Origin of the sequence: Nonlabens arenilitoris (assembly GCF_002954765.1) — a bacterium.
GTDB lineage: Bacteria > Bacteroidota > Bacteroidia > Flavobacteriales > Flavobacteriaceae > Nonlabens > Nonlabens arenilitoris.
Map to the genome: position 1 here is coordinate 2,602,987 of NZ_MTPW01000001.1, position 230,686 is coordinate 2,833,672.

A 230,686-nucleotide genomic window follows, 5' to 3' on the forward strand; every position below is an offset into this window, starting at 1 on the left:
ACCGTGATTAAAAAAAGATTTAAAAACGCCTATATCTAATCTATCAATAGTTTTTATGAGTTCTTCATAAATGCCAGTAATGAACGCTATGGTACCACCAGATACACCAGGTACGACATCTGCCGCGCCCATCAGTATTCCTTTAATTGCTGTTGCTATGTATTTTTTCAAAGGTTAAATCTTTAATGGTATCAAAAAAAAGCCTCAAAGAGGCTTTTTAAAATTTATCTATGGATAGTTTGCGTTCTATCTGGACCTACACTAACTACTTTGATAGGGATTTCTAACTCTTTTTCAAGGAAGTCAATATAATTGTTCAATTCTGCTGGGAATTGTGAAGGATCACTCATTTTAGTTAAATCTTCTTTCCAGCAAGGGAATTCAGTATAAATAGGTGTTACATTTTCTGCCTCAATGTTATATGGTAAATGGTGTATGGTTTCACCTTTATATTTATAACCTGTACAAACTTGTAGACTATCAAAACCTGAAAGCACATCTCCTTTCATCATCATCAATTGTGTAACACCATTGATTTGACAAGTATATTTAAGAGCTACAAGATCTAACCATCCACAACGACGTGGTCTACCAGTAACTGCACCAAATTCGTGGCCTACTTTAGCCATTTCAGCACCTACCTCATCAAATAATTCTGTAGGGAATGGACCACTACCTACACGAGTTGTGTAAGCTTTAAAGATTCCATATACTTCACCTATCTGATTAGGAGCAACACCTAATCCAGTACAGGCACCAGCGGCTGTAGTATTTGAAGAGGTGACAAATGGATAAGTACCAAAGTCTATGTCTAGCAAAGAACCTTGCGCACCTTCAGCAAGAATTGTTTTTCCATTGCGTTGAGCGTTTTGGAAATATTCTTCAGAATCTATAAAGGTTAATTCTTTTAAACGCTCTACTGCGGTAAAGAATTCCTTCTCTAACTCGGCAAGGTCATATTGAATTTGAACATCATGAAAACCGATTAAGGCTTCATGCTTATTTGCTAGATTGCGGTATTTTTCTTTCCAGTTATCTTGTTCTAGATCACCTATACGTAAACCATTACGGCCTGTCTTATCCATATAAGTAGGACCTATTCCTTTAAGAGTAGAGCCTATTTTTGCTTTACCTTTTGAAGTTTCAGATGCGGCATCTAGTAAACGATGTGTAGGTAAAATGATGTGAGCTTTTCTTGAAATGATCAATTTACTCTTGTAATCAATTTTAAACTGCTCTAAACCATCTAATTCTTGTACAAAAACTACAGGATCTATAACAACTCCATTTCCTATAACGTTGATAGCTTTTTCATGAAATATACCTGATGGAATCGTTCTTAAAACGTGTTTAATACCATCAAATTCTAGAGTGTGTCCTGCGTTAGGTCCACCTTGAAACCTCGCGATGATATCATAGTCTGCAGTTAATACATCTACTATTTTTCCTTTTCCCTCATCGCCCCATTGAAGGCCGAGCAATAAATCTACTGCCATTAGTCTTGTTTTTCAGTTGTGTTTTTAAGGCCGTAAAAATATAAAGAATGATTGGTAATTGTGACATTAAAAATCTCTTCAATGGTCTTTTTTATTGACTCTATTCTCGGGTCACAAAATTCGATAACTTCTCCGGTATCTGTAAGGATTACATGATCGTGTTGTTTATCAAAAAATGACTTCTCATAATGCGATTGATTTTGACCAAATTGATGCCTTCTTACCAAACCACTAGCTAGTAATAATTCTATAGTATTATAAAGTGTGGCGCGGCTTACACGGTAATTTTGGTTCTTCATTTTTATGTATAATGACTCCACATCAAAGTGGTCTTCACTAGCATAAATTTCATTCAAAATGGCATAACGTTCAGGTGTCTTACGATGCTTATTATCGGTAAGAAATTGAGTGAATACATTCTTCACTATTTCCTGTTCGTTTTCTAAACTGTTAATAATTTTACTCATATTTTTTATACTCTCGTGACTTTATCAATCCCGTTAAGCTTATTTAAATTTTCCATTAACTTCACGAGCATATTTTTATGGGGTACCACTACAGTGATTTCTCCTTTAAAAATTCCATCATTACTTGTAAAACTAATATTTCTAATGTTTACATGCATGTTTTCAGATATGACTCTAGTCACTTCTTGAACTAATCCCATGCGATCAATACCGGTAAGTATCACGTCTGCACGATACTCTTGCTGACTAGAATCGATCCATTTTGCACTCATGATACGATATGCAAATTTACTTTGCATACTAATAGCATTAGGACAATTATTTTTATGAACTTTAATACCTTCTGTAACAGTAACAAATCCAAAAACAGAATCGCCTGGTAAAGGGCTACAACACTTTGAAAAAGAATAATCTAGTTTTTGTTGATCTTTCCCAAAAACCAACTGATCATAATTCTCAGTTACCTCTTCTTTGTGAATATCAGGATTTTCTTTAGGCTTCCTGATTTTGTTTTTAATAAAAGAATACAAGGCGTTACTACGACTATTTGCGTATTCTTTGATCATTTTATTATCTATAGTTCCTAGACCTACTCGATAAAATAAATCGTGACTGGTTTTTAACTTAAAGAAGTTAACCATTTGATTTATGGACTTTTCATCCAGTGGTATTTTTAAAGAACGTAGTTTTCTATTCAATACAGCTTTACCTTCTAGAGCCAGATCTTTCTGATCATCTTTTAAAGCAGACTTAATTTTTTGCCTTGCTCTAGCGGTAGTTGCATAATCCAGCCAGTTCTTAGTAGGCTTTTGATTTTCTGAAGTGATAATATCTACCTGATCACCACTACTTAATTCATGTGATAAAGGTACTAGTTTACCATTAACACGGGCACCTCGAGTTTTAAGTCCTACTTCAGTATGGATACTAAAAGCAAAATCTAAAGGTGTTGCTCCTTTAGGTAAAGACTTTAATTCACCTTTAGGTGTGAATACAAATATCTCTTTGCTGTATAAATTGAGTTTAAACTCTTCAACAAAGTCTATGGCGCTAGAGTCAGCATTTTCTAGAGCATCTTGCAATCTATTTAACCATACATCTAATCCATCTTCTTGATCACCTTGTTTATATTTATAGTGTGCGGCATAACCTTTTTCAGCAATTTCATGCATACGTTCGCTGCGTATTTGTACTTCTACCCAGCGACCATCTGGTCCCATTACAGTGATGTGTAAAGCTTCATATCCAGTAGACTTAGGACTACTTATCCAGTCACGCAATCGTACAGGATTAGGTCTGAAGTGGTCAGTTACGATAGAATAAATCTTCCAAGCAAGGAACTTCTCATTTGCTCGATCACTACGGAAAACAATACGTACTGCAAACTTATCATAAACCTCATCAAAGGTGACATTTTGCTTTAACATCTTGCGACGTATTGAGAATACAGATTTGGGTCTACCTTTTATGGTGTATTCTAGTCCTTCTTTTTTTAAGGAATCATCAATAATAGAAGCAAAATCAGCAATAAATTGATCTTGTTCCTCTTTAGATTCTTTTATAGATTGTTGTATGTCATTAAAAACATCAGGTTCTGTATACTTTAGTCCTAGATCTTCAAGTTCAGTTTTAATATTATACAGTCCTAATCTATGAGCGATAGGCGCATAAATATATAAAGTCTCACTAGCTATTTTAACCTGTTTATAATCAGGCATACTGTCCATGGTTTGCATGTTATGCAAGCGGTCAGCTATTTTTATGATGATTACTCTTATATCTTCATTAAGCGTGAGTAACATCTTACGGAAGTTCTCTGCCTGTTGAGAGATATCGGCATCTTTTTTAAGATGAGCTATTTTAGTAAGTCCATCAACTATTTTTGCGATCGTAGTGCCAAATAGTCTCTCAATATCATCTAGTGTATATTCTGTATCCTCAACAACGTCATGTAATAATGCAGCGGCTATGGCACTAGCGTCTAGACCTATCTGTTTTGCAACAATTTTTGCTACCGCTATTGGATGAAAGATATAGGCCTCTCCAGATTTACGACGTTGCGGCGCATGTGCTTCTACGGCAATATCAAAAGCCTTGCGTATCAGTTTTTTATCTTCGTCAGTAAGTGTTTGATAACTTATCTTTAGTAGATCTTTATAACCTTGTGCAATGCGTTTATTCTCTTCTAGAATTTCTAGTTCTGTCATATAGTAAAGTTACACTTCTCTTTTTAAAAAGGCAATGATTTTAAAGGGAGATTGTTAGGTTTTTTAGTCGCTTCCGCGAAAGCGTAAAAGATATAATTAAGGCATCTTAAATTTCTTAATTACTTATACCTATCATTACACCAAATCTACCGTCCATTTGTTCAACACCATTTTCTGGATCAAAAATACGGGATACAAATCCATCGAGATAAAGAGCGTTCTTACAGCCTTGTTTTTTAAAAAATAGAGCTAAATCATAAAAATTGATTTTTTCTCTAGATTGGACTAATAAAATACGCCCATCAGGTAAAATACCTACCGCATTACGGATATGTAAATTCTTGGAATCTTGATTAAATGCGGGATGCAGTTTCCCATCTATAACTAACATAGGTCCAGATTGTGTCGCATAGGTCATTTCACTTAAATCGGTAAGTTTACTGGTTGCGGCCACTTGTGCGCGTCCATTTCTTGTAAGATAAAAAACACCATTAGGTTGTAAATAAAAATTACCATAAGCTACAGTTGTAGTGTCTAGCTTTTTAAGAATGATTTTGTTTTCTATATAAAGGCCTTGAGGTGAATGGTCTTTAAGATACATGCCTGCATTCATGGCATAGAGTAGGCTGTCGCCACGCTGGTCGAGGTGATTTTTGAGTTGGGTAAAAGTTTTTAAAGGTTTACCATAATTATCCAGCCAGTATAACTGCAGTTTTTGCTCTTTTAGATCGACTACTTTTATATGAAAACGCTCATCTTTTATAACGTCCTCTTGCGCTTTATGACAAGAGCAAATCAGTAATGTAGGGATTAAAACTAGAAGTAAAAGCCTGTAATTCATTAATGAGGTATTAGATTTTTAAAGATATGGGATTGTTATAACACAAACTTTAAAATGTTAAGAATTGTTAACGTTTTCATAGCATTTATGATTAGAAGAGTGAGATGGCATATTTTGTAAGCCTAAAATATTTTACTACATCTTAATCTTATGAAGAAATCAGGCTTATTCATTGCGATGTTGCTGCTGTTTGCGTTTTCGACATCTTGTAAAACAGCACAAAAAGCTGTCGCCGCAAAAACAGAATCAGAAAAAACAAGTAAGAAAAAATCAAAATTTAAACCCTACTCTAAGGTGGTTACAAGTGATGCTGTAACAGATGATGGGCTTTTTAAAACGCATCAAGTTGAAGACGATTTTTTCTATGAGATCCCTAATGATATGCTCGAGAAAGACATGCTATGGGTAACACGTATTGCACAAATCCCATCTAATCTAGGTGGTGGTTATATGAATGCTGGTAGTAAAACAAACCAGCAAGTAGTGGCTTGGGAACGATTTCAAAATAAAATTTTATTAAAAGTAAAGTCTTTTTCTGAGGTGGCTTTAGATTCTACCGCAGCCATAAGCAACTCTGTAAAAGTTAATAATTATGAACCTATCATGTATGCTTTTGATATTGTAGCCTTCAGTGCAGACTCTACCGCTGTAGTTATCAATGTAACTAAGTTTTTAAGTACCGATGTACCATCCATAAGTGGACTGAGTTCAAGATTAAGAAAACAGTATAAGGTTAGAAGTCTGGATAAAGAGCGCAGTTTTATAAATTCTGTGAAGTCATTTCCAGAAAATATAGAGGTTAAACAAGATTTTACATATACCGCTGCAGAACCACCTTCTAACAGCTCTGTAGGGTCGATAAGCATGCAGGTTAATCAATCTATGATCTTACTGCCAGAAGTACCTATGCAGCCTAGATTATTTGATCCTAGAGTAGGCTTTTTTACAGTAGATCAGATAGATTATTCTAGTAAAGCATTAAAGGCTGATGAGAAAACCTATATACGTCGATGGAGATTAGAACCTAAGGATCCAGAAGCTTATGCTCGTGGTGAATTAGTAGAGCCTATTAAGCCTATTGTTTACTATCTAGATCCTGGTACACCAGAGAATTTAAAAGAATATATTAAACAAGGAATAGAGGACTGGCAAAAACCATTTGAGACTGCAGGATTTAAAAATGCAATCATTGCCAGGGATGCACCTACACCAGAGGAAGATCCAGAGTTTAGCCCAGAAGATATTAGATACTCTGTGGTAAGATATGTGGCTAGTACAACACGTAATGCCGTAGGACCATCTGTAAGTGATCCACGTAGTGGAGAAATTATAGAAAGCGATATCATCTGGTATCACAATCACTTAAGATCATATAGAAACAGATACTTATTAGAAACTGGTGCAGCTAATCCTAGTGCACGTACTTTAGATACTGATACTAAAGAAATGGGTGAGATGATGCGCCAGGTAATCGCACATGAGATAGGACATGCATTAGGTTTTCCTCACAATATGGCAGCTAGTTATGCTTATGATGTTGAAGATTATAGAAATGGAGCCTTTACACAAGAAAATGGTATCGCTGCTAGTTTAATGGACTATGCACGTTACAATTATATTGCACAACCAGGTGATGAGAATATCAGGTTTGTACGTCAAATGGGACCATACGATCACTATGCCACTAATTGGGGTTATCGTGTGATTCCAGAGGCTACATCTCCAGAAGATGAAGTGGCTACTTTAAATAGTTGGATTATGGAAAAAGCTGGTGATCCTGTTTATAAATTTGGTCGTCAGAGTAGTCGTTTTGATCCACAATCTCAAACCGAAGCAATAGGTAATAATCCTATAAAAGCGAGTACTTATGGAATGAAAAACTTGAAATACGTTGCTCAAAATTTATCTCAATGGACATCTAGTCAAACAGATAATTATGACGATTTACAAGAATTGTACGGCGAGCTATTAGGCGTGTATTCAAGATATGCTGGTCATGTAGTGACTAATGTAGGTGGCGTTAATGAAGATCTTAAAAAACCATCTCAATCGGGAACAGTGTACAGTACGGTAGATAAAAAGACTCAACAAGAATCTGTACAGTGGATTATTAAAAACGTTTTTGAAACACCTAGCTGGTTAGTTGATAAAAATATCGTTCAAAATATAGGGCCTGAAGGTTACTTTGACAGGTTAAGATCAATACAGGCACGTCAATTAAATAGTTTACTAAGCTTTGACCGTATCGGTAGATTGATTAATTCTGAAACGGTAGATGCAAATTATTATACGGCATTAGAGATGTTACAAGATGTTAGAAAGGGAATATTTTCAAAATCTACTACAGATATTTATAGGAGAAATCTACAAAGAGTTTATATCGATAGACTTTCTTATTTAATGACTGAAGATTCTTCTCGCAGTTCTTATAATATCGCACAAAGTGATGTTAGAGCATTAGTTAGAGGTGAGTTAAACACTTTACAATCAACCTTACGCAGTAAGAGAAACTCAGCATCTAATCAGGTTAATAAATACCACTATGAAGATTTACTGGCTCGAGTTGATTTAATACTGAATCCTCGATAAAGAAACTTGATTTCATTTTTTTAAAAAGCAGTCTAATAAGGCTGCTTTTTTTGTTGACGCTTTCGCGAAAGCGGGAACATTACAACTCTTGTGGTAATTCTCTAGTGTTTATACGATGAAAGAAATATGCGGCTATTAATCCTACTATTGCAAATATGGCCAGCATCAAAAACACTTTTTGAAAACCTAGTGAGCCAGGAGAATTGTCTAATAGTATTCCCATGGCAGGACCCATAAATATATCTGGTGTATAGCCTACTAAAGATATGAGCCCTACGGCAGTACCGGTAACGGCCATGGGTATCTTTCCTTCTTGTATGGCTGCAAAGTATAAGGTTCTAAAGGCATATACTCCAGTAGCGACGGTTATGATTGTAAAGCCAAAAAGTAGAGTAGTATCAGGCTGTATTAGACCAGATACAAATATGAATGCTCCTATAATAGTAATTGTAAAACTGATGATCATCATTAATGAAGATCGCGTTTTATCTGCCAGCAGTCCTATGATGATACCTATGATGATACGTATACCCAGTAAATTACTGCCTATAGCGGCAGCATCTGTTTCATTATATCCCATGACTTCATTAGCATATTGAGAATAAATATCTGTGATTTTATAACCAGTATAAGCACATAATATAATAATCATCAATAACCATACTGATGGTAACTTAATGACATTAAGGTAGTTGTTGAATACCTGACGGGTAGATAGTATTCTAGGACTAGTTTGCTGATGAGGATGATCTTTTAATACCATGATCAATAAAACTCCTATCAAAGCAATAATGATAGAACAAATGAGAACGATGTATCGATAGGCTTCTTTACGCTCTAGTAAGCTTGAATCTTCAATCTTATTGACTAATAGTATGGAAAAAATAAGAATACCCAACCATCCAAAGGCAAACGAAATTAATCCACGGCCACCATCTAGTAAACCAAAGGCGATTCCTTGCCGGTGTTGTCCACCCCAAATTCTGGTAGCTTTAATCATTGCTGCCCAAAACAGAAAAATAGTGGTAAAGCCCCAATAACCATACAGAAGACTTAATCCCATATATGAAGGATAAGTAGACATGTACATTCCGCCTAAAGCGGTAAGGAATAAAGAAAAGGCCATTAAATAACGCGGCTGAAACTTATCTGCTAGGCTGCCACCTAATAGGTATGAGATAAAAGCAACAATACCATATATAGAAAAACAGGCTCCTAATTGTAGGTTACTAAGTTCAAATAAATCTAATACGGTAGGTCTAAAGATGCGAGCTAGTACAAAGGGTAAAATAAAATTAGCTTCTCCTGCTAGAATGAGGAGAATGATGTTGAATAATTTTTGTCTTTTACTTAAAATGCTGCTAGGATTTAAAGTAAATGTAATAAATAGATATCACAGAAAATAGGGTATAAAAAAAGGCTGCTTTATTTAAGCAGCCTTTTAGAAAATTCAGGGAGAATTTAAATCGTGATAGACTTGTAGAAAGTCTTCCCAGCAGATTTCATGACAATGAAGTATTCACCTTTCTTATCAGATGATAGTTGATAGATTCTACTTAACACTGCAGCGTCTGAAATCTCATCTTCGTGGATCAAATTGTCATTATAGTATATCTGTACATCTAATACCTCATCACTAGATACTAGCTGTGATATAAGGATTTGATTATTTTTCTGTACCGCAACTGGTTTATAAAAAACATTCTCTGTTGAAAAGGATACAATACCGTTATTGACATTAAATTGTTGAATTAAGACCTGGCTGTCTTTATTTAATTCAATACGGTAAGTCCCATTTTCTAAAGTGGTTAAATCAAACTGCTGTTTGTAATTACCGTTTAATTGTATCGTCTCGCTATAAAGAGTAACCTCTGTAGCATCCTTAATGGTCAATAATTGACCTTTCTTCACATTGTTAAACTTTACTGTAGTTACATTTTTTGCAGGAACAGTGTTTGTCAATTTTGCCGCATAGCCTGTTAACGTGGTCAACATAAGTGCTATAATTATTAAATTTTTCATTGTTTTCATCTTTTTATAGTTTGTTGATGATTTACATGACAAATTTAAAGTGCTATGCAAGCATACAAAACAACAGATTTGACCATGTTATATGCTATATTAACCTTGTATGTGAAACTATAACGTTATCGTATTAAAATAACATATAATTAAGAAATTTAGGCCGACCTTTGTAATCAATTAATAGATGTCGTATGTTACTTAAAAAGCCCACTTTAAAGAAAATTAATCCAGATTTTGGGAATTCTATTTTTGTTCAAAAAAGTACTACAGAACGTAGTGAACTTAAACCTTTCTGGCATTTTCATCCCGAGATTGAACTAGTATATGTTAATGAAGGTAAAGGGAAACGCCACATAGGTAATCATATGTCCTATTATAATGATAGTCAATTATTATTAATAGGCTCTATGCTACCACATATAGGATATACAGATAGGCCTAATCATGGATCTGAACTACTGGTGCAATTCTTACCTAATTTTTTAGGTGATAGCTTTTTTAATGTGCCCGAGATGGAACCTATTAAACATCTATTTGAAAGAGCAAAGAACGGTTTGCTCTTTAAACAACAAACTCAGGATCTACTGGGAGAAAAAATTCATAAACTTCATGAGTTAAAAGGATTTTCAAGGACCTTGTTACTATTAGATATTTTAAATGAACTTGCCATAACAGATGATTATGAAATCTTAAATGCAGAGAGTTTTACCTTTGAGACTGAAGTGCAAGACAATTCTAAAACCGAAATTATCTACAAATACATCAATCAAAATTTTCAAAACCATATACCGTTAGAAGAAATAGCAAATCAGGTAAGTATGACCGTTCCTGCTTTTTGTCGTTATTTTAAAAAGACCTCTGGTAAAACATTTACTAAGATTGTAAATGAGTATAGAGTAGTGCATGCTACAAAGCTATTATCAGAAACACAACTTAGTATAACAGATATCTGTTTTGATTGTGGATTTAATAATTTCTCACACTTCAATAAAATATTTAAAGAGTTCACCGGTAAGAGCGCCAGTAAATATAGACAAGAGCTTAAGCAGATTCTTCAATAAGACTTCACATCGTTTTTAGTAATTATGTAAATAATTGATTTTAATTTTAACGATTAGCAGTGTTAGATGTTAACATACCTATAATAGCTCGTTAATTTATAGCGTTTATAAAGACTATTCTTATTTATTTAACGGGATAGTGTATTGTACAGCTCTATATTTAAATAAAAAAAATTATGAGCGATAAAGTCACAACCATAAACCCAGCAACCGGTAAAGAGATTAAATCATATGATTTAATGACAGAAGAGCAAACGCTACAAGCAGTAGAAAATTGTCATAAAGCATTTGAAAATTGGAAAGCTACTCCTATTGAAGAAAGAGGAAAAATTATCAAAAAAATAGGAGAGAAGTTTAAAGAACATCAAGAAGAGTTTGCCCAATTAATGACTGAAGAGATGGGGAAACTATTTAAACATGGTAAACAAGAACTAGACCTGTGCGCAGGTATTTGTGAATATACCGCAGCTACCGGACCTCAAGAATTAGCAAATGAAGAAATCGATTTGCAAAATGGAGGTAAAGGTATCGTGACTTATTCGCCACTAGGTGTTATTTATGGAATACAACCATGGAACTTCCCAGCCTATCAGGTGGTACGTTATTCTATCGTTAACTTAATGGCGGGTAATGGAATATTGCTTAAACATGCCGCAAATGTTACTGGTAGTGCATTAAAACTAAAAGAGATATATGAAGAAGCTGGATTACCTAAAGATTTATTTACTGTATTAATCATTGATCACGACATCAGTGAAAAAATCATCGAACATGATCTAGTGCGCGGTGTTACCTTTACAGGTAGTGCAGGCGCTGGTAGTAAAATAGGAGAGCAAGCAGGTAAAAATATTAAAAAGACTGTCCTTGAACTAGGTAGTAATGATGCTTATATCGTCCTTGAAGATGCAGATGTTGAACTAGCCGTAAAAACCTGTACACGTGGACGTATCTACAACAACGGAGAAACCTGTGTCGCGGCAAAGAGATTTATCGTGGTGGATGCGGTCTATGAAGAATTTAAGAAAGGCTTTGTAGAGCGCATGAGTAATATCAAACATGGAGATCCTATGGATGAAAATTCACAATTAGGACCTATGGCTAGAAAAGACCTCAGAGAGAAAATCCATGACCAAGTTCAAGAAAGTATTGAAAATGGAGCTGAGGTGTTATGTGGTGGAGAGTTGCCAGATGGCGATGGTTATTATTATCCATCTACCGTATTAGGAAACGTGACACCTGGGCAACCAGCTTATGATGATGAGCTTTTTGGACCAGTAGCATCACTAATTAAAGCAAAAGATCAAGATGATGCCATGCGCATTGCAAACGATAGTCGTTTTGGATTAGGTGGCGGAATCTTCTCTAAAGATGAAGATAAAGCAATAGAATTAGCACAAAATCATTTTGATACAGGAATGGTCTTTATCAACTCCTTTGGACTAGCTCAGGTAGATATGCCATTTGGTGGAGTGAAAGATTCTGGTTTTGGTAGAGAGCATGGAGGATTTGGTATCAAAGAATTTGTAAATGCTAAAGCAATAAATATTTTGAAATAACCATATATCATATTTCAATAAAAAACCACTACGAGAGTAGTGGTTTTTTGTTTTGAAATGACTTTGAAATTTGATAAGCCACCTATTTTTATTGTCAATTTCTCAATCTCAAAGTGATGGTTGTTAAAATTCATACTGCTGCATGACGGTATCGACTAATGAGATTAATGTTATTATTAATATCTTCTTTTTATACCATACATGATAAGAAAATTACATTGCATGTTGGCTTTTAGTGAGTCTTGAAATAGTTATGCAACGTTCACGAGCGAGATGCTCTTTTCAACTTAGAAACTTGTCACGCTGAATTTATTTCAGCGTCTCCAATTACAGCGCTATGAGTTATTTGCTAGTACAAGCTTTAAATCTCTACTAATAGCAGATTCTGAGTCAAGCTCAGAATGACAGATAAGATTTGACACGCCAACTATCAGCATTGACATGGTCAAAATATGGTCGAGATGATGTAGTTTTTAATAGATTTTTTTGAACTTGACTAAACATGCGAAGAAGAAACTTAGCATGTTAGATTCAATTTAAGTATCCGCATTACAAATGCTCAGTTTAAAATGCACGCGTTGCAAACGCGCGCGACGTGGATAAGATTGTTACAATAAATGAATCAGTAGTGTTGCTTTTAACTACGTATAATATTAAGATAGTATTTGAAATAACTTATTTATATAACCTTCTCAAATTCCAATTTTAAATCCGTCGGATGAGGATAAACTATGTATACGGATGCATTTGGATATTTTGATTCTTGAATTTCTAAAAGCATTTTATAAAGTCCCAATTTGCTGTCTATTACTTTATGTCCTATATAAATACCTTTTACGTTTGAATTGCAGTATTTCATTTCACGGTTATCATTCCTAAGGTCTGTTATTATCCTCCATTCCTTTTCATATTCCCAATGACTTAATTTTGTTGTAAATAAGTATTGATGAGCATATGGTTTTTTAACATCAACCTTTTTTGGCTTATTAGGATATATTACTGGTCTAAGACCAAATGCCCTATATTCTTCAAGATTTGTTTCAATTTCCATTTCATCAAACTGAAGAGCAAAACCGTTGTAATTGTTTGTGTAATGCGCCCATAATAAATGATTATCTATTGTTTCAGATAAGCAGCAAACACCGGAAGATGAATAGTTATTGTGTTGAACTGTTGTTAAATTTTCAACACCTTTTATTGGAGTAACTAAATTTACATTACAATCAAAAGGATCATTAAAAGAACTTGGGTTAGCCAGATAAAAATAACCTCTAAATAGACTATCCAAGCTAAAAATATCAAGAGAATGAAACTTATATAAAGATTTTGGATTTTCAATTATATTTTCATTTTTATAAACATCCCAAATATTTCCCTCGGATATTCTTTCTACAAATTTATACTTGTCGTCAATAATAAATTCTTTCATTCGTTCATCCTATTAGTGAAAACTACTAGTATTTCATAATATAAAATTTTAACTGGATATCAGCTTAGTCCATAATACATTTATCATTTCGACTCAATCAAACTCGAGAATTCACAGACGTTGATAATCAAGGCAATACTTACTAATTGTTATTATGAATAAATTATTAGCTTAATTCCCTGATAATTCCTTAACCACTTTAATTAATTCTTTTTGCACTAGGTTTAACGACTCAACTCTATCTATAAGTGATTCACAAACCTTTGTAAGAACCTCTATTTTATCTTCTGGAGCTATACTATCTTCTCTTGTAAAGTTTAGATAATTTACTAAAGAACTTTTCCATTCATCAAAATCTGACATATATAATTTATTTAATATTATTTACCACTCAACCAAACACGAGCATTTACAAATGCTTCCAGCCATGGTGTTACTTCGTCATTCTTGCGGTCTGTAGGGTAGTGCGCCCAGTTCCATGAGAATGTAGATCGTTCTAGGTGTGGCATCATTACTAGGTGACGTCCATCTTCACTGTTTAACATCGCTGCGTTATAGTCAGATCCATTAGGGTTTGCTGGATAGCTATCATAACCATAAGTTGCTGGGATTTGATAAGCACTGCGGTCTTTAGGTAAATGGAATTTCCCTTCTCCGTGTGCCGCCCAAATTCCTAGTTTGCTGCCGGCAAGTGACTCCAGCATAATAGAATTGTTTTTGGCAATTTCTACACTGGTAAAATTACATTCAAACTTACCACTAGCGTTGTGCAACATCTTAGGCTTCTCATCATGGTCTGGATTAATTAATCCTAGCTCTACAAAGAGTTGGCAACCGTTACAAACACCTATACTCATGGTGTCTGGTCTGGCGAAAAAGTTTTTCAATGCGGTATTTGCTTTCTCATTATAAAGGAAAGCACCAGCCCAACCTTTGGCACTTCCCAATACATCACTGTTTGAGAATCCACCTACTGCGGCTATAAACTGTACATCCTCTAATGTCTCACGTCCAGCAATTAAGTCGGTCATGTGCACATCGATTACTTCAAATCCTGCGAGGTACATGGCGCGTGCCATTTCTCTTTCAGAATTACTTCCTTTTTCACGTATTACCGCTGCTTTGATGCGTTTTTGCGGCAATTCAGGCAGTTTTCCTGTAAAATGCGCTGGAAAGTTGAATTCTAGTGGTTGCTCTACATAATTCACCGCACGCTCATCGGCCATGCCGTTAAACGATTGTTGTTGATCTAGTAGTCGTGAGGTTTCATACCACACATCACGCATGTCATCTACATCAATGATATGATCGTTAATGTCTAGTACAGCCTCATCGATCGCGTGACCTATTTTATAGAAAGGTACTTCGGCTTTTAAGAGCTCACTTTCCACACTTTCATCGGTTACTTGTAATACGATCCCTGCGTTTTCTGCAAAAAGGACTTTTACCATATCATGGCCTACACCGCTCAGGTCTAGATCCATTCCTACACCTAGTGATGGGAAACACATCTCTAGTAATGTGGTGATCAATCCACCACTAGCAACATCGTGTCCTGCGAGTACTTTGCCTTGTTTTATTAAATTTTGTATTGCGGTAAACGCTTTCGCGAAAGCGTCACTATTCACAATCGTAGGGCATTCATCACCTATCCTGTTGCGCGTTTGTGCAAAACTAGATCCACCCAATTTATGGTCATCACCACTCATGTTGATGTAGTAAATAGGTGCGTTATCATCTCGCTGTAGTACAGGCTCAACAACTTTAGAAATATCATCACAAGACCCAACGGTACTGATAATCACCGTTCCTGGAGCAAGCACATCCATATCTGGATATTTTTGCTTCATAGAAAGGCTGTCTTTACCAGTAGGAATGTTGATTCCTAATTCAATGGCAAAATCACTAACGGCTTTTACAGCGCTGTATAATCGGGCATCTTCACCAGGATTGTTACAAGGCCACATCCAGTTAGCACTTAGACTCACGCCTTTAAGGCCTTTTTCTAATGGTGCAAATACCAGATTAGTAAGCGACTCTGCAATAGCATTGCGAGAACCAGCAGCTGGATCGATTAATGCGGCAACTGGTGCGTGACCTATCGTCGTCGCCACTCCATTTTTACCATTATAATCCATCGCCATCACACCGACGTTATTTAATGGTAGTTGTAGTTCTCCACAAGTTTGTTGTTTGGCCACACGACCAGTTACACAGCGATCTACTTTATTAGTCAACCAGTCTTTACAGGCAACCGCTTCTAGTTGTAATACCTGATAGAGGTAAAGGTTAAAATCTTTTCCATCATATGTTACTGGTGCATAGGTACGATGAATGGTTTTATCATCCATAATGGTTTTAGGACTAGAGCCAAACATGTCTTCTAGTGCCAGATCCATAGGACTGCGACCATCTTTTTCACTAAAGGTGAATTTATTATCTCCCGTAACTTTACCTACTTTATATAATGGTGCACGCTCACGAGCAGCAATTTCTTCTAGTATAGGCGTGTCTTTTGTATCCATCACTAATCCCATACGTTCTTGAGACTCGTTACCGATTAACTCTTTGCGAGAAAGTGTAGGATCACCGACCGGTAAGGCATCTACATCGATCACACCACCAGTTTCTTCTACCAGTTCTGACAGACAGTTTAAGTGTCCACCAGCTCCATGATCGTGAATCGATTTAATAGGATTGTTATCACTTTCTACCAGTCCACGTATGGCATTTGCAGCACGTTTTTGCATCTCTGGATTAGAGCGTTGTACGGCGTTTAATTCTAGACCAGAATCTAGCGCGCCAGTATCTGCACTACTTACGGCAGCGCCACCCATTCCTATTCTATAATTATCTCCACCCATAACGATGATATCATCGCCTGCGTCTGGAGTTTTCTTTAAGGCTTGAACTTTCTTTCCATAACCTATTCCGCCAGCTTGCATGATGACTTTATCAAAGCCTAAATAACGAGGAGTTTGAGATTTTTTCTTTTGTTTTTTATCTTCAGATGTCACAGTGAGCTTGTCGAACTGGTTGTCGGCTTCGACAGGCTCAGTCTGACAATCTGTATGTTCATTATGCTCAAAAGTTAATACAGAACCTGTGATTAACGGTTGACCAAATTTGTTACCAAAATCACTCGCACCGTTTGATGCTTTAATTAAGATATCCATAGGTGTTTGATACAACCACTTACGTGCTTCAAAACCGTTTTCCCATGGTCGTTCTTCATTTAATCTCGAGTAGCTGGTCATGTAAACCGCTGTTCCTGCAAGCGGTAAAGAACCTTGTCCACCAGCAAGTCTATCGCGTATTTCTCCACCAGAACCGGTAGCAGCACCATTAAATGGCTCTACTGTAGTTGGGAAGTTGTGCGTTTCTGCTTTTAATGATATTACCGAATCAAAAAGACTGGTTTGATAAACGTCTGGCTTGTTTGCTGTTTTAGGCGCAAACTGCTCGGCTTGTGGACCTTCTACAAAAGCTACATTATCGCTGTAAGCACTTACGATACCATTAGGCCAGCGTTTTGAGGTTTCTTTAATCAATTTGAATAGGGAAGTAGGCATCTCTTCACCATCGATAATAAAAGTACCGTTGAATATTTTATGACGACAGTGTTCACTATTTACTTGTGAAAAGCCGAAAACCTCACTGTCGGTAAGTTTGCGGTCTAGTTTTTCTGAAAGAGTGATTAAATAATCAATTTCATCATCGCTTAAAGAAAGACCTTCTTGCATGTTATATGCAGCGATATCGTCTATTTCTAAAACACCAGCTGCAGTTACATTGATATCAAATTGTGACTGATCAAGACCGTCAAATTTTTGCAACAGCATTTTATCATAGTGTGAATTCTCTTCACATGCGTGGAATTCTTCTATTCTTTGAATTCCTTTAATTTCCATGTTTTGGGTGATTTCTACAGCATTTGTAGACCATGGAGTAATAGTCGTTGCACGTGGTCCCGTAAAGAATCCCGATAAAGCATCGGCTTCTAGTTTTGGAGCATCGGCAAAAAGCCATTGTAGTTTTTGATCATCCTCTGCAGAGATCGGTGCTTGGGTTTGTACTGCGTAAACTGACTTGGACGGATTTCCGTAAAAATGAATCATTGTGAGCGCTTTTATGGGCTATTGCAAAGATACTTTTTTAGGACTTTATTTTTAGGGTTTCCGCTTTCGCGAAAGCGGAATTATTAACGACTTGTTTACAATGCTATGATCTGTTTTATTTAAATATCTTTGACCGCTATGAGGCTACTGAAACTGTACAATGTTTTCTGTTTATTATTGACCATTTCCCTATTAACCAGTTGTGGTTATAGCACTACAGAAGATGATAAATATCCCGATATGGCAGAGTTTCCTGAGCTGGATAGCACAGGAATTGAATTAGAGAAATATCATATTGATTTTAATGAAGTATACATCATCGGTGATGAACTATTGGGAATTTCATTTAATGAAAAAGAGATTTATGCCGTACGAATGGATCAGTCATTTGACAAACTGGATTCTGTAAAAATCAGCGAGTATTACTATGTGTCACCAGATGGGTTTGTTTATTTTAAAAAACAGGATGATAGAATTGCTAAAGTGCACTATCTAGAAAAAAGGTATCAAGATCTAGAAGTACATCCTTTTTTTAATGAAAGGTTTTATGAGTCAAAGCTTGCAGAACTAGCGCCTCAATACGATTTTGATGTGATTGAAAGAGCTACTGAAAAAGGTAAAGATTCTATTAGAGATATCGCTGCCCAGCACCATTATGACCAGATTAAAAATCGAGTGATTCCAGATATTACTAGCTATCACACATTGGATAATGATGCTTACTTAAGTAACGGCTATGTAAAACTAGGAGGCTTAATTATTCAAACGCAGGACGGTGATTTTTATATTCCTAAAGATATCAAAGCGCATCGCTGGCATCAAGAGTTTAGATCAAGAATAGACTGGTTTAGATTACTTGAAGATATTGATCAATTACCAACGGTTGAAAAATTCAGCACTTTTAACCACACATCTGAAGATTATTTAACGCTGTTTGATCAAGCGGTGATAGAAAATAGAGGTTCTGGTAATCACTATGTTTTTGGGTTTTATCCGGTGACCTATGATTATTATACTCTTGAGTTCAACGGCAAAACGGCAAAGTTTAAATCCTATGATAGTGTGATGAGTGCATTACATAGTCCAGATGGTCGCACGGTGATAATATATGATAAACAAAAAGGCTGGTATCGTGTAAGATCGTAATATCCATGATGATTTAAGACGTGTACATCGATTAGTTTTTCCATAAAAAAAGAGCTTCAATATTATTGAAGCTCTTTTTTATTAAGTATATAAAGTGGTATTACCTTACGATAACTTTAAAGGTTTTGCTTTGTCCTTGAGAGATCACGTTCACAAAATAGATACCTGTATGATTGATAATTAAACCATCATTATCGGAATAGTTGCTTTTAATTCTTCTTCCTGAAACGTCATAAACGGTTACATCTTCTATCAACTCATCATTATTAAAATGAAAGACACCAGAAGATGGATTAGGATAGATGCTTAAATTAATGAATGCATTGTCCACTATACTAGCGGTACTTCCATAGGTGTGAGTACCTAAATCGCTAGAAGTATCTTGTGTGAAAACATCCCATTCGCCTACTTTATCAAAAATAGTATTAGGACCAGTCACACTAGCTTTGCGCACTAGAGTTTGATCTTTTTCAGAGTCGGCACTGCTATTAGGATCGCCTACTACATCTAGTAATGCACCAGCTCTAAATAATCCAACAGCATCGTTACCATTGAAGTTCATGGGAGCGTTACTTGTATTATCATCTGCTTGAACTACAGGTACACTCAACATTGCTCCACTGTTTATAATCAAATAAACATCCTGATCAGCCAGTGTACCGATCAACGTTCTAGGACTAGCCCAGCTACCACTACCATTAGTGCTTATTTGCAAGGTGTAATTAGATAAATCTACAGGTGCACCGGTAAAGTTTGCAATTTCAATAGCTTTATTGTTACCACTACCTTCTATATATTCTGATATAAATAAATCACCAGCAACACCAGAACCACCATTAGGGTAAGTCACGATGGTGAAATCATCTGGTAGATTATCACCATCAGAATCGTTATTAGTAAAGTTATTAGGATCATCACTAGCTACATTTAAGGAACCGTTAGTTCCTGCGGCATTAAAATCTGCAGCAAGCAATAATTGATTAGTGATGCAACCACAGCTATTGGTAGCATCTGCAGCAGTTAATACATAAGTAAAAGTACCGAAAGGATCATTTAAAGTCTGTCCAGCAGCAAGACTAGCCACTTGATTACCAGGATTAAATGTTCCTAGTGGCGAGGTAGCTCTTAAATTATAAAGTGTGGTGGTTCCTATGTTTGCTATAGTATAGGAATAGTGTATTTCATCACCAGCGTCTGCAATAGAGTTTGTATTGACATCTACATAAGTACCCGTTAGTGTAGGGAATAAAGTCCCGTTTCCAGTACTGCTACCGTTACTCCATATCATCGCAACATATTGTGGATTATCTATATATGGATTTCTATTACCTTGAAAGTTATAAATCTCATTATTGCGTTCTATCTCACGTGGACTAACAGGATCTTGTGCGTGCCAGATTAACATTTGATCAATGAACCATTGCTCATACCAGCGATTTTGAGATCCATCTCTAGGATCATAATTAGACGCATTAGGATTATCCCAAGAAGAATCATTATAATGATCTTCATAACGAGTGGCAAAGTATAACATCATGCGAGCCACATCACCTTTAAATTCATCAATAGGTTCAAAAACTCGATCTGTATATCCAGGAGATATTGAATTTCCCCATTTACTACCATTTGCATAAGTAGCTTGAGCAGTTCCTACTTCTCCAAACGGATAATTAGAACGCCCATTATTTACAAATCCATCTGTAGGAATCACATGATGCGCATCGTGACGTGGAGTAGGATTTGCAGAGCTATTAAAAAATCCTTGCGGGAAAATATGCTCTCTATTGTAACAAAGTCCTTCTTGTGTAATGCTAACGCCGCTACAGTCCTGAGTTAATCCAAAGTTATATGAGTCTGCACCAGTAGGGTTTCTGAATAAATATCAAGTATCGTATTGGTTTGCGTACCATTATCATAATAATCATCGTTATCTGATGTTGCATATAGAGTATATAGTGCATCATAACTTTGCGGATTATGGCCTGCAGTAATAATATTTTTTAATTCTGTCTTAAGAGGATATCCTGTTAAACCGTTAGCTGTGTTGTAGTATCCAGCAGGGATTTGTCCTGTCGCACTAAGGCATATTAAAAAAAATAAAAGAAATAGATTCTTCATAGTTTGTTTTATTTCACTTTTAAAAAAGCGTGATGTGTATTATAGTCGTAAAAACTATTTTTTCTTCATTAAAGCCATGTAAAAACCATCAAAACCATCTCTATGAGCTAGTAATGACTGCTCTTCAACAAGCTCAAAAGTAGCACCAGCCTCAGATTTTAAAAATTCTTGTACTTGATTTTCATTTTCTGATGCAAGAATAGAACAAGTAGCATATACCATCATACCATCGGGTTTAACTACTGTACTGTAACGTTGCAAGATGTCTTGTTGCGTGGCTCTTATCTCATCTATAAACTCTGGTTGAAGTTTCCATTTTGCATCCGGATTGCGACGTAAAACACCGAGACCACTACATGGTGCGTCTATAAGCAAACGATCCATTTTACCGGCTAATTTCTTAATGACTTTAGTAGAATCTATTAAACGTGTTTCTATATTATGAGCGCCTGCACGGCGAGCACGGCGTTTTAATTCGTTTAATTTACTTTGGTAAATATCGGTCGCTATAATCTGACCTTTATTTTCCATTAATGCCGCTAGCTGTAAAGCTTTACCACCAGCACCAGCACAAGCATCCATGACACGCATTCCAGGTTCTACTTGTACAAATGGAGCGATAAGTTGTGAACCAGCATCCTGTACTTCAAAGAGTCCATCTTTAAAGGCCTGCGTCATAAAAACATTTGCTCTTTCTTTAAGAATCAACGCATCTGGAAACCGTTCATGTTGACTTACCGCGATTTCTTCAGACTGCAGTTTTTCCTTAAGTTCTGCAGGTGTAGTCTTTAAACTATTAGCTCTCAAAACAACATCAGCCTGTTTATTTAATGCACTAGCTTCTTTTTCCCAGATACCACCCAATTCTTTAAGAGCTAGTTGATCCATCCAGTCTGGTAAGGACTCTCTGTAAACACGATTTTTACTTAATTCATCAAAACGACCTTTGATACGTCGCTCTGGTGTGTTATAATACTCTTCCCATGCAGGTACAGCGTGTCCTTTAAGAACAATCCATACCGCAGTCATGCGCCATAGGTCTGCCGGTTTAAAAGGTTCGTGTACATTGGCAATCTCTGCATATAACCTTTTATATCTTACGATATCATAGGTGGTTTCTGCAATAAAACCTCTGTCACGAGAACCCCAACGAGTATCTCGTTTTAATATTTTTTGAATTGCTTGATCTGCATATTTACCATCATTAAAGATGTTATGCAATGCGTCTACGGTAGCCTGAACTAAATTATGATGAAATCTCATTTTGCAAAAATACGTTTATTGCAGCTCATCTGTAAAAAATGAAGCGTCCTTTTTTATTTGAAAACATTGTTGTGAATTACGCTTTCGCGAAAGCGTAACATTTATATCTAAAACATTAAAAAGGTCATTATTTTTGTAACATGAAAAAACTAATTTATATTCTTGCTGCTATAGCAGTGTTGTCGTGTAAAGAGTCTGAAAATAAGACTCTTGAAAAAGAGATTGATACATCAATAGCTACTGATGCTACCATTGAGATCACTCCAGTTTTAACCGATTCTATAAGTGTGAGAGCGCTAGATTATGGTAATGGAAGTTACTGGTATGCAGGAAGTAAAGGTAGTTATGGAAGTATAGATGCTGCCACTGGATCGCCTACACGTGGAGTCATTAAACTTAATGAAGATGATGATGTTGAGTTTAGATCTATCGCTACTACCGCTAACTACACTTATATTTTAACGGCAGGTAATCCTGCTTTAATTTATAAAATTGCTCATAAGGATGGTGCTGTAGAACACGTATATACTGAGGTAGAAGAACGAGTGTTTTACGATTCTATGAAGTTTTGGAATGATGATGAAGGAATTGCTATGGGAGATCCTATGGGTGGATGTTTTTCTATCATTAAGACTTATGATGGTGGTAAAACATGGGGAAAACTACAATGTACTGAATTACCTGATTTTGTACCTGGTGAGGCTGCGTTTGCAGCAAGTAATTCAAATATTAAAATATTAGGTGATCAAGTATGGTTAGTTACAGGTGGTGCAATGGCACGCGTTATTTATAGTAATAATAGAGGATCTAACTGGCAAATTTATAATACACCTATCATTGCTGGTGGTGAAATGACTGGAATATATGCTGTAGATTTTTATGATAAAGATTTAGGTGTGATCATAGGTGGAGACTGGAATAAAAAAGAAGGTCAAAAATATAATAAGGCAATAACACATAATGGTGGTAAATCATGGAATTTACTAGCTAATGGAACTGGTCCAGGATATAGTAGCGATATCATCTTTATACCAGATACTAATGGACAGGAGTTACTAGCGGTAGGTTCACCAGGTATATGGTGGAGTGGTAATCAAGGTAAGGACTGGAAACAACTATCTGATAAAGGATTTTATACGGTAAAAATGATAGATTCGATAAACGGCTATCTAGCCGGTAATAATCGTGTCTCTAGCTTTAAAATAAGCAGAAATTAAGGATTAAAAGTCGTTAATCTATGTTAAAGTGTAAAATCATTATCGACGAAATGCATATTTATAATTTTATCAATAATTTGTTAATCAGTAGGTTAGCTTTTTATCGATATTTAATTCGTTAAAAAACACTGATAAAATGCTTTAAACTTAAACACTGCTGTATATTTGACACGGTTTAAGTAAATAAGCAAAGTCTTTGAAATACAAACGTTGTTTATTAAAATAAAGCGGTGGAGATCGCTTAGAAAGAGAGGAGAAGTCCTCTCTTTTTTTTTGCTCTAAATTCTAGGATGTGTTCGTTCCCAGTTTCTGGCTACTTGAGATTCTCTCTTTAGATATTTAATATATTGCGCTACAATAATACCTGAAATCTTTTTTGGGTCGTGAAAATTGCGTTCATTAAAGTAGGTTTTTAGTCTAGACCCATCAATAATACCCCAGTTAGTTCTTATCCATATACCTAGTCCACCTGCGTCAGAGTTGTATTTATCTGGTTGATTTTCTAAGGATACCAGAATTTTACGTTCTTTTTCTGGCATAATCTTATCTAATTGGACAAAAGATTCTTCAAGCGATCTAGGGATATAAAATCCATTGATAGTATCTAGTCGTTCTCTTCTGAGTTGTTCTTCTTTAACAGCTTTATTAAATGCTATTTTTTCATCTCTCGCAACGTTGTCATTAGGATTGCGATAAGACATAGCATAGTAGTTGAAATATTGCTTAGGTAATTCATGATCTATAGTTGCTGGATCAAATCTCAAGTCGTCTATATACTTGATAAGATCTTCCTTATCAAATCTAGGATCTACATCTAAAGAAGTCAATTCTAAGAACCCAAAACGTGTCATATAGCCAGTCATAGAAATATGATATAATTGAAACTCGCTAGCAGCTTTTTTATCATTCCTAGAGACCGACTTTAAATTATATCGTTTCTCTAAAAGACGATTTAATGTCTCACCTGATTTTTTTTCAATAAATTGATCGATGGTCATTCTGGTCTTAGGAACATTAAGAATCGTAGTCTTGGGACTAGGGAAGTCCTTGATAAATGGATAAAGCTTCTCAAAATCGACATTCTTTTCTAAAACTAAATCATCGGTATGAAATACACTTATCTTTTTCTGACCGCTTACTGTATAAATTATATTATCCTTTACGACAAGCATTTTATGATGCAACCATTCTTCATCTTCATCCATACTGCGCAGCACCTTTTCATAGTCTGCTTTTCCATAGTCACTTCTCTTATAGTCAATCACAGCATCATAGTTATTATATAATACAGTACAATTATTTTCCTTACTACTACAATCAGCATATTGATCTGTGGTAAAGCTGCCAAAGAGTAGTCCTTCTTTATAAACCACTACATTATCATATTCCTTTTCTGGTCTATATTTTTTGTTTTGATAATAAACAACTATTCTACCATCATTTGAAAGTACAACGCGAGTACTGTTATCTAATAACATGTCAAAAGATCGTGGTATCTGATACATCAATTGATCGCCATCATAGACATATGATACACCATCTAGGTTTCCTGGTGTGTTATTAAATGCAATAGATTTTATTTTAAAAGATCCGTTTTCTGAAAAAGTTTCAGAAACAGGTATGCTATTGAGTCCGTCTTGTGCGGCAGCTATTGATATCCCTAATATCAACAGCATAAGTACGATGTACTTCATATAATATGCTCTTTTCATAGCTACAAAGTAAGCATAAAACTACTTTGATGTCAATATTTTATAGGGGCAAAACTTTTAAGTGAGTGTTTTATAAGATTAAAAACCCATGAGCCTTAAGTTCTTCCATAGGTTCTGAAAACCAGAAAGCATCAAATTGTTCCCATTGCGATTCATAACTTTTCTTCATGGCACCATAGGTCATTATGGGGCTAACTGTAGGTACAGACTGTTCTAATTGATCTATCAACCAGTCTGCTTTTGATTCTTCCAGCTCTATTTCAAACCAATCAGTGGCTTGGTGAAATTGAAGTTTTAAAGTGTTGATTTCTTTGCTTTTTTTTAATATCGTAGACGCACCTATTAATGGTGAATTCCCTAACCATACCAATTTGTGATTAGACTTAGGTGCTCGATAAGCATTGTGATTTAAACAATCCTCGATATAATGTGGATTAATTTGACTTTGAGGAATGTCAAATTCAAACCATTCTTGTAAATCAAGTTCAAATCCTATACCGTGCATGTAGTTGAACAATGATTTTTTTAAACCATAACTAAACTTTGCGTGATTAACTCCAGTAGAATCTTCAAATTGCACATCATTATTAGCAAATGATATAGGTTTCAATTTTGGTGTAATACTATATCGCTCAGGATTCATACCTACTGGGCTATGTGCTGTAAGTGCAAACTGATGCCAAAATCCTGACTGTATGATACCTAATTCAAATAGCTGTCGTACCATTTCTAGACTGTCTACTGTCTCTTGCATTGTTTGTGTAGGATATCCATACATTAAGTAAGCATGTACCATGATACCAGATTCTGTTAAGTTTCTAGTCACTTGTGCTACTTGAGCAACGGTTACACCTTTGTCTATCAATTTTAATAAGCGGTCAGACGCTACTTCTAATCCACCAGAAACGGCTATACAACCACTAGCTTTTAGTAAATGACATAGATCTTGAGTGAAGTTCTTTTCAAACCTGATATTTGTCCACCAGGTAACTGATAGTTTTCTCTTAATAATCTCTAGTGCTAATGCTCGCATTAATGCTGGCGGTGCTGCTTCATCAACAAAGTGAAAACCACTTTCACCAGTTTGAGTTATCAATTGCTCCATGCGATCTACTAATATGCCAGCAGCAACGGGCTCATAAAGTTTAATATAATCTAGGGAAACATCACAAAATGTACATTTTCCCCAGTAACAACCATGTGCCATGGTCAGTTTATTCCAGCGACCATCACTCCATAAACTGTGCATAGGATTTGCAATTTCTATGACTGATATATACTCATCCAGTAGTAAATCACTATAATCAGGTGTTCCTACTTGACTTTGTTTATAATCACTTTGGGTACTATTGATTTTATATACAACCTCATTATTTTCTAAAATAAAAGTGCGTTTAAAAACGTGTTGTTGATGCTGATCTAAAACATCTTTTACAATCAATTCTAGCGGTAACTCACCATCATCTAATGAGATATAATCAATAAATTCAAACACGCGTACATCAGTCACAGAGCGTAATTCAGTATTAGCAAATCCACCACCGAAAGCGATTTTAATATGAGGATAATGCTTCTTAATATACTGACCACATCTCAAAGAACTATATAAATTTCCAGGAAATGGAACAGACAGACAAACCAGTTGAGGTTGCACTTCTTTAATTCTTTTCTCTAAAATGTTCAGTGTGATATCATCAATAGCAGTGAGGTCACTTTCTAAATGGTCATAGATTTCATCAAAGCTGTTAGCACTCATTCCTAAACGCTCTGCATAACGACTGAACCCAAAGTTTTCATCGACACATTCCTTAATAAAGTCTGATAAATCTTCTAAATACAATGTAGCCAGATGTTTTGCTTTATCCTGCATTCCCATATTACCAAAAGCCCATTCCATATCATCTAACTGCTCAAATCTAGACGCTCTAGGTAAATAATTATGAGTACAAATTTGTCTAGCCAGTGTATCGTTATGGCCTTGTAAAAAGGAAATTACAGGTTCCAGTACTTGTAAATATTGATCTTGTAAGGCGTAAATGCGCTGGCTATTTTGAGATGTAATACTTTGATTATCAAAAGCCAGATCGAACATTGATTCCATTCCATCTTTTGAAAATAAAGCAAGAATCACTTCTATTCCTAAATCCATCTGGAATGAACTCACATCTTTGGTATTCAAGAAACCTTTGATGTAAGCTGTCGCCGGATACGGTGTGTTCAGTTGGGTGAACGGTGGCGTAATTAGTAATAAATCTCTTTGTTCCATAAAGTAAGTGACAAAGGTAAGTGATTGACACTATAGAAATTTTCTGTTTTAGTAGATGCTACTTTAACCAAGTATGCATTTTATTTCATTTTTAAGTTCCGGAAGAACTAATCTTTTGAACCACTCATTTTTAGCTTGCCAAATATTATTTCTGGGTGATGGATGTGGTAATACAAAATATTTAGGTAAATATTCTTGATAGTTCTTAACCGTTTCAGTTAAAGTCTTTCTGCTAGATTCTTTGAGGTAATAATCTTGTGCATATTTACCTATAAGTAGAATGAGTTCCACTTCTGTTAAATGACTTAATAACTGATTGTGCCACAAAGGAGCACACTCTTTTCTAGGTGGTAAATCACCTGTTTTACCTTTTCCTGGATAGCAGAATCCCATAGGAATAATAGCAAATTTTTCCACATCATAGAAGTCCTCTCGTGATATGTTAAGCCATTGTCTTAAATTCTCACCACTTTTATCATTCCACGGTATACCCGTTTTGTGTACCACAGTTCCTGGTGCTTGTCCTATTATGACTATTTTACTTTTTTTGTGTGCTGTAACGATGGGTCTAGGACCTAACGATAAATGTTCTTTGCAAACCGTACATTGTGATATGGTCTTAATTAATTCTTTCATTAATTGATAACCGTCTTCAAATTATCATTAACAGCCTGCTTATAAGCTCGTGGATTATTTGCTTTTTTAATCGCTTTAAAAGCCTTTTGCGGATTAGGAAACGTTTGTGACCAGTATTCCCAAAAACCTTGCATTTTCATCTTGATAGGCGTTGGTCCTTGTAGAAAATCATCATACTCTTGATAAATCGTATCGTGAAATTCACGGAAAATTTCCCAGCGATTTTCTGGATAAACTTCGGTATCTGACTTGATCATGCTCGGTAGAAAAGGATCTGCGATAAGTCCACGACCGATCATCCAGTGGTCGATGGTTGGGAATTGTTCCTGCATTTTTCTAAAACCAGCAACTGTAGTTATGTCACCATTATAATAAAGTTTAGTTTTAGTAGTATCTAGACAGCGCTGGAATGATGCTAGATCCACGCCACCTTTGTATAGTTGCTTGCCTATACGTGCGTGAATGGCTATATTTTTAATAGGATATTTTTCTAGAATAGGAAAGGTGTCCAGTATCTCTGTAGGTTCTAGATATCCCATTCTCATTTTCATAGAAACAATCACATCGGTCTCTGTATGAACGCGATCCAGTATGGCATCTATTTTAGAAGGATCACAAATCAAACCACTTCCCATACCTTTTTTAGTCACCATAGGGTAAGGACATCCTAGGTTCCAATTCAATTCTTTATAACCTAAAGACCTGATGTATTTTACAGCTGTGATGAACTCATCGGCACTGTTAGTCATTACCTGCGGAATCAAATCAGGTACATGATTATTTTCTAGTTGTAAATCGCGCTGGTATTTTGCACTGATTTCTGGCTTATTATTAAACCTGATATAAGGTGCATAAAAGGTGTCTATACCACCAAAGTACTTATGTAGCGCATTCCTAAAACGGAACTCTGTAAAACCTTGTAATGGTGATGATAGAAGAGTAAATGACATATTTAAAAAGGTACAGGTGCTTTAAAGGAAACTGATTTACCAGTCACAGGATGAATAAATTTTATAAACTCAGCATGTAAATGTAAACGATTTGTTGCTGTACCATATAGATCATCTCCTACAATCGGTGCATTCAATCCACTGGCATGTGCTGCGTGAACTCTTAACTGATGTGTGCGACCGGTAATAGGATAGAAGTGAACTAAGGTGTGTGCATCACGACGCTCAATCACTTGATATTTAGTGCGCGCTTCTTTACCGTAGTCATAGCATACTAATTGTGTAGGTCTGTTATCTAAATCAACACGCAATGGAAGTTCAATCATACCATTTTCGTTCTCTAAAACACCATCGAGCAATGCTACATAACGTTTAGTGATAGTACGACTCACAAATTGCTCTTGAATAAAATGATAATATTCTAAGTTTTTTGTGGCTACTAAAATCCCAGATGTTGACATATCTAATCTGTGTACTAAAATAGGTCCCGTAGCTTCTGGATATAACTCTTTCAGTCTACTATATACACTGTCTTTTATAGTTTTACCAGGCACAGATAAAAACTCCTCGGGTTTATTTACAATAATAATGGCCTCATCTTCATAGATCACATCCATCGTTTTTCCTACGGCAGGATTTACGAGCAGTGGATTGTCTTCAACGTCTAATCCTTGCAGCATATGGCCTAATATAGGTTCACACTTACTGCGACAAGCTGGATAAAATTGCTTGTGTTTTCTGATTTGTGATTTAGACGATTTTCCCCACCAAAATTCTGCAAGGGCTATGGGTTTTAACGCTTTCGCGAAAGCGTATTGCAACAATTTAGGTGCGGCACAATCTCCTGTAGATGCTGGTGGAGCGCCTAATTGAAGTTCATTAAAGATTTCTAATACATTTTTGCGTTCACCACGAGCATTGAGTAATGCATACTGCTTAAAAATCCAATCCTGTAATTCTAATGATTGCTGTCTACGTTGCTGGGTTAGCATTTCCATTTGCTGTTGATATTGATCAACGATAACTTGAAATGGTTGCTGCTTTTCTAATAGGTAAATCTCATATTCTCGATAGAGAAACTTCTGATTGAGATGTTGTTGGTGTTGTAAAGCTTTAAGCTTTTGAAATTCTTGCTCGTCTAGAGTTTTAGAGCTTTGTCTAAGTTGTGCTTTAAGTTCTCGAGACTGAAGTTTATGTTTTTTGCGCTGTGCCTCAAGTAAAAGGGATGCCTTTTCTTTTAAATAGTTAAGATTATTTAAAGCGGTAGTGTACTCCTTAGTTTGTTCTAACGCTGCTACCTGATTACTTAACTTTGTAAATTCTTTAAACTGCCCATCACAATAACTTTTATCAAAATCCTCAACATAAGCAGCTGGTACAAAGGGATCAATATCCATAGTTCCATCTATCTGGCCGCTAAAAGCAGATAGATATCCTAGTTCTCCTTCTTCTTTTTGTACGACCAGTACACCAAACATTTTTCCTGCGGCTTCTCCAGCACCTGTCTTTTCATTCCAAAAGTTGTGTTGCCAGTCTTGTGGTTGTTCTAAATATTCTTGTAATTCACGAGTCGCTATTAAGGACAACTCATGTGGCTCATAGAAAATAGGAAACGTAAACTTCTTAGGAATAGAGATTCCTGTTATGTCCGTTTTAAAAAGAGTAAAGCAATTTTCTAATGAAGGCATTAAAGCTAGTTATTATTTAAAAACCTCACTGGTTTTCCATACCGGTGAGGTCATATTTTTATTATTTAATATTAATATTCTAAAATGTTACAAACTCTGCATTCCTACCAGACCATTATATAAGCCTTTCATTTCAATCAACTCGGCATGCGTTCCTTGTTCTGCAATTTCACCTTTATTCATGACGACTATGTTGTCCGCATTTTGAATGGTAGAAAGTCGGTGAGCAATAACTATAGACGTTCTATTTTTCATCACTTTCTCAAGTGCATCTTGAACCAGTCTTTCACTTTCTGTATCCAGTGCACTGGTTGCTTCATCGAGAACTAGTATAGGAGCGTTTTTAAGAACCGCACGTGCAATAGAAAGACGCTGTTTTTGTCCACCACTTAGTTTTCCACCACTATCACCTATGTTGGTATGAATTCCTTCAGGAAGATCTTTTACAAATTCCCACGCGTTTGCAATTTTAAGAGCGTTGATAACCTCTTCATCACTCGCATTTTTATTTGCTAAAGCAACGTTGACAGCAATCGTATCATTAAATAAGATTGAGTCTTGAGTTACTAGTGCCATTTGGTCTCGTAAACTTTTAAGGGTCACATCTTTAATATCATGTCCATCAATGGAAATAGTTCCTTCTTGAACATCATAGAATCGAGTAAGTAGATTTGCAATAGTACTTTTACCAGAACCACTTTGACCTACTAAGGCGACACTTTTTCCTTTAGGAATATGAAGAGAGAAATTTTTAAGTACTGGTTCGTCCTCATAGGCAAATGTGACATTATTAATGTCTATACCTTGTTTAAACCCATCAATATGAACTGCACGAGGCTGATCGACTATAGAGTTCTCGGTATGTAATATTTGAAGTACACGCTCAGCAGCGGCATTTCCTTTTTTAACACCATAACTAGCTTTAGAAAGTGCCTTTGCAGGTGTGAGAATGGCATAAGCTAATCCCATAAAGGTAATAAAGGTAGAACCGGCAATGGTGCCATCTACTAAAACCATGCGTCCACCAAACCATAGTAGAACTCCTATCACTGCAATACCTAAAACTTCACTTACTGGGCTGGCAAAACTTTTACGTTTATCAAGACTGTTTGTAAATCTACGGAATCTGCTAGTGGTTTTCTCAAAGCTATCCTGCATGCGTTCTTCTGCGTTAAAACCTTTAATGACTTTAAGTCCACCTAGTGTTTCTTCTAGTTGAGAAAGAACAGCGCCTTGTTCTTTTTGTACCCGTTCTGATTTACTTTTTAAACGTTTACCTATAAGCGATATGATGTAACCACTAATTGGTATAAATACTAAAACAAACAAGGTTAGTTTAACGCTAAACATTAACATCGCGGCCAGCGCAAATATGATATTGAGAGGTTCTTTTACAATCAATTCTAGTATGGATAAAAAACTACTTTGAATTTCTATCACGTCTGTCGTGGCACGAGAAATGACATCTCCTTTACGTTTCTCAGAAAAATAAGAAACAGGAAGATTCACAATTTTCTTGTACAAATCATCGCGTAGATCTTTCATAATTCCAGTCCTGAAAAAGGTCAAGAAATACATTCCTAAATATCCAAATACATTCTTTAGAAAGAAAAGACTTATCACTAGAACGATCATTAAAATTAACGCTTGTTCTTGGTCGTTTTTTGCAACTTCAGATACGTAGTAATTCACATATCCTTCCACAAACTCTTTTGTTTTAGTAAAATCAGTCCAGATAGGTTTTTTATAAACGACCTCAGTTTCTTGAAATAATACCTGTAGTACAGGCATTAAAGAAACAAATGATAACGTACTAAAAAATGCAAAGAGTACATTACTTATTATATTGAGTACAGCCCATTTTCTGTATGGTTTTGCATACCCAAGAATCTCTTTGAAATAATTCATTAATTAAATATCAAAATCGGCTAGAATGCCGTTAATTTTATTATTAAGTTGGTCTTGTACCGCTGGATAATTAGATACCTTATCTAGTGGTGCTTTAACACTAATGTAGAACTTTATTTTAGGTTCAGTTCCGCTAGGTCTTGCTGCAATCTTTGAGCCATCTGCTAGATAGAATATTAAAACGTTAGATTTTGGAACTTCTAGCGTTTCAATTTTATTTAATTGCTTGTTTTCTCTAGTGCTGGCGGCATAGTCTTCTACAATAATGACATCTTGTCCTGCTATTTGTTTTGGTGTGTTTTCACGCAGGTCGATCATCATTTGTTTGATTTCTTGAGCACCAGAGATTCCTTTTTTGACTAGGGACACGAGTCTTTCTTGATAACAGCCGTGTTTTAAGTACAGTTTTAATAATTCTTGATAGGTTGTGGATGAGTTCGCTTTCGCGTAAGCGTACATCTCACAGGCTAACAATGCTGCAGTAACCGCATCCTTATCACGTACAAAGTCACCAACCATGTAGCCAAAGCTTTCCTCGCCACCACCGATAAAGTCCTGTTGTGGATGGTCTTTAATCATCTTTGCGATCCACTTAAATCCGGTCAATCCTTCTTTGCATTCCACCTGATAATCCATCGCTAGATCATGCATCATAGGTGTGGACACAATAGTAGACCCTATGAATGGTTGCGTCGCGTTTTTTAAATCTGATTGTTGTAAAAGAAAGTCTGTCATGGCTATCATGGTTTGATTACCATTAAGCAATACCATTTTACCATCATTATCACGTACAGCTACACCTAGTCGATCACTGTCTGGATCTGTTCCTATAACGATGTCAGCATGAATCTTATTGGCCAGATCAACGGCCATTTTAAGAGCCTCAGGTTCTTCTGGGTTAGGAGAGTCTACGGTAGGGAAATCGCCATCTGGAATCGCTTGTTCTTTAACAACGTGTAGATCTGTAAAACCAGCTCTTTTTAAGGTCTCTGGAATTAAAGTGATACTGGTACCATGTAAACTCGTAAAAACAATTTTTAATCGAGAACGGTCTATATCACCAGCAATTTTACCAGCTTTTATACTGTCCACAATAAAAGCATTATCATCTGCTGGAGTAAGTAATTCAATTAATTCTGGATTGCCATTAAAATTAATGTCCTTAAAGTTTAAAGAAGCAATAAGGTCTAATATTTCTTTATCTTGAGGTGGTACTAACTGTCCACCATCTTGCCAGTACACTTTATAACCATTATACTCTGGCGGATTGTGACTTGCGGTAAGGACAATACCGGCATGGCAACCTTTTGCTTTTACTGTATAAGATAATAATGGAGTAGGGCGCAAGTCTTCAAATAGATATACATGTATACCGTTTGCACTAAAAACGTTTGCCACTACTTGTGCTAGTTCTTTAGAATTATGACGACAATCAAATGCGATGGCTACTTTTATTTGCTCATCTTTAAAGGTCTCTTTTAAATATTGTGAAAGACCTTGAGTGTTTTTACCTAGTGTATATTTATTAATACGGTTAGTACCTACACCCATAATACCACGCATACCACCAGTGCCAAATTCTAAATCCTTATAGAAAGATTCTTGAAAATCTGCATTATTTGCGCTTATTAAAGCTAGTGTTTTTGTAATTGTATCAGTATCAAATGGCGCTTGCGTCCATGATTGAGCATTTTTAAGAATAGCTTCTTTATCCATTATTATGACGTATGAATGAAATACAAAGATAACAGAAAATAGTAGGTAGCAGGCTGTTAGATTTATGTCGCTAGCACTGGTGCATATCGATGTAAGTCTGGTAATGACAACAGCTATTTATATACTATAGCTGCTTTAACTTATTTATACTTCCTTTTCAATACAGTAGCGATTCACTTGATTACCATTTCTAAGGATTAATTCTCCTAGAAAACCAGCAATAAAGAACAAAACACCCAGCAGCATGGTGGTGAGTGCAATAAAAAACCATGGATTATCAGTTACAAGACCATAAGGAATATTATTTGCCATTTTATAAAGTTTTGAAAACCCTACATAACCAGCGGTAATAAAACCTAGCATAAACATAATGACACCTAGCGCGCCGAAAAGGTGCATAGGTCGTTTACCATATTTTGATATAAAGGCAATGGTAATTAAGTCTAAAAAGCCGTTTATAAAACGTTCATAACCAAATTTAGTCGTTCCATATTTTCTAGCTTGGTGGATGACCTCTTTTTGAGCGATATTACTAAAACCAGCGTTTTTGGCCAGTACAGGTATATAGCGGTGCATCTCGCCATGGACATCTATATTTTTAATAACAGCAGCTTTGTATGCCTTGAGTCCACAATTAAAATCATTTAATTGAACACCGCTTGTTTTACGTGCGGCCCAATTAAAAAGTTTACTAGGTAAGTTTTTTGCAATAACACTATCATATCTTTTTTTCTTCCAGCCGCTTACCAGATCGTGGTCTTGCACAGTGATCATGCGATATAATTCTGGAATCTCATCTGGACTATCTTGCAAGTCTGCATCCATCGTAATTACGACCTCACCTTGTGCTTTATGAAAACCGGCATGTAGCGCTTGTGATTTTCCATAATTACTTAAAAACTTTATGGTATGTGTGCTGTCATGCTTACGCGAAAGCGTCTCCAAAACATCCCAACTGCCATCTGTACTACCATCGTCTATAAAAATGATCTCATAGCTGATTTCCATGGTTTGCATGACGCGTAAGATCCAAGCGTGTAATTCTGGAAGAGATTCTTCCTCATTTAACAACGGTATGACTATGGATAAATTCATGCAAGAGATTCTGTTATGGGATATGATAATTAAGCCTGTTGTGGCGTTTCTTTTCTAAAGATCAAAGATGATAAGATTCCAAAAATGGTATAAAACAATAATTTAGATATAAAACCGGTGAAGTAGCTGCCTAAACTATATACAGGTTTCTTAAATACATCTTGGTTTGCAAGAGCATTTTCATTTTTTTGAGCAAACTCTTCAGTTGCTTTTTCGGCTATGGCTTGTGCACCTGGATCTATTTGTACATAAATAAGGTAGTTTGCAATAAAATCTACTAGAAAAATTACGAGCATACATAAGAAAAAAGCGAGGACACCTTGTTTTAATGATAGATAACCATTGAGACTAGACTTGCTCCACCATTGTGCTGCAATTCCAAAAGGAATAGGTAATATCATCATTGCAATACCTAAGCCGACACTGCTAAATGCTTGAATTTGCCATATATAGATGACTAAAGCTAGATTTGCCACCGCACCGATAAGGCCTATTATGAAAGCGTTTTTTTTTACTATTTGATCCAAAGCGTTCTTTTTTTTAAGAAATACAAATATAATGGTTTGCATTACGCCCGAAAGCTATAAATTGCACAGATATATTTAAGCAATCTATTTGTAGATTTAATAATAATGATTAAATTTGCAGCCGCAAAAGAATAAGATTAAGATCATGCAAAAAGGAATTCACCCAGAAGATTATAGACTAGTAGCTTTTAAAGACATGTCTAATGACCAAATATTTTTAACTAAATCGACTGCTCCTACTAAGGAAACGATTGAGTTTGAAGGTAACGAGTATCCACTTATTAAATTAGAGATCTCTCGTACTTCTCATCCTTTTTATACTGGTGAGACTAAACTTTTAGATACGGCTGGTCGTATTGATAAGTTCAAAACTAAATATGCAAAATTCAAGAAGTAATCTTCTTAGAATTTTAATGATATTAAAAAGCTTCGCCTTGTGCGAGGCTTTTTTTGTTTTTTAAAAAGTACCTTTACTTTATAATTATTTATTCATTGTTACTATCTCTGTACCATGCCATTTACGGTCACGATAGTCAAATGAACTCTAGCAAACACTTAATGCCTGATTGCTGGTAAGTAACTATACTTACAGTGTTATATAATCACGCGCTTTGCTCTTCTCATTAATTTGCAACTCGTTTCTTCACAACGCAAATTGATGAATACAGCAATTAATGCCCATAAGCCTGCACCATTTGTAACAGGTAAACGACTAGAGGTTTTTAACCTTTCTACAGAAATTAAGAAAACCATTCAAGCGCTAGAAGCTGGTAAGCCAGTTCTTATTGCAGATTTTTATAGCAATGGAGTTTTACTACTTAAAGAACTACAGCAGTATCTTAAAGGTAAGATGCCTCATCAAACTTTTCAAGAGCAACGCGAGTATCGAGCTGCTTATCATAAGCTTTCTAATCTCATACTTCTAGAAATCATCAATTATAAAATCGATGTAAAAAAAGCACCTGCTATAGGCTGGCTTGAAAAACTGTATACTGGTAATACTAACTTTTTACTCACTTTTCCACAAGTGCAAGGATTAAATAGTTCCTGGCAGTGGTATCAAAATGGTATATCAGTTCCTACTTTAAGAAATAAAATACATCCTTATTATGGGGTTTATTTCCCAACTAGATTTGACCATTTAACCGTTTTTGACAACTGGTTAAAGCGCTATAAAGGTCCTAAGAAAACAGCTGTTGATGTAGGTGTAGGTAGTGGTGCGCTTTCTTTTCAATTAGTAGGTCACGGTTTTCAAAAAGTATATGGGACAGATATCAATCCTAATGCTATCATAGGTCTAACAGAGTTTATGGGCGATACAAAGCTATCTAGAAAGATAGAGCTGGATCATGCTCCATTATTTGGTAAATGGGATAAACAAACAGAATTAATTGTATTTAATCCACCGTGGTTGCCCATTTCTTCAGAAAACGATAGGACTGATAAGGCGATGTATTATCCAGAAGAGTTATTCTCAGATTTTTTTGCTGCTGCAAAGGAAAGACTGACTGTAGATGGAAAACTACTAATCTTATTTTCTAACCTTGCACAAATAACTGATGTCACTAATGATCATCCTATTGAAAATGAGATTGCACATCACGATAGATTTCAATTAGAACGATGTTATAAAAAAAGAGTCAAGTCTGCTTCAGATAAAACTACTAGAGATCAAAACTGGCGTTCTAGTGAGGAAATAGAATTATGGGTTTTAGTTCATAAAAACCGTGATTAATATTTATAGAAAACCTACCTATTGAGTAACTCTATTTATGTTTTTGCTGTCTAAAATGTGACAAGTTAGCAATGGTGTTTTTTAATGACGCTTTCGCGAAAGCGTAATATTTATCATCATATAGAACACCATACACTATTGTGATGACCACCCAAAGGCCTCATTAATCTCTTTATATACAACCTTACCAGAAATAATATTTAGTCCTTTTTCTAGGCTTGGATTCTGGCTGCAAGCCTTTTCCCAACCATGACGAGCTAGTTGAAGCGCATATGGTAAGGTCACATTAGTAAGTGCCACGGTAGAGGTATAGGGAACCGCACCAGGCATATTTGCAACGGTATAATGCACAACGTCGTCGATGATGTAAATAGGATCTTCATGTGTGGTAGGTCTCGTGGTTTCTACACAACCACCTTGATCAACGGCAACATCTACTATAACGGTACCTGGACGCATTTCTTTAAGCATATCGCGTGTGATTAGGTTAGGAGCTTTGGCACCTTTTAAAAGTACGCCACCTATAATCAGGTCGTGCGTCTTGATGTGTTTCCTGATGTTGAATTCGTTAGAGAATTCTGTCACGACGTGCGGTGGCATCACATCATTTACATAGCGCAATCGTTTCATATTAATATCCATGATGGTAACGTGTGCACCAAGACCTGCGGCCATTTTTGCGGCCTGAATTCCTACCACGCCAGCACCTAGAACTAAAACCTTACCAGGTGCAACACCAGGAACACCGCCTAAAAGAACGCCTCTTCCTTTTACAGGTTTTTCTAAGTATTTTGCACCTTGTTGTATGGCTAGTCTACCTGCAACCTCAGACATAGGTGTCAGTAATGGTAAGGTGCCATCTTGATCTTCTACGGTTTCATAGGCGATGCATATGGCTTTGGCTTTAATCATTGCGTTAGTTAGAGGTTTGCTAGAAGCAAAGTGGAAATAGGTAAACAGTACCTGTCCTTCTCTCACTAGGTCATATTCTAGCTCGATAGGTTCTTTTACTTTTACGATTAATTCTGCGATAGCATAAACTTCTTCAATGGTGTTGACTATGATGGCACCGGCTTTTTTATAGTCGTTGTCAAAAAAGCCACTTCCTTCACCAGCAGTAGATTGTACATAGACGGTATGGTTGTTTTTTATCATTTCATAAACTCCAGCAGGTGTCATACTTACTCTACTTTCGTTATTCTTAATCTCTTTTGGAATCCCTACAATCATTTTTAAGCCATTTATATTAAAAACCGAAGTTGTTACTTTTTATTGGTTTATAAAAGTATTAGCTATTAATATTACAGGGTGCTTTTCTTTAAAAGTATGTTTTAAATGGTTTAAACCCTAATTTTTATAGGGTGTGTAGATTTTGATAAAAATTAAGTTTAAAGTGAATTATTCGTTTTTAGTTAGTTTCTGATATCATGTATTGCTAATGCAAAACTGGATAGCTCATATGACGAAACACAGGTTTTCATCTGGCCTCGATGAATTATAAAAAAGTGCATAAAAAAAGGCTCTAGAATCAATTGATTGATTCTATGAGCCCAGAATAATAGTGTCTCAAATTAACGAAGAAAAGTGTTTTTTTGTACTCAGTTCTTTGTTTTAAAGCAGTGTTTTACTGACTTACGGCTTATGGATGAGAAAATTTTTTATATTTTATGTTATTCACCTTTTATAATAGGTTGGTATTTATTCCAATTGGTAACAATTACCCAGATATTAATTGCGAATAGTATTAGTGCGATTCCAATTCCTGATAAGTCGTGTACCAAATGATGAACAAATATACCTACCATAACTGGAAGAATTACTAATGCTCCCAATGCTCTTGTTTTAGGGATAGCTATTAAAGCGCCTCCAATAATTTCAATAATTGCTACAAGCGGAAAAATCCATTTAATTGCTATAAATCCACCCATTATTTGCATCATTTCTTCAGACATCTCGGGCATAGGTATATAGTTGAAGAATTTGTTAAGACCTGAATTAATCATCATTAATCCGAATAGGATACATAAAACTGTAAAAATTATTTTTTTCATTTTTCAATTGTTGTTGTTAATAGTAGGGCAAATTTAACTATTATTGATTACTATTTGTAATCAGCTACCTATAGGTAATCAGTTACTTTAAGGTAATCAATAAATTTGTAGATATGAGGAAAAAGGAACATAAAGAGTGCACGTCTGCTTTATTACCTGTAAGGGACACTTTAGATATTATAGGTGGAAAATGGAAACTTTTAATTTTAATTTCAATTTGGGAAGGAAATAAGCACTTTAGGGAAATTGAGCGTAGTATTCCGAAGTTAAGCACCAAAGTTTTGTCAAAGGAATTAAAAGATTTAGAAGAGAATCAATTGATTACAAGAACTGTTATAAATGGTTTTCCTGTTAGAACAAAATATATGCCCACAGAGCATTCCAAAACGTTGGAAAAAGTCATTTTTGAACTGCATAATTGGGGTGTTCACCACAGGAAAAAAATATTTGGTAATAAGTCCTCAAATAGTTCAGTAAGTGTATAGTGTAATTTAAATTACATATTTGTAAATAGCATAGGTATAAGGCGAGTGAGGCGTTTTAGCCAGTACGCGTTGACTTTTTGGTTGTTGGTTATTAAATTACAGTTTATTAAGTAACTAGAAGTAGTGATTAATTTCAGACTAGTGAAGATTGATAATAAAACAGGCTCTAGAATCAAACAAATGACTCTATGATCTTGTAATAATAAGATTTTAAGTTAATAAAGATATGTGTTGTTTTTTACTTCCGTTCTTTGATAGTCTTTCGTTATTAATTTCTTATAATTAGTTTAAAGTTTATTTAAGTGAACTCTTGTTCCGTATTTAAAAATAACTAAAGAAGTAATTTCATTCAAGCTATCTCTTACAAACTCTCCTTTGAAGTAAATGTCAGTTTGGCCAAATATCTTATCAGCAGTTTCAAAATAGAATAAATCTATATCTTCAAGATCTCCATTCATAACGCCTATTAAGTTATCGTCTTTTATTTGAATATTATAGTTCATATCAGGAAATTGACCATCAAAACCTTCTACCTCTACAATCTTATAAGTACCCACATATTCTTTTAGTTGTGCCGTTGTTAAATGAACTAAATTATGTGGTATAAAATCGGGCAGCGGTTCATTACTTTCAATAAGTGTGTTAATTTGTTTGTATGTATTAATTGCGTTTTCTCTAAATTGCATAACATGATAACTTGCCAAATTTTCACAGCCAGCGTTTTGGTATAGATTTACAACATTTTTATAATAAGGGTCATTAAGGAAAAAATCAATCATTTCATCTTCTAATTGAGGTCGTTCTAATCTATAATACCAATCTTTACTTTTGGCTAAATCGTCAATCACTCTATCTGTAATAACATCCAAGCGATTATCGAATTTGTCTATTTCGTATTTATTATAAATATAGATTTCGTTTAATGGCTCAATAACTGCTTTTAGCTTTTCTGAAACATTATCAACATTTTCTGTGAGGTTTGTATATCCATTTTTATGAATCTTCATATGAAAAGCGTTCATAATAGCGTATCTTAAAATATGTCTATTATCATTTTTATAATCATCATAGGTTAGTTGATTAGATTGTACTAAGTTGAAGATGGAATCTTTTGTTTTGTAATAGGCAATTAGCTCGTCCGACTTTTGAATATCTAGTCCTAAATCATGTTGTACTTCTTTTAAAATAGAAACAATCTTATTTTCGGTTTTTCGCTGTTCATTTTTATTATTTATTTGAAGCGCGATGAGAATACCAATAATTACAAGTACAATCTCTCCTAAAGCGTAAAGTATGTATTTGCTAAATTTATTTTCTGAGAGTAGGTTTTTGCGAATTTTCCGAAAGAATTTTATCATTGGTTAGCGATTTCTGTTACATAAGCACAATGGCAATAGTATTAGGCGAGTAAAGCGTTTTGCCGGTATGTCTGTATCATTTGATGTTGATTAGTGGTTGTTAAGTTACAGTTTCTTAAGTAAATAGAGGTAGTTTTTAATCTAAGACTAGTGAAGATAGAAAATAAAAAAGACTCCAGAATCAACTGTTCGATTCTATGAGCCCAGATTAATAATGTCTCAAATTAACAAAGTAATGTGTTGTTTTTCACCTCAGTTCTTTGTGGTAAGTAATACTTTGCACAAAGCTATTCAGTTGTATATAATTTCACTACTTTCTTTAAGTTGATGGCATCGTTTATTATATAGAAATATTCTAATTGCCATTTTTGAGTTCTTTCCGCCTGTTTATTCTTTGCAATGTCCCAATTTGGATAAACCCGAAACGCTCTTTTTCCTTCTTTTTTGGTTGTGGATATGATCCCTTTTTTAATCAACACGGATTTAGGAAAAACAAATTGACCAAAGTCATTTTCGGTTCGCACGTTTACAGTATAAAAATCAATTGGATCGTTTTCTTCAAAAGGTTCTATGGGGCCTTTTTCGTTCCGCTTCCAAAATGTAACAAACTGTCCAACTTTTTTAGGCGTTATTTTTGAATTTCGGCTTATTATTTTCTGTCCATTCAAGTCAAATCGGCACGCATTATATTCCTTACTTTCGTGCTCAATTTGAAAGTCGGAAATTTTTAGTCCGCATTTTGTATACACTTCGTTATTTATTTTATTTAAATTATCATCCATTTTTTTATTCAGCATGAATTTAAATTTAGAACAAAATTTTGTTCAATGTTACTTATAACGATCTAAATTACAAGTATTTGTGTGGTTGAGTTTTTAAATTTGTAAATACACATTAAACTGAAAATACGCGAGGATATACAGAAGTAGGTGAGTACAAGCAATTACTAATAACTATAGTTGTGCTCTGGTTTTAATTACTTGTATATTTATTTTCTTCTTCACTTGCCCAAATTTGTTGATATACGGCACTACGAAAAGAATCGTTTAACTCATATCCTGGTTTGCGAACTGCGTTATTCTGGGACATAATGATACCTACAAAATTTCTTTTTGGATCTGCCCAGAAATAGGTGCATTCATATCCACCACCTATCCAAAGTCCTGCTTCTCCTTGTTTTTTGGTCTCCATAGACTCACCGCTGATCCACAAATTATAACCATTATAACCATAAGGGCTGTCTTTTTGAGTATGTGGGGCATAAATATCTTCTACGGTTTCCTTATCTAGAAATCTATAATTATTTAATTCGCCTCTTTTTAAAAGCATTCGAACAAAATCGGCATATCCATCTGCCGTAGCGACCATTCCTTCTCCACCTAAATATAAGGGATGATTAACATCATAGTCAGGTACATCAGGACCAAGAATATCTAGCTCACCTTTACGAGCAACTCTTAATACAGAATCTCTTCCTGTAAAACGAGGAAGCAAATCAATGTTTTCAGGTAATCTATACCGTAAACCTTCAATATGCATAGGGTCGGTGATGCGTTCTTTTACCAGTTCATTTAAATTTTTACCGGTTGCTCTTTCAGCGACAAGTCCTAATACTGTGGTGTTTGTACCATAAAAATAATCTGTACCCGAATGTTGAATTAATGGTAACTCGGACATCTTTTTAATTAATTCATCAGAGTTCTTAGCCTTGGGTAAGTTTTGTTTTGCGATAAGAGAATCAATACAAGAAAAACCAGTTGTGGCATAATAAAAACCAGCCTGATGATTTATTAAATGACGCACAGTCATTACAGAGTCATTAGAAACCAACTTTATAGGACATGCGTTTTCTTTATTCTGCCATTCAGAGTCTAACAGACTCGATCCATTATCGGAAACAGCAACTTTGAGATTTTTAAATTCTGGGATATAATTAGTTACTGGATCATCTAGTTGTAAGGCACCATCTTCAATTAAATCTAATACGGTAGAAATAGTTACAATTTTACTCATGGACCATATACGTACCCAAGTATCGCCATTCACTTCAGTATTAGGAAGCAGTGTTTTGTTTACAGCACTATGTTCGTAAATCATATTACCATCGAGATCTTCTATTCTCGCATATACAAAAGGATAAAAATCTTCATCTACATAATGATCTATTACATCATCAATTTTTGTTGTATCGGCAAATTTTAATTGATTCTTGTTCTCTTGTGTACAAGACTGAAGCGCAAATAAGGTAATAAGTGTAATTAGTGTGAAAGGTGTAAGTTTTTGCATTGCTGTAGTGACGAATAAATATTTTAGAAAGTGATTATGAATTGAATCATGAAACACCATTTTAGAGCCTCTAAATTAAGCAATAAAAGAAGTAGTGATTATATTTTTTACTATAACGATATAGTTCAGCAGTAATAACAACTCAACTGAACGAAGAAGAGTGTTGGTTTTTACGTTAGTTCTTTGTTGTAACACGTTTTTTATTCATTTAGATTATCAATTATGTGTTCAGTCAGATAATCATTTTTTTTATCCAGAAATATGATTGTCGGTCCGTATACATTGTTAATTGCAAGAAGTCCATATTTCTCACTAAATAAAATCGGTCCAGTTGCGTCATCTGCATAATCTAATGTATCATAATAGTCAAACTCCAACCCTTGAAGTTCATCATTTGTGAAAGGCTTTTTGCTAGTTTTCACAAACTTGTCAAATCCGAATAGAAGAGAGTCAGATTGAATAATCTTTTTAATAAAAATAGTTTTTGATGTGTCTATTTGATTGACATATTTATAATTCAGAGAATTTTTCGTTTTGTTGAAAGTCAAATTGAACTTTTCATTTTTCGATTCTGAACCAAAGAATATCGTTGCATTCATTTCAGATTTCCATTCCGTATTTTTTTCAGAACATCCGAAACAAAAAGTAAATATCAATATGTATTTTAATAGGTTAGAACAAACCATTAATTTTATACGGTGCTGTGCGTTCGTTTTTTAATTCAATTCATATTCAGTTAATTCCTCTTTTAGCTCTTTCGATGTCAAAAGAGGTTTCCTTTCCAAGTGAGCAAATCCATATCCATTTCCTTGAACAAAAGCAGGTAAATAATTTTTTCCAATTTCTAAAATTATTCCAACATCTATTAAGTTTGAAAATTCTCCGTTTACTTTTTTAGCTTCATCTGAATTCGGCTTGCATAATATTTGGTCGTGATAACTACTTGTAGTTCCATCGAGTAATTTTTCGATTTCACTTTTTCTTATTCTAGCTATTTTACTTAAAATTCTGTTCCATTTAGAGTCGATTTTTTCGACTTTAGCTGGTTCTGTTATAGAATCAGTAAAATACAGAAAAGTCCGTACTCTTTTTATATCCTTTATTTGTTCGTTTTTAGTGATTATTTTTGCATTTTCAGTAGGATTGTATTTATTTTCAATTTCGAGAATTTTGACCGTCATCGCTTCATCACCTTTATTTTGCGAACTAGCAATTTCAGGCACACATTCTAGTTCAATATAATAATTATCAAACTCAAATATGACTTTTACGAATTCAGTCCATATTCGTTTTGGTTCAGATTTTTTTAGTTTCTGAATTATCTTTTTTTCTATGATGTTAAATGTATATTCCACTTTTTCTTAAATGACGCACAACGGCAATGGACTAGAACGTGTTTGTGTATCGTTAGTAGCGTGGTTAAGCATCTAAATTAGCAAATAAAAACTGAATAGAAAATCCGCGAGGATTTTCGTAAGCAGGCTAGAACCTAGCAATAAATTATATACATTGTTAGGCGTTGTTATTTATTTTTCCAATGACTTTATCAATTGTGTCATTAGCTATTTTCATATCCAATCTAAAAAATTCTCGCCTTGGGTCAACTCTATAGGAATCTAAAATTTCGTGAATTTCTTTTTCCGCTATCTTACAATCTTTAACTGCCCATTCTCGCATGACCGCAAATTTATCGGGAACACTTGTTTTTGATAGTTGTTTAGCTCTTTCTTCTGTTTTTTTTGTGGTTAAGCCTATTTTATATATATCTTTTTCGAATGTTGCATTTCTCATCACATAAATAAATCCAGCATTCTCTCCTTGAAACTCTTGTTGTTCTTGGTTATTAGAAATTATTAAATCGTTTGTATTTGCTTGAAAAAAACTTTCTGTTTTATTTACCCAAGTTTTTCCTGTCACTTGTCTTCCTTTTTTGTCTGTACCGAATTCTTCTGGAGAAAGATTTTTCCAATATCCACCATTTTCAATCTTAAAGTTTTCGTCTCTCAGAACGATTCTGTCTGCAGAAAATCTGTTTTCTCTATTTAACATCCATAAAGAACGATTTCTAATCTTATATTTTGATTCTACAGTTTTATATTTTCTTTTTTTAATAGGACTGTTGATTATTTTTTTAATAATGTTTCATGTTCTTCTTCCTCAATATCATCTTCGAAAGTGTTAAAATAATATGGCAGATATAAAACTGCTTTTGCAAGTTCAAAAATTGAACTATAACCTTCAACTTCCGAAAGCATATTTTGAAAGGCTTCTTGAAAATCCTTTGATGTCCATTCTCCGTTTTTTACAAAACCAGTTATGTCATCGGTCAAAATTGAAAAAGAATTCCCTTCATCTTTTGCTACATATCTTGCGTCTAAAGTTTCAGTTTCTAAGTCAAGCCTACAAGCTATTAATACTTTCCATAAATTTTGATTGTCATTTAATCGAACAGCCTCTCTTTTTCTCTCTTCTGCTGGCTTTATGTTTTCTTTTCCAGGTATTCTACTTTTAGGTAATGGAACTAATTCTTTGGTTTTTTGTTCAGTATCAATTATTTCTCCTGTTAAAAAAAGCATTGTTACTTCATCTCCTCTCCTAAGTATTGAAACTCCTGCGATTACAAATTCACTACCTTCTTCTGTCTTAAATGTGATTTCGTTAATTTCTGAACCTACATTGTAATTATAAATCAGGTCCTCTTCAAAATTTCCTTTAATAAAATTAATGTTGAACTCAAAATCTCTTGAAGTATAGAAGTCTAAAAAATCATAAAAAGAAATTAAGTAATCTTCTTCTTCAAGTAATTTCCATGAATTTACAGTTTTATCGAGGTCAAAAAATGCTTCCATTACATTGAACATAATTGGCATTTTTCGATGTCCATATGTCCAAGACCGATGATTAAATTCTTTTAGAAAATGTCTTATTTCAAAATCCATATTCAGACCAACTCCATTTGAATCTTGAAGTTCTAGTGTATTGACTGCCTTTTTTAAATTATCACGCAATTTTTTTTTGAGAGCTGGATTTTCTCTCATATGTTGTTCGTGACGAGCTTTGACTTTTTTGAATTCTTCAGTCGATTCGTCCGGAACAGCATCTTTTGAATATTCTATTCTTCTTTTTATGTGCTCTTTCATATGAGTGCTCTAATAACGCCTAATGGCAAAGGTATAAGGCGAGTGAGGCGTTTTAGCCGGTACGCGTTGACCTTTTGGTTGTTGATTAGTGGTTGTGAAGTTACAGATTTTTGGAATAATCACAGCCTCGCTATAAGCCTTTAAAACGTCTCAATCGCCATTATACAACGTTCTTGTTTGTTTCCTAGCGGCTGACGTGAATTGGGTAAGTACAAGCTGACTATTGCTCAAGAGGTTTTACAGCTTTGCCATTATTGTCTCCGACGAGCACAGCGAGAGGAAGACAGTTGAGTAGGTTGGGAGACTTGTGATTTATAATTACTATGGCAGGTTGATCTTTTGCAGCGTTATTGCAGTTCTATAGTTTCTAATCCCAAGTGAGTAATTATAAATTACAAAAGCGAAAACCTACGGCCGCAGGCAATGGACTAGAACGGTTTTGTATAAGATTAGTTGCGTTGTTTAAGCAACTAATTTAGCAAATACAAGCCGAATAGAAAATCCGCGAGGATTTTCGTAAGTAGGCTTGCACTAGCAATTAATTTTATACGGTGTTGTGTACCGTTTTTATTCTTCTTTTATATTCCAATTTTCGTTTAACTGATGCAAATAATAAAATTCCGTTGCATATAAAAAATGCCAGAATTATTATGTGAAATCCACTATTCCAGATAGTATTAATTATTAAAAATATTAAAAGTGAAGAAAGTAAATAAACATTGAAATTCACATTCGAAAGATTGGATTTTGCTTGTTCTAAATCAACCTCTTTCTTTTTGTTCTGATTTAACTTTAATTCAGAAGTCAGTTTTTCAAAGTTCTCAAATTCCAAATCGGTAATTTCCATCGTTCCACTAAAGTCTGTAATCTTAATCTTTCTGTATACAGTTCCTTTAAAGGCAAAGAAGTTTTCTAATTTCAGTTTTTTAATTTTAGCCAAGTCGATTTTTTCTTTTTTTAATAAAAACGGATAGATGGAAACGATACTATTATTGTCAATAACTAATATTCTAAATTTATATAGAGTATAAAAAAAGAATCCGATAAAAAGTAAAATCATAAATCCCATTATGATTTTTCCAACTATAAATAAGTCGCCAGCAAATACATTTTTATTTAATGATAAGAATGTCAAAGTTCCACTACATAGAAGCATTATGAAAAACCAAAATGATGTAAATATGTTATTAATTCCGATTTTCATTTAGTTTCGAGGTTTTTCTCAAATTGCGTACAATGGCAAAGGTATAAGGCGAGTGAGGCGTTTTAGCCGGTACGCGTAGACCTTTTGGTTGTTGGTTAATGGTTGTGAAGTTACAGAATTTTGGAATAATCACAGCCTCGCTATAAGCCTTTAAAACGTCTCAATCGCCATTATACAACGTTTTTGTTTGTTTCCTAGCGGCTGGCGTGAATTGGGTAAGTACAAGCTGACTATTGCTCAAGAGGTTTTACAGCTTTGCCATTATTGTCTCCGACGAGCACAGCGAGAGGAAGACAGTTGAGTAGGTTGGGAGACTTGTGATTTATAATTACTAAAGCTGGTTGATCTTTTGCAGAGTTATTACAGTGCTATAGTTTCTAATCCCAAGAGCGTAATTATAAATTACAAAAGCGAAAACCTACGGCCGCAGGCAATGGACTAGAACGGTCTCGGCTATGAGTAGTTGCGTGGTTTAGCACTTAGCTTTGCAAGTACACACCAAACTGAAAATCCGCGAGGATTTTCAGAAGTAGGCGAGAACAAGCAATTACTTATAGCCATTGTTGTGCTTAGTGATTTATTTTTTTCTTTCAACTTCTTTTTTTATTCCATCTAAGTCTGGTTGAATTGTCATCCAGTTAATGTTTAATATTTCAAGTCTTTTTAAAACTTGCCAAGCAACTCTATGTGATAGAGTAAATAAACTTGGTTTTCCAATTTTTTCATTTATTAATCGCTCGTTATCAGCACTCTTTTTACAATCAAATAAATAATTATCTAATGATTTTATTTTACCTTCTTTGTTAAAAAGATTTTCGTCAATTGAACGACCTTTAAAATAATTAATAAACAGTCCTTGTTGTGCTACCATATTATTATTCTGAAATCCTTCAACGAATATTCTTTTTAAATAAAAGTCTTCTTGACATATTTCAATTAATCTTTCTGGAATTGCCCAAATTCCAATTTTAGAATTATCCTCTTTTTTTGGATGTTTTATATTCTCAGTAGCAAAAAATATTGCCTTGTTTGGATTAAAAGTAAAATCTAATAATCTCGTATGAACACCATAATGTTGAGCTAAAGCTAATTCTTTTAATTGTTCTGGTTTTGGAAAATCTTCTATTAAGTCAAATGCTTTAAACTTATCATCAATTAAAGTTGAGTTAATTAGTTTAAAGGAATCATCTTCAATTTTATATCCTAAACTATTTAAACCTCTAATGAAATTTATAAAATCCGTTAATTCAGGCAAAAAATGACCATTTCCTGATTTTAGCACATTTAAACTATTGTTTTCTTTGTTGGAATTTAAATCTCGAAATGCAGTTGGGATTAATTTCCAGTTAAAGTCTCGATGTCCTCTAAATATGTATTTTGCACCAATATTGGCATAGCTTGTCTCATAAAATTCAGAGAAAGGGTCGTTAAAACATTCAAAAAAACCATCACAATTTTCTTCGAAGTCATAAACCCAATGAGTAATTTCATCAATCGGTTTTACACCTCGAATTATTTTTCCAAAGGGATTTATTTCAGGTTCGTGTTGAAGCCTTAATTCTATGGGTAATTCTTTTAATTGATTCATTTTTTCCTCATTAAGCACAATGGCAAAGGTATAAGGCGAGTGAGGCGTTTTAGCCGGTACGCGTAGACCTTTTGGTTGTTGGTTAATGGATGTGAAGTTACAGAATTTTGGAACAATCACAGCCTCGCTATAAGCCTTTAAAACGTCTCAATCGCCATTATACAACGTTCTTGTTTGTTTCCTAGCGGCTGGCGTGAATTGGGTAAGTACAAGAATACATTTGGTCAAGAGGTTTTACAGCTTTGCCATTCTAGTCCATTGAGTAGGTTGGGAGACTTGTGATTTATAATTACTAAAGCTGGTTGATCTTTTGCAGCGTTATTGCAGTGCTATAGTTTCTAATCCCAAGAGTGTAATTATAAATTACAAAAGCGAAAACCTACGGCCGCAGGCAATGGACTAGAACGGGTTTGTGTATGGTTTTGTTGCGTGTTTAGGTACTAAAGTTAGCAAATGAATCACAAATAGAAAGTCCGCAAGGACTTTCGTAAGTAGGCTATAACTAGCAATGAATTATACACGGTGTTACCCAACGTTTTTATTCCGCAAATCTTATTAATTTATTTCTTTCAAGCCATAAATATGGTTTAGAAATGTTTTTAATTTCTTTTCCTTTATTGTTGATTATAAATGACATTCCATCTTTTTTTACAATTGCTTTTTTTTCTTTAAATGGTAATGCACTATCGTATATAATTGGAATTATGATTTCATTTTTATTATTGATGTAGCCATATTTATTGTTTTTTCGAACACAAGCTAAACCATTATTGAAGTCTCCCAAAAAATTGAATTTATATTGAGGTTCAATTATTATTTCGTTTTCTTTATTAATATATCCTGCTTTTCCATCTAATATAACCAAAGCTAGACCTTCATTAAAATAACGGATTTTATTATACTCAAATGGAATAACGACTTGCTCCTTAATATCAATCATTCCCCATTTATTAGATTTTTTTGCTAAAAACAATCCGTCTTTTAAATCACTAATATCATCGTATTCAATTGGAATTATAATTTTCCCTTGCTCATCAATTACACCTGTTTTTCCATTATTTCTTACTCTCATAAATCCATTTTGAAAGTAACCTGAAATTTCATCATAAATAGGATTTATAATAACATTTCCATTAATATTAATTAAGCCTTCTTTAAGTTGAATATGACCTGTTTTATTTAAAAACTCTACAAAAGTTCTACTACCATTTTCAGTAATCATTGATTTGTTCTTTTCAACAGCTTTACTTTCTATCATAAAAATGGCATTATTATCAATTATTGGTCTATAACTAAAAGTTAGACTATCTGGAAATATTTTCTTTCCATTTTTATCGACATAATTCCATTTGTCGTTTGTTTTTACAGAGGCATATCCTTCATAAAATGGAAACGCATCTTCATAATTTAAAGCAATAATAATTTTACCATTTTCATCAATGAAACCATATTTTTTGTCTTTTATAGCAATCCCTAAATTATCTTTATACCAATATGTTGCACTATATTCGGGAAATATTTTTTCATTACCATTTTCAAGTATAATTCCCGGTATTGAATCTTTTATAATATTTGATTTTCCATTAAAAAAGTCAGATGCATAAGTGTATTTAGAATTTATAACTTCTTTACCTTTTGAGTTTATAAATCCATAGTTTAATGAATCTTTTTTTGAAAACATTGACCTTTCTACTATATCAGAATAATAATCATTCGAACTTCCTTCAAGATTTACCATTATTCTTAAAAACTCCATTTTAAAAATATCGTTTCCGACTTTTTTTTGTCCGAAAACATTAGTGGATATTATTAAAATCAAAAAGAGTGTTTTTTTCATAAGTAGCTTTTTTTCAAATGTTGGGTAACGTCTCCGTATATGAAACGTAGCGTGTAAAAAGACGCTATAGTTTCGGATTATACACTAGCCGAATTTTTTAATTTCTTTTTAACTTATTTTTTCAAAAAGCCAAATTAAAAAATTTGGCGGTCTTCGCAAATAAATACCAACCTCTCGAAAATCCTGTAATAGCTATGTTTTATATACATTGTTGGCGGTAGTTTTTATTGTTCGTCAGTTTCTTTATTGTTCCTAATCATACTAATTATTATAAGTATCGCGAATGGGAAAATGGTATAAAATAAGAATTCCGTAATATCGTATTGAGCAATTTCATCAAATTCGGCATATTTCCCAAATGGCCAAAAGTCCTTTGAGCCATCCATATTTTTTCCATCAAAAGGTCCATCCGAAAGCGCAAGTAAAAAGAATAGATGAAGCATTATCCAAGCGAGATACCAACCCATTGCTTTTTTTAAAAATTGGTAGTCAAGACTTTGTTTATGTTCTTTTACAACTTGTCTCACTATTTCGTTTTCAATAATTTTTTCCGCAACTTGTTCTTTAATAGATGGTTCAACTTCGCTTTGAGATTTGCCACAATGCGAGCAAAACTTTGAATTTTCTGGAATTTGTGCTCCACACTCAATACAATACATATTTATTACTTTATTAGCTCAGAAGCATCACTTTTATACTTTTCTAATGTATTTTTTAATGTTTCTGAAATTTGTTTTAATTCTTCTTTATGGTTGTTGTTTTGTAATTGGATTTCTCGAAATAGAACAGATGTATCTCTGAATTTTGGTAAATGACTAAGAACTGTTTGATTACTTGTATATTTTATTAGTACATTTTCAAGAACTTTTCTGATATATTCATAGAAGTAATTCAAATCCGATTCGTCTTTCATATTTTCATAGAACTCCTTTATATAAGAGTTTAGTTGGTCAATATCACTATCACTCAATAACTCTGGTTGTTTAGTAAACCAAGCAGTTAAATTCATTAATTCACTTACCTGTTCTTTGAATCTCTTTTTTCTTTCGTAGTCAAAATTTTGAGATTTTTCAACCATTGTCCAAAGTTGGTCTATCTGCATATTAAAATAATCTACTTCTGATGAAAGGTTATTAAAAGTTTTAATTTTACTTTCTCCGAAATTATTTACATAGGAAAGGAAATAGTTTTCATTTTTTAATAGCTTTTCTAAACGATTAAAACTTTTGTTTGGCGAAAATCTCAATAATTGAAAATCAAGATTATTTTTTTCATATTCTGAAACCATTTTATCTAAATTCGATGCGACTGTTTCCACGTGACCAATAGATGATTTGACTAAATTAGAGAAGTGTCTAACTCGATTATTGTCATCATCTTTACTCTTCTTTTTTTCCTTTTTTCTGTCCCAAAGTATTGTAAGATAGAATACCAAAAGCGCAGTTCCTGTTCCAATTAATGCACTAATTATATCTTTCAAAAAATCTTGGTCAAAAAATTCTTTTGCTGTTTCTATTTCTGACATTTTATTGTGTTCAATGTTGTTTGTCTTAAATTACCGCCAATGGCAAAGGTATAAGGCGAGTGAGGCGTTTTAGCCGGTACGCGTAGACCTTTTGGTTGTTGGTTAATGGATGTGAAGTTACAGAATTTTGGAACAATCACAGCCTCGCTATAAGCCTTTAAAACGTCTCAATCGCCATTATACAACGTTCTTGTTTGTTTCCTAGCGGCTGGCGTGAATTGAGTAAGTACAAGAATACATTTGCTCAAGAGGTTTTACAGCTTTGCCATTCTAGTCCATTGAGTAGGTTGGGAGACTTGTGATTTATAATTACTATAGCTGGTTGGTCTTTTGCAGCGTTATTGCAGTGCTATAGTTTCTAATCCCAATAGAGTAATTATAAATTACAAAAGCGAAGACCTACGGCCGCAGGCAATGGACTAGAACGTTATTGTATATGGTTTGTTGCGTGGTTTAAGCACTAAATTTAGTAAATAAAAACCGAATAGAAAATCCGCGAGGATTTTCGTAAGTAGACTAGAACTAGCAATAAATTATATACGGTGTTGCCCACAGTTATTTCTTGTTTTTCTTTATTATTCTTAAAAGAGCGTGAATTGTCGCTAAATAATGATAAAACATCCAACTGTGCCAAATAGCAACATCGTATTTGCTTTTCTGCTTTTCATTATGATGCCTTATTCCGTAATTATTTGCGATATTAAATAAATCCGATTCGTCTTTTGATTCTAAAAATTCTTTTGCTTTTGGTCTTAAATATTCTAGAACATCAACTAATTCTCGTATTGAATCTTGTCTCTCGTCCATTGTTGACTTATATCTCCGAAATTTTAAAACTGCATTATTTATTTTAGTTTCAATATTTTCTTTGTCTGAAGTAGGAACATCGGCATCAAAGAGATGTGATAATCCTGAATCTGCTAATTGCAGAATTTCTCCATTTTTGGAAAGTTCAAAACCATTTGCGTAATCTTTTAAAATCGGATTAATTTGTTCTCTAAAATACAGTTGACCTTCTTTATCATTAAATTCCTCCCAATGATAACCGCAACCATTATGTTGATGATAAAAACCATCTATTCCTTTAGAGCAGTAATCGTGTAGAAATTCTAAAACGTCAAATAAATCGTCTTCTGAGTAATTTTCTATTTGACTTGTTATTGGGAAAAGATTTTCCTTTTTTAAATGGATAAACATTACATCATCCAAGTCGTATCCTAATTCTCCCGCAACTTCTTCTTGGTCTTCGCAATAAAAACCGAAATATTTTTGAAAATATCCATCAGTTTCAATTTTCTTGTAAATTATTAGGAATAATTTTTTCAGCACTTTTAAGTCAATTACTTTATTCGGTATAATTTTACCTGTTCGTACCGAAAAATAATCTCTCTTATTCATACTGTTTTTTTAATTGTGGGCAACGTTGTTGTATAAGATTAGTTGCGTGTTTTAAGCACTAAAGTTAGCAAATAAATCACAGATAGAAAGTCCGCGAGGACTTTCGTAAGTAGGCTAGAACTAGCAATGAATTATACACATTGTTACCACACGTTTTTATTCCGTTGTTGTTTTAATTCAGTTTTTTATTTTCTAAAATGTCAAATCCAAAAAGTCCATTCCGAGTTTCCAATTCAACGGTTTTATATTGATTCATTTTTTCAAAGTATTGGTGATTAAAAACCAACTCTTTCTTAATTCCTTTGTAATTTACTGTAAATACAGGTTGTTGTTCTCCAATTCTGTATTTTGTTCCGCCACCTATAAAAGTCCGTTCAACAATTTTATAGGATTCCTTTTTGCTTTTTTTGTCAGCAAAGTGATAATTCATAAACATAAAAACAGAACACGCTATAAATCCAAATCCGATGAAATAGTTTATTAAAGCATATAGTTTTATGGTTTTGTAATGAAAGTATGTGTTTTTAAAATTCCGAAAATCAATTCCGTATGCTATGATTCCGAATACAATGATTATTAACGCTGGAATAAACCAATTAATGATTGTATTCCGAAAAATCTGTATTTGAAAGTACATTGAAAATATTCCAATAAAGAAAATTGTAGGATAGAATATTTGTCTTTGTTTTTGCGTCATTCTCAAATGTGTGGTAACGGTCTAGTGTATGATTTCGTTGCGTGTTTAAGCACTAAAGTTAGCAAATAAATCACAGATAGAAAGTCCGAGAGGACTTTCGTAAGTAAGCTATAACTAGCAATGAATTATACACATTGTTGCCATTAGTTTTTTATTCGTAATCATCATTATACCAACCTTTCCATTCTCCAGTTTCAGGATAAGTCAATTCGTAAATTCTCTTTTCAGAAGGACTTAAACTGTCCAAATATTTACTCAATTCCATTATATGAGTTTCTCCATAACCCATTCTCCAACCAATACTATATTTGTCAATTTCTGGATAAGCTAACCAAGGTGGTAAAATCGGATTTTTGAGAGTTTTAAATTCTCCAACTTCATTTAGAATGTCTCTTGTTTCCATTAAAGCGTATCCGAGTAAATTCAGTCCATTCCAAAAGTATGGATTTTTAGCGTCTTCATTATTTTGAGCGAGTCCAATTCCCCAAATATTGTCGACTGGACTTGCCTCAACTAAAATTCTGTCATTCGTATTTCTTAAAAATTCCGATAGCTTTGGGTTTTGACTAAACTTGTGAAAATTACCTCTTACAACTATTTCAAATCTATTTTCTTCCCAAATTCGTTGGTTAAAGTTCTTTACTTGTCTGCCAAGTTCTTTTACTTTTCCAGCTTTTGAGCTTTTGATTATTTGTTCATAAATGTCTTTGTCATTAAACAACAAAGCTTTTTCAGCCATCATATAATGTTCGGCTGTCAAGAATTTAATTCCGTTAACTTCAAATTCAGATTCATACCATTGACTGAAACAAGATTTCGTAATTCGGTCAGACTTTTGATGTCCCCAAAATAGAAGGTATTTCAGGTTTTCACCTGATTCAATTCGTTCAATTATTTTCTCGTTCGCGTAGTTCATTCAAATTAATGGCAACGTGTACGTATATGATTTGTGGCGTTTTGGCGGCTAGCAATGGGGAGCGAATTGGCAGCAGCTTGCAAAGCTGCGTGAGAATCAGAAGCCGCGGTGAGCCGCACGACGTATTTTTCCGTCAAGCCAAGTTAATCTTTTTTGTAACAATTGCAATTGACTTAACCAACTGAGCCATGAATTATATACGTTGTTGGGTGTAGTGCCCGCTCTAATCGTAGATTTTTTTTCTTCCGCTAATTTTTGGAACTCTTCCTCCAGAAAATAGAATCCTCTTTCCGATGTCGATCCACTTATTATCATAATATTCACATTTGAAACTTGTGGCGAACCATTTTTTTCTTTGGGTAATTCTTATTGGCCTCTTGATAAAAATATCAAGCGCTCTAATTATTTCTAGTTTTGTTTCATCTATCCATTCATCATCAACATCATTTGAAGAAGGATTAAACATAATTTCATCATACCAAAAATAGGAGTCAGGTTCAGAATCCAATATTGCCAATAAGTTAGTAGTTGTCCAAAGCGATTCTACCCAAATTCTAAACTTAAATGATTTACAGTATAATGTTCGAAATTCTAAACATATCTCGTCGTTAGACTCAATCTCCTTAAATTCAATTTCGGGAAACTTTAGTTTTATCAGTCTAATGAATTCAATATTCTTCAAGTAATAAATTTTGTTTCAGGCATTACACCCAACGTGTTTGTGTATGATTAGTTGCGTGTTTTAAGCACTAAAGTTAGCAAATAAATCACAGATAAAAAGTCCGCGAGGACTTTCGTAAGTAGGCGAGAACCAAGCAATTAATTATACACGGTGTTGTAACCAGTTTATTTTATAAAGTTCAAATTCAAAGCTAAAGAAAAATAAGAATTTTTCAAACTGTTGACTATTTCTTTATTTATGGCGTTAGTTATTCCAAAATTTCTGTACAACCTAACAGAAAACGTTTGATTAAAATTATATCCAAGACCAATTATTACTCCAAAATCAAATTTTTTTACATTTCCAAGTAGCTCCTTTATAGTATTATCTTCATAAGCCCAATCATAACCAACAACATTTAATCTGTAATTTAAATCTAAACCAGTTTTTAAATAAAACTTTTTTGTCAAATAATAATTAATTTTTAAAGGAATATTAATTACTTGAGATTCAAAATCAAATCCATCTATTATATTATTATTTTTATCTCTAAACTTATTAAAATCTTTATTCCTCCAAGCATAGGTTTGTTTTATAAGAAAAAATATTTCTGGAGATATTGATAGTTTATCATTAATTTTTATTTCTGATGTTATTCCAAAAGAAACTCCTCCTTGATACTTGTCAAAATCATTCGCTGTTCCTTTTACTCCTAATCCAAAGTTTGATTGAGAAAAGACAGATAAACTTGATAATGTTAATATTAAAAATATTTGCTTCATTAAATTTTCATTTTTTAATTGGTTACAACGCCACCTGTGTATGTCGTGTGAGGTTCATTTGCAAGTAAATAGCAACTATTCGGTATTTCCGAACAGTTCAAAGTAAACAACTAATTGAGGATTAAGCCACCTCACAGGTAGACATAAATGAGCCTTATACGATATACATCGTGTTATGGATAGTTTAACTGCTCATCAACTGAAAAAACAAACACACAACGCCCACTGAATAGGCTTATTTACAGGTGGCGTTACAGGATAATTTAAGACTATGGGAGTCTTTAAAAACAATTACTAAATTATGAGAAGTCAACAAGAAGTATTAGATGAAATAAGATGGCGTAAAACTGAGAAAAAAGGACTAGAGAAGTCTTTACAAAACCCAAGTGAGAATATAGATATAGACTATGTCAAAGGTCGCTTGCTTAATCTCAGTTTTGCTATAGCATGGTGTGAATGGTTTTTAAAAGCGGAATAGTCTGTGCCGCAGGTAAATTATCCTGTAATGGCAAAGGTATAAGGCGAGTGAGGCGTTTTAGCCGGTACGCGTAGACCTTTTGGTTGTTGGTTAATGGATGTGAAGTTACAGAATTTTGGAACAATCACAGCCTCGCTATAAGCCTTTAAAACGTCTCAATCGCCATTATACAACGTTCTTGTTTGTTTCCTAGCGGCTGGCGTGAATTGGGTAAGTACAAGAATACATTTGGTCAAGAGGTTTTACAGCTTTGCCATTCTAGTCCATTGAGTAGGTTGGGAGACTTGTGATTTATAATTACTAAAGCTGGTTGATCTTTTGCAGCGTTATTGCAGTGCTATAGTTTCTAATCCCAAGAGTGTAATTATAAATTACAAAAGCGAAAACCTACGGCCGCAGGCAATGGACTAGAACGTTGTTGTGTATGATTGGTTGCGTGTTTCAAGCACTAAAATTAGCAAATAAATACTTAATAGAAAGTCCGCGAGGACTTTCGTAAATTGGCTAAAACCAAGCAATTAATTATACACGGTGTTGTAAGCAGTATTTATTTCATTTCAAATGTTTTCCAAGTATCAATTATGTTATCTGTATTTTCAGATGTTATTTCTCTCATTCGGAATTTATTTCTCTCAATTTTTTCAATTCTCTGTTCTTTTTCAGGTTCTTCGTAGAAAACATCAAAAGTTACTCGACCTTTAATTTTCCATTTTTCTTGACTTAAACTAATTAATTCTAAACTTTTGAAACGACTTGAACAAGACGTATAATATTTTCCTAATTCAGTATTTCCATCATTATTAATGTCATCTACAGGGAAAAAATAATCAGTTTCCAAACAAGGTACATCAACTCTTATACGAGGAATTTTTTTATCAGTAAATATTGCAGAAGAACCATTTTCATAACTATTCTCTTTAGTGATAAATAGTTCTGGGATTATTATAATTGAATCATTTATTCCGTCTTTATTTATGTCTCCTAACGATTTGATAATAGAATATCTTTCTAGGTTTTCTATTAATGTTGATGTTAAAACAACAATTGTGGTATCATTTAAAGATTCTTTAATTCGTTCGTGAATTTTCGAATTAGAAAGTAATTGTGTTTTTTGTTTTGGATTTTCCCAATGGTCTCTCCAACTATTAAATTCAGGAAATTCTGTTTTGGTTATACTTTCACTATCCAACTTGTTCTTACACGATAATATAATCATCAGAAGAAGTAAGATTGAGATAGAGAATGTTTTTTTCATATTGCTTACAACGGTCTCGGCTATGAGTAGTTGCGTGGATTAGTACTTAACTTTACAAGTACACACCAAGTTGGAAATTCCGCAGGAATTTCCAAAGTAGGCGAGGACAAGCAATTACTTATAGCCAATGTTGGGCATAGTTATTTTTTTCGGCTCAATTTCTTTGCATATATATCCTTGGTTTTCGACAAAACTTTCGGGTAAATTCATTAAATAATTCCCTCTCAATTGCCATAAAATCAAAGTTCCATCTTTTAGGAAAATCCACCTTGAAAAGCTCCTTTTAGAATTTCGATACTCTGTCAATTCGTAGAATATTGCATCTCCATACTTTCCTTTGTATTTATTTTTGTCAATTCCATTATCAGCTAAATCCTCCTTAAAACTCTTTTCCGCTTCTTTACTCAAAGATTGAGATTTAACCCAATGTATTTCTCCCAAGCAACTTTCACAACTCAAAGTGTATTTGTAGACAGGATTTTCTTCTAATAATTCTATTAATTTATCTTTTTTGTAAATGATGTTTTTAGGCGAGTTCAAAAGTTTGTTTGTTCCGAAAATTGTATAAAACTCTATGTTCTTTGAAATAGTAGAGTCCTTTAAAGACATTTCAAGACAAGGTCTGCCCCAATTTCCTCCCCATTCAATTGAGGACATATCAGTAATCTCTGCTTTTTTAATTTCAAATTCCTTCTCTAATAATTTAAATGTACTTGAGTATTTATTTCTGGTTTCTATGTAGTTCTCTTTATCCTCAATATATGCTCTGTAAATTTTCTTTATAAAATGATGATTAAAGTTATTTCCACTTAATCTTTGTTTATTGCTTTGTACTATGTCAGGTAGTAAATCGGAAATTATTTCTGATACTCTATGATTATAGACTTTCTGCCCTTTAAAATTCCAAGGAAGCATATAAGGATATTGTCCATTTGTTGATAATGATAATGTATCATTTTCTTTGATTAAATGAACATAAACTACGGGATAGTCATCAGTCCAATGTGAACCTTGAATTGTCCAAGCTACTCGATTAGCTTTTTTAATATCTTTAATTGTATTTATTGCGATTGAATATATCTCTTTTGTAGCCTTTCTATCATTTTTATATTCAATCCAAAGTTGTTCTGCATTTTGGTTAAGCCACAATGAATCCTTGCCAAAGAAACTCAAAGGATTATCTCTTGAATCTGAAGGATTGTTTAGTAAATTGATAAGTTCAGAGATTAATTTAGAATCAACTTTTTTAAATATCGAATCAGGTTTATTAATAGCTGTGAGCAATAAATCATCTTTTTTGACTTGATATTTATTGTCAAAATGTGACCATCCACCATATGCATCTCCTATCACTATTTTGTCCCAATCATTAATTTCATTCTTTTCCTGTCCAATTGCCATTTGGATTCCAAAAAGAAAGGTTAATATGATTGAAATTGGTTTGTTCATAATTATGCCCAACGGTTTTGTGTATGATTAGTGGCGTGTTTAAGCACCTAATTTAGCAAATACAAACCGAATAGAAAATCCGCGAGGATTTTCGTAAGTAGGAGATTACTAGCCATTAATTATACACGTTGTTGCCACACGTTTTTATTTATTTCGTAACAAATACATTTTTCGTATTCGGGATATTCTTTCAATTTCGGATGTTTAAATTCTCCGATTTTTTCCATTCCGATTTTTTTCATCACGTTTTCCGATTTAGAATTTTTCTCTGTACACGTGGAAATGATTTTATCTAAATTCAGTTCATTAAATGCAAATTCAAGACATTTTTTTGCGCCTTCGGTTGCATATCCTTTTCCCCAAGCACTTTTTTTTAATCGCCAACCAATGTCAACAGCAGGTGTAAAGTCAGTTTTATATTCTTGAAATGCCAAACCAATAAATCCGATTAATTCTCCACTTTCTAAAATTTCCGTTGCGAAGTAATTGAATCCATTTTTTGTATAGTGATTTTTAAGTCGGTCGATAAATTCCGCTGTTTCCTTTTCTGTTAATGGTTTTGGGAAATGTTCCATCACTTCCAAATCCGCATTTATTATCGCAAATTCGGTCAAATCAGTTTCGTCCCAATTGCGAAATCCAAGTCTTTCAGATTTAAAAATGTATTCTTTTTTCAATTTCAGCGTAATTTTCTCAAATGTGTGGCAACGTTAGTAAATACAAACCTAAGCAAAATCTTACAACATTACGTTACTGTATGTGACTTAAAGCAAACCTTTTAGCAGTATCGATCATAACTCAAAAAAGGTAGTATATGCAAACCTTTTCGTTTTAAACGTTTCATGTCGGCTTTATCAGCATCTTTAAGTTAGACCATTCGTTTTGGTATAAAGTCATAAGTTTATTAGTGCAATAGGATGATGCTTGTTACACTTTCGCGCAAGCGGTATTAAAAAAAGGATAGTATAATGAGATGCTGCTGTGTGTGCATAGATTGAGTTTCTATAGCTCAATTTCATCGCATAAAAAAAGCCCAACCTTGCGGTTGGACTTCTTTATGATGTAACTGCTATGGCAGTATTCCCGATTTTAAACCAGTTCTTCTAGTGCTAGCTCTACAGGTACTTGATGTTTTAAAATATCCTCCATGGTCTCGCGTTCTCTTATTAAATGCGCCTCGCCGTTGTACCACAGCACCTCTGCCGGACGGTATCTAGAGTTATAGTTACTAGTCATAGAGTAGCAGTAGGCACCAGCGTTTGCAAATGCGAGAATGTCACCTTCTGTGATCTCGCTGATCTGGCGGTTTTGTGCAAAGGTGTCGGTCTCACAGATGTAACCTACCACGCTGTAAAAACGATTGCGGCCATTCTCGTTAGAGATATTTTTAATACCGTGGTACGATCCATATAACATAGGACGTATCAGGTGATTAAATCCACTATCGATACCTGCAAAAACGGTAGACGTGGTTTGTTTTACGACATTCACTTTGGCAAGAAAATATCCTGCCTCGCTTACTAGAAACTTTCCAGGTTCAAAGGCTAGTGTGATATCGCGTCCATAATCTTTACAAAATTTATTGAAACGCTCGCTTAATTGCTCACCTAGATCTTCAATATCTGTTGCGACGTCGCCTTCTTTATAAGGTACTTTAAATCCACTACCAAAATCGATAAACTCCAGGTCCTTAAACTTTGCTGCGGTCTCAAACAATATTTCTGTCGCATATAAAAACACGCCTATGTCTAGAATGTCACTACCAGTATGCATGTGCACACCGTTAACGGTCATTTTAGTATTTTCTACAATGCGCAGTAAATGCGGTATCTGGTGAATAGAGATCCCAAATTTTGAATCTATGTGTCCTACAGATATGTTTGCATTACCACCAGCCATAACGTGTGGATTGATACGTACACATACCGGTATGGTAGGATGCTTAGAGCCAAATTGTTCAAGGATCGATAAATTATCAATATTGATTTGCACGCCCATGGCAGCGACTTGTTCAATCTCTTCTAGCGACACACCATTAGGCGTGTAAATGATCTTGTGTGGCTCTACACCAGCAGCTAGACCCAACTGTACTTCTTGTAGACTCACGGTATCGAGTCCAGCGCCTAACTGTTTAAACAGCTTCAAGATAGATAAGTTTGATAATGCTTTAACGGCATAATGTATTCTCAGTGATTTCGCTTGCGCGAAAGCCGAGGTCAAACGTTCATACTGCGACACGATACGATGCGCGTCGTACACATAGACAGGACTACCGTGTTCCTGTGCAATGTTCAATAAATCTTGTGATTGCATGCTTAAAAAATTAAGCCTACAAAATTACTAGGTTAGGACTAATAATTATTAATAAAATGATAAATCTTTCTTATGAGCTGGTATAATGATGGCGCCATCGGTTTATGGATAGCTTCCAATTATAGAAATAGGGATATAAATTACCTTTATGTATCATAGATAAGGCATGCCTGTGGTGCAGCGTTAATTATCTGGCTATGGCTTTTAAACACAACGGTTGTTATAGAATGATGTTCATAAAATCAATTCTGATTCTGTATAAGTGGGAACTATAATTTCATCACTTAAAGTCTAATTTTTTGGCTTACTCATAACCTGTTCTTAAAAAATATATTTTTATTTCAAATTCAAGGTTCACTTTCTTATTTTTGCTGTACTTAAAATTGAACCTTAAAGAACATTTATGAATCTTCACGAATATCAAGGAAAAGAAATATTAGCTAGTTATGGTGTAACTATACAGCGAGGTAAAGTAGCAACTACTGCTGCAGAAGCTGTAGCGGCTGCAAAAGAATTAACTGAAGAAACTGGTACTGGATGGCACGTTATAAAAGCCCAAGTACACGCCGGTGGACGTGGTAAAGGTGGTGGAGTAAAACTTGCCAAAAATCTTGAACAAGTTGAAGAAATAGCTGGACAGATCATAGGTATGGACCTAGTAACACCACAGACTAGTGCTGAGGGAAAACGTGTTCACCAAGTTCTAGTGGCTGAAGATGTATATGAGCCAGGTGAAGTAGAGGTAGAAGAATTCTACATGTCTGTACTTCTAGACCGTGCACAAGGAAAAAACATGATCATGTATTCTACAGAAGGTGGAATGGATATCGAGACTGTTGCCGAGGAGACGCCGCATTTAATCTTTACAGAGACGATAGACGCATCACATGGTTTACAAGGTTTTCAAGCAAGACGTATTGCGTTTAACTTAGGTTTAAGCGGTAAGGCATTTAAAGAAATGACAAAGTTTGTTGCTGCTTTATACAATGCATATGTAGGATCAGATTCTGCTTTATTTGAAATCAATCCAGTATTAAAAGCGAGTGATAACCGTATTATCGCAGTAGATTGTAAAATCACACTAGATGAAAACGCATTATTCCGTCACAAAGATCTTGCAGCAATGAGAGATACACGTGAGGAAAACCCAACTGAGGTTGAAGCAAAAGCGGTAGGATTAAACTATGTAGATCTAGATGGTAATGTAGGTTGTATGGTAAACGGTGCAGGACTTGCTATGGCAACAATGGACCTTATCAAACAAGCTGGTGGAGAACCTGCAAACTTCCTAGATGTAGGTGGTACTGCAGATGCAAAGCGTGTTGAAGAAGCTTTCCGTATTATTCTTAAAGATGATAAGGTAGAGGCTATTCTTGTAAATATCTTTGGTGGTATTGTAAGATGTGACCGTGTGGCACAAGGTATTGTAGATGCATACAAAAACATGGGTGACGCTATCAATGTGCCTATCATTGTAAGACTACAAGGTACTAATGCAGAAATCGCAAAAGAATTGATCGACAACTCTGGTCTTGATGTACAAAGTGCTGTTGAATTCCAGGAAGCTGCAGATAAAGTACAAGCGGTAATCGCTTAATACTGATCTAGAGAATAAATTCTCGATTAAATATATAAAACCACGTTGAAGTTTATCAACGTGGTTTTTTTATGTGATAAAGGTTTGTAAATCAAATCTGTTCTTTAAATTTGAGTATAAACCAGCACATTATGAAACACTTATACTCTTTTTTAATTTTAGCCTTTTATACAATAACAGCCCAAGCTCAATATATCGAGTTTGATTTTGATAACGCGACCATTAATGGGAATACGGTAACACAAGACGTAACTGTTAATGGTATAGGGTACCGTTTAACAGCGGTACATGGTTCTAATAGTACGGCAGCATTATTTGATGATGGAACAGGAGACCTATCTTTAAGAGGTACTGGTGGCTCTAGACCAGAACAAAATTGGACGATATCGTTAATTAAAGCAGGATCTGCAGAGAATTTTGATTTTGTAAGTGTCGACTATTTTAATAATAGTGGTTCAACACATACCTTTATAGTAGGTGATAGTAATAATAATGCCATATCTGCACAGACTAACATACCGCCCAGCGATGCAGGAACGATACTAGTAGCAACACCTGCAAATGCGACTAACTTACCATCGTGTTTGATATTTGGTTTGACGTTTTTTGCAACTACAGATACTTATTTTGATAACTTACGCATCAAACCGGTATCGTTATTATCTAATGAAGATCAAACACTAGAAAGTGTACAGTACTTTCAAAATAGTAATCACAACTTAGTTTTATCGCATTATAAGTTAGAAGGCGCGACTATAGAAGTTTTAAATTTAAATGGACAGCTATTATCTACAACAACAGCAAATGCGATTGATTATGAAGTTGATGTGACCAACTTATCGAGTGGATTGTATATCGCAAGGGTTACTTTAGATAATCAGGTAGAAACGATTAAGTTTATAAGATAGCCCTTAATCATAATTATAATAAAAAAGCCTCTTTTCATAAGAGGCTTTTTTATTAGTTAAAAGGTCTAATCTTCTTTAGTTTCATCAGACTCTTCATCTTTAGGTTGTTCTAGATCCATGTCTGGTAATACATCTGGATCATTCATATCCTTATCATCATAATCATCTTCATCAAATGCTTCCATTTGCATGGATAATCGCTTAGATATCTTAACCAGGTACTTTGTATCCTCAGTTTTAACCTCTACAGCTTCAATTAATTCGTTTTTATGGTTTTTAAATGATATGATATCATCATCGCCATAACCGTCTGGATATCGTTCTACAAGAAGCGATAATACATCTGGTGTTAGTTTCTTATAGTCTACAATTACATTTTTCATAATAACATTTAGAGAGAAACTAAAGTATATAAAAATCTTAAATCACCCAATCTCTTTAGGTAAACTATTAATTATTTTTTTAATTCATTAAATGCTTGTAAAATATCCTCAGTTGCAACAACTTGATTAGTGACAAAGGACCCTATACTTTCTAGCAGTACAAATTTAATCTCGCCATTAGTATTCTTTTTATCATATTTCATAAGTTCAATCATCTCCTGTACTTCTTGATCAGTAAATGAGAATGAAAAATTTAAAGAAGTATACCAGTCTTTAATTTCTTGATAAGCATCCATCGATAAGCTAGCATATTGAACACTTAAAAAAGATTCAACCACTATCCCAGCAGCAATAGCCTCACCGTGTAGAACAGCTTCTCGTTCCTCATGTTCCATTAAAAACGATTCTATTGCGTGTCCTGCGGTATGACCATAGTTAAGGGCTTTACGTGGTCCTTTTTCAAATGGATCCATGGCAACAATATCACTTTTAATGATAGCGCTTTGATAGATTAGGGAATTAAAGGTCTCATTTAAATAATCAGTTACATTGAGCATGTCTTTCCAGTACACGCGATCACTGATTAAACCGTGTTTAAACATTTCAATACTACCATTAACTAAATGTTGCTGTGGTAATGTATTTAAAAATGCAGGATCAATAATGGTCATGATAGGTGGATTGATCACACCTATTTGATTTTTAAGATGGCCTAAGTCTACACCATTTTTACCACCTATGGAAGCATCTACCATACCCAATAAACTAGTAGGGATGTGTATAAATGGGATACCTCTTTTAATAGTGGACGCTATAAAACCTCCTAGGTCAGTAATCACGCCGCCACCTAGATTAATCATTAAGCTGTTGCGGTCGCAACCTAGCTCAACTAGTGCACTCCATACACCAGCACAGGTGTCAATATTTTTGAATTCCTCGCCATGATCGATTTCTATCACCTCAATAATTGCCGTCGTTTCAATCTTAGGCATTAAGTAAGGATAGCAGTTTTCCATCGTCTTATCGTCAACAAGAATAAAAATAGTAGATGGTTGGTTTTCTCTGATCCATTGATTGATTGCCTCAAATCCTTGGTTTTCAAAGTAAATGGTGAAGTCTTTTATAGTAATAGGGTTCATGTTTTGTATGCTTTCGCGAAAGCGTTAAAAGTACAATCTATGTAGCTATTATTTAACTCCTTTGCTACTATATTTGTCACATGAATATGGAAAATCCTTTTAACAACACAGAGATTGCTTTTTCATTAAAAAGTAATCGCGAGCTGCGCAAAGCTCATTTTCTATTTAAGATGATGGGTTATCCATCGTTAGTCAACTTTGGTTCTGCTGTGATGATGAAATCGCTACAGTGGAAGCTGCCCGTAAAAGGCCTTATTAAACATACGGTATTTGAACATTTTTGTGGTGGTACTACTGAAGAAGAATGTGAACCAGTGGTAGAAAAAATGTTTGTTAAAGGTGTGAGTAGTATCTTAGATTATAGTGTTGAAGGAAAGGAAGATGAGGCCGATTTTAATGCTGTCGTTGATAAGAAATTGAAACTTATTAAACATGCTGCAAAATCTGATGCCTTACCATTTGAAGTAGTGAAACCTACTGGTATAGGTAGATTTTACATCTGGCAAAAGGTCACTGAGAAAAAAGAACTCACTACTGCAGAGCAGGCAGAGTGGCAACGTATTAAAGATCGAGTATTATTACTATCGCAAACGGCATATGATAATGATATCGCTTTACTTTTTGATGGTGAAGAAAGCTGGATGCAAGATGCTGCAGATGAGTTGATACGTGACATGATGTTACAGTTCAACAAAGAAAAAGCTATTATTTACAACACGCTACAATGCTATAGACATGATCGCTTAGATTATATAAAGTCACTGTATGAAGATGCCAAAGAAAACAACTTTATAGTAGGTGTTAAAATAGTGCGAGGTGCTTATATGGAAAAAGAGCGAGCACGTGCTCAAGAAATGGGATATGAATCACCCATCTGTGCTAATAAAATGGCGACAGATGAGATGTTTAACAGTGCTATGTTTTTTATCCTTGATCATCTAGACGTTATTAAGTTGTGTATAGGAACGCACAATGAATCTAGTACCATGCAGGCTTTAGAGATTCTTGCAAAGAAAGGTGTTGCGCCACAGGATCATGACGTATGGTTTGGACAACTGTATGGTATGAGTGATAATCTGACTTTTAACCTTGCGCAAATGAATTATAATACGTTCAAAATATTACCTTTCGGTCCTATACAAGATGTGATGCCATATTTAATACGTAGAGCGCAAGAGAACACATCAGTCGCTGGACAAACCGGTAGAGAGTTGATATTAATTAAGCAAGAAATGAAAAGACGTGGTCTTTAATCATTATCGTTGTAGATAATTTTTTCAACGGTGGCATATCGCTCACAATTCTTTACCCAAAGTGTGGTGTTAGAAAGTTCTTCTCGACCTGAAATATGGTAAAATTTACACGGACTAGCATCTGTATCTGATTTTGAAAAATTGACATCACCATACTTAAGTATCAGTTGTATACTTAAAGTATCGATATCCTTTTGTACAAGGTTTTCTCTTAGTTCTGGTGATAGCCTTATAGATTTTTTCCCTATATCTGCAAGGACTCTAGATTCTGGAAACCAGGTACATTGTGTTCTTTTTCCGGTAAGGAAAAAAACTAAGAATATTAAACCTATGGAAACGCCACCTAGGTAAAAACTTAAACGTTGTATAAACTTCATTGCAACTCTTTAAAAGATGAGCAAATTTACGTCGCTATACGGTAAGTTATACCATGATCCTACAGATTTGTTTGTGTTGATGCCGTGGTACATATAGATACCACATTTAAGGCCTTTATCCATTCTTATAGCATGTTCAATCCCACCATCTTCGGCGATATTAAGCAAGTAAGGTGTGAAAATATTACTTAATGAAATAGATGCGGTTTTTGAGTATCGTGAAGGTATATTAGGTACACAATAGTGTGTGACACCATATTTTTCAAATGTAGGTTTATCGTGTGTAGTGACTTCACTAGTTTCAAAACAACCACCCATGTCTATACTTATATCCATGATCACAGATCCTTGCTTCATGTTTTCTACCATAGTCTTAGTCACGACTACAGGAGCTCTATTGCTACCAGATAAAGCACCTACCACGACATCACATCTTCTCAAAGCCTTTAGTAGATATTTAGGTTGTAGGGTAGAGGTGTATAGCTGTTGACTTACTTTATCTTGAAGGTTACGCAACTTAGTAATAGAGTTATCAAATACTTTAACATTTGCACCTAGTCCCAATGCGGTGCGTGCCGCAAACTCTCCTACAACACCAGCACCCATAATGACCACGTCTACAGGTGGAACACCAGTAATATTACCAAAAAGCTGTCCTGTACGGTTTGCACCACTACTTAATAATTCACTAGCGATAAGTATGGAAGCTATTCCAGATATTTCACTTAAAGCACTTACCGCAGGATAATTACCACTGTCATCTTGAATAAATTCAAAAGCTAGTGCGGTAACTTTTTTAGCAGCTAATTTTTCAAAATAGGTTTTGTTCCTAGTTTTAATCTGTAGAGCAGATATTAAAACGCTTTGTGGTTTTATGAGTTCAATTTCTTCTAAGGAAGGTGGAGCGACTTTTAATATGGTAGGGCAAGAAAAGACTTTATTCCTATCAGAAGTAAGTTCTGCGCCAGCTTCATTATATTGTGAGTCTGTAAAATTAGATCCATTTCCTGCACCTTTTTCCATTAAAATGCGATGACCATGAGCCGTGAGCGCTGCTACTGCATCTGGTGTAAGAACAATACGTTTTTCTTGATGTTGTGTTTCTTTAGGGATTCCTATAAGTAGTTCTTGCTTAGATCGTTGTATCTCTAGGCGTTCCTCTTGTGGTAAGAGTTGATCTTTAGTAAATGGAGATAGGTGTTGACTCATAAGAACAATTATATTCCCTAAAATTAGTCAATTTAACTGAAGAATCGATCACTAGGTTTTTTAATGCCATCCTCAATTTCAGAGATGTCTATTCCGTGAATTTTATCAAATACTTTAATACGAGCGAGATAGCTAGCAGAAAGCGACCCGATAACTACTGGAATAATAAAGTATATTTCATTATGATCTATGTATTCAACATCAGGTAGAAAAACTGATACCAGTTGAAAAAAGTACATGGAGAACGGTATGATGATAACATGATACCACCAATGTTTACATGTTAAAAACCATAAAAAGAATAAAAGAGCTGGAAGTAGTTTTATCATTATTAACCAAGTAGTTACATAAGGATCTCCACCAAAACTTTCATTAACAGATTTCAAAGCTTCTAGTTCCCATAGGCTTTCAGGAACAGCCTCATAACTATAAAATAAATAAGGTATAACAGCTAGGATGACAGCAACTACGGTACCGTATATCAGTGAACTTGAACTATTATTTGGCATTTATTTATTTAATCTAGTATGTAACAAAAAAAATCTTCGTTTTCACGAAGATTTTTAAAGATAATAAAAACAATGGATTAACCTAATAGTCCGTTTGCTTTTGCAACTGCTAATTTCTTAGCTAGTGTTTTTTTCTCAATTTTCTTCGATGTTGGCGCTTGTGGCGCAAATTGTACTGCAGCTCCTGCTATCGATACACTGAATATCGCTAACAAAGCCATTGCTTTGAGGGACTTGTTGTTCATAATAAATTTGGTTTAAGTAAATAAGTGATACTAATGTATAGTGTTTATTACTGTAAACCAATAAAAAAATAAAGAAAAAGATTAACTAAATCGATAATCGGGCAAAACGTCGGTTATGTTAAAATAGAAATATATATTGTTAACCAGTGTTAAAAATTAATGGATTTGTCAATTATGATAGTACGACTTTTCTTTGATTAGGACTTAGAATTTCTATATTTATTATCGTAAAGCTCTCTAAATAAGGTTCTAAGAGATCTGGCCATTCTACAAAAAGGTATGCATCAGAATCGATATAATCTTCGACACCTATGTTCAATAACTCTTCAGTGTGCTCTAATCGGTATAAATCAAAGTGATAAACGGTAATTTTATCGGTTTTATACTCGTTCACTATAGAAAAAGTAGGAGAAGAGGTTACCTCATTTATTCCCAATTGTTTACACATTGCGTTTATAAGGGTTGTTTTGCCTGCTCCCATAGGTGCATTGAACAATATTGCCTTATTTGTGGTATGAGCTAGAATTTGTCTTGCTACCTGGTCTATATCGTCTATATGATACGTGATATTCATCTATCTAGGATTAAAAACAGCAAATGGTATTAACATCTCTTCTAAAGAAACGCCACCATGTTGATAGGTGTTTCTATAATAACTAACGTAGTGGTTGTAGTTGTTAGGATAAGCAAAAAACAAATCTCCTTTTGCAAATATGTAACTACTACTCATATTTATTTTAGGAAGTTTAATAGTACTAGGATCTTTTGCTGCTAGAACATCTTTATCTTCATAACTCAAGCTACGACCCGTTTTATATCTTAAATTAAGGCTAGTGTCTCTATCACCTATAACTTTACTAGGGTTAGTGACATTTATTGTTCCGTGATCTGTAGTAAGAATTAATTTAAAACCTAAATCTTGTGCTCTTTGAATAATCTCTAATAATGGAGAGTTCTTAAACCAGCTTAATGTTAAGGATCTATATGATTTATCATTACTCGCCAGGTCTTTGATTACTTTCATTTCAGTTTTAGCATGAGAAAGCATATCTACAAAATTATAGACCACTACCGTTAAATCATTATCTTTTTGAGATTTAAAATTCTCAGCTAATTTTCTACCTTGTTGCTCACTAGTTATTTTGTGATACTGGTGTGAAAGTCCTAAACCTAATCTTTTTAATTGTGCAGTTAAGAATTCATCTTCATACATGTTTTTTCCACCTTCTTCGGTATCATTTAACCATAGGTCTGGATGTCTTTTTGCCATATCCTCAGGCATCAGTCCAGAGAATAGTGCGTTTCTAGCATACTGTGTTGCTGTAGGTAGTATAGAACAGTATGTTTCTTCAGTCTCTTTTTTGTAATGACCATTTATAATGGTTTCAAATACCTTAAACTGGTCATATCTTAAATTATCTACTACTACTAGCAGGACAGGTTTATCTTTCTTTAAATGTGGAGCAATTCTTTTCTTAAATAAACTATGAGACATGACAGGCGCTTCATCATTATCTTCAAACCATTCTGGATAATGACGATCTATAAACTTGCAAAATTGATTATTAGCTTCATTTTTTTGCGTCGTAAGAATTTCTAACATCCCAGTATCATCTATGTCCTCTAGTTCTAATTCCCAATAAATTAACTTTTGATATAGCTGCACCCATTCTTCATAAGAATTAATCATAGAAAGATCCATAGAGATTTTTCTAAATTCTCTCTGGTAGTCAGAGGTTGTTTTATTAGATACCAATCTAGAGTGGTCTAAATTCTTCTTTAAAGAAAGTAATATTTGGTTAGGATTCACCGGTTTAATTAAATAATCAGCTATTTTAGAACCTATAGCTTCTTCCATGATATACTCTTCTTCACTCTTAGTGATCATAATCACAGGTAATTGTGCCTGTTTTTCTTTAATTTCATGAAGAGTTTCAAGACCGGTAAGGCCAGGCATGTTTTCATCTAATAATACAATATCATAGTTTACCTCTTCAATGGCTTCTAGTGCTTCTGTACCACTTACTCGAGTATCGATACTGTACCCTTTATTCTCTAAAAATATAATGTGTGGTTTTAATAAATCCACTTCATCATCTACCCAAAGGATTTTTATGTCTGTCATATCAGTATCTTTGTAATTAAATCGCTGTTCCTTTTGAATCAACAGAACAAACTTAAAATATTAAACGATCCCATTTATGGTTTTATTACCATTCCTAATGAGGACTTATTTACAATTATAGAACATCCTTTCTTTCAAAGGTTGCGTCGCATTACTCAAATGGGATTGAGTTATCTGGTCTATCCAGGTGCTCATCACACTCGATTCCATCACGCATTAGGTTGCTTGCATTTAATGCAAAAAGCAGTGCAAGTGCTTCGTTCTAAAGGTGTTAAAATATCTAATAAAGAAGAAGATGCACTCTATAAAGCCATTTTATTACATGACATAGGGCATGGTCCATTCTCACATGCTATGGAACATAGCTTTGTAAATAACGTCAGTCACGAAGATATTTCTATCCTTTTTATGGAGGCTCTTAATAAAGAGTTTAACGGCAGTTTAACGCTTGCCATTAAAATATTTAAAGGAGAATACCATCGTCCATTTATGATGCAGCTTATTTCTAGCCAGCTAGATATGGACAGGCTTGATTATTTAAAACGAGATAGCTTTTACACAGGTGTTGCTGAAGGTAATATAAATAGTCAGCGTTTAATCGCTATGCTTAATGTAAAAGAGGATGAACTAGTCGTTGAGCAAAAGGGTATATACTCTGTAGAACATTTTTTAAGCAGTCGTAGACTGATGTACTGGCAGGTTTATCTTCACAAAACAGGCATAGGAGCTGAGCATTTATTACAATCAGTTTTTGTGCGTATAAAAGAATTGATTCAGTCAGGAGAAAAAATGGAAATCCCAGTAGATCTTAATTTCTTTCTGCAAAACGAGGTTTCTTTAAAAGATTTTGATCTAGAAACCTTGAATAGATTCTCTAGATTAGATGATACAGACTTGATTACCACTTTAAAATTTGGTGCACAACATAAAGATTTTGTCCTTAAAGAATTATGTCAAATGATTCTTAACAGGCAATTACTTAAAATTAAGTTTACAAAGCAGCCAGTGAAAGACTCAAAACTGGATAAGAAAATTAAAACTTTGAAGACCGTTTATGACCTTTCTGACCATGAGGCACGTTATTTTGTTTTCTCAGGTGCTGTTCATAATCTCGCTTACGCGAAAGCGAAACCCATCAAAATTCTTTTCAAAAACGGGAAGTTAGTAGAGCTCATAAAGGCTGGGGAGGAAGCAAGTTTTAAAGCACTCACAAAACAAGTGACAAAATATTACTATTGCTATCCTAAGATTCAGGATTAACTAAAATTACTATTTTTGCGATAATGAAATTTACCGTACAACAGATTGCAGATATACTAGAAGGAACTATTGTAGGTGACTCTGAAATGCAAGTTTCTAAGCTATCTAAAATAGAAGAAGGCGAGGCTGGTAGTATCAGTTTTTTATCTAATGCTAAGTATACACCTTATATATATACAACAAACGCTAGTGCGGTTATTGTAAATGAAGACTTTGTTCCAGATCAGGACCTATCTACAACATTAATAAAGGTAGAAGATTCATATAGCGCGTTCACTAAATTACTTGAGTATTATCAATTAATCAAATTCAACAAAAGTGGTGTTGAGCAACCTAGTTTCTTGCATGAATCAGTTATCCATGGTGATGGATTATATCTAGCGGCGTTTGCCTACGTTTCTCAAAATGTCAAACTAGGTGAAAATGTAAAGATCTTTTCACAAGTACACATATCAGATAATGTAACTATAGGAGATAACTGTATCATCCACGCAGGTGCAAAAATTATGTCTGATACTATAATAGGTAATAACGTTACCATACATGCAGGCGCTGTTGTAGGAGCTGATGGTTTTGGTTTCTCACCTAACGCAGACGGTACTTATAATAAAATACCTCAAACAGGTATTGTCATTATAGAAGATAATGTTGATATAGGAGCGCTTACTACAATTGATAGAGCTACTCTAGGAGCCACTGTCATTAAAAAAGGAGCTAAGTTAGATAATCAAATACAGATAGGACATAATGTAGAGATTGGAGAAAATACGGTTATAGCGGCCCAAACCGGTGTTGCTGGTTCTACAAAGGTAGGTAAGAGCTGTCGTATAGGTGGTCAGGTAGGTATTTCAGGACATTTAACGATAGGTGATAATGTTGGGATACAAGCGCAAAGTGGTGTAGGCAGAAATATAAAAGATAATAGTGTTATACAAGGTTCACCAGCATTTGATTATGGCGATTGGAACCGTTCTTATGTATATTTTAAAAATTTAAAAAAGCTAGACGGCAGGATTGCTGATCTTGAGAAAAAGAATTCATAGATGACTACTACAGATTTTAAACAAACGACGATCTCTAAAGATGTTTCCTTAACAGGTGTAGGATTGCACACAGGGAATGATGTAACTTTAGTTTTTAAACCAGCACCAGCAAATCACGGCTATAAATTTCAGCGAGTTGATTTAGAAGGTCAGCCTGTGATTGAAGCAGATGCAAATTTTGTTACAGATACAAAGCGAGGAACAACATTAGATAAAAATGGAGTTCATATTAATACTTGTGAGCATGTCCTTGCAGCGCTGGTAGGTTTAGAAATAGATAACTGTCTTATTGAGATCGATAACAGTGAACCGCCTATCATGGATGGGTCATCAAAATTCTTTATTGAGGCATTAGAAAAAGCAGGTATAGATTCATTAGATGAAAATCGCAAAGAATATGTTGTTAAAGATGTTATCTCTTATCGTGATGAAGAAACGGGTAGTGAGATCATATTGATGCCTTCAGACTCTTATCAGGTGACTACGATGGTAGATTTTGGCACTAAAGTTTTAGGTACCCAAAATGCTACCCTAGAAAAATTATCTGACTTTAAATCAGAAATCTCAGATTCTAGAACGTTTAGTTTCTTGCACGAGATTGAGATGTTGCTAGAGCATGGTTTAATAAAAGGAGGAGATTTAAATAATGCCATCGTCTATGTAGATAAAGAACTTTCATCTAAAACGATGGAGAATCTTAAAAAAGCCTTTAATAAAGATAATGTGTCTGTAAAGCCTAATGGGATTTTAGATAATTTAACCTTACATTATCCTAATGAAGCTGCACGCCATAAACTTTTAGACGTAATAGGTGACCTTGCCCTTGTAGGAACCAGAATAAGAGGTAAAGTGATAGCTAACAAGCCTGGTCACTATGTAAATACACAATTTGCAAAAAAATTATCTAAGCTTATCAAGCTAGAAGCACGTAATAATGTTCCAAAAATTGATTTAAATCAAGAACCACTAATGGATGTGGTTAAAATTATGGAGGTATTACCGCATAGACCACCATTTTTATTAATAGATAAGATTTTTGAATTATCAGATAGTCACGTTATCGGTTGTAAAAACGTAACGATGAATGAGCAATTCTTTAATGGCCATTTCCCAGGAGCACCAGTTATGCCTGGAGTGTTAATCGTTGAAGCCATGGCTCAAACAGGTGGTATTTTAGTGTTAAGTACCGTTCCAGATCCAGAAAACTATTTAACATTCTTCATGAAAATGGATAATGTGAAATTCAAGCGTAAAGTTTCTCCAGGAGACACGCTTATATTTAAATGTGATTTAATAACACCTATTAGAAGAGGTATATGTCACATGCAAGCTTATGCTTATGCAAACGGTGTACTATGTGCCGAGGCTGAGTTAATGGCACAAATCTCAAAAGTAAAATAATGAATCAACCATTAGCATACGTACATCCAGGTGCAAAAATTGCCAAGAATGTAGTTATAGAACCATTTACAACTATTCATAATGACGTTATAATCGGTGAAGGGACATGGATAGGATCTAACGTTACCATTATGGAAGGTGCTCGCATCGGTAAAAACGTTAGTATATTTCCAGGTGCTGTCATAAGCGCGATTCCTCAAGATAAGAAATTTGAAGATGAGGATACTACCACTGTTATAGGTGATAATACGACAATTAGAGAATGTGTTACGATCAATAGAGGAACCTCTGACCGCATGAAAACGGTGATAGGTAAAAACTGTTGGATCATGGCTTACTGCCATATCGCACATGACTGTATTGTAGGTGATAATTGTATATTCTCAAATAACAGTACACTAGCTGGACATATTACAGTAGGTGACCACGTCGTTCTTGCTGGAATGGCAGCCGTGCAACAGTTCTGTCAGATAGGTAGTCATGCATTTGTTACAGGTGGATCTTTAGTAAGAAAAGATGTTCCTCCTTTTGTAAAAGCAGGACGCGAACCATTAAGTTATGTTGGTATTAATTCTGTAGGATTAAGAAGAAGAGGCTTTGAATTAGAGAAAATCAGAGAAATTCAAGATATTTACCGCATTCTTTATCAGAAAAACTATAACGTTTCTCAAGCAGTACAAATTATTGAAGCTGAAATGAGCGCGACTAATGAAAGAGATGAAATAATAGAATTTATAAAAAACTCAAAGCGAGGTATCATGAGAGGATACGTGGCTAGTAATTAATAAGATATGGCAAGTACAAGCGACATTAGAAAAGGATTGTGTATTAGATACAATCACGATATTTATAAAATTGTAGAATTTTTACACGTTAAGCCTGGTAAAGGACCAGCATTTGTAAGAACAAAATTAAAAAGTGTAACTAACGGTAAAGTTATCGATAACACTTTCTCTGCTGGACATAAAATAGAAGATATAAGAGTAGAGACTCAATCTTTCCAGTATTTATATCAAGACCCAGAAGGATACCATTTTATGAACACAGATACTTATGAGCAAATACGTTTACAAGAATCTGTACTAGACGCACCAGGTCTATTAAAGGAAGGCGAAATCGTAAAGATCCAAATTAATACTGAAGATGATTCACCGCTATCAGTTGATATGCCTCAGTATGTTGTATTAGAAGTAACGGCAACAGAGCCTGGTCTCAAAGGTAATACAGCTACAAACGCTACTAAACCAGCAACTGTTGAAACAGGTGCAGAGGTTAACGTACCTCTTTTCATTAATGAAGGAGATAAAATACGTATCGATACAGAAAAAGGTGCTTATCACGAGCGCATGAAAGAGTAAATGAAGTTTTCTCAAACACATCGTTTAAAAGATATTGCTGCGCTCATAGATTGTGAGTATGTAGGTGATGATCAGTTCCCGGTAACAGGTATGAACGAGATTCATGTTGTGACACCAGGCGACATTGTGTTTGTGGATCATCCTAAATATTATGATAAAGCATTACAAAGTGATGCCACCATCGTTTTGATTAATAAAAAAGTAGAAGCACCGGCAGGCAAAGCTCTTTTAATATCAGATGATCCTTTTAGAGATTTCAATAAATTAACACAGCACTTTGCTCCATTTCACGCTTTCGCGAAAGCGAATACTAATCCACCTATAGTAGGTAAAGGTACTGTCATACAACCCAATGCTTTTTTAGGTAATGAGGTTGTAATAGGTGAAAACTGCATCATACATAGCAATGTGTCTATAAATGATAGATGCGTTATAGGAAATAATGTAATTATTCACTCAGGTACAGTTTTAGGAGCAGATGCCTTCTATTATAAGCGTAGACCTGAAGGATATGATAAATTACTAAGTAACGGTCGTGTGATCGTTGAAGACCATGTTGAAATAGGTGCTGCATGCACTATTGATCGTGGTGTAAGTGGCGATACAACCATAGGTTATGGTAGTAAACTGGATAATCAAGTGCATATAGGACACGATACGGTATTAGGAAAAAATGTGTTGATAGCTAGTCAGACAGGTATATCAGGTTGTGTAGTTATAGAAGATGATGTAAAAATCTGGGGACAAGTAGGTATACGCAGTGACGTTAGATTAGGAAAAGGATGTGAAATAATGGCACAAAGTGGTGTCTCAAAAGATGTTAAACCAGGTGATGTATTATTTGGGTCGCCAGCTTCAAATGCTAAAGAAAAGTTTAGAGAGCTGGCAGCTATAAGAATGTTACCTAACTTTATCAAAAATAATTAAATGTCAGCAGCAGCTAAAAAAATTGTACGGTCGTTCTTGGATTCAGATGTATTCATTAATCCTGAATTGTTTAAGGATTTCATACATCCAGATTTTAGAACACACTGGCACGCAAGTTCTGGTTATAGAGAATACGATTATAATGAATATTATAGACTTACTGAGTCTACTGCGTCATCATATGAAAGTATGAGAACAGATATAACGCACATGATCAGTGAAAAGGATGAAGTAGCAGCAAGGTTTACAGTGTTTGTAAAAACAGTAGAAAATCCTCGAGAAGAAATCCCTATAGGTTATTTTATTTCTATCTTTAAAGTCTCAGAAAATAAGATTATTGAGATTCATCAAACGAGTCACCCTAGCGAAAATTAAATAAATAAAACTCAACTTAAATATATATAAATGAGCGTTTTAGTAAACAAAGATTCTAAAATTATAGTACAAGGTTTCACTGGTAGTGAAGGAACATTCCACGCAGGCCAGATGATTGAATACGGTACAAACGTAGTAGGTGGAGTAACACCAGGTAAAGGTGGACAGACACACTTAGATAAGCCTGTTTTCAACACTGTTTCTGAAGCGGTTGAGAAAGTTGGAGCAAACGTAACTATCATTTTTGTGCCACCAGCATTTGCTGCAGATGCTATAATGGAAGCTGCAGACGCAGGAATTGAGGTAATAATTACTATTACTGAAGGTATTCCAGTTGCTGATATGGTAAAAGCTGCTGACTATATTAAAGATAAAAACTGTCGTCTTGTTGGACCTAACTGTCCAGGTGTAATCACTCCAGGAGAAGCAAAGGTAGGAATCATGCCTGGTTTTGTATTTAAAAAGGGTAAAGTTGGAATCGTTTCAAAATCAGGAACTCTTACTTATGAGGCATCTGACCAAGTTGTAAAACAAGGATATGGTATTTCTACAGCGATCGGTATAGGTGGTGATCCTATTATAGGAACAACTACTAAAGAGGCCGTAGAGTTATTTATGAATGATCCAGAAACTGAAGCTATTGTAATGATAGGTGAAATAGGTGGTCAGTTAGAGGCTGATGCAGCACAGTGGATTAAAGCTACTGGAAATAAGAAACCAGTTATAGGCTTTATCGCTGGAGAGACTGCTCCAGCTGGTCGTACTATGGGGCACGCAGGTGCGATTGTAGGTGGATCTGAAGATACGGCACAAGCTAAAAAAGCAATTATGAGAGAATGTGGAATTCACGTTGTAGATTCTCCTGCTGAAATAGGTAAAAAAGTAGCTGAAGTAATAGGCTAATTTTTAAATCACATGGTCTAGACTTTTCTTTTATAAAGAGAAGTCTAGACTTTTTTAATTAAACCAATTATGAAATTACTTGAAGGTAAAACAGCTCTTATTACAGGAGCGAGTAGAGGTATAGGTAAAGGAATTGCACAAGTCTATGCAAAGCATGGAGCAAATGTTGCATTCACTTACAGCAGCTCTGAAGCACCAGCACTAGAACTAGAAAAAGAACTTACAGCAATGGGTGTTAAAGCCAAAGCTTACAAGAGTAATGCAGCAAGTTTTCAAGAATCACAAGATCTAGTCGTGCAGGTTGTAGAGGATTTTGGTACTGTTGATATTTTAATCAATAACGCTGGAATTACTAAGGATAATCTCTTAATGCGTATTAGTGAGGAAGACTTTGATCAAGTAATAGAAGTGAACTTGAAGTCTGTTTTTAATATGACTAAAGCTGTTCAACGTACTATGTTGAAACAGCGATCAGGTAGTATTATAAACATGAGTAGTGTAGTAGGTGTTAAAGGTAATGCTGGTCAAACTAACTATGCTGCGAGTAAGGCAGGTATTATAGGCTTTTCAAAATCTGTAGCGCTTGAATTAGGTTCTAGAAATATTAGATGTAACTCAATTGCACCAGGATTTATCGAGACAGAAATGACTGGTAAATTAAATGAAGATGTTGTTCAAGGATGGAGAGATGCTATACCATTAAAACGTGGTGGTAGCCCAGAAGATGTCGCAAATGCTTGTGTATTCTTAGGTAGTGATCTTTCAACTTATGTAACAGGTCAGACACTTAACGTGGATGGCGGTATGCTTACCTAGTAAATAATAGACTTATATGACTATATTATGGATTATTCTTGCAACTATTGTTGCAGCTCTAGTAGCCTTATTCCATTATGGTTATATATTTTCTAATAAAAAAAATAATAAACAAAAACCGTGGTTTGCCTTTTTAAGGTTTCTCACGGTTTTTACTATTCTAATACTCTTTTTAGATCTTAAATTTGATAAAACCACTTATCAAACTATCAAACCATTACTGTTAGTACAAGTTGATAACTCTAGTTCAATAGCGCAGTTAAAAGTTAATGAAGATTTAAAAACAGATTATGCAGTTTTAATTGAGCATCCTACCATAAAAGATAATTTTGAAATTCAACGTTTTAGTTTTTCAAATCAGGTTCAACCATTAGACAGTATTAACTTTAATGGGGCAGAGACTAATATTTATAATGCAATTGAACAACCACAAAAATTATTTAAGGATCGTAACAAAGCTGTGGTCATACTTACAGATGGTAATCAAACGAGCGGTAATAGTTATAGATATGCAACAATCGATTCAAAAACTGCAATCTATCCAATAATATATGGAGACACGACCAACTATCCAGACCTTAAAATTACACAACTTAATGTAAATCGTTATTCTTATTTGAATAATGAATTTCCAGTAGAGATCTTTACATCATATAATGGAGCCTCTACAGTGACGACTCAATTTAAAATCACTAGCGGTAATACCACTTTACATCAAGAGCAAATACGCTTTTCAAAAGAAAATACTTCTAAGATTGTAAACCTTAATCTTACTAGTAAACAGGTAGGTACTCAATCCTTAAGAGCATCACTCACACCATTAACTGCCGAAAAAAATATCAGTAATAATTATCGCAATTTTGCAGTAGAAGTCATTGATCAACAAACTAAGATTTTGATATTGAGCAATGTCATGCATCCCGATCTTGCTGCTATTAAAAAAGCAATAGCCTCTAATCAACAGCGTGACGTTAGTATTCAAAAAACCATTGATAATCCAGATCTTAATGATTATAACATGGTTATTTTCTATAGTCCTGATAACGCTTTCGCGAAAGCGTATAGCCAAGCCAAGCAGCTCAATAAAAATACATGGACTATAACTGGACCTAGTACTGATTATGAGTTTTTAAATAGCCAGATGACAGCTTACAGTATTGAGTTAGATGAGGAAGTCGATGAGGTACAACCTATTTTAAATACGTCTTACACAACCTTTAATTTAGAAGGTTATAGTTATGATGATTATCCGCCAGTGCAGGTTCCCTTTGGAGCAGTAAGAATGAACACAGTGCCTAATGTATTAATGTTTAAGTCCATAGGTGATGTAGAAACTCAACAACCATTATGGTTTACTTATGAAGAGAATGACACGAGACATGCCGTGTTTCTAGCCGAAGGTTTCTGGAGATGGCGAGCACAGAGTTATCTAGAAGAAAAAGATTTTAAAAACTGGGATGAATTAGTAGGTAGTCAGATTCAATATCTCGCTTCAAATAAAAGGCGTAACAGATTAGAAATAGACTATAAAACCTTCTATTATCAAAATCAAAAGATTATAATCAATGCACAATATCTAGATAAAAATTATGAATTTGAGGACAATGGTATTCTCAACATGACATTAATTCATACAACAACTGATAGGCAAATTGTAAGACCTTTTATATTAGAAGGAAATAGTTATTCAGTTGATTTAAGTGGTATTGGGGCAGGTGATTATCGATTTACCGTTAAGGTAGAAAATGACCAGTTAAGCCAGAGTGGTTCTTTAAGTATTCTAGAATTTGATGTAGAAAAACAATTTATTAGTGCTCAGGACAGCGATATGCAACAATTAGTAGGTGTTGAAAGTGTTTACTATCAAGGTCAGATGGAACAGGTCGTTGCACAACTAATGCAAAACCCTCTATTAAAACCTGTAGAACGATCTAGTACCAGTTATGCAAGTTTGATCGATTGGAAATACTTACTAGGGATTATATTACTACTACTAGGCCTGGAGTGGTTCTTAAGAAAGTATAATGGACTAATCTAAGCACTGCATTATTTGGATGTTGAGATATAAAATTAGTTGGACAGCTTTTTAACTAGAGATTGCGATCGATTCATTTGTTGTGTCGTATTTTAACACTTCAAAACTAAATTAAAATTATAATGGAAAAATTACCCAAAGCAGGATTAGTTGCTATCATAGCAGTTGTTTTATTAATCATTGTTATACTTAAAAGTTCAGTGGTAATAGGAGCTGGACAAGCTGGTGTTTTATTTAAAACTTTAGGAAATGGTGTAGATTTAGAAAACACATATGGAGAAGGTTTTCACATCATCGCACCATGGAACGATATGATTGTTTATCCTACAAGACAACAATCAGTTTCTGATCAAATGCAAGTGCTGTCAGTTAATGGACTAGAAGTTAAGGTTGATGCAACGGTATGGTACATGCCAGAATATGACAAATTACCTTTCTTACATCAAGAAAAAGGTATTGATTATAAATCTCAGATTCTTGCACCAGCGATAAGTGCTGCAGCACGTAGTGTTGTTGGTCGTTATACACCAGAGCAATTATATTCTAGTAAAAGAGATGTCATCCAACAAGAAATTCTTGAAGAAGTGCAAAAAGAACTTACTACCCAATACATTATAGTAAATAGAGTCCTAGTAAAAGATGTCACTTTACCTATTAAGATAAAAGAAGCTATTGAGCGTAAATTAAAGCAAGAGCAAGAATCACTAGAATATGAATTCCGTTTAACAAAGGCAACCAAAGAAGCGGAACGTCAAAAAATTGATGCAGAAGGTAAAGCTGTGGCAAACCGTATTTTAAGTGCATCACTTACAGATAAAATTTTAACTGAAAAAGGAATTGAAGCAACACTGATGCTTTCACAATCTCCTAACTCTAAAGTAATCGTAATAGGTGGCGGCGAGAGTGGTGGATTACCTATTATACTAGGAAATCAATAACCTCACGTATTATTTAAATAAAAAAAGCGCAAATCGTGAGATTTGCGCTTTTTTTATATCTTCTATTAAAGAAATAAATTGTTTATTTATTCTTACTTTTTAATTTCAATAGAGCTGTTGCTTGACCTTTCCAGTCATCTCTGTGTATACGGCCTGGGAAGAATTCAATAAGCATGGTGATTGCTTCTGTATCTTGATCGCGTAGTTTTGAAAGTTGTTCATAGCTATTTATCCCTATACTTTTAAGTTTTTCCTCTACAAATGGACCTATACCTACAATTTTCTGAAAATCATCAGGATTAGAAGGATTGCCTTTACCAATATAATCTAGATCTAGTATGCTTTCCACGATCTCTGTTTTTGCATCATCAGATAATTTACCAGTTCTATCTCTAGTTTTCATAGCACGTACTTGACCAGGTTCACTTAAGTCTGATATTTCTACACGTTTTTCTACTCGGTCTAACTTACGTTCAACTTCACGTACTTGTGCAACAACCTGTTCAACTTTATCATCGACCACTTGTTTATCATCTTTTTGATTACCAAAAAGATATCCAATAATAAAAGCACCTAGTAGCATCAAAAAGAGAACTAAGTATATACCCATCTGGGAATTTAAAAATGACTCCATATCTCTATTTTACGATAACTACTAAACTACGATTATTGCCTGTTGCACCAGATGATTCTTCGCCTTTTGATACGGCTACGATACGATTAATCGCAATGCCATTTTGAATCATAAGTCGCCTTGCTGTATTTACATTATCTTTTCCTATGTTAAAATTATCGGTGGCATTACCTACTGTATCTGTATAAGCATAGACATATACCTTTTTACCAGGGTTTTCATTAAGATAATTCTGTACCTCTTTAATATAGGCTGTAAAAGCTCTATTACCATAAAAAAAGTCGCCCTGATATCCTTTTGTGAATCGTTGATATCCATACGGCCCATTTCCTGATGAAATAGTAGGTACGGCTGTTGTAGGGCTTGCTTTTACAGCATTACTATTAGATTCTGATCTATTAATATTTAGTATTTGAATATCTATTCCTCCTTGTGCAATCCCAGATTTAAATGGTATGTCTTTTTTATCACTTTTAAGCGTGATTTTATCAGCTTTGATTCCGATATTGGTCAGTAGTCTTTTTACATATTGAGCTCTTTTCATTCCTATGTCTGCATCTTCTTGTATAGAGGAATATCCATTGATGATGATTTCTGCTTTGGGATTAGAGCTCAAAACTTCTTTAATTTCATTACCGTATGCTCTACATGGATATGGAATTTTAACCTTTGAATTATTTTTATAAATGGTTGTAAAGGTGCTACAATTAGTTAATGGATTTCCATTTTGATCATTGATGGTAAATGTATTTGCTTCATATACAGCAGTTTCTTTATTACCATTGATGATTGTTGATTCCTCACTTACTTCACCTAGAGCAGCTTCTGCGTTTGAGACTTCATATTCTTTTGTTACAGTTGAATCTTCACTAGTACTTAATGTATTAATTAGGGCTTTTGCGGCAGCTATAGAATCTAGTTGCTGGTCAAGTGTTGATTGAATAACTGGCTCTAATTCTGACTCTAACTCATCAGATGGTAATTCATCGATTATAGGTTGTTCATTGACAACATCACTCGATATAAAATTCGTATTCTTTCCAGTCAATTGTTCGATATAATAATAGCCGAAAAAGGCTAAACATAAGCCGGCGTAGACTATAAAGGCTAGTGTACCTGTAAAAAAGTTTTTCACTAAATTAAATTTAGTGCTAAATATAAGAAACCTAGGCTATTGAATAACATATGCTTCCTTCTACTTATGAAGGAATTTATCACGTAAGTCTTTAGTCGGTATCATGCAGCTTTCTTGCTTACCGAACCATTTATATCTATTTCTGGCTATGTACTCATAGATTGCATTAGAGATCAACCTAGGAATAATAATAAGGGCAGAAAGTAAAGGCCAGAAACCGTCCATTTTTTGAGCTATACGCAATGCAGCGCTAGCTTTAACATAAGCTCGCTCGCCACGTATCAATACAATGCTATCTATTTCTTTAGGGTTAATCTGATGTTTTTTAAGATAAAGCAGGCCTATATCGCTTTCTAAAGCAGCAAAACGGAAGTGATTTTTAGAATCTCTTTTTATAATAAAAGTAACAGCATCATTGCATAAATTGCAAACACCGTCAAAGAGAATTACATCATTTTGCTTATTCTTCATTACACTTTTTCTAATTGCTCTACTGATACTATAGTTGTAAACATACCATAATTAACGGTAGCTTTTCCTTTTTCAATCTGATCAATTGTGCCTACAGATTTTGAATCTAACAAGCGCACACGATCATTCTTTTTAAGTGTTACCTTCGGTTTAGGAGCGACAACAGGCTTTGGGTTTTTCTTTTTTTGTTCTCTAATTTTAGCAACCTTTTGAATCACTTCATTTTCTAATTGTTTCTTTTTACCTTGTTCTTGCTTATGCTTTTTTGCCTCTGTTTTTTTAGGTGGCGGCTGGCGTTTCACATTTTCAGTGATGACCATTTTCATGAGCTCATCGACCAGTAATTTTTTCTTTTTGTTATTTGAAAAATCCTTAGCAAGTCCATCAAATTTCTTTCCTAACTGTATGTAACGTTGATAACTATCATACATTTCTTGAAAGTCTAGAAGCTTTTGTTGCACTCGATCCTGTGTATCTTCTAATTTATTTACTTTTTGGGTAGCTTTTATCTCACGTTCCCTTAGTGATTCATTGTTTTTACGCAAATTTGAACGTTCCTTTTGTAATGCAGCGATAGATTTATCAAACCTTATTTTACCACGTTCAACTTTCTTTTTTGCTTTATTAATAAGAGAGTAGGGTATCCCATTTTTTTGTGCTACTTCAAAGGTAAAAGAACTACCAGCTTCTCCTAGTTGCAATTTATAAATAGGCTCTAATGATTGTGCGTCAAAAAGCATATTTGCATTTGTCATCTCTGGCAATTCATTTGCCAGCATCTTCAAATTAGTATAATGAGTAGTAATAATCCCAAAACTTTTACGGCTATAAAGTTCTTCTAGCATACTTTCTGCCAGTGCGCCACCTAGTTCTGGGTCTGATCCTGTACCGAATTCATCAATAAGAAAAAGTGTCTTATCATCAGCTTTTTTAAGAAAACCTCGCATATTTTTCAAACGATAGCTATAAGTACTCAAGTGGTTATCGATACTTTGATTATCACCTATATCAGTAAGAACATGCTTAAATATGCTCATTCTACTTTTCTCATGAACTGGAATTAAAAATCCAGTTTGTATCATCAATTGTAGTAAACCTATTGTTTTAAGAGTAATGGATTTACCACCAGCATTAGGACCTGATATCACAATGATGCGATTGTCCGCTTTAAGACCTATGGTTTGTGGATAGGTTTTTTCATTTCGCGCTCTATTAGATACTAGCAATAACGGGTGATATGCATCAACTAATTCTAGTTCTCTGTGTTCTACCAGTATAGGTAAAAGAGCATCGATGGATTGTGCATATCGAGACTTTGCCGCGATAATGTCTGTGTGCGTTAAATAATCTCTATAAATCTTAAATTCTTCCAGAAACGGACGTAAAGTCTCTGTTAGAGCTTTAAGAATACGGTGGATTTCTTCTGCCTCTTCAACTTCTAGTTCAGCAAGCTTTCGCGAAAGCGTTAACACACGTTCTGGTTCGATATAAGAAATGCTTCCCGTTTTAGAACTTCCCATTACCTTACCTTTTACTTTACGGCGGTACATGGCTTTAACGGCTAAAACGCGACGGTTTTCAATTACCGTTTCACGGATTTCATCAAGATAATCCATTTGAGAGTAATGACTGAGTGCTGCGCCAAAGCTACCATTGAGCTGGCCTTTAACACTATTCATTTCTCTTCTTAAGTTTTTAAGATCTGGTGATGCGTCATCTTTAACCTCACCAAAACGATCTAGAACAGCGTCTACTGCTTGTGGTACGTATTCATTCTTTTCTATTTTCTCTAGTCTAGAAAATAGTTTAGGAAATAAAAGCTGCTGCTTTTTAAAGAAGGTTATGTGTTCATTTACAGTACGTGGCAGTACTGCTAGTTTACGGATACTGTCTTTTTCTAACGTCGAATTTTCAATACCTAGCAATTGCAATTCCTTTTCTATAGGGTCAAACCCATGATTAGGTATGCGGTACTCACTGGCATACGATTGTAAATACTCATTTGTATGCTGTAAAGAGTCTTTAACCGCATTACGATAGGTAAGTGGCTCAAGTAAAAGCATGTTTGTTTTCCCATCTGTAGTAGTACAAAAGGAAGAAGCCTGTTCTAACACGATGTTGAACTCTAAATCTTGAATGGTTTTACTGGAAATTCTACTCATAATATGATTACAAAAATACACTTAGCCAGTGTAGTAGTCGCAGGTTTTAGAATTAATTATCAGTTTTAAGTTTAAACTAAAATAAATTATATAATCGCAAGAATTTTTTTGTGCAGTATGTTTGATGAACAACCTTAAAATAATAAAATCTTATAACTTTACCACATGGAATTAAGCATTCACCAAAGCTGGAAAAAGGCTTTACAATCAGAATTTGATAGCAATTATTTTAAAGAGCTAGCCGCTTTTGTGAAAACAGAATATGCCACGCAAACTGTTTATCCACCAGCAAGTAAAATCTTTGCAGCATTTGACGCGGCACCTATAGATCAAGTAAAAGTGGTCATTATAGGTCAAGATCCATATCACGGACCTGGACAAGCAAACGGTTTATGCTTCTCTGTGGCTGACGGAATTCCGCATCCACCATCATTGATCAATATCTTTAAAGAAATCCATACAGATTTAAATATACCAATCCCTGTAAGTGGCATTTTAGAGCGATGGGCAGAGCAAGGTGTTTTGCTATTGAATGCCGTTTTAACCGTTAGAAAGGGAGAAGCTGGATCTCATGCCAAAAAAGGTTGGGAACGCTTTACAGATGCTGTTATAAAAACCATTTCTCAAGAAAGAGAAGATGTGATATTTCTACTTTGGGGCGGATTTGCAAAGGGAAAAGCAAAGCTTATCGATAAGAAAAAGCATCATATTCTTACCAGTGGTCATCCTTCACCATTGAGTGCAAATCGTGGTTACTGGTTTGGTAATAAACATTTTTCACAGGTTAATGAGTTGCTTCAAGGAATGGGGAAAGAGGTGATTGAGTGGTAGTATAATGGTGATAAAAACTTATTACTTTTAATGACAGATTGCTTCGTCGCGCGCTCCTAGCAATGACAGGTTAGGATATTTATTTCAACTTCAACCTCGAGTTCAAGTTCGAGTTCAATCTCGAGTTAGAGTTCAATTACTCTTCTTCATCTACTTTAGGAATATCATAGATTAACTCTTCTAGGGCTACTTTTCTATCTATAATGCCTACAGCACTAAATTCTTTGTTTATTTTATCTACCGTTGCATCCCATAATTGATCATCGCTAAACTCTGTACGTAATAACCACTGCTGTACATCACCTACTTGAAGATCATAGTGAGAAGCAATTGTACGATCTATCGAAGGAATTTGCTTAAAATCTGCCGTATATCTATTAATAATAGAAAGCATTTTGCCTAATGCCTCTTCTTTTTCGGTAATACATTCTTGGGTAGCTGCGATAACAAAACTAGGCCATGGTGTTGCAATGGTTTCTAATCTTTTAAAAATACCTTGATCTACTATAGGTTGTGTCATATAGCGTTCCCATAAGAAAAGCTGCGCTTTGTTTTGTGAAAGTGCATCTACAGCACCATCTAAGGTATTAACTAATTCAAAATTTAAATCATCTGTATCCCAACCATGCCTTTTAGCTAATAAGAAACTCATTAGATGAGAGCCGCTACCATATCTACTAATGGCAAATTTACCATCCTCTAGTTGCTGGGTTTTTTCGGCCTCAATGTTTCCAGGAGCATGAACACCCCATAATAGAGGAGAAGCTACATAGACTTGTAATATACGTGAAGGATTTCCAGCGATTATATCTTTAACAATACCATCTGTAAGAATGCAGGCAACGTCTAATTCTTTAGTACGAAGTAATTTACTCATACGACCAGTTCCTTCTGGAATATCTTCCCATTGCAAATCAATTCCTGCTTTTTCAAAAGCTCCATCTTCTATAGCAAAATGCCATGGTAGATTAAAATGTTCTGGTACGCCGCCTATTTTTATCGTAGTCATAATGAGTAAAAGTCTGACAAAGATATATTACTTCGTCCTAATGTTTACTTAATAGTTTGTTGGTACTTCTAATAAATAACCACATAATGTGAATAAATAGGTTAACCAATTCAAATTTTGCGTTCTGATGAATAAGTTATTTATGTGCCAGATAAGGATAAACCACTAATCTATATTAACCTTAAACTCAATTATAAAAATTATACTGAATGATGTTTTTTTATAAGATAAGAGTGTATTTCAAATTGTGACCTGACTTTCCTCTTTTGATCCTTAACCATGGTATTATCTTCATTTAAAGTATGAATGCGAGTTTTCACATTATCTGATAACTGAATGTTTAATATATCATCTAATTCATTAAAAATGTTCTGATCATAGATAGGTGTCAGTACTTCAATTCTTCTATCTAGGTTACGTGACATCCAGTCTGCACTACCAGTATACATGATAGGTGTACCATTGTTGTGAAATTTATAAATACGACCATGCTCTAAAAACTGATCTACAATACTAGTCACATAGATATTATCGCTTATTCCTTTAATTTCTGGTATAAGTCTTGAAAAACCTCTAACAATTAATCTAATAGGTACACCGGCCTGATTTGCTTTGTACAGTAACTTAATCATCTTTTCATCTTCTAGCTGATTCATTTTGGCAGTAATACCACATGGTTTTCCAGCTATGGCAGCATCTATTTCATTTCTGATCAGTTCTTCAAAGGTAGAACGCGTTGTAAAAGGCGATATTAATAGATTTTTTGCTCTAGGAATAATCATATCACCTTGCAATACTTTAAAAACACGATGTAATTCTTTGGTTATTTTTTTATGAGCTGTAAATAAACCATGATCACAATAAAATTTTGAAGTCTGCGCATTAAAGTTTCCAGTCCCTATATAAGCATATCGTTGCACCTTGCTCTGCTCCTTACGTAAAATGAGTAAGACTTTACTATGTACTTTAATTTTAGGATAACTATAAATGACATGAGCACCTTTTTCTTCAAAAATGCGTCCCCATTTAATATTATTTTCTTCATCAAATCTAGCTTTTGCCTCAATAAAAACAGTTACTTTTTTGCCATTTTGTAAAGCTAATAATAGCGCATCTGTTAAAGCTGATTGGTCTGCTACTCGATACAACGATATTTTAATTTCCAAAACATCTTGATCTGATGCAGCCTGATTGATTAAATTTTGCACATAGTCAAATGACATATATGGAAAATGTACTAGCTGATCTTTTTCTCTAATAACTTTAAAATAGTCACTAGAACCGTGTAAATACTTATGCCTTATAGGTTCTAGCTTATCAGCCTTTAAGGATTTGTTTTTTATTAAATCCGGAAACTTCATGAAATCGTCAAAGTTGTGATATTGTCCACCAGCAACCATATCTATCTTACCTAATCCTAGACTTTTTCTTAAATTTTTACGCACCTCATTAGGTAACGTGCTGTCATAGAGTAGACGTGTAGGTTGACCATTTAATCGCTGACTTAAGGACTCATAAATTTGATCTGCTAGCGTTTGATCGACATCAACCTCTTGCTCGAGATATAACTCGGCATCACGTGATAACTTGATAGCATAAGACCTTAAAACATCTTGTTTATCAAATAATGATTGTAATTGTGATTTTACAATATCATCTATAAAAGCAATCACATGTGTACCATCTTTATCAGTTAATGGGATAAATCTTTTTAATTTATCTGACGGTATATTAACGATGCCATAGTGATGCTCTGACATAAAAGTAACTAAAAAATACAGTTCGCTATTTTCTAAAAATACGTCAGAGTCTGTAGCTGCTTTAATGATGATAGGCTTTATGTGCTCTTTAATATGATCATTAAAATAGCTTTGAGCATCTTCACTATAATTCTCTATAAGCTCTTCATAAGAAAGCAATTGAATACCGTTTTCCTTTAATTCAGGCACGATAGATTCATAAAAGATAGAACCCAGTTCTTCTTGCTGCTCATTTACTTTAAATAATATCTCTTTGAGAATTTTATTAGGTCTTAGGGCAAGTTTCTTTCTCAGTTTCTTTTTTACCTTTTTTATCTGGCGCAACTGAGAAACTCGCACCCTAAAAAACTCATCAAGATTAGAAGAAAATATACTTATAAACTTTAATCGCTCGTATAACGGATTTGAAGAATCTTTTGCTTCTTGAAGTACGCGGTCATTAAAGCTTAACCAGTTAAGGTCTCTATGTCTAATGGGATATTTAGTCTGTTCTTTCACATTTGAAAAATACAAACTATGTTAAAGGATTTGCGTAAAAGCCTTGTTAATTATCAACGATTTGTTGTAAGGTAAATGTTATCAATTCGTCGACGATAGATTTAGGGTTTTTAGAGAACTCGCCAGTTGCTCTATTAGCGAGTATCGCATTTAAAGAAACAGCTCGATGACCTAGTAGACTAGCCATAGCATAGATTCCAGCGGTCTCCATCTCAAGGTTTGTTAATTTTTCACCTTCATACTCAAACGACTCAATACTTGCGTTCAATTGATGGTGTGCAGGTTTTAATCTCAATTGTCGACTTTGAGGTCCGTAGAAACCTACGTTAGTAATCGTATTTCCTATTAATACTTCATCGCTTTTAAAGATATCAGCTAGTTTTTTATCACAACTGATGGTATAAGGTCGAGCTGCCTGTTCTGATAAGTGTAATTGTTCTGCAACCGCTTTCGCGAAAGCGGAATCACCACCATCATTTTCATACCAGTGAAATAAAGAGTCAAAACCAATCCCGCGTTGTGATAATAAAAAAGAATCCACAGGAATGTGAGATTGTACGGCGCCAGATGTGCCCACACGTATAATATCTAATTGAGTCAATTGAGATTTAATGGTGCGTGTTTTAAAATCAATATTAACCAGCGCATCTAACTCGTTAAAAACAATATCTATGTTATCAGTTCCTATACCAGTGGATACGACACTAATGCGTTTACCTTTCAATGTACCCGTGTGCGTGTGAAATTCACGCTTGCCCACACGATGTTCTATCGTGTCAAAGTGTTTTGAAACTTCACCTACGCGATCGGGATCACCTACCGTAATGATGGTGTGCGCTAGTTGATGTGGTTGTAAGTTGAGATGGTAGATGCTACCATCATCATTTAATATAAGTTCTGATGCTTCTAGAGACATAATTAAAAGGTCATTGCGATTACTGAAATCTCTACGTTTACATACTTAGGTAAATTGGCCACTTCTACGGTTTCTCTAGCAGGTGCAGTAGCTTCATTAAAATAACTACCATAAACTTCATTAACCGTTGCAAAATTGCTCATATCATTTAAGAAAATGGACGTTTTAATCACATTTTCAAACGTCATATCGACTTGTTTTAATAAACTTTCTAGGTGTTTCATCACCAGATGAGTTTCTTCTTTAAGATCATCTATTTTCAATTCTCCAGTAGCTGGATCGATAGCGATTTGTCCACTGGTATATAATGTTTTTTGATGTGGTGTGTCTATGAGTACAGCTTGATTATAAGGTCCTATAGGGCTAGGAGCAAGGTCTGTGTATATTATTTTTTTCATTAGATAAAGATAGTTAAAAATAGGAGTAGAGGCGCGTACTAGAACTGTGGATCTGGCTGTTTGCGTTGATCCCACTTAATGTCACTTAATGCACCAGATTTAATACCAATAAAGAAGAACCAGCTGTTTTGCGGTCCTATAGGAGTCCAGTTAAAACTTAATCTCCAGCTTTCTAGGTCTCGGTTAAAACGCAATGTGGTAAAGGATACACCTTTATTTGCAAAATCATAACCTGTATTACCACCGACACTCCATCGAGGAGATAGTTCTACATCACCAGATACCATTAAGGATTGATTATTGATTTCATTTTGTCTTTGCGCATTATTATAAGTCATAGTATATGCAAAGTTTAAATTCCATGGAATTTTAAATCGATATCTAGTCTTGTCTATATCAACGCTCTCTTTTTCTGGTTCTTGTTGATCATAGGTGGTACCATCTGCATAGTCTATGGATGCTCCAAAGAGATCATCTTCACGGCCACCATTTTGTAAATTTCTATTTTGTAAAGGATCGTCTGGTTTGTCGTCTTTTTTATCTACTTGTTTTTCAAAATCTGTATTGCTTAGTCTGAAATTAAATCGTGCACCAGCACGCGTTAACCGGAATAAACTACCACCATTATCAATATTAAATCTATCGATGCGTTGGTTAGTATTATCTAATGCATATGGATCTAAATTTGCGTCTAGGTTTAAATCTATATTTTTAAATATGGGAATGACACCTCTTAATTGTAAAGGACTCCAGTTTAAAGAATCACCTGCGAGATTGTAGGAAGTGTTAACGTTAAAGGATTTAATGAGAGAAATCTTTTTGAGTTCTGTTTTAGTAGAATCTCTGTCTCTTACCTTTGCCTCAACTGTGTTTTGAATACCTATACCTAAACTACTGGAATATACTCGACCTGGCGCGCTAAATAAAGTACCATCAAAACGACTATAGAATCGCTCTTCTTCAGACACGTCTAATCCTTGTTCATCTAACAGTCGATCGTAGTATTGTTCAAAACTAGGGTTTGCGCTATAGGTTACACTAGGTCTCATTACATGTCTTATAGCCTGTACTTTAGACTCTTTATTTGTGGATTTCCAGTTTCCGTATACCGTAGTTCCTATACTAGCGCCATAATTATAGGTACGATACGCGTCAAAACCGCTTACCGTATCGCGCACTGTATTAAATCCACCAGATCCATTATCTTCTAAAAACTGCCTGTAAGTTTCAAATACCCACGATTCATCATAATTAGCATTTAAACCTACAGAGAAGTAATTTGCTATTTTAAAATTAGTAGAAATGGGAATGGTATGTCGCAAACCACTTATGGCACCATCAAACATTTTACTGGTTAAAAAATCATCATCAGTTGTAGCGATACGATTTTCTCCTCTTAAATTGTATTGTAGGTTGATGTTATGGATCAGCCCTTTTTTTGCTCCTTCCTTAGGTGCAAAAGGAAAAACTCTTGATACACTAGCTTGTAGTGTAGGCAAGGTTAAGTTAACCACATCTGTATTGGTGTTTTGATTGTGAGAAACTGTGGTGGTAACGTTAACTTGAGGTTCACCAGGAAAAGTTTTTGAATATGAGATAGAAGAACTTAAGTTGTTGACCAGTGTGGCACTTTGATTAACTTGATTAAATGATTGTCTAAAAAATTGACTACTACCTAAATTTACACTAGCACTGAAACGGCTGTTAGGATTACTTTTTGCATCCTGACTGTGTTGCCAGTTGATATTATAACGATTGGTTTGTTGGAAATCAGAAAAGCCTCGTTCACTTTGGATTTGATTTTCATATAAAAAACGGAAGCTACCATTAAAAGCATATCTCTTTCTATAGCTACTTTCTATTCTAGAACCCCAACTACCGTTAGTAAAATAATCACCTAAAACAGTAAGATCTACATAATCATTGATAGCAAAATAATATCCACCATTTTGTAAAAAGTATCCTTGATTATTGTTATTACCAAAAGATGGGATAATTACACCACTCTTACGCTCATTTGTCATCGGGAAATAAGCAAATGGTAACCCTATAGGTGTAGGGACATCAGCAATATACATATTGACCAGTCCAGTGACAATCTTTTCTCCTGGAACAAATTTTATTTTACGAGCAAGGAAGTAGTAGTCAGGATTATTTGGGTCCTTAGAAGTCGTGAAAATGGCTCTTTTCATATAGTAAACAGAGTCATTCACACGCTTTGTTACTTCGGCCTTTACATTAAACTCGCCTTGTGCCGTGACTGAATTATAAGTTAACGCCTTGCGTGTGTCCTTATTAAAGATAATAGAGTCCGGTTTTACGACATTTTGTCCTTGAGTAAATATCGGTTTTTGAACATAAACACCTGCGGTATCAATTACACCATAGGCAAATATATCTCCGGTATTCATATTCATAATAATTTTACCAGCCTCGAGGGTAATATCACCGTATACAATTTTTGCCTCATTATAGAGCGTGATCGTATTGTTAATACGGTCTATTTCTTTATAATCTGTTGCACTAGAGATAAGCTTGTGCTCTAGGATAGGTTTACGTTTAGTAGAATCTTTAGGTTTATTAAGTTGTAAAGAGTCTGTATCTATTTCTATAGTTTCTGCAACGGGTAGTTGTGGTTTTTCAACCTCATTCTCAACTGGCTTTTCTGCAGGGATTGAGGTACTATTATTAGGCAGCTCTTGAGCATGACACATCAGGCTGGCTGTTAAAAAAACTATTGATAAAATAATATACCTCTTCAAATAATGCAATCTTCAGTAAACTATATTCGTTAATAGAAATGGTCTGGTTTTTGAAACCCCAAAACTACGTATAATTTTTATGCGTTTTATTGTAATTACGCTTTCGCGAAAGCGTATTTATCAAAAGCACCTTAACACCTATGAACACTATAATGAAAACGTATATACTTTTAATTATTGCATTACTTACTTTTCCTGTTGCAATTCAGGCTAGTACGCCTGTAGATTCTACTATTATAAATAGTAAAAAGTTTACGATAGTATTAGATGCAGGACATGGTGGATCTGATCCTGGTAAAAAAGTGGGAAGCGTAAATGAGAAGGATATTGCTCTTAAGGTGGTTAAAAAGATAGGAGTTTTACTATCAAAAAACCCTGAGGTAAAAGTAGTTTACACGCGTACGACAGATAAATTTCTTGAATTACATGAACGCGCCTCTATTGCTAATAAAGCAAAAGCAGATCTTTTTGTCTCTGTGCATTGTAATGCTGCAGCAAATAAAAGTGCCAAAGGAAATGAAACATGGGTTCTAGGACTGCATCGCAGTGATGATAATCTTGAAGTAGTTCAAAGAGAAAACGCTGTCATATTATTAGAAGATAATTATCAAGAGAAATATGCAGGTTTTGACCCTAATGATCCTTCTTCTTTTGCTGCAAGTCTATTGACTCAAGAAGATTTCTTAGATAATAGTATAGAAATGGCAGCAAATGTTCAAAGCAAATTTGAAGAAGCCTTGAAAAGGAAAAATCGTGGGGTAAAGCAAGCCGGATTTGCAGTTCTGCGATTATCTTATATGCCTAGTGTGTTGATTGAGACAGGATTTATTACTAATAGCGAAGAGCGTGATTTTTTAAATAGTAATGCAGGTCAAGATAAAGTGGCGCAATCCATTTTTAAGGCTATTCTTAATTATCAAAAAAATAGAGATATAAATAATTTTGAGGTTGAGCCCGTTAATATAGAAGAAAACATCAATTCTCAAACAATTGAGGCTAGTGGTGATGATCTAGCTACAACATCTATTTACATGGTCCAAATCGCTGCTAGTTCTAATCAAGTTGCGGCCAAATCTTATAATTTTAAAAAACTTCCTGAAATTTCTAGAGAGAAATCTGGCGGTATTTATCGATATTACACAGGTAAGCTATCAACACTAGAGGATGCAATGGAACTCAAAAAAAGAGCGTTAAAGGCTGGATATGAAGGTGCTTTTATCGTTGTTGTAGAGAATGGTGTGACTAGACGTTTATAATGTATTGCTAAATATGTTGAGAATAGGCTACAAAATAGGTAGCTTTATTTAAATTTGTCAAAAACACCGTATCTGTGAAATTATCCAAAGAAGTTAAAGTAGGTATTCTTACCGTTGTGGCGATTGCGCTGTTTATTTTTGGTTACTCCTATTTAAAGGGTAGTAATCTTTTAGAGGATAATAGAGTCTATTATGCTGTCTATGATAATGTGGAAGGACTTACTAAATCTGCACCGGTTACTATAAATGGTCTAAGAGTAGGTAATATCGATGATATTAAATTTTTAGATGATAGTGGAAGATTAATTGTCAAATTTCACGTTAATGGTGATTTCTCCTTTTCTTCAGAAAGCACAGCAAGTGTTTACAGCACCAGTCTTATAGGTGGTAAGGCGCTAGCTATTGTACCTAATTTTGAATCTACTGCAGTTGCTGCAAAATCTGGTGATACCTTACAGTCTAAGTTAGATAAAGGATTACAAGGTGAGGTAATGGATCAATTCATTCCTTTAAAAGATAAGATTGAACATATGGTAGTGAGCGCAGATAGTGTGCTAGTTGCGGTTAATAAAACCCTTAATCCAGATGCTCGTGCTGCTATTACTTCATCGCTAGAAGAATTAAATAAAACCCTTGTAGAATTTAAGGCTTTATCTCGCAATGCAAATACACTGTTAGCAGATAATAAAGAAAGTCTAGGAAGAACCATTAAGAACTTAGATGTTACAACAGAAAATTTTGCTAAGATATCAGACACTCTTGCACAAGTAGAAATAGCCGGTACGGTAAAACAACTTGAGGAAACAATAGGAAAGTTTAATAACGTACTAGATAAGGTAAGTAATGGAGAAGGTTCGTTAGGGAAGTTAATGACTGACGACAAACTCTACACAAATCTAGAAAGAGCTACAGAACAAGCTGCAGATTTATTACAGGATATGAAGCTTAATCCTAAACGTTATGTCCATTTTTCTGTATTTGGAAAAAGACCAGGACCATACGAAGAACCAGAAGACCCAACTAAATAATTTTTATACATGGAATACATTCCACAAATCATTTTTGCCCTTTTACTAATTGCCGGTGTAGGTTACTTTACTAGTAACATCCGCAAGATGATACGTAATATTAAGCTAGGTAGAGAAGTTGATCGCTCAGATAATAAAAAAGAACGATGGGCGCAAATGGCTCGTATTGCTTTAGGACAATCTAAGATGGTACGCAGGCCTATTGCTGGTTTCTTACATGTTGTTGTATATGTAGGATTTGTTATTATCAATATAGAAGTTCTAGAAATCATTATGGACGGGCTCTTTGGTACGCACCGTATTTTTGCACCATATTTAGGTGGTGTTTATGACGTCTTGATAGGAACTTTTGAAATATTAGCCTTACTTGTTCTAGTTACCGTTGTTGTATTTTGGATTAGAAGAAATGCAATGAACATCAAACGATTCACTATGGGTGAGTTAAAAGGATGGCCTAAAAATGATGCCAATTACATTTTATATTTTGAAGTTGTATTAATGAGTTTGTTTTTAATAATGAACGCCACAGACTTTATTCTTCAAACTAGAGGTGTGGAAGGCTATGCACATGCTGGCGAGATATTTGGATCATTCCCTGTTTCTCAATATGTAGCTATTCTATTTGAAAACATGGCAGATGGTACGCTTATTATCATAGAAAGAGCAGCATGGTGGTTGCACATCGTTGGAATATTAATATTCTTGAACTACTTATATTGGTCTAAGCATTTACACATCATGCTAGCGTTCCCTAATGTTTATTTTGCTAAGTTGACACCTAAAGGTCAGTTTACAAATATGGAAGCCGTTACAGCTGAGGTTAAACTGATGATGGACCCAGATGCAGATCCATTTGCAGCACCAGATCCAGCGTCTATGGAAGAAGAGCCAGCTTCATTAGGAGCTAGTGATATATTCGATCTTGACCAAGTACAATTATTAAATGCCTATACCTGTACAGAATGTGGTCGTTGTACCTCAGAATGTCCAGCAAATATTACCGGTAAAAAATTGAGTCCACGTGCTATAATGATGAAGACACGCGATAGACTGGAAGAGGTAGGAGCCTTAATTAATAAAGAAGGTGAATGGAAAGATGATGGGAAAAAGTTATTAAATGACCATATCACTACTGAAGAACTATGGGCATGTACAACCTGTAATGCTTGTGTTGAAGCTTGTCCTATAGGTATCGATCCATTAAGTATTATTATGGATATGAGAAGATATTTAGTGCTAGAAAATAGTGCAGCGCCTACAGATTTAAATAACGCTTTAACTAACATAGAAAATAACGGTGCACCATGGCCTTATAACCAGATGGATCGATTGAATTGGGCAGACGAGTTGTAATATGAAAGAAAAAAACGAATACCTAGAAGCAAAAAACGATGACGGTTCTTTAGCTAGTCCTATTTTACCTGAAGGCATTAAGAACTACTTGATCGACATAGATGGTACGATTACAGAAGATGTGCCTAATGAAGAGCCAGAACGTATGGCGACCTGTGAGCCTTTTCCAGATGCATTAAAAACGCTTAATGAGTGGTTTGATGATGGACATGTTATTTGTTTTTTCACTTCCAGAACTGAGGAACATAGAGAGGTTACTGAAGTATGGTTAAAAAAACATGGATTTAAATATCATAGCCTTTTAATGGGTAAACCTAGAGGCGGTAACTACCACTGGATTGATAATCATATGGTACGTGCCACTAGATATAAAGGTAAATTTACCCATCTAGTAGAGGAAGAAGTAACAATAGAAGTATTTAAGAAATAGTATGATGTCTATTTCGCTTTCGCCAAAGCGTAACATAAACATCTCAACATAACAATTATGAGTGAATTGATAAAAGTACCTACCGCAGCAGAGTTTATTGCCCAAGGAAAAACACCAGAGGTTTTATTCTGGGTAGGTTGTAGTGGAAGTTTTGATGACCGTTCTAAAAAAATTACTAAAGCATTTGTAAAGCTATTAAATAAGGCAGGCGTAGAGTTTGCTGTTTTAGGAGCCGAAGAAAGTTGTACCGGTGATCCAGCAAAAAGAGCAGGAAATGAATTCTTGTTTCAAATGCAAGCTATGATGAATATAGAGGTTCTTAATGGTTATGAAATCAAAAAGATTGTGACAGCATGTCCTCACTGTTTCAATACACTTAAAAATGAATACCCTGAATTAGGTGGTAACTATGAAGTGATTCATCACACTTCATTCCTAAAAGATTTAATTGCAAATGGTAAATTGACCATTTCTGGAGGTAAATTCAAAGGAAAGAAAATCACTTATCACGATCCATGTTATCTAGGACGTGCTAATGAGATTTATGAAGCACCTAGAGATTTAATTGAAAAATTAGACGCTGCACTGGTAGAAATGAAACGTAGTAAACGTAATGGATTGTGCTGTGGAGCTGGTGGAGCACAAATGTTTAAAGAACCTGAACCAGGTAATAAAGACATTAATATTGAACGTACTGATGAAGCACTGGATACTGGAGCAGAAATTATAGCAGCGGCTTGTCCGTTTTGCAATACTATGATGAGTGATGGTATCAAGGCGGCTGAGAAAGAAGGTAAAGTAGAAGTGCTAGACATCGCAGAGATGATTGCCAGTGCAGAAGATTTATAGACCATGAATTCTGAACCAGAAAAAATTCCATGGAAAAACCGTATCATTCTAGGGTTGTTTTCAGGATTAGTTTATGCGGGAATAATGGCAGCCTTTGATTATGCCAGCGATTTACCTTTTCATGAGGTAAAGTTTGTTTTTAGTACTCTGATATTTGGGACATTTATGGCCATAGCAACGCGCTGGATGGTGAAAAAAAAGAAAAAGTAAAATCTAAATGAAATATAAAATTACGCTCATATTATTATTGATAACTATATTTTCTAATGCACAAAAATTAGAAGAGGAAGTACTTGATAAATTATCAAACAGTATTTGTACGCATCTTAAAGAAAAGGGCGATATTGAAAATTTAACAAGCGTTGAAGCATTAAAGGTCTTTACAGAGAGTATGTTTAAAGCATATGCAACTGATCCAGAATATTACAAAAAAAATGGATTAGACTTTGCCGCAGGTGATGAAGTACTAGAAGCATATGGTGAACAATTAGGAATGCACATGGTGGTTAATTGCCCTTCATCCATATCATTATTTTTATCAATGGCCGGTGATGAAGATTTTGAAGAAATGGGATATACTACTGTTAATGAGCCTATGTCTTATACGGTAACTGGTAAAGTGGTAGATTTTTCTCAAGAACAATTTTATACATTGAGTATAAAAGATGGGAATGGTAGAGTGCGTAAGTTTCTATGGTTAGAATATGTAGAAAATGACATTTTATTAGAGACAGCAATGAAAAAGAAAAATAAGTACACTTTTACTTATGTAGAGAAAAATATGTATGATCCTAGAATACAGGAGTATCGTAACATGTTAGTGCTTACTAAAATTGAAGAATAACCATGCACGCAAATTTTAAAGATTTACCAGATGATGCAAGAGTCTGGATTTATCAAGCAAATAGACCATTTACTACTGATGAGCTTAATGAGTTGAAGCCTCAAATGGATAACTTTTTACAGCAATGGACAGCCCATGGTAAAGATTTAAAAGCTGGTGTAGAGTATCCTTATAACCGATTTATTGTTATAGGTTTAGATCAAACGGTTGCAGGTGCTACGGGCTGTTCTATAGATGCGAGTGTACGATTTATACAATCCATAGAAAAGGCTTTTAAGATTGATCTAATGGATAAAATGAATGTGACCTTTAAAAACGGTCAATATGTAGCACACAAAGAATTAAGCGATTTTAAAAAAATGGCCAAAGCCAAGTCAGTCTCTCCTAACACTATCGTTTTTAACAACCTCGTTACAAATGTAGGAGAGTATCGCGAGCACTGGGAAGTTCCTGCATCTGAGAGCTGGCATTCTCGTTTTTTCTAGTTGATAAACTAGTTTAAAAGTTCATAGTTATTTTCTCTTTGTTAACTCAAGATGAAACATGAAGTTTCTATCTTGTTGCTTTAGGAATGGTTCTTGAAACCCTTTCCTCAAATGCTATTGTATATTATGAATAGGACACTTTTACAAATTTTGATTTTGATTCTCGCTTTCGCGAAAGCGTTTATCTCACAAGCTCAATTCTCAACTCATGACCCATTAATTACCAATGATTCTATTGCTCAAAAAATATGGGTAGATAGTGTATATAACAGCCTGAATCAACGAGAAAAAGTGGGGCAACTGTTTATGGTAGACTTGTTTTCAAATAAAGGCAAAGCTCACGTAGCTGCCGTGAGAAAATTAGTAGAGGAACAAAAAATAGGCGGAATCATTTTCTCAAAAGGAGGCCCGTTGCAACAAGCGCATTTAACTAACGAGTTACAAGCAAAATCTAAAACACCTATGCTTATTGCGATGGATGCAGAATGGGGTTTGAGTATGCGCTTAGATAGTACATATGCATTTCCATGGAATATGACTCTAGGAGCAACACCAGGTACACAATCTAGTTATGATGTCGGGCGACGTATCGGTCAGCACTGTAAAAGATTAGGAGTCCATATTAACTTTGCACCAGATGTGGATATAAATACTAATCCAGATAATCCAATTATAGGTAATCGCAGCTTTGGTGAGGATATGTATAACGTGACTGATAAGTCGCAGGCCTTTATGAAAGGCATGCAAAGTACAGGAACATTAGCCTGTGCAAAACATTTTCCTGGACATGGAGATACAGATCAAGATAGTCATAAAACATTACCTACCGTTGAGTTTAGTGCAGAGCGTATAGATAGTGTAGAGCTGTATCCGTATCGTAAACTTTTTCAAGAAGGAATGGCTAGTGTGATGGTAGCTCATTTGAACATTCCTAGTCTAGAACCTAGGCCAGGTTACCCAACCAGTATTAGTGAAAAAGTCGTTACAGACTTGTTAAAGAAAAGAATGGGTTTTAAAGGACTTATTTTTACTGATGCCTTGAACATGAAGGGTGCTTCTAATTTTAGTGAACCTGGTCAGATAGATTTACAAGCTTTTAAAGCTGGTAATGACGTGCTGCTTATCTCTGAAAATGTTCCTAAGGCGATTGATAAAATAATTGCAGCTTGGGACACTGGTGATATTACTGATGAACGCATAGAACATTCAGTCAAAAAGATTTTGAAAGCTAAATATACATCTGGTTTACATAACTATCAACCGATAAATACTTTTAATCTTATTAATGATTTAAATACTGAAAGTGATGATGTTGTATATGAACGTGCTATATCAGACGCGGTAACGATCTTGCGCAATAAAGATTCTATTTTACCTCTTAAAAACTTAGAGCTTAAAAAGATCGCTTATGTTGAACTGGGTGATGACAGCGGTACTGTTTTTCTAAAAGAATTAAATAAATACACTAAGGTTACTCAGGTAAAAGCAAATCAGTTAGATGATTTACTTAAAAAGTTACAGCCTTATAATACGGTTATTATAGGTTTACATCGCAGTAATGATAGTCCATGGAAAGGTTATCAAATAAAATCTACTCAACTTACCTGGCTTTATGAAATAGCAAGAACGCATGATGTTGTTTTTGATGCTTTTGTAAGGCCGTATATGCTGGCACAACTTAACACTGTTGAAAATTTTGAAGGCATAGTGATGAGTTATCAAAACAGCGAGTGGAGCCAGAAAATCAGTGCTCAAATAATTTTTGGTGCTCGGCCAGCAGTGGGAAGACTGCCAGTGAGTGCAGGTAGTCAGTTTAATGTAAATGATGGTGTTGACACACCTTACATACGCCGTTTAGCATATGGAAGTACACCTAGTAGTGTAGGTTTAGATTCCTATAGGTTATCTAAGATTGATAGTGTAGCAAATCATACGGTTAACAATCTAGGTGCTCCTGGTATGCAAATACTAGTCGCACGTAGAGGTAAAGTCGTTTATCAGAAGAATTTTGGCTATCATACCTATTCTAAAGAACAGCCGGTGAATGATGAAGATGTATATGATATTGCATCGTTGACTAAAATTATGGGTACTTTGCCTTTAGTGATGGAGCTAGAAGAACAAGGTGTTGTTGATTTAGAGGATTCTATAGGGACGCTAATACCAGAGCTAGCTGATTCTAATAAAAAAGATATTACTATTAAATCAATGTTATCTCATTATGCGAGATTACAAGCCTGGATTCCTTTTTATAGATATACTTTAGATAGTATTACCTCGAGACCAATGTCGCAATATTATAGAAACTCAAAGTCCTCTATTTATAATGTAGAAGTCGCACAAAACTTATTTGCAAATGGAATTATTCAAGATACTATATTTAATCGTATCGCAAATAGTGAGTTAAGAAGCCGTCAGGAATATAAGTATAGCGATCTACCATATTACTTACTCAAAAAATTTATTGAGGATAGGTCTAAAAAAACCTTACATGAATTAACCACTAATCATTTCTATAAAAGAATGGGAATGAATTATATGGGGTATTTACCACTAGAGCGATTCACCAAAGATAAAATAGTACCTACTGAAAATGATATCACCTATCGTGGTCAATTAATTCATGGTTTTGTACATGATCAAGGCGCCGCGATGCAAGGAGGAATAGGTGGACACGCTGGGTTATTCTCTAATGCAAATGATGTAGCAAAAATGATGCAAATGTATTTGCAAAATGGAAGCTATGGAGATGTGACTTATTTTAAACCAAAAACGATTGCTAAGTTCAATACCTGCTATTATTGTGATCAAGAAGTGAGACGTGGTGTAGGTTTTGATAAACCGCAGTTAGATGAAGTAGGTCCTACTTGTGGTTGTGTGAGCATGACTAGCTTTGGACATAGTGGCTTTACAGGAGCATATACTTGGGCAGATCCTGATTCAGAAATTGTGTATGTGTTTCTCTCAAACCGTATCTTTCCTAGTGCAGAGAATAGATTTCTTCTATCTGAGAATATAAGAACTAATATCCAGCAAATCATTTATGATGCTATAATTGATTAGTTTTAAACACCAATTACAAAATAAATTTAAATGAAAATTGCAATTGTATGTTATCCTACCTATGGTGGTAGTGGAGTAGTAGCGACCATGTTAGGTACTGCTCTTGCTCAACGTGGTCACGAGATTCATTTTGTAACCTATAAACAACCAGTACGATTAGAATTACTTGCAAAAAATATTTTCTTTCATGAGGTGAATGTTGAAGAGTATCCTTTATTTCATTATCAACCTTATGATCTTGCTTTATCCAGTAAACTCGTTAACGTAGTTCAAGAACATGATATAGAATTGTTGCATGTTCATTATGCTATTCCACATGCTTATGCAGGTTATATGGCACAACAAATGTTGAAAGATTTAGGTATAAAATTACCTATGGTGACTACCTTGCATGGTACTGATATTACCTTAGTAGGTAATCATCCTGTTTATAAACCCAGTGTAACCTTTAGTATCAATAATAGTGACGTAGTTACGTCAGTTTCTGACAGTCTTAAAAGAGACACCTTAGAATTATTTGATATTACAAAACATATCGATGTGGTGCCTAACTTCATTGATATGTCTAATTATAAAACAGAATTTACAGACTGTGACAGAACTGTCATGGCTTTTCCAGAAGAACGTATCATCACTCATGTAAGTAATATGAGACCTGTTAAACGTATCATGGATGTGGTAAAGATCTTTGAGAAGATTCAAGAAAAAATTCCTGCTATTTTAATAATGGTAGGTGATGGTCCAGAGCGTTTTGAGGCTGAAGAGTATGCTAAGTCTAAGAAATTACAATTACAAATTAAATGGGTAGGTAATAGTACTGAGATTGATCGCATCCTTTGTTTTACAGACTTATTTCTACTTCCATCAGAAAAAGAAAGTTTTGGACTTGCCGCTCTAGAAGCTATGGCAAATAAAACTCCAGTTATTTCATCTAATACTGGTGGATTACCAGAGGTTAATGAAGATGGAGTTACCGGATTTACCAGTAATGTAGGTGATGTAGACCAGATGGCTCAAAGAGCAATTCACATCTTAGAAGATGATGCTAGACTATTAGAATTTAAAAATAACGCTTTCGCGAAAGCAAAAGAATTTGACATTCAATTAATAATACCACAATATGAAAAATTATACCAAGACGTTCTCGCTACTGCTTCTAGTCATAAGTAGTATAGCTTTAACTAGTTGTAAAGGAAAGAAAATGGATACACCAGAGAAAACATTTGGCCTAACGTCTTATTATGATGTTTTGCTAGAAGGTAATAATAGTAACCATGAATCTCAAGAGACCATCGTTGTCAACTCAGAAGAAGGCTTGCAAGAGTTAATGGCACAAATTAATAGTACTCGTAAGCCAGGTTTAAAAATTCCTAGCGTTAATTTTAAAAAAGAAACATTAATATTTGCTTATGGTGGACAGAAATCAACAGGTGGATTCTCTGTAGATGTTACCGAGGTGCGTAATGAGAAGAATTTATTACATTTTAATTTTGAACTTATCAAGGGCGAAGGAGATATCGCAACTATGAGTATAACAACACCGTTTAAGGTTATAAAGGTAAAACATGATGATAAAAAAATAACGGCTTCTATTTAAGAAGCCGTTATCGTGTATTGCTATTTCAAAGAATCTTAGAACTGATATCTCAATCCTAATGCGATATCTAAATCATTACCATCTCTGAAGTCACCGAAATAGAATTCTGGTCTTACATCAAGTGATATTAATAATGGAATATCAAAGTTGTATTCTATACCAACTTGTGCTGCTCCAAAAAGAAAAGTTTCAGAATCATCATCAAAATCGCCTCTTCCTGGAAAATCGTCATCTAAACTCACTGTTCCTAGACCACCACCAGCACCAGCATACCAGTTAAATCCACCTTCTATATTCCACATCCATTGATATAAGCCGGTTGCTTTAAATCCGTCGAAATTATTTCCATCTTCATAGCCTAGATCGATTTCTAATCTATTGTTATCGCCTAAGGCTCTTTGGTACGATATCTCAGTACCAAAACCATCTCCGTCTCCAGCTCTAATACCAATTGCATTTTTAGAGACTGTTTGTGCATTTGTTATAAATGTCGTGCTTAACGCAATACCTAGAATCAAAAGTATTTTTTTCATAATTATTTGTTTTGATTCAAATTTATAATAGTAAATGAAGTGAATGATTTAAAATTTGTTAATAATTTTATAGATAACTTAAAATTTTAAGACTATCCTTCAAATTCAAAATCATCATCACCGCCACCACCATCTCCGCGAGTATTTTTCTTTTTTTGATTAAATCTATACACAAAACTTAAGTTAACTTGTCTTTCTCTCCATTGAAATTCACTATCTGTTATAAAATCATTAGTTATCGTAGTACTTTGTCTTTTACGACTATTAAATAAATCGCTAACATTTAGTGATATAGTAGCATCATCTCCCATAATATCTTTACTCGCAGCAAGATTCATAGTGAAGATTCCATCATTACTACTTTGTGCATTCTCTGATGCGCCTCGATAATTTAATCTAGTTTGTAAATCGATACCAGATGGGATACTAAATTTTTGATTTAATCTAGCAAAATAAGTAGTGTTTTCAAAGTCAAAATTTTGACCATTAAAATCACCATCTGTTGTGACTCTATACAAGTTGAAATCAGAATTGATGGTCCACCATTTAAATGGTCTATAGGTAAGAGTTAATTCATATCCTATACGTTCTTGTGTTGATAGGTTAACCGGTGTGCGTCTTATAATAGGGTCTCCATTATCAGTAATGGCACCAGTATCTTCTTGTATAAATTCCCAGTTATCATCACTACGGTTGTAATAAATAGAAGTGCTTAAGGTTACTTTTTTCCATCTTCTTAAATACCCTAAATCTAAAGAGTTTGTAAAAGTAGGGTCTAGATCGACATTACCTTGAAACACATTAGATTCACTAGATCTACTAGGGAAGGGATTTAAGAATCGACCACGAGGTCTTCTTACACGTCTGTTGTATCCTAGTGTAATATTTTCACCATCTTGAATTTCATAACCTAGATTAAGAGTAGGGAATAAGCTGCTGTAATTTTTCTTATCTTCAGTATCGACAGTTTCCTGTCTTATAGTAACATTAGTTTGTTCAAATCTTAAACCAGCAAGGAAAGAAAATTTACCGTATTCCTTACCATATTGCCCATACACAGCATTTACTAATTCTTCATAATCAAAAGTATTATTAAGACCAGCATCAGGCACCAGTGGACCTGTAGGGAAATCTAATTGTTCCTCTAAATAAAAAGAATTACTTATATCACGGTAGTTACCTCGATAACCTGCCTCAAACTGAGTGTCTTCACCTATAGGTAAGACATAGTCAAATTGTGCTGTAGCATTTTGCTCATCTTCCTCACTTAGTGTTCTCTCCACATCATTAATAGTATTTGTGGTTGTTTCAGTCTCTAAGATATTTGCATTTTGATCCTCTATTGATGTAGAGTATTGAATGCTAGCTGTAATTTTCTGGCCGTTATCATCAAGATCATTTTTGTAATCTAATGAATACTGGATGCGTGTGTCATCCTCTGATTCTGCCTCAGTACGTAGGGTTGCTTCATTTAAGTTACCATTAGCATCTAAACGATCAATAATATTAGTGTTTAAATCATCATCATTACCTAATCGATAAACAATATTTGCAACAATACTGGACTGATCATTTATAAAATATTCTGCACCTAGGCTGGTAAAGAAATTTCTACCTACTCGATCAAAAACTCGTTCTTCATTTACAAAACTATTTTGGGCATTTGTAGATAGGTATTCTGTGCTTGTACTACTGTTACCAGGTGTTTCTCTATATCTGAAACCAGTATTAGTAAATAAGTTCCATTTCTCACTACGCAAGTTACCGTTAAAAGATAATCCTAATTGAGGATTATATCCTGTATCTAATTGCATCGTACCATTAAAACCTAATAATTTATTTTTCCTTAGAATAATATTTAATATACCAGCAGTACCTTCAGAATCATAACGTGCGCTAGGTGAAGTAATTACTTCAATCTTCTCAATGGCGTCAGATGGAATTTGCCTTAAAGCTTCGGCACCATTAAAACCTACCAGAGCACTAGGTCTTCCGTCGATTAAAATAGTTACATTGTCATTTCCTCTAAGAGCTACATTTCCTTCTACATCTACAGAGACTGATGGAACATTATCTAATACATCACTAGCACTACCACCACGTACCGTAAGGTCTTTACCTATATTATAAATCTTTTTATCTAGTCGTATGTCTACTGTAGTTTTCTCTGCAATTACAATCGCCGCATCCAGTTCTGCAACATCGATCTCAAGAGCTATTGTTCCATAATCTTTATCAGTTGAAAGAAATTCATCTGTTTTTATTAAAGTTTTAAAAGTGATGTATTCCCATTTCACATCATAAGTACCAGGTGTTACTTGAATACTATATTTTCCATCGATGTCTGTGATACCACCTTGTGGAGTTGCACCAGGCTCCTTGCTTAAAAGAGATACTGTAGCGAATTCTAGCGGAGTTTTAGTAGACTTATCCACTAAAGTACCAGAAATGGTTATTTTACTATTGAGATTGGGATTTTGAGCTGTCGCAACAAAAGGAGCGATTAAAAAGGCAAAAAAGAAATAATATAATTTCATTGTAGTTTGTTTAGTTTCTACTAGGACTACAAATCTATCGGACGGTTTAAGTGGCTTTTACTAAAGTTAAGTTAACTTAAAGGATCATAAAACCCACTATATAAAAGTGACGCTGTTAAGCTAAGTGTTGTGTAATAAGCCTTATAGCTCATCAGATGGTTTTTCTTGACCACTTTCCATTAAGAAGGCTTTAAGAAACGCATCGATATCACCGTTCATAACGGCATCCACATTTCCTGTTTCGTGACCTGTTCTTACGTCTTTAACTAACTTATAAGGGTGCATTACATAGTTACGTATTTGCGAGCCCCATTCTATTTTCATTTTACCAGATTCTATCTCATCTCTTGCAGCATTTCTTTTTTGAAGTTCAATTTCAAAAAGTTGAGATTTCAACATTTGCATTGCTTTTTCGCGATTTTCTAATTGAGATCTGGTTTCAGAATTATGAATAACAATACCAGATGGATGGTGCGTTAATATCGCTTTAGTTTCAACCTTGTTGACGTTTTGTCCACCAGCACCACTTGATCTTGCAAAATCCCACTTAATATCTGCTGGATTAATATCTATTTCTATGGTATCATCTGCAAGAGGATATACATAAACCGAGGCAAAAGAAGTGTGGCGTTTTGCATTAGAATCAAAGGGCGATATGCGCACTAATCGATGCACACCATTCTCTCCTTTTAACCACCCAAAACTATAATCACCTTCGATTTCTAATGTGACTGTTTTAATACCTGCTACATCACCAGCTTGAAAGTTGAGCTCTTTTACTTTGTAACCATTTTTTTGCGCCCACATCATGTACATTCTCATTAACATTTCTGCCCAGTCACAAGACTCTGTTCCACCAGCGCCAGCTGTTATTTGTAAGACAGCACTCATATCATCACCTTCATTAGAAAGCATGTTTTTAAATTCGAGTTTTTCAGTTATTTCAATAGCCGCATTATATTTTGCCAGCACTTCTTCTTCAGTAGCATCACCTTCTTTATAGAATTCATAAAGTACTTCAGTGTCTTCGGCTAGAGTTGTAGCCGTGGCATAATCTGTGGTCCATTGCTTTTTATTACGCAATTCTTTCATAATCAGTTCAGCAGCCTTTGCATCATTCCAGAAATCTGGAGAAAACGTCTTCTCTTCAAGATTAGTAATCTCGATTTCTTTTGCTTCTATTTGTAGGTAATCTTTTAAGGCTATAACGCGTTCTTGTAACGCTTTGAGCTGATCTATTGTGATCATAAATGGGACAGTATTTAGTTACAAAAATAGGTTTATTATCTGTTTTCTCAGCCATGATAAGACTTCTATAAAATATACAGACTTACTAGGAGGATATGTGTAGCAGTGATTATTTTTATCTCGCTTTCGCGAAAGCGTAATAAATACATCCATGATAATAGATTTAAGAAGTGATACAGTAACAAAACCTACACCAGACATGAAGCAAGCCATTATGAAAGCTGAGGTAGGAGATGATGTCTATAAAGAAGATCCAACGGTAAATGAGTTAGAACAACGAGTGGCCAAAATGTTTGGCATGGATACAGCGCTATATTTCCCCACTGGTAGTATGGCAAATCAAGCCGCAATTAAGTTACATACCCAGCCAGGTGAACAATTGATCTGTGATAAATATGCACACGTCTATAATTATGAAGGTGGTGGAGTTTCTTTTAATAGTGGAGTTTCATGCAAGTTAGTAGACGGCCATCGAGGTATGATTACCGCACAACAGGTAGTAGATCATATTAATCCTCCAGATTTCTATCACAGTCCGCTTACTACATTAGTATGTCTAGAGAATACAACTAATAAAGGTGGTGGTGCATGCTATACCATTGATACTTTTAAAGAGATTAAAGTTGTAACTGATAAGCATCAACTAGGTTTACATCTGGATGGTGCGCGCTTATGGAACGCATTGGTCGCGACGGGTCAAGATCCTAAAGAATACGGGCAAATCTTTGATACGATATCTGTATGCTTATCTAAAGGTTTAGGCGCGCCTATGGGAACTGTACTTATAGGTAATTCTAGTATTATGAAGAATGCTATACGTGTTCGTAAAATTCTGGGTGGTGGAATGAGGCAAGTAGGATATATGGCTGCCGCAGGATTATATGCATTAGATCATCATTTTCCATTGCTAAAAGAAGATCATAAAAGAGCGCTAGAACTAGCCAAAACTTTAAGTGAACTATCAGTTGTTACTAAGGTAGAGCCAGTTGAGACTAATATTGTAATATTTAATGTAAGTGATGAAAATTCTTTTACAAACTACCTAGATAATCATAACATTATTTATAGTGATATGGGTCAAGGAAAACTGAGATTTGTCACTCATTATGACTATACAAATGAAATGCATGAACAAATGTTGGGCGTTTTAAGAAAATTTTAATATATTTATAGTTGTAGAGTACTGTTTTTATGTAGTTAATCGATGTTTTTTGTCCTTTTAACAAAGTGTTATCATTTAATTAAAAAAAAAATCTGGTAAAACTTCTTATTGACTGACCTTTGCAACTCAAATTAATTAATAAAACAAATTAACACCTCAAAAATGAAAAGACTAATACTTTCTTTAGTAGCTGTAGCTACGGCGACTGTAGGTTTTGCACAAGACTTACCTTCTAATCCAGAGCCAGGAAAATGTTATGTACGTTGTACTACACCAGACGTATATGAAAATGAAACTGTATCTATTCAATCTACACCAGCTTATAAAAAGTTAAGTGTAGTACCTGCAACTTATGAAACTGTAACTGAAAGAGTTCTTGTAAAAGAAGCTTCTAAACAATTACGTGTTATCCCAGCAACTTATAAGACTGAAACTCGTACATACGTGAAGAAACAAGCAGGTTCTACTATAACAATTTCTCCAGCTTCTTTCGGCAAGTCTACTGAGACTATCGAGATCAAGCCAGCTTATGCACAATGGGAAATGAGTTCAGTACCACCAGCAGAGTGTACTTCTTCTAACCCAGATGACTGTCGTTACTGGTGTTATAAAGGTTACCCAGCAGAGTATACTACTGTATCTGTAACTACTCTTGCAAATGACGCTAGCTTTAACAGAGTTCCTGTTGCTGAGCAGTCTGGTACTTATACTGTACGTGTAGTAGATCAACCAGCACGTGTTGAAGAGATTGATATTCCTGCAGAATATGCAAACATCACTCGTACTATCCTTAAATCTGACGCTGCTACTACTGAATCTGTAGTTCCTGCAACTCAACAAACTATTACTCGTGAGAAGTTAGTTTCTAAAGGTGGTCTTACTGTATGGTCTGAAGTTGACTGTGCTCTTGTTGAAGAGAACAACCTTCAAATCAACTGGGCAACTGGTAGCTCTACTTTAACTGCTGCAGATAAAGCTGAGATCGATGCAAAATTACTTTCTGTTCTTAACAATACTCCAGGTTCTAAAGTAGAAGTTGCTTCTCATACTGACTCTAGAGGTTCTAAGACTTCTAATCAAGCACTTTCTGAAAGACGTGCACAGTCTGTTGCAAACTACCTTATCTCTAAAGGTATCAACAACTCTCGTATCGTTGCAAATGGTTACGGTGAGAACCGTCTTAAGAACCGTTGTGCTGATGGAGTTTCTTGTACTGAGCGTGAGCACAAAGCAAACCGTCGTACTACATTCCGTTTAATCAACAACTAATCTTTGATTAGTAGTTGATAGACTATCAAGTATAAAAAAATCCCATCTAGTTATCTAGATGGGATTTTTGCTTTTAAATAATACAAGTTTATTTAAACATATCCATTCCAGGTATATTAGGCATGCCATCTTTTGCGACAGCAGCAATTTCATTTTCATATATACTTTCAGCTTTTTCTAAAGCTTTATTGATTACTAGAATTAAATAATCTTCTAGCTGTTCTTTATCTTCCAACAGTGAGTCATTAATATGAACGCTTTTGATTGTGCGACTGGCAGTTACAGTTACGTTTAATAAATCATCAGTTGATTTTTCATCGACTAGAACGGTATCCATTCTCTTTTTAGTCTCTTCAACTTTTTGCTGGGTCTCTTTTAATTTTCCCATCATTCCCATCATATCTCCAAACATAATTTATAAGTTTTAATTGTTTGCAACAAAATTATAACATCCGTTAAACCTCACCTAAATAAGAGGTCTGTTTTATATATTGCAGCGTTTTTTAATAAGCACTAATGAAAGAGCATCACGCACCGATTGCAAAAAAAATACCTCACGTACACGAGGCTCATGGACATCAACGTATTGATAATTATCACTGGATGACACAACGAGATGCTCCCGAGGTTATCGATTATCTTAATCAAGAAAATGATTATTATGAAAAGATGACAGCACATACCATGCATCTCAAAGAGGATCTATTTGAAGAAATTAAAAGCCGTATTAATGAGGATGATGAATCAGTTCCTTATTTCTGGAATGGTTACTGGTATTATACAAAAATGAAGAAAGGTGAAAGTTACCCTTTCTATTATCGCAAAAAAGGATCGCTATCTAATAAGGAAGAGCTTCTTTTCGATGTAAATGAAATGGCTATAGGTCATGAGTTTTTTCAATTGACTGGTATGAGTGTCTCACCAGATAATATGAAGGTATCTTATGGTGTGGATACTGTAGGAAGACGTCAATATACTATATTCATTAAGGACCTTATTACTCAAGAGGTTTTGCCTCAATCATTAGAGTTAACTACTGGTGGTGCTGTATGGGATGCGGATAATAAAACATTATTTTTTGTTAGAAAAGATGAACAAACTCTAAGAGCTAATCAAATTTTCAAGTATAAATTAGGTGATCAACCAGATACCGCTACTATAGTCTATCAGGAAGATGATGAGATTTATAACTGCTATGTGTATAAATCTAAATCTAGAGAATATATTATGATTAAATCATCTTCAACTTTAACAGATGAGGTCAGATTTATAAAAGCCAATCAACCAGATTCTGAGTTCAAAGTAGTACAACCACGTACTGAAATGCTAGAGTATAGTGTACTTCATTATGGAGACCATTTTTATATTATGACTAATAAAGATGTAGCTACTAACTTTAAAATTATGAAGACTGAAGTCACTAAACCTGAAATGGAAAATTGGGTAGATGTAATACCTCACCAGTCTGATGTTTTACTAGAAGATTTTGAAATTTTTAAAAAATACTTAGTGATATCTGATCGATTTAATGGTCTTAATAGAATTCGTATTAAATCATGGGATGATACGGTAGATTATTTTTTACCATTTGATAATGAGACTTATACTGCTTATACAGGTGGAAATTATGATTTTGATACTGTTAAATTGAGGTATCAATACAATTCCTTAACAACTCCACCATCGGTTATAGAGTTTGATATGGATACTAGGGAAGAGGTTATTCTAAAAACACAAAAGGTTCAAGATCCTAACTTTACACCAGATGATTACACATCAGAGCGAGTTTGGGCCACAGCTAAGGATGGTGTAAAAGTCCCGATCAGTCTGGTCTATAAAAAGAGTTTAAGAAAAAAAACGGGTAACCCATTGCTAATTTATGGTTATGGTAGTTATGGTTCGACGATCGATCCTTACTTCTCGATTTCAAGATTAAGTCTATTAGATAGAGGTTTTATATATGCTATTGCTCATATACGAGGTAGTGAATATTTAGGTAGACCATGGTATGAGGACGGTAAAATGTTTGCTAAGCGCAATACGTTTACTGACTTTATATCGTGTAGTGAACATTTAATTGAAGAAGGTTATACGTCAACCTCTCATTTATATGCCAGTGGTGGATCTGCAGGTGGATTATTAATGGGAGCTATCATGAATATGGCACCACAATTATATAATGGGATTTTAAGTGCTGTTCCTTTTGTAGATGTGGTCACTACAATGTTAGATGACTCTATACCATTAACCACTGGAGAGTATGATGAATGGGGTAATCCTAATATAAAAGATAGTTATGATTATATGTTGAGTTACTCACCATATGATCAAGTACAAAAACAAGATTATCCTAACGTGCTAGTTACAACAGGTTACCACGATTCACAAGTTCAATATTGGGAACCAGCAAAATGGGTTGCAAGGTTAAGAGAACTTAAAACAGACAACAATTTATTGTTATTTAAAACTGACATGACCAGCGGTCATAGCGGTGCTTCTGGGCGATATGATGCTTTAAAAGAGGTAGCAATAGATTATGCTTTTTTACTCGATTTAGAACAAATAGATAGCTAGCAAAATTTTATGTAAATTTGCCAAGTTTTTGGAATTTTTTGAACGTTCAAAAAATTAAACCCTATTTATGAATAAAGACATAAAAGCTTACGATAGTGTGCTAGATCTTATAGGTGAAACTCCACTTATTAAACTATCAACTACAACAGCTCATTATACTGGAGAATTTTTTGCAAAAGTAGAAGCATTCAATCCAGGACACTCCTCAAAGGATCGAATAGCTCTTCATATTATTGAAGAAGCAGAACGTAAAGGAATATTAAAGCCAGGTGACACAATTATAGAGACTACCTCTGGTAATACAGGTTTTAGTATAGCCATGGTAAGTCGTATTAAAGGATATGATTGTATTCTTGCTGTAAGTTCAAAATCGAGCGCAGATAAAATAGACATGCTCAAATCAATGGGAGCAAAGGTTTATGTTTGTCCTGCACACGTAAGCGCAGATGATCCTCGTAGTTATTATGAGGTTGCTAAGCGTTTACATGAAGAGATTAAAAATAGTATATACATTAATCAATATTTTAATGAGCTTAATATAGAAGCACATTATAAAAGTACAGGACCTGAAATCTGGGAACAAACTGGTGGACAGATTACACACCTAGTAGCCTGCAGTGGTACTGGTGGTACCATTTCTGGTACAGCACGCTTTCTTAAAGAGCAAAATCCTAATATCGAGATTTTAGGAGTTGATGCTTATGGTAGTGTACTTAAAAAATACCACGAGACTAAAGAATTTGATGCAGAGGAAATTTATCCATATCGTATAGAAGGTTTAGGTAAAAACTTAATTCCAACAGCTACAGATTTTGAAAGCATTGATTATTTTGTAAAAGTTAAAGATGAAGATGCTGCTCATATGGCTCGCAAAATCTCTCAAACCGAAGGTCTTTTTGTAGGTTATACCAGTGGAGCTGCGATGCAAGCGGTAAAACTTCTTAATGACGAAGGGCGTTTTGATAAGAATTCTAAAGTTGTTATCATTTTCCCTGATCATGGATCTCGATATATGAGTAAAATCTATAACGATCAATGGATGCAAGATCAAGGCTTTTTTGACTCAAAATCTACTGCAACAGAGCAGCATATTGAGTACATTAAGTAATCTTATCATATTTTTCACATTGTATAAGCCGCTGTTTATTAGTTAAATAGCGGCTTTTTTTTATGCTTTCGCGAAAGCGTAAAAACTAACACATGTTAACTCTCTATTTATCAACAGGTTATTGTTATAAACTTATTTACTATGCACGCATAATGAATAGTCAATTTGCGATTAGAATTGTATCTTTGCATGTTTAAAATATTCTTATGAAGGATTTATTTGATAAAATATACAAGGATAAAGGACCATTAGGTAAATGGGCGTCTGTGGCCGAAGGTTATTTTGTGTTTCCAAAGCTAGAAGGACCTATTGCAAATCGCATGCGTTTTAAAGGTAGAGAAGTTATTACCTGGAGTGTGAATGATTACCTAGGACTAGCAAATCATCCAGAAGTACGTAAGGTAGATGCAGAAGCTGGTGCTGAGTATGGTAGTGCATATCCTATGGGTGCTCGTATGATGAGTGGTCATACAGATTTACATGAACAATTACAAAATGAGCTGGCTGAGTTTGTAAATAAAGAAGCTGCTTATTTATTGAATTTTGGTTATCAAGGTATGGTATCTACAGTAGATGCTCTTGTTTCTAAAGATGATGTTATTGTTTATGATGTAGATGCACACGCATGTATTATTGATGGTGTAAGATTACACCATGGAAAGCGATTTACTTATAAACATAACGACATTGAAAGTATTGAAAAAAACTTACAACGTGCGACTAAAATTGCAGAACAAACTGGTGGTGGAATACTAGTAATATCTGAAGGTGTTTTTGGAATGCGTGGTGAGCAAGGTAGGTTGAAAGAAATTGTTGCTCTTAAGAAAAAGTACAATTTCCGTTTATTTGTAGATGATGCACACGGTTTTGGTACCTTAGGTAAAACAGGTGCTGGAGCAGGAGAAGAGCAAGGTGTACAGGATGATATTGATGTTTACTTCGCAACTTTTGCAAAGTCATTAGCGAGTACAGGTGCATTTATTGCAGCTGATAAAGAAATTATTGACTACTTAAAGTATAATTTAAGATCTCAGATGTTTGCAAAATCACTACAATCACAATTGGTTGTAGGTGCTTTGAAGCGTCTAGATATGTTACGTACAATGCCTGAACTTAAAGAGAAATTGTGGGAGAATGTAAATGCTTTACAAAATGGTCTTAAAGAACGTGGTTTTGATATAGGTACTACACAATCTTGTGTAACGCCTGTCTATCTTAAAGGAAGTATTCCAGAAGCAATGGCACTTGTGAAGGATTTAAGAGAGAATTTTGGTGTTTTCTGTTCGATAGTTGTTTATCCTGTAATTCCTAAAGGATTAATATTATTAAGGTTAATCCCAACGGCATCACATACCTTAGATGATGTCAATGAGACACTAGATGCTTTTTCTTCTATACGCGATCGATTGGAAGGTGGTGTTTATAAAAGGTTAAGCGCATCAGTAGCTGCAGCCTTTGAATAAATATAAAATGCTACGTTTAAACGTAAAATGATATAAAAAAAGCTCTAGGAAACTAGAGCTTTTTTTGTGCTATTTATGCGTTTACTTAAATGGTATTAACTAAATGTTACGGTAAAATAATTTATAGAACTATTCTTTGAACAACACTGCCTTCTGCATCACAGAAAGTGGATAGTTCTTTACTATCGCGCTCTCTGCATTACCAGTCATGGATGTATCTTGAACACGAGCCATGGTAATCATAAACTCCATGTAATCATCGTGGAAAACTTCAGTACAGTTTAATAGATTGCCCATGACTTCATAGGTGCTGAACAAGGTTTGATCTGCATATGCCGTTTCTAAGACAATACCATTATTCTCATCAACTAAATACAAATTAGGATTATGGGTTTTCTTTAAATTATATGCTCTTTCAGAACGCTCTTCACCATAGAAGATTTTATACTGATAGTTCATGCTGTCAGTCGTTTTTAATAAGTGAAACTCCATAGGTATAGATTCTGTTCCTCTACTTGTTGTAATTTTGAGCTCACCTTTATAAGCACCTAAAAAATCTTGTGGAAATTCTTTATCTATAGAAAGTACATTATCTACAGTCACCTGTTTTGATATATCATCATTGACAATTTCGCCATTGGCAGTGATGTCTTTTGCATCTTTACATGAAATGCTAGATAAGATAAGTAGTAGTAATAGTAATTGTTTCATGCTTTAAAAATAGGTATAAATGAGGAAATCCCGAGTTGTCTCAATGACTTCTCAGGATTTCCTACTAACCAACCAAAAAACTTTATGAATGTAAATTACTCTAATAATTACCTTCACTTACTATTATTCAAATTGCGTGCCAAACTATTATGCATGCATAATTAATTTATATACTGACAGGTTTGTAAAAAAAAGAATTCTCAAGCGCAAAATGCAACTTGAGAATTCTCACTAACCAACCAAAAAACTTTATGAAAGAAAATTACTCTTACCTTTTCTCTTTCAAAAGTTATAATTCAATTTACGTGCCATAAATAGCTAAACTGATTTTATTCTTATATGCTATAAGTCTCACTGAATGGTCATGCCTTACATATGAATTCTATATTGTCAATTGACTTAATGTCGATTAACACTATGCGGTGAGATGTCTAAGTAATTAATGAAAGAATAGTCCAAGCTAGCATAGTACAATCTTAAAATAACTACTGTGATTATAGATAAATATCATTAAAAACATAACCAATAGTTGCTATAATAGCTACCTGTACCCATTGACCTTTAATCAATAATTCAATATCAAACCATTCTTAGCTCAAGCCTACTGTCTATAAGTAGTAAATAATAATATGTTTCCTATATATTACGATCTGGCCTGTTTCTATAGAGAAGTGCAGTAGACGCATTAATATGGTTAAACGATACTTATACGACTAGAGATTATATTTTATAGCCATTTTTTCCATTTGAAGAATATTAACAGAACTATAAAAATACCACCACTCATAAACCAGAAATATTGATAACCATCTTCCCAGCTCAATTCTGGGATGTGTTCAAAATTCATCCCATAGATACCAGCTAGAAAGGTAAGAGGAATAAAAATAGAAGACATGATGGTAAGCACTTGCATGATTTGATTCATTTTATGGCTTACGCTTGATAAATACATATCCTTAAGTCCTGTATTTATTTCTCGATAAGACTCTATAGTCTCTGTGATTTGAATACAGTGATCATATGCATCGTGAAAATAGGTCACAATTTTAGGGTCTATTAATTCGCTTTGCTCTTTTAATAACTTGCTTATCGACTCTCTTAAAGGATAAATAGCTCTTCTCAAGCTTAACAATAACCTTTTATTGCGTTGTACTTTGTTGAGTGACTCTTTATCAGGTTCTTCAAAAATTTCATCTTCTAGGTCATTAAGATATTCACCTATTTGTTCTATGGCTATAAAATAATGATCTATAATACTATCGATTAAAGCATAGAATAAGTAATCATTTTTACTAGATCTTATTCTACCACGACTTGATTCTATGCGTTCTCTTATATTTTCAAATACATCACCAGTTTTTTCTTGAAAAGTGATTACCGCATTTTTTTTAAGAACTATAGAGACCTGTTCTTCATTGAGTTCATGTTCAACAGCATCATAGGATATCATTTTGATACATTGATAGATACAGTCTTCAAAAAACTCTGTTTTGGGGCGTTGTGTGGTGTTTGCAATATCTTCTACCAGTAAATGATGCAAGTCAAAGTCTTTACCTAATTGTTCTAATAATTCAATGTCATGTACACCTTCTATATTGAACCAGTTAACTTGTTCATTTTCATTATTTACTATATGAATGTTTTCATATTTATGATATAGATTTTCATCATAGCATATAGTCTCTGTTGCGACATTTCCTTCTCTTTCTAGCCCTACATATGATATCGTTCCTGGTGGTTGAAATACAGTATTTCTAGATTTGGGTGTAGCTTTACGTTTACGTCTGCGCGCCATAGTCATTTGAATGATGAGTAGTAAACTTACTAAAAGTTAATTGAAATTATTATACTATTTAAAAAACTGATGAATAGCTGTATGAATGTAGATAATACGCTTTCGCGAAAGCGTGCTCAATCAATTCCACTCATCCCAACTGTTATACAAGTTTTTCGGCAATGTGAGGTGCAGTAATACTCTCTTTTATTTGAGCAACTTCTTCAGGTGTGCCAGCCGCTGTTAAATATCCTCCATTCATTCCACCATCTGGACCTAAATCAATGACATAATCTGCACATTTTACTAAATCCATATTGTGCTCGATGACAATCACAGAATGTCCTTTTTCAATCAACGCATTAAAACTATCGAGTAATTTATTTACATCATGAAAGTGTAGTCCGGTTGTAGGTTCATCAAATATGAATAGTGTCTTGTCTGCAGTAGTTCCTTTTACTAAAAAACTTGCCAGCTTAATGCGTTGAGCTTCACCACCGGATAGGGTAGAAGAGCTTTGTCCTAATGTTACATAGCCTAGCCCGACATCTTGTAAAGGCTTTAATTTTCTAGTAATCTTTGAGATTTCAGCTTTTTCAAAAAAGTCGATAGCATCATCAATAGTCATGTTTAATAAATCATCAATGTTTTTATCTTTAAATTGAATTTCTAACACATCTTTTTTGAATCGTTTACCATTACAGGTCTCGCAGGTTAAAGTCACGTCTGCCATGAACTGCATTTCGATGGTAACCTCTCCATCTCCTTTACAGGTTTCACATCTTCCACCTTCTACATTGAAAGAGAAGTGTTTAGGCTTGTAGTTTCTTATTTTAGCGACTTTTTGATCAGCATATAAATTACGGATGTCGTCATATGCTTTAATGTAAGTGACAGGATTAGACCTAGAGCTGCGACCTATAGGATTTTGATCTACAAATTCTACTGTCTTAATGTTTTCAAATTTACCGTCGATACTGGTAAACTGACCTGCTTTTTTGCCATATCCGCCTAGTTTTTTGAGAATGGCTGGATATAAAATTTGTTTTACGAGTGTACTTTTTCCACTACCAGAAACACCAGTTACCATGGTCAATACGCCTAATGGAAATGTAACATCAATATTTTTAAGATTGTTCTGTCTTGCACCTTTAATGTCAATAAAGTGTTTGAACTTTCTTCTTTTCTTAGGTAGTGGGATTTCTAAACTACCATTTAAATAGCGAGCGGTGAGGCTAGAAGATTTTAGAATTTCTTCGAGAGTTCCTGCTGCTACAACTTCACCACCATGTGTTCCTGCTTCAGGTCCTATATCAATAATCATATCTGCGGCTTGCATGATTTCTTCATCATGTTCTACTACAATAACGGTATTTCCTAGGTCACGTAAGTTTTTAAGAACTTTTATTAATCTAGCAGTATCTCTAGGATGTAGACCTATGCTAGGTTCATCAAGAATGTACATACTACCTACTAGACTACTACCTAATGAGGTGGCAAGGTTAATGCGCTGGGATTCTCCACCTGATAAAGAATTAGATTTTCTATTGAGAGTTAAATAATTTAATCCTACATCAGATAAGAAATTAAGTCTACTTTGAATCTCTGCTAGAAGTCTTTTTGCTATGTCTAGTTCGGTTTGGGATAATTCAATTTTTTCAAAAAAATCTTTTAAATCTTTAATAGGCTGATTTACTAAATCAGATATAGATACACCAGCCACTTTTACATAACTGGCTTCAACACGCAGTCTTTTTCCTTTACAAACGCTACACTTTGTTTTTCCTCTATAGCGTGAAAGCATAACACGGTTTTGAATTTTATATGCTTTTGCTTCAAGCTCAGCAAAAAAGTCATTGATACCTTCAAAATGCTTATTTCCGGACCATACAAGATCTTTTTGTGCGTCTGATAATTCAAACCAAGGTCTATGAATAGGGAAATCAAATTTACTTGCGTTTTTAATAAGTTGGTCTTTGTACCAGCTCATATTATCACCACGCCATGGGAAAACAGCATTTTCATAGATGGAAAGAGCTGTGTTAGGGATTACTAATTCTTCATCAATACCTATTACGTCTCCATAACCTTCACAGTTAGGACAGGCTCCATACGGATTATTAAAACTAAACAAATGAGGATTAGGCTCTAAGAATTCCATGCCGTCCAACTCAAACTTATTACTGAATTCACGATGGGCACTGCCGTCCATATGTTCTATCATACAAACTCCTTTACCTTCAAAAAAGGCAGTATCTACAGCATCTGCTAGACGATTAAAGAAGTCTTCATCATCTCTTTTAATAATACGATCGATGACTATAGAGACTTGATCTGATTTTTTAAATGTATAATCTAATCCTTCTATACGCTCAACGGTTTCATTTATTTTTATACGAGTAAAACCTTGTTGTAGTAATACATCTAGCTGATCTTGAACTTCACGTTTTCCTTTAACAATTAGTCTAGTAAGTAGTAAAAGTCTTGTTCCTTCATCTTGTGCTTTTACATAATTCACAACGTCAGTCACGGTATCCTTTTTCACTTCATTACCAGAGATAGGCGAGTAGGTGCGTCCTACACGTGCAAAAAATAATTTGAGGTAATCATAAATCTCTGTAGTGGTGCCTACTGTACTGCGTGGATTAGTAGAATTTACTTTTTGTTCAATAGCGATTGCAGGAGCAATCCCTTTGATATACTCAACTTTAGGTTTATTGAGACGACCCAGGAATTGTCTAGCATAAGAAGAAAGACTTTCTACATAGCGTCGTTGACCTTCTGCGTACAGTGTGTCAAAAGCTAGTGAGGACTTACCACTACCAGATAATCCTGTAATGACAACTAGCTTATTGCGTGGTATTACAGCGTTTAAATCTTTTAAATTATGAAGTCCAGCGCCTTTTATAAGAATGTTGTCCTTAGGGCTTAGATCGTCAATGTTTGCAAATAAGGTATCGTGCGTCATATGCACAAAGATAAAACGCTAAACGACCAATAAAAACAATGTATTTCATATAATATGTTAAATTGTTGGGTAGTATTTTGTTGGTTTGGAACAAATGTTGTTATATTTAACCCGTTACTAATTTTAAACAGTCTGCGTATAGCTATATAATTACTTTAAATCAGAGATCTTAAACCTTAATTAAGGTCTTAAAGTTTGTTATAGTTATGAAGTTAGAAAACACTACCACAGATGCGGTTCTAGTAACCCAGTACCTTAGAGGTGAAGAAAGCAGCCTAGAGGTGCTTATCACAAGACACAAGCAAAGAATATACAGTTTTATCTATTCCAAAGTATTGGATCGCGATGTGACAGAAGATATTTTTCAAGATACATTCATAAAAGTAATTCGCACTTTAAAGAGAGGTAAGTATAATGAAGAAGGTAAATTTTTACCTTGGGTTATGCGTATTGCTCATAATTTAGTCATCGATCATTTCCGTAGAAATAAACGTATGCCTAAGTTTTCATCTAGCAATAGCGACTTTGACATTTTTGATGTGATTAGTAATGGACAGGAAAGCACAGAGAATGAAATGATATCTATGCAAGTACAACAAGACGTTAAGAAACTTATTGAAGAATTACCTGATGATCAAAAAGAGGTCTTGATCATGCGCATGTATAAGGACATGTCGTTTAAAGAGATAGCAGAATGTACTGATGTAAGTATCAATACAGCTTTAGGGAGAATGCGCTATGCACTTATTAACTTACGCAAGGTGATTGATAAGCACAATATCATATTAACAAATTAATAGGTTGATTTTATAATAAAGTTTAAAATGCCTCGTTTATATTGAAAATAAACGCAACACATGGCAAAACTTTACAATGAATCAATTCCTGAAAGAGTGACTCCACTAGGACCAAAAGATGACACGGTGAAATTCCTTCTCAACTTTTCAAAAGCATTGAGTGTTATGAAAATACAGAACATGACGTTTGAGACACTTAACAATTAAATTTTGTTTTCAGCTTTAAAAACCCATTGAGATCAACAGATTTTAATGGGTTTTTTGATGTCTTAAATTATTAATTGAATGATTTGATCATTTCTTTAACTTCTTATAGTATTCATCCAGCACTGTTTTTCTACCTACGGTTTTAGTTATGATATCTTTTTCAAGATCCCAACCACGCGCTGGACTGTACTCGCGACCATACCAGATAATTTGAAGATGTAAGTCGTTCCATTTTTCTTTGGGGAACAATCTTTTTGCATCTTTTTCGGTTTGAACGACGTTCTTGCCACTAGTTAGATTCCAGCGATACATTAATCTATGAATGTGCGTGTCCACAGGAAAAGCCGGTATTCCAAAGGCTTGTGACAACACCACAGCAGCCGTTTTATGTCCTACCGCTGGCATAGCTTCTAGTTCTTCATAAGTTTGCGGTACTTTACCATTGTGTAAGTCTATAATCATTTGTGATAAACCGTGAATACCTTTAGCCTTCATAGGCGATAGGCCTACTGGTTTAATGATCTCTCTGATTTCATCTATAGACATTTTAATCATGTCATATGGATTATCGGCGCGTTCAAATAGTAAAGGTGTAATTTGATTAACGCGCACATCAGTACTTTGAGCACTCATTAAAACTGCAATTAATAAAGTGTAAGGATCTTTATGATCTAGAGGTATCGGTATTTCTGGATAAAATTCTTCAAGTTTATTTATGATAAAATTGACCTTTTCCTCTTTATTCATTTTTTAAATTTATGCTTTCAACAAAAATACAACTATGACGACATTAAAAACAGGAGATAAAGCTCCAGATTTTTCAGTACTTAATCAAGACGGTAATACAGTTTCATTATCTGACTTTAAAGGTAAAAAATTAGTGTTGTTTTTCTATCCCAAAGCGAGTACACCTGGCTGTACGGCCGAAGCTTGTAACCTGAGAGATAATGTATTACGCTTTCGCGAAAGCGGATACGAAATACTAGGTGCTAGTGCAGATAGTCCTAAAAGGCAATTGAATTTTAAAAATAAATATGAATTGCCATATGACCTTCTAGCTGATGAGGATCATACATTACTTAATGCTTTTCAAGTTTGGGGTCCTAAAAAGTTTATGGGTAAAGAATATGACGGTATTCACAGAACGACATTTGTAATTGATGAAAACGGTATTATTGAAGATGTGATTACTAAAGTAAAAACTAAAGATCATACCGCTCAAATCTTATAATTAAGATCAATTATTAGAGTATAAAAAAAGACCGCTTATTAAGCGGTCTTTTTTAGTTTAAATTCTTAATGATTCAATTAAGATGTACCAAGCATATCAACTGTATTACAACCAAAAAGATTTTGTTCCTCTATAAGCTCAGCAATACCTGGCGGTAGCATTTCTCTCCATCCATCTTCACCTTCAGCAATCATGCGCAATACTTCTCTCGAGAAAATATGCATGACATCTTTATTATAATCTTCAATATCAATTACACGACCATTATACTTAAAGAACTTATATAATTCTTTCATGCGTGGATGTACTTTTATGTTATCGCTGGTTGTTAATTCACCAGTTTCTGTATCTATCATAGGGTATAGGTAGACTCTTAAATCTTTAAAGAATAGTTTACCAAATGCTTCTAAAATACCACCACTTAAATGAGTGTAATATTTAGTGTCAAAAATATCTACCAGATTGTTAACACCCATGACCAGTCCTATACGTTCTTTAGTATAGTTATTGAAATATTCGACAAGTCTATAATATTCTTTAAAGTTAGAAATCATTACTGTTTGACCTAAAGAACACAATAATTCTGCACGATGCATGAAATCTTCTTCATCAATCTCTCCTTGGGCTTTAAGATTAGAAAGTGTTATTTCAAAAATAGTCTCGAGTTTATCTTCTTTAACCTTACCTGATTTTATGAACATGGCCTTTGCCGTTTCATACATATCCATGTTTACTTTTGTAACAGGTCTAAAACTACCTCTTAAAGCAAGTACATTTTTTTTATAAAGAATACGCGCACTTAATATATTCTTACCATCTGGACCGAACATTACAGCCTCAGTCATTTCATTACGTAATAATTGTAATGACATCAAACGGTTATCAACTTGTTTAAAACGAGGACCATCAAAATTAATCATATCTATTTCTATCTTATCCTTATCGATATGATCATATAGATATTTCAACAATTTTTTAGGCTGATCATGTTTATAGAATGCTCCATAAATCAAGTTAACACCTAGTATTCCCAGAGTAATTTGTTGCAGTCTAGCGTCTGTCTCTTTAAATCTTACATGCAGTATGATTTCAGAATATTCTTCTAGTGGCGCTGCTTGAAATTTTATTCCTACCCAACCGTGGCCTTTATATTTTTTTGCAAAATCAATAGTGGCAACGGTATTTGCATATGTAAAGAACATCTTTTCTGGATGTTTATCACGTGCAATGCGTTCTTCAATAAGGTCTGACTCGTGTTGTAACATGCGTCTCAATCGAGCTTCTGTTACATAACGTCCATCATCTTGCACTCCATAAACCGCGTCAGAGAAGTCTTTGTCATAGGCGCTCATGGCTTTTGCAATCGTTCCTGATGCACCACCAGCTCTGAAAAAATGACGTACCGTTTCTTGTCCAGCGCCTATCTCGGCAAATGTACCATAGATATTACGGTTTAAGTTGATTCTTAGTGACTTGCTTTTTAATGAAGGTACTGATTCAAAATCATTATCTCCTGGTAAGGTAACTCCCATTATGGTGTGCTATTATATCGTTCACACAAAGGTAGCAAACCACAACGTAGAACAAAAAAATATGGCTATTTTTAACCTAAAATAGTTCAAGTGAAAATCACCATTTTAGGAACAGGAACTTCTCAAGGCATTCCTGTTATAGGAAGTGACCATCCCGTTTGTAAAAGTACTGACTCTCGTGATAAAAGATTGCGAGTAAGTGCTATGATAGAACATCAAGGTAAAAGACTTGTTATCGATTGCGGTCCAGATTTTAGACAGCAAATGTTACGACATAATGTGAGCCATTTAGATGGTGTTCTTTTTACACACGAGCATGCAGATCATACAGCTGGACTAGATGATTTACGTCCTTTCTTTTTTAGACAAGGCGAGATTAATTGTTATATGACATCTCGTGTACACCTAGCCTTGCAAGAACGATTTAGTTACATGTTTGCAACCGTTAATAAATATCCTGGCGTGGCAGATCTTACCGTCCACGAGTTTAAAAATGATAGTTTTGATGTGTCAGGTATTACAGTCACACCTGTGCTTGCAGACCATGGCTTTATTCCAGTACACGGTTTTAAGATCAATAATTTTGCTTACATGACAGATGTGAAAACAATAACTGATGTTGAAAAACAAAAATTGAAAAATCTTGATGTACTCGTTCTAAATATGTTGCGAGAGCAAGAGCATTATACCCATCTTAATTTAAAAGAAGCCCTTGAATTAGTAAGGGAATTACAACCACAGCGTACTTATTTTACACATATCAGTCATCACCTAGGATTCCATGAAGAGGTAGAGAAAAACCTTCCAGAAGGAGTCTTTTTAGCCTATGATAATTTAGAAATTAACTTATAATATGAAACGTAATCTTTATTTATACCTATTTATTTTTGCCTCTTTAATCGCACTAATATTATATGTTAATGGTAGAAATATACAAGAGTCTCAGGACCGTGCTTATAGAACTCTAGAAGAAAAATTAGAAACTACGCAAAAACAATTAGAGGAAGCACAGGCCGCAAAATCAGCAGCCACTATTTTTTCACTAGATAATAATGAAGAGGCCTACAACTACTTTGAATCTTCTGGTCTAGATCGCAATAAAATAGAGGCTGTTTTGCAAGATTACCTACTAGAGCAAAATCTAACTCAAGGTGGGAATCCGCTAGTGGATTATATAGGAGAAGGTAGAGGATATCAAATCAACGATATACAAGTTTTAAATCATAAATGGTTGATTGCAAACTTTACTGATAATACCAACTGGGGAGAAGTGTTGATACAATACAACTTTGACGAAAACAATAATCTATCGATGCAAACTTTAAAATCTGTACTGTACAACAAGTATAGATAATTAAAGATCTCTTTCTAACCATTCTTTCATGTCATAAAAATTATCTCTAGCCACGCCGTGTCCTATAGGATAGTCTTTAAACACATGGTCAATGTTTAATTTCCTCAAAAAATCTGGAGCCAGTTTTGCCCATGCATAAGGAACGACCTGATCTACTGTACCGTGAGAAATAAAATAGGTTGGTTGTTTTTCGCTTTCGCGAAAGCGAGATTCAAGAGCATCTGGTTCATCTATCATTTCCTCATTTAAGTAACCACTCATACAGACTACTTTATCAAAAAGTGATGGATGAGAAAGTGATAATGCATAAGAAAGAATGGCACCTTGGCTAAAACCTAGTATATTAATTTTACCCTTGGAAATAGGGTAGTGCGCTTTTAATTCTTCTATAAATTTCAGTAACAAGCTCATACTTTCTTTTGCCTGTTTTACATCACTAAACTTACCACCAGTCGCGTCAAAGTTGATGGCATACCATGCGGCACCTTGCGGCACCATATTATAAGGCGCTCGAGCAGATATTATAAAAAAGTCATCAGAGATTTCTGGAGAAAAAGAAAACAAATCTTCTTCATTACTACCATACCCATGTAAGAGTAAAAGTAGAGGTGCATTTTCTTTATTTGCAGGCCTTATGACATGCCTAAGAGATAAGTTTGTAAAAGTTTTCATTACTTAATAAAATTAAACCATTTCTGGAATAGTGGACCTACAATAGGAAGTTCATCAGTTTGATTTCTTAAGGCACTTATAAGTCCTAAAATAGCTAATAGCACAAAAAAACTTACCATTAATAAAGGTATGATACCTGTGGGGATAATGCTTGCAAAAACGCTCACTATTACGGCAGCAGCGATGATTCCAAACATTTGTCTTAGATGGAACGCAGCAAAAGGTTGATTTTTTCCGTTATTTAAAATTATTGCTACACCAAAAATGGCAATACAAACTATTAAATGAAAAAATAAAAATAAAGCACTTGCATATCCTATGATAGCTATTGATTTACCGGCAGGTTCTTTATCCATTCCAAACAATCTTTTTGTTATTTATAATTCCTAGTGCTTTACCTCTTAATTTTTTATTTAAAATAGCACTGTTTTTAGAAGATGAGAATATATATTCTTTTTCAAACGTGTACTTCTCAGTTGGTACAAATAGACTCAAATTAGCAATTTCATCAACCTTGATTTGTGGTTTTTTAATCCCGAATACTTGATAGCCTGAAGTGAGCGCTTCAATAGCTTTTTCAGTATCTAACAACGTTTGTAAAATCCCAAAAGCACTCTCTAGTCCTATGCTTCCATAGCTAGCTTGATCAAATTCAACAGCTTTATGTTCTATATTTAAGGGTATGTGATCAGATGTGACCGTATCAATGATTCCACTTTTTAATGCATTGATTAAAATATTTTTTTGTTTTTCATCACGTAACGGTGGCTCAATTTTAAAATGTGTATTAAAATCAGCTAAATCTGTGGTGTCTAAAAACAAATGATTTGTAGAAACGCTACATGTAATATTTGAGTATTTCTTTTTAGCGTCTTTAATGAGTTGTACGCTAGCGGCTGTAGTAATAGTAGGGATATGTAGTCTGGCGCCTGTGTAGGCAGCAACTTGAATATCACGTGCTATTTGAACCTCTTCGGCCATGGCTGGAGTAGTTTTAATACCCAAATGTATGGTAGCGGCATCTTCATTAACCATTCCTTTTCCCGCTAAATGGTTATCCTGCGGATAGGATTGTATAATTCCTCCAAAAGATTTTACATATTGTAAACCTACTTTGAGAAGGTTAGTGTTACTTATGGATTTTTTAAAATCATAAAAAGAAATAGCACCAGCTTTTTGCATGTCATAAAGCTCTGCTAGGTGTTCTCCGTCTTGATTTAATGTAAAATTACCGACTGGTAATAGGGTTACAGCTTCACCTGCCGTTTTGTTTTTTAAGTAATTAATACCAGATTCATCCTGTGGATTAGGACGATTATTAGGGTTTAACATTATGGTAGTGAAACCACTTTTTGCAGTAGCTTCTAATCCATTTTTTAAGGTTTGTCTCTCTTCAAATCCAGGCTCGCCAAAGCTTACACTACTGTCAAACCATCCTATAGAGATATGTAAATCTTCTTTTGAGATGATACGAGCTTCATCATTTTTGATACTCGCTGCTATTTGAGATATTCTACCGTTTTTGATAAGAAGATCTCTTTTTTTGAGATGCAGATCACTACCAGCATCAATAATAGTAACGTTTTTTAATAATATCATTTCAAAAACTTTAAAATCAATAATTCACAGATTAGAAAGAATAATGCGCCTATCACAAAGTATTTCCATAAACTCAGGACACCATCTTCTTTACTTAATTTATACACTAAATCCTCTACTGAATAAACGATGTTTTCACTACCTAAATCTTTAGTTGTAAAGTACTCAAGTTTATTCTCTTTACGACTATTGTTAAAACTCAACGTTGTAATAATCTCTTCATCTTTCAGTACTTTATAATTACCCGAATTATTTAATTCATCGTCAATTTCTATGAGTACAAAAGAATCAAAGGCTCTTTGCTTAGGTATTATAGAACTGAATTCGTTTTTTAATTCGAGTATTTCATCGCTAATAATCGTTTCCGACACAGCAATCGAGTTATTCTCTCCTATATGATAATATAATTGAGGAACAGGTAAACTACCACGGCCCATGTTGTATAAAACAGGAACTATTAAAGGTGAATTTTTAAAATTTGAGTTTTTATCGTTTAAAGGTGCTGTAAAAGAGTATACATTTCCTTTTTGAAATAGAAAGCTACTACCGTCTTCAAATTTTAAAATAGGATCAAGCGCGTTTATATTATTTGTGGTAGCGTTAACTTTAGGATATTGAAAATTAGATATTTGCTTATTAAATACACCTTTTAATATGGGATGATTAAAATTAATTTCTGTGATGCGCTTTTCTTTTTCACTTATAGAATTGCTACTTAATACGTTTGTAATTGAATTATTATCAGATTGATCTAATGAAGGTATTACTACTAGATAACCACCATTCTTTAAATATGTATTAATTTCTTGAGCTAGATTAAGTGATATGTTTTTTAATTCATTAAGAATTATTAAGTTTTTCTCATTAAGTAAATTAAAATTAAGATCTCTCGCCCTTACCGCTGTAAAGTCGAATTCATCTTCTGTAAAAATTCTCTGTAAAAATTCACCGTCAACATCGTTTATAGCTAACACTTTAATCTTACGTTCTATGTTGTTACTAACGTACAGCTCGTTATCAAATGTAAGGCTGTTGTCGTCAAGGTAAATACGACCTTGTAATGGTTGACTAGTTTCAAAATTAAAAGTACCTGTGTCTTTTAAATTGGAAAGGTCCACACTCGTCTTTGCCACTAAAACGCCATTATTTTCTAGGCTTAAAGTGACTGGGTTATTAATTGCTTTATCACTGGTCACAGTGACGCTTATATCTATAGAATTAGTTTCTCTACTACTTATATATGCGGTATCTATAGATACGTTATTAGATTCCTCAGCTTTTAGAAAAACTAATTCTCTTTTTAAGCCTGCAAGAGTATCTGGGAACGTCTCGATAGTTTTTTGAAAATCAGATATAATGATTAACTCATTTCTTTTATTGTTATCATTTAGTAAAGCATTTGCTTTTAGTTGTATTTGATCATAACTCAACGGTTTTGACTGATAACCTGATTTCAATAAATCATTAGAGACCTCTTTTTTAGTCGTATTGCGATAAGTATTATCATTTGTAAAAAGAGTAAATCTCTGATCGTTAGGTAAGCGTTCTAGTAAATCCGTAACTGCGGTTTTATAAAGTTCACCTTTTGAACCACTAGATTGCATAGAAAAAGAATTGTCCAGATATATAGCAGTTTCTTTTTCTTGTGTTGCAACATCGCTACCTGGTATAAATGGTTGGGCAAATGCAAAAACAATACAAGCTATTGCGGCCATACGAGCCAGTAATGTTAACCATTTTTTAAGCTGTCGACTCTTCCGTGTTTGAGTAATTAGTGGCTTTAAAAAGGCAACATTAGTAAAAGGCACCTTTGTAAAACGCCTTAATTGAAATAAATGAATAATGATAGGGACAATAAGAAATAGAAGTCCGTATAGTATTGATGGATTTTTAAATATCATTTAAATCTAGGATTAGTCAAAGATAATATCTTATCTCAGATTCACCTATTTTATTTTGATACAGTAATGATGAATTCTGTACCTAATCCAAGTTCAGAATTTACAGTAATCATTCCATTCAATTTATTCACCAGTTTTTGTACTGTACTCAAACCTATACCATTTCCTCGTTTACCATTACGATCTGGTTGGTTTAGAGTTTGAAACATTTTAAAAATCTCATCCTTTTTATCTTCGGCGATACCTATACCGTTATCTGCCACTTTAATGATGTAATAGTCATCCTTTTCAATGATATCAGTTTTAACCTCTATGGTCTTTTTATCATTATATTTTAGAGCGTTACCTATTAAATTAATTAATATTTGTTCTAGCGCACTTTTATTAATTTTCAATTCTATATTATCTTCAGGTAATATATAATCTATATCGTCTGGTATCGCTAGAATTTCATGAATATGCTCTAACAATGTGTAGGCGTCAAAGGTTTCTTTTTCTTCTACTAGAAAAGATTCACTTTCATAATGAGCTAGGATTTGAGTAACATAATCAGATAACCCAAAGGCCGCATCCTTAATATAATTCAGGTAATTTCTACCTGCTTCATCAATGTTATTACCATACTTTTTTGCTACAATGTCTGTAGTCAATACCATATTTGCGAGAGGCATTTTCATATCATGCGATACGGTATGCGCAAAACTTTTCAGCATCTCATTATTCTCTTCTAGAATAGCGGTTTGCTTTAATAAATCTGTATTTTTCTTATGAAGTTCTAGTTGTCTTTTTGCAAGATCTGCCACCATTAATAAAGATGCTCTTTCCTCTTCAGTAAGCTTATGGGGTTTATTATCTAGCACACATAAAGTCCCTAAAGGTAAGCCTTCTTCACTTTCTAATTTTACACCTGCATAAAAAATTAATGGATCTGGTGCATTAACAAATGGATGATCCTTAAACTGCTCTAATTTACGCGCATCTTCTATTAAATAAATGTCTTCATCAGAATTGATTGCGTGACTACAAAACGATAATTCTCTTTTACTAGCATTTAATTCAAGTCCTCTTTGGGACTTAAACCACACTTCTTCTTTATCAACAATGCTTATTAGAGATCTAGGAATTGATGTAAGCCTGCAGACTAATTCTGTAAGTTCATCAAAGACCTTCTCTCTATCTTTTGAAATACCATAGTCTTTCAAAACTTTAAGTCGTTGATTTTCATTTAAGTGAGCTATCGCGTTCATTCATTTATCGGTTAGTTATCACAAAGGTAAACGAAACATTTACGGTTTATACTATATTCCTACAAATCATTAAAAACTCCTACACCAAATAACGCAAAATCATACTTTACAGGATCGTTAGGGTCTAACTTACGCAAGTAATTATCTAGTTCAGCAACTGCTTTACCGTCATTTTGTTTTCTTTTAAGCATTTTAAGTTTACGCGCGATATTGCCGGTATGAACGTCTAGTGGTAAAGAAAGAGCGCTCATGGGTATTTGTTTCCATATTCCAAAATCTACTCCAGCGTTATCATTTCGCACCATCCACCTTAAAAACATATTAATACGTTTTGCACTGCTGTTTTTTAAGGGATCACTAACGTGTTTTTGGGTACGAGGTAAATGCTCAATTTCAAAGAACATTTTCTTAAAACTAGAGATTGCTTTTTGAAGATGTCCTGTTTCTTTATACGCTTTCGCGAAAGCGTTTTCTAAACCACCATATCGTTGCTCAATATTTTTTAATGACCTTAAAAATGTCTTACAATCTTCATTGTTAAAGGTGCGATGCACAAATCCATCAAAACGGTCGAGATCTTCAGGCTCGTGATTGATTATAAAATCTGCTGGAGCGTGATCCATTAACTCCATTAATTTATTAGAATTATTAATAATGGACTTACGATTTCCCCAAGATATGGTCGCTACTAAAAACCCTGCTATTTCAATGTCCTTTTTCTCTGTAAAAAGATGTGGGATTTGAATGGGATCATGTGGTATAAAGTCAGGCACATTATATTGCTCAACCTTAGCGTCTAGATATTCTTTGAGCTGTGCTCTAGTCATTTGATAAAAATCTACCGTCTTGCATGATTAATTTTCTATCTGCAAGATTAGCGAGCTCATCATTGTGTGTTACTATGACAAAGGTCTGATTAAACTCTGCTCGTAGTTTAAAAATCAATTCATGTAAATCATTTGCAGTATTACTATCTAGATTTCCTGTAGGTTCATCTGCATAGATTACTTTAGGGTTATTGATAAGTGCTCTAGCAACTGCAACTCTTTGTTGTTCTCCACCACTTAAAGCTCCTGGTTTATGTTCAAAACGATCAGAAAGCTTAAGGTAATCTAGTAATTCTTTGGCTCTTTTAGTGGCTACATCCTTAGGTGTATTTTTTATAAATGCCGGTAGACATACATTTTCTAAGGCACTGAATTCTGGTAACAATTGATGAAATTGAAATATAAAACCTAAAGATTCATTACGGAAACGGCTCAACATTTTTGAGTTGAGTTTAGTTACATCTGTACCATCTATAATTAATGATGTACTAGCATGCTCATCTGGACGTTCTAAAGTCCCTAGTATATGTAGTAAAGTGGTCTTACCTGCTCCAGAACTACCTACTACACTAACTATTTCACCAGTATTAATAGTAAGTTCTACGTCCTTAAGAACTTGTAAATCGCCAAAACTTTTATGAATATGTTGTGCTTGTATCATGTAAGACAAATGTAGCGAGTTTTAAGCTTTAAACCACTTTCTAGCTGCATTCACATCTAAAAAATAAGTAATGCGCAGTGATAGATTGTGTCGTACTGGTTCCATAAAAAGATTGTCTAGACTTTCTTCAAATTGAATTGCTCCTTGATTATCAAAGTTTGAAATAGAGTTGCGATATAATAGGGATGCTTCACTACCTGGTGCAAATCGCCAACGGTAGGATAAGTCTAAATTCCATACATTAAAATTAGCATCAGGATTAAAATCTTCTTCAAGAACATAATCACTATTTTCTAAAGTACCGTCTAACTGTAGTTCTTTAAAATCACGACTAAAAGTGGCTCGCGACCAGAAATTTCTAAACGAGATACTTAATGCTTGTCTATTATTAAAATTATAAGTCCCAGTTAATCTATTCTCAACACTATGTGTATCTCTTTCACTAAGTATTGAAGTCGTGTTGTCATCAGTGAGTGTTACATAACTCATCCTATCATTATTCTTATCCCAATTCAAACTATAGACAAGTAAAAATTGATCAGAAAAACGATAGCGCGGTGCGATTCTAAAATCATAGTTATGTTCTTTCTCATCCAGTCTTTTAAATCGACCAGCTCTTATATCAATTGCAAATTTTTTACGATAGTCACTAGATATAAATCCACCAGTAAAAATTCCCTGTCCGTATCTTACTACTTGATCTTCAATTCTCGATTCAAACTGATCTTTACGGTCTGTAAAGTAATTTAAATCTGCTCCAAAGGCAAAACGCTCTTTAGTAATAAAAAATGGATTTAAATTTATTTCAGTTCCAGTATGGAAACCTGGTGAAGCGGCACGTCTATGTCTGGTGCGCAGGCTTATTTCATACCGGTTAAAAATACCTTTCTGTGTTAATTGAACATAATTAAGATCTGCAGCAAAGGTGTGGAAGTTAGTCTGAAAATTTCTACCTAAGTCGTTAGGGTTATAATTACGATCTCTAAAAAAGTGACCTAATCTAGGACGCCACTTACCACTTGTTTTTCTCCAGTTAGCTTCAGTCGCAAAACCAGTTTCAGTGCCATCTGGTGTAAAGCGATTAGTCATTTTAACCTCAGCACTTATATTATCTGTAGCCGCTTTATTATTGTGATTCAATACAATTGCATTAGAATTAGCATCTGTAAAAGAGCCATTGCGCAAGGTACTAGCATTTACTAAAGCAATTGAAGAATTATTACCATATTGCTGGTCCAGCACGAGCATGTTATAATTAGTCAGTGGTTCTGTCTCGACCTCTCGACGAGATCCATCTATACTGTTTTCTATGGTAGCACTGGTTTTTTCTGTAAGCGCGTTTAATAAACCTATTCCTAATCCTTTTTCTGTACGACCAGTTACTTTAATCGCATTTAATAACTTTGCACTTCTAGGGTTGTCTATAATATTCTCATTTTCTAGTACTTCAATATTTCTAGATCCACTAGGTCGTTGACCTATGCGTCTTGAAAAGAATAAGTCTCCTTTTCTAAAAAGGTCTGTACCTTCAGTAAAAAATGCTCTATTCTCATTAAAAGTTTGTTCAAAAGGACCTAAGTTAAGTACCACTTGATCAAAGGCTACCTGACCAAAATCAGGAATTAACGTAGCGTCAAGTGTAAACGCATCATTAATCCCATATTTTAAATCCATTCCAGCATTAAAACTTGTGGATTCTATACCGTCAAAACGGTCATGTATGACAGATACATAAGGATATAAATTTAATCGTAATGGTGGATCAATATTTTCTATACCTGTTAATAAAGCATCATATTGTGTATCTGTACCCGTTGTTACATCAATATAATTATAGGTATATTCTTCATTTAACGATTTAATAATGCGCAATATTTGAAAACTCCAGTCCTGTACATTTTGCTCTGGAAAACGCAAGGTTCGATAAGGTATTTTCATTTCTACATACCATCCTCGTTCATCAAATGACACCTCAGATAAGAAAACAACGTTATAACTAAAATCCTGGCTGTTACCTTCAGCAATGGCATCACCTAGAGCGTTTGCACTAGTGGCATAAAAACGGGTTTGATTAATCTGGTTATTATAAGTATTTATAAAAAAACCGAAAAGGTCTGCTTGCTCAAAAACCTGATCACGTTGAGAAAACTGTCTTAAAACAGATTCTGGATCATTATCGTACATATAACCAGCAACATAAATTGCGCTATCGTCATAAGCTACTTTAAATTCAGTTTTATGAGTTTCCCTTTCGGCATTTCCATTATTAGGTTGTGCCATAATAAAATTACCGCCAGTAGTAACTCGATCCCATATCTGCTCAAATGGTTTTCCATCAATTTTTGGTGGTGTGGATATGCGAGTAGCTCTGTAAACTTTTCTCGCGATATTGGTTGTGTCTTGTAATGTTGTAGTCGTATTCGCTTTCGCGAAAGCGTAACTAAAAAATAACAATGTGAAAACAATAATTCTGAGCATGACTTTTTATGAATCCTCAAAGCTAAAAGCTAAAAACTATAGATTCATTAAACCCATGTTAATTTAACATATGATTTACAATCTGTAAATTAACTTGCTTAAAAAGCAATTATGGATATAGCAATTCTAGCAGGTGGATGTTTCTGGTGTACAGAAGCCGTATTTCAAAGAGTTAAAGGAGTAGAGGAAGTAAAGTCTGGTTTCTGCGGTGGACATATTAAAAACCCAGCTTATAGAGAAGTCGTAACCCAACGTACAGGTCATGCCGAAGCTGTTAAAATAACCTATGATCCTAAAATTATTAGTTATAAAGAACTATTGATGGTGTTTATGGCGACTCATGATCCTACCACGCTGAATAAACAAGGACATGATGTGGGAACGCATTATCGTAGTGCCATTTATTATACAAATGAACAACAACATGAAATTGCCTTGCGGTATATTAAAGAACTCACTGATCAACGTGTTTATGAAAATGCTATTGTTACAGAAGTAGCGCCAGCAACACCATTTTATGATGCAGATGACATACACGATGACTATTATAATAATAATCGTTTACAAGGCTATTGCCAGTATGTAATCGATCCTAAAGTGCGCAAATTAATGACGCAATATGCAGATTTTGTAAAATAATTATGATTCTACATCGATCACTTGTTTAGGGTCTTCTTTTTTAATGACATAAGTGTAGATCCACGTGATTGTAAACGTAGGGATTACATCTAATCCTGGAACTAATTCTTCAATAGTGGTAATAATTCCAGCGGTTACACCAGTTTTTCCTGGATAAAGTTTTGTCATTAAATAACCTGCAACTGGAGCCCAACCTATATCGGTAAACTCACCTATACCAGGAATGATATAAGAAGCCATACCGACTAAGTCAAAGATGATTCCGAAAATAAGTTTAGAGCGTTTTGATTCAAACATGTAATTATAATTTAACTACTTAAAGATAGTCAAATAACGTTCCAAAAATGAATCTAGTGTAGTTTTGCCGTAATCAGTTTTAGGAATTCGTTACGTGTTTCTACTTTTTCAAACTGTCCTCTGAAACCACTGGTGGTAGTGACACTATTTTGTTTTTGCACTCCACGCATCATCATACACATGTGAGAAGCTTCAATAACAACGGCAACACCCATAGGTTTTAAGGTATTATGAATACACTCCAGTATATCGTGTGTTAACCTTTCTTGAACTTGTAGTCTACGAGCAAATACATCTACGATACGTGGGATTTTTGAAAGTCCTACGATATGTCCATTAGGTATGTAAGCGATATGAGCCTTTCCAAAAAAAGGTAACATGTGATGTTCACATAAAGAATAGAGCTCTATGTCTTTAATGATAACCATGTCATTATAATCTTCAGCAAACATGGCGCCTTTCAGAATTTCTGCAGGATCAGAATCGTATCCTGAGGTTAAGAATTGCATCGCTTTTGCGGCACGTTCTGGAGTTTTAATTAATCCTTCGCGTTCTACGTCTTCACCTATATTTTGTATGACTTCTTTGTACTGATTTTTTATATCCTCTGTCACTTCAATGTTGTACTCTTCAAAAACTCTGTAGGGCATTTTTTAAAATTTTGAGTAAAGTTACATCATATTTGTTTAAGTAAATCAATATTTTGTTAAACATTACGTTTGATATTATCATTTTAAAGTGTGTAGTTATAAAATGAAAATCATTGAAATATAGGGTTGTGCAGTTGTAATTTTAAAAAGTATTTAAAAAGCTTTAATTTTTTAAATAAAATAGAGAGAGAGGTTGTAAATATATATATATTTGCAACCGCTTAGAAATTAAGCAAGATTAGGTCGCGTAGCTCAGCTGGATAGAGCATCTGCCTTCTAAGCAGACGGTCACAGGTTCGAATCCTGTCGCGATCACTACTTCACAAAGATATTGTGATTTATAATTTACAAATCCTGATCAACATGTTGGTCAGGATTTTTTAGTTTCAATAAGTCGAGAAATATTTATATGGTTTAATAAAACCGCACAAACTAAACAGCTTTAAGAATTTGATAATAAGTTTTTAAGTTTATTTGATGTCTGTATATCTTAAAACATGGTATTAGGATTAGCAGCGGTTTTAGGAATCTGTTGTATAGCATCCCAATGCTCACATATTTTACCTTCCTTATCAAATCTAAAAAAGTCCATAGTCACATATTGATCATCATCGGGCCATATTTGATGCGTGTGTAGTGCTACTAAATCATCTTGTGCAATAGCTCTTACAAATTCAATAGACTTATCTGGGTATTCTATTTGCATTCTCTCAAAATATTCAATAAATCCATCTATGCCATCGGCAACATCTGGATTGTGCTGTATGTATTGATTACCTACATACTTTGCTATAGCTTCTTTAGGATTTCCTTCATATGCCATTTTATAAAAAGCGATGGCATTACGTTTATTAAGTTCTAGAGACATTCAATTATAATTTAACACCAAATCTTGCTAACATCTTTTTCTCAAAAGCCCAGAAGAATTTAAATTGACCAAAAATCCATCCCATAACTACTAGTAGTACTTGATAAATAGGGAAGATAATTATAAGCCTCAATGGCCAGAAAAACCATCCAGACATTGATTCTCGATCAATACCTATAAGGTCTAGCAATGGAGCAGATAATCGAGCCGATGCTGATCCTGTAATTGCAAACACAATAAAGATTGCAATCATTTCCCAGCGGTTTTTAATATTCCATTTTTTAATAAGTTTTGGGAAAACCCACATACAAAACCTATAAAAGGCATAGGCCAATACTAGAGTGATACCATAAATAAACAAATATTCATAAATCACGTCTTCAAAAGTGGAAGGCATGATACGAGAAGCTACAAAATAGCCACAAGCTAATAAGCCTATGATACCTAAAATTGGAAAAATGAGTTGCCAGTTACGGGTAATATCCCAGTTATCTTTGAGTGTTTGCATAGTGCAAAAATACACTACCGCAACTTCTGTCCATATCGTTTTTCAAAGAAAAGAAAATAATTATACAGTAGATAATTGACTTCATAACCATAATCTACATTTCGATCATAGTCGATACGCCATACGTATAGGTCTGGACTATAGTTGATAGAATTGTTAACTCTTAAATTGTATTCTCTTACATAAAAATCATTACGCAGTTCTAAAGTACTTTGTGAATAAAAACCACGTGGTGGTTGTGTGACCAGCCAAGAGTTAAAGCCTGGTTCTATAATAATAACCTCATACTCTAGACTATCATTTGCGATACGCAAGGTGTCAGTTACTGATCCGGTAGCATTATTATTGTTCACAGCAGGCTGGTATGAGTTGCAGCTGATAATAATTGTGAGCAATGCTATAAATAAAAAGGTTGTTTTCATGTGGTAAAAGTACCTACACAAAAACAACCTTGCACGCCATAACTCGTCTATACTATATATGGATGAGTCTATGACCTGTTTCATTGAGTTAATAATTATTTTCCAAATAAACCTCCTAGAAGTCCACCTAGTCCACCTTTTTTCTTATCTCCACCTAGTACCATTCCCGCTACATCATCGATGATACTACCATCACCATCTGCATCTAGAATTTGCTCGATGAAAGATTGATCATGCGTTCCAGATTGTCCTAGTACTGATCCCAGTAAATCACCGATTCCGTTTTGATCAACATTAGAAGCTTGTTTTTGCTTACCTAAAACACCCATAAGTATAGGTGCAGCTATTTTTATAATTTGGCTTACAGAATCCATGTCCATTCCACTAGATTTTGAAAGTGCATTTTCAACTTGTGGTTGTTTAGTACCTAAAACATGTCCTAAAATCCCAGCACCATCCTGTAATAAGTCATCTGGGCTACCAGCTCCATCGCCAAAAAGGCCACCTAACATATCTAAAACACCACCACTATGACGTTGATCACTTAACGCATTATTTAATGCGCTTGCACCTTCTGGTGTAGAAGCATTGCGTTGCATCGCTCCTAAAATTAAAGGCATTGCCTGTGAGAGTACGTTTGCAGTTTTATCTGCTGGTTGTCCAGTTTTTTGTGCAGCACCATTAATAAGTGTTTGTCCTAGATCTGATTGTAATAAGTCTAATATTGAAGCCATTGTTGTTTAATTAATTTAGGTTAATAATATGTAAATTACGATATAATAAAGCTTTAATTCCATTTTGGAAAGTCTATTTCATTTCGCTTTCGCGAAAGCGTAATTAAAAGCCGACGAAAAGCATTGATTAAGGTTAAATTTTGCAGGTGTTTTAACTTTAGTCTTTTCTTTTTTTATAGTTGGTTATATGCTTGGATATAACTTCAGAGGTCAGTTCATTTCCTGCTAATAAAGGGTAGCCTTCCCATACTACTATGCCATCGGGATCGATTAATATCGCATGTGGTATCGCTTTTACTTCTAATACTGTTTTCATGCGTTGTTGAGAATCTATAGCGCTGTAATATTCTATTTTTGGGTTGCGCTGTCTTAATATTTTTTCTCTAGATTCATCACTAATGCCAATAACTACCAAATCATCCTTAAATTCTGTTTGAAATTCATTTAAATCTGGAATCGCTCTTTTACATGGTGCACACCAAGTAGCCCAAAAATCAACTAAAATAAATTTCCCCTTCATTTCAGGTTGACTGGAAACCCATTCCTCTACTACCAATTGTGGTGCAGGTTTATGAAGAAATGATTTTGCCCACATCTTTTTCTTTTGACCATGACATGTAATGCTGAATAGGGTAAATGCTATGATAATAAGATGTTTCATAATGTATAGGCTTTAGTTGTATAGAATATTTAAAGATACAAAATCGAGAAGTGTAAGAGCTTGATAAATTATTTAAGATGATTAGATTATAATCATTAAACTATTAACGGATGTTTAAATATTTAAAAGTATAATAACCTATAATTAGCCCAAAAGATATGGTGACTATTAAATTTAATGAGGTTAAATTAGGGATGATTGTATGAGCTAGAACCAAAATCATAAAACAGTTCCGAGACGACAATAGAATTATGGAAAAATTAATAACACGGATCTGGAATGAGGACATTGTGTAGCCAGCTGTAATTGAGAACAAACATCAAAACAGCACCTAAAAACATAAAGCTATATTTTAATACAAGCTTTTTCATTTCCAAAATCTCCACCACTTTTTTTCTGCTTTTTCAGTATGATTTTTTTTGGTTTCTGATGGTGCTCTATGGTCAATAAATTTTAAATCATTAAAGTTATTCTTGCCACCTAAAAGGATAACATTTTCATTTAATAACCACTGTTCGACTTCGTTAACAGCTTCTATTATGGATGGATAAAATTCATTAATAAGTTGATTTTGCTTGAACGTAGTTAATTCGTTAAAATCATAGGTTCCATATTTCCCAAATGGATAGTTCATGTAAAAAGAGTAATCATAAGCAAGTTTGCTCATAAACGTGTATCCATAATAATCTAGATTATAAAAATTTTCAATGAATTTATAATAATCGCCTTTACGTTGCTTTACACAGTCTAATTGATGTAATAATGACCAAGTTTCAAGCTGACTTATCGATATTTCTTTAGAAATCAGATTCTTTAAATCTTGATAAGCTGTTTCACTTTTATAATTCAAGTCTAAAAAATCAAAATAAGCATTTGCAGATAAATATTCCTTAAGTTCTTCAGATTGATAAACCCATTGTTCAAATTCTGCTATCGACGATTCATTCATCCATACTTTGAATAAACGTTCTTCGATTTTATTTGTGGTTATCGGCATAGATTAATAGATTTTAAACATTAAGGAATCCATTCATTGTCTATTGGTTGTGTTTTACCAATTTGCCCAAAATCAAAAGTTAACCCAATTCTCTTATCATTACCTATTTTTAAGCTAAAGATCATAGCAAATATAATCTCAATATCCTCGGGACTATTGGTTTCAATTTTAATTTTATCTCTGTAAATATGTTCAACCAGAGCTTCATCAATTACTGCTATTTGAAGGTCATTTTTAAAAATGGATTTCTTTCTTCCTTTATGAATCTTAAGACTGTATTTAACACCATGATAATAAAGTTCGTATAAATTATGCCATCCATTTTTACTCTCTAAGAATAAAGTTAGCCCAATATTTTTTTTAATGCTCGCTTTAAATCTCCATTTCCAAATAGAAAAATGCGTTTTAATAGTGTATAAAATTGAACCTTCTAAGTCTTTAACAACACCTATGCAACTACCTAATAATGTGTCCCAACGAGCACTTAGAAGTTGTTCACCACTTTCTTCTTCATATAATTTAAATGAATGGCCTATGTGGGTTATAATGTAAATCATTTTTTAGTAAAAGTTTTATCTAAACAATTAATGCAAGGACAATATTAGTTGCTCTAGGAGAATGGATTGTATAAGGTGAGTGATCGACATCAGTAATCATCGATGGAATAGAAGTTTCTAGATTCAAAACATCGTGCGATGGGGCAGAGCCAGTAAATCTAAAATATGGACTTTGATAGGAAGGAAAAAATCAAAAATAATTATGGTATTTACAAGTAGAGCAAGGAGTATTTTAAAGCATTTTTTTTAACAACATAAATCTACAACATAATTCTGTTTCTCACACTTGCTTTAAAAGATGTGCAGGGATAGATAAATTGTATTTACATTAAAAAAATACCCCATAAAAAAAGCGCCCAAGAGGCGCTTTTAGTAAATTGTGTAGGGACTGACTACCCTAAATATGACTTAAGGATTTTACTTCTTGAGTTTTGACGCAATCTTTTGATTCCTTTTTCTTTAATCTGGCGCACGCGCTCACGAGTTAAATCAAAAGTCTCACCGATTTCTTCTAAGCTCATAGGCTGTTGATTTCCTATACCGAAGTATAGCGAAATAACATCTGCCTCTTTTTGCGATAGTGTCTCTAGTGCGCGAGTAATCTCAAGTGTAAGAGACTCATGCATCAACTCTCTATCCGGATTAGGCGACTCACCACTACGTACAACGTCGTAAAGGTTAGAAGTTTCTCCTTCTTTAAGAGGTGCATCCATCGATACGTGACGACCTGCGTTTTTAAGAGACTGCTTCACGTCACTTACCGTCATGTCTAGCTCTTTTGCTAGTTCTTCTGGTGAAGGTGGACGCTCGTGCAATTGCTCAAGATGTGAAAATGCCTTATTAATCTTGTTAATAGATCCAATTTTGTTTAAAGGTAAACGCACGATACGTGACTGCTCTGCTAGTGCCTGAAGAATCGACTGACGGATCCACCATACTGCGTATGAGATGAATTTAAATCCACGAGTTTCATCAAATCTTTTGGCAGCCTTTACAAGACCTGCATTACCTTCATTAATAAGATCTGGAAGTTTAAGCCCTTGATTTTGATACTGCTTAGCCACAGAAACCACAAAACGTAAGTTTGCTGTAGTTAGTTTCTCAAGAGCTCTCTGATCACCTTTTTTAATAAGCTGTGCAAGTTCCACTTCTTCCTCTGCAGTGATTAGATCAATTTTAGAGATGTCTTGTAGGTACTTATCCAGCGATTTAGACTCACGGTTAGTAACCTGCTTGGTGATTTTGAGTTGTCTCATTTAATGTATAAAGATTAAAAAGTTAAAAGGTGCATGACAGCTTTTGTCATACAAAATAATAGTAGCAATAATCATACCAAAACAATGATTCCTGACACTTATTCAGACCAGTAATAATGCGAGATACGCTACAATTATTTAGTCGTAATAACGTGTTTTTTGTTACAAATATTGTTTTAATATTTTGCTTTCGCGAAAGCGTAAACATCAACAACACTTGATATATAAGGTATTCACAAATGATAAATATGTAGGTTTTATTGTTAAAATAGGTTTAATGAAAGATAGCATAAATGATAAAAGTTTATTACAATTTAATCATATAAGAGGTTATTATACCACTCGTTTACACGGCATATTGTTAATTCTAATTATTTGGATTTATTAAATCTTGAATATATAGCCGCTAATCCTAAACTAGTAAGTAAAGCAATGCCAGCGATGGTGCCTAGTGCACCTCCATATCCACTAAAGACGTCACCTTTATGCAGGTAAATGAAACTGAATAATAAACCAGCTAATACCAGCTGAAAAACACTTACATTAGTTTTATGCGAAACCATACCTATAAAGGAAGCTCCTATAAAAATAAGAGGTATTTGTGTTGTAAGGAATGGATCAATTAAAGTAGGGAAAAGGTGAAAAAAAACCGCAACTATAAGAGACAATATTGCAGATGCTCTGACAGCACCTTGTTTTAATTGATAGCTTACAAAATACGTAAGTACACTACCTGCCACACCAGTCAGGCAAAGAATCAGATCGTTCATGTAGTGATCCAATTTAAAAACGTTATAAATACCACACTAGCAAACGCGATCGTGCCTAATTTACCTCCTATACCTAAGAAAATATTTTTAGATAGCATAAGAAATATACCTGCCAGAATTCCTGCAACAACAACAAAGCTAAGGGATGATAAAATTAATTCACTAGACATTCCTATAAAGGTGCCACAATAAATAGGGACAGGAAGTTTCTTTAAATAATTTGATTTTTTATTAATTAATGGTAAATATGACGCAGCAGTACCTATAGCACCAGCTGCAATCACAGGACCTAGATTTAAATGTACATTTATAAGAAAACAAAGTAAGGCACCTATAGGGACCCATATGACCACGACTATCTCTTCATATTTAAAATCGTCGTGATGTAGATCTAGGTATTTATAACCCATTAAAAGAAGTAACGCAATACACCCTAATATCATTAAGGCAGTAAAATTGCTGATTTCAAATTTATCTTTTATTATCCATGCTAGAAATAGAAGCTGTAACAGCATTACTATCATAATCATAAAAAATCTAATCGCTTTATGTCTCTTCATTAATGAATTTTAGTAATGCAACAAATATAAAGCGATTAGAAAATAATGAGCTTTAAAGTATATCTTGTATTTAATTACTTGAGTACGCGCCAGAAGAGTAAGTCAACTCATAACTATGAGTGTATATTTCAAATACAATCCCAAATGGATCCTCAACATAGCACATTTTAAAAGGCTTATGATCTGGGTAATAAGATCTAATAGGCATTCTTTGTTTGCCGCCATAAGCAACTATTTGCTCAATGAGATTTTCAATTTCTGGATCTTGAACAGAAAAGTGAAATAATCCCGTATTAAATGGTTGAAATGCTGGAGCTTCTTTTACACCATGCGAGAAAGAAAATAATTCTATACCAATTCCATCAGAAGTGGCAAGATGTGCAATTTCAAATTCTTCCCAGTCATTACCAAAGACATCAATGCACATTTGACCTATCGCGGTTTCTTTTTCTTTTTTTACGAGAGAAGGTTCCATAATAACGTACCATCCCATAACATCAGAATAGAATTGAACTGCTTTTTTAATATCAGGTACGGTAATCCCGATATGTGAGAATGCTCTAGGGTATTTTTTATCTGTTTTCATAAATCAATAATTTCATTCAAAATTAATTTATATTTGCCTTACAGGCAATAACTTACTATAAAGTAATATACATTACTAAAAGAGTTAATTGCTTATTTTCAACATTTTACAATTTAATTTTGAAGAAAGAAATTACATGTCCGTTACATTATACCATGACATTAATAGGTACTAAATGGAAACCCTTAATCTTATTTCATTTAATAGAAGGACCTTTGAGGTCTGGTGTTTTACAAAAACATATTCCAGAAATTTCTAATAAGATGTTTACCCAATCTGTAAGAGAACTAGAGAAAGATGGATTAATAAGTCGAAAAATATATCCAGTTGTTCCTCCTAAAGTAGAATACGAGTTAACTAAAAAAGGTTTGTCGTTAGAGTCTATTTTAAAAAGCCTCGATCTATGGGGTAGTGAGCATTTCAAATAAACGGATAGGAATTAATTAAAATCTTACCATAAAAAAACCGCTTCCTAATGTCTATTGAACATCGGGATGCGGTTTATTTAAATTTATTGATTCAGAATTTCAGATTTTAGGCTGACCTTTTATCAATCGAGCAGCAACTAGTACTCCAATTAGAATAGCTATGATAAGTCCAGTATAGGGACTTTGATTTGCTTCCCAGCTTAGATCATCCCAGTTCATACGAGAAATATGAACACCTATTAGCACAATTACCACCACTAGTAATACATATGCAAAATTCTTTTTCATAACAATTATTTTTTCTCTTCGCGGTTGAAGTACACAAGGTAATAATACATTTGCTTTTCTTCATCCCAACCTTTTTCAAGGTATTTTTCTGCACTTTCAGGATTGGTAAAGTCCATTTTAATCTGCACGTGTGTATCTAGATTGATTACACTTTTAATTCCTTTACGAGCGGCACTTACAGCAGTATTTGAAATAGGGAAATTAGAAACGTCTTCAATACTGTATTTAGGACCTTTTTCAACCTTATAGTTTCTAAACTCAGGTATCAACTCTGGATTGTCTAGTGTTTCATTTAAAAAAGCACTTTCTTCAAAATCATCATTTTTTGCAAAATAGTTCATTGAACGATTCATAAACATGACTTCTTCCTTCTTATCCTCAGCAGGTAAAACAACTTCTTTTGCAAAATCCTGACAGAATTTTAAATACTTCTTAGTAAAAAAGTTCTCATCTTCAAAAACATCTACTCCTAAGAAACTCTCTAACCAGTATTTTGCATCATATCGGTTAGAATCGACAGATAAAATTTTATATCCTGTTTCTTCTTCAGTATTAAAGATAATCGCTCCTTTATCTAGTTTATTAAGATTTACACCTTGTTGTAATAGGATTCTTAAATCATCCTCGCCTTCTTCAAACTGTAGGAAGTCTTGCTTTAATTCACTTTTAAAGATTCCTATCGCATCTACTTTATTATTATCTAGCATGACATTATCTAAATAACATACGTATAATTCACCACTTCTTATATGTGGATGTACACTTTGTTCATATAAATGCTTTGCAATCTTTTTAGAATTATCAAGTAAAGATGCTGGAGTATTAAAAATAGATTTTGCTAGTGCGTACAACTCGTGAAACTCTAGATCTTGCTCGTGTGTAAAGCTATAGTAGGTTTCTTCTTTAGACCTGAAAGGTTTCAAGAAATACTCTTTTAAAAGTGCATGTAACTCATCATCCAATGGTGTAGTTACAGCAGACGTAAGTAACATCTCGCCTTTATTCTTATTACCTACACGATGCAGTGCCAGTTGTTCAATACGTGTGTTGAAAAGGTTGATCATAATGTTTTAGTATAGGTCGTAATCGTCAAAAGTTTGTTCATCATAAAAATCGTCATCGCCATCATCAATATCACCACGGTATTCTTCATCGCCATCTGTTTCGTCTGCAAATCGTGGATCAGCTTCAAACTCTTTGTCTGGTGCACTATCTGGTAATTCACCTATAGAGAAGATGACTTGTGGATAAGCGGTGCCGTCTTGTGGTCCAGCAACTTCGGCCAGTTCAATTAAGAAGGTCCACATACTTAAAAAATCATAAATGTAAACCAGTTGTGGCTGTGATTTACTAACTACTTCTTCTATGGTAGTTGTCGCCATCGTGCGTGAGGCACTACTGCCTTCACTCATGTCAAAGAGGCTGAACTCTTCATTCTGGTTCCATTCTTCATCACTGGCATAGAAACTAGCCATTTCATCTCCAGGCAATTGAAAACTTTGTGTCAGTACATTGTGAAAGTCTTCTAAGGTAGCGCTACCTTCAATTTCTATATCACGGAAAACATCTTGTGTAGCATCTAGAATAGCTCTAAATCTATAAATCATTTTTTACTTTTTAAGGTGGGCAAAGATACGTTTATCCTACTGTATGTGGAAAATGATGTATGGTAAATATAGATGTTTTTTATACGCTTTCGCGGAAGCGTAATAAACAAATCCTAATTGATTCATTTTAATACTAGTCGCAAAGGCTTTATGATTTTATCGCATTTTTCAAGCGCATCATTAGGTAAAATTGCAGCCCTAAAATGATAGAGGCTAGTACTAAATGAGCCGCTTGAGAACCAAAAGGGAAGTCCACATAATTCATCAATACTCCAGTAAAAATAGTGATAAGAAACAAGGCAATTAACCATCCATAATAAGGTCGTGGATGTCCTATTGTTTTAATAGCTTTATAAACAAACCAAGTATGTAACACTAGTAATAAAATAGAAAAAGAGCGGTGAATTAAAAATACCGCAGGAGCATTTTCTTCTAACCATATTGATTGAAATGGATAGCCCATTTCATCTATCATGTGATCTAAATACTGTCTTACTTGTGTACCTAGTGCAACTTGCACCAGTGTTAAGATAATAAGCAGTATGGATACTTTATAAAACGATTTACTGGATTGATACCTATGATCAGTAGGTTGTACCTCATGTAATAAATAGATTAATAGACCTACTATTAATAATGCAACAATCATGTGAATGGTAATTAACACAGGTGATAATAAAGTGTCAACTACAATTTTACCTATCACCGCTTGAATTAACATAGCTAGCAATGCGACGATACTTAATATGGTAATCTTTTTGCGGTCTTTCCAGTACTTTAATGAAAATATACACATAATAAGTACTACTAATCCGCCTAGTGCACCTATTAGTCTATTGACATATTCTGTCCAGGTATGATAGACGTTAAAAATAGCATAGTTGTGTTTAGTATACGGTTTCCAGTCAGCAGAATTGTAGGTGCTTTGCGCCATAAAATCTGTTATGGCAACTCTCAATTCCTCTTCATGGATAATTACCATACCTTTTTTATATGGAGTATCTGGAGAGAATTCTAACTGACTTTCTTCAGTAGGTGGAATATAGTAACCAAAACATTTAGGCCAGTCCGGACAACCCATTCCAGATCCGGTCATGCGCACAACAGCCCCAGCGATAATAATTAAATAGATAACGGCAATACTCCATCGTAAAGCGACACGATAATTTCTATCTGTAAAAAGGGCTGTTGTACTCAATTTTTAATATGTTGTGGTATTAATATGGTCGTAGGATTTATAAAACCTTGCTTGTACAATTCTATACTTCTTGATATTTCATTTATTAATGAAGTCTATCACCACGTACCTCTAGATCGCCTATAAAGCTTGCTTCATAATCGAGCCAGTAGTTCCATCGTTCCATAACATCATTTTCTGGGAAATGCATTTTTGCAAGCTTTAGAAAGAGTTTGTAATGAGAAGCTTCGGCCACCATAAACTTATAATAGAAATCTTGTAATTCTTGATCTTCTAGATTTTGCCACAATGTTTTAAAACGTTCACAGCTGCGTGCTTCTATCATCGCACAAATCAAAAGTTGATCTAGAAAATAACCATCACGGCTTTGGCCTTTTTTCTTTCCTTTAACCAGTTTCTTAACATACTCATCTTGACGCTGAAGTCCTAGTTCTAAGCCGCGTTTTTTAAGCATGGCTATTACCATTCTAAAATGTCCCCATTCTTCAGTGACTACAGGAGATAGATGTTCTACAATGCCTTCACGCTCTGAATATTGCTGGATCAATGAGATAATGTTACTGGTAGCCTTTTGTTCACAAAAAGCATGGTCTGTCAGAATATCTTGTAAGCTAATGGTCGAAATATCTGCCCATCGTGGATCTGTAGGTAATTTAAGCCCTAAAGTAAATTTCTTTTCACCTGTCATTTTCATACTACAAAGGTCGTTCATGCGGTCTAGATGGGCAAGAATCTTTTAATGATTTCATGATATAGGATATGGAAATTAATATGATTATTTTTTAACTTTAAACCATTAACCAAACTATTAAATCATGACTACAGAGCAAGTTGCAAATCAATTAGTGGCTTATTGCCGCAACAATGAAGAATCTAAAGCTTATCAAGAATTATACAGTCCAGAAATTACTAGTATAGAAATGGTAGAACCTATGAAAGAAGTTCAAGGTTTTGAAGGGCTGGCTAAAAAAGGTGAGTGGTGGAAAGAGAACTTTGAAGTTCACGCAAATGAAGTTTCTGAACCATTAATTGCAGATAATCATTTTACCGTACGTTTCTGGATGGATACCACACATAAACCTAGTGGACAACGCACTCAAATGAATGAGTTAGCCGTCTATGAGGTTAAAGATGGTAAAATATGGAGAGAACAGTTTTTCTATAACACAGGAGAATAATGAAAATGTAAAATAGTTCTAGAGTTTTGATAAATACTCTAGAACTTGTTTTACTTGATTTTCATCTAGGTTATCTATTAATGCTAATTCTCTAGCATCAATATCTGCATCAAGGTTTTTTAAAACTTGTAAACCTTTATCAGTTATAGTTATTTCAATCTGCCTGCGGTCAGATGGGCATTGCTTGCGCTTTACATAATCTTTACTAATCAACTTATCGATAACTCTAGTAGTATTACTGTTAGAATGTATCATTTTACTACTTACTTCTTGAAGGTTTGCAGCTTTACCTTTACGACCTCTTAAAATACGCATGACATTAAATTGCTGTATAGTAAGACCTTCTTGCTTTACTATCTCACTAACAGATTCTGTCATTTCAGTTCCTTTTTTAATTAAAGTAGTAACTAAACGTCTTGCAATGGGCATTTCAGCATCTTTCATACACTTACAATATTAATAGAGGGAATTATTGTAATAACAAACTTAATATTGTAAGCTTTAAATTGTGTTAAGTTCTTACAAAAAAGTACACTTTAGTTAACTATTATTTCAACTGTAACAATCGAGAGAATAAAGTATCTTTATTATGCGTTTTAATGATTGAGTATAAATTAAAAAAGAAGAATTATGAAAAAGATTTTTATTGCAATTATGTTTTTAACAGCAGCTGTGGTACAGGCGCAAGAGGATGGAGGTTTTGGGATTAAGGCAGGATTGAACTATGGTTCAAATGGAGATTTATCTCAAAACGGTCAGACGATCATCGATAATCCCGATGAGAATTTTGGGTACCACTTTGGAGTTTTCGGTAAAATAGATCTCGGACCTATATATTTAAGACCAGAGTTATCTTATACCGTTCTTAATAGTGACTATGATAACAGTGCTCTTGAAGTTAAAAAACTAGATGCTCCAGTATTAGTTGGCTTTCAAGTTTTAGGCCCATTACATGTGTTTGCTGGTCCATCATTTCAATACATTTTAGATACAGAATTAGAAGATGTCGATTTGCAAGACGTAAAAGAAGAGTTTAGTATAGGATTACAAGTAGGTGTTGGTGTTAACATCGGTAATCTAGGAATTGATGTCCGTTATGAAAGAGGTCTATCAGAAAATGAAGCCGAATTTACCAATCTAGGTCAATTGGGAACCTTAGATACCAGACCACAACAAATTATTGTAGGGCTGAGTTTAAATTTATAGATTTGATTAATGTCTCATTACGCTTTCGCGGAAGCGTAATGAGAATTATTAATCAAGCAAAAATAACTTTACTGATTCACTTAAATATCTTACTAGATGTGGTAGAACTAACTTTAAGCGACTTCAGTACCTAATGATGCGGTATAAATGTCAAACCATTGCTCAAGACTTAAATGGGTATTAACAGAGTCAATGGCCGTTTTTAAACGCTCAATTTTACCTGTTCCTATAATAGGAATGATGTGAGCAGGATGCATTAAAGTCCAAGCATAAATGATTTTAGATAAATCTGTTTCTTCAATTTGTGTAGCTACTCTCGAAATTGCGCTATGAATTTGCGCAGATTTTTCATCTTGTGGATTTAATAACGATCCACCACCTAGCGGTGACCATGCCATAGGTGAAACTCGCTTTTTTATTAAATAATCTAAGTTACCATTATCAAAATGTTCCAGTTGCCCAGGTGATATCTCAATCTGGTTGGTGACTAGTGGTTCATTGATATAAGATTGTAGAGATTCAAATTGTACTGGTGTAAAATTTGAAACGCCTAAGTGATTTACCTTACCACTAGTTTTTAACGCATCAAATGCGGCGGCAACTTCATTAGGATTAAAAAAAGGTGAAGGTCTATGTAATAATAGAACATCTACATAATCCGTGTTTAGATTTTTTAGTGATTGTTCTGCTTGTTGTATGATATACTCCTTACTATAATCATAGTATTTTAAATTACGATTAGGATACTTTGCACTCTTTAATTTGATACCACATTTAGTAATTAACTGCATTTGGGAACGCAGTGATGGTTCTAATTGCAGTGCTTTACCAAAACCAGCCTCACATTCATAATCTCCATAAATATCTGCATGGTCAAAAGTGGTCACGCCTGCTTCCATAGATTGCTTTATATAGGTCAACAGTTGCTGGTCTGACATGTCCCAATCTAATAATCTCCATATTCCTAAGACAATTCTAGATATTTCTAACTGTGGTGCTATTTTAACGGTATTCATCAATCTCTATTTTTAAGCTTTGCAAAGATAAGCAGTAACTATTGTAGACCGCGTAGGATAAGATCTTATAAAGCCTTGTTAATTACTACTAAACTAGAGTTAAACGGCCCAATAATCTTTGTGAAGGACTTAAACAGTGGTAAATTGAAGCATGGAAAATATATTAATAGCAGGTGCACATGGTACCACAGGAAAGAAAATAGTAAACCTTTTAAATCAATCATCTCAATACAATCCTATAGCAATGGTAAGGAAAGAGGAACAAGTTGATTATTTCAAATCACAAGGTATCGACACGGTGCTGGCAGATCTTGAAAAGGACGTTTCTCCAGCTTTTGATAATTCAATTGATAAAGTATTATTTGCAGCAGGTTCTGGAGGAAAGAAAGTTGTTGAGGTAGATCAAGAAGGAGCAAAAAAACTAGTCGATGCAGCAAAAAATAACGGTATTAAAAAGTTTGTTATGCTCAGTTCTCTAGGAGCAGAGAACCCAGAGGAAGCAACTGAGTTGAAAGAATATTTGCAAGCAAAACATAATGCAGATGAATATTTGAAAAGTAGCGGTCTTAACTATACTATTGTAAGACCTGGTTCATTAACTAATGATTCACTTACTAATCATATTACTTTAGAAAAAAGCTTAGGGAAACAAGGAGAGATTAGTCGCAACGATGTGGCAATGACTTTAACGACCTGTCTTACTGATAATCTAGCAAGTAATCAAACTTTTGAGATTATCAACGGTGATACACTCATTAATGAAGCTCTAGATAACCTATCTGTGACACACGCATAGTAAGTCGAGTATATAAATAGTTGAAATCCAGTTGTTATTTAAAACAGCTGGATTTTTTTATGCTCTATTTTTGTACAATCTGCTGCTATTAATCGCCATTATTCTGTCTTAAATATTCGATATTTACACAAAGAATGTGCGAGTTACGACCTTTCTCTATAATAAAACAACTATGCAAGATCTAGATAGAATAGCCGAGTTTAAAAAATCAGTCCAAAACAAGTTTAATATCTATAACAGCCTGTTTTTAAACTTGCCTTACAGTAATATTGAAAATGTAGGTATGTTGATACCGTTATTGATGGAGCAATCTCAAAAAGGCCTGAAAGAAGGACTTAATCCCAAAGAGATAATAGAAGCATTCTTTAATGGATTTGCAAACCTTCATACAGAGCAAGATCGTATTGACTTTATGTTTAGAATCATTCAGTATGTAGAGCGACAGGTCGTTTTATATGATAGTGTAGAAGATGCCGCCTTTCCTAAATTACAACAACACAGCAGTTCTTTATCTCTTAAGGACTATTTTCAATTAGTTGAAAAAAATAACTCTTGGGACGCGATAGAAAAGCAGCTCAATAACTTTAGTGCACGTATTGTATTAACCGCTCATCCTACACAATTTTATACACCAGCAGTTTTAGATATCATCACTAATCTTAGAACGCTTATCAATGATAATAATATAGATGAGATTGATGTCGCATTACAACAGCTAGGACTTACATCTTTAGTCAATTCTAAAAAGCCAACACCACTGGACGAGGCAAAAAATATCATACACACATTAAGACATGTGTACTATGACGCCATAGGCGAGATGTATACTCATATAAAGTCTAGTGTAGGAAATGCACAATTTGATAATCACGACATTGTAAAACTAGGTTTCTGGCCAGGTGGTGATCGAGATGGAAACCCATTTGTCACCGCATCAATTACAAAAGAGGTCATGAATGAGCTGCGTGTAACATTAATGAAATGCTATTATAATGAACTTAAAGAATTACAGCGCAAGCTTAGTTTTAAAGAAATACTAGATCCTATATCAAATTTAAAAAACAAGTTATATGAAGCCATGTTTGACGCTAGTATGCACCTAGCTTATCAGGACATCATAGAACCGTTAACACACATAAGGGAATTATTAGTCTCTAACTATCACGGACTTTATTTAAAAGATCTAGACCAATTTATCGATAAAGTAAAGATTTTTAAAACTCATTTTGCCACCATAGACATACGTCAGGATCATAGTATGCATACTAAGGTAATAGATGCCGTTCTTACAAAATATGGATATATTAATGAATCCATTGATGAGCTTACCCAGCAACAGTTGATTGATATATTACTACAAGAATCGATTTCCCTAGATCCAGATGATTTTGAAGAAGACATAGTAAAAGATACAATTATCAATATCTCGCAACTGTCTACCATACAAGAAAATAATGGAGAACAAGGCTGTAACCGCTACATCATCAGTAACTCTGAAGATGTAAATAGTGTTCTATATGTATTTGCACTATTCAGATGGTGTGGTTGGGCAAATAGAGACATCACCTTTGACATTATTCCATTATTTGAGACCATGAAAGGTATGGATGATTCTCAAGCAACTATGGAGCAGTTGTTTCAACTAGATGCTTATAGAAAACACGTTGCCTTTAGAAATCATAAACAAACCATTATGCTAGGATTTTCTGATGGCACTAAAGATGGTGGCTATTTAAAAGCAAACTGGTCTATTTTAAAAACTAAAGAAACCCTATCAAAAGTGTGCAATGATCATGGAGTAGCGGCCATATTTTTTGATGGTAGAGGTGGACCACCAGCACGTGGTGGTGGTAAAACACATCGCTTCTATGCGGCACAAACCAGTAAGGTGGCAAATAACGAGATACAGTTAACCATACAAGGGCAAACCATCACTAGTACTTATGGAACAAAAGAACAGTTCAAGCACAACAGCGAGCAACTTTTAACCGCGGGATTGTCTAATTCTATACTCGATAAAGAGATTACCATATCGCAGGACTCTAGATCATTAATTGAAGAGTTATCAGACTTAAGCTTTGAAAAATACGACGCACTTAAGCACCACGATAAATTCATGCCATATTTAGAAAATATGAGCACGCTTAAATATTATACAAAGGCAAACATAGGCAGTCGACCTGGTAAACGTGGTCACAAGGCAAAGCTAGAATTAACAGACTTAAGAGCCATATCATTTGTGGGATCGTGGAGCCAGTTAAAACAAAATGTACCAGGATATTTCGGTATCGGTACGGCATTGCAAACCATGCAAGAGCGAGGTCGTTTTGATGAGGTTACACAACTCTTTAAGGAAGTGCCTTTCTTTAAAGCACTGATGTTAAACAGTATGATGAGTTTATCAAAATGCTATTTTGAACTAACCAGTTACATGAAAGAAAATGCAGAATATGGTGCTTTCTGGCAAATTCTAGAAGATGAATATCTATTGTCCAAACGCATGTTGCTAGAGCTATCTGGTATGGAAATCCTTATGGAAAAAGAGACCATTTCTAGAGAGTCCATTAAAATAAGAGAATCCATTGTACTACCATTACTGGTCATACAACAGTATGCTTTACAAATGATTGCACAGCACAACGAGTATCAACCACAATATGAAAAAATTGTAACGCGTTCTCTTTACGGTAATATTAACGCGAGTAGAAACTCTGCTTAAAATGTTGCTCTAGATAGTTATGGATACGCTTTCGCGAAAGCGTAATTAAAATAAAATAGAGAATAATGTAATTATAGAAATTTAGGAAATAGCAATGATAGTTATCAATCAGAATCTATAACAATACTGTAGCTAGTAAGTAGACCTTTGATAGTTTCTAGCGTAAATTTTGCACCATTTATTTTATTCATCTCTGGATCGATTGTGAAATTAACGGTGCTTCTAAAGTCAACTTTCTGTAAGTTACATTGCTTAAAAGTAGCAAGATGTAAATCACAGTCCTTAAATATCGAGTTACTGAGATTACATTCTGTAAAATCAACTTCATGAAATTTTGAGGCTGTAAAATTAGTTTTGGCGAGATTTTTTTTGAAAAATGAAGAATAATTTAATTGACATGTATCTATGTTTATTTGAAATCCAAAATCACTGCTTTTATCAAATGACATACCTAACATTTTACAATTCTTAAAGGCTACATTTTGAAAACCTGTTTGCTTAATTAATGCCATACTTAGATTACAATTATCAAAACAGCAATCAATAAAGTGAATACCGGATAAATCAGAATTTGAAAAATTACAATTTGAGAACTTACAATTTTCGTATTCTCCTTTTGGTAGACTTTTATGTGTGAAGTCTTCTTCTTCTAATGATAAGTCTTCAAAAAATGTTTCTTCCATTATGTAGTTAAGTACGGTAGGTTATAGGGTTGTCGTGGTACGTTTTTCTTTCTTTCTACTATATAATTGGTAGTATTTTATTTAACCAAGTAATTTCTTCAAGAGAATTTTTATTTTCAAATAATGCATTTATTAAGACTGTATCTGAAAAACATCCTAAACAATTATAAACCAGTATTGACAATAGTATTTTTTATATAATTTGTTCGACTACTCTAATTACTTTCTTTTGATATTCACTTTTATTTTCAATAATATCGTTAAGTATCTCTTTCAGTTTTTACCTTATAATTTTTTCAGCTATTCGGTTTGTATTCTATTGGTTTTAAATCAATTCCTCGATCTGTTATTGATCTATAAATATATGGGATAAGTCTAAACCTGTACTTTGTGTTATTAACTTTATCTTCTTCTAATAAAAAGTCATGAAGTAAAGTAGTAAGGTAATAGCGGTCTCCATTATCAAAGGTCAAATCCCAATATCCAAAATCAGAGAAAATTGTTGGAATTCAATAGTTTTGGTCATTTACATTTTTCCAATATTTTCCCATATTGTATACTGAATATTTGACTTCATTCAGCGAATATTCTTTAGTTATTCCGTTTTCAATAATTGAAATTTTATAGGAATCTTGTCAACAGAAAATTTCGTTTTTTTATTGTTTTTATAATAGTTTATTAAAAGATAAATTGCTGGTCCGTTAAATAGAATAAAAAAATGTCCAATTGTAATTAGAATTACAGTCGGATTATAAATGTTAAAAAAGAAATAGTTCAAAACATACAATAGAATTAGATTAAAAAGATTTTTTCTTATTAATCTCAATATAGACTTTGAATTTAATTTGTAAGTTGCTGTTTTCAAATGTTGGGTAGCGGACTTGTATAAGTAGAATAACGTATAAATTAGCGATAAATTTACGGTCATTCCCGAGGCGATTTGTTAATTGTTCGAATTATATTTTTTCAATAATCCAAATAAAAAAAGGGGACAAGCTTTAAAACTTAATATTTCATCAATTAAAAAAATAGCTGTTAGTAACATACATGATGTCTTACTTAGTTATTATTTCCTATTTCTTGTTTAGATAACTTGTATGCTGAATAAGAAAACCAAGTGAATAAAGCCATTCCAAAAATTCTTTGTGTTAATCCTCGGTAATCAAACGAAACAAATTTTACGGCTAATAAATCCCAGAAATACAAGAAAATTATTGTAGTAACAATAATTGCAACGTTCATAGTCAATTTGGAAGCTTTCTTTTTTTCCATTTCATAGAGGGATGCAAATGGTAAGAGCAGGATTGACATTGGTAATCCATAGAGTGAGTGCCAAGGAGAGCCAATTGAAACAATAGCTCCGCATAAAAAAGAGATTCCAAATAGGGTAATCAAAAATGAACTTATTAAGAACTGTTTTTTAAACTTAATTAATAAACCAATTCCAAATAAAACCAATGATACTCCAGTTATGAATATTCCAATAGTTAGTATTATTCCAGCAATTTTGTTTTCGTTAATTGCTAATTCACTAACTTGTTGTCCCACTTGACTGTAATTTTTAGCAAATAGGCTTCCGATTATTACAGTTCCAAAATAGTATATCGGTAAATAAATGGCTTGTGTTATAAGGTTGTTTTTCATGTAGATTATAGTTATTAATTCAGTTCCTTTTTGATAAGAATTTTTATTTCATCCATATCTGATAGAATATTCTTGAATCTTATAAGACTTCCTTCTTCCGATTGAACTTTTCTAGATTGACTAAATTCTAATATAATTAATAGTTCTATTAAGTTTTTTTCATCAAATACATATTTAGATAGTTTGGGCTGATTTTGTATGTTTTTAAAGGCAAACTCTACACTTCCATATTTGCTAGCTGCTCTAGAAACAGCTTTAGCAGATTCATCATTATTATATTTAGAAACCTTTTCTGTTTCTTCTTTGTATTTTTCTAAACTAATTAATCGTTCCCTAATGTCTGGTGGTATTAATTTGATATCACCTGTATTCTGTAACGTATTTATCGTATTAGATTTAAATTGAATATTATAATATAGCCAAGCTAAATTTGTAGCTTCAGAGATTATATTATTTATTGGTACGTTTGGTTGTTTATAGATTTCTTTAAAAACTTTAAATCTTACCATATTAGAATCTATTATTGAAGAGTATTCTTTTATATAGGCATTATCTTTCTCAAAATCTTGCAGTATTTGTTTATAATAAATTTGCCTCAAATTTTCAGTTTTTCGTTCATCATTTAGATTGTTTAATTGTAAGGCAATTAAAATTCCAATAACTACTAAAAAAATTTCTCCAATAGCATATTTGAAATACTTTCCAGTTTTTCCTTCTGAAAGTAAACGGTATCTAATTTTTCTAAAGAATTTTAACATTGGTTAGCGGTTTGTCCTTATCAGGTACAACTTATTGGTTTATGGTTCGTTGCGTGGTTTAAGTACCTAAATTAATAAATAAAAACCGAATAGAGAATCTGCAAGGATTTCAGTAAGTAGGCTATAACTAGCCATTAATTATATACGGTGTTGCCAGCAGTTTTTATTCTTCAAAAACAGCAATGCGATCTGTTAAGTAAGCTAAATTTAATTTTACGGTATCGTTGTGATCTGTATGTTGCAATAGCTGTACACACTTTTTCATAAAGTCTGGTTTGCTAATCGCGTGTTGTATGATAAGCCAAGCCGCTTCACTGGCTTCTTGTCCTACTTTTTCAATAGTAGGATACCCGATCAGGTTGATGATTTCATCTAATTGGTCAGCATTTTTGATATGTAACTGCTCCATATCTGTATCATAACCATTACCGAGTTGGCCTTTTTGAATAAGCTCATCACGCAAGGCTAGATCAACATCTTTTAATTGGATGATTTTATGAGCTATTTCTGGATAGTTCATTTTTAAGCTTTGAATTTATATGTTGTTTATTTCTCATTCAATAGATTCTATCTTAATAGGAGAGAAGAAGCCACTTGTAATAGCAGTATATCACTTTCTAATACTGATACATATCCAATGCATCAAATTCTTTGATCTGTGATAATTGGATGAGGTGATCGATTTTAATATCACTCCAGGTTTCTTCAAAGTTTTCATCGCCACCTTCAGAATCTTCATTGGTGTTTACTTTGACGAGCTTTTTTTTAGTTAAGAAGTTGATACTGGTTTCTCTTAAAGTCACTGGTCCACGATTACTGCTAGAATCATAACCTATTAACTCAAAGTTAGAATTTTGAAAACGGAACGTGTAGTCCCAATAACCATAACGACCATGACCGTAATGTACATGCAATTTGTTGTCTTTAATATTGATCCATAATTCTGGCGGAAAGTAAACGCCACCATCTTCATTTTCTGAAGAGAAGCAATCTAGGTTTTGATCTGCGAGCTGATAACCGTTTTCGTTTTTAAACAGCACGATGATACCACGTCTATTACGATCTACTTTTTTATCGTATTGATTGACCACAATTTGAGTAGTATCTACCTTTTTAATAATCAACACACAATCCTCTAGACCATCTTTATTGAGATTTCCATAAATGGTTTCAAATTCCTTATAGTTTTCTGGTATAAAATCAGAAGGCGCACGATGTTGTGCCTGACCACCCAACACCATCAACAAACACAAAACCGATAGTTTAAAAAGGATATTCATGGGATGTTGGTTTTTAACTTAGTTATTTGTTGTGGCTAGCTGTTTTACAATTCTATTTTTATATCAGTATTGCGTAATACTTTATTTCGATGTTTGAGTTCATTTGGCTCAAAGTAATCACCACCTCTAACTTTCCTCCAGTTAGTCTCTTTCATTATCGAAATTACTTCATTATTGACAAAATCTCTGTGCTTTTCCTTGTCATACTTTGATATATTTTTCACAGAAATTAATTCAATTGGCTCATACATTTCACACCATTTATGACCTTTTTTATTATATTCCTTAATGATTCCAAGTTTGATATTTCTGGCTATTCCCACAAAGAATTTATCCATTTTGAGTTTAAGTACAAAAACAAATACTCCGTGATAGTTTAGATTAAATCTTTTTGGGTTAGTTATCGGTAATAGCTCATTTCCAAGATCGGAATTATTACAAAGTAAGAATCTTAATTTTTCGATGTCAAGTGTACAAAAATCTCCGCCTCTTACATTTCTCCAACCATATTTTTTCATAAATTCAATCGTTATTGAATTTTCTAAGAACATAGCTTCGGAAACTTCTGTAAATCTCGTTTCGATTACATCTATTACCTCAATTGGATTATTTAATTTAGTCCAATCTGAGCTTAATTTTCCTTTTTTATGACTTTTAAATCTCTCTTCGACGTTTGTCGTTTGTCCGACATAATATTTTTCATTTTCTAATCGTAAAACGTATATTTTAATCATTCAAATTTTCTTAATGATGCTTTAGTTTAATTAACTATAATGGTCTTGGCTAGGAATAGTTGCGCGTTTAGCACTTAACTTCGTAAATAGACTATTACTATCAAAGAATTATTCATGATGTTACCTACCGTTTATTTTTCTATTAGTTTAATTTGACCTTTGAAGTTAGTTTCTACATAATTAATGACAACCTTAGACGCGGATTTAATCATTGATTCGGTATATGCTTTTTGTTGTCTAATACCACCGTGTGAACCATCGTGCATAAGAGAGAATAAAAATTCGTTTTCTGCGTAACCATCAATTTCATTACAAAAATCTGCTAGCTCCTTATCTGGAGAAGTAAATCTGTTAATTGTTTCAATTATATGGCGTAATGAATTTGGAGTCGTATGAGATGGCTTAATAATTCCATTTGCAACATTGTAAATGTCTCTTAAATGTTCCTCGTATGGCATAATTAATTCGTTACTAAGACTTTTTATTCTACCGTTAGCAAGAATATACTTTTGTGAGATAATATTATTTCTCGTAATTATAGACATAAACTCAAGATTGTGGGTCATTAAAATTAACCTTAATTTTCGTTTGTCTATTTTGAATATTTTGTCAAGTGTGCGAATGATTTGTGCAGTTGCGTAAACAAAATGAAAATCTTGACTCGAAATTGGATCATCAACTACGAAAAAGAGCTTTTGATAATCATTTTCGCTTGAAACTTCGATATGAGTTTCTGCGATGAAATAGCAAAAAGCAATCATACTTTTTTCGCCAGTGCTCAATACATCACTAGCATTCGATTCTAATAATTCATTTTGAAACTTTATACAAAAAGTCTGCTCATCAAATGAATATTTATCACCAAAAAATTTAGTTAAGAGGTCTTTAAAAGATTCTATGACTTTTTCTTTTTTAGACACCTTTTCATTTTGTTCTTTTTCCGCAATGTTTTTAAAGAGTTTGTCAATAGTTACGCTTAGCCCTTTAATCGATTCGATTCTTTCAGAATTGTCTTTTTTTATTTCTAAGAACTTAGATTTACAGAGCCTTCTGTTTAACTCAAGGCGCTCTGAATTAATATTATTCTTTTTTTTATTGAAACTTTTTAATATTGTATTATTTTTTTCTATAGAAGTGTTGGAATCGATAATCCAATTTTCAATAGATTGAACTGAAGATTGGAGTTCACTTGTCTTTATGGTTTTTGAAATATCTTCTTTCTTCTCGTCTAGTAGTATTTTGATTAGTTGGTAATCTTTATCAAGTTCACTTAAATCTTTAAATTCCAAAAGGGAATCATTTTCGATAGAAGGAATGTAGATTTTAGATTTGTTGAATTCGGAAATTCTTTTTAGTCCTGTTTTAAATAAAGTACTGAAGTCCTTTCTTTCACTCCTTAATTGAGCGAAAAGATCATTTGCTTTTTTTATTTGTTTAGCTTCAGTCTCATTTAAATACTCGACATATTGGTCAATTAATTTAAGAGCTGAATTTTGTAATGTCTGCTCACAAAAGGGACAAGTATTACCATCTGGGTCTATTAAATTAATTCCATTTTCAATAAACTCCTGTTTATGTTTGACTTTTAATTTAAATTCTTCAGCAATCTTACTCTTCGTAAATGGCTCTTTTAGAAAGGAAATTATCTGATTTAGTGTGTTAGAAGGTTTAATTAAATCTATAGGAAAAATATCTTTTAAATCAACTGGAATTGACTTTAATTGATTGTGCTTAATTAATAGCTTAGAAAAGCTTTCCTCTTCTATTGGGGTATACTCGTTTAACAATATATTATTAAGATGTATTGACTGATACTCACTAGTGTTTTTTCTTATTGATAATTTGTTTAGTTCAGTCAAAGCAGAATTTATATGAACTTTGATTTCTTCCTTGGTTGATGTCTTTTTAGCTTTTAAAGACTTTAATTCATCTTTTTCTTTGGAAAGATCAATTTTTTCCTTTCCAAGAATATACCCTTCAATCTCACCATTCGGTCGATATTTAGAAACCTCTAAATTTTCTTTAATGTAATCATCATTAAATACCCTAAATATATAACCAGTGTTGTTGCGCACAAGTGGTTCAGAATTTCGTATTAACTTAAAGTCATATATTCTATTCCGTCCTGGTTCTTTTAAATTACTTATATCTAATTTGAAATCACCTTTCGATTGTTGAAGAGTTAATAGTTTATTTGAATCTGTAGGATTATATTCCTTTTTGGTAGCAAGCCTAAACGCTCTACTCAAAAATGTTTTGCCAGACCCATTGTTAGCATAAATACCTATACCTATAGAACCTATTTGTAATTGAGTCTTGAGTGATTCATGGGGCCCCAAATTGGACGCCGATAACTTTAGTGTAATGTTCTTGGCCATTTATTGGTATATATAGTTACAGCTAACGGTTTTGTGTATGAAACGTAGCACGTAAAAAGACACTACTTTTCGGGTAAAACATAAACCGAATTTTTAAATTTTATTAATCATTTTATTTTTTGGAATTTGTCAAATTTAAAAATTTGGCGGACTTACATATATACCTGAACTTATTATTAATCAAATGACTAGTCATAAGATATATATGTGGTTGTAACATGCCTTATTCTTCGCCGTCAAATTCTAAAACAAGGTTTCCTTTATTGTCATAAATTTTATTTTTTCTTCACTATAACCATCATGTCTTTTGTCTATTAATTTGAGTTGACCATTTAAATGATATTCTTTTATAGTTATATGTTCAATTTCGGTTTCATAATGTAGTGTTTGCCCTTCGTAATTTTCCGCATATTCATCTTCACTTATGAGAGTTGTAATTTCCTCATATTTTAAGTTTCCGTTATAATAGTATTTTGAATAATTATGACTTGTTGATGTCCAAATTTGAGACATACCAACTTTTCCGTTTTCATTAAATTCTTTATAACTTATTAGGTCATCTAAATTGTATTCTTCAATTCTCATAGGTTCTCCATTAAGCTCATAAAATTTCCAGATACCATCACGTTTTCGAAATGTTTTTTCATTATTAGAATAAATAATGAAATTGCCTTCGCAATACTTTTGCCCAGTGTTATATTCTAAAACATAATTTTGCGTTTCTTGTTTATAATTTGAATCTGAGCAAGAATATATTAGTAAACACAAAATAATTAAACTTACTAATCTTATGGTTGAATGAATCATTTAGACTGAAGTGTTTTAACAGAGGCAATTACTAGCCTGATTAGTATCAGTATAACAAAAGACGTTTTAAATAAATTCCAATCAAAAATTCGAATACTTTCTTTTAAATAATCATTCCACAGCCAAATTGGAAATATTAAATAAGCTAGCATTGCTGAAACACATACAATGCTTAATAATATTAAATATTCTTTAGCTAAAATCTTTTTCCAATTCATACTTCATTAAATTTTAGATGATTGTTTGGGAAATATGCTACAACGGTTATATATCCAAACCTACGCAAATTCCTACTCATCCATCATATCCCAAAAGAATAAAAATGAATACTTTATCAACAGATTTGTAGATAATTCCTTCAAAATAATGGGTAACAAAAAAATCCCATCAAAGATCTACTTCAATGGGATTTCTTTCTTAAAATGTCAAATTTCTATTTGGGTAGTAACGGTACGCAAGTTGCTAGCTCTGGATGCTGCAACAACATAGGTTTCATCCATATCATCAATTCTTCGATTTCAAATGGTAATAAACGTTCTACAGCCTTATGTAATTCTTTGCAAAAGAGTGTAGGATTAAAACTAACCTTTTCTAGTACCGTTTTAGTGTACTCAAACATAGCTCTAGCCATAACAATTCAGGATTTAGTTAAAGTAAAGTATATTCAGATGTTCTGCGTTTTAAATTCAGCTCTAATTTATAACATAATCCCAAATTCCTGCTTAACATTTGTTAAAACAGAATGTTAAGCAAAAGTTATTATTTGTCTGTTTCTCATTAATCAACTGAAAAACAAAACGTTAATCTGTTGATAAGATGATTAACTAACGATCCATACCGATAGCACAGATAATACTGCAAAGGCAAAAGTCGATAGCGCGACCTTTTTTAATTCTGGATCGAGTAGGGCTGGTTCTTTGTTTAATTCTACAACTTTTAAATGTAAAAATAGCGGTAGAAAAGCGAGTAGTGGTAAGAACATGAACAACGATGGTTGTGTCATGTTTTCATCCATGACTTCTTTATAGTATAAGGTGATAAAGAATAGTGATGCGGTCACTAGTGCTATGGTAATTAAGCTATAATGAAACAGCTTGGCCTTCATCAATCCCATTTTTACCACGATGGTATTTTTACCAGCTTTTTTATCGCTCTCGATATCGCGCATGTTATTGAGATTTAATACAGCAACACTTAGCAATCCTATGGTGATGGATGGCAAGATCATATTCCAGTCCACAGCCTTTGTAATCAAGTAAAAAATACCCATCACACTTACAGGACCAAAGAAGATAAAAACAAACACATCGCCCAGACCACGATAGCCATAAGCATTATCACCTACGGTATACTTGATCGCTGCCCAAATAGCGGCAATTCCCAATACCAAAAAGAAAAGCGAAATCAATAACTGTTCTATACCTAGACTGACATAAATCAATGCTATCGCACTTATTAAAGTCAGCACTGCGGTTATAATCATCGCACGTTTCATCTCGTGTGCGAGAATGATACCGCTTTGCAGCGCACGCATAGGTCCTACACGATCATCATTATCAGTTCCTTTAACGCCATCGCCATAATCGTTTGCAAAATTAGACAGCACTTGAAAACCTAATGTGGTGATGAGTGCTAGAATAGGGATGAGGAAATTAAAATCACTTACAAAATCCTCAATCGCAAAACTAAAAACGCCTAGCACATTTGATGTCTTTAAATATTCAAGATGACTAACTCTTAAATAGGCATAAGCACTTCCCACTAGAATTCCGCTGATACTTAATGGCAAGGTTCTTAATCGTGCGGCACTGATCCAGGCTTTAAATTTGGTAGACATTATGGATACATGATATTAACGATCAACTCTTGTAGTAAATCGTGTTGTTGTGGTTTATTAGTTCCTACACCTTTAGACTTCATGTCTATATCGCGTATGATCTTAATCGCATGACTGCAATGCTTCATAGAATAATGCTTGGCCGCTGTAAAATACTCTTGTACAAAAAACGGACTTACACCTATCTGTCTTGCGACCGTTTGTGGATTGCGATCGGTCATCGCATGCAGTTTTAATAACTGTACAAAGAAACTGTGCAATTGCCCTATGGTCACGACCAGTGGATTATCCTTAGGATTCTCGGCAAAATAGTTGATAATGCGATTCACTTTTACTGTATCTCGAGATCCCAGCGCCTTGCGCAGTTCAAAGTTGTTATAATCTTTTGAGATTCCTATATTTTCTTCAATCAGCTGTGGAGTGATCATCGTTCCTGCAGGGACGATAATCATTAATTTGTCCAGTTCGTTTTTAATTTTGGCAATCTCAGTTCCCAGAAACTCAATCAGCATCTGTCCAGCTTTGGGCTCAATGTTATAGCCATTACTCTTTAAATGGCTGTTGATCCATGGCAGGACTTTATTCTCATACAGCGGTTTGCTTTCAAAGAAGACCGCATTTTTTGCCATTTCTTTAAATACCTTTTTGCGCTTGTCTGGTGTTTTGTATTTATAGTTAAAGACTAGAATCGTGGTAGGTTGCGGCTGTTTTGCATAAGATTCAAACTTATCCCAGTGACGTGCCAGATCTTGCGCTTCTTTAACGATGATCACCTGATAGTCTGCCATCATCGGGAAACGCTTTGCATTTTCAACCAGCTCGCCCATGTCTATATCACGACCGTACAGCACCATTTGATTAAAGCCTTTCTCGCCTTCGTCCAGTACGTTGTTGGCAATGTAATCGCTTATCTCATCAATAAAATAAGGTTCATTACCATATAAAAAGTAAATAGGAGCAAGTTTCCTATTCTTTATATCTTCTATAATTTTTTTGGTATCACTCATAAAGAGCCGTGGTGGTTTTTGTAATATTGCGGTATGACGCCATTACGACTACCGGCAGGAAATTTCAGGGTTAAAAGTACTGAAAAAGGTCGGTTGATTTTTGACCAGATACGTAAAAAATTTGTCCATCTCACACCAGAGGAATGGGTGAGGCAGCATGTGGTGTTTTGGCTGCTTTCGCGAAAGCGTATACCACACAGTCTTATTAACGTAGAAAAACAGCTCCATGTCGCAGGAACAAATAAGCGATATGACATTCTCGTTTTTAATAAAGATGGTTCTATATATGCGGTGATTGAGTGCAAAGCGCCGCAAATAAAAATAGATCAATCTGTTTTTGACCAGATCGCGCGATACAATCTCGCACTAGAATCTGAGTATTTAATGGTCACTAATGGAATGGAACATTACTTTTGCACCATGGATTATGAGGCGCAACGTTATCAATTTATCCCAGATTTACCAGATTATACATGAAAATAGGAATCGTTATCTTAAACTGGAATGGTCTAGCGCTATTGCAACGCTATTTACCCAGCGTTGTCTTATATAGTCAAGAGCATACCGTTTATGTAGCAGATAATGCCTCAACAGACGCATCGCTATCATGGGTAAAAGAGCAGTATCCATCTGTAAAAATCATAGCGATGGATGAAAATCGCGGTTATGCCGGTGGCTATAATGTCGCCCTACAATCTGTAGATGAAGAAATCATATGTTTATTAAATAATGATATAGAGGTCACTGAGGACTGGCTAGCACCTATCACCACACTTTTTAAGTCTGATGTCACCATTGCAGCAGCACAACCATTGCTGCTGGATGATAAACGACGTACCCATTTTGAATATGCTGGTGCGGCAGGTGGCTATCTGGATAGACTGGCATATCCTTATTGTAGAGGTCGCATTTTTGACCAGGTAGAAGAGAACCATCAACAGTATAGTGATAGTACAAATCTGGATTGGGCTAGTGGTGCGGCATTATTTGTTAAGAAGAAAGCATTTCTAGAAGTAGGCGCACTGGATGAGGCTTATTTTGCCCATCAAGAAGAGATCGATCTGTGCTGGCGATTGCGTCATGCCGGTTATAAAATTGCGATCGCGACAGATGCTACCGTGTACCATCTAGGTGGCGGAACGCTAGCGGCACTTAATCCACGTAAGACTTTTTACAATTTTAGAAACAGTCTTTACAATATTGTAAAGAATGATCATAGTGCTAACTGGTTAGGAATCTTATTCTTGCGCATGGTGCTGGATGGGCTTGCAGGATTGCAATTTCTCTTTAAGGCAAAACCGGCGCATTTTATGGCAATATTAAAAGCGCACGCATCGTTTTATGGTGGATTATCTTCTATGCTTCAAAAAAGACAAGAAGTAAAGCGATATTCTAAGAAAATAACAAACAAGTCTAGTGTTTACTCTATTGTTTATCAGTTTTTTGTTAAAAACCGTTCATATTATCAATCTATAAAATAATATTTGATAAATATGTGTTAAGTATTAACACAAGAATTGCCATTTTCTTATTTTTGGTAGACAAATTAAACAATAACAATGAAAAAATTAATCGTAGTGATTTTGTGTGCAGGAACACTATTTTCTTGTGCATCAAAAAAAGATCTGGAAGCAGCACTTGCTAAACAGCAATCAACTCAAGAACTTTTAGATACAGCAACAGTCAAGCTTAACGCCTGTCTGTCTGATGAGAAAGCTGCTCAAGCAAAATTAAGTGCTTTACAAAGCGAAATTAAAAACCTAAGAGAAAGTAATGCTTCTTTATTGAATAATGTAGGTGATCTAGCCACGTTATCTAAAAAAGATGCAGAGATTTTAGAAACATCGCTAGAGCGCATCAGAGAAAAAGATTTACAGATTAAAACCTTAAATGAAGCGCTGACTAAAAAGGATAGTGTGACCATCGCATTAGTAACTTCAATTAAGAGCTCACTAGGAAACGTTAATGATGAAGATATCAACGTAAACGTAGAAAAAGGTGTGGTGTTTATATCGATCAGTGATAAGTTATTATTTGCGAGTGGTAGCGATCAAATCAATAGCAATGCTTTTACAGTGTTAGGTAAAGTAGGAACGATACTTAAAGATAAGTCTAATATGGAAGTGATGATTGAAGGTCATACAGACAGTCAGCCTATCGCGTCTGGTAAATTTAAAGATAACTGGGATTTAAGTACAGCGCGTGCAGCTGCCATAACCCGTTATTTACAAGAAAAAGAGCAAATCAATCCTGCAAGAATGACTGCAGCTGGACGTTCATATTATGTGCCTATTGCTAGTAATGACACTGCAGAAGGTAGAGCAAAGAACCGCAGAACTAGAATCATCATTCTTCCTAAACTGGATCAATTCTTTGATATGATCGAGTCTGGTATGGAACAAGCCAAGCTAGATGCTAAAAAACAATAAGTAGTTTATCTCTTATATAAAGAAAAACGCCTCAAGAAATTGAGGCGTTTTTTTATGTACCATTTAAAACCTGTCATGCTGAATTTATTTCAGCATCTGCAAGTGATGGAAAAGTAGGTGTGTAACACCTGAATCGTCTAACTACTAAATATTATACTACCTGAAAGATAGCTGCTCCATAGATGGCAAAACGTACAAATCTTAAAAGACCTATGATAAGCCACCATTTAAAATCATACTTCAACATACCAGCCACCAGACTAGAAATAGAAAAAGGTAGTGGAAGTAAAGCACCTACCGCAATAAGAATACCACCCCATTTTCTAGCCATGACTAATTGCTTTGCCATTCTTACTTCTAGGTAATAATGTATGCTAGGAATCTTAAGAGCACGACGACCTAAGAAATAAGCCGTCATTCCACCTAGATAGGAGAGAAGAGCGATTAAAAATAAGTTCCAAATAGGTGTTGCGGTTTTACCTGCCCAAGCGATAAACAGCTCAGGCGGAATCAATCCTAACACGGTTTCTGAAATATAGAAGAACGCTAAAACACCATAATCCGGTAGTTTTTCTACGGCTAATTCTAGCATGGTAGGAATATCCATCACCCAAAAGTGAATCGCAGCTAGAATACCTACTACAACTAGTACAGGTGGCATTGATTTTTTAATGCTCTCAACCACAAAGGAATAAAACCCAGTAAGTTTATAGTAGCGGTGCGCTCTATTGAATTGAAATTTGCTTTTATGTCTTTTTGCTGTATCTGACACTGTGAATCGAATAAGAGTACAAAAATAATGATTTTAAGCGGTGTTCATTGTTAATATAATGGCAAGAAAAAATTATTAGTTAAACCTAGAAAAATGGGCTGCATAAAGTATTTAAAAGCGCTATTTTTGCAAATCTCAAAATTTAAAGAAAGCCATTGATGACCTCTAATCCTGATACTAAAGTTAAGTCGCTGTATGATTACCAAAAACGTGACCTAGCTGAGATTTTTGACCGTATCGATAATAAATCAGACGATTATAACCTTCTATATCAATTACCTACAGGTGGTGGTAAAACAGTTATATTTTCAGAAATCGTAAGAAAGTATCTCAAAGAAAAGCAGAAAAAAGTAGTTATTCTTACTCACCGTATCGAGTTGTGTAAGCAAACCTCTAAAATGCTTAACGGCTTTGATGTGAAGAATAAAGTCATCAATTCTAAGGTAAAAGAGCTTGATGATCAAAACGAGTACCAGTGTTTTGTGGCGATGGTAGAGACATTGAACAATAGATTGCAAGACGATAAACTAGAATTAGAGGATATAGGTCTGGTTATTATTGATGAAGCACACTATAACAGTTTTAGAAAATTGTTTAAATATTTTGAACACTGTTTTATACTAGGTGTAACAGCGACTCCATTAAGTTCTAACTTTAAGTTACCTATGAAGGATAACTATAAAGAATTGATTGTAGGTGATAGTATATCATCTCTAGTAAATCAAGGTTTCCTAGCGCAGGCAGTAACACACACCTATGATGTAGGTCTTAGTGGGCTTACCATAGGTATGAATGGTGATTATACGGTAAAATCGAGTGAGAAACTGTATATCGATTCGTCTATGCAAGAGAAGCTATTGCAATCTTACAATGACGTATGTAAAGGAAAGAAAACATTAATTTTTAATAACGGTATTCGTACCTCAATAGAAGTAGAAGAAACTTTTAAAAGGGCAGGAATAGAAGTAAGACACTTAGATAATACCAATACAAAAGAAGAACGTAAAGAGATTCTTAAATGGTTTAAAAATAAGCCAGATGCCGTTCTTACTTCAGTGAGTATCTTAACAACAGGTTTTGATGAGCCTAGTGTAGAGTGTATCATTCTTAACAGAGCGACAAAATCGTTAACCTTGTATTATCAAATGATAGGTCGTGGTTCTCGTATCCTTAAAAATAAAAAAGAGTTCCATATTGTCGATTTAGGGAATAATGTAGCTCGATTTGGTTTATGGAATGAGCCTGTGGACTGGCAACAAGTGTTCAGATCTCCAGATTTTTATGTAGAGAACATTGTATCTGATGAAGAGATTGAACGCAATTTTGTGTACAGAATGCCTGTCGATGTAAAAGCTGAGTTTCCTAACACAACTGATTTTACCTTTGATGTTAAAGGAGCTTATAAACGCATTACTAAAGAAAACCGTAAATCTAAAGAAGTGCTAGATGAGTCTATCGCACAACACGTACAATGGTGTGTAGAGAATAGTGAAGACGTTTTTGACGCACGTATTCTAGCGAAGCTTCTTAAAGAGGATATTAAAGATAGAATTCGTCGTTACTCATATTGTATCATTAATAATACAAACAACTATAAGGACTGGTTAGAAGAAGACTATTACCGTAGATTACGCCTTGCAATTCAACAAGAGTTTGCTGGTGTAGATGCTTAAATATGACGCTTCCGCGAAAGCGTTATTCTCAACAACTATAATGCATAAAAAAAGCAGCTATCTCCATTAGATAGCTGCTTTTTTTTATGAATATTGTGAATCTACTTTAAGGTAGGTCTGTTTTCGTTATTTGCTAACTCCCAAGCAGTCACAAATACTAGTTGAGTTCTTTTTTGATAAAGTTCATACTCAATTTTATCAGGTGTGTCTCCGGCACGGTGATAGTCCTCGTGAGTACCGTTAAAATAAAATATCACTGGTACATCATTCTTTGCAAAGTTATAATGGTCAGAACGATAGTAGAATCTGTTAGGGTCATCTTTACCGTTATAAGTGTAGTCCAGATCCAGTTTCATGTATTTTTCATTAGCCATTTCAGAAAGGTCATGTAAATCTTGACTTAACATGTCACTACCTATTAAGTAGATGTAATCTGTTTTTGCCTCTCTTTTAGGGTCTATGCGACCTATCATATCTATATTAAGATTAGCAATTGTATTTTCCATAGCATATACTGGATTCTCTGAGTAGTATTTACTACCATAAAGACCGATCTCTTCACCAGTAACGTGTAAGAATAGGATAGAGCGTTTAGGTCCGTATCCGTCCTCTGCGGCTTTCTTAAAAGCTTCGGCAATCTCGATAAGTGCAATCGTACCACTACCATCATCATCAGCTCCATTAAAAACAACCCCATTTTTAGTACCTATGTGGTCTAAGTGAGCAGATATTACTAGTACTTCTTCAGGCTTTTCAGTTCCTTTAATGAATCCTAATACATTTTCTGAGGTAAGGTCTGGCTTGTTGAAATAGCTGCCTGGAACGGTCTGGAAATAAGAACCATCTAGATTACCACCAGCAACGCCCATTTTCTCATATAAGGACTTTAGGTATTCTACTGCTTTTTTCTGCCCTGGAGATCCTGTGTAACGACCTTCCATTTCATCACTGGCATAAAAGTAAAGTTGATCTCTCAACTCATCTAGTGTAATGGTATTTGCATACTTCATGGCGTCTACATCTGCATATCCAGTAGTAGAAGTCATTTCTTGTTTATCTTTTTCTTCATTGGATTTTTTCTTGCTAGAGCAAGACGCGATAAGCGCTACGGCGCTTAAAGCCAGGATGGTGTGTTTAAAATTCAAGATAATATAGTTTAGTGTTGGGTTATATTAATTGCGTTTAAGAACTTTGTACTCTTCATAGCACTCGCTAATCGCGTCTAGTATTTGAAGATCATTTGCGGTTTCAATAAAAGATTTAGAGTACTGGCAATTGCGCAATATCGCATCGATACTCACTTTATCCATTTGTAAAAGATTCATTAAAGTTTCTCGATCGTACTTGCTTTGCAGTAGGTTACGAATCTCATCTTGTTCTTTAATTTGCCTTAGCTTGCGCATTGAGGTACCTTTTTTACCAAATACGTTATAGAGAAAATCTGCCGGATTGAAAATGGATCCTAGCACCTTGGTCACAGCACCTGGCTCATCATTACCAGCTTCATATGCTTTAGGTAAACCACTAATGCTATAACGCCTATTATTATATATAGGAGCCTTTCGTGCATCAATCTCTAAAAAACCAGTTAACGCCACCACTTTAATGTCGATTTCCTCTAACGCGATTCCTTTTTCTGTCATAGAAATAGTTACATCTCCAAATTTGAGCCAGTCTTCTGTTACTTTAACTGTGATGGTTTCAAAGCCTATGTATGAGAAAAATAGCGTATCGTTAACGCGTGCAGGAATTTTAAAAGATCCAGATTCTGTTGAGATAGTACCTTTAACCTGATTAAGATTGACAATGTTCACATTGCTGATGATACTATCGTTTTTTGCATTGAGTATTTTACCAAAAACAGAAGTGCTTTTTGAATTCTCAGTGCTGTTGTTATTCTCTTGGGCTAGACTTATGCTAGTAATTAAGAGAAATAGTAATAGGGTAAGTTGTTGTATTGCTTTCATTCTGTGAGCTAAAATAATGTAACGAGTTGGCTTTTAATGAGGTTTATTAATTAATTAACTACCTTAAGTTAAATAGGCAATAAGTTTTTTCAACGCGATTCCACGGTGACTTATTTCACCTTTTTCTAATAAACTCATTTGTGCAAAGGTTTTGTCATAACCTTTAGGCATGAAAATAGGGTCGTATCCAAATCCTTTATCTCCATGATACTGCTCTGTAATCGTTCCTTCGCAAACACCTTCAAATAGTGTCTGACATCGATCCATGTCTAATGCAAAAACAGTTACAAACCTTGCGCTACGATCTCTTTTATCTTCTAGATTTTTTAAAAGTAATTCCATGTTGTCGATACTGCTTTTGTGTTCGCCAGCATACCGTGCACTGTAAACGCCAGGTTCGTTATTAAGAGCAAGTACTTCTAGACCTGTGTCATCAGCAAATACGGGCATGTCATAACGCTGTCTTATAAACTGCACTTTCTGGGCGGCATTGCCTGAAATGGTGGATGAGGTTTCAGGGATCTCTTCATTCATTCCTATATCATCAAGGCTTAATAACTTAATGTTTTCAGGCATCATGATTTGAACTTCTTTGAGCTTATTTTTATTATGAGTAGCAAATATGATTTCCATATCTTAAAAAGTATTAGAGATGTCGATTAATAATGCGGTGTCGACTTCATGTTTTATATCTGGCCTGTGTATCTCACATTCCGTGCCGAAAAGCATTTCAATTTTCTGGTTTTCTCTTGCAATTACATCAGTAGTAACATACTCGTCTCTGGTTCCAGATATATGAATATTTCGGTTTGACAATTCTTTAAACTTAACAGCATCTAACTCATTGAATTCGTTAGGTATAGAGCCACTGTGCATCACTAAAGCTTTAATAGGTAAGTTATAGTGTAATAAGTACCTTGTGGCAATAGAAACACCTTGCGAGTAGCCCATTAATACAAGTCTTTTATCATGATTTAAGCCTTCTTCATGTAAAACAGCATCTATGTAATTAAGATTGTTTTTCATCTCTTGATCTGTATCTACTCTGGTAAGCCAGCTTGATCCTACATGCTTGAAATTAGAACCCAGATAATATTTAGATGGCGCTTGTAATACTAGCACTGCATTTTTTAAAGGATCTAAGCCGGTGAAGTATTTTTTGAAAAACTGAGCGAGATATCCTAACCCATGAAAGCAAACCCAAATATTCTCAGTAGTTTCTATTATAGGATTTAGTATCTCATAAGAATTAGTATGTTGATAAGAGATTGTTTTTACCATAGTTTGATGTCTGTTCCTTATTTTTGGTAAAGATATGGACAAAGAACAGATACTTGCTAGTTGCAATCAGATATGTAAAAATACACTTATGGAAACTCTAGAAATAGAGTTCATTGACGTAGGTGAGGATTTTCTAACCGCTCGTATGCCGGTAACTCATAGGGTTCATCAACCAGATGGTGTGTTGCATGGTGGTGCTAGCGTTGCTCTGGCAGAGTCTGTAGGTAGTGCGGCCAGTTATATTTTCTTGAATACTAGAGAATTTGCTATACGTGGATTGGAAATCAGTGCAAATCATACAAAGTCAAAAAAAGACGGATCTGTATTTGCTACAGCTCGATTTTTACATAAAGGACGTACGACACAGCTTTGGGAAATTAAAATAGTAGATGAAGAAGGTAAGTTAATTTCTATCTGTAAACTCACCACTATTGCCTTAAAAAAAGATTCTTAAACCCTTTAAATTATCACGCTTGCGCGAAAAGTTATTTCAATACCTAGGTCATCTTCTTGAGCAAAACCTTCCATTTTTAGCACTTAAAATGGCTGGCTCTAGTCTAGTAAAAGTTATCGCTCAAAATGATCAAAAATGGTATAAATCAGCACCTGACAAAGTGGCTTACGCGGTTTTTTCAAAATTTCAAGGATATGAAAATCAGGTTTATATAGCTGGTGAAAAGATTTTAAGCTTTAATTATGAAGTTTCTACATCGCAACCTAAAATTAACCAGTCGATAATTCCAGAAGATGGTAAAGAAGCCTACTTAGAACTATTTGAAAAAGCAATGTTGCGTTTACAAAACCAGCAATTGAGTAAGGTGGTTCTTTCTAGAAAACAAGAATTTGTTTTAAACGATTCTGATCTTGATATTTTTGAAAGATTATTAGATACTTACCCTATGGCCAATGGTTATTTCTTCTTCCATCCTCAGGTAGGAAAATGGATGGGAGCAACACCAGAATTATTATTAAATGTTCAAAGTGATGGACTTAATGTAGCTCAATCAAAAATGGATGATTTACCCGTTACTGTTTCTACCATGTCACTAGCTGGAACAGCAGTTGATGATGGCAGTTTAAACCATATATGGGGCGATAAAGAGTTAGAAGAACAACAATTAGTAACAGATTTTATCATTTCACAATTCAAAGAATCTGCTGCGATCGATATTAAACAATCTGTTGTAGAAACTGTTAAAGCAGGTCACTTATTACATTTACGCACGATCATTAAAGCGCGATCTACAACTAGTGAGATAAAGACATTATTAAACGCTTTGCATCCTACACCTGCAGTTTGTGGATTACCTAGAGATGAGTCTATGGGATTTATTGTTAAGAACGAAAATTATGATCGTAGTTACTATACCGGCTATCTAGGTATTATTGAAGGTGCGCAGCACCATTATTTTGTGAATTTAAGATGTATGCAACTGTTAGAGAAAACAGCTGTAATTTATGTAGGTGGTGGTGTCACAGCAAAAAGCGAAGCAACACTAGAATATCAAGAAACTAGGGCAAAACTTCAAACCATGCATCGGTTATTATAAGATACTTCTAAAAGCGGTTTTAAGTAAAGCACCACGCATTCTTTGAGGAGCACTTTCTCTAGTAGATGTCGTTCTGGAATGAGTAATGGTTCTCATAAATAAGTCCTTAAACTTTATTACAGTTGAGCTTATAAATAGAACTGATTCATATATTCCTATAAAGGTGTAGAAAATCACAAATTTGAATATTCTCATAGGTTAGTTAGTTTAAGAGAACTAAAGATGATGATTTTATTTTGAATAGCAAAGCCGATTTTTTTGAAATTAGTAATTCCATTGCCAAATGGTATGTATATACAGTTGAAATGAGTTAAATTATTAGAAATAATTGTAATTCATTTAGCAATTCATATTTGAAGATTGTTATTGCCTGGTTTACCTTTGCTTTAATGCTATCAGATATACTACACGCGCAACAAGTTCTTCTACTTTTTAAAAAAAGAGGAGTTCAACATATTGTCATTTCTCCAGGATCTAGAAATGCACCGCTTACCATAGGGTTTACAAACGATTCTTATTTTAAATGCTACAGTATCGTTGATGAGCGCTGTGCATCGCATTTTGCCATGGGTATTGCACAACAATTAAAACAGCCGGTAGCGGTAGTTTGTACTAGCGGTAGTGCGTTATTAAATTATTATCCTGCAGTAGCTGAGGCTTATTACAGTGAGATCCCATTGATTGTCCTTAGTGCAGACCGTCCACCACACAAAATTGATATAGGTGATGGACAGACTATTAGACAGCAACATGTGTATGCAAATCATATACTTTATGATACACATTTAGAGATGATTCATAAGCTCGAGGATCAAGAAGCATTGGCCACTAATGAAAGGCTTATTAATAAAGCTATTAATATAGCTATCACAGATCATGGACCTGTACATATCAACATACCTTTTGAAGAGCCACTTTATAACACAGTTGAGCAACCTATGGTTAATCCTAAAGTGATAGCTCCTAATCTTTCAAGAGACACTAGTATACCTTCATTATTTACAGAGAGATGGCATAAATCTAAACGTAAATTAGTCATTCTATCGACACTAAATCCTCAAGTGTTATCACAAGAACAATTAGATCTTTTAACCAGTGACCCTACAGTTTTAGTAATGAGTGAGGTAAGCTCAAACTTAAGACATGAAAATATCATATGGGGAATAGACACCTTAATTGCTCCCATAGAAAAAGATGAAGAAGCTATTGCACATCTACAACCAGATATGGTGGTCACTATAGGAGGAATGATTGTTTCAAAAAAATTAAACAATATCTGCGTAAGTTTGAGACACAATATCATTATCACATCGGTAATCGTCGTGCTTATGATACTTTTTTTAAATTAGCGGGACATATCAAAACAGCGCCATCGCATTGGGTTGATCATCTATCTATAAATGAAACTACAGATAGTTATAGAGATTACTGGCTGCAGTTCTTTAATGATTATCTTATTAAAAGGACTGACTACCTCACTAACATTACATGGAGCGATTTTAGAGCCTTCAACTTGATATTTGATAGTTTGCCAGACCACATAGTGTTGCAGCTGGGAAACAGCAGTACTATTAGATATGCGCAGCTATTCCCGATGAATCCTACACATACCGTGTTCTCTAATCGAGGTACTAGCGGTATCGATGGTTCTACCAGTACCGCGATAGGTGCTGCAGTTGCTCAAGATAAACCTACTATATGTATTACCGGTGATTTAAGCTTTTTATACGACAGCAATGCCTTGTGGAATAATTACATTCCAGCTAATTTTAAAATAATTGTCATTAATAATAGTGGTGGCGGAATTTTCCGTATTCTTCCTGGAGAAAAAGATAATACGACATTTGATACTTATTTTGAAACCACACATCAATTAGACGCTAGTCATTTATGTAAAATGTATGCCTTAGGTTATCATAGGGTAGAAGGAGAAGACGCTTTCGCGAAAGCGTATGAAAAATTCTTAAATGATAATTCAAGACCACAATTACTAGAAATATTTACACCTCGACTTGAAAATGATACCGTTCTTCTAGACTACTTTAAATTTCTAAAATAGAATTTCATCATATCTTATTAATTCTTACATTTAAAGTCTTAACTAATAAACGTAAAATACAATGAGTAAATTTGACGAAAGAGTAGAGAAGTATATCGCAGCTTACAAAGAAAAAGTAGGTGGTAAACTTGATGAAGAGTTATTAAGAAAAGTAACTAAAGGATTAGGGCCATCAATCTATAACAAAGATGCTGAAACTGTAAGTGCTGAAAAAAGTGAGATGGAACGTGTGGTTACTAACTACTTAAAGAAAAAATTAGGTCTTTCTGGTGATAATTTAATGGAGTCTGTAGAGGCTGTTATTGAAAAGTACGGTAAGAGTGAGCGTGCAAAGTATCGCGCGTGTATCTATTATATGCTTTGTGTACACCACGGAAAAGAATCTGTATACAACTAGAAATAAACTAGTGAACATATAAAATCCCGATGCGTGAGCATCGGGATTTTTTAATTAATTAATTTTCTTTGTATTCATCATTGAGAATTAAATTTACAACATACTGAACAGCTTCGACTTCAGTTCTGAAATAAGCCAACGTTTCCTTTTTTCCTCGCTCTGTATAATACCACTGAAAAAGTTCTCCATTCTTTTCCATTCCGTAACCTTCATTTATAAAATTGTCAGTAATACTATAGCCAAGAAATGAGTAATTATTATTATTTATCCATTCCTCTAAATCTTGTAATGTAAGTAATTCTCTTTTTAGGGTCATTTCTCTACAGCTTCAACTTCTTCTAGTGTCACTATATCACCACTGTTCCAAGTTTGGATCGTATAATTCATAACATCTACAACCTCATCATTTTCTAGACCTAATGACAGCATGATGTTATCATAGGATTGTCCATTGACTTCAATAGGTCCTTTAAGACCGTATTTGACAGCATGGATACTTTCTGTACGTTTATCAGTGAGCCAGTTAGATGGATTAAGTGGTGGAAATGCACCTGGAACACCTTTTCCACTGGTCATATGACAACTAACACAATTTTCTCTATAAATTTCTCTACCTCTTGCAACACTGGCTTCTAGCGGTGTTTTTTTATTTCCTTTTTTTCTACAGGAGCGACTGGTGCCGTTTCTTTTTTAGAATTGCCACAACTGGTTAACGTCGTTAGGACTATTAGGGTAATTAAATATTTCATATTAGTTTTTTTCGATTTTAAAGATTCCTTTTCCTTCTACAGCAATATAAATCAGTCCATCAGGACCTATTTTTACATTGCGCAAGCGACCTATTTTATCGGCAACCTTTTCTCTTTTGGTCACCCGATTACCGTTCATATAAAGCATTTCAAGATATTGAAACTTTAAGGAACCTACTAGAAAATTACCGTTCCACTCTTTATAAGCTGGATTATTAATAATGGCAAAACCACTGGGCGCAATACTAGGTACCCAATAGTAAATCGGTTGTTCCATACCTTCTTTTACTGTAATATCAGTAAATGTCGTGCCGCTATAATTAATACCATAGCTTATGACTGGCCAGCCATAGTTCTTTCCAGATTCTATAATGTTAATCTCATCGCCACCTTGTGGTCCATGCTCATGTGCTATAATCTTCCCTGTAACCGGATGAGTCGTCATTCCTTGCGGATTTCTATTTCCATAGCTATAGATAGCGGTTTTTGCACCAGCGGTTTCTACAAATGGATTATCGTCAGGAATGCTGCCGTCGTCATTAATACGGTAAATTTTACCACAGTCTCTATAAATATCTTGTGGATTCACATCTCGGTTGCCACGATCACCTATGGTGAAATATAAATGTCCTTCGTCATCCCATGTAAATCTACTACCGAAGTGTTGTCCTTTTTTAGAATTGGGCATTGCTTTATAAAGTACTTCTAGATTTTCTAATTTATTGTTCTTAAGTACAGCTCTTGCGATAGTGGTATTTCCTCCGTTGCCACCACCCATTTTTGAAGCATAAGAGATGTAAATAAAGTTATTTTTTTCAAATTGTGGATGAACAGTCACGTCTAGTAGTCCACCTTGACCACGTAAGTAAACCTCTGGCACACCTTTAATTTCTAAGCTTTTTGAGCCATTGAACTTGTAAAGTCGTCCTTCTTTCTCTGTATAAAGCAAGTCACCATTAGGTAACCAGGTCATTCCCCATGGAATATCTAGATTTTCAACAATAGGAGTAATGGTATAGTTTTTTTGATCGTCAATTAAGGGAATATGATCCACTTGAGGAGCATCACTAGCAGCCGGCATTTCAGTATCGGTTGTCATGGAAACAATTTCATGGTCTTGAGAAGATTCTTTACAAGAGCTCAAAATCAATAAAGAAAGAAGAAGATAAGAACAGAATTTCATGACTTAAAATGTTTCTTTAAAAATACTACAGCTCGTTCTTAATAAAGTTAAAAGCATAAAAAAATCTCTTTTCAATTTGAAAAGAGATTTTACAGTTTATGGTTAGTTATAATTTATGTGATAGGCGAGTGAAGGCTAATTCAAACTAAATCCTAAATGATAAATTAATATAGAGTACTATGCTTGATAAGGTGAAATTCCCCAATCGTCAATAGCATTTCCTGTTCTAGGTGTGATTCTGTTACGTGATAACATCGGAAAATCAGAATCAGAGTCGATAAATCTATTAGTAATACGCATGATAGTAAGTTTTATGTGGTTATAATATTTGAGTAGTTCATAGCATGTATTATGCTAATCTGTAACGTCTTTTTGCATTCCAGTTATCGCTGTAAGTTCTGTCTGGACGGAATCTTTTATTCGTTAATTCAGTGATGGTTTTAAAGGTGTCGCTCGCTTTCATAATAGTTGTTTTTTGTTGTTATGCTTATATGACGACACTTTTTTAAAATGTTACACTACTTTGTAAAACATAGTAGTTAAAAATTTATAAAATACTGTATTATAGATGATTGTATTGCTAATTATTTTAGCATTATTTAATAAGGGAGAAGTTTATGATCATCTAATTCACTTTTAAGAGGTGAATTTTACATTTGTTATAATACTTTGAGAGTATTATATTGATAATACTTTTATTCTGGATAAGTTGTATTTGGATTTATCGTAAGACAATACCTTACAGGAGAAGAAAAGAATTGATTGCTTTTTGGGTATTGGCCTTTATCCCTGGAATAGGGACTATGTATCACAGGAGAATTCGATCCTCTTTTAAGGAACGTATAAATTTGCGAAAAACAAAGAGTTAGATTTGCTCCCAAAGCTTTTCACTCGATAAGCGATAGGTACCTACAAAATCCCAATTACATTCTTGTGGTGCAATGACAGATAGGAAATGCCTGCCGTCTTTACCTAAATATAGGTGGTAGATTTCGCCTACAATAGGTTCAAAAGAGAATTTTGCTCCATATACTAATTGATTATCCTCAAATTTTTTAACCATGGCATCATACTCTGCCTTAAGTTGGTCAAATTGGGATTTAATCTCGTGGTTGACCTTATTTATATTTGTTTGTTTCCACGAGGTAATGTCTGGTGTCGTTATTTTAGGAGCTGCAACGCCACTGGAATAGGGAAGAAGCGCGGCATTATAAGTACCGGTTTCTTCATCATACACAACATAATCTGGTTTTTTTTCCTCGCTCATGCTACAAATTTACAACACACTAATTTGTTTTGTGTAAGATTAACATGATTTTCTTAAACAAGAAATCGAGACAGATGCGCCTATCCCGATTTTAATAATTCATCAATCCCCTACAATTGGTGAATCACAGTGCTAAATTATTGATTATAACGTGTAAAACACCTTGTCAAATCATATGATGCCATTCTCATTCTATGAAACCTTAGTTTGACTTGATGAAATACGCTTTCGCGAAAGCGTAACACATTAACTTACTTTTTCACAAATTTTAATGATTGCCATACATTGTTATTCTTAATGGCTACAAAGTAAATTCCCGTTTCAAAATTACTGCTATCAATTCCATCATTAGTATTATAATTACCTTCCATTATTATTCTACCGTTGATGTCGTAAATAATAAATTGATTATCATCTAGAGTCTCACCTTGAATATAAAATTGACTAACCGTAGGGTTAGGATATAGTTTTAAGGTTTCTTTTTGTGAGATAAATGAATCATTAGATAGTGTTGCGCAACCACAATCATCTTGAGAATAGTAAAAGAATTTTCGTTGACATGGATTATAGCTTATTGCTATAGGACAACCATTAGAAAAATAGTCCACGATTCTAGTAACTACCCAATCACATCTTAAGTCATTTATGCCTGATGAGGTATCATTGAGCCCGAATTGATTACCAATTCCGGTTGTGTTGACATTTGGGAAAGTGCCGGTTGTAAATGCTCCATTATTTTCGTGAAAATACATTCTACCTCCAGAACTATTAGGTAATAGCGGATCACTTAGTAATAAATCTATATCGCCATCACAATCTACGTCGTAGAGTTCTGGAGTAGGATAGCTGCCACTGTTTTCAGGAATGAATGGGTTAGTTATTCCATTCCCAAATGAGGTATAGTTTTGTGGACTAACTAAATTAAAAAACGGATAAGAAGTTGAACCATTATTCTCAAAGTAAACAGTTCCAGGGAAATTCACACTCTGCGAGGATAGCAAAATATCTGGCAATCCATCATTATTAATATCTCCTACGGCAAGTAATGCTGGTCCATATCGATAATCTATGTTATCAAATAATATTTGTACTCCTAAACTAAAATTACCGGAACAGTCATTATAATATACTATAGTAGATGTGTTAACACCATATACTACGATGTCTAAACATCCATTATTATTCCAGTCGTATAATCTGTAGGAAAGAGCATTTTGAATATTCATATTCACTGGCGGCATATTAAAAACAGGAGTGGTATTCGTACCAGCTGTATTTTCTAACCAATACAAAACTGGAAAACCAGAACTGCTGTCCATTTTTGTATATAGAATATCTGTGTCACCATCATTGTCTATATCACCATATTCCTTATCGAGAGTGCTAAAGCGATCAGTATCTAATTCTTGTTCAATCGCTAATGGAAATAAATTACCAGCTGCGGTTTGATATGGCAAGAAATCAAGAGGTTCACATTGATCAAGAGGCGAGTCTATGGAAAGTTCAACCAGATTACTTGGAATTATAATACCTGTTCCTGCATCACAATTAACGAGGTAAGCACTGTTTGATACAATAGAATTTGTTCCTGCATTAATCGAAGGAAAACTAGCGTTTAAATCGATAGTGAAACTATTCCCAGGATTAAGAATCGTATTATTTTCATATAAAACTGTCTGAGTAGTACTGGAAGAATTACTACTACCTGTGGATACTGTATTACAATTAAAATTATTTGAAGGCGTAGTATTTGATGGAGTGGTATTGAGATAAGACACATTAAAATCTGGAGCAATAGATGAAATATTTACCATGGAGAAACTACTATTCCGTGGTAAAACTGTTGGGAAATAGACATCACCTGCAGCAGGTAGCTCATCAATAATTTGGAATTGATTTAACACTTTGTTCCCAAAGTTTTCAACCGTCATTCTATAGTACACATCAATATTACATGTTGGGTCATAAATCAATGGACCATCTTGAAAGCTAATATTATCGTCAGATATTTGTTTTTTTAATGATATGACTACAGATTCTATGACATTAACTTTTGCAAAATCAGTGGTTACAGATAAGTTATTTGAGCTATCTGTTATTGTCGCGACATTATCTATATTCCCTGGTACTGTAAATGGTTTTACTCTTACTTTAACTACAGCACAAAAGAATTGATTTGCAGTATTTACACAGGTATTTGCAGCAAAGAAGCTGGAGCAATTTTCAACTAAATTTAAAGAGTTCCAAGTCAGGTTTTGACCACTTTGAGTAAAAGTAGTTCCAGCAGGCATATTAGAATTATCTACAGAAATAAATTCATACTTAGAATCTAAAACATCAGTAAGAACACCATTGAAGTCCAGACTACCGTTGTTCTGAACACATATTTCAAACTCCAATTCATCAGTAGGAACTATGTTTGTGATACTGGTTTGATAGGGATCACTGGTATTAGCTTTGCGTACTTTTTTAACAGCACATAGTTTTACTTCTTCGGCAGCTACAGTAAATGACGCACAACTATTATTAGCAAAAGCGACATTTGTCGCAGGAGCTTCAAGTAATATTTCACCTTGAAAATCTGAGCAATTTGTAACTACGGTACCGATGGTTAAAGCTGGGTCAATTGTAAATATGATGATAATGTTTAATTGATCACCAGGAAAAAGAAGTGTATTATTCTGTGCGCTCAACTGTAAACTATTACCTGTTGTTACAGGAGTAAAAACACCATTATAGCCTGTACTTAGGTCCACAGGAATAGCAGGATTTCCATTTAGGACAAGATCAAAGTTTGTATTTTGAGAAGCACTATTTATAAGACCACTTATTTGCACAGTTTGAGGTATGATATCAAAAGGTAAATTATCTATGATATCTACCATTGCAACAGGTCTATTATCAGTATTTGAATACAAAATATCATATACACCTTGACAACCTGCCACTGGATTAGTTATAAAAATATTCTTAACCATTGAACTACCTAAAGTAGGCGGTGGTAAATTATCAACAGCCGTTACCGTTGCCGTATCACTTGCTATAGCTGTTACAGGAGTACCACCTATCGGTGTACCATTTAATTCAACAGTATTTGAAATAATCTGTCCATTTGTGAATGCTGGACAATTGCTGTAATCTACTTCTACAATAAACTGAACGTTCTCAAATGGATTAGAACCTATTAGGTTATTATTAAGAGTAATAATGTTCGTTACCGGATCAAGTGTTCCAGGACCACTTATTAACGTCGCAGAAGCACATGGTGGTGATACTATTTCTGAAATAGTGGGATTTTGAAGATTGAGCATACCAAATGAATTTCCTTGATAGCTAGGATCCTTTTCTACGATAATATTAAATTGAGCTTTTCCTCCAGTAGTAGGAATAAAGAAATCTCCATTTTGATTAGTTACAGCTGGGAATAAAGGCGTTTTAGAAATTTTCCCCCATGGATTGATGGCGCTTGCAGTACTTGTTATACCAGTGGTAGGTCCAAAATTTTCTGTTCCTGTCGTTGTCGTATAATCTGCAGTTATATTATTAGTTACCGTAAATCCATCAGGTGTTACTCCTTCACAGAAAGACACTGTAATCGTAAAAGAACCGCGTTGTATATTGTTAGGAATACTGAATACTACGGCAGGTAAAGAACTTGTGTCTATCAATCCAGTAATTGAACTTGATACTGGATTACCATTAAAATCTACAAAAGTATTATCTGCTGTTATATCGCTAGCTGTATAGCATAATCCAGCTGGTAATATATCAGTAATAGTTAATGTGTTTGCTGGATTTAAATTTTGAAAATCTATTTTATAAGCAAATGGCTCACCTGTTGCGATGCTGGCAACTTGAGGAGTCGATTTTTGGATGGTCGCTTCACCCGTTTGACTACTGGCACTAATTGTTTGCGCCTGCAACTGAATTGACAATATTAAAAAGGTAAATAAAGGGATGAAATTTTTCATAAATTTAATTTTAATTCGAGTGCATTTACTCATAAAACTTATGGTTAATAACTCTAAACTTGCTTGTGCACAAATCCAAAAATGAAACCATTAAACGATTGTGTTACAAATGATGGACTTGCGTCTAGATTAAATTCTATGATTTCACTAATATCCTGCCCACCAGATGAAGGACTACCTGGGAAATTAGTAACTATGTGCAATCTCTTTCCGCAATCTTTCCACTCTATACTTACAGAATCCATATTGATATTTAGATTATCTTCTAACACGGTTACTGAATAGTTATTAGCGCCATTGATTTTAATTTCTAATAAATCGATGCTTCCTTGATTATCCGTCACTGCATAGAATACATCTTTATCGGCGTTGTATTCTAATCCTGTGGTAAAGCCTCCAATTCCATTAATACTTCTATAATCTGTTATTATCCCACTTATAGGGTTGAAATAGATAATATCATTTCCTACTCTAAAGTAAATGGTATCTACATCATTAGTTGTACTAGTGGCAAACGTAAAAGAGCCATCGGTTACTAAAGTTCCCGGATTAAATAACACTTGTCCTAAAGATGGACCTATGCTACCATTAGAAGGATTCATTATATGAATATCAAATCGAGGTGCGGCTGGGTTAGCATCAAAATCTAGAACGTATAAAACGCCTTGAAAAAATACCGGTGCTGTAAATCTACCTAGATTAGTCTGTGCAGTTGCTGGTAAACTAAAGTTGTTCAAGGTATTAGATGTCTCATCATAAACAAACCCATCTACTCCTTCTTCTTGATCAAACCATACAAACCTTTTATTTATTTTATCCCATGCGCTAGGATGGTTGCGTAAAGAGTTACTTATTCCTATTCCACCGTTTACAGTAAACGAACTAGTGGTAATATTTGAAGTTGTGTTTTGAATTACATCTATTACACCATTAGGATTTCCCATATTACTACTTCTTAAAGCATAGTAGGTATTATCTGTACAAGTTATAGTTGTAGAGGTCCCGTCATCTTCTGTACAAGAAAATGAAATAACGATCAGGATTAAGAGTAAAATTTTGATTTTCATGATTTTAGTATTTGAAGTAAAACTGATAAGAAAAACAGGTGGATACTAGAGTAAATTCAGGAACGGTTATTTTGAGTTGAGGAACGGTAAAACTTTAATATAAAATGTTGATGAAGTGATCTCGCTTTCGCGAAAGCGTAACAATTATGCCCTATCTGCTACTAATGAAATATGACAAACGAAATACACTTTATAGATTTTGAACCACAGGTAATTAAAAAAAGCTTTTGGTCGGGAAATGACTATGAATCAACAGAGGTGGTTCTAGAGCGCGTTAATGAATGGATACGTAAGAATTACAATTTTAAAATAATTAACGTAGAAACCTTATTAGTTCCCACGATGAGTTACACAAAAAAGAAAGCAAACACCAAAAAAATGAATATGAGCGGTGGCTATGTTTATATGATTGAGGTGGTGAGAGTATGGTATCAATAGGATAGGACTTATATTTGTAATCTAAAAATAGATATATGTCCATCAACTGGAAGACTGCCATAGAATTTGAAGATATCACCTATAAAAAAAGTAACGGTATTGCCCGTATTGCTTTTAATAGACCAGAGGTGCGCAACGCCTTTAGACCTAAAACGGTTGCCGAATTGATTAAAGCATTTTATGATGCGCAAGAAGACTTATCTATAGGAGTTGTTATTTTAACAGGTGAAGGACCGTCTAAAAAAGATGGTGGATGGGCTTTTTGTAGTGGTGGTGATCAAAATGCTCGTGGTCATGATGGTTATAAGGATGATTCTGGTACTGGGAGATTAAATATTCTAGAGGTGCAACGCATGATCCGCTTTATGCCTAAGGTAGTGATATGTGCCGTGCCTGGATGGGCTGTTGGTGGTGGACACAGTCTACATGTGGTTTGTGATATGACCATCGCTAGTAAAGAGCATGGTGTTTTTAAACAAACAGATACCGACGTGGCTAGTGTAGATGCTGGTTATGGTAGTGCATATCTAGCCAAAATGGTAGGACAGAAAAAAGCACGTGAGATTTTCTTTTTAGGTAGAACTTATAGCGCACAAGAAGCTATGGATATGGGAATGGTTAATGCTGTTGTAACGCATGATGAACTAGATCAAACAGCCTATGATTGGGGACAAGAAATACTTAAAAAATCTCCAATAGCAATTAAAATGGCAAAGTTTGCAATGAATGCAACAGACGATGGAATGGTGGGACAGCAAGTATTTGCAGGTGAAATGACACGTCTTATTTACATGACAGATGAGGCGCGAGAAGGTCGTGAGGCCTTTTTAGAAAAACGTGAACCTAATTGGGGAACAGATCGATACATTCCATAATGAGCGGAATATGATGTAAATCTATTTTAATCGTAATATTTTAAAAATAATAGGTCATCTTTATTATATAAGGTGGCCTATTTTTATTTGTGATAAGGATCGTTTGAATTTCTAATCCATATATAATAGTGATTAATGGTTTAAAGACGATGGAACCTTATTGAGTGGACCTTTAAACTAGCACTCGCTTTTTATTTAAATTAGCAGTAGATATCTAGCAATATATCTCCTACAAGAATTCCGTTATGGCAAATCATCAAGAGGCAATCAAGCAATTGATTGAACAAATAGGAATACTCTCTAGAAAGCAAGAAGCTTTTAAATATGAGATTATTGAGTTAAAAAATAAACTAGACCAACTTCAATCAACGATTGATAGGTCTAATGAGGTTGACAACCTTACATTTACTGAGCCAAAGGAAGTTGTAAAAAGTAAACCCTTTGAAAGTCAAAATAGAGAATGGGTAGATACTAGTGTGAAAAATGAGTCTCCTTTAAATCCATCTTACATAGAGAATCAAAATCAACAAAGTGGTATAACACAATTTCAAGCTGCTCAAGGACCTAAAAAACTTTCACCTTTTAGAAAATCTAATCTAGAAAAATTTATAGGTGAGAACTTATTAAATAAAATAGGAATTTTAATCTTAGTTATAGGGATAGGTATAGGCGCAAAATACTCAATAGAGAATGAGTTAATAAGTCCTTTAACACGTATAATTTTAGGTTATTTATCTGCGATTGGTTTACTAGGGTTTGGCATTAAGTTAAAGAAGAAGTTCGATTCTTATAGCGCAGTACTGGTAAGTGGCGCGATTGTTATTCTTTACTTTATTACCTTTTTTGCATATAGTTTTTATGAGTTATTACCTCAGGCGGTGGCATTCACTTTAATGGTTTTGTTTACGATATTTACTGTAGTGGCCTCATTAAATTATAATCGTCAAATTATTGCGCATCTAGGATTAGTGGGCGCATATGCCGTTCCTTTTTTATTGAGTAATGATTCTGGTAGAGTAGAAATTCTATTGAGCTATATCGCTATTATTAATATAGGGATTTTAATAATTGCCTTTAAAAAGTATTGGAAACCATTGTATTATTCGGCTTTTGGATTGACTTGGTTAATTTATCTATCATGGTTTGTGATGGACTATAGCGATGATTCAAATTTTGCTATGGCACTAGGATTCTTATTACTCTTTTATCTTATATTTTATCTGACTTTTTTAGCTTATAAATTAGTTAAGAAAGAAGAGTTTGCGGTGACTGATATAGTTATGCTTTTATTGAATTCGTTTATATTTTATGGATTAGGTTATGCCATTCTTAATGATAATGTAACTGGTAATAATTATCTAGGGTTGTTCACTTTAGGTAATGCGGTGATTCATTTTATAGTTGCTACTATCATTTATAAGAAACAATTGAGTGATAAGAAGTTATTCTATCTAGCGACTGCACTGGTACTAGTATTTATATCCATCGCAATCCCGGTACAACTAGATGGTAATTGGGTTACTTTATTATGGACCGCTCAGGCTGCATTATTATTCTGGTTAGGTACGACAAAAAAGATCTCTATTTATGAGAAATTATCCTATCCACTAATAGGACTTGCATTTATTAGTTTGATACATGACTGGTCATATAATTATGATAGTTATTACGATATAAAGGATCGTTTAATAACACCTATCATTAACACTAGTTTTTTAACCTCTATATTATTTACCGTCGCGATAGGATTTATATTGTATTTACAACGTAAAAATGACTTTCTATCGAGCTTAAAAAAAGACAGCAGTTGGTTTAAGATAGTGTCTTATGCAGTTCCTATTCTATTTATATTCAGTCTTTACTACTCTTTTAGGCTAGAAATAGAATCTTATTGGGATCAATTATTTTCTTTATCTAGATTAGAAAATAAATCCTTAAACAATTATTCAACGACTGTTCAAGATTATAGTTTAAGAGACTTTAAAGCGGTTTGGGTGCTTAATTTTACTTTACTATTTATAGCTGTTTTGGGATATTTAAATCATAAGAAAATTAAAAACATCATCTTAGAAAACTCAATTGTAGTTCTTACTATCGTAACGATTTTTATATTCCTTACTCAAGGATTATATGTCTTAAGTGAATTGAGAGACGCTTATCTAGAACCTTCAGAATTTTACAATAGAGGTTTATTTTATCTGATTGTACGCTACTTATCTTTTATTTTTCTAGCATTTTCAATATTGACTTTATACAGATACATTAATAAAGAGGGAATTCATAAGGGAATTAAAATTGCTTATGACATTATCTTACATGTTACTGTAGTTTGGGTGGTCAGCAGCGAGTTGATTCATTGGTTAGACATTGCAGGTGCTCGAGATTCCTATAAATTGGGACTTAGTATTTTATGGGGTGTTTATTCATTCCTATTAATAGGTTTCGGTATTTTAAGAAATAAACCTTATTTAAGAATAGGAGGAATGGCTCTATTTGCCATTACATTAATCAAACTATTCTTTTATGACATAGCACATCTAAATACCATATCAAAAACCATCGTCTTTGTATCTCTGGGTATTTTGTTGCTTATCATTTCTTTCTTATATAATAAGAATAAAAATAAGATTAACTACACAACGGATTCTAGTGAAGCGCATATTCAAGAATCTGTTGAAGTAAATAAAGATTCAATAGATGAATTTAATGACCAAAATGACCTATAATATTTTACATATAAAGACTAAACTGTTTATTAATTTGATGCTTTTGATCAGTTGGAGTGCTACTGCTCAACTATCAGATTTCACCTATGAGCGTTCACTCACAGGTGTAAGTGAAGACTGGCATAGTATCGCACTACCAGATCAGGTATATGGTAAATTAAAACCATCTCTTGACGATTTAAGGATTTATGGAATTACTGAAAATCTTGACACTACTGAAGTTCCTTATATACTTAAGGTAAACGATGAGAAATTTGCGATTAGAAAACATTTTGGACAGATCATCAATAAGTCAAGATCTGATGCTGGGTTTTATTATACCGTAGAACTTAATCAACCATCACAAATTAATAGTTTAAAATTGAAATTTACTGATTCAAACTTTGATTGGAAAGTAAATTTAGAGGGTAGCTTGAACCAACAAGAATGGTTTACAATTCTAGAAAATTCTAGGATTTTAGATATTCAAAATGCATCTACTGAGTATAGCTTTACAGATCTCAATTTCCCTACATCAAATTATCATTATTATCGCATTTTAATAAAAAGTAATAAGCAGCCCACGCTTTCTTCTATAGATATTTTTTTAGAAGAAAAAACAGAAGGTGTTTTATTAGACTATGATGTAGTAAAATGGAATATCAAAGAGAATAATCAAATCAAAACTAGTGAAATAGAATTTGAATTAGAGAATCCTGTACCAGTCAATTCTTTAAAAATAAATGTAGCAACCACCTATGATTACTTTAGGCCTGTTAGTATACAATATTTAATAGATAGTGTGAAGACTGAAAAAGGGTATTTATACAATTATACCACGATTAAAAGAACTACATTATCATCACTAGAAGAAAACCAATTTGATTTTAAAAATACAATAGCTAGTAAATTTAAAATTATAGTTTACAATGGTGATAATCAATCACTGGACATCAAGTCAGTTGATGTAAAAGGATTTAAATATGAACTAATCGCACGCTTTATGGATTCTGCAAACTACAAATTGGTTTATGGAAATAAATCAGCACGTCAACCGCATTATGACATCCATAATTTTAAAAATAATATACCAGTTAATCTTAAAGCGCTTGAAGTAGGTACAGAAAATCAAATTATTGCAAAAGATACTCCAAGTTCTACCGCTTTATTTGAAAATGAATTTTGGCTTTGGGCCATTATGGGAATTATCATTGTGCTCTTAGGCGGTTTTACTTATAAGATGCTAGGAAATGATAAGGCTAGTGGATAAAATAATTCCGCTTTCGCGAAAGCGAAATACTAAAGAACCACGCAGTTCTCTACCACTTCTTCAATAGTTAATTGTAAATGCTTAGGCAACATATTATCCTTAGGTAAGACAGATAACTGACGATCTTCATTACTATTAAAAACCTGTTTTAATAAAGGATGTGGATAGCCTAAAGCCTGACAAATCTCACGTATCAGGTCGATGTGGTGTATAAGATCCATGCTGCCTAAATGAAACACTCCACGACGGCGTTTATTAATTAAATAATGGATTTGCTGCGTTAATTTTTGAATATGAGTAGCATTGATGACTACATTAGGGAAGACCTCAATTGCTTCTTTCCCTTTCAACTGTTTTTTCAAATCGTCTATACGAGGCGTGTTATTACCAAAAATCATAGGAATCCTACAAATCACATATTTAGACGGATGCAGTCTCAATAAAGCATTCTCTATTTTTATTTTAAACCTACCATAGATACTTTCAGAAAAAGTTTTATCATACTCATAACTAGGGAAGTTAGTGAACCTATCAAATACATTTGCGCTAGAAAGAAAAATGATACGTGAATCATTTTTTAAAACCCAATCAATAAGACGCATGTGTAAATGAACTTGAGAGTTCACATTACCTCGTACTGCACTTACAATAAAGTGTGGCTTTAAAGAATCTAATAATCCATGTACATCCTCAAGCTCCATATCGAGCTGATGAAAATGTTGATTTTTATCAAAATCTTTATGATCTGTTTTATAGGTAGCATGAACCTCAAAATAGGGTGCAAGCTCTTTGTAGAGAGCATTACCTATGAAGCCACTACCACCTAAGATAAGAATACGATTCAATTAATTACTTTTTGTAGAATGGTAATTTAATAACGGTTGCAGGTACTAATTTCTTACGTATCTGTATATGAATTTTGCTGCCAGGTGTCGCAAAAATAGGTGGAACATATCCCATACCTATACCTATACCCATGGAAGGTGACATAGTACCACTAGTAACAATTCCTAGATCTTGCTGGTTACTATCTTTAATCTCATAGCCACCACGTGGTATAGCACGCTCATCCATTTCAAAGGCAATCAGTTTTCTATCCACACCTTTTTCTTTGTGCTCTAGTAATTGTTCGTGATTCACAAATTCTTTAGTGAATTTAGTAACCCATCCTAGTCCAGCCTCGTATGGTGATGTGGTATCATCTATATCGTTACCATATAAACAATATCCCATTTCTAGTCGCAGTGTATCACGAGCAGCAAGACCTATAGGCTTGATACCATAATCTGCTCCAGCTTCAAATACCTTTTCCCAGATTTGTTCTACCTCAGTATTCTTACAGTATATTTCAAAACCACCTGAACCAGTATAACCAGTTGCACTTATGATTACATTTTCTATACCTGCAAATTCTGCTACTTCAAAATGATAGAACTTTATAGTACTTAAGTCCACAGGTGTTAATGATTGCATTGCCTCAACTGCTTTAGGACCTTGTATAGCTAGTAATGAGTAATCATCAGACAGGTTTCTCATATCTGCACTCATGGTATTATGCTTTGTTATGTGAGCCCAGTCCTTGTCAATGTTTGATGCATTAACTACCAGTAGATATTGATCTTCCTTGATTTTATATACAATCATATCATCGACAATACCACCAGTTTCATTAGGTAAATATGCATATTGTGCTCTACCTATGGTAAGTTTTGATGCGTCATTAGAAGATACTTTTTGAACTAGATTTAAAGCTTCTGGTCCTGAAATTAAAAATTCACCCATATGGGAAACATCAAATACACCTACATTATCACGTACGGTCTGGTGTTCAATATTAACTCCTTCATATTGTACAGGCATATTAAAACCTGCAAAAGGAACCATTTTTGCGCCTAGCGCTTCGTGTACTGCTGTAAGTGCTGTATTTTTCATGAGGTATTTTTTTTCAGTGCAGCAAATGTATGGATTTAACCTTTTAATTTTTAAAAACACAGTCATAGAAAAATGTGAAATACTGTGATAAGCATTAAAACTTTAGACACTCATTTGTTAAATTGCAAGCTATTAAAATTAAAGCATTGAAAATACTAAGCGCACAGCAGCTCGCAGAAGCTGATCAATCTACTATAGATAAAAATCAAATCACCAGTAACGATTTAATGGAGCACATTGCAAAGCTCATATTTGATCGTATTCACCAGCGTTTACAAGGTTCTCCTGTACCTATTAAAGTTTTTTGTGGAATAGGAAAAAATGGTGGTGATGGATTAGCTCTAGCGAGACATATGATCCAGCACGGATATCATGTAACTACTTATGTGACTAATTGTAGTAAAAAACGGGCGCCAGAGTTTTTATATCATTATGATAAAATAAAAGAGGTAAGTAAAGACTGGCCCATATTACTGTCTTGTAAGGAAGATTTTCCAGACCTACATCCACAAGACATCATAATCGATGCGATTTTTGGAACAGGAATCAATAGACCTATTGATGGCTGGATGTCTGATCTAGTGCATTATCTCAACAAAACTCCTGCTTTTAAACTAGCATTAGATATGCCTAGTGGATTATATGCTAACACACCACAAAGTATTGGGACACCTATAATACAGGCACAACATACCTTTTCATTTGAAACACCTAAGCTTAGCTTTTTTCTGCCTCAGACAGGTAAATTTGCGGGTACTTTTGAGGTTGTTCAAATAGGACTGGATCCAGAGTATATGATGAAAGCACAACCACTTGCCCAAATCATTACACCAGATGCTGCAAAAAGCATGTATAAACCTCGAGAAAAATTCAGTCATAAGGGTGACTATGGACACGTACTTACTATGGCTGGTAGTAAAGGAAAAATGGGAGCTGCAGTTCTATCGAGTGGTGCTGCATTAAATATGGGTGCAGGTAAAGTGACAGCTTATGTTCCTGAGCACGGTAATCATATTTTACAAAATAGCTTGCCAGAGGTTATGACCATATCAAGTAATGGTACAGATTTCATTACAGACTTTGATCATGATTTAGAAGATTACACTTTATGTATCGGTCCTGGATTAAGTACTGGTGATGATGTTAGACACGCTTTCGCGAAAGCGATATCTCAACAAACCCAACCGGTGGTAATAGATGCAGATGGATTAAACATTCTTTCAGATCATAAGGAATACTGGAAATTGATTCCTGAAAATTCTATTTTAACTCCACATGATGGTGAATTAGAAAGATTGATAGGCAATTGGAAAGATGACTATGATCGATTAGAAAAAGCACAAAAATTATCTACAGATAAAGATGTTATTTTAGTTCTTAAAGGAGCACATACCATAGTAGTATCTGGTAAAAATCTATATATCAATGATACAGGTAATCCAGGCATGGCTACTGCCGGAAGCGGTGATGTACTCTCGGGTATCATTACAGGATTATTAGCTCAAAAATACGATGCACTAACAGCAGCTGTTTTTGGTGTGTTTTTACATGGTAGAGCTGGTGATATTGCAAGCCAGACCTATGCACATGAAGGATTAAAAGCTAGTATAATTTCTAATTTTGTAGGTGCCGCAATTCTGGATTTATTTAGACCAGAACAACAACAACAACAACAATAATAATAGTCATTAGTTTAACTTTACTTTACTTATAATTGCATATCCATAAACAGCCCTATTAAATGGAACATATTATATCCTCAAAGTTATTATCTCTAGTACAGTTATATAACATCATAGAACAACCGGTGACATTATCACTATCAACTGATGCCATAGAACGTATCGATAAGTGTAGAAGCTATTTAAATGATCGCTTTGATGCAGTGGACGCTGCTGCTACTTATGGAATTAATACAGGTTTTGGTTCTTTATGTAACACACATATTGGTCCAGGTGAATTACAACAACTGCAGCATAATTTATTAATGTCGCATGCCTGTGGAACAGGAGAAGAGGTATCGCAAGAGATTGTACGCATGATGTTATTTCTTAAAATTCAAAGTTTAAGTTATGGACATAGTGGTATCAGTAGAGTAGTAGTGGAACGCCTTATAGCATTTTTTAATAATGAAGTCTATCCTGTGGTATATGAGCAAGGCTCGCTAGGAGCTAGTGGTGACCTAGCACCTCTTGCACATCTCGCTTTACCTTTAATCGGTGAAGGCGAGGTTTATTATCAAGGAAAAAAAATGAAAGCTGCCGCACTTAATAGTTTAATGAATTGGAAACCATTAAGCTTGCAGTCTAAGGAAGGCCTTGCTTTAATTAATGGAACTCAATTTATGCTGGCTTTTGCAGTTTGTACATTGATTCAATCTCATAAATTATGGTACTGGTCACATGTGAGTGGAGCGATGTCTATTGATGCATTTGATTGTAATCTATCTCCATTTGATAAACGCATTCATCTGATAAGACCACACGCTGGACAACTGCGCAGTGCCGATTTAATACTTTCGTTATTAGAAGATAGTGAAATCGCAGTAGGTGAGAAGGTTAATGTCCAAGATCCATATAGTTTTAGATGTATACCACAAGTACACGGTGCTACATGGGATACGTTACAGTTTGTAAAACGAACTATATTAACAGAGGTAAATTCTGTTACAGATAATCCTAATATTTTTCCTGAATCAGAAGCTATTATTTCAGGAGGTAATTTTCATGGGCAGCCGCTTGCTCTAGCGCTAGATTACTTAGGAATTGCAATAGCCGAAATTGCTAGCATAAGTGAGCGTAGAACTTTTCAATTAATGAGTGGTACTAGAGGTTTACCAGCATTTCTAGTAAACAATCCTGGATTAAATAGTGGTATGATGATTTTACAATATACAGCAGCGAGTATAGTAAGTCAAAATAAACAATATGCTACACCAGCAAGTATTGATAGTATAGTTTCATCAAATGGTCAAGAAGATCATGTAAGTATGGGGGCAAATGCCGCAACTAAAACCAATAGGATTATAAAAAATGTTCAAACAGTACTAGCTATTGAGTTATTAGCTGCTGCGCAAGGGATTGAGGAGCGTCATCCTTTAAAATCATCATTATTTATAGAACACGTTAAATCTGGTTTAAGAAAAAGTGTACCTTCATTAAATACTGATCGTGTTTTACATGACGATATCATGAAAGCCATTCAAATGATGAATCAAACCCATCTAGACGCCGAGATAATTTTTAATAAAGGGATATTCCAGGATTAAGTCTTGCTAATTTTTCTGAAACTTCTTTGTTTGACCATACTATTGCATCTTCAACATCTTGAAACGCAATCAATTTACCTGGTTTAAAGAATTTACTTTCCAGACTTACAGAGCTACCACCTTGTAATCTTTTTTCAACGATAGCAATACCACATAAATTTTCAAACTTTGAATTTTTAGTGTGGACTAATGGGTCTATACTATAATCGTTTTCTCTTAAACTTATGTAAGATAAGGGCATATCTATGCCATAGTGCTCTGTAACAACTTTTACCAGTTCTTCATTTTTAGTCATGTCAAAATGGATACCTTCTTTAATTTTACCAATTATAACTTCTGGGTAAAACTGAAATTCACCAAACTGTAAATCAACTGTTTTCATAATCCTATTTTAAAAAGCGTGCAAAACTAGCTCTTTTTTATTATGCACGCATAGTAAAAACAATAAAATGAATACATTTCGATTAAATGATATAAAAAAAAGAAATTCAAACGTTTTCGTTATTTCTAATACTAGATAAACTGTTATTTTGATTTGATATGTTAAATGAAAAGGGTAGAAGTACTTGAAATTAAAAATCAAAAAAAGCATCAATATATATTATTGATGCCACTGATTTTCTTTTTTAATAAATACCTAGTTATAAATTTTATAATGATTTATTTCTAATCTTTTTAACGCAATCTGATGGTCTGCCCACACGATAGCATCAGTTACACTCTGAAATTTGCAAAATTTACCTGGTTTAAAAAATTTACTTTCTATCTGTACGGTACTTCGACTCATTAAATTTCTTTCTACAACAGCTATACTACATAAGTTTTCATATCTAGAATTGTATTTATGAATCATAGGATCAATACTGTAAGTTTTATCTCTTACACATACGTATGAAAAGGGTTTTATAGTACCATAAAACGTGTCGATAAGCTTAATAAGCATTTTGTTTTTATAAATATCATAGTGAATTCCTTCTTTCATTTTACCTATGATAATTTGAGAATGTATCTCAAAAACGCCAAAATTTAAATCTATTCTTTCCATAAAATAACTCTTAACGTTGTAAATATATTGAAGTGAGTAACTTTTATTAAAAGCGCTATATCAGTTACTTAACTAATCGGTAAAACAACTTATCTATCAGTTAAAATGAAATAGTTTGAACAATAATTGGTGTAGGGTATTAAATTAATTATCAAATAAATTTTAAGTTTAGTTATAAAAAAAACGCCTTAAAATAATTATTAAGGCGTTTGTTGTTTAATATGATAATTAAGATATCTATTCTGTTTCGGACTCTGAAGAATTATCTGTTGTTGTTTCAGAAGCTGCTTCAGGCTTATCTAATTCTTGTGGTTTTTCAATATTAATTTTTAATTCATTAGACTCTCTATCTAAGTCCATAAAGATTGAATCACCTTCTTTGAGTTCACTATTGACTATGGCTTCAGCAAGGGCATCTTCAATATATTTTTGTATAGCCCTATTAAGAGGTCTTGCACCATATTGCTTATCAAAGCCTTTATCTGCGATATAATCTTTAGCAGTCTCGCTTAAAGTTAAGTGATAGCCCAGTCCTTTTATGCGTTCAAATAGCTTTACTAATTCAATATCGATAATCTTATGAATATCGTCTCTTTCTAACGCATTAAATACAATGACATCATCAATCCTATTTAAAAATTCAGGTGCAAATGTTTTCTTTAAAGCGCCTTCGATAACACTACGTGTGTTTTCATCTTCTGCACTTTTACGAGCCGCTGTTCCGAATCCTACACCAGATCCAAAATCTTTTAATTTACGTGCTCCTACATTTGAGGTCATGATGATAATTGTATTTCTAAAATCGATTTTACGACCTAAACTATCAGTTAAATATCCATCATCTAATACTTGAAGAAGCATGTTAAATACATCTGGATGTGCTTTTTCAATTTCATCTAGTAATATCACCGCATAAGGCTTGCGTCTTACTTTTTCAGTAAGTTGTCCACCTTCTTCATAACCTACATAACCAGGTGGCGCTCCTATTAATCTAGAAATAGCAAACTTCTCCATATATTCACTCATATCAATACGTATCAATGAGTTTGCAGAATCAAATAGTTCACTAGCGATTACTTTTGCGAGTTGCGTTTTACCTACACCAGTCTGACCTAAAAATATAAAGGAACCTATTGGCTTATTAGGGTCTTTCAATCCAGCGCGATTGCGCTGTATTGCTTTCACAACTTGTTTAACCGCTTTATCTTGACCTATCACTTTGTTCTTTATAGAATCGCCTAGATTGAAGAGTTTCTTCATTTCCTTAGTGGCAATACGATTTACAGGTATTCCAGTCATCATACTTACAACCTCGGCTACATTTTCTTCTGTAACAGTATCTTTATGAAGTTTAGATGTTTCTTCCCATGTTTCTTGAGCTTCAGCCAGTGCCTTTTCTAATTTTTTCTCGTCATCACGCAATTTAGCCGCTTGCTCATATTTCTGTTTTTTAACGACAGCGGTTTTTTCTTCCTTAACCTCTTCTAATTGCTTTTCCAGGTCTAGGATTTGTTGAGGTACCTCAATATTGGTTATATGAATACGAGAACCAGCCTCGTCTAAGGCGTCAATCGCTTTATCTGGAAGAAAACGATCTGTCATATATCGATTTGTCAACTTAACACAAGCTTCAATGGCACCATCAGTATAAGAAACGTTATGGTGTTCTTCATACTTTTCCTTAATATTATTAAGTATAATTATAGTTTCTTCTACGCTAGTAGGTTCTACCATTACTTTCTGAAAACGTCTTTCTAAAGCCCCATCTTTTTCAATACTATTGCGGTATTCATCAAGCGTTGTAGCTCCTATACATTGAATTTCACCTCTTGCAAGAGCAGGTTTAAACATATTACTCGCATCTAGCGATCCTGCTGCACCACCAGCACCTACTATAGTATGTATCTCATCAATAAAAAGAATAATATCTTTATTCTTCTCTAATTCGTTCATAACGGCTTTCATGCGTTCTTCAAACTGACCTCTATATTTAGTTCCTGCAACTAAACTAGCAAGGTCTAAAGTAATGACCCTTTTATCATAAAGTATACGAGAAACTTTACGTTCTACAATACGTAGAGCGAGACCTTCGGCAATCGCACTTTTTCCTACTCCAGCTTCTCCTATAAGTAGTGGATTATTCTTTTTGCGACGACTTAAAATTTGAGATACACGCTGTATTTCTTCAATACGACCTACAACAGGATCTAGTTTGCCATCTTCGGCAGCTTTTGTTAAATCACGACCAAAATTGTCTAATACAGGTGTTTTACTTTTTTTACCGCCTTTAGTAGAACCGCTTTGAGAAAACAGATTTTCTTTTTCCTCACCTGAGTTATCATCATTAGAATCATTATCATTACTGAAAGCACCTTCTATAGGTTCCTCAGTATAACCATCTTCTTGAGATAATAAGGTTTTGAATTCTTCTTTAACGCTGTCATAATCAACTTTAAGTTTATTAAGAAGCTTAGTCGTTGGGTCATTTTCATTGCGTAAAATACACAATAATAAATGAGCCGTATTGATAGATGAGCTTTGAAACAGTTTTGCCTCTAGAAAAGTGGTTTTAAGAGCACGTTCTGCCTGTCTAGTAAGATGTAAATTCTTTTTTTCGTTTGCCGCTATGTGGGTATTAGGGTTTGCTGGGCTTAGTATCTCTACTTTGCGTCGCAAGTGATCTAAATCTACCGTTAGGTTATTTAATATATCAATGGCTTTACCATCTCCGTCTCTTAATAGACCTAGCATTAAATGTTCTGTTCCTATAAAATCGTGTCCTAACCTAAGCGCTTCTTCCTTGCTGTAGGCGATCACGTCTTTGACTCTTGGTGAAAAATTATCGTCCATATTGCTACTTTGAGTTAAATGTAATGAATTCTATTTGTTCAATATGTATACCAATTTGTTAAATGATGATTTTAAAGATTACGCTTTCGCGAAAGCGGAAGACAAAACCCTTTAAAACACAGCAATAAAGCAATTGTTAAACTTATCCACATTAAAGTAAATACTATGTTAATAAAAAGAATGGTAAACATAGTGTAAAGCCTTATTAAGACTAGGTTTTTCATTAAATTGCTTGCTTAATAATAAAAGTATTAATTAAACGGTTTTTTAAATGGCAGATGGAGAAAAGTTAATCCCGATTAACATCGAGGATGAGATGAAATCAGCATACATCGATTACTCGATGTCAGTCATAGTGTCACGAGCACTGCCAGATGTGCGAGATGGATTAAAACCAGTACACAGACGTGTTCTCTATGGAATGTATGAGCTAGGTGTACTGTCTAATAGAGGATATAAAAAGAGTGCGAGAATAGTAGGTGAGGTATTAGGTAAGTATCACCCACATGGTGATACATCAGTATACGATACTATGGTGCGTATGGCTCAAGAGTGGTCGCTACGTTACATGCTAGTAGATGGTCAGGGAAACTTTGGTAGTGTAGATGGTGATCCACCTGCAGCAATGCGTTATACCGAGGCTAGAATGAGAAAAATATCTGAAGAAATTCTTGCAGATATTGATAAAGAAACGGTAGATACTCAACTTAACTTTGACGACACGTTAAATGAGCCTACGGTAATGCCTACTCGTATACCTAACTTATTAGTGAATGGTGCGTCTGGTATCGCCGTAGGTATGGCTACAAATATGCCACCACATAACTTAACTGAAGTTATAGATGGTACTGTAGCATATATCGATAATAATGATATCGAAATTGATGAACTTATTACTCATGTTAAAGCTCCTGATTTTCCTACTGGTGGAATTATTTATGGATATGATGGTGTAAAAGACGCAATGCATACCGGTCGTGGTCGTGTTAAAATACGTGGTCGCGTTAGGCTGGAAGAAGTGAAAGGTCGTGAGTGTATTATCGTTGATGAATTACCATATCAAGTGAATAAAGCTGATATGATTAAGAAAACGGCAGACCTTATTAATGAGAAGAAGTTAGAAGGTATCTCTATGATAAGAGATGAGTCTGACCGTAATGGTATGCGTATCGTTTATATATTAAAACGTGATGCTATTCCTAATATCGTTATTAATAAATTGTACAAGCACACCGCTTTACAATCATCTTTCAGTGTAAATAATATCGCTTTAGTAAAAGGTCGTCCTCAATTACTTAATGTAAAGGAGATGATTCACTACTTTGTAGAACACAGACATGACGTTGTCGTTAGACGTACGGAGTTTGAATTACGTAAGGCAGAAGAAAGAGCTCACATATTAGAAGGTTTAATTATAGCTTCTGACAATATTGATGAGGTAATTGCTTTAATAAGAAGTAGTAGTAATGGAGAAGAAGCTCGCGAAAAGTTAATCAAACGTTTTGAATTGTCAGAGATTCAAGCACGTGCCATCGTAGAAATGCGTTTGAGACAGCTTACCGGTCTTGAACAAGATAAACTACGTAATGAGTATGACGATTTAATAGCAACTATTACCGATTTAAAAGACATTCTTGCAAGAAAAGAACGTCGTATGGATATTATTAAAGAGGAATTAATTGAGATTAAAGAAAAGTATGGTGATGAACGTCGTTCACAGATAGAATATGCTGGAGGAGATCTTTCTATAGAAGATATGATTGCTGATGAGCAAGTAGTCATCACTATATCTCATGCTGGTTATATTAAAAGAACACCGATTACTGAGTATAAAACACAAAATCGTGGTGGAGTAGGACAAAAAGCGAGTACAACACGCGATGAAGATTTCCTAGAAGATATTTTTGTAGGTACTAATCACCAGTACATGCTATTCTTTACTGAGAAAGGTAAATGTTTCTGGATGAGAGTTTATGAAATTCCAGAAGGTAGTCGTACTTCTAAAGGTAGAGCGATTCAAAATCTAATTAATATTGAACAAGACGATAATGTGAAAGCTGTCATCTGTACTCAAGATATTAAAGATCAAGATTATATCAACAGTCATTATGTAATCATGTGTACTAAAAAAGGTGTCGTAAAGAAAACCTCTTTAGAACAATACTCTAGACCACGTACTAATGGTATTAATGCGATAACTATACGTGAAGGAGATACTTTATTAGAGGCTAAACTTACTACCGGTGATAGTCATGTAATGCTAGGACTTAAAAGCGGTAAGGCTATTAGATTTGATGAGGCAAAAACCAGAGCGATGGGTAGAAATGCCAGTGGTGTAAGAGGTATAACCCTAGCAGATGATAATGATGAGGTTATAGGAATGGTTGCTGTAAACGATATGGAGTCTAACATTCTTGTTGTATCTGAAAAAGGATATGGTAAGAGATCTAGCCTTGAGGATTATAGAGAGACTAATCGTGGAGGTAAAGGAGTTAAAACTATATCTGTTACAGAAAAAACAGGTGGATTAGTTGCTCTTAAAAATGTAACTGATGATGATGGATTAATGATTATTAATAAGTCAGGAGTAGCCATTCGTATTGACGTTAAAGATCTAAGAGTAATGGGACGTGCAACGCAAGGAGTACGTTTAATAAACCTTAAAGGCAACGATTCTATTGCCGCTGTCGCGAAAGTTGCTCAAGAAGAAAACCCTGAAATGAACGAAGATGGTACTGTCATTGAAGAAAAGGGTGATGGCACGACTGTTGTAAATGATGATAGCGAAGAATAATTAAAAACATTTTAAGATGAAAATTAGATTAACAATATTGTTTTTAGCCATAGCAACTTTTAGTTTTGCTCAGAAAAAGGAGCTTAAAAAAATAGAACGGGCAGTACAGTCTGGTGATATAACCAAGGCTGTTGATATATTCAATTCTATTGATGAATCAAATGTAGAACAGGAATATTTAGGACAATATAATTTTTACAAAGCTGCTGTTTTAATAGATGTTACTGGTAAAAATACGGCCACTATGGAAAACGCCATGCTGGCTTATGATTTAATGCAGAAATCTAGAGAGGCCGGTTTTGATAATGGTAGTTATACGTCACAGGTTAATGAGTTTATTAATCAACGCTTGATGGCAATTGCTAATCAGCAAGTTCAAGAGAGTAAGACAGCAGAGGCATTAATTATCGTTGAAAAATTAGCTGATAATGAGCCTGATAATTTGAATATGACTTATAATGTAGCTAATCTTAGTTATCAAATAAGCGAATTTGGTAAGGCCAAAGTTGCATATCAAAAACTATTTGATAACGAATTTACAGGTTCAACTATAACTTATAAGGCTGTTAGTAAAGCAACGAATCAAGAAGAAGCTTTTCCTTCAAAAGAGTTGCGAGATATTTCAGTTTCTAGGGGCATGCACATTACTCCTTCAGAAGTTGCATCACCTTCTTTAGTAGGTGAAATAGTTACTAATTTAGTTTGGCTTCATAAAGAGTCAGGAGATATGGATAAGGCTAGGAGTACTTTTGAGGAAGCCCTACAAAAGTTTTCTAATGATGAATCCTTACTGGTAAGAAAGGCTGAGAATTACCTTATTTTAAATATGATGGAAGAGTACAAAGCCGCATCTGAATCTAATGATGTAAAGGATCCTAAAGTTTATCAAAATTTAGGTCTTGTTGCTGTTCAAGCTAAGGATTATTCAAATGCAATTAATTACTATGAAACGGCTTTATCTCTTGAGCCCAATGATTATAATTCGTTAATAAATATAAGTATAGCATATATTCAAAAAGGGAATCTAGAGGAAACTTCAGATGATGATCAATTAGCACTATACAGAAAGTCTATCGACACTTATGAACGTGCACATGCATTGAAACCAGAGAATAAAGATATTATTACAACTTTAATAGGTCTTTACAAGTATTTTAAAATGGAGGATAAGCTTCAAAAGATGGAAAATAAATTATAAAGTAGTTACAAAAAAAGGCCTGCTAATCGCAGGCCTTTTTTTACATAATTTTTTTAATTACTCTCAATTTATGAGTGTGTAGATGTCTTTCCACATTGAATATTCCACTTTGATCAAGTCGATCTATTCTTACTTTACCATGCGCATGTATAATATAATTATCTCTCATGATCAAACCTACATGCGTTATATGACCTTCGTTATTATCAAAAAAAGCTAGATCTCCTTCTTCTGCCTCTTCTATAAAACTTAACACTTCACCTTGCTTTGCCTGTTGACTTGCATCTCGATTTAACTTATAGCCACATAATCTATAAACCAATTGTGTAAAACCACTACAATCAATTCCTAGAGGAGTTCTTCCTCCCCATAAGTATGGTGCATTAAGTAATAATAAAGCATTATTTATTAAATCTGATTTACTATTTCCTGAAGTACTTTCGAGTTGAAACGTATCTGCCAGATAATTTGCAGTTGAAACTTGAGCACCAATTGTAATAGTACTTAAAGATTCATTATGGTGTGTGATATGACTAATTAAATCTTTTGCAAATTTATGTTCTGAACGATCAATTTCATGATATATTTCAGCTTCTATTTGAACAATTTGTTTAATATCTATCCACCCTTCATAAGAATCATGAGCTAATCTAATTTTGACCCATTTCTTTCTTTCATCAATTATTTTGAAATATTCGCCATAAAGCACTTGGGATACCATTTCACTAGTATCTTTTGCTTCAAGACGCAATGGCGCAACCGAAATAGGGCAAATCCCGTACTTCATTTCTAATCTATCCTTTTTTGATTACTAGGGCACTAGCACCACCACCGCCGTTACAAATAGCTGCTGCACCGATAGTACCATTTTCTTGATGTAGAACATTCAATAACGTTGTGATTATACGAGCACCGCTACATCCTAATGGATGACCTAATGATACTGCTCCTCCATAAACATTTACATTCGTATCATTTAAACCTAATATTTTCATATTTGCCAGACCTACAACTGCAAATGCTTCATTAAATTCATAGAAGTCAACATCATCTTTTGTGATACCTGCTTTATTTAATGCAATTGGTAATGCTTTAGCAGGAGCTGTGGTAAACCATTTTGGTTCTTGAGCGGCATCTGCATAACTTAAGATAGTAGCTATAGGTGTTAATCCTAACGACTTAGCTTTAGATTCACTCATTAAAACTAAGGCAGCAGCACCATCATTAATAGTGGAAGCATTTGCTGCTGTAACCGTTCCATCTTTACTAAACGCAGGACGTAAAGAAGGGATTTTCTCCATTTTTACGTTTGTATATTCTTCATCATGATCTACAATGATATCCTCGCCACGTCTTTGTGGGACAGAAACGGGTACTACTTCATTGTCAAACTTTCCATTTTTCCATGCATCAGCAGACCTTTTATATGATTGAATAGCAAAATTATCTTGATCAGCTCTTGAAAAATTATGTTCGGTTGCACAGAGGTCAGCACATACACCCATAGCATTGTGATCATATGCATCTACAAGACCATCTTTTTGCAGACCATCAATCAATGTCGCAGGACCAAATTTTTGTCCAGTTCTCATGTGAACATAATGAGGTATCATACTCATGTTTTCCATACCACCAGCGACTATAATATCCTTATCTCCACAAGCAATAGCTTGTGCGGCCATCATAACTGTCTTCATTCCACTTGCACAAACTTTATTAACAGTCGTACATGGAACATCCATTGATAAACCTGCCCCTAAAGCAGCTTGTCTTGCAGGAGCCTGTCCGGTTCCTGCTTGCACAACATTACCCATTATAACTTCTTCAACTAAATTTGAGTCAAGGTTTATTTTATCGAGAGCACCTCTGATTGCAGTACTTCCTAACTTTGTAGCAGGAACAGTAGATAGCTTTCCCATAAAGCTACCTATAGGTGTTCTAGCATATGATACAATTACAACTTTATTCATAATAATCTCTTTTGCTGCGAAAATAAACAATATTCATAGGATTGAAAGTGAAGTTAAAGTATAAATGAATTTATTGTGACTGATTACATATTTTATATTTGTTTTCGTAAGATCTCCAAAGTATATTGTTAATTTGTAATCGATGAAAAAGAAAAATTCTAGTTTTTATAAATATCAAGACTTATTAATTCGTATTTCAATAATTGTTGCGGCTACTATAATTACAATCTATTTTTTTCCAAAAAGTGACCGTTTTAAATATGATTTCAAAAAAGGTGAGCCTTGGCAATATGAAACTTTATATGCTCCATTTTCCTTTCCAATAAAAAAAAGCTCTGAAGCAATTCAAATAGAAATTGAATTAATAAAATCTAACACACCTAAATATTTTGATTACCATGATGATGTGTCAAATCTAGTAATAGGATTAATTGAAAAGGAGTACGGCTATAGTAAGAAAGATTCAATTGATAATAAGTTGATAAAAGATGATATTCATCAAATAAAATTACTGTTAGATAAATTTTATACCAATTATTATTTAGAAAAACCTTTAGATGTAGAAAGTAAACAATCTATAATTATTCAAAATGATACTGGTTTTAACGAAGTTGTATATCAAGATGTTTTAAAGCCGAAAGATTTAAAAAATGAACTAAATAAAATTATAGAATTTACCGCATTCGATGATAAAAAATGGCTTGTTAGCACTCTGCTTAAAAATATCAAGCCCAATATAGAACTGAACAAAGATCTCACAAGTGAGGTTATTGAAAATGAGGTTAGTAAGGTGCTACCTACTAGAGGTGTAGTACCTCTTAATTCTAGGATTATCGCTCAAGGCGAAATTGTAGAAGGAGAGAAATATCAGATTCTCAATACTTTAAATGAAACTTATCAAGCTCAAACTTGGTCAGAATCCCAGTATGTATGGAGATTAGCCGGATATATAATCTTAGTGGGGCTTACGTACATGATTTTATTATTGTTCTTTTACAATTATCGACCAGATATTTATAAAAATACAAGAAAATTACTTTTTATATTTTTTAATATATTGACGGTTATTTTATTAACTACCTTAGTAGTAAACCTAAACTCGGCTTATGTATATATTGTACCGGTATGTATTCTTCCATTAATCCTTAAATCATTTTTTGACGCAAGAGTTGGTTTATTTTCTCATGTATTGACAATTTTGATATTAAGCTTTATTGTGCCGAATGGAGAGGAATTTTTGTTTCTTCAAATAATTGCGGGTATTGTTACTATATTATCTAGTTCTGAAATTTATAAACGTGCCAATCTATTTATAACTATTGGTCAAATTGTTTTGGTTTATGTTGGGTCTTATTTTGCATTTTATGCGATTAATCAAGGTGGTGTTACTGGATGGGAATGGTATAAAGTAAGTTATTTTATACTATGTGGCCTAGCAATGCTATTCGTTTGGCCTTTAATTTACATTTATGAAAATATTTTTGGTTTGGTAAGCGATGTTTCTTTACTAGAATTATCAGATACAAATTCTAAATTATTAAAAGAACTTTCAAATAAAGCTCCTGGTACATTCCATCACTCTTTAAACGTTGCTAATATTGCAGAGTCCGCTGCTGATGCTATAAATGCTAATACTATGTTGACTAGAGTAGGGGCATTATATCACGATATTGGAAAAATGGAAAATCCCACATATTTTTCTGAAAATCAAGGTAGTGGAATTAATCCGCATGATGATTTAGATCCTGAAGAAAGTGCCTCCATTATTATTAATCACACTATTGCGGGAATTGAAATCGCCAAGAAATATAAGCTTCCCGATCGTATCATTGATTTTATAAGATCTCACCATGGAGATTCTACTGTTTACTTTTTTTACAAAAAAGCACTTGCTAGTAATCCTAATTTAGATATTAAAGATTATCAGTATCCTGGCCCTAAGCCATTTAGTCCCGAAACTGCTATTTTGATGATTGCAGATAGTGTAGAAGCAGCATCTAAAAGTTTAAAAAACCCTACGTCAACTAGCATAAATGTTTTAGTGGAAAATATCATCAATAAACAGGTTGAAGAAAAGCAATTCATTAATGCTGACATAACATTTAAGCAAATTGAAACTATCAAATCAGTGATTAAAAAGAAGTTAGCTAATATCTATCATTTAAGAATAGAATATCCAGAATAATTTTTGCAAAAAACTTTAAAAAATGCTTGCAGAAACTATAATATGGATTACCTTTGCAACCGCTTTTGGAAACAATCGCAAGTTCTTTTTATTTAGGAGAGGTGCCAGAGTGGTAATGGAGCAGATTGCTAATCTGTCGACGGGTAACCGTCGCCAGGGTTCGAGTCCCTGTCTCTCCGCAATTTTCTAAATAATAGATGATCTTTTCGGGGTGTAGCGTAGCCCGGTCATCGCGCCTCGTTTGGGACGAGGAGGTCGCAGGTTCGAATCCTGCCACCCCGACAAAAAGCCTTTTAATCACTTGATTTTAAGGCTTTTTTATTTCTAAAACTTTTTTATGAAAATAGGATTAGCTCTTTCAGGTGGTGGTGCTAAAGGTATTGCACACGCTGGTGTTCTTAAAGTATTAAAAGAACGTAATATAGAAATTCATAAAATATCTGGAACTAGTGCAGGAGCTTTAATCGGTGCATTATTTGCCGCTGATTTAGAAATTGAAGATATATATGAGTTTTTCAGAAGTTCTAACCTATTTCATCCTAGTAAATTTGCTTTTGGTCAACCTGGATTTATTAAATCAAGTGTTTTTATCGATCATATAAGTTCATACATTCCTATAGATTCATTTGAGTCATTAAAGCTCCCTTTAATAGTTACAGCGACAGATTTAAATAAAGCAAAATTAAAAGTGTTTGACTCTGGTTCATTATACATGTCTATACTGGCAAGTGCTGCATTTCCAGGAGTTTTTACTCCAGTTTCAATTAATGAAAATGTATATATTGATGGTGGAGTAATCAATAATTTCCCTATAGATTTATTAGATGATTGCGATATTAAATTAGGAAGTTATGTCAATAAAATTGAACCGTTAAATAAAAAAATGAAGCATTCCTATGATGTTGCTGGTCGTGCTTATTCTATAAGTCAATATCATCGCGATTCATCTAAATTCTATCAAGCTGATTTAATTTTTGAGCCAGAGGAGCTTTACCCATTCGGATTATTTAGTTTTAGATCTTTACGTAAAATGTTTGATATAGGTTATGAAAATGCTTCTAGACAATTAGATAAATCACATTTATTTAAATGATGTGGTTCACTAGTAAATATCATGATTATTTGATATACTTTTAATAGACTTATTTATTTTGTAAAATCTTTATTATGTAAATTGCGTTAAAGCAATTTTTATGCAAAGAGATCTTCAAAATCTAAGGAAAAATTATAGTAAAGGAGCTCTTGTTGAGGATAACGTTCCTGACAATCCTTATACTTTATTTGATGAGTGGTTTAGTGAGGCAAAATCTCATATGTCAGTGGATGAAGTAAATGCTATGAGTTTGACGACATTAGGCATTGATGGTTTTCCTAAGTCCCGTATTGTTTTATTAAAAGAAGTAGAGAAAGGCTGTTTTATCTTTTATTCAAATTATACATCAGAGAAGGCAAAGTCGATCAAATTGCATCCAAAGGTCTCCATACATTTCTTTTGGCCTGCTCTAGAAAGGCAAATTATTATTAAAGGAATTGTAAGTAAGGTTTCACGAGATAAATCGTTATCTTATTTTCAAACTAGGCCTCGAGGTAGTCAGTTAGGAGCATGGGCTAGTGATCAAAGTGCTGTGGTCAACTCAAGAGCTGCACTTGAAGAACAGTTAGAGAATTATGATTCAAAATTTAAAAATCGAGACATACCATTACCAGATCATTGGGGTGGTTACTCTATTTCTCCTATTTCTTTTGAATTTTGGCAGGGTAGACCTAATAGATTGCATGATCGATTTTTATATACTCTAGATAATTCTATTAATGAGAATAATTGGTCTAACAATAGATTAGCTCCATAATCACATTTATGAAAAAGCTGATCTTAATAAGACATGGGAAGTCAAGCTGGGAACTAAATGTTCGTGATCATGATCGAGTATTAATGGAGCGTGGTGTTATTGATGCACACCTTATAGGTAATCATCTTAAAGATGCATTTATAACCTGTAATGAAATATGGAGTAGTACGGCTGCTAGAGCGTTACAAACGGCTATTATAGTGAGTGAATACATAGATTATAATCTTGATGCTTTTAAACTGAAACGTGAACTTTACACGTTTGATAGCCATGAATTAATTAGTCAAATAAAGACTTGCCCTGACGATATTAACTCGTTAATGATTTTCTCACACAACCATGGATTAACAGATGCTGCTAATATTCTAGGGTCACAATATTTTGAAAATGTCCCTACTACTGGAGTAGTAATCATAGAATTTAAGACTGATAAATGGTCAGAAATAAAAAAAGGTCAAACAATAGCGCACTTTTTTCCTAAAAATTTAAGATGAGTCAAAGATATTTCAATAGAGAATTAAGTTGGTTAAAATTTAATAATCGAGTTCTTCAAGAAGCCGCAGATACTAATGTCCCATTAATCGAACGATTACGTTTTTTAGGTATTTTTTCAAATAATCTAGATGAATTTTTCAGAGTTCGATATGCAACCATACAGCGTATTTTAAGAGCAGGAAAAAATGCGACAAAATCCTTAGGTGGTGTAACCGCAGCAGATCTATTAGAAAAAATAACAGCAGAAGTTATTAAAGATCAAGCTAAAAGTTTTGAAATATTAAATCAACTTGAAGAAGAATTAAAGAATGAAAATATAATTCTTGTAGATGAGACAGAGATTCTTCCAGAGCATGAAGATTTTATAAGGTCTTATTTCAACAATTATGTAAGTCCGGCATTAGCAACCATAATGGTTAGTGAAGAATCTGATTTTCCGACTCTTAGAGATGGTTTAGGATATCTAGCCGTACGTATGGTTATGAAAGATGATACCCTACCGGTAAGATATGCACTGTTAGAAATCCCTAAATCTTTAAATCGTTTTATAGAATTACCTTCTATTGAAGGTGATAAAAAACAATACATCATACTTTTAGACGATTTGATAAGAGACAGAATGCACTATATATTCAATATTTTTGATTATAGCCATCTCGAAGCACACATGATAAAAGTAACTTTAGATGCAGAATTAGATATAGATATAGACCTGAAGAAAAGTCTTATCGAAAAAATCAGTCGAAGTGTTAGGGATCGTAAAGACGGTGATCCTGTAAGATTTGTTTATGATAAATCTATTCATGATGAAACGCTAGATTTTATAATGAGTAAAGTTGAAATAGACGATACAGACTCTATAATACCAGGTGGGCGTTATCATAACAGAAGAGATTATTTAAAATTCCCTTCTTTAGGTAGAACAGATTTATTATATAATAAAGAAATACCATTGCCTATAAAAGGTGTCTCAATGAGAGGTAGCCTTTTAGAAAAAATTTCTCAAAGAGATATTTTGCAGTATGCACCGTATCACACTTTTTCTAATACAATTAAATTTTTAAGAGAAGCTGCTTTAGACCCTAAAGTCCTTAACATTAAAATTACAATTTATAGATTAGCTGAAGTTTCTCAAATTGCGGCATCACTCATTAATGCTGCCAAAAATGGTAAAGAAGTTACGGTCTCTATCGAATTACAAGCGCGATTTGATGAACAGGCTAACATAAATTATGCAGAATTAATGCAAGAAGAAGGCGTTAAGCTCATTTTTGGAGTACCAGGACTTAAAGTTCATTGTAAAGCCTGCGTCATTAATAGAGAAGAAGATGGCAAAATTGTAAGATATGGTTTTATTTCGACCGGTAATTTCAATGAAGCTACCGCTGGAGTATATACTGATTACACTCTTTTTACTGCAAATAAAAAAATACTCAAAGAGGTAGATAAGGTTTTTGATTTCTTTGAGGTTAATTATAAACTTTATCGATATAAACATCTACTAGTTTCTCCTCATTCTCTAAGAAATAATATTGAGAAAAGAGTTCGTCGAGAAATCGCTTTCGCGAAAGCGGGAAAAAAAGCTCATTTAAGAATGAAACTTAATAGTTTCTCTGATTTTAAAATGATAGAACTCTTTTATGAAGCTTCTAATGCTGGTGTACAAGTAGATCTAATCATTAGAGGTATTTGTTGTTTGATTCCTGGAGTAGAAGGTATGAGTGAAAATATAAAAGTGATAAGTATAGTTGATAAATATCTTGAACACCCAAGAGTCTATCAATTTTACAACGATGGTGATGTAGAAGTATATATTTCTAGTGCAGATATGATGGGGCGAAATCTAGATAATCGTGTTGAAATTGCATGTCCTATCTATGATGAATCCGTTAAAAATGAGATATTAGATACCTTAGATATTTGCTGGAATGATAATGTTAAGGCTAGAGAGATTTGTTCACAACAATTAAACTCATATGTAAGTCTAGATGGAGAACCTCTACGATCTCAATTTGCAACATATGATTATTATAAAAATCAACTTTAATACATGAGTTTTAGAATACGTAAATATGCGGCCATTGATATAGGTTCAAATGCTATAAGATTATTAGTAGCATCTGTAACTTTATTTGATGAAGAACCACCGGTATTTAAAAAAATAAGTCTAGTTCGAGTACCCATAAGATTAGGGCAAGATGTTTTTACAACAAAAGAGATAGGCGAAGTAAATATGAATAGAATGGTAAAAAGTATGGAATCATATGCTTTACTAATGGATGTTCATAAGGTTGAAAAGTATAAAGCATATGCAACAAGTGCCATGCGTGAAGCCCAAAATGGAGAAGAGGTAGCAAGATTAATAAAAAAGAAAACAGGCATCAATATTGAGATTATAGATGGCTCACATGAAGCAGCCATTATAGCTATGACTGATCTACACTCTATGATACACGATAATAAGGTGTACCTTTATGTAGATGTAGGTGGTGGTAGTACAGAGTTTACTCTATTTGCAGATGGTGAGGCAAAGGCCTCGAGATCTTTTAAAATAGGTACTGTAAGACTGTTAAATGATATGGTGACTAAAAAGTTATGGTCTGAGGCAGAGGTGTGGATTAAAGAAATATGTCAACCATATGCCAAAGTTGAATTATTAGGATCTGGTGGAAATATAAATAATATTTATAAATCTAGTGAGAAATCAACAGGTAAGCCGTTGTCATATCTCTATTTATCTAGTTATTATGAAAAACTTCAGTCCTACACTTATGAAGAACGCGTTTATTATTTGAACCTTAATCAAGATAGAGCAGATGTGATCATACCGGCATGTCGTATTTACTTGAGCGCGATGAAGTGGAGCCGTGCAAAAAACATCTATGTGCCCAAGATAGGTCTGGCGGATGGTATTATTAAATCCATCTATAATGCAGATAAACGATAATAGATAAGTTTTGAATTATATTTAGTGCAAAATGAATGTTTCTTTTAACTTTGTTTATCTAAATAATATGAAAATGAAAAAATATTACTATTTCTAGCTTTAATATCTATACCTGTGATAGGAATGGCTCAAACTACCACTAGTTACGGATTTAGAACTGGATTGAACTATTCTTCTTTAGAAGGAGATGATATTGATTTAGATAACCGTATCGGTTTTCACGCAAACTTTTTTGCAAACATACCAGTGAGTTCAAGTTTTTCTGTAGTTCCAGAAATAGGTCTATCTGCATTAGGTGCAAAGGCAGATGAAATCAGATTAGAATCTGGAGATAATGTAGAGCTTAAAACAAATTGGCTTCAAGTAAGTGTGCTTGCTAAAGTTAATTTAGGGCAAAAATTCTTTTTACAATTAGGTCCTCAAGTAGGTGTCAATGTAGGACAAAGAGATAATAACGATTATTATAACTACGATTTTGCCGCGGTAGGTGGAATAGGCTATAACTTTAGTAATAGTTTTGCTGTGGATGTACGTTATGGATATGGTTTATCTAATGTTTTTGATAGAGAATTTGGAGAGCTTAATGAAGCAAATAATAGATACTTCCAATTAGGCCTAGCTTATAAACTATAGTAAGAGGTCTTGATGTAAATATTAAAAAAGTCCTCAATTGAGGACTTTTTTTTGTTTTAAAACTCTAGATCAAAGTTGCGACGCAATAAATCTATTGCAGGGTTTTTTTCTACTAACTTTAAGAATTTCTCATGATCTGTGTAAGCATATTTTTTTTGTACCGCTTTATCAACATGAATTTCTAATTCTATAGTATAATTTTTTAATGAAGCTTTAATATGTTCAAGTACCTGACCTTGTGCTTTAACTAGATCTTCTTTCATGGAAAGATTAGGATAGCGCAATACGAGTTTATTACCTTTAAGTTTAGGTGTATCTGCTTCCATGATAGAAGCTAGAATTAATTGTCCACGTTCCCTTAAATGTTCTGCATAGGAGGACCAGCTTTCTTGTGCTTCCTCTTCAGTAAAATGCTCTTCAGGTAAAGCATCAGTTTCAATATGATCTTGATTATTCTTTACTACGTGTGCTTTTTTAGCATTAATAGCCTGTAGAGATAGGCCGCTTACTTTATTTTTATTGCGTGCTAGTAAAGCTTTGCGAGCTTCTTCAATTGTGAGATGAGAGCTCGATGTTATAGTATTAACTTGAGCTGGTGCTTGATTAGAAACTCCGCTCACATCTGTAGTTGTGGTAATCTCTTTATCTTGTTCTATAATCTTACTATCAGTACTTTGATCTGCTTTATTGGTGTTTTTTTCTTCAATATCTGTAGATGAATTAGTACGGACTTTCTTTAAAGGCTCTTTAATCTTACCATTACCTTCTTCAGATTTTTGGTAGGAGCTAGAAGACTCTGCTGCGATAGGTTGATTTGTAAATTGTGACGCTGGTATGATGTAGTTTACATCATTTTTTTTTTTCTCCATCCGTTAGGATAGAGGCTAATTGCATAAGGCACAATTCAATATGTAATCTAGGGTTCCGACTGCTGCGATATTTAAAATCGGCATCGTTACTTAAATTAATAGCTTTCCTTAAAAATATTAAATCGACTTTTCTAGACTGTTCGGCATATTTGACCTTTACATTATCAGACACGTCTAATAGATGAAGAGTTCTCTCATCCTTACAAACCATTAAATCTCTAAAATGAGAAGCAAGGCCAGCGATAAAATGATGACCGTCAAAACCTTTAGACATGATCACATCATAGTCTACCAGTAACTGTGGTATGTTACCATCAATGATTTGTTCAGTAATTTTAAAATAAGTTTCTCTATCAAGTACATTTAAATTTTCAGTGACCGCTTGTACCGTCAGGTCTTTGCCAGAGAAACTAACCACTCTATCAAAAATAGATAGTGAATCTCTCAAGGCACCATCAGCCTTTTGAGCTATGATATGTAATGCTTCATCGTCTGCGGTGATACCTTCTATACCTGCGATACGTTTTAAGTGTCCTCGCATGTCTGCCACTGTGATACGTTTAAAATCAAAAATCTGACAACGAGATAATATAGTAGGTATGATTTTATGTTTCTCAGTAGTTGCTAGTATAAATATAGCATGCGCAGGCGGTTCTTCTAGTGTTTTAAGAAATGCATTAAAGGCAGCTGTAGATAGCATGTGCACCTCATCAATAATATAGACCTTAAAATTACCTACCTGTGGAGGAATACGTACTTGCTCTGTAAGACTACGTATATCGTCTACAGAGTTATTTGAAGCAGCATCTAGTTCAAAAATATTAAAGGCAAAATCCTCATCTGGATCTACCTCAGTGTTTTGTTGATTGATTTTTTTAGCTAGAATACGAGCACAGGTAGTTTTACCTACACCACGTGGACCGGTAAATAGTAAAGCTTGCGCTAGATGATTGCTAGCGATTGCGTTTTCAAGCGTTTTAGTAATAGCGCTTTGTCCTACGACATCTTCAAAAGTCTCGGGTCTGTATTTTCTAGCAGATACTATAAATGGCTCCATCGATTCAAAGATAAACGCCTCATTAATTTTGGCTATTATTTCTACCGTTTTATTTCATTAAATTATCAACAGCGGTGTCAATATTTAAAGTAATTTTGCAGCAGCAGGTCGCTCTATCGCTTCTTATGAAGAGGAAAGTCCGGGCACCATAGGATAGTATAACGGTTAATGGCCGTCATTACGCTTTCGCGAAAGCGTAATAGGACAAGTGCAACAGAAAGTATGTACAGGTAATGCTGTAGTGAAACCAGGTAAACTCTATACGGTGAAATGTTGCGTATATCAGAGCTTGAGCGCGATCCGTGCGATTCTGAAGGGTAAACAGATGGAGATTACAAGTAATTGTAATTCTAGATAAATGATAGAGTGCTTGAGTAATCAAGTAACAGAATCCGGCTTATAGACCTGCTTTTTTCCTATAACTCTTACTCTATAAATTCTTTCTCTTTTAATTAAAGATAGGTTTCTTTTTAAGTAAAGAATAATCATACTTTTGCCGCTGCAAAAACTTCACCATGATTACAGTAGAAAATATAGCCGTAGAATTTAGTGGAACAACACTTTTTAGTGACGTTTCATTTGTGATAAACCCAACAGATAAAATTGCATTAATGGGTAAAAATGGAGCAGGGAAATCTACTATGATGAAGATCATCGCTGGTAAACAAAAACCGACGCGAGGACATGTGCGCACTCCAGGTGAAACGGTTATAGCTTACTTACCACAGCATTTACTTACTGAAGACGATTGTACTGTTTTTGAAGAAACAGCAAAAGCTTTTAAACACGTCACATCTATGAAAAAGGAAATGGATGAGCTTAATGAGGCTTTAACGACACGTACAGATTATGAAAGTGCAGAGTATATGGCAATCATTGAACGTGTAACAGATTTAGGAGAAAAATTCTATGCGCTTGAAGAAGTAAATTATGATGCCGAAGTAGAGAAGGCTCTCAAAGGTCTAGGTTTTAAACAAGAAGATTTTACAAGACAAACTAGCGAGTTTAGTGGTGGATGGCGCATGCGTATTGAGCTCGCAAAAATTCTATTACAAAAACCAGATTTAATATTACTCGATGAGCCTACAAATCATATAGATATAGAATCTGTAATTTGGTTAGAAGATTTTCTTGTGAATAAAGCAGATGCTGTAATGGTTATCTCTCACGATAAAGCATTTATAGATAATATTACTAATCGAACTATTGAAGTAACCATGGGACAAATCCATGATTATAAAGCGACTTATTCTCATTACCTTGTGCTAAGAGCAGATCGTCGATCTCATCAAATTAAAGCTTATCAAGAACAACAGAAGTTTATCGCTGATACTAAGGCTTTTATAGAACGTTTTAAAGGGACCTATTCTAAAACTAATCAGGTTAATTCTAGAGAGAAGATGCTTGAAAAATTACAGCTTATTGAGATTGACGAGGTAGATACGTCTGCATTAAAACTACGTTTTCCTCCATCACCACGATCTGGTGATTATCCGGTAACGGTTAAAGACGTATCAAAATCTTATGGAGATCACGTGGTTTTTAAAGATGCCAATATGTCTATCGCTCGAGGCGAAAAAGTCTCTTTTGTAGGTCGTAATGGAGAAGGAAAGTCGACGATGATTAAAGCAATCCTTAACGAGATAGAAGTGGAAGGAAACTGTCAACTAGGTCACAATGTTAAAGTTGGATATTTTGCTCAAAATCAAGCCGCATTGTTAGATAATGATTTAACGATATGGCAAACAGTTGATGAAGTAGCCGAAGGTGATGTACGCACACAGCTCAAAAATATTTTAGGTAGATTTATGTTTAGTGGTGATGACTTAGAGAAAAAGGTAGGTGTATTGTCTGGTGGAGAAAAAACCAGGCTAGCTATGGTAAAGTTATTACTTGAACCTGTCAATTTGTTAATTCTTGATGAGCCTACTAACCATTTAGATATCAGGTCTAAAGATGTTTTAAAAGAAGCTCTATCAACTTATGACGGTACGTTAATACTAGTATCCCACGATAGAGATTTCTTACAAGGCTTATCAGAAAAAGTATTTGAGTTTAAAGATCAACGTGTGATAGAACACTTTGAAACCATTGATGCGTTCTTAGAAAGAAATAGAATTAAAAATATCGCTGATATCAATTTGATGGGATAAGTTATTATTTCCAGAGGTAAAATAAAAAATTACTCTTCCTCATCAGGATTTTCAAAGAAACTAAATACGGTACCACCATATCTACGTGAACTTTCTAGCCACTGATGGTCGGATAGGTCAGTATGTTTTGAATGTTCCATGATAAAAATTCCGCCAGGTACTAAGAGTTCGTTTTCCATAACTAAAGTTGCTATAGAGTGAAATTGCTCTTCTTCTAGTCCATATGGAGGATCAGCAAAGATTAAGTCGTAACTACCTTTATGCTTTTCTAAAAAACTAAACACATCTGCTTTATTAGTATCTATAGGTAAATTCAATGTAGCAGCTGTTTTTTTAATAAAATCTAAACATGGTTTATGTTGATCAACAGCTAGAATACTGGCCGCACCACGACTACCAAATTCATAACTCATATTACCGCTACCTGCAAAAAGTTCTAATACCTTGATACCTGGAATATGCTTACGATGCCTTAATATGTTGAATAGGGCTTCTTTAGACATATCTGTAGTAGGTCTTACTGGTAAATTCTTAGGAGCTTGAATTCGTCTTCCTTTATGTATTCCTGAGATTATACGCATAAGATATTTTCTATATAAGTATTAGAGTCAACGACATAGCTTACATTACGCACATAAGTATAAAGTAAATTGTAAACTGCATCATTTTTTGTAGATGATATAATTTTTAAATCCATATGTTCTGGATCTAAATGATTATGTTGTGCTGTAAATAAGGTATAATATAAAATATCTTCAGCAGCTTGATGTGGATAACTATTGTGTAATAGTAAAGATCCTTTTTCAAAAATGGTAATATAAAATTGAGACTCTTTGACATCGATAATTATTTCAGTCTTTAAAGAATCATTTACAGAATAATGTTTTTGTAAAGCTAGAGTAGAGTAGTGGTAATAATTAAAATCACCATACTTATCAAAAAAGTAATTATTAATATTACTATAGGCGATGTAAATAGATCTGTAATCTAATGCCTCAATCGCATCATCAGTACTGATAACGTCTGTATCTAATAGCCTAACATTGTATTTTAAATAATCAGATTGATTATTTTCATTATAGAGACTAGCAGGTACACCTGTGAAAATGGAATGATTGTAAATTAAAGTAACTTCTTTAAACTTAAAGTTTAAATCCTTTTCAATCTCATATATGTTTTCAATTTCTTGTAATATTTCAATGGGATTAGACTCATGCTTAAATGTTTTAAGAATGTGACGTTCCACACCCATTGAAGAGTAGATAAAAAAAGAAAGTCCATCTTGATGAATCAAGACGGACATTTTTTTATGCGTTGTGGACATATTATTTTGGGCTTGTGGCATATTGTCTAGGCCAGTTTCCACTTGTAGTTACTTCAGTTAAGCTTCCTACAACTATTTCTTCACCAGTAACACCTTCTACTGCTTTAGTTCTCAATTCTTGTTCAACTAACCTCTTAGGCTGGTCGAATAAGATATCTGATTTCTTTGCACGAGCTTCAAATACACTAATGGCATTATCATCATCAAAATAAGTTCCAGTTTCTAAAGAAATCTTACCAGGCGTTTCTATTTGCTTTCCTTCGGTAGTAAATGAATAATCTAATAAGGTTGCGATATTGACATTTTGGAATAAAGAATCTTTCACAGATTTATATCCTAATGTATCAGTAACCACAATTTCCTTATAGTAACCACCATTGTCTGCGTTAAGGCCAAAACGTTTGTTTTTCTCACGATCTGCTACAGAGCTATCTCTTCTTTGAACTAATGCAAATTTTGCAGTGTCTACAAACTTTGCTAGCTTATTAATATCGTCTGTGTATTTTCCAGTAATTGTTTTATGAGCATTCTCTGCCTCACGTAGTTTAATTAATTGTGCAATTACTTTCTTATATCTTTCTTCTTTTACTTTTTCAAATTTAACTGGTGCGGCAATAGAATCATATAATTCATATCCAAAGTAGCCAATTAATGCTAATAAGAATACAATTACAATAATGTGAAATTTCTTAGGTAATTTATTAATTAGGAAAGCTAGTCCTACTAATACTAAAATTCCTAAAACTATTGATGTAATGAGAGCAGTCATATTTTTTTAAATAATTATCTTGGTTTCAAAGCTAACAAATCTACAATATTTTTTGACTCATCCTAGCGTCACATTTCAAATTTGAGTTAAGTTTATCATCAGGTTTTCACCAACAATTCATGACTGCAGCAGAATATTACAAAACAATACGTACAGATTTTCCTTTTATCCCTACTAATGAGCAAGATAGAGCACTAGAAGAGCTATCTTCTTTTATCATTGATAAAGATAAAGACAGACTTTTTTTACTCAAAGGATATGCAGGTACAGGTAAAACGACCATAATTAGTGCCATTGTAAAAAATATATGGAAGGCAAAAATGAGTTGTGTTCTTCTTGCGCCTACCGGTCGGGCTGCAAAAGTAATAAGTAGTTATAGCAATAAAACAGCTAGTACGATACATCGCGAAATTTATTACCCAAAGGCACAAGGTAAAGGTGGGAATGTTGAATTTACTTTAAAACAAAACAAGCACCGCAACTCTATATTCATAGTAGATGAATCCTCGATGATTCCAGATGTAGCTAGTGAGAACAAAATGTTTGGTGGTAATGGATCTTTATTAGATGATTTAATAGAGTATGTGTATTCTGGAGTAGGTTGCATTCTATTATTAATAGGAGATACTGCTCAATTACCACCTGTTAAACTAGATGTTTCACCTGCTTTAGAACCTACATTGCTAGAACAGCGCTATTTAAAAGATGTGACTTGCATTGAGCTGGACGAAGTTAAACGACAAGAAAAGGATTCTGGTATACTATTAAACGCAACACGGATTAGAAATCATATAGAAGAATTAAATAACGACTTTAAATTTGATGTAGACCCATTTATTGATATTAATCGATTAATCGATGGTCACGAGATTATGGAAGCTATTCAAACGGCATATGATACTCAAGGACATGAGGAGACTGCAATTATCGTAAGATCTAATAAAAGAGCAAACTTATATAATCAACAAATTAGATCAAGAATACTTTTTCGCGAAAGCGAACTCGCATCTGGTGACTATCTTATGGTGGTAAAAAACAATTACCACTGGTTAAAGCCCAGTAGTGCTGCTGGTTTTATAGCAAATGGAGATATTATAGAAATTTTAGAGATTTATAATTTTAAAAATATTTATGGCTTCAGATTTGCAGAAGTAAAGGTGCGTATGGTAGATTATCCAGATGAAAAACCTTTTGAAACAGTGCTATTGCTTGATACACTCGAGTCAGAATCTCCATCATTAACTTATGATGATTCAAATAAACTATATCAAGAAGTGAGAATGGATTATCTCAAGTTACCTAAATGGAAGCAGTATAAAGAAATTAAGGAAAACCCGTTTTTTAATGCTTTACAAGTTAAGTTCTCCTATGCAATTACCTGCCATAAATCACAAGGTGGACAATGGGAAAACGTGATTGTGGAGCAACCATATTTACCAGATGGCCCATCAAAGGATTATTTGCGCTGGTTATATACCGCTGTAACGCGTGCCAAAACAAATTTGTATCTTATAGGCTTTAATAAAGATTATTTTATAGAATCATAATCATGGAATGGATTACATCAAATTTTGAAATTTTTGTCAGTATATGTCTGGGAATAGGACTTTCTGCTAGTGCTGGATTTAGAGTCTTTGTACCGCTTTTATTTTTAAGTATAGCGGCTTATATGGGTATGGTACCGCTTAATCCAGATTGGGCTTGGGCAGGTAGTTTAAGCGCCGTACTCATATTAGGTGTTGCTGCTATTGTTGAACTTATTGCTTATTATATACCATATGTAGATAATTTATTAGATACGATTACCGTACCTCTAGCTGCAATAGCTGGTACAGCCGTCATGGTAAGTGTGGTAGGTGATTTAGATCCAGTATATACATGGACGCTTGCTATTATCGCCGGTGGTGGAACTGCTGCTAGTGTCGCAAGTACCGCTGGTGCTGCTCGATTAACTAGTACAGCAACTACAGGTGGAATAGGGAATCCTGTAATCAGCACTGCCGAGGCTGGTTTTAGTGGTATTCTTAGTTTTCTTTCTTTAATTGCACCTATTTTTGCTGCTATAATTGTCGTGTTGATTTTTATTGCAATTAGAAAACTGTACAAGAAGTTATTTAAGAAAAAATCGCTTCCGCGAAAACCGACTACTTAAATCTATATCCACTTGATGTCTATATTGAAAGGTAGAAAATCATCTGTATTATATTTTGATACGGAAAAAGAATTGTTAATTATAGAAGATCATTTAAGATCCTATAGAGTGATGCAGTTAGTCTTACTGTTTACTTGTGTTATAAGCTGCTCTTTAATATTAGTTAAAGAAGATTTGTCTTTCTGGTTTGGATTTATGATAGGTGCCTTTATAGCACTGGCTTTGTGTGCTGCATATTATTATGCATTTAGGACATCAGTCGTTAAAAATATTCCTTTCAATGATATAGAATCAATAATTTCTAGCACATTATTTTTAAAAAACGATAGGCGATTAACTATAAAACTTAAAGATAATCGGTTTAGAAATATTATAACAATGGATCAATTAGAAATTGATCGACTCTTTAACTCTTTTAAAGAAGTCGATATAGTTGTTGAGAAACGTACATCTTTTAGTCTATTACCACTTAATTTTTAATTTATGAGTTTAAAAGTTATCGCTGTTATACCAGCAAGATATGAAGCAAGTAGATTTCCAGCAAAATTAATGCAGGACCTATGTGGTAAGTCAGTAATAGTGAGAACCTATGAAGCTGCGCTGGCTACAAATCTTTTTGATCAGGTGATAGTGGCAACAGATAGCCCTATTATTTTTAATGAGATTAAAGATCATGGCGGTGTTGCAGTGATGAGCAACAAAGAACATGATTGCGGTAGTGACCGTATTGCAGAAGCTGTAGAAAATATAGAAGCAGATATTATTATAAATGTACAAGGCGATGAGCCTTTTACTAATCAAGCAGACTTAAAAAAGCTATTAGAGGTATTTGAGAACGATCAAAACGAGATTATAGCGCTAGCATCTTTAATGCATGAGTTAAAAGAAGAGAAGGATATTTTAAATCCTAATAATGTTAAGGTTATCACTGATTTATCCGGTAACGCTATCTATTTTTCTCGCAGTCCTATACCATTTAATAGAGCAACTGATGTACAGGTGCCAGTATATAAACATATAGGGATTTATGCATTTAGAAAAGCTGCATTAATTGATTTTTACAATTCTAGTGCAACACCATTAGAGCTTAAAGAGAAAATAGAGTGTATAAGATATCTAGAGCATGGAAAAAAAATAAGCATGGTCATAACCGACCATGCTAGCATAGGTATAGATACTCCAGCAGATCTAGATGCTGCTAGAGAGATGTGGAAGAATAATAGCTAGAGATTAAATACTAATTCCTACCGGTAGCATTTCTTTAAATTCATTACGATTGCGACGTACAAATCCTGCAATTTTTGGATGAGTAGGCACCACCTTAATTTTCTTTTCATCTCTTATATTAATAAAAACAGCTCTCAAAAAATCATTTTTAAAATCTGCATCATCTTCAAGAGATTCTGGAATTATAAATTTGGTTAAGAAAATTTTTCTTTCTTGTTGAGAATATTCAATTTTTGCTAAATTTCCATTCTTGGTACATTCATACTGACGTAGAAAAGCATTGTCAGTAATCTCAATAGTAGTAGATGTTTCCATTTTCATTCTTTTTAACTCCTAAATTGATTAGGTATATTCACTAAAGGATAAGTTTATTAAAACTTTGTGGTTGATTAGTGAAAGCGTAAAAATTGCTCTTATAACTTTGTAAAGATACTTTAAAATAACATTTTCTTAATCATAGCTTGTGTTAAAACATTGATTTTAAAACTATTCTTGAAAATATGATACCCGTTTATTTTATGCCAGGTATGGCAGCGTCTCAATTGATATTTGAGAATATTAAACTACCACCGGATCAATTTACAATGCATTTCATGCACTGGAACATACCAGAAAAGAACGAGTCTTTACAAAATTATGTCACACGTTTACTTGAACAAATCCAGCACAAAAATCCTGTAGTAATAGGTGTATCATTTGGTGGAATCGTTGTTCAAGAAATTGCAAAACAAATTAAGGTGCACAAAACGATCATTATTTCTAGTGCAAAGACAAATCAAGAATTTCCTAGACGTATGCACTTTAGTAAAGCTACTAGATTGCATAAAGTAGTTCCTACTCGCTTATTTGAGAATATGGAGACTTTGATTAAGTACAGTTTTGGAATCGCGCCCAAAAAACTTGAGTTGTATAAAAAATACTTATCTGTAAACGATCGACGTTATTTAAATTGGGCATTAGACACAATAATAAATTGGAATCAACAAGAATTGCCTGAAAATGTAGTCCATATTCATGGAGATAAAGACCCTATTTTTCCAATTAAATATATAACAAATGCCATTATAGTACCTGATGGCACACATATTATGATTATTAACAGATTCCGCTGGTTTAATGATAAATTACCTCAAATCATTTTACAATAACAGTTTTAGACTCAGCGGGATTCACTTATCTTTAAACCAAAAATAGAACGCATGAAAAAGATATTATTAGGAGCAGGAATTGTAGTCGTTTTATTGCTCGCAGTAAGTGCTGTGCAACAAAACTCGGGTCTTCAAGAATTAACACCTATGGAGACTACAGAGTTGAAAGATCCTTCTCGTGTAGGTGATTATAGCGTTTATGCGCTTGACCTTCCTAAAAGCTTAGATTTTGCAGGTGAACCAGTACCACTTCATAATCCAGACATTAAAGAACGAGCAGATCGTGAATTTTTAGTCAACACCTATTGGCAATCTAATGGGATAATGCTAGTTAAAAAATCTAAAAAATATTTTCCAATCATTGAAGCCATTCTTGCAGAAGAAGGAATCCCTGATGATTTTAAATACCTAGCGGTAATAGAAAGTGGTTTAGATAATGTAAAATCACCAGCAGGCGCAAGCGGTTTCTGGCAAATTATGACAGCCACAGGTAAGGAGCTCGATCTAGAAGTTAATAGTAATGTAGATGAACGTTATCATCTAGAAAAAGCCACGAGAGCTGCTTGTAAATATCTTAAGGATAGTAAAGAAAGAATGGGCACATGGACACTTGCGGCTGCAGCTTATAATGCAGGAAATGCAGGGATCAATCGCGAGCTAGAGAGACAACAGGCAACTTCTTATTATGACTTATTATTAGGTCAAGAGACAGGTAGATACGTATTTAGAATTTTAGCTTTAAAAGAAATTCTTAAAAACCCAGAAAGTTTCGGT

General features: G+C 34.2%; 216 protein-coding genes, 3 tRNA genes, 1 other RNA gene and 1 pseudogene (2 of these 221 running past the window's edge). 86 read left to right on the forward strand and 135 right to left on the reverse strand.

Annotation, left to right across the window (positions count from 1 at the left end):
- The 5 genes from BST92_RS11585 to BST92_RS11605 form a co-directional block, all read right to left on the reverse strand.
- A protein-coding gene (locus BST92_RS11585) for an undecaprenyl phosphate translocase family protein (protein ID WP_105071598.1) crosses the window boundary here: on the reverse strand, nucleotides 1–171 show its start. It extends 783 nt beyond the left edge of the window; the window shows 171 of its 954 coding nt (coding positions 1–171); the start codon lies at nucleotides 169–171; its stop codon lies off the left edge, out of view.
- Nucleotides 172–224: 53 nt separating this feature from the next.
- Nucleotides 225–1,496, reverse strand: a complete 1,272-nt coding sequence (locus BST92_RS11590) for an adenylosuccinate synthase (RefSeq protein ID WP_105071599.1) — start codon at nucleotides 1,494–1,496, stop codon at nucleotides 225–227.
- The gene (locus BST92_RS11595) at nucleotides 1,496–1,963 is read right to left on the reverse strand and encodes a Fur family transcriptional regulator (RefSeq protein ID WP_036580631.1); all 468 of its coding nucleotides are present in this window, start codon (nucleotides 1,961–1,963) and stop codon (nucleotides 1,496–1,498) included. Before BST92_RS11595 ends, BST92_RS11590 begins: the two co-directional genes overlap by 1 nt.
- Nucleotides 1,964–1,968: 5 nt before the next feature.
- Entirely contained in the window at nucleotides 1,969–4,170 is a 2,202-nt protein-coding gene (locus tag BST92_RS11600) for a RelA/SpoT family protein (protein WP_105071600.1), read from the reverse strand.
- Between the two features lie 115 nt (nucleotides 4,171–4,285).
- Complete coding sequence (locus BST92_RS11605; RefSeq protein WP_105071601.1) at nucleotides 4,286–5,011, reverse strand: phosphodiester glycosidase family protein; 726 nt, start codon at nucleotides 5,009–5,011, stop codon at nucleotides 4,286–4,288.
- A 150-nt stretch (nucleotides 5,012–5,161) separates the two neighbouring features.
- Between BST92_RS11605 and BST92_RS11610 the strand changes: the two genes are divergently transcribed.
- Nucleotides 5,162–7,600: a zinc-dependent metalloprotease gene (locus BST92_RS11610; protein ID WP_105071602.1), complete on the forward strand. Its 2,439-nt coding sequence runs from the start codon at nucleotides 5,162–5,164 to the stop codon at nucleotides 7,598–7,600.
- A gap of 79 nt (nucleotides 7,601–7,679) precedes the next feature.
- Here the strand turns inward: BST92_RS11610 and BST92_RS11615 are convergent, their stop codons facing one another.
- Together BST92_RS11615 and BST92_RS11620 are read right to left on the reverse strand one after the other, a co-directional pair.
- Nucleotides 7,680–8,984, reverse strand: coding sequence for an MFS transporter (locus BST92_RS11615; protein ID WP_105071603.1), 1,305 nt, complete (start codon nucleotides 8,982–8,984; stop codon nucleotides 7,680–7,682).
- Nucleotides 8,985–9,061: 77 nt separating this feature from the next.
- The gene (locus BST92_RS11620; protein ID WP_146105153.1) at nucleotides 9,062–9,622 is read right to left on the reverse strand and encodes a DUF3244 domain-containing protein; all 561 of its coding nucleotides are present in this window, start codon (nucleotides 9,620–9,622) and stop codon (nucleotides 9,062–9,064) included.
- A 194-nt stretch (nucleotides 9,623–9,816) separates the two neighbouring features.
- Here BST92_RS11620 and BST92_RS11625 point away from each other — a divergent pair, with 194 nt between their 5' ends.
- Together BST92_RS11625 and BST92_RS11630 are read left to right on the forward strand one after the other, a co-directional pair.
- Entirely contained in the window at nucleotides 9,817–10,686 is an 870-nt protein-coding gene (locus BST92_RS11625; protein WP_105071605.1) for an AraC family transcriptional regulator, read from the forward strand.
- A 176-nt stretch (nucleotides 10,687–10,862) separates the two neighbouring features.
- A complete protein-coding gene (locus BST92_RS11630; RefSeq protein WP_105071606.1) occupies nucleotides 10,863–12,242 on the forward strand; it encodes an NAD-dependent succinate-semialdehyde dehydrogenase in 1,380 nt (459 codons plus the stop codon).
- A gap of 679 nt (nucleotides 12,243–12,921) precedes the next feature.
- Here the strand turns inward: BST92_RS11630 and BST92_RS11635 are convergent.
- The 3 genes from BST92_RS11635 to purL all read right to left on the reverse strand — a co-directional run bounded on the left by BST92_RS11635 (nucleotide 12,922) and on the right by purL (nucleotide 17,789).
- Nucleotides 12,922–13,671 carry a DUF2971 domain-containing protein gene (locus BST92_RS11635; protein ID WP_105071607.1) on the reverse strand — a complete coding sequence of 250 codons (750 nt, stop codon included), beginning with the start codon at nucleotides 13,669–13,671 and terminating at the stop codon, nucleotides 12,922–12,924.
- A 171-nt stretch (nucleotides 13,672–13,842) separates the two neighbouring features.
- Nucleotides 13,843–14,034: a hypothetical protein gene (locus BST92_RS11640; protein WP_105071608.1), complete on the reverse strand. Its 192-nt coding sequence runs from the start codon at nucleotides 14,032–14,034 to the stop codon at nucleotides 13,843–13,845.
- Nucleotides 14,035–14,051: 17 nt separating this feature from the next.
- Nucleotides 14,052–17,789 carry a phosphoribosylformylglycinamidine synthase gene (gene purL / locus BST92_RS11645; protein WP_105071609.1) on the reverse strand — a complete coding sequence of 1,246 codons (3,738 nt, stop codon included), beginning with the start codon at nucleotides 17,787–17,789 and terminating at the stop codon, nucleotides 14,052–14,054.
- A gap of 138 nt (nucleotides 17,790–17,927) precedes the next feature.
- Between purL and BST92_RS11650 the strand changes: the two genes are divergently transcribed.
- Complete coding sequence (locus BST92_RS11650) at nucleotides 17,928–18,935, forward strand: P-loop NTPase family protein (protein ID WP_146105154.1); 1,008 nt, start codon at nucleotides 17,928–17,930, stop codon at nucleotides 18,933–18,935.
- A gap of 100 nt (nucleotides 18,936–19,035) precedes the next feature.
- Here BST92_RS11650 and BST92_RS15250 read toward each other — a convergent pair whose 3' ends face one another.
- From BST92_RS15250 to BST92_RS11660, 3 genes are read right to left on the reverse strand one after another with little or no spacing between them, the layout of a single operon-like run.
- On the reverse strand, nucleotides 19,036–20,745 hold the full coding sequence (locus BST92_RS15250; RefSeq protein ID WP_281257037.1) for an endonuclease: 1,710 nt from the start codon (nucleotides 20,743–20,745) through the stop codon (nucleotides 19,036–19,038).
- 23 nt (nucleotides 20,746–20,768) lie between these two features.
- Nucleotides 20,769–21,053, reverse strand: coding sequence for an endonuclease (locus tag BST92_RS15525; RefSeq protein ID WP_281257006.1), 285 nt, complete (start codon nucleotides 21,051–21,053; stop codon nucleotides 20,769–20,771).
- 54 nt (nucleotides 21,054–21,107) lie between these two features.
- Nucleotides 21,108–22,316, reverse strand: a complete 1,209-nt coding sequence (locus tag BST92_RS11660) for an RsmB/NOP family class I SAM-dependent RNA methyltransferase (protein WP_105071611.1) — start codon at nucleotides 22,314–22,316, stop codon at nucleotides 21,108–21,110.
- Between the two features lie 140 nt (nucleotides 22,317–22,456).
- Here BST92_RS11660 and BST92_RS11665 point away from each other — a divergent pair, with 140 nt between their 5' ends.
- Nucleotides 22,457–23,533 (forward strand): WD40/YVTN/BNR-like repeat-containing protein, encoded by a 1,077-nt coding sequence (locus BST92_RS11665; protein ID WP_105071612.1) that lies wholly within the window; start codon nucleotides 22,457–22,459, stop codon nucleotides 23,531–23,533.
- A gap of 278 nt (nucleotides 23,534–23,811) precedes the next feature.
- On the opposite strand, the gene BST92_RS11670 is transcribed toward BST92_RS11665, so the two are convergent.
- The 9 genes from BST92_RS11670 to BST92_RS11710 form a co-directional block, all read right to left on the reverse strand.
- On the reverse strand, nucleotides 23,812–25,245 hold the full coding sequence (locus BST92_RS11670) for a DUF6794 domain-containing protein (RefSeq protein ID WP_105071613.1): 1,434 nt from the start codon (nucleotides 25,243–25,245) through the stop codon (nucleotides 23,812–23,814).
- A 70-nt stretch (nucleotides 25,246–25,315) separates the two neighbouring features.
- Complete coding sequence (locus tag BST92_RS11675; RefSeq protein WP_105071614.1) at nucleotides 25,316–27,511, reverse strand: B12-binding domain-containing radical SAM protein; 2,196 nt, start codon at nucleotides 27,509–27,511, stop codon at nucleotides 25,316–25,318.
- A gap of 63 nt (nucleotides 27,512–27,574) precedes the next feature.
- Nucleotides 27,575–28,147: a uracil-DNA glycosylase family protein gene (locus BST92_RS11680; protein ID WP_105071615.1), complete on the reverse strand. Its 573-nt coding sequence runs from the start codon at nucleotides 28,145–28,147 to the stop codon at nucleotides 27,575–27,577.
- A complete protein-coding gene (locus BST92_RS11685; protein WP_105071616.1) occupies nucleotides 28,147–29,097 on the reverse strand; it encodes a tRNA dihydrouridine synthase in 951 nt (316 codons plus the stop codon). The genes BST92_RS11680 and BST92_RS11685 overlap by 1 nt, the downstream gene beginning before the upstream one ends.
- Nucleotides 29,098–29,099: 2 nt before the next feature.
- The gene (locus BST92_RS11690) at nucleotides 29,100–30,785 is read right to left on the reverse strand and encodes an RluA family pseudouridine synthase (protein WP_105071617.1); all 1,686 of its coding nucleotides are present in this window, start codon (nucleotides 30,783–30,785) and stop codon (nucleotides 29,100–29,102) included.
- Between the two features lie 87 nt (nucleotides 30,786–30,872).
- A complete protein-coding gene (locus BST92_RS11695; protein ID WP_105071618.1) occupies nucleotides 30,873–32,693 on the reverse strand; it encodes an ABC transporter ATP-binding protein in 1,821 nt (606 codons plus the stop codon).
- Nucleotides 32,694–32,696: 3 nt separating this feature from the next.
- Entirely contained in the window at nucleotides 32,697–34,409 is a 1,713-nt protein-coding gene (locus BST92_RS11700; RefSeq protein ID WP_105071619.1) for a phospho-sugar mutase, read from the reverse strand.
- Between the two features lie 144 nt (nucleotides 34,410–34,553).
- Nucleotides 34,554–35,504, reverse strand: coding sequence for a glycosyltransferase family 2 protein (locus tag BST92_RS11705; protein ID WP_105071620.1), 951 nt, complete (start codon nucleotides 35,502–35,504; stop codon nucleotides 34,554–34,556).
- A 29-nt stretch (nucleotides 35,505–35,533) separates the two neighbouring features.
- Nucleotides 35,534–36,031 (reverse strand): DUF4199 domain-containing protein, encoded by a 498-nt coding sequence (locus BST92_RS11710; protein ID WP_170061748.1) that lies wholly within the window; start codon nucleotides 36,029–36,031, stop codon nucleotides 35,534–35,536.
- Nucleotides 36,032–36,176: 145 nt separating this feature from the next.
- Between BST92_RS11710 and BST92_RS11715 the strand changes: the two genes are divergently transcribed.
- Both BST92_RS11715 and BST92_RS11720 read left to right on the forward strand, forming a co-directional pair.
- The gene (locus BST92_RS11715) at nucleotides 36,177–36,428 is read left to right on the forward strand and encodes a type B 50S ribosomal protein L31 (protein ID WP_105071622.1); all 252 of its coding nucleotides are present in this window, start codon (nucleotides 36,177–36,179) and stop codon (nucleotides 36,426–36,428) included.
- 261 nt (nucleotides 36,429–36,689) lie between these two features.
- Nucleotides 36,690–37,766, forward strand: a complete 1,077-nt coding sequence (locus BST92_RS11720; RefSeq protein WP_105071623.1) for a methyltransferase — start codon at nucleotides 36,690–36,692, stop codon at nucleotides 37,764–37,766.
- Nucleotides 37,767–37,901: 135 nt separating this feature from the next.
- Here BST92_RS11720 and ald read toward each other — a convergent pair whose 3' ends face one another.
- Nucleotides 37,902–38,996, reverse strand: coding sequence for an alanine dehydrogenase (gene ald, locus BST92_RS11725; RefSeq protein ID WP_105071624.1), 1,095 nt, complete (start codon nucleotides 38,994–38,996; stop codon nucleotides 37,902–37,904).
- Nucleotides 38,997–39,436: 440 nt separating this feature from the next.
- Entirely contained in the window at nucleotides 39,437–39,817 is a 381-nt protein-coding gene (locus BST92_RS11730) for a DoxX family protein (RefSeq protein ID WP_105071625.1), read from the reverse strand.
- 113 nt (nucleotides 39,818–39,930) lie between these two features.
- Between BST92_RS11730 and BST92_RS11735 the strand changes: the two genes are divergently transcribed.
- Nucleotides 39,931–40,302, forward strand: a complete 372-nt coding sequence (locus BST92_RS11735; protein ID WP_105071626.1) for a winged helix-turn-helix transcriptional regulator — start codon at nucleotides 39,931–39,933, stop codon at nucleotides 40,300–40,302.
- A 287-nt stretch (nucleotides 40,303–40,589) separates the two neighbouring features.
- On the opposite strand, the gene BST92_RS11740 is transcribed toward BST92_RS11735, so the two are convergent.
- The 17 genes from BST92_RS11740 to BST92_RS11815 all read right to left on the reverse strand — a co-directional run bounded on the left by BST92_RS11740 (nucleotide 40,590) and on the right by BST92_RS11815 (nucleotide 57,694).
- On the reverse strand, nucleotides 40,590–41,660 hold the full coding sequence (locus BST92_RS11740; protein ID WP_105071627.1) for a DUF6090 family protein: 1,071 nt from the start codon (nucleotides 41,658–41,660) through the stop codon (nucleotides 40,590–40,592).
- Between the two features lie 287 nt (nucleotides 41,661–41,947).
- Complete coding sequence (locus BST92_RS11745) at nucleotides 41,948–42,457, reverse strand: MepB family protein (protein ID WP_245910921.1); 510 nt, start codon at nucleotides 42,455–42,457, stop codon at nucleotides 41,948–41,950.
- A gap of 175 nt (nucleotides 42,458–42,632) precedes the next feature.
- On the reverse strand, nucleotides 42,633–43,946 hold the full coding sequence (locus tag BST92_RS11750) for a serine hydrolase domain-containing protein (protein ID WP_105072266.1): 1,314 nt from the start codon (nucleotides 43,944–43,946) through the stop codon (nucleotides 42,633–42,635).
- Nucleotides 43,947–44,146: 200 nt separating this feature from the next.
- Nucleotides 44,147–44,545, reverse strand: a complete 399-nt coding sequence (locus BST92_RS11755) for a hypothetical protein (protein ID WP_146105155.1) — start codon at nucleotides 44,543–44,545, stop codon at nucleotides 44,147–44,149.
- Between the two features lie 117 nt (nucleotides 44,546–44,662).
- Nucleotides 44,663–45,301 carry a hypothetical protein gene (locus BST92_RS11760; RefSeq protein ID WP_105071629.1) on the reverse strand — a complete coding sequence of 213 codons (639 nt, stop codon included), beginning with the start codon at nucleotides 45,299–45,301 and terminating at the stop codon, nucleotides 44,663–44,665.
- Between the two features lie 157 nt (nucleotides 45,302–45,458).
- Nucleotides 45,459–45,995: a GIY-YIG nuclease family protein gene (locus tag BST92_RS15260; protein ID WP_245910923.1), complete on the reverse strand. Its 537-nt coding sequence runs from the start codon at nucleotides 45,993–45,995 to the stop codon at nucleotides 45,459–45,461.
- A gap of 74 nt (nucleotides 45,996–46,069) precedes the next feature.
- Nucleotides 46,070–47,086, reverse strand: coding sequence for a hypothetical protein (locus BST92_RS15265; RefSeq protein ID WP_245910925.1), 1,017 nt, complete (start codon nucleotides 47,084–47,086; stop codon nucleotides 46,070–46,072).
- Between the two features lie 544 nt (nucleotides 47,087–47,630).
- Nucleotides 47,631–48,290 (reverse strand): hypothetical protein, encoded by a 660-nt coding sequence (locus BST92_RS11770; RefSeq protein WP_105071630.1) that lies wholly within the window; start codon nucleotides 48,288–48,290, stop codon nucleotides 47,631–47,633.
- Between the two features lie 577 nt (nucleotides 48,291–48,867).
- Nucleotides 48,868–49,998 carry an FRG domain-containing protein gene (locus BST92_RS11775; RefSeq protein ID WP_105071631.1) on the reverse strand — a complete coding sequence of 377 codons (1,131 nt, stop codon included), beginning with the start codon at nucleotides 49,996–49,998 and terminating at the stop codon, nucleotides 48,868–48,870.
- 418 nt (nucleotides 49,999–50,416) lie between these two features.
- Nucleotides 50,417–51,715 (reverse strand): WG repeat-containing protein, encoded by a 1,299-nt coding sequence (locus BST92_RS11780; protein WP_105071632.1) that lies wholly within the window; start codon nucleotides 51,713–51,715, stop codon nucleotides 50,417–50,419.
- A 224-nt stretch (nucleotides 51,716–51,939) separates the two neighbouring features.
- The gene (locus tag BST92_RS11785) at nucleotides 51,940–52,374 is read right to left on the reverse strand and encodes a zinc ribbon domain-containing protein (RefSeq protein WP_105071633.1); all 435 of its coding nucleotides are present in this window, start codon (nucleotides 52,372–52,374) and stop codon (nucleotides 51,940–51,942) included.
- 5 nt (nucleotides 52,375–52,379) lie between these two features.
- Nucleotides 52,380–53,240: a hypothetical protein gene (locus BST92_RS11790; RefSeq protein WP_105071634.1), complete on the reverse strand. Its 861-nt coding sequence runs from the start codon at nucleotides 53,238–53,240 to the stop codon at nucleotides 52,380–52,382.
- 555 nt (nucleotides 53,241–53,795) lie between these two features.
- The gene (locus BST92_RS11795) at nucleotides 53,796–54,638 is read right to left on the reverse strand and encodes a hypothetical protein (RefSeq protein WP_211292489.1); all 843 of its coding nucleotides are present in this window, start codon (nucleotides 54,636–54,638) and stop codon (nucleotides 53,796–53,798) included.
- A gap of 172 nt (nucleotides 54,639–54,810) precedes the next feature.
- Complete coding sequence (locus BST92_RS11800; protein ID WP_105071635.1) at nucleotides 54,811–55,335, reverse strand: hypothetical protein; 525 nt, start codon at nucleotides 55,333–55,335, stop codon at nucleotides 54,811–54,813.
- 151 nt (nucleotides 55,336–55,486) lie between these two features.
- Nucleotides 55,487–56,251, reverse strand: coding sequence for a riboflavin biosynthesis intermediates N-glycosidase (locus BST92_RS11805; protein WP_105071636.1), 765 nt, complete (start codon nucleotides 56,249–56,251; stop codon nucleotides 55,487–55,489).
- A 223-nt stretch (nucleotides 56,252–56,474) separates the two neighbouring features.
- Nucleotides 56,475–56,933 carry a hypothetical protein gene (locus tag BST92_RS11810; protein WP_105071637.1) on the reverse strand — a complete coding sequence of 153 codons (459 nt, stop codon included), beginning with the start codon at nucleotides 56,931–56,933 and terminating at the stop codon, nucleotides 56,475–56,477.
- 164 nt (nucleotides 56,934–57,097) lie between these two features.
- Nucleotides 57,098–57,694 (reverse strand): outer membrane beta-barrel protein, encoded by a 597-nt coding sequence (locus tag BST92_RS11815; protein ID WP_105071638.1) that lies wholly within the window; start codon nucleotides 57,692–57,694, stop codon nucleotides 57,098–57,100.
- Nucleotides 57,695–57,995: 301 nt separating this feature from the next.
- On the opposite strand from BST92_RS11815, the gene BST92_RS15055 reads away from it, so the two are divergent.
- On the forward strand, nucleotides 57,996–58,172 hold the full coding sequence (locus BST92_RS15055; protein WP_170061749.1) for a hypothetical protein: 177 nt from the start codon (nucleotides 57,996–57,998) through the stop codon (nucleotides 58,170–58,172).
- Nucleotides 58,173–58,719: 547 nt separating this feature from the next.
- Here the strand turns inward: BST92_RS15055 and BST92_RS11820 are convergent.
- The 4 genes from BST92_RS11820 to lysA form a co-directional block, all read right to left on the reverse strand.
- Complete coding sequence (locus tag BST92_RS11820) at nucleotides 58,720–59,361, reverse strand: hypothetical protein (protein WP_105071639.1); 642 nt, start codon at nucleotides 59,359–59,361, stop codon at nucleotides 58,720–58,722.
- Nucleotides 59,362–59,541: 180 nt separating this feature from the next.
- Nucleotides 59,542–60,876, reverse strand: a complete 1,335-nt coding sequence (locus BST92_RS11825; RefSeq protein WP_146105157.1) for a hypothetical protein — start codon at nucleotides 60,874–60,876, stop codon at nucleotides 59,542–59,544.
- A gap of 119 nt (nucleotides 60,877–60,995) precedes the next feature.
- Nucleotides 60,996–61,553, reverse strand: a complete 558-nt coding sequence (locus tag BST92_RS11830) for a GNAT family N-acetyltransferase (protein WP_105071641.1) — start codon at nucleotides 61,551–61,553, stop codon at nucleotides 60,996–60,998.
- Between the two features lie 412 nt (nucleotides 61,554–61,965).
- Complete coding sequence (gene lysA, locus BST92_RS11835) at nucleotides 61,966–63,189, reverse strand: diaminopimelate decarboxylase (protein WP_105071642.1); 1,224 nt, start codon at nucleotides 63,187–63,189, stop codon at nucleotides 61,966–61,968.
- Nucleotides 63,190–63,592: 403 nt separating this feature from the next.
- On the opposite strand from lysA, the gene sucC reads away from it, so the two are divergent.
- Both sucC and BST92_RS11845 read left to right on the forward strand, forming a co-directional pair.
- Nucleotides 63,593–64,786, forward strand: coding sequence for an ADP-forming succinate--CoA ligase subunit beta (sucC, locus tag BST92_RS11840; protein WP_105071643.1), 1,194 nt, complete (start codon nucleotides 63,593–63,595; stop codon nucleotides 64,784–64,786).
- Between the two features lie 131 nt (nucleotides 64,787–64,917).
- Nucleotides 64,918–65,694, forward strand: coding sequence for a T9SS type A sorting domain-containing protein (locus tag BST92_RS11845; protein WP_105071644.1), 777 nt, complete (start codon nucleotides 64,918–64,920; stop codon nucleotides 65,692–65,694).
- A 65-nt stretch (nucleotides 65,695–65,759) separates the two neighbouring features.
- On the opposite strand, the gene BST92_RS11850 is transcribed toward BST92_RS11845, so the two are convergent.
- The gene (locus BST92_RS11850) at nucleotides 65,760–66,077 is read right to left on the reverse strand and encodes a hypothetical protein (protein ID WP_105071645.1); all 318 of its coding nucleotides are present in this window, start codon (nucleotides 66,075–66,077) and stop codon (nucleotides 65,760–65,762) included.
- 71 nt (nucleotides 66,078–66,148) lie between these two features.
- Nucleotides 66,149–67,216, reverse strand: a complete 1,068-nt coding sequence (gene aroB / locus BST92_RS11855; RefSeq protein WP_105071646.1) for a 3-dehydroquinate synthase — start codon at nucleotides 67,214–67,216, stop codon at nucleotides 66,149–66,151.
- 86 nt (nucleotides 67,217–67,302) lie between these two features.
- On the opposite strand from aroB, the gene BST92_RS11860 reads away from it, so the two are divergent.
- A complete protein-coding gene (locus tag BST92_RS11860) occupies nucleotides 67,303–68,469 on the forward strand; it encodes a proline dehydrogenase family protein (protein WP_105071647.1) in 1,167 nt (388 codons plus the stop codon).
- Here BST92_RS11860 and BST92_RS11865 read toward each other — a convergent pair.
- The 6 genes from BST92_RS11865 to porX form a co-directional block, all read right to left on the reverse strand.
- Nucleotides 68,466–68,846, reverse strand: a complete 381-nt coding sequence (locus BST92_RS11865) for a hypothetical protein (protein ID WP_105071648.1) — start codon at nucleotides 68,844–68,846, stop codon at nucleotides 68,466–68,468. The genes BST92_RS11860 and BST92_RS11865 overlap by 4 nt on opposite strands.
- A gap of 9 nt (nucleotides 68,847–68,855) precedes the next feature.
- Nucleotides 68,856–70,055, reverse strand: coding sequence for an alanine dehydrogenase (locus BST92_RS11870; RefSeq protein ID WP_105071649.1), 1,200 nt, complete (start codon nucleotides 70,053–70,055; stop codon nucleotides 68,856–68,858).
- 32 nt (nucleotides 70,056–70,087) lie between these two features.
- On the reverse strand, nucleotides 70,088–70,564 hold the full coding sequence (locus tag BST92_RS11875) for a hypothetical protein (protein WP_105071650.1): 477 nt from the start codon (nucleotides 70,562–70,564) through the stop codon (nucleotides 70,088–70,090).
- Nucleotides 70,565–70,641: 77 nt separating this feature from the next.
- Nucleotides 70,642–70,809 (reverse strand): hypothetical protein, encoded by a 168-nt coding sequence (locus BST92_RS15060; RefSeq protein WP_160165375.1) that lies wholly within the window; start codon nucleotides 70,807–70,809, stop codon nucleotides 70,642–70,644.
- Nucleotides 70,810–70,981: 172 nt separating this feature from the next.
- Entirely contained in the window at nucleotides 70,982–71,383 is a 402-nt protein-coding gene (gene tsaE / locus BST92_RS11880) for a tRNA (adenosine(37)-N6)-threonylcarbamoyltransferase complex ATPase subunit type 1 TsaE (RefSeq protein ID WP_105071651.1), read from the reverse strand.
- On the reverse strand, nucleotides 71,384–72,934 hold the full coding sequence (porX, locus tag BST92_RS11885) for a T9SS response regulator signal transducer PorX (RefSeq protein WP_105072268.1): 1,551 nt from the start codon (nucleotides 72,932–72,934) through the stop codon (nucleotides 71,384–71,386). It lies immediately after the preceding gene.
- A gap of 33 nt (nucleotides 72,935–72,967) precedes the next feature.
- Between porX and BST92_RS11890 the strand changes: the two genes are divergently transcribed.
- The 11 genes from BST92_RS11890 to BST92_RS11940 all read left to right on the forward strand — a co-directional run bounded on the left by BST92_RS11890 (nucleotide 72,968) and on the right by BST92_RS11940 (nucleotide 83,990).
- Nucleotides 72,968–74,194: an HD domain-containing protein gene (locus BST92_RS11890; protein WP_105071652.1), complete on the forward strand. Its 1,227-nt coding sequence runs from the start codon at nucleotides 72,968–72,970 to the stop codon at nucleotides 74,192–74,194.
- 23 nt (nucleotides 74,195–74,217) lie between these two features.
- Entirely contained in the window at nucleotides 74,218–75,237 is a 1,020-nt protein-coding gene (gene lpxD, locus BST92_RS11895; RefSeq protein WP_105071653.1) for a UDP-3-O-(3-hydroxymyristoyl)glucosamine N-acyltransferase, read from the forward strand.
- A complete protein-coding gene (locus BST92_RS11900) occupies nucleotides 75,238–76,638 on the forward strand; it encodes a bifunctional UDP-3-O-[3-hydroxymyristoyl] N-acetylglucosamine deacetylase/3-hydroxyacyl-ACP dehydratase (RefSeq protein ID WP_105071654.1) in 1,401 nt (466 codons plus the stop codon).
- Nucleotides 76,638–77,423 (forward strand): acyl-ACP--UDP-N-acetylglucosamine O-acyltransferase, encoded by a 786-nt coding sequence (gene lpxA, locus BST92_RS11905; protein ID WP_006794936.1) that lies wholly within the window; start codon nucleotides 76,638–76,640, stop codon nucleotides 77,421–77,423. The genes BST92_RS11900 and lpxA overlap by 1 nt, the downstream gene beginning before the upstream one ends.
- 6 nt (nucleotides 77,424–77,429) lie before the next feature.
- Nucleotides 77,430–77,996, forward strand: coding sequence for an elongation factor P (efp, locus tag BST92_RS11910; protein ID WP_105071655.1), 567 nt, complete (start codon nucleotides 77,430–77,432; stop codon nucleotides 77,994–77,996).
- Entirely contained in the window at nucleotides 77,997–78,923 is a 927-nt protein-coding gene (locus tag BST92_RS11915; RefSeq protein WP_105071656.1) for a UDP-3-O-(3-hydroxymyristoyl)glucosamine N-acyltransferase, read from the forward strand.
- Nucleotides 78,924–79,298: a nuclear transport factor 2 family protein gene (locus BST92_RS11920; protein ID WP_105071657.1), complete on the forward strand. Its 375-nt coding sequence runs from the start codon at nucleotides 78,924–78,926 to the stop codon at nucleotides 79,296–79,298.
- A 30-nt stretch (nucleotides 79,299–79,328) separates the two neighbouring features.
- Complete coding sequence (gene sucD, locus BST92_RS11925) at nucleotides 79,329–80,201, forward strand: succinate--CoA ligase subunit alpha (RefSeq protein WP_042289942.1); 873 nt, start codon at nucleotides 79,329–79,331, stop codon at nucleotides 80,199–80,201.
- A 69-nt stretch (nucleotides 80,202–80,270) separates the two neighbouring features.
- Nucleotides 80,271–81,017, forward strand: a complete 747-nt coding sequence (gene fabG / locus BST92_RS11930; RefSeq protein ID WP_105071658.1) for a 3-oxoacyl-[acyl-carrier-protein] reductase — start codon at nucleotides 80,271–80,273, stop codon at nucleotides 81,015–81,017.
- A 16-nt stretch (nucleotides 81,018–81,033) separates the two neighbouring features.
- A complete protein-coding gene (locus BST92_RS11935; RefSeq protein ID WP_105071659.1) occupies nucleotides 81,034–83,055 on the forward strand; it encodes a hypothetical protein in 2,022 nt (673 codons plus the stop codon).
- A 119-nt stretch (nucleotides 83,056–83,174) separates the two neighbouring features.
- Entirely contained in the window at nucleotides 83,175–83,990 is an 816-nt protein-coding gene (locus BST92_RS11940) for a prohibitin family protein (protein ID WP_105071660.1), read from the forward strand.
- Nucleotides 83,991–84,072: 82 nt separating this feature from the next.
- Here BST92_RS11940 and BST92_RS11945 read toward each other — a convergent pair whose 3' ends face one another.
- From BST92_RS11945 to BST92_RS11960, 4 genes are read right to left on the reverse strand one after another with little or no spacing between them, the layout of a single operon-like run.
- Nucleotides 84,073–84,624 carry a hypothetical protein gene (locus BST92_RS11945; protein WP_146105158.1) on the reverse strand — a complete coding sequence of 184 codons (552 nt, stop codon included), beginning with the start codon at nucleotides 84,622–84,624 and terminating at the stop codon, nucleotides 84,073–84,075.
- A gap of 4 nt (nucleotides 84,625–84,628) precedes the next feature.
- Nucleotides 84,629–85,759: an OmpA family protein gene (locus tag BST92_RS11950; RefSeq protein WP_105071662.1), complete on the reverse strand. Its 1,131-nt coding sequence runs from the start codon at nucleotides 85,757–85,759 to the stop codon at nucleotides 84,629–84,631.
- 60 nt (nucleotides 85,760–85,819) lie between these two features.
- A complete protein-coding gene (locus BST92_RS11955) occupies nucleotides 85,820–86,230 on the reverse strand; it encodes a thiol-disulfide oxidoreductase DCC family protein (RefSeq protein ID WP_105071663.1) in 411 nt (136 codons plus the stop codon).
- Nucleotides 86,230–88,392: an endonuclease MutS2 gene (locus BST92_RS11960; RefSeq protein ID WP_105071664.1), complete on the reverse strand. Its 2,163-nt coding sequence runs from the start codon at nucleotides 88,390–88,392 to the stop codon at nucleotides 86,230–86,232. Before BST92_RS11960 ends, BST92_RS11955 begins: the two co-directional genes overlap by 1 nt.
- Nucleotides 88,393–88,557: 165 nt before the next feature.
- On the opposite strand from BST92_RS11960, the gene ung reads away from it, so the two are divergent.
- The gene (ung, locus tag BST92_RS11965; protein WP_105071665.1) at nucleotides 88,558–89,223 is read left to right on the forward strand and encodes a uracil-DNA glycosylase; all 666 of its coding nucleotides are present in this window, start codon (nucleotides 88,558–88,560) and stop codon (nucleotides 89,221–89,223) included.
- A gap of 136 nt (nucleotides 89,224–89,359) precedes the next feature.
- Here the strand turns inward: ung and BST92_RS11970 are convergent, their stop codons facing one another.
- The 5 genes from BST92_RS11970 to BST92_RS11990 form a co-directional block, all read right to left on the reverse strand.
- Nucleotides 89,360–90,232, reverse strand: coding sequence for a substrate-binding domain-containing protein (locus tag BST92_RS11970; protein ID WP_105071666.1), 873 nt, complete (start codon nucleotides 90,230–90,232; stop codon nucleotides 89,360–89,362).
- Nucleotides 90,233–90,432: 200 nt separating this feature from the next.
- Nucleotides 90,433–92,490, reverse strand: coding sequence for a polyphosphate kinase 1 (ppk1, locus tag BST92_RS11975; RefSeq protein ID WP_105071667.1), 2,058 nt, complete (start codon nucleotides 92,488–92,490; stop codon nucleotides 90,433–90,435).
- Between the two features lie 46 nt (nucleotides 92,491–92,536).
- The gene (locus BST92_RS11980; RefSeq protein ID WP_105071668.1) at nucleotides 92,537–93,406 is read right to left on the reverse strand and encodes a nucleoside phosphorylase; all 870 of its coding nucleotides are present in this window, start codon (nucleotides 93,404–93,406) and stop codon (nucleotides 92,537–92,539) included.
- Nucleotides 93,407–93,408: 2 nt separating this feature from the next.
- A complete protein-coding gene (locus BST92_RS11985; protein ID WP_105071669.1) occupies nucleotides 93,409–93,804 on the reverse strand; it encodes a Rid family detoxifying hydrolase in 396 nt (131 codons plus the stop codon).
- Between the two features lie 38 nt (nucleotides 93,805–93,842).
- A complete protein-coding gene (locus tag BST92_RS11990; RefSeq protein ID WP_211292490.1) occupies nucleotides 93,843–96,518 on the reverse strand; it encodes a putative LPS assembly protein LptD in 2,676 nt (891 codons plus the stop codon).
- Nucleotides 96,519–96,718: 200 nt separating this feature from the next.
- On the opposite strand from BST92_RS11990, the gene BST92_RS11995 reads away from it, so the two are divergent.
- The 11 genes from BST92_RS11995 (at nucleotide 96,719) to BST92_RS12045 (ending at nucleotide 107,471) form a co-directional block, all read left to right on the forward strand.
- Nucleotides 96,719–97,822, forward strand: coding sequence for an N-acetylmuramoyl-L-alanine amidase (locus tag BST92_RS11995; RefSeq protein WP_211292491.1), 1,104 nt, complete (start codon nucleotides 96,719–96,721; stop codon nucleotides 97,820–97,822).
- Between the two features lie 74 nt (nucleotides 97,823–97,896).
- Nucleotides 97,897–98,850 carry an MlaD family protein gene (locus tag BST92_RS12000; protein WP_105071672.1) on the forward strand — a complete coding sequence of 318 codons (954 nt, stop codon included), beginning with the start codon at nucleotides 97,897–97,899 and terminating at the stop codon, nucleotides 98,848–98,850.
- Nucleotides 98,851–98,859: 9 nt separating this feature from the next.
- Nucleotides 98,860–100,203, forward strand: a complete 1,344-nt coding sequence (locus BST92_RS12005; protein WP_105071673.1) for a 4Fe-4S dicluster domain-containing protein — start codon at nucleotides 98,860–98,862, stop codon at nucleotides 100,201–100,203.
- Between the two features lies 1 nt (nucleotide 100,204).
- Nucleotides 100,205–100,633, forward strand: coding sequence for an LNS2 domain-containing protein (locus BST92_RS12010; protein WP_105071674.1), 429 nt, complete (start codon nucleotides 100,205–100,207; stop codon nucleotides 100,631–100,633).
- Between the two features lie 57 nt (nucleotides 100,634–100,690).
- Nucleotides 100,691–101,482, forward strand: coding sequence for a (Fe-S)-binding protein (locus BST92_RS12015; RefSeq protein WP_105071675.1), 792 nt, complete (start codon nucleotides 100,691–100,693; stop codon nucleotides 101,480–101,482).
- A 3-nt stretch (nucleotides 101,483–101,485) separates the two neighbouring features.
- Nucleotides 101,486–101,692, forward strand: a complete 207-nt coding sequence (locus tag BST92_RS12020) for a DUF6404 family protein (protein ID WP_105071676.1) — start codon at nucleotides 101,486–101,488, stop codon at nucleotides 101,690–101,692.
- A gap of 7 nt (nucleotides 101,693–101,699) precedes the next feature.
- Nucleotides 101,700–102,326: a hypothetical protein gene (locus BST92_RS12025; protein ID WP_146105159.1), complete on the forward strand. Its 627-nt coding sequence runs from the start codon at nucleotides 101,700–101,702 to the stop codon at nucleotides 102,324–102,326.
- 2 nt (nucleotides 102,327–102,328) lie between these two features.
- Nucleotides 102,329–102,811, forward strand: coding sequence for an ABC transporter ATPase (locus tag BST92_RS12030; protein ID WP_105071678.1), 483 nt, complete (start codon nucleotides 102,329–102,331; stop codon nucleotides 102,809–102,811).
- A 126-nt stretch (nucleotides 102,812–102,937) separates the two neighbouring features.
- Nucleotides 102,938–105,874, forward strand: coding sequence for a serine hydrolase domain-containing protein (locus tag BST92_RS12035; RefSeq protein ID WP_211292492.1), 2,937 nt, complete (start codon nucleotides 102,938–102,940; stop codon nucleotides 105,872–105,874).
- 30 nt (nucleotides 105,875–105,904) lie between these two features.
- Entirely contained in the window at nucleotides 105,905–107,044 is a 1,140-nt protein-coding gene (gene bshA, locus BST92_RS12040) for an N-acetyl-alpha-D-glucosaminyl L-malate synthase BshA (protein WP_105071680.1), read from the forward strand.
- Nucleotides 106,995–107,471 carry a protease complex subunit PrcB family protein gene (locus BST92_RS12045; RefSeq protein ID WP_105071681.1) on the forward strand — a complete coding sequence of 159 codons (477 nt, stop codon included), beginning with the start codon at nucleotides 106,995–106,997 and terminating at the stop codon, nucleotides 107,469–107,471. Before bshA ends, BST92_RS12045 begins: the two co-directional genes overlap by 50 nt.
- A 35-nt stretch (nucleotides 107,472–107,506) precedes the next feature.
- On the opposite strand, the gene BST92_RS12050 is transcribed toward BST92_RS12045, so the two are convergent.
- From BST92_RS12050 to prfB, 3 genes are all read right to left on the reverse strand, one after another.
- A complete protein-coding gene (locus tag BST92_RS12050; RefSeq protein ID WP_105071682.1) occupies nucleotides 107,507–108,004 on the reverse strand; it encodes a hypothetical protein in 498 nt (165 codons plus the stop codon).
- Between the two features lie 92 nt (nucleotides 108,005–108,096).
- Nucleotides 108,097–110,541 carry a TonB-dependent receptor gene (locus BST92_RS12055; protein ID WP_211292493.1) on the reverse strand — a complete coding sequence of 815 codons (2,445 nt, stop codon included), beginning with the start codon at nucleotides 110,539–110,541 and terminating at the stop codon, nucleotides 108,097–108,099.
- Between the two features lie 141 nt (nucleotides 110,542–110,682).
- Nucleotides 110,683–111,789: a peptide chain release factor 2 gene (gene prfB, locus BST92_RS12060; RefSeq protein ID WP_105071683.1), complete on the reverse strand. Its 1,107-nt coding sequence runs from the start codon at nucleotides 111,787–111,789 to the stop codon at nucleotides 110,683–110,685.
- A gap of 151 nt (nucleotides 111,790–111,940) precedes the next feature.
- On the opposite strand from prfB, the gene BST92_RS12065 reads away from it, so the two are divergent.
- Complete coding sequence (locus tag BST92_RS12065) at nucleotides 111,941–112,951, forward strand: threonine aldolase family protein (protein WP_105071684.1); 1,011 nt, start codon at nucleotides 111,941–111,943, stop codon at nucleotides 112,949–112,951.
- A gap of 162 nt (nucleotides 112,952–113,113) precedes the next feature.
- Nucleotides 113,114–114,220, forward strand: coding sequence for an OmpA family protein (locus BST92_RS12070; protein ID WP_105071685.1), 1,107 nt, complete (start codon nucleotides 113,114–113,116; stop codon nucleotides 114,218–114,220).
- A gap of 88 nt (nucleotides 114,221–114,308) precedes the next feature.
- Here BST92_RS12070 and BST92_RS12075 read toward each other — a convergent pair whose 3' ends face one another.
- The gene (locus BST92_RS12075; protein WP_105071686.1) at nucleotides 114,309–114,632 is read right to left on the reverse strand and encodes a YbaB/EbfC family nucleoid-associated protein; all 324 of its coding nucleotides are present in this window, start codon (nucleotides 114,630–114,632) and stop codon (nucleotides 114,309–114,311) included.
- A 104-nt stretch (nucleotides 114,633–114,736) separates the two neighbouring features.
- On the opposite strand from BST92_RS12075, the gene BST92_RS12080 reads away from it, so the two are divergent.
- The 3 genes from BST92_RS12080 to capB all read left to right on the forward strand — a co-directional run bounded on the left by BST92_RS12080 (nucleotide 114,737) and on the right by capB (nucleotide 119,365).
- Entirely contained in the window at nucleotides 114,737–116,794 is a 2,058-nt protein-coding gene (locus BST92_RS12080) for a S9 family peptidase (protein WP_105071687.1), read from the forward strand.
- Nucleotides 116,795–116,861: 67 nt separating this feature from the next.
- The gene (gene capA, locus BST92_RS12085) at nucleotides 116,862–117,902 is read left to right on the forward strand and encodes a cysteate synthase (RefSeq protein ID WP_105071688.1); all 1,041 of its coding nucleotides are present in this window, start codon (nucleotides 116,862–116,864) and stop codon (nucleotides 117,900–117,902) included.
- 206 nt (nucleotides 117,903–118,108) lie between these two features.
- On the forward strand, nucleotides 118,109–119,365 hold the full coding sequence (gene capB, locus BST92_RS12090; protein ID WP_105071689.1) for a cysteate-C-fatty acyltransferase: 1,257 nt from the start codon (nucleotides 118,109–118,111) through the stop codon (nucleotides 119,363–119,365).
- Between the two features lie 129 nt (nucleotides 119,366–119,494).
- On the opposite strand, the gene BST92_RS12095 is transcribed toward capB, so the two are convergent.
- From BST92_RS12095 to uvrA, 3 genes are all read right to left on the reverse strand, one after another.
- Nucleotides 119,495–120,076 (reverse strand): hypothetical protein, encoded by a 582-nt coding sequence (locus BST92_RS12095; protein WP_105071690.1) that lies wholly within the window; start codon nucleotides 120,074–120,076, stop codon nucleotides 119,495–119,497.
- A gap of 727 nt (nucleotides 120,077–120,803) precedes the next feature.
- On the reverse strand, nucleotides 120,804–121,871 hold the full coding sequence (gene corA, locus BST92_RS12100) for a magnesium/cobalt transporter CorA (RefSeq protein ID WP_105072270.1): 1,068 nt from the start codon (nucleotides 121,869–121,871) through the stop codon (nucleotides 120,804–120,806).
- Nucleotides 121,872–122,013: 142 nt separating this feature from the next.
- The gene (gene uvrA, locus BST92_RS12105) at nucleotides 122,014–124,818 is read right to left on the reverse strand and encodes an excinuclease ABC subunit UvrA (RefSeq protein ID WP_105071691.1); all 2,805 of its coding nucleotides are present in this window, start codon (nucleotides 124,816–124,818) and stop codon (nucleotides 122,014–122,016) included.
- A 206-nt stretch (nucleotides 124,819–125,024) separates the two neighbouring features.
- Here uvrA and BST92_RS12110 point away from each other — a divergent pair, with 206 nt between their 5' ends.
- Together BST92_RS12110 and BST92_RS15065 are read left to right on the forward strand one after the other, a co-directional pair.
- On the forward strand, nucleotides 125,025–125,615 hold the full coding sequence (locus BST92_RS12110) for an RNA polymerase sigma factor (protein ID WP_105071692.1): 591 nt from the start codon (nucleotides 125,025–125,027) through the stop codon (nucleotides 125,613–125,615).
- Between the two features lie 60 nt (nucleotides 125,616–125,675).
- Nucleotides 125,676–125,822: a hypothetical protein gene (locus tag BST92_RS15065; RefSeq protein ID WP_170061750.1), complete on the forward strand. Its 147-nt coding sequence runs from the start codon at nucleotides 125,676–125,678 to the stop codon at nucleotides 125,820–125,822.
- Nucleotides 125,823–125,909: 87 nt separating this feature from the next.
- Here BST92_RS15065 and BST92_RS12115 read toward each other — a convergent pair whose 3' ends face one another.
- Complete coding sequence (locus BST92_RS12115; RefSeq protein WP_105071693.1) at nucleotides 125,910–126,569, reverse strand: endonuclease III domain-containing protein; 660 nt, start codon at nucleotides 126,567–126,569, stop codon at nucleotides 125,910–125,912.
- Nucleotides 126,570–126,603: 34 nt separating this feature from the next.
- Between BST92_RS12115 and bcp the strand changes: the two genes are divergently transcribed.
- Nucleotides 126,604–127,053, forward strand: a complete 450-nt coding sequence (gene bcp / locus BST92_RS12120) for a thioredoxin-dependent thiol peroxidase (protein WP_105071694.1) — start codon at nucleotides 126,604–126,606, stop codon at nucleotides 127,051–127,053.
- A gap of 77 nt (nucleotides 127,054–127,130) precedes the next feature.
- Here the strand turns inward: bcp and BST92_RS12125 are convergent, their stop codons facing one another.
- Nucleotides 127,131–128,585, reverse strand: a complete 1,455-nt coding sequence (locus BST92_RS12125) for a nicotinate-nucleotide adenylyltransferase (protein WP_105071695.1) — start codon at nucleotides 128,583–128,585, stop codon at nucleotides 127,131–127,133.
- 90 nt (nucleotides 128,586–128,675) lie between these two features.
- On the opposite strand from BST92_RS12125, the gene BST92_RS12130 reads away from it, so the two are divergent.
- Entirely contained in the window at nucleotides 128,676–129,437 is a 762-nt protein-coding gene (locus BST92_RS12130) for an MBL fold metallo-hydrolase (protein ID WP_105071696.1), read from the forward strand.
- Between the two features lies 1 nt (nucleotide 129,438).
- A complete protein-coding gene (locus BST92_RS12135; RefSeq protein ID WP_105071697.1) occupies nucleotides 129,439–129,939 on the forward strand; it encodes a hypothetical protein in 501 nt (166 codons plus the stop codon).
- On the opposite strand, the gene BST92_RS12140 is transcribed toward BST92_RS12135, so the two are convergent.
- The 8 genes from BST92_RS12140 to BST92_RS12175 are packed head-to-tail and all read right to left on the reverse strand — an operon-like array spanning nucleotide 129,940 to nucleotide 139,324.
- A complete protein-coding gene (locus tag BST92_RS12140; RefSeq protein WP_105071698.1) occupies nucleotides 129,940–130,611 on the reverse strand; it encodes an alpha/beta hydrolase in 672 nt (223 codons plus the stop codon).
- Complete coding sequence (locus tag BST92_RS12145; protein ID WP_105071699.1) at nucleotides 130,611–130,967, reverse strand: hypothetical protein; 357 nt, start codon at nucleotides 130,965–130,967, stop codon at nucleotides 130,611–130,613. The genes BST92_RS12140 and BST92_RS12145 overlap by 1 nt, the downstream gene beginning before the upstream one ends.
- Nucleotides 130,960–132,210 carry a dihydroorotase gene (locus BST92_RS12150; RefSeq protein WP_105071700.1) on the reverse strand — a complete coding sequence of 417 codons (1,251 nt, stop codon included), beginning with the start codon at nucleotides 132,208–132,210 and terminating at the stop codon, nucleotides 130,960–130,962. Before BST92_RS12150 ends, BST92_RS12145 begins: the two co-directional genes overlap by 8 nt.
- Nucleotides 132,207–134,111, reverse strand: coding sequence for a BatA domain-containing protein (locus BST92_RS12155; protein ID WP_105071701.1), 1,905 nt, complete (start codon nucleotides 134,109–134,111; stop codon nucleotides 132,207–132,209). Before BST92_RS12155 ends, BST92_RS12150 begins: the two co-directional genes overlap by 4 nt.
- Before the next feature lie 50 nt (nucleotides 134,112–134,161).
- Nucleotides 134,162–135,358, reverse strand: a complete 1,197-nt coding sequence (locus tag BST92_RS12160) for a sensor histidine kinase (RefSeq protein WP_105071702.1) — start codon at nucleotides 135,356–135,358, stop codon at nucleotides 134,162–134,164.
- A gap of 59 nt (nucleotides 135,359–135,417) precedes the next feature.
- Nucleotides 135,418–136,185 (reverse strand): TIGR02757 family protein, encoded by a 768-nt coding sequence (locus BST92_RS12165; protein ID WP_105071703.1) that lies wholly within the window; start codon nucleotides 136,183–136,185, stop codon nucleotides 135,418–135,420.
- On the reverse strand, nucleotides 136,178–136,846 hold the full coding sequence (locus BST92_RS12170; protein WP_105071704.1) for an ABC transporter ATP-binding protein: 669 nt from the start codon (nucleotides 136,844–136,846) through the stop codon (nucleotides 136,178–136,180). The genes BST92_RS12165 and BST92_RS12170 overlap by 8 nt, the downstream gene beginning before the upstream one ends.
- Nucleotides 136,847–136,867: 21 nt before the next feature.
- Nucleotides 136,868–139,324, reverse strand: coding sequence for a DUF5916 domain-containing protein (locus BST92_RS12175; RefSeq protein WP_105071705.1), 2,457 nt, complete (start codon nucleotides 139,322–139,324; stop codon nucleotides 136,868–136,870).
- A 111-nt stretch (nucleotides 139,325–139,435) separates the two neighbouring features.
- Here BST92_RS12175 and msrA point away from each other — a divergent pair, with 111 nt between their 5' ends.
- Nucleotides 139,436–139,963: a peptide-methionine (S)-S-oxide reductase MsrA gene (gene msrA / locus BST92_RS12180; RefSeq protein WP_105071706.1), complete on the forward strand. Its 528-nt coding sequence runs from the start codon at nucleotides 139,436–139,438 to the stop codon at nucleotides 139,961–139,963.
- On the opposite strand, the gene BST92_RS12185 is transcribed toward msrA, so the two are convergent.
- Nucleotides 139,964–140,260 (reverse strand): hypothetical protein, encoded by a 297-nt coding sequence (locus tag BST92_RS12185; protein WP_036579092.1) that lies wholly within the window; start codon nucleotides 140,258–140,260, stop codon nucleotides 139,964–139,966.
- 53 nt (nucleotides 140,261–140,313) lie between these two features.
- Entirely contained in the window at nucleotides 140,314–140,910 is a 597-nt protein-coding gene (gene folE / locus BST92_RS12190; RefSeq protein ID WP_105071707.1) for a GTP cyclohydrolase I FolE, read from the reverse strand.
- A 241-nt stretch (nucleotides 140,911–141,151) separates the two neighbouring features.
- Here folE and BST92_RS12195 point away from each other — a divergent pair.
- Nucleotides 141,152–141,225, forward strand: a tRNA-Arg gene (locus BST92_RS12195).
- Between the two features lie 175 nt (nucleotides 141,226–141,400).
- Here the strand turns inward: BST92_RS12195 and BST92_RS12200 are convergent.
- From BST92_RS12200 to BST92_RS12250, 11 genes are all read right to left on the reverse strand, one after another.
- The gene (locus BST92_RS12200) at nucleotides 141,401–141,778 is read right to left on the reverse strand and encodes a nuclear transport factor 2 family protein (protein WP_105071708.1); all 378 of its coding nucleotides are present in this window, start codon (nucleotides 141,776–141,778) and stop codon (nucleotides 141,401–141,403) included.
- Nucleotides 141,779–141,782: 4 nt separating this feature from the next.
- A complete protein-coding gene (locus tag BST92_RS12205; RefSeq protein ID WP_170061751.1) occupies nucleotides 141,783–142,286 on the reverse strand; it encodes a DUF6787 family protein in 504 nt (167 codons plus the stop codon).
- A gap of 14 nt (nucleotides 142,287–142,300) precedes the next feature.
- A complete protein-coding gene (locus BST92_RS12210) occupies nucleotides 142,301–142,708 on the reverse strand; it encodes a DUF6146 family protein (RefSeq protein WP_105071710.1) in 408 nt (135 codons plus the stop codon).
- Nucleotides 142,709–142,803: 95 nt separating this feature from the next.
- Entirely contained in the window at nucleotides 142,804–143,442 is a 639-nt protein-coding gene (locus BST92_RS12215; RefSeq protein ID WP_105071711.1) for a DUF937 domain-containing protein, read from the reverse strand.
- A 157-nt stretch (nucleotides 143,443–143,599) separates the two neighbouring features.
- Nucleotides 143,600–144,103 carry a TlpA family protein disulfide reductase gene (locus BST92_RS12220; RefSeq protein WP_105071712.1) on the reverse strand — a complete coding sequence of 168 codons (504 nt, stop codon included), beginning with the start codon at nucleotides 144,101–144,103 and terminating at the stop codon, nucleotides 143,600–143,602.
- A gap of 367 nt (nucleotides 144,104–144,470) precedes the next feature.
- The gene (locus BST92_RS12225) at nucleotides 144,471–145,100 is read right to left on the reverse strand and encodes a hypothetical protein (protein ID WP_105071713.1); all 630 of its coding nucleotides are present in this window, start codon (nucleotides 145,098–145,100) and stop codon (nucleotides 144,471–144,473) included.
- A 20-nt stretch (nucleotides 145,101–145,120) separates the two neighbouring features.
- The gene (locus BST92_RS12230) at nucleotides 145,121–145,657 is read right to left on the reverse strand and encodes a tubby C-terminal domain-like protein (RefSeq protein ID WP_105071714.1); all 537 of its coding nucleotides are present in this window, start codon (nucleotides 145,655–145,657) and stop codon (nucleotides 145,121–145,123) included.
- Between the two features lie 392 nt (nucleotides 145,658–146,049).
- The gene (locus BST92_RS12235) at nucleotides 146,050–146,913 is read right to left on the reverse strand and encodes a sigma-70 family RNA polymerase sigma factor (protein WP_006795068.1); all 864 of its coding nucleotides are present in this window, start codon (nucleotides 146,911–146,913) and stop codon (nucleotides 146,050–146,052) included.
- Between the two features lie 371 nt (nucleotides 146,914–147,284).
- Entirely contained in the window at nucleotides 147,285–147,683 is a 399-nt protein-coding gene (locus tag BST92_RS12240; RefSeq protein WP_211292495.1) for a hypothetical protein, read from the reverse strand.
- Nucleotides 147,680–148,243, reverse strand: a complete 564-nt coding sequence (locus BST92_RS12245; protein WP_105071716.1) for a hypothetical protein — start codon at nucleotides 148,241–148,243, stop codon at nucleotides 147,680–147,682. Before BST92_RS12245 ends, BST92_RS12240 begins: the two co-directional genes overlap by 4 nt.
- A 70-nt stretch (nucleotides 148,244–148,313) precedes the next feature.
- Complete coding sequence (locus BST92_RS12250) at nucleotides 148,314–148,829, reverse strand: VOC family protein (RefSeq protein ID WP_105071717.1); 516 nt, start codon at nucleotides 148,827–148,829, stop codon at nucleotides 148,314–148,316.
- Nucleotides 148,830–148,948: 119 nt separating this feature from the next.
- On the opposite strand from BST92_RS12250, the gene BST92_RS12255 reads away from it, so the two are divergent.
- Complete coding sequence (locus tag BST92_RS12255; RefSeq protein WP_105071718.1) at nucleotides 148,949–149,257, forward strand: winged helix-turn-helix transcriptional regulator; 309 nt, start codon at nucleotides 148,949–148,951, stop codon at nucleotides 149,255–149,257.
- A gap of 99 nt (nucleotides 149,258–149,356) precedes the next feature.
- Here BST92_RS12255 and BST92_RS12260 read toward each other — a convergent pair whose 3' ends face one another.
- From BST92_RS12260 to BST92_RS12280, 5 genes are all read right to left on the reverse strand, one after another.
- Nucleotides 149,357–149,545, reverse strand: coding sequence for a hypothetical protein (locus BST92_RS12260; RefSeq protein WP_105071719.1), 189 nt, complete (start codon nucleotides 149,543–149,545; stop codon nucleotides 149,357–149,359).
- Nucleotides 149,546–149,550: 5 nt separating this feature from the next.
- Nucleotides 149,551–150,609, reverse strand: a complete 1,059-nt coding sequence (locus tag BST92_RS12265) for a nucleoid-associated protein (RefSeq protein ID WP_105071720.1) — start codon at nucleotides 150,607–150,609, stop codon at nucleotides 149,551–149,553.
- Nucleotides 150,610–150,615: 6 nt separating this feature from the next.
- Nucleotides 150,616–151,152 carry an IS1096 element passenger TnpR family protein gene (locus BST92_RS12270; protein ID WP_105071721.1) on the reverse strand — a complete coding sequence of 179 codons (537 nt, stop codon included), beginning with the start codon at nucleotides 151,150–151,152 and terminating at the stop codon, nucleotides 150,616–150,618.
- A gap of 148 nt (nucleotides 151,153–151,300) precedes the next feature.
- Nucleotides 151,301–152,350: a COX15/CtaA family protein gene (locus BST92_RS12275; protein ID WP_105071722.1), complete on the reverse strand. Its 1,050-nt coding sequence runs from the start codon at nucleotides 152,348–152,350 to the stop codon at nucleotides 151,301–151,303.
- Between the two features lie 85 nt (nucleotides 152,351–152,435).
- On the reverse strand, nucleotides 152,436–153,062 hold the full coding sequence (locus BST92_RS12280; protein WP_245910927.1) for a tRNA-(ms[2]io[6]A)-hydroxylase: 627 nt from the start codon (nucleotides 153,060–153,062) through the stop codon (nucleotides 152,436–152,438).
- Nucleotides 153,063–153,165: 103 nt separating this feature from the next.
- Here BST92_RS12280 and BST92_RS12285 point away from each other — a divergent pair, with 103 nt between their 5' ends.
- Nucleotides 153,166–153,528, forward strand: a complete 363-nt coding sequence (locus BST92_RS12285; RefSeq protein WP_105071724.1) for a nuclear transport factor 2 family protein — start codon at nucleotides 153,166–153,168, stop codon at nucleotides 153,526–153,528.
- 18 nt (nucleotides 153,529–153,546) lie between these two features.
- Here the strand turns inward: BST92_RS12285 and BST92_RS12290 are convergent, their stop codons facing one another.
- Nucleotides 153,547–153,972 (reverse strand): MarR family winged helix-turn-helix transcriptional regulator, encoded by a 426-nt coding sequence (locus BST92_RS12290; protein ID WP_105071725.1) that lies wholly within the window; start codon nucleotides 153,970–153,972, stop codon nucleotides 153,547–153,549.
- A gap of 186 nt (nucleotides 153,973–154,158) precedes the next feature.
- Here BST92_RS12290 and BST92_RS12295 point away from each other — a divergent pair, with 186 nt between their 5' ends.
- Entirely contained in the window at nucleotides 154,159–154,734 is a 576-nt protein-coding gene (locus BST92_RS12295) for a porin family protein (RefSeq protein ID WP_105071726.1), read from the forward strand.
- Between the two features lie 113 nt (nucleotides 154,735–154,847).
- On the opposite strand, the gene BST92_RS12300 is transcribed toward BST92_RS12295, so the two are convergent.
- Nucleotides 154,848–155,750 carry an aldo/keto reductase gene (locus BST92_RS12300; RefSeq protein ID WP_105071727.1) on the reverse strand — a complete coding sequence of 301 codons (903 nt, stop codon included), beginning with the start codon at nucleotides 155,748–155,750 and terminating at the stop codon, nucleotides 154,848–154,850.
- 151 nt (nucleotides 155,751–155,901) lie between these two features.
- Between BST92_RS12300 and BST92_RS12305 the strand changes: the two genes are divergently transcribed.
- Both BST92_RS12305 and BST92_RS12310 read left to right on the forward strand, forming a co-directional pair.
- The gene (locus BST92_RS12305) at nucleotides 155,902–156,546 is read left to right on the forward strand and encodes an SDR family oxidoreductase (protein ID WP_105071728.1); all 645 of its coding nucleotides are present in this window, start codon (nucleotides 155,902–155,904) and stop codon (nucleotides 156,544–156,546) included.
- Between the two features lie 172 nt (nucleotides 156,547–156,718).
- Nucleotides 156,719–159,265 (forward strand): phosphoenolpyruvate carboxylase, encoded by a 2,547-nt coding sequence (locus tag BST92_RS12310; protein WP_105071729.1) that lies wholly within the window; start codon nucleotides 156,719–156,721, stop codon nucleotides 159,263–159,265.
- A 104-nt stretch (nucleotides 159,266–159,369) separates the two neighbouring features.
- Here the strand turns inward: BST92_RS12310 and BST92_RS12315 are convergent, their stop codons facing one another.
- From BST92_RS12315 to holA, 11 genes are all read right to left on the reverse strand, one after another.
- Entirely contained in the window at nucleotides 159,370–159,948 is a 579-nt protein-coding gene (locus BST92_RS12315) for a pentapeptide repeat-containing protein (protein WP_105071730.1), read from the reverse strand.
- Nucleotides 159,949–161,007: 1,059 nt separating this feature from the next.
- Nucleotides 161,008–161,592 carry a DUF998 domain-containing protein gene (locus BST92_RS12320; RefSeq protein ID WP_105071731.1) on the reverse strand — a complete coding sequence of 195 codons (585 nt, stop codon included), beginning with the start codon at nucleotides 161,590–161,592 and terminating at the stop codon, nucleotides 161,008–161,010.
- 14 nt (nucleotides 161,593–161,606) lie between these two features.
- Nucleotides 161,607–162,350 (reverse strand): hypothetical protein, encoded by a 744-nt coding sequence (locus tag BST92_RS12325; protein WP_105071732.1) that lies wholly within the window; start codon nucleotides 162,348–162,350, stop codon nucleotides 161,607–161,609.
- A gap of 163 nt (nucleotides 162,351–162,513) precedes the next feature.
- Nucleotides 162,514–162,870: a hypothetical protein gene (locus tag BST92_RS12330; protein WP_211292496.1), complete on the reverse strand. Its 357-nt coding sequence runs from the start codon at nucleotides 162,868–162,870 to the stop codon at nucleotides 162,514–162,516.
- Between the two features lie 97 nt (nucleotides 162,871–162,967).
- Entirely contained in the window at nucleotides 162,968–163,630 is a 663-nt protein-coding gene (locus BST92_RS12335; protein WP_105071733.1) for a hypothetical protein, read from the reverse strand.
- A gap of 44 nt (nucleotides 163,631–163,674) precedes the next feature.
- Nucleotides 163,675–164,364, reverse strand: a complete 690-nt coding sequence (locus BST92_RS12340; RefSeq protein ID WP_105071734.1) for a GIY-YIG nuclease family protein — start codon at nucleotides 164,362–164,364, stop codon at nucleotides 163,675–163,677.
- Nucleotides 164,365–164,495: 131 nt separating this feature from the next.
- Nucleotides 164,496–166,742 (reverse strand): AAA family ATPase, encoded by a 2,247-nt coding sequence (locus BST92_RS12345; RefSeq protein WP_105071735.1) that lies wholly within the window; start codon nucleotides 166,740–166,742, stop codon nucleotides 164,496–164,498.
- A 243-nt stretch (nucleotides 166,743–166,985) separates the two neighbouring features.
- Nucleotides 166,986–167,549, reverse strand: coding sequence for a hypothetical protein (locus BST92_RS12350; protein WP_105071736.1), 564 nt, complete (start codon nucleotides 167,547–167,549; stop codon nucleotides 166,986–166,988).
- 433 nt (nucleotides 167,550–167,982) lie between these two features.
- Entirely contained in the window at nucleotides 167,983–168,180 is a 198-nt protein-coding gene (locus BST92_RS12360; protein ID WP_036584829.1) for a hypothetical protein, read from the reverse strand.
- A 189-nt stretch (nucleotides 168,181–168,369) separates the two neighbouring features.
- The gene (gene menA / locus BST92_RS12365) at nucleotides 168,370–169,386 is read right to left on the reverse strand and encodes a 1,4-dihydroxy-2-naphthoate octaprenyltransferase (RefSeq protein ID WP_105071738.1); all 1,017 of its coding nucleotides are present in this window, start codon (nucleotides 169,384–169,386) and stop codon (nucleotides 168,370–168,372) included.
- On the reverse strand, nucleotides 169,386–170,393 hold the full coding sequence (gene holA / locus BST92_RS12370) for a DNA polymerase III subunit delta (RefSeq protein ID WP_042289219.1): 1,008 nt from the start codon (nucleotides 170,391–170,393) through the stop codon (nucleotides 169,386–169,388). The genes menA and holA overlap by 1 nt, the downstream gene beginning before the upstream one ends.
- A gap of 33 nt (nucleotides 170,394–170,426) precedes the next feature.
- On the opposite strand from holA, the gene BST92_RS12375 reads away from it, so the two are divergent.
- From BST92_RS12375 to BST92_RS12385, 3 genes are all read left to right on the forward strand, one after another.
- Nucleotides 170,427–170,870: a type I restriction enzyme HsdR N-terminal domain-containing protein gene (locus tag BST92_RS12375; RefSeq protein ID WP_105071739.1), complete on the forward strand. Its 444-nt coding sequence runs from the start codon at nucleotides 170,427–170,429 to the stop codon at nucleotides 170,868–170,870.
- The gene (locus BST92_RS12380; protein ID WP_105071740.1) at nucleotides 170,867–171,874 is read left to right on the forward strand and encodes a glycosyltransferase family 2 protein; all 1,008 of its coding nucleotides are present in this window, start codon (nucleotides 170,867–170,869) and stop codon (nucleotides 171,872–171,874) included. The genes BST92_RS12375 and BST92_RS12380 overlap by 4 nt, the downstream gene beginning before the upstream one ends.
- A 78-nt stretch (nucleotides 171,875–171,952) precedes the next feature.
- Nucleotides 171,953–172,822, forward strand: coding sequence for an OmpA family protein (locus BST92_RS12385; protein ID WP_105071741.1), 870 nt, complete (start codon nucleotides 171,953–171,955; stop codon nucleotides 172,820–172,822).
- Nucleotides 172,823–172,973: 151 nt separating this feature from the next.
- Here the strand turns inward: BST92_RS12385 and BST92_RS12390 are convergent, their stop codons facing one another.
- Nucleotides 172,974–173,594 (reverse strand): YqaA family protein, encoded by a 621-nt coding sequence (locus BST92_RS12390; RefSeq protein WP_105071742.1) that lies wholly within the window; start codon nucleotides 173,592–173,594, stop codon nucleotides 172,974–172,976.
- A gap of 158 nt (nucleotides 173,595–173,752) precedes the next feature.
- Here BST92_RS12390 and BST92_RS12395 point away from each other — a divergent pair, with 158 nt between their 5' ends.
- The gene (locus BST92_RS12395; protein ID WP_105071743.1) at nucleotides 173,753–175,267 is read left to right on the forward strand and encodes a DEAD/DEAH box helicase; all 1,515 of its coding nucleotides are present in this window, start codon (nucleotides 173,753–173,755) and stop codon (nucleotides 175,265–175,267) included.
- 101 nt (nucleotides 175,268–175,368) lie between these two features.
- Here BST92_RS12395 and BST92_RS12400 read toward each other — a convergent pair whose 3' ends face one another.
- The 4 genes from BST92_RS12400 to BST92_RS12415 all read right to left on the reverse strand — a co-directional run bounded on the left by BST92_RS12400 (nucleotide 175,369) and on the right by BST92_RS12415 (nucleotide 178,515).
- Nucleotides 175,369–176,412 carry a M28 family metallopeptidase gene (locus BST92_RS12400; protein ID WP_425437386.1) on the reverse strand — a complete coding sequence of 348 codons (1,044 nt, stop codon included), beginning with the start codon at nucleotides 176,410–176,412 and terminating at the stop codon, nucleotides 175,369–175,371.
- A 27-nt stretch (nucleotides 176,413–176,439) separates the two neighbouring features.
- Nucleotides 176,440–177,234, reverse strand: a complete 795-nt coding sequence (locus BST92_RS12405; protein WP_170061752.1) for a carboxypeptidase-like regulatory domain-containing protein — start codon at nucleotides 177,232–177,234, stop codon at nucleotides 176,440–176,442.
- A 63-nt stretch (nucleotides 177,235–177,297) separates the two neighbouring features.
- A complete protein-coding gene (gene rdgB, locus BST92_RS12410) occupies nucleotides 177,298–177,867 on the reverse strand; it encodes an RdgB/HAM1 family non-canonical purine NTP pyrophosphatase (protein ID WP_105071744.1) in 570 nt (189 codons plus the stop codon).
- A gap of 3 nt (nucleotides 177,868–177,870) precedes the next feature.
- Nucleotides 177,871–178,515, reverse strand: coding sequence for an alpha/beta hydrolase (locus BST92_RS12415; RefSeq protein ID WP_105071745.1), 645 nt, complete (start codon nucleotides 178,513–178,515; stop codon nucleotides 177,871–177,873).
- A 34-nt stretch (nucleotides 178,516–178,549) separates the two neighbouring features.
- On the opposite strand from BST92_RS12415, the gene BST92_RS12420 reads away from it, so the two are divergent.
- Together BST92_RS12420 and BST92_RS12425 are read left to right on the forward strand one after the other, a co-directional pair.
- Complete coding sequence (locus BST92_RS12420) at nucleotides 178,550–178,969, forward strand: hotdog fold thioesterase (protein ID WP_105071746.1); 420 nt, start codon at nucleotides 178,550–178,552, stop codon at nucleotides 178,967–178,969.
- Nucleotides 178,970–178,988: 19 nt separating this feature from the next.
- On the forward strand, nucleotides 178,989–180,065 hold the full coding sequence (locus BST92_RS12425) for a chorismate-binding protein (RefSeq protein WP_105071747.1): 1,077 nt from the start codon (nucleotides 178,989–178,991) through the stop codon (nucleotides 180,063–180,065).
- On the opposite strand, the gene BST92_RS14945 is transcribed toward BST92_RS12425, so the two are convergent.
- A complete protein-coding gene (locus tag BST92_RS14945) occupies nucleotides 180,060–180,260 on the reverse strand; it encodes a hypothetical protein (protein WP_146105160.1) in 201 nt (66 codons plus the stop codon). The genes BST92_RS12425 and BST92_RS14945 overlap by 6 nt on opposite strands.
- Before the next feature lie 194 nt (nucleotides 180,261–180,454).
- Between BST92_RS14945 and menD the strand changes: the two genes are divergently transcribed.
- From menD to BST92_RS12435, 3 genes are all read left to right on the forward strand, one after another.
- Complete coding sequence (menD, locus tag BST92_RS15465; protein WP_342747873.1) at nucleotides 180,455–181,414, forward strand: 2-succinyl-5-enolpyruvyl-6-hydroxy-3-cyclohexene-1-carboxylic-acid synthase; 960 nt, start codon at nucleotides 180,455–180,457, stop codon at nucleotides 181,412–181,414.
- Between the two features lie 179 nt (nucleotides 181,415–181,593).
- Complete coding sequence (locus tag BST92_RS15470; protein ID WP_342747874.1) at nucleotides 181,594–182,124, forward strand: thiamine pyrophosphate-dependent enzyme; 531 nt, start codon at nucleotides 181,594–181,596, stop codon at nucleotides 182,122–182,124.
- A gap of 61 nt (nucleotides 182,125–182,185) precedes the next feature.
- A complete protein-coding gene (locus BST92_RS12435) occupies nucleotides 182,186–182,521 on the forward strand; it encodes a DUF2853 family protein (RefSeq protein WP_105071748.1) in 336 nt (111 codons plus the stop codon).
- Between the two features lie 58 nt (nucleotides 182,522–182,579).
- Here the strand turns inward: BST92_RS12435 and BST92_RS12440 are convergent, their stop codons facing one another.
- From BST92_RS12440 to BST92_RS12465, 7 genes are all read right to left on the reverse strand, one after another.
- A complete protein-coding gene (locus tag BST92_RS12440) occupies nucleotides 182,580–182,837 on the reverse strand; it encodes a hypothetical protein (RefSeq protein ID WP_105071749.1) in 258 nt (85 codons plus the stop codon).
- Nucleotides 182,834–183,097, reverse strand: a complete 264-nt coding sequence (locus BST92_RS15270; protein ID WP_245910928.1) for a hypothetical protein — start codon at nucleotides 183,095–183,097, stop codon at nucleotides 182,834–182,836. Before BST92_RS15270 ends, BST92_RS12440 begins: the two co-directional genes overlap by 4 nt.
- Before the next feature lie 174 nt (nucleotides 183,098–183,271).
- A complete protein-coding gene (locus BST92_RS12450; protein ID WP_170061753.1) occupies nucleotides 183,272–184,453 on the reverse strand; it encodes a PQQ-dependent sugar dehydrogenase in 1,182 nt (393 codons plus the stop codon).
- 177 nt (nucleotides 184,454–184,630) lie between these two features.
- Nucleotides 184,631–184,753 (reverse strand): hypothetical protein, encoded by a 123-nt coding sequence (locus BST92_RS15370; RefSeq protein WP_281257013.1) that lies wholly within the window; start codon nucleotides 184,751–184,753, stop codon nucleotides 184,631–184,633.
- 565 nt (nucleotides 184,754–185,318) lie between these two features.
- Nucleotides 185,319–185,720: a DUF2452 domain-containing protein gene (locus tag BST92_RS12455; RefSeq protein ID WP_105071750.1), complete on the reverse strand. Its 402-nt coding sequence runs from the start codon at nucleotides 185,718–185,720 to the stop codon at nucleotides 185,319–185,321.
- A 251-nt stretch (nucleotides 185,721–185,971) separates the two neighbouring features.
- The gene (locus BST92_RS12460; RefSeq protein ID WP_170061754.1) at nucleotides 185,972–189,691 is read right to left on the reverse strand and encodes a T9SS type A sorting domain-containing protein; all 3,720 of its coding nucleotides are present in this window, start codon (nucleotides 189,689–189,691) and stop codon (nucleotides 185,972–185,974) included.
- A 53-nt stretch (nucleotides 189,692–189,744) separates the two neighbouring features.
- Complete coding sequence (locus BST92_RS12465) at nucleotides 189,745–190,758, reverse strand: hypothetical protein (protein ID WP_105071752.1); 1,014 nt, start codon at nucleotides 190,756–190,758, stop codon at nucleotides 189,745–189,747.
- 171 nt (nucleotides 190,759–190,929) lie between these two features.
- Here BST92_RS12465 and BST92_RS12470 point away from each other — a divergent pair, with 171 nt between their 5' ends.
- From BST92_RS12470 to BST92_RS12485, 4 genes are all read left to right on the forward strand, one after another.
- Nucleotides 190,930–191,196 (forward strand): hypothetical protein, encoded by a 267-nt coding sequence (locus BST92_RS12470; RefSeq protein WP_105071753.1) that lies wholly within the window; start codon nucleotides 190,930–190,932, stop codon nucleotides 191,194–191,196.
- 35 nt (nucleotides 191,197–191,231) lie between these two features.
- A complete protein-coding gene (locus BST92_RS12475; protein ID WP_105071754.1) occupies nucleotides 191,232–192,071 on the forward strand; it encodes a 1,4-dihydroxy-2-naphthoyl-CoA synthase in 840 nt (279 codons plus the stop codon).
- 245 nt (nucleotides 192,072–192,316) lie between these two features.
- The gene (locus BST92_RS12480) at nucleotides 192,317–194,797 is read left to right on the forward strand and encodes a DUF2339 domain-containing protein (RefSeq protein ID WP_105071755.1); all 2,481 of its coding nucleotides are present in this window, start codon (nucleotides 192,317–192,319) and stop codon (nucleotides 194,795–194,797) included.
- Nucleotides 194,798–194,834: 37 nt separating this feature from the next.
- Entirely contained in the window at nucleotides 194,835–196,046 is a 1,212-nt protein-coding gene (locus tag BST92_RS12485; protein ID WP_105072274.1) for a DUF3999 family protein, read from the forward strand.
- 29 nt (nucleotides 196,047–196,075) lie between these two features.
- On the opposite strand, the gene BST92_RS12490 is transcribed toward BST92_RS12485, so the two are convergent.
- Together BST92_RS12490 and gcvT are read right to left on the reverse strand one after the other, a co-directional pair.
- Entirely contained in the window at nucleotides 196,076–196,891 is an 816-nt protein-coding gene (locus BST92_RS12490; protein WP_105071756.1) for a sugar nucleotide-binding protein, read from the reverse strand.
- Between the two features lie 4 nt (nucleotides 196,892–196,895).
- Entirely contained in the window at nucleotides 196,896–197,978 is a 1,083-nt protein-coding gene (gcvT, locus tag BST92_RS12495) for a glycine cleavage system aminomethyltransferase GcvT (protein ID WP_105071757.1), read from the reverse strand.
- 146 nt (nucleotides 197,979–198,124) lie between these two features.
- On the opposite strand from gcvT, the gene BST92_RS12500 reads away from it, so the two are divergent.
- Both BST92_RS12500 and hutH read left to right on the forward strand, forming a co-directional pair.
- Nucleotides 198,125–199,657 (forward strand): NAD(P)H-hydrate dehydratase, encoded by a 1,533-nt coding sequence (locus tag BST92_RS12500; RefSeq protein ID WP_105072275.1) that lies wholly within the window; start codon nucleotides 198,125–198,127, stop codon nucleotides 199,655–199,657.
- A 62-nt stretch (nucleotides 199,658–199,719) separates the two neighbouring features.
- Nucleotides 199,720–201,246: a histidine ammonia-lyase gene (gene hutH / locus BST92_RS12505; RefSeq protein ID WP_105071758.1), complete on the forward strand. Its 1,527-nt coding sequence runs from the start codon at nucleotides 199,720–199,722 to the stop codon at nucleotides 201,244–201,246.
- Here hutH and BST92_RS12510 read toward each other — a convergent pair.
- The 3 genes from BST92_RS12510 to BST92_RS12520 form a co-directional block, all read right to left on the reverse strand.
- A complete protein-coding gene (locus BST92_RS12510) occupies nucleotides 201,221–201,628 on the reverse strand; it encodes a hypothetical protein (protein ID WP_105071759.1) in 408 nt (135 codons plus the stop codon). The two genes, hutH and BST92_RS12510, sit on opposite strands and share 26 nt — an antisense overlap.
- Nucleotides 201,629–201,883: 255 nt before the next feature.
- The gene (locus BST92_RS12515) at nucleotides 201,884–202,291 is read right to left on the reverse strand and encodes a hypothetical protein (RefSeq protein WP_105071760.1); all 408 of its coding nucleotides are present in this window, start codon (nucleotides 202,289–202,291) and stop codon (nucleotides 201,884–201,886) included.
- 237 nt (nucleotides 202,292–202,528) lie between these two features.
- Nucleotides 202,529–205,141 (reverse strand): ATP-dependent Clp protease ATP-binding subunit, encoded by a 2,613-nt coding sequence (locus BST92_RS12520; RefSeq protein ID WP_105071761.1) that lies wholly within the window; start codon nucleotides 205,139–205,141, stop codon nucleotides 202,529–202,531.
- 271 nt (nucleotides 205,142–205,412) lie between these two features.
- Between BST92_RS12520 and gyrA the strand changes: the two genes are divergently transcribed.
- Both gyrA and BST92_RS12530 read left to right on the forward strand, forming a co-directional pair.
- A complete protein-coding gene (gene gyrA / locus BST92_RS12525) occupies nucleotides 205,413–207,935 on the forward strand; it encodes a DNA gyrase subunit A (RefSeq protein ID WP_105071762.1) in 2,523 nt (840 codons plus the stop codon).
- 16 nt (nucleotides 207,936–207,951) lie between these two features.
- On the forward strand, nucleotides 207,952–209,133 hold the full coding sequence (locus tag BST92_RS12530) for a tetratricopeptide repeat protein (protein ID WP_105071763.1): 1,182 nt from the start codon (nucleotides 207,952–207,954) through the stop codon (nucleotides 209,131–209,133).
- A 40-nt stretch (nucleotides 209,134–209,173) separates the two neighbouring features.
- On the opposite strand, the gene BST92_RS12535 is transcribed toward BST92_RS12530, so the two are convergent.
- Together BST92_RS12535 and BST92_RS12540 are read right to left on the reverse strand one after the other, a co-directional pair.
- Entirely contained in the window at nucleotides 209,174–209,920 is a 747-nt protein-coding gene (locus BST92_RS12535; RefSeq protein ID WP_105071764.1) for a C40 family peptidase, read from the reverse strand.
- 7 nt (nucleotides 209,921–209,927) lie between these two features.
- Nucleotides 209,928–211,103, reverse strand: coding sequence for an acetyl-CoA C-acyltransferase (locus BST92_RS12540; protein WP_105072276.1), 1,176 nt, complete (start codon nucleotides 211,101–211,103; stop codon nucleotides 209,928–209,930).
- A 142-nt stretch (nucleotides 211,104–211,245) separates the two neighbouring features.
- Here BST92_RS12540 and BST92_RS12545 point away from each other — a divergent pair, with 142 nt between their 5' ends.
- The 9 genes from BST92_RS12545 (at nucleotide 211,246) to BST92_RS12585 (ending at nucleotide 219,213) form a co-directional block, all read left to right on the forward strand.
- Nucleotides 211,246–213,288, forward strand: a complete 2,043-nt coding sequence (locus BST92_RS12545; protein ID WP_105071765.1) for an HD family phosphohydrolase — start codon at nucleotides 211,246–211,248, stop codon at nucleotides 213,286–213,288.
- A gap of 95 nt (nucleotides 213,289–213,383) precedes the next feature.
- Nucleotides 213,384–213,467, forward strand: a tRNA-Ser gene (locus BST92_RS12550).
- Between the two features lie 28 nt (nucleotides 213,468–213,495).
- Nucleotides 213,496–213,570 (forward strand) — tRNA-Pro (locus BST92_RS12555).
- Between the two features lie 55 nt (nucleotides 213,571–213,625).
- Complete coding sequence (locus tag BST92_RS12560; RefSeq protein WP_105071766.1) at nucleotides 213,626–214,381, forward strand: patatin-like phospholipase family protein; 756 nt, start codon at nucleotides 213,626–213,628, stop codon at nucleotides 214,379–214,381.
- A gap of 100 nt (nucleotides 214,382–214,481) precedes the next feature.
- Nucleotides 214,482–215,138, forward strand: a complete 657-nt coding sequence (gene pdxH / locus BST92_RS12565) for a pyridoxamine 5'-phosphate oxidase (protein WP_105071767.1) — start codon at nucleotides 214,482–214,484, stop codon at nucleotides 215,136–215,138.
- 8 nt (nucleotides 215,139–215,146) lie between these two features.
- Nucleotides 215,147–215,632 carry a SixA phosphatase family protein gene (locus BST92_RS12570; RefSeq protein WP_105071768.1) on the forward strand — a complete coding sequence of 162 codons (486 nt, stop codon included), beginning with the start codon at nucleotides 215,147–215,149 and terminating at the stop codon, nucleotides 215,630–215,632.
- A complete protein-coding gene (gene ppk1, locus BST92_RS12575) occupies nucleotides 215,629–217,680 on the forward strand; it encodes a polyphosphate kinase 1 (protein ID WP_105071769.1) in 2,052 nt (683 codons plus the stop codon). The genes BST92_RS12570 and ppk1 (BST92_RS12575) overlap by 4 nt, the downstream gene beginning before the upstream one ends.
- Before the next feature lie 3 nt (nucleotides 217,681–217,683).
- Complete coding sequence (locus BST92_RS12580) at nucleotides 217,684–218,580, forward strand: Ppx/GppA phosphatase family protein (protein ID WP_105071770.1); 897 nt, start codon at nucleotides 217,684–217,686, stop codon at nucleotides 218,578–218,580.
- An 81-nt stretch (nucleotides 218,581–218,661) separates the two neighbouring features.
- The gene (locus BST92_RS12585) at nucleotides 218,662–219,213 is read left to right on the forward strand and encodes a porin family protein (protein ID WP_281257038.1); all 552 of its coding nucleotides are present in this window, start codon (nucleotides 218,662–218,664) and stop codon (nucleotides 219,211–219,213) included.
- A 56-nt stretch (nucleotides 219,214–219,269) separates the two neighbouring features.
- Here the strand turns inward: BST92_RS12585 and dnaX are convergent.
- A pseudogene (dnaX, locus tag BST92_RS12590) lies at nucleotides 219,270–221,139 on the reverse strand (DNA polymerase III subunit gamma/tau).
- Between the two features lie 100 nt (nucleotides 221,140–221,239).
- Here dnaX and rnpB point away from each other — a divergent pair.
- Nucleotides 221,240–221,555: RNase P RNA component class A (gene rnpB / locus BST92_RS12595), an RNA gene on the forward strand.
- 99 nt (nucleotides 221,556–221,654) lie between these two features.
- On the forward strand, nucleotides 221,655–223,292 hold the full coding sequence (locus BST92_RS12600) for an ABC-F family ATP-binding cassette domain-containing protein (RefSeq protein ID WP_105071772.1): 1,638 nt from the start codon (nucleotides 221,655–221,657) through the stop codon (nucleotides 223,290–223,292).
- Nucleotides 223,293–223,321: 29 nt separating this feature from the next.
- Here the strand turns inward: BST92_RS12600 and rsmD are convergent, their stop codons facing one another.
- From rsmD to BST92_RS12615, 3 genes are read right to left on the reverse strand one after another with little or no spacing between them, the layout of a single operon-like run.
- The gene (gene rsmD, locus BST92_RS12605; RefSeq protein WP_105071773.1) at nucleotides 223,322–223,873 is read right to left on the reverse strand and encodes a 16S rRNA (guanine(966)-N(2))-methyltransferase RsmD; all 552 of its coding nucleotides are present in this window, start codon (nucleotides 223,871–223,873) and stop codon (nucleotides 223,322–223,324) included.
- Nucleotides 223,864–224,637 (reverse strand): DUF3822 family protein, encoded by a 774-nt coding sequence (locus BST92_RS12610; protein ID WP_105071774.1) that lies wholly within the window; start codon nucleotides 224,635–224,637, stop codon nucleotides 223,864–223,866. The genes rsmD and BST92_RS12610 overlap by 10 nt, the downstream gene beginning before the upstream one ends.
- Entirely contained in the window at nucleotides 224,618–225,385 is a 768-nt protein-coding gene (locus BST92_RS12615) for a TerC family protein (protein WP_105071775.1), read from the reverse strand. Before BST92_RS12615 ends, BST92_RS12610 begins: the two co-directional genes overlap by 20 nt.
- Nucleotides 225,386–225,504: 119 nt before the next feature.
- Between BST92_RS12615 and BST92_RS12620 the strand changes: the two genes are divergently transcribed.
- The 4 genes from BST92_RS12620 to kdsB are packed head-to-tail and all read left to right on the forward strand — an operon-like array spanning nucleotide 225,505 to nucleotide 228,764.
- Complete coding sequence (locus BST92_RS12620) at nucleotides 225,505–226,932, forward strand: ATP-dependent DNA helicase (protein ID WP_105071776.1); 1,428 nt, start codon at nucleotides 225,505–225,507, stop codon at nucleotides 226,930–226,932.
- Nucleotides 226,933–226,934: 2 nt separating this feature from the next.
- Complete coding sequence (locus tag BST92_RS12625; RefSeq protein ID WP_105071777.1) at nucleotides 226,935–227,537, forward strand: DUF4126 domain-containing protein; 603 nt, start codon at nucleotides 226,935–226,937, stop codon at nucleotides 227,535–227,537.
- 15 nt (nucleotides 227,538–227,552) lie between these two features.
- A complete protein-coding gene (locus BST92_RS12630) occupies nucleotides 227,553–228,017 on the forward strand; it encodes a hypothetical protein (RefSeq protein WP_105071778.1) in 465 nt (154 codons plus the stop codon).
- Nucleotides 228,018–228,020: 3 nt separating this feature from the next.
- Nucleotides 228,021–228,764: a 3-deoxy-manno-octulosonate cytidylyltransferase gene (gene kdsB, locus BST92_RS12635; RefSeq protein ID WP_105071779.1), complete on the forward strand. Its 744-nt coding sequence runs from the start codon at nucleotides 228,021–228,023 to the stop codon at nucleotides 228,762–228,764.
- 3 nt (nucleotides 228,765–228,767) lie between these two features.
- On the opposite strand, the gene BST92_RS12640 is transcribed toward kdsB, so the two are convergent.
- Nucleotides 228,768–229,079 carry a GNAT family protein gene (locus tag BST92_RS12640; protein WP_170061756.1) on the reverse strand — a complete coding sequence of 104 codons (312 nt, stop codon included), beginning with the start codon at nucleotides 229,077–229,079 and terminating at the stop codon, nucleotides 228,768–228,770.
- A gap of 185 nt (nucleotides 229,080–229,264) precedes the next feature.
- Between BST92_RS12640 and BST92_RS12645 the strand changes: the two genes are divergently transcribed.
- Both BST92_RS12645 and BST92_RS12650 read left to right on the forward strand, forming a co-directional pair.
- Complete coding sequence (locus BST92_RS12645; RefSeq protein ID WP_105071781.1) at nucleotides 229,265–229,912, forward strand: alpha/beta hydrolase; 648 nt, start codon at nucleotides 229,265–229,267, stop codon at nucleotides 229,910–229,912.
- A gap of 51 nt (nucleotides 229,913–229,963) precedes the next feature.
- Nucleotides 229,964–230,686 carry the 5' portion of a lytic transglycosylase domain-containing protein gene (locus BST92_RS12650; RefSeq protein ID WP_170061757.1) on the forward strand. It continues 216 nt past the right edge of the window, so the window shows 723 of its 939 coding nt (coding positions 1–723); its start codon is at nucleotides 229,964–229,966; the stop codon falls past the right edge of the window.

Bases quoted from the DNA above. Each gene is read 5' to 3' on its own strand.
- BST92_RS12115 (WP_105071693.1), bottom strand. From the start codon at position 126,569: ATGAATAAAGAGGAAAAGGTCAATTTTATCATAAATAAACTTGAAGAA.
- BST92_RS12580 (WP_105071770.1), top strand. From the start codon at position 217,684: ATGAGTTTTAGAATACGTAAATATGCGGCCATTGATATAGGTTCAAAT.
- BST92_RS12570 (WP_105071768.1), top strand. From the start codon at position 215,147: ATGAAAAAGCTGATCTTAATAAGACATGGGAAGTCAAGCTGGGAACTA.
- holA (WP_042289219.1), bottom strand. From the start codon at position 170,393: ATGAGTGATACCAAAAAAATTATAGAAGATATAAAGAATAGGAAACTT.
- BST92_RS12360 (WP_036584829.1), bottom strand. From the start codon at position 168,180: ATGGCTAGAGCTATGTTTGAGTACACTAAAACGGTACTAGAAAAGGTT.
- BST92_RS12340 (WP_105071734.1), bottom strand. From the start codon at position 164,364: ATGATTAAAATATACGTTTTACGATTAGAAAATGAAAAATATTATGTC.
- BST92_RS15060 (WP_160165375.1), bottom strand. From the start codon at position 70,809: ATGAACAACAAGTCCCTCAAAGCAATGGCTTTGTTAGCGATATTCAGT.
- BST92_RS12530 (WP_105071763.1), top strand. From the start codon at position 207,952: ATGAAAATTAGATTAACAATATTGTTTTTAGCCATAGCAACTTTTAGT.
- BST92_RS11815 (WP_105071638.1), bottom strand. From the start codon at position 57,694: ATGAAGCAAATATTTTTAATATTAACATTATCAAGTTTATCTGTCTTT.
- ald (WP_105071624.1), bottom strand. From the start codon at position 38,996: ATGATTGTAGGGATTCCAAAAGAGATTAAGAATAACGAAAGTAGAGTA.
- BST92_RS12110 (WP_105071692.1), top strand. From the start codon at position 125,025: ATGAAGTTAGAAAACACTACCACAGATGCGGTTCTAGTAACCCAGTAC.
- rsmD (WP_105071773.1), bottom strand. From the start codon at position 223,873: ATGCGTATAATCTCAGGAATACATAAAGGAAGACGAATTCAAGCTCCT.
- purL (WP_105071609.1), bottom strand. From the start codon at position 17,789: ATGATTCATTTTTACGGAAATCCGTCCAAGTCAGTTTACGCAGTACAA.
- BST92_RS11650 (WP_146105154.1), top strand. From the start codon at position 17,928: ATGAGGCTACTGAAACTGTACAATGTTTTCTGTTTATTATTGACCATT.
- rdgB (WP_105071744.1), bottom strand. From the start codon at position 177,867: ATGGAAATCATATTTGCTACTCATAATAAAAATAAGCTCAAAGAAGTT.
- bshA (WP_105071680.1), top strand. From the start codon at position 105,905: ATGAAAATTGCAATTGTATGTTATCCTACCTATGGTGGTAGTGGAGTA.
- BST92_RS15260 (WP_245910923.1), bottom strand. From the start codon at position 45,995: ATGTTAAATAGAGAAAACAGATTTTCTGCAGACAGAATCGTTCTGAGA.
- BST92_RS12045 (WP_105071681.1), top strand. From the start codon at position 106,995: ATGAAAAATTATACCAAGACGTTCTCGCTACTGCTTCTAGTCATAAGT.
- gcvT (WP_105071757.1), bottom strand. From the start codon at position 197,978: ATGAAAAATACAGCACTTACAGCAGTACACGAAGCGCTAGGCGCAAAA.
- BST92_RS11900 (WP_105071654.1), top strand. From the start codon at position 75,238: ATGACTACTACAGATTTTAAACAAACGACGATCTCTAAAGATGTTTCC.
- BST92_RS12535 (WP_105071764.1), bottom strand. From the start codon at position 209,920: ATGAAGTACGGGATTTGCCCTATTTCGGTTGCGCCATTGCGTCTTGAA.
- BST92_RS11620 (WP_146105153.1), bottom strand. From the start codon at position 9,622: ATGAAAAATTTAATAATTATAGCACTTATGTTGACCACGTTAACAGGC.
- BST92_RS12175 (WP_105071705.1), bottom strand. From the start codon at position 139,324: ATGCTCAGAATTATTGTTTTCACATTGTTATTTTTTAGTTACGCTTTC.
- BST92_RS15270 (WP_245910928.1), bottom strand. From the start codon at position 183,097: ATGACCAGTGGAAAAGGTGTTCCAGGTGCATTTCCACCACTTAATCCA.
- BST92_RS11935 (WP_105071659.1), top strand. From the start codon at position 81,034: ATGACTATATTATGGATTATTCTTGCAACTATTGTTGCAGCTCTAGTA.
- BST92_RS12285 (WP_105071724.1), top strand. From the start codon at position 153,166: ATGACTACAGAGCAAGTTGCAAATCAATTAGTGGCTTATTGCCGCAAC.
- BST92_RS11875 (WP_105071650.1), bottom strand. From the start codon at position 70,564: ATGCCAAATAATAGTTCAAGTTCACTGATATACGGTACCGTAGTTGCT.
- BST92_RS12095 (WP_105071690.1), bottom strand. From the start codon at position 120,076: ATGAAACAATTACTATTACTACTACTTATCTTATCTAGCATTTCATGT.
- BST92_RS11685 (WP_105071616.1), bottom strand. From the start codon at position 29,097: ATGTCATTTACTCTTCTATCATCACCATTACAAGGTTTTACAGAGTTC.
- uvrA (WP_105071691.1), bottom strand. From the start codon at position 124,818: ATGACGCACGATACCTTATTTGCAAACATTGACGATCTAAGCCCTAAG.
- sucC (WP_105071643.1), top strand. From the start codon at position 63,593: ATGAATCTTCACGAATATCAAGGAAAAGAAATATTAGCTAGTTATGGT.
- BST92_RS12330 (WP_211292496.1), bottom strand. From the start codon at position 162,870: ATGAACTATCCAGAAATAGCTCATAAAATCATCCAATTAAAAGATGTT.
- BST92_RS11610 (WP_105071602.1), top strand. From the start codon at position 5,162: ATGAAGAAATCAGGCTTATTCATTGCGATGTTGCTGCTGTTTGCGTTT.
- BST92_RS11780 (WP_105071632.1), bottom strand. From the start codon at position 51,715: ATGAAAAAAACACTCTTTTTGATTTTAATAATATCCACTAATGTTTTC.
- BST92_RS12350 (WP_105071736.1), bottom strand. From the start codon at position 167,549: ATGATTCATTCAACCATAAGATTAGTAAGTTTAATTATTTTGTGTTTA.
- BST92_RS11720 (WP_105071623.1), top strand. From the start codon at position 36,690: ATGAATACAGCAATTAATGCCCATAAGCCTGCACCATTTGTAACAGGT.
- BST92_RS12515 (WP_105071760.1), bottom strand. From the start codon at position 202,291: ATGGAAAGAATAGATTTAAATTTTGGCGTTTTTGAGATACATTCTCAA.
- BST92_RS12455 (WP_105071750.1), bottom strand. From the start codon at position 185,720: ATGAGCGAGGAAAAAAAACCAGATTATGTTGTGTATGATGAAGAAACC.
- BST92_RS11690 (WP_105071617.1), bottom strand. From the start codon at position 30,785: ATGCCTTCATTAGAAAATTGCTTTACTCTTTTTAAAACGGACATAACA.
- bcp (WP_105071694.1), top strand. From the start codon at position 126,604: ATGACGACATTAAAAACAGGAGATAAAGCTCCAGATTTTTCAGTACTT.
- BST92_RS12055 (WP_211292493.1), bottom strand. From the start codon at position 110,541: ATGAAATTATATTATTTCTTTTTTGCCTTTTTAATCGCTCCTTTTGTT.
- BST92_RS12560 (WP_105071766.1), top strand. From the start codon at position 213,626: ATGAAAATAGGATTAGCTCTTTCAGGTGGTGGTGCTAAAGGTATTGCA.
- pdxH (WP_105071767.1), top strand. From the start codon at position 214,482: ATGCAAAGAGATCTTCAAAATCTAAGGAAAAATTATAGTAAAGGAGCT.
- lpxA (WP_006794936.1), top strand. From the start codon at position 76,638: ATGAATCAACCATTAGCATACGTACATCCAGGTGCAAAAATTGCCAAG.
- BST92_RS11705 (WP_105071620.1), bottom strand. From the start codon at position 35,504: ATGAATTTATCCATAGTCATACCGTTGTTAAATGAGGAAGAATCTCTT.
- BST92_RS11700 (WP_105071619.1), bottom strand. From the start codon at position 34,409: ATGGATAAAGAAGCTATTCTTAAAAATGCTCAATCATGGACGCAAGCG.
- BST92_RS11970 (WP_105071666.1), bottom strand. From the start codon at position 90,232: ATGACTACGATAAAAATAGGCGGCGTACCAGAACATTTTAATCTACCA.
- BST92_RS11695 (WP_105071618.1), bottom strand. From the start codon at position 32,693: ATGAATTATTTCAAAGAGATTCTTGGGTATGCAAAACCATACAGAAAA.
- BST92_RS11680 (WP_105071615.1), bottom strand. From the start codon at position 28,147: ATGAAAGAATTAATTAAGACCATATCACAATGTACGGTTTGCAAAGAA.
- BST92_RS12150 (WP_105071700.1), bottom strand. From the start codon at position 132,210: ATGATATTATTAAAAAACGTTACTATTATTGATGCTGGTAGTGATCTG.
- BST92_RS12300 (WP_105071727.1), bottom strand. From the start codon at position 155,750: ATGAATACCGTTAAAATAGCACCACAGTTAGAAATATCTAGAATTGTC.
- BST92_RS12385 (WP_105071741.1), top strand. From the start codon at position 171,953: ATGAAAAAATTAATCGTAGTGATTTTGTGTGCAGGAACACTATTTTCT.
- BST92_RS12520 (WP_105071761.1), bottom strand. From the start codon at position 205,141: ATGGACGATAATTTTTCACCAAGAGTCAAAGACGTGATCGCCTACAGC.
- BST92_RS12380 (WP_105071740.1), top strand. From the start codon at position 170,867: ATGAAAATAGGAATCGTTATCTTAAACTGGAATGGTCTAGCGCTATTG.
- BST92_RS11860 (WP_105071647.1), top strand. From the start codon at position 67,303: ATGGAAAATCCTTTTAACAACACAGAGATTGCTTTTTCATTAAAAAGT.
- hutH (WP_105071758.1), top strand. From the start codon at position 199,720: ATGGAACATATTATATCCTCAAAGTTATTATCTCTAGTACAGTTATAT.
- BST92_RS12320 (WP_105071731.1), bottom strand. From the start codon at position 161,592: ATGAAAAACAACCTTATAACACAAGCCATTTATTTACCGATATACTAT.
- BST92_RS11800 (WP_105071635.1), bottom strand. From the start codon at position 55,335: ATGACGCAAAAACAAAGACAAATATTCTATCCTACAATTTTCTTTATT.
- BST92_RS12345 (WP_105071735.1), bottom strand. From the start codon at position 166,742: ATGGCCAAGAACATTACACTAAAGTTATCGGCGTCCAATTTGGGGCCC.
- kdsB (WP_105071779.1), top strand. From the start codon at position 228,021: ATGAGTTTAAAAGTTATCGCTGTTATACCAGCAAGATATGAAGCAAGT.
- BST92_RS11595 (WP_036580631.1), bottom strand. From the start codon at position 1,963: ATGAGTAAAATTATTAACAGTTTAGAAAACGAACAGGAAATAGTGAAG.
- BST92_RS12030 (WP_105071678.1), top strand. From the start codon at position 102,329: ATGCACGCAAATTTTAAAGATTTACCAGATGATGCAAGAGTCTGGATT.
- BST92_RS12640 (WP_170061756.1), bottom strand. From the start codon at position 229,079: ATGGAAACATCTACTACTATTGAGATTACTGACAATGCTTTTCTACGT.
- BST92_RS12295 (WP_105071726.1), top strand. From the start codon at position 154,159: ATGAAAAAGATTTTTATTGCAATTATGTTTTTAACAGCAGCTGTGGTA.
- BST92_RS12050 (WP_105071682.1), bottom strand. From the start codon at position 108,004: ATGAAAAAAATACTTTTGATTCTAGGTATTGCGTTAAGCACGACATTT.
- BST92_RS11825 (WP_146105157.1), bottom strand. From the start codon at position 60,876: ATGAACAAACCAATTTCAATCATATTAACCTTTCTTTTTGGAATCCAA.
- BST92_RS15265 (WP_245910925.1), bottom strand. From the start codon at position 47,086: ATGAAAGAGCACATAAAAAGAAGAATAGAATATTCAAAAGATGCTGTT.
- corA (WP_105072270.1), bottom strand. From the start codon at position 121,871: ATGGCGCGCAGACGTAAACGTAAAGCTACACCCAAATCTAGAAATACT.
- BST92_RS12230 (WP_105071714.1), bottom strand. From the start codon at position 145,657: ATGATTTACATTATAACCCACATAGGCCATTCATTTAAATTATATGAA.
- BST92_RS12290 (WP_105071725.1), bottom strand. From the start codon at position 153,972: ATGAAAGATGCTGAAATGCCCATTGCAAGACGTTTAGTTACTACTTTA.
- BST92_RS12450 (WP_170061753.1), bottom strand. From the start codon at position 184,453: ATGAAATTCTGTTCTTATCTTCTTCTTTCTTTATTGATTTTGAGCTCT.
- BST92_RS11625 (WP_105071605.1), top strand. From the start codon at position 9,817: ATGTTACTTAAAAAGCCCACTTTAAAGAAAATTAATCCAGATTTTGGG.
- BST92_RS12480 (WP_105071755.1), top strand. From the start codon at position 192,317: ATGGCAAATCATCAAGAGGCAATCAAGCAATTGATTGAACAAATAGGA.
- BST92_RS12005 (WP_105071673.1), top strand. From the start codon at position 98,860: ATGGAATACATTCCACAAATCATTTTTGCCCTTTTACTAATTGCCGGT.
- BST92_RS12010 (WP_105071674.1), top strand. From the start codon at position 100,205: ATGAAAGAAAAAAACGAATACCTAGAAGCAAAAAACGATGACGGTTCT.
- BST92_RS11940 (WP_105071660.1), top strand. From the start codon at position 83,175: ATGGAAAAATTACCCAAAGCAGGATTAGTTGCTATCATAGCAGTTGTT.
- BST92_RS12610 (WP_105071774.1), bottom strand. From the start codon at position 224,637: ATGCCACAAGCCCAAAATAATATGTCCACAACGCATAAAAAAATGTCC.
- BST92_RS11600 (WP_105071600.1), bottom strand. From the start codon at position 4,170: ATGACAGAACTAGAAATTCTAGAAGAGAATAAACGCATTGCACAAGGT.
- BST92_RS12145 (WP_105071699.1), bottom strand. From the start codon at position 130,967: ATGGATAAAGAACCTGCCGGTAAATCAATAGCTATCATAGGATATGCA.
- BST92_RS11915 (WP_105071656.1), top strand. From the start codon at position 77,997: ATGAAGTTTTCTCAAACACATCGTTTAAAAGATATTGCTGCGCTCATA.
- BST92_RS12415 (WP_105071745.1), bottom strand. From the start codon at position 178,515: ATGGTAAAAACAATCTCTTATCAACATACTAATTCTTATGAGATACTA.
- BST92_RS14945 (WP_146105160.1), bottom strand. From the start codon at position 180,260: ATGAGAATATTCAAATTTGTGATTTTCTACACCTTTATAGGAATATAT.
- BST92_RS12615 (WP_105071775.1), bottom strand. From the start codon at position 225,385: ATGACTGCTCTCATTACATCAATAGTTTTAGGAATTTTAGTATTAGTA.
- BST92_RS12205 (WP_170061751.1), bottom strand. From the start codon at position 142,286: ATGCAAACACTCAAAGATAACTGGGATATTACCCGTAACTGGCAACTC.
- BST92_RS12395 (WP_105071743.1), top strand. From the start codon at position 173,753: ATGACCTCTAATCCTGATACTAAAGTTAAGTCGCTGTATGATTACCAA.
- ppk1 (WP_105071769.1), top strand. From the start codon at position 215,629: ATGAGTCAAAGATATTTCAATAGAGAATTAAGTTGGTTAAAATTTAAT.
- BST92_RS11985 (WP_105071669.1), bottom strand. From the start codon at position 93,804: ATGAAAAAAATAATATACACAGACCTTGCTCCTAGCCCTATAGGACCT.
- BST92_RS12405 (WP_170061752.1), bottom strand. From the start codon at position 177,234: ATGAAAGCAATACAACAACTTACCCTATTACTATTTCTCTTAATTACT.
- folE (WP_105071707.1), bottom strand. From the start codon at position 140,910: ATGCCCTACAGAGTTTTTGAAGAGTACAACATTGAAGTGACAGAGGAT.
- BST92_RS12485 (WP_105072274.1), top strand. From the start codon at position 194,835: ATGCTTTTGATCAGTTGGAGTGCTACTGCTCAACTATCAGATTTCACC.
- BST92_RS12070 (WP_105071685.1), top strand. From the start codon at position 113,114: ATGAAAAGACTAATACTTTCTTTAGTAGCTGTAGCTACGGCGACTGTA.
- BST92_RS12250 (WP_105071717.1), bottom strand. From the start codon at position 148,829: ATGAAAACAGATAAAAAATACCCTAGAGCATTCTCACATATCGGGATT.
- BST92_RS12160 (WP_105071702.1), bottom strand. From the start codon at position 135,358: ATGAACGCGATAGCTCACTTAAATGAAAATCAACGACTTAAAGTTTTG.
- BST92_RS11945 (WP_146105158.1), bottom strand. From the start codon at position 84,624: ATGGAGTCATTTTTAAATTCCCAGATGGGTATATACTTAGTTCTCTTT.
- BST92_RS12240 (WP_211292495.1), bottom strand. From the start codon at position 147,683: ATGAACGATCTGATTCTTTGCCTGACTGGTGTGGCAGGTAGTGTACTT.
- tsaE (WP_105071651.1), bottom strand. From the start codon at position 71,383: ATGAATATCACGTATCATATAGACGATATAGACCAGGTAGCAAGACAA.
- BST92_RS12210 (WP_105071710.1), bottom strand. From the start codon at position 142,708: ATGAAAACAACCTTTTTATTTATAGCATTGCTCACAATTATTATCAGC.
- capB (WP_105071689.1), top strand. From the start codon at position 118,109: ATGAAGGATTTATTTGATAAAATATACAAGGATAAAGGACCATTAGGT.
- BST92_RS11730 (WP_105071625.1), bottom strand. From the start codon at position 39,817: ATGAAAAAAATAATTTTTACAGTTTTATGTATCCTATTCGGATTAATG.
- BST92_RS12155 (WP_105071701.1), bottom strand. From the start codon at position 134,111: ATGATATTTAAAAATCCATCAATACTATACGGACTTCTATTTCTTATT.
- BST92_RS12600 (WP_105071772.1), top strand. From the start codon at position 221,655: ATGATTACAGTAGAAAATATAGCCGTAGAATTTAGTGGAACAACACTT.
- BST92_RS12335 (WP_105071733.1), bottom strand. From the start codon at position 163,630: ATGAATATCCTTTTTAAACTATCGGTTTTGTGTTTGTTGATGGTGTTG.
- BST92_RS11605 (WP_105071601.1), bottom strand. From the start codon at position 5,011: ATGAATTACAGGCTTTTACTTCTAGTTTTAATCCCTACATTACTGATT.
- capA (WP_105071688.1), top strand. From the start codon at position 116,862: ATGAATAAAGACATAAAAGCTTACGATAGTGTGCTAGATCTTATAGGT.
- BST92_RS11745 (WP_245910921.1), bottom strand. From the start codon at position 42,457: ATGCTGAATAAAAAAATGGATGATAATTTAAATAAAATAAATAACGAA.
- BST92_RS12420 (WP_105071746.1), top strand. From the start codon at position 178,550: ATGGACAAAGAACAGATACTTGCTAGTTGCAATCAGATATGTAAAAAT.
- BST92_RS11785 (WP_105071633.1), bottom strand. From the start codon at position 52,374: ATGTATTGTATTGAGTGTGGAGCACAAATTCCAGAAAATTCAAAGTTT.
- BST92_RS11750 (WP_105072266.1), bottom strand. From the start codon at position 43,946: ATGCAAAAACTTACACCTTTCACACTAATTACACTTATTACCTTATTT.
- BST92_RS12630 (WP_105071778.1), top strand. From the start codon at position 227,553: ATGTCTATATTGAAAGGTAGAAAATCATCTGTATTATATTTTGATACG.
- prfB (WP_105071683.1), bottom strand. From the start codon at position 111,789: ATGATCACAATAGATCAGCTCAAAGCGTTACAAGAACGCGTTATAGCC.
- aroB (WP_105071646.1), bottom strand. From the start codon at position 67,216: ATGAACCCTATTACTATAAAAGACTTCACCATTTACTTTGAAAACCAA.
- BST92_RS12235 (WP_006795068.1), bottom strand. From the start codon at position 146,913: ATGAGACAACTCAAAATCACCAAGCAGGTTACTAACCGTGAGTCTAAA.
- BST92_RS12035 (WP_211292492.1), top strand. From the start codon at position 102,938: ATGAATAGGACACTTTTACAAATTTTGATTTTGATTCTCGCTTTCGCG.
- BST92_RS12540 (WP_105072276.1), bottom strand. From the start codon at position 211,103: ATGAATAAAGTTGTAATTGTATCATATGCTAGAACACCTATAGGTAGC.
- BST92_RS12200 (WP_105071708.1), bottom strand. From the start codon at position 141,778: ATGTCTCTAGAACTTAATAAACGTAATGCCATCGCTTTTTATAAAATG.
- BST92_RS12440 (WP_105071749.1), bottom strand. From the start codon at position 182,837: ATGACCCTAAAAAGAGAATTACTTACATTACAAGATTTAGAGGAATGG.
- BST92_RS11995 (WP_211292491.1), top strand. From the start codon at position 96,719: ATGAAAACGTATATACTTTTAATTATTGCATTACTTACTTTTCCTGTT.
- BST92_RS11590 (WP_105071599.1), bottom strand. From the start codon at position 1,496: ATGGCAGTAGATTTATTGCTCGGCCTTCAATGGGGCGATGAGGGAAAA.
- BST92_RS12620 (WP_105071776.1), top strand. From the start codon at position 225,505: ATGACTGCAGCAGAATATTACAAAACAATACGTACAGATTTTCCTTTT.
- BST92_RS11955 (WP_105071663.1), bottom strand. From the start codon at position 86,230: ATGAAGAATAAGCAAAATGATGTAATTCTCTTTGACGGTGTTTGCAAT.
- BST92_RS12125 (WP_105071695.1), bottom strand. From the start codon at position 128,585: ATGGGAGTTACCTTACCAGGAGATAATGATTTTGAATCAGTACCTTCA.
- BST92_RS11795 (WP_211292489.1), bottom strand. From the start codon at position 54,638: ATGAATAAGAGAGATTATTTTTCGGTACGAACAGGTAAAATTATACCG.
- BST92_RS12015 (WP_105071675.1), top strand. From the start codon at position 100,691: ATGAGTGAATTGATAAAAGTACCTACCGCAGCAGAGTTTATTGCCCAA.
- lpxD (WP_105071653.1), top strand. From the start codon at position 74,218: ATGAAATTTACCGTACAACAGATTGCAGATATACTAGAAGGAACTATT.
- BST92_RS15055 (WP_170061749.1), top strand. From the start codon at position 57,996: ATGAGAAGTCAACAAGAAGTATTAGATGAAATAAGATGGCGTAAAACT.
- menA (WP_105071738.1), bottom strand. From the start codon at position 169,386: ATGTCTACCAAATTTAAAGCCTGGATCAGTGCCGCACGATTAAGAACC.
- BST92_RS12305 (WP_105071728.1), top strand. From the start codon at position 155,902: ATGGAAAATATATTAATAGCAGGTGCACATGGTACCACAGGAAAGAAA.
- BST92_RS12020 (WP_105071676.1), top strand. From the start codon at position 101,486: ATGAATTCTGAACCAGAAAAAATTCCATGGAAAAACCGTATCATTCTA.
- BST92_RS11740 (WP_105071627.1), bottom strand. From the start codon at position 41,660: ATGATAAAATTCTTTCGGAAAATTCGCAAAAACCTACTCTCAGAAAAT.
- ung (WP_105071665.1), top strand. From the start codon at position 88,558: ATGGAATTAAGCATTCACCAAAGCTGGAAAAAGGCTTTACAATCAGAA.
- BST92_RS12185 (WP_036579092.1), bottom strand. From the start codon at position 140,260: ATGTTTGAATCAAAACGCTCTAAACTTATTTTCGGAATCATCTTTGAC.
- BST92_RS12310 (WP_105071729.1), top strand. From the start codon at position 156,719: ATGCAAGATCTAGATAGAATAGCCGAGTTTAAAAAATCAGTCCAAAAC.
- lysA (WP_105071642.1), bottom strand. From the start codon at position 63,189: ATGCAATCACAAGATTTATTGAACATTGCACAGGAACACGGTAGTCCT.
- BST92_RS11675 (WP_105071614.1), bottom strand. From the start codon at position 27,511: ATGGAACAAAGAGATTTATTACTAATTACGCCACCGTTCACCCAACTG.
- BST92_RS12025 (WP_146105159.1), top strand. From the start codon at position 101,700: ATGAAATATAAAATTACGCTCATATTATTATTGATAACTATATTTTCT.
- BST92_RS12475 (WP_105071754.1), top strand. From the start codon at position 191,232: ATGTCCATCAACTGGAAGACTGCCATAGAATTTGAAGATATCACCTAT.
- BST92_RS11670 (WP_105071613.1), bottom strand. From the start codon at position 25,245: ATGAAAAGAGCATATTATATGAAGTACATCGTACTTATGCTGTTGATA.
- gyrA (WP_105071762.1), top strand. From the start codon at position 205,413: ATGGCAGATGGAGAAAAGTTAATCCCGATTAACATCGAGGATGAGATG.
- BST92_RS11850 (WP_105071645.1), bottom strand. From the start codon at position 66,077: ATGAAAAATGTAATTGTAGACTATAAGAAACTAACACCAGATGTATTA.
- BST92_RS12280 (WP_245910927.1), bottom strand. From the start codon at position 153,062: ATGAACGACCTTTGTAGTATGAAAATGACAGGTGAAAAGAAATTTACT.
- BST92_RS12135 (WP_105071697.1), top strand. From the start codon at position 129,439: ATGAAACGTAATCTTTATTTATACCTATTTATTTTTGCCTCTTTAATC.
- BST92_RS11870 (WP_105071649.1), bottom strand. From the start codon at position 70,055: ATGAGTCAACACCTATCTCCATTTACTAAAGATCAACTCTTACCACAA.
- BST92_RS11735 (WP_105071626.1), top strand. From the start codon at position 39,931: ATGAGGAAAAAGGAACATAAAGAGTGCACGTCTGCTTTATTACCTGTA.
- BST92_RS11790 (WP_105071634.1), bottom strand. From the start codon at position 53,240: ATGTCAGAAATAGAAACAGCAAAAGAATTTTTTGACCAAGATTTTTTG.
- BST92_RS11715 (WP_105071622.1), top strand. From the start codon at position 36,177: ATGCAAAAAGGAATTCACCCAGAAGATTATAGACTAGTAGCTTTTAAA.
- BST92_RS12545 (WP_105071765.1), top strand. From the start codon at position 211,246: ATGAAAAAGAAAAATTCTAGTTTTTATAAATATCAAGACTTATTAATT.
- BST92_RS12460 (WP_170061754.1), bottom strand. From the start codon at position 189,691: ATGAAAAATTTCATCCCTTTATTTACCTTTTTAATATTGTCAATTCAG.
- BST92_RS12265 (WP_105071720.1), bottom strand. From the start codon at position 150,609: ATGATCAACCTTTTCAACACACGTATTGAACAACTGGCACTGCATCGT.
- BST92_RS12140 (WP_105071698.1), bottom strand. From the start codon at position 130,611: ATGAAAACTTTTACAAACTTATCTCTTAGGCATGTCATAAGGCCTGCA.
- BST92_RS12645 (WP_105071781.1), top strand. From the start codon at position 229,265: ATGATACCCGTTTATTTTATGCCAGGTATGGCAGCGTCTCAATTGATA.
- BST92_RS12245 (WP_105071716.1), bottom strand. From the start codon at position 148,243: ATGAAGAGACATAAAGCGATTAGATTTTTTATGATTATGATAGTAATG.
- BST92_RS15525 (WP_281257006.1), bottom strand. From the start codon at position 21,053: ATGAAGAATCTATTTCTTTTATTTTTTTTAATATGCCTTAGTGCGACA.
- BST92_RS11635 (WP_105071607.1), bottom strand. From the start codon at position 13,671: ATGAAAGAATTTATTATTGACGACAAGTATAAATTTGTAGAAAGAATA.
- BST92_RS12170 (WP_105071704.1), bottom strand. From the start codon at position 136,846: ATGATACAAGCACAACATATTCATAAAAGTTTTGGCGATTTACAAGTT.
- BST92_RS15370 (WP_281257013.1), bottom strand. From the start codon at position 184,753: ATGCGTATTACTAATAGATTTATCGACTCTGATTCTGATTTTCCGATG.
- BST92_RS11660 (WP_105071611.1), bottom strand. From the start codon at position 22,316: ATGAGATTTCATCATAATTTAGTTCAGGCTACCGTAGACGCATTGCAT.
- BST92_RS11865 (WP_105071648.1), bottom strand. From the start codon at position 68,846: ATGAAGTTTATACAACGTTTAAGTTTTTACCTAGGTGGCGTTTCCATA.
- BST92_RS12260 (WP_105071719.1), bottom strand. From the start codon at position 149,545: ATGAAAAAGAATTTTGCATATGTATTACTAGTGGTGGTAATTGTGCTA.
- BST92_RS12075 (WP_105071686.1), bottom strand. From the start codon at position 114,632: ATGTTTGGAGATATGATGGGAATGATGGGAAAATTAAAAGAGACCCAG.
- BST92_RS12325 (WP_105071732.1), bottom strand. From the start codon at position 162,350: ATGTTAAAATTCTTTAGAAAAATTAGATACCGTTTACTTTCAGAAGGA.
- BST92_RS12315 (WP_105071730.1), bottom strand. From the start codon at position 159,948: ATGGAAGAAACATTTTTTGAAGACTTATCATTAGAAGAAGAAGACTTC.
- BST92_RS11980 (WP_105071668.1), bottom strand. From the start codon at position 93,406: ATGTCTCTAGAAGCATCAGAACTTATATTAAATGATGATGGTAGCATC.
- BST92_RS12220 (WP_105071712.1), bottom strand. From the start codon at position 144,103: ATGAAACATCTTATTATCATAGCATTTACCCTATTCAGCATTACATGT.
- BST92_RS12510 (WP_105071759.1), bottom strand. From the start codon at position 201,628: ATGAAAACAGTTGATTTACAGTTTGGTGAATTTCAGTTTTACCCAGAA.
- BST92_RS11960 (WP_105071664.1), bottom strand. From the start codon at position 88,392: ATGAGTAGAATTTCCAGTAAAACCATTCAAGATTTAGAGTTCAACATC.
- BST92_RS12375 (WP_105071739.1), top strand. From the start codon at position 170,427: ATGACGCCATTACGACTACCGGCAGGAAATTTCAGGGTTAAAAGTACT.
- BST92_RS12625 (WP_105071777.1), top strand. From the start codon at position 226,935: ATGGAATGGATTACATCAAATTTTGAAATTTTTGTCAGTATATGTCTG.
- fabG (WP_105071658.1), top strand. From the start codon at position 80,271: ATGAAATTACTTGAAGGTAAAACAGCTCTTATTACAGGAGCGAGTAGA.
- BST92_RS11665 (WP_105071612.1), top strand. From the start codon at position 22,457: ATGAAAAAACTAATTTATATTCTTGCTGCTATAGCAGTGTTGTCGTGT.
- BST92_RS11640 (WP_105071608.1), bottom strand. From the start codon at position 14,034: ATGTCAGATTTTGATGAATGGAAAAGTTCTTTAGTAAATTATCTAAAC.
- menD (WP_342747873.1), top strand. From the start codon at position 180,455: ATGCTATCAGATATACTACACGCGCAACAAGTTCTTCTACTTTTTAAA.
- BST92_RS11755 (WP_146105155.1), bottom strand. From the start codon at position 44,545: ATGAATGCAACGATATTCTTTGGTTCAGAATCGAAAAATGAAAAGTTC.
- BST92_RS12465 (WP_105071752.1), bottom strand. From the start codon at position 190,758: ATGAAAATCAAAATTTTACTCTTAATCCTGATCGTTATTTCATTTTCT.
- sucD (WP_042289942.1), top strand. From the start codon at position 79,329: ATGAGCGTTTTAGTAAACAAAGATTCTAAAATTATAGTACAAGGTTTC.
- BST92_RS11920 (WP_105071657.1), top strand. From the start codon at position 78,924: ATGTCAGCAGCAGCTAAAAAAATTGTACGGTCGTTCTTGGATTCAGAT.
- BST92_RS11770 (WP_105071630.1), bottom strand. From the start codon at position 48,290: ATGAAAATCGGAATTAATAACATATTTACATCATTTTGGTTTTTCATA.
- BST92_RS12165 (WP_105071703.1), bottom strand. From the start codon at position 136,185: ATGACTAGAGCACAGCTCAAAGAATATCTAGACGCTAAGGTTGAGCAA.
- BST92_RS11990 (WP_211292490.1), bottom strand. From the start codon at position 96,518: ATGTGTCATGCTCAAGAGCTGCCTAATAATAGTACCTCAATCCCTGCA.
- BST92_RS12270 (WP_105071721.1), bottom strand. From the start codon at position 151,152: ATGATTTATAGATTTAGAGCTATTCTAGATGCTACACAAGATGTTTTC.
- BST92_RS11805 (WP_105071636.1), bottom strand. From the start codon at position 56,251: ATGAACTACGCGAACGAGAAAATAATTGAACGAATTGAATCAGGTGAA.
- porX (WP_105072268.1), bottom strand. From the start codon at position 72,934: ATGACAGACATAAAAATCCTTTGGGTAGATGATGAAGTGGATTTATTA.
- BST92_RS12225 (WP_105071713.1), bottom strand. From the start codon at position 145,100: ATGCCGATAACCACAAATAAAATCGAAGAACGTTTATTCAAAGTATGG.
- msrA (WP_105071706.1), top strand. From the start codon at position 139,436: ATGGATATAGCAATTCTAGCAGGTGGATGTTTCTGGTGTACAGAAGCC.
- BST92_RS11845 (WP_105071644.1), top strand. From the start codon at position 64,918: ATGAAACACTTATACTCTTTTTTAATTTTAGCCTTTTATACAATAACA.
- BST92_RS12470 (WP_105071753.1), top strand. From the start codon at position 190,930: ATGACAAACGAAATACACTTTATAGATTTTGAACCACAGGTAATTAAA.
- BST92_RS15065 (WP_170061750.1), top strand. From the start codon at position 125,676: ATGGCAAAACTTTACAATGAATCAATTCCTGAAAGAGTGACTCCACTA.
- BST92_RS11630 (WP_105071606.1), top strand. From the start codon at position 10,863: ATGAGCGATAAAGTCACAACCATAAACCCAGCAACCGGTAAAGAGATT.
- BST92_RS12215 (WP_105071711.1), bottom strand. From the start codon at position 143,442: ATGGCTTCAATATTAGACTTATTACAATCAGATCTAGGACAAACACTT.
- efp (WP_105071655.1), top strand. From the start codon at position 77,430: ATGGCAAGTACAAGCGACATTAGAAAAGGATTGTGTATTAGATACAAT.
- BST92_RS12065 (WP_105071684.1), top strand. From the start codon at position 111,941: ATGATAATAGATTTAAGAAGTGATACAGTAACAAAACCTACACCAGAC.
- BST92_RS12080 (WP_105071687.1), top strand. From the start codon at position 114,737: ATGAAAGAGCATCACGCACCGATTGCAAAAAAAATACCTCACGTACAC.
- BST92_RS12435 (WP_105071748.1), top strand. From the start codon at position 182,186: ATGAGTAAATTTGACGAAAGAGTAGAGAAGTATATCGCAGCTTACAAA.